The 230,686-nt window shown below is 57.0% G+C and carries 211 protein-coding genes, 1 tRNA gene, 2 other RNA genes and 2 riboswitches (2 of these 216 cut by a window edge); of the genes, 104 read left to right on the top strand and 110 right to left on the bottom strand.

Annotation, left to right across the window (positions count from 1 at the left end):
* Positions 1 to 466 carry the final stretch of a DcaP family trimeric outer membrane transporter gene (locus M8010_RS05400; RefSeq protein WP_250089515.1) on the top strand. 677 nt of this gene lie to the left of the window's left edge, so only the last 466 of its 1,143 coding nucleotides appear in the window; its start codon lies beyond the left edge, outside the window; it ends in the stop codon at positions 464 to 466.
* A 450-nt stretch (positions 467 to 916) separates the two neighbouring features.
* Here the strand turns inward: M8010_RS05400 and M8010_RS05395 are convergent, their stop codons facing one another.
* The 4 genes from M8010_RS05395 to aceE all read right to left on the bottom strand — a co-directional run bounded on the left by M8010_RS05395 (position 917) and on the right by aceE (position 7,209).
* Complete coding sequence (locus M8010_RS05395) at positions 917 to 2,164, bottom strand: type II toxin-antitoxin system HipA family toxin (protein WP_250089512.1); 1,248 nt, start codon at positions 2,162 to 2,164, stop codon at positions 917 to 919.
* On the bottom strand, positions 2,154 to 2,570 hold the full coding sequence (locus tag M8010_RS05390) for a helix-turn-helix transcriptional regulator (protein WP_250089505.1): 417 nt from the start codon (positions 2,568 to 2,570) through the stop codon (positions 2,154 to 2,156). The genes M8010_RS05395 and M8010_RS05390 overlap by 11 nt, the downstream gene beginning before the upstream one ends.
* 309 nt (positions 2,571 to 2,879) lie before the next feature.
* On the bottom strand, positions 2,880 to 4,535 hold the full coding sequence (gene aceF / locus M8010_RS05385) for a dihydrolipoyllysine-residue acetyltransferase (protein WP_250089504.1): 1,656 nt from the start codon (positions 4,533 to 4,535) through the stop codon (positions 2,880 to 2,882).
* Positions 4,536 to 4,545: 10 nt separating this feature from the next.
* Entirely contained in the window at positions 4,546 to 7,209 is a 2,664-nt protein-coding gene (gene aceE, locus M8010_RS05380; RefSeq protein WP_250089503.1) for a pyruvate dehydrogenase (acetyl-transferring), homodimeric type, read from the bottom strand.
* 495 nt (positions 7,210 to 7,704) lie between these two features.
* Between aceE and M8010_RS05375 the strand changes: the two genes are divergently transcribed.
* The 3 genes from M8010_RS05375 to M8010_RS05365 all read left to right on the top strand — a co-directional run bounded on the left by M8010_RS05375 (position 7,705) and on the right by M8010_RS05365 (position 11,236).
* The gene (locus M8010_RS05375) at positions 7,705 to 9,069 is read left to right on the top strand and encodes a KamA family radical SAM protein (RefSeq protein ID WP_250089487.1); all 1,365 of its coding nucleotides are present in this window, start codon (positions 7,705 to 7,707) and stop codon (positions 9,067 to 9,069) included.
* Positions 9,070 to 9,264: 195 nt separating this feature from the next.
* Entirely contained in the window at positions 9,265 to 10,395 is a 1,131-nt protein-coding gene (locus M8010_RS05370) for a helix-turn-helix transcriptional regulator (RefSeq protein WP_250089485.1), read from the top strand.
* Complete coding sequence (locus tag M8010_RS05365; RefSeq protein ID WP_250089484.1) at positions 10,388 to 11,236, top strand: alpha/beta fold hydrolase; 849 nt, start codon at positions 10,388 to 10,390, stop codon at positions 11,234 to 11,236. Before M8010_RS05370 ends, M8010_RS05365 begins: the two co-directional genes overlap by 8 nt.
* Before the next feature lie 45 nt (positions 11,237 to 11,281).
* Here the strand turns inward: M8010_RS05365 and M8010_RS05360 are convergent, their stop codons facing one another.
* Positions 11,282 to 12,151, bottom strand: coding sequence for a tetratricopeptide repeat protein (locus tag M8010_RS05360; RefSeq protein WP_250089482.1), 870 nt, complete (start codon positions 12,149 to 12,151; stop codon positions 11,282 to 11,284).
* 195 nt (positions 12,152 to 12,346) lie between these two features.
* On the opposite strand from M8010_RS05360, the gene lon reads away from it, so the two are divergent.
* Positions 12,347 to 14,797, top strand: a complete 2,451-nt coding sequence (gene lon / locus M8010_RS05355) for an endopeptidase La (RefSeq protein WP_250089480.1) — start codon at positions 12,347 to 12,349, stop codon at positions 14,795 to 14,797.
* A gap of 158 nt (positions 14,798 to 14,955) precedes the next feature.
* Here lon and M8010_RS05350 read toward each other — a convergent pair whose 3' ends face one another.
* Positions 14,956 to 15,450 (bottom strand): MarR family winged helix-turn-helix transcriptional regulator, encoded by a 495-nt coding sequence (locus M8010_RS05350; protein ID WP_250089478.1) that lies wholly within the window; start codon positions 15,448 to 15,450, stop codon positions 14,956 to 14,958.
* Positions 15,451 to 15,657: 207 nt separating this feature from the next.
* Between M8010_RS05350 and M8010_RS05345 the strand changes: the two genes are divergently transcribed.
* The 9 genes from M8010_RS05345 to M8010_RS05305 all read left to right on the top strand — a co-directional run bounded on the left by M8010_RS05345 (position 15,658) and on the right by M8010_RS05305 (position 25,092).
* Positions 15,658 to 16,608, top strand: coding sequence for a tetratricopeptide repeat protein (locus M8010_RS05345; protein ID WP_250089476.1), 951 nt, complete (start codon positions 15,658 to 15,660; stop codon positions 16,606 to 16,608).
* A 79-nt stretch (positions 16,609 to 16,687) separates the two neighbouring features.
* The gene (locus tag M8010_RS05340; protein ID WP_250089468.1) at positions 16,688 to 17,800 is read left to right on the top strand and encodes a branched-chain amino acid ABC transporter substrate-binding protein; all 1,113 of its coding nucleotides are present in this window, start codon (positions 16,688 to 16,690) and stop codon (positions 17,798 to 17,800) included.
* A gap of 162 nt (positions 17,801 to 17,962) precedes the next feature.
* Positions 17,963 to 18,886: a high-affinity branched-chain amino acid ABC transporter permease LivH gene (livH, locus tag M8010_RS05335; protein ID WP_250089467.1), complete on the top strand. Its 924-nt coding sequence runs from the start codon at positions 17,963 to 17,965 to the stop codon at positions 18,884 to 18,886.
* Positions 18,886 to 20,157: a high-affinity branched-chain amino acid ABC transporter permease LivM gene (locus tag M8010_RS05330; protein WP_250089465.1), complete on the top strand. Its 1,272-nt coding sequence runs from the start codon at positions 18,886 to 18,888 to the stop codon at positions 20,155 to 20,157. Before livH ends, M8010_RS05330 begins: the two co-directional genes overlap by 1 nt.
* Positions 20,158 to 20,163: 6 nt before the next feature.
* The gene (gene livG / locus M8010_RS05325) at positions 20,164 to 20,919 is read left to right on the top strand and encodes a high-affinity branched-chain amino acid ABC transporter ATP-binding protein LivG (protein WP_250089464.1); all 756 of its coding nucleotides are present in this window, start codon (positions 20,164 to 20,166) and stop codon (positions 20,917 to 20,919) included.
* A 9-nt stretch (positions 20,920 to 20,928) separates the two neighbouring features.
* Positions 20,929 to 21,630 (top strand): ABC transporter ATP-binding protein, encoded by a 702-nt coding sequence (locus tag M8010_RS05320; protein ID WP_250089463.1) that lies wholly within the window; start codon positions 20,929 to 20,931, stop codon positions 21,628 to 21,630.
* A 202-nt stretch (positions 21,631 to 21,832) separates the two neighbouring features.
* Complete coding sequence (locus M8010_RS05315) at positions 21,833 to 22,297, top strand: DUF3015 domain-containing protein (RefSeq protein ID WP_250089461.1); 465 nt, start codon at positions 21,833 to 21,835, stop codon at positions 22,295 to 22,297.
* A 93-nt stretch (positions 22,298 to 22,390) separates the two neighbouring features.
* A complete protein-coding gene (locus M8010_RS05310; protein ID WP_250089460.1) occupies positions 22,391 to 24,256 on the top strand; it encodes an Lnb N-terminal periplasmic domain-containing protein in 1,866 nt (621 codons plus the stop codon).
* The gene (locus M8010_RS05305) at positions 24,226 to 25,092 is read left to right on the top strand and encodes an alpha/beta hydrolase (protein ID WP_250089458.1); all 867 of its coding nucleotides are present in this window, start codon (positions 24,226 to 24,228) and stop codon (positions 25,090 to 25,092) included. Before M8010_RS05310 ends, M8010_RS05305 begins: the two co-directional genes overlap by 31 nt.
* A gap of 198 nt (positions 25,093 to 25,290) precedes the next feature.
* On the opposite strand, the gene pnp is transcribed toward M8010_RS05305, so the two are convergent.
* From pnp to ftsH, 13 genes are all read right to left on the bottom strand, one after another.
* Positions 25,291 to 27,414, bottom strand: coding sequence for a polyribonucleotide nucleotidyltransferase (gene pnp / locus M8010_RS05300; protein WP_250089456.1), 2,124 nt, complete (start codon positions 27,412 to 27,414; stop codon positions 25,291 to 25,293).
* Positions 27,415 to 27,723: 309 nt separating this feature from the next.
* Complete coding sequence (gene rpsO, locus M8010_RS05295; RefSeq protein WP_250089454.1) at positions 27,724 to 27,993, bottom strand: 30S ribosomal protein S15; 270 nt, start codon at positions 27,991 to 27,993, stop codon at positions 27,724 to 27,726.
* Between the two features lie 93 nt (positions 27,994 to 28,086).
* Complete coding sequence (truB, locus tag M8010_RS05290) at positions 28,087 to 29,007, bottom strand: tRNA pseudouridine(55) synthase TruB (protein ID WP_284047940.1); 921 nt, start codon at positions 29,005 to 29,007, stop codon at positions 28,087 to 28,089.
* On the bottom strand, positions 29,004 to 29,414 hold the full coding sequence (gene rbfA / locus M8010_RS05285) for a 30S ribosome-binding factor RbfA (RefSeq protein WP_250089453.1): 411 nt from the start codon (positions 29,412 to 29,414) through the stop codon (positions 29,004 to 29,006). The genes truB and rbfA overlap by 4 nt, the downstream gene beginning before the upstream one ends.
* Positions 29,414 to 31,975 carry a translation initiation factor IF-2 gene (gene infB / locus M8010_RS05280; protein WP_250089446.1) on the bottom strand — a complete coding sequence of 854 codons (2,562 nt, stop codon included), beginning with the start codon at positions 31,973 to 31,975 and terminating at the stop codon, positions 29,414 to 29,416. The genes rbfA and infB overlap by 1 nt, the downstream gene beginning before the upstream one ends.
* Before the next feature lie 17 nt (positions 31,976 to 31,992).
* Positions 31,993 to 33,486 (bottom strand): transcription termination factor NusA, encoded by a 1,494-nt coding sequence (gene nusA / locus M8010_RS05275; protein WP_250089444.1) that lies wholly within the window; start codon positions 33,484 to 33,486, stop codon positions 31,993 to 31,995.
* Positions 33,487 to 33,527: 41 nt separating this feature from the next.
* Positions 33,528 to 33,989 carry a ribosome maturation factor RimP gene (gene rimP, locus M8010_RS05270; protein WP_137435813.1) on the bottom strand — a complete coding sequence of 154 codons (462 nt, stop codon included), beginning with the start codon at positions 33,987 to 33,989 and terminating at the stop codon, positions 33,528 to 33,530.
* Between the two features lie 331 nt (positions 33,990 to 34,320).
* Positions 34,321 to 34,405 (bottom strand) — tRNA-Leu (locus M8010_RS05265).
* An 8-nt stretch (positions 34,406 to 34,413) separates the two neighbouring features.
* A complete protein-coding gene (gene secG / locus M8010_RS05260; RefSeq protein WP_250089441.1) occupies positions 34,414 to 34,791 on the bottom strand; it encodes a preprotein translocase subunit SecG in 378 nt (125 codons plus the stop codon).
* 60 nt (positions 34,792 to 34,851) lie between these two features.
* The gene (gene tpiA, locus M8010_RS05255; protein WP_250089439.1) at positions 34,852 to 35,610 is read right to left on the bottom strand and encodes a triose-phosphate isomerase; all 759 of its coding nucleotides are present in this window, start codon (positions 35,608 to 35,610) and stop codon (positions 34,852 to 34,854) included.
* A gap of 75 nt (positions 35,611 to 35,685) precedes the next feature.
* Positions 35,686 to 37,029 (bottom strand): phosphoglucosamine mutase, encoded by a 1,344-nt coding sequence (gene glmM / locus M8010_RS05250; protein WP_250089437.1) that lies wholly within the window; start codon positions 37,027 to 37,029, stop codon positions 35,686 to 35,688.
* Positions 37,026 to 37,859: a dihydropteroate synthase gene (folP, locus tag M8010_RS05245; protein ID WP_250089429.1), complete on the bottom strand. Its 834-nt coding sequence runs from the start codon at positions 37,857 to 37,859 to the stop codon at positions 37,026 to 37,028. Before folP ends, glmM begins: the two co-directional genes overlap by 4 nt.
* Before the next feature lie 93 nt (positions 37,860 to 37,952).
* Entirely contained in the window at positions 37,953 to 39,896 is a 1,944-nt protein-coding gene (gene ftsH, locus M8010_RS05240) for an ATP-dependent zinc metalloprotease FtsH (protein WP_250089428.1), read from the bottom strand.
* Positions 39,897 to 40,267: 371 nt separating this feature from the next.
* On the opposite strand from ftsH, the gene yhbY reads away from it, so the two are divergent.
* A complete protein-coding gene (yhbY, locus tag M8010_RS05235; protein ID WP_250089427.1) occupies positions 40,268 to 40,579 on the top strand; it encodes a ribosome assembly RNA-binding protein YhbY in 312 nt (103 codons plus the stop codon).
* 3 nt (positions 40,580 to 40,582) lie between these two features.
* Here the strand turns inward: yhbY and greA are convergent, their stop codons facing one another.
* From greA to grpE, 7 genes are all read right to left on the bottom strand, one after another.
* On the bottom strand, positions 40,583 to 41,062 hold the full coding sequence (gene greA, locus M8010_RS05230) for a transcription elongation factor GreA (RefSeq protein WP_250089426.1): 480 nt from the start codon (positions 41,060 to 41,062) through the stop codon (positions 40,583 to 40,585).
* Positions 41,063 to 41,066: 4 nt separating this feature from the next.
* Positions 41,067 to 44,282, bottom strand: a complete 3,216-nt coding sequence (gene carB / locus M8010_RS05225) for a carbamoyl-phosphate synthase large subunit (protein ID WP_250089425.1) — start codon at positions 44,280 to 44,282, stop codon at positions 41,067 to 41,069.
* The gene (gene carA, locus M8010_RS05220) at positions 44,282 to 45,406 is read right to left on the bottom strand and encodes a glutamine-hydrolyzing carbamoyl-phosphate synthase small subunit (RefSeq protein WP_250089424.1); all 1,125 of its coding nucleotides are present in this window, start codon (positions 45,404 to 45,406) and stop codon (positions 44,282 to 44,284) included. The genes carB and carA overlap by 1 nt, the downstream gene beginning before the upstream one ends.
* A 204-nt stretch (positions 45,407 to 45,610) precedes the next feature.
* The gene (gene dapB, locus M8010_RS05215) at positions 45,611 to 46,411 is read right to left on the bottom strand and encodes a 4-hydroxy-tetrahydrodipicolinate reductase (protein WP_250089423.1); all 801 of its coding nucleotides are present in this window, start codon (positions 46,409 to 46,411) and stop codon (positions 45,611 to 45,613) included.
* Between the two features lie 11 nt (positions 46,412 to 46,422).
* Entirely contained in the window at positions 46,423 to 47,547 is a 1,125-nt protein-coding gene (gene dnaJ / locus M8010_RS05210; protein ID WP_250089421.1) for a molecular chaperone DnaJ, read from the bottom strand.
* Positions 47,548 to 47,625: 78 nt separating this feature from the next.
* Positions 47,626 to 49,551 (bottom strand): molecular chaperone DnaK, encoded by a 1,926-nt coding sequence (dnaK, locus tag M8010_RS05205; protein ID WP_250089419.1) that lies wholly within the window; start codon positions 49,549 to 49,551, stop codon positions 47,626 to 47,628.
* Positions 49,552 to 49,662: 111 nt separating this feature from the next.
* Positions 49,663 to 50,268 carry a nucleotide exchange factor GrpE gene (gene grpE, locus M8010_RS05200; protein WP_250089417.1) on the bottom strand — a complete coding sequence of 202 codons (606 nt, stop codon included), beginning with the start codon at positions 50,266 to 50,268 and terminating at the stop codon, positions 49,663 to 49,665.
* Between the two features lie 244 nt (positions 50,269 to 50,512).
* On the opposite strand from grpE, the gene recN reads away from it, so the two are divergent.
* On the top strand, positions 50,513 to 52,192 hold the full coding sequence (recN, locus tag M8010_RS05195) for a DNA repair protein RecN (protein WP_250089416.1): 1,680 nt from the start codon (positions 50,513 to 50,515) through the stop codon (positions 52,190 to 52,192).
* A gap of 87 nt (positions 52,193 to 52,279) precedes the next feature.
* On the opposite strand, the gene fur is transcribed toward recN, so the two are convergent.
* Entirely contained in the window at positions 52,280 to 52,690 is a 411-nt protein-coding gene (gene fur, locus M8010_RS05190; RefSeq protein ID WP_250089414.1) for a ferric iron uptake transcriptional regulator, read from the bottom strand.
* Positions 52,691 to 52,812: 122 nt separating this feature from the next.
* Between fur and M8010_RS05185 the strand changes: the two genes are divergently transcribed.
* Positions 52,813 to 53,139: an outer membrane protein assembly factor BamE gene (locus M8010_RS05185; RefSeq protein ID WP_250089413.1), complete on the top strand. Its 327-nt coding sequence runs from the start codon at positions 52,813 to 52,815 to the stop codon at positions 53,137 to 53,139.
* Positions 53,140 to 53,146: 7 nt separating this feature from the next.
* Here M8010_RS05185 and M8010_RS05180 read toward each other — a convergent pair whose 3' ends face one another.
* The 3 genes from M8010_RS05180 to M8010_RS05170 form a co-directional block, all read right to left on the bottom strand.
* The gene (locus M8010_RS05180) at positions 53,147 to 53,428 is read right to left on the bottom strand and encodes an RnfH family protein (RefSeq protein WP_250089409.1); all 282 of its coding nucleotides are present in this window, start codon (positions 53,426 to 53,428) and stop codon (positions 53,147 to 53,149) included.
* On the bottom strand, positions 53,425 to 53,871 hold the full coding sequence (locus M8010_RS05175) for a type II toxin-antitoxin system RatA family toxin (RefSeq protein WP_250089407.1): 447 nt from the start codon (positions 53,869 to 53,871) through the stop codon (positions 53,425 to 53,427). Before M8010_RS05175 ends, M8010_RS05180 begins: the two co-directional genes overlap by 4 nt.
* A gap of 77 nt (positions 53,872 to 53,948) precedes the next feature.
* The gene (locus tag M8010_RS05170; protein ID WP_250089405.1) at positions 53,949 to 55,565 is read right to left on the bottom strand and encodes a sodium-dependent transporter; all 1,617 of its coding nucleotides are present in this window, start codon (positions 55,563 to 55,565) and stop codon (positions 53,949 to 53,951) included.
* 179 nt (positions 55,566 to 55,744) lie between these two features.
* On the opposite strand from M8010_RS05170, the gene smpB reads away from it, so the two are divergent.
* The 3 genes from smpB to ssrA all read left to right on the top strand — a co-directional run bounded on the left by smpB (position 55,745) and on the right by ssrA (position 58,237).
* Positions 55,745 to 56,224 (top strand): SsrA-binding protein SmpB, encoded by a 480-nt coding sequence (smpB, locus tag M8010_RS05165; RefSeq protein ID WP_250089399.1) that lies wholly within the window; start codon positions 55,745 to 55,747, stop codon positions 56,222 to 56,224.
* A 140-nt stretch (positions 56,225 to 56,364) separates the two neighbouring features.
* A complete protein-coding gene (locus tag M8010_RS05160; protein ID WP_250089397.1) occupies positions 56,365 to 57,792 on the top strand; it encodes a WS/DGAT/MGAT family O-acyltransferase in 1,428 nt (475 codons plus the stop codon).
* Between the two features lie 81 nt (positions 57,793 to 57,873).
* Positions 57,874 to 58,237: a transfer-messenger RNA gene (ssrA, locus tag M8010_RS05155) on the top strand.
* Between the two features lie 61 nt (positions 58,238 to 58,298).
* Here the strand turns inward: ssrA and M8010_RS05150 are convergent.
* A complete protein-coding gene (locus tag M8010_RS05150; RefSeq protein ID WP_250089394.1) occupies positions 58,299 to 58,979 on the bottom strand; it encodes an SOS response-associated peptidase in 681 nt (226 codons plus the stop codon).
* Positions 58,980 to 59,028: 49 nt separating this feature from the next.
* Positions 59,029 to 60,300, bottom strand: a complete 1,272-nt coding sequence (locus tag M8010_RS05145) for an NAD(P)/FAD-dependent oxidoreductase (protein ID WP_250089392.1) — start codon at positions 60,298 to 60,300, stop codon at positions 59,029 to 59,031.
* A gap of 280 nt (positions 60,301 to 60,580) precedes the next feature.
* Between M8010_RS05145 and M8010_RS05140 the strand changes: the two genes are divergently transcribed.
* Positions 60,581 to 61,489: an MBL fold metallo-hydrolase gene (locus tag M8010_RS05140; protein ID WP_250089390.1), complete on the top strand. Its 909-nt coding sequence runs from the start codon at positions 60,581 to 60,583 to the stop codon at positions 61,487 to 61,489.
* 170 nt (positions 61,490 to 61,659) lie between these two features.
* On the top strand, positions 61,660 to 62,103 hold the full coding sequence (locus tag M8010_RS05135) for a DsrE family protein (protein ID WP_250089388.1): 444 nt from the start codon (positions 61,660 to 61,662) through the stop codon (positions 62,101 to 62,103).
* Positions 62,104 to 62,142: 39 nt separating this feature from the next.
* On the opposite strand, the gene M8010_RS05130 is transcribed toward M8010_RS05135, so the two are convergent.
* The 4 genes from M8010_RS05130 to M8010_RS05115 form a co-directional block, all read right to left on the bottom strand.
* Positions 62,143 to 62,745 (bottom strand): cytochrome b/b6 domain-containing protein, encoded by a 603-nt coding sequence (locus M8010_RS05130; protein WP_250089387.1) that lies wholly within the window; start codon positions 62,743 to 62,745, stop codon positions 62,143 to 62,145.
* On the bottom strand, positions 62,742 to 64,361 hold the full coding sequence (locus tag M8010_RS05125; RefSeq protein ID WP_250089384.1) for a tetrathionate reductase family octaheme c-type cytochrome: 1,620 nt from the start codon (positions 64,359 to 64,361) through the stop codon (positions 62,742 to 62,744). Before M8010_RS05125 ends, M8010_RS05130 begins: the two co-directional genes overlap by 4 nt.
* A gap of 97 nt (positions 64,362 to 64,458) precedes the next feature.
* Positions 64,459 to 65,004: a rhodanese-like domain-containing protein gene (locus tag M8010_RS05120; RefSeq protein WP_250089383.1), complete on the bottom strand. Its 546-nt coding sequence runs from the start codon at positions 65,002 to 65,004 to the stop codon at positions 64,459 to 64,461.
* A 166-nt stretch (positions 65,005 to 65,170) separates the two neighbouring features.
* A complete protein-coding gene (locus tag M8010_RS05115) occupies positions 65,171 to 65,797 on the bottom strand; it encodes a peroxiredoxin (protein WP_250089381.1) in 627 nt (208 codons plus the stop codon).
* 202 nt (positions 65,798 to 65,999) lie between these two features.
* Between M8010_RS05115 and M8010_RS05110 the strand changes: the two genes are divergently transcribed.
* On the top strand, positions 66,000 to 66,599 hold the full coding sequence (locus M8010_RS05110; RefSeq protein ID WP_250089380.1) for an exopolysaccharide biosynthesis protein: 600 nt from the start codon (positions 66,000 to 66,002) through the stop codon (positions 66,597 to 66,599).
* A gap of 182 nt (positions 66,600 to 66,781) precedes the next feature.
* On the opposite strand, the gene M8010_RS05105 is transcribed toward M8010_RS05110, so the two are convergent.
* From M8010_RS05105 to mqo, 4 genes are all read right to left on the bottom strand, one after another.
* Complete coding sequence (locus M8010_RS05105) at positions 66,782 to 68,452, bottom strand: acetolactate synthase large subunit (RefSeq protein ID WP_250089378.1); 1,671 nt, start codon at positions 68,450 to 68,452, stop codon at positions 66,782 to 66,784.
* 32 nt (positions 68,453 to 68,484) lie between these two features.
* A complete protein-coding gene (locus M8010_RS05100) occupies positions 68,485 to 70,509 on the bottom strand; it encodes a hypothetical protein (RefSeq protein WP_250089377.1) in 2,025 nt (674 codons plus the stop codon).
* 53 nt (positions 70,510 to 70,562) lie between these two features.
* Positions 70,563 to 71,795, bottom strand: coding sequence for an ATP-grasp domain-containing protein (locus tag M8010_RS05095; RefSeq protein ID WP_250089375.1), 1,233 nt, complete (start codon positions 71,793 to 71,795; stop codon positions 70,563 to 70,565).
* A 153-nt stretch (positions 71,796 to 71,948) separates the two neighbouring features.
* A complete protein-coding gene (gene mqo / locus M8010_RS05090) occupies positions 71,949 to 73,430 on the bottom strand; it encodes a malate dehydrogenase (quinone) (RefSeq protein ID WP_250089374.1) in 1,482 nt (493 codons plus the stop codon).
* Positions 73,431 to 73,713: 283 nt separating this feature from the next.
* Between mqo and M8010_RS05085 the strand changes: the two genes are divergently transcribed.
* Entirely contained in the window at positions 73,714 to 74,685 is a 972-nt protein-coding gene (locus tag M8010_RS05085) for a calcium/sodium antiporter (RefSeq protein WP_250089373.1), read from the top strand.
* 9 nt (positions 74,686 to 74,694) lie between these two features.
* Here M8010_RS05085 and msrB read toward each other — a convergent pair whose 3' ends face one another.
* The 3 genes from msrB to chrA all read right to left on the bottom strand — a co-directional run bounded on the left by msrB (position 74,695) and on the right by chrA (position 77,071).
* The gene (gene msrB, locus M8010_RS05080; protein WP_250089371.1) at positions 74,695 to 75,123 is read right to left on the bottom strand and encodes a peptide-methionine (R)-S-oxide reductase MsrB; all 429 of its coding nucleotides are present in this window, start codon (positions 75,121 to 75,123) and stop codon (positions 74,695 to 74,697) included.
* Between the two features lie 10 nt (positions 75,124 to 75,133).
* Positions 75,134 to 75,781 (bottom strand): peptide-methionine (S)-S-oxide reductase MsrA, encoded by a 648-nt coding sequence (gene msrA, locus M8010_RS05075; protein ID WP_250089370.1) that lies wholly within the window; start codon positions 75,779 to 75,781, stop codon positions 75,134 to 75,136.
* Positions 75,782 to 75,877: 96 nt separating this feature from the next.
* Positions 75,878 to 77,071 (bottom strand): chromate efflux transporter, encoded by a 1,194-nt coding sequence (gene chrA, locus M8010_RS05070; RefSeq protein ID WP_250089369.1) that lies wholly within the window; start codon positions 77,069 to 77,071, stop codon positions 75,878 to 75,880.
* Positions 77,072 to 77,218: 147 nt separating this feature from the next.
* Between chrA and M8010_RS05065 the strand changes: the two genes are divergently transcribed.
* Complete coding sequence (locus M8010_RS05065) at positions 77,219 to 78,193, top strand: metallophosphoesterase (RefSeq protein ID WP_250089368.1); 975 nt, start codon at positions 77,219 to 77,221, stop codon at positions 78,191 to 78,193.
* Positions 78,194 to 78,203: 10 nt separating this feature from the next.
* On the opposite strand, the gene M8010_RS05060 is transcribed toward M8010_RS05065, so the two are convergent.
* From M8010_RS05060 to exaC, 12 genes are all read right to left on the bottom strand, one after another.
* Positions 78,204 to 78,686: a CDP-archaeol synthase gene (locus tag M8010_RS05060; protein ID WP_250089366.1), complete on the bottom strand. Its 483-nt coding sequence runs from the start codon at positions 78,684 to 78,686 to the stop codon at positions 78,204 to 78,206.
* A gap of 44 nt (positions 78,687 to 78,730) precedes the next feature.
* Positions 78,731 to 80,107 (bottom strand): class II fumarate hydratase, encoded by a 1,377-nt coding sequence (locus M8010_RS05055; protein ID WP_250089365.1) that lies wholly within the window; start codon positions 80,105 to 80,107, stop codon positions 78,731 to 78,733.
* 27 nt (positions 80,108 to 80,134) lie between these two features.
* Positions 80,135 to 80,419, bottom strand: a complete 285-nt coding sequence (locus tag M8010_RS05050) for a hypothetical protein (RefSeq protein WP_250089364.1) — start codon at positions 80,417 to 80,419, stop codon at positions 80,135 to 80,137.
* 47 nt (positions 80,420 to 80,466) lie between these two features.
* Positions 80,467 to 82,212 carry a hybrid sensor histidine kinase/response regulator gene (locus M8010_RS05045; protein ID WP_250089362.1) on the bottom strand — a complete coding sequence of 582 codons (1,746 nt, stop codon included), beginning with the start codon at positions 82,210 to 82,212 and terminating at the stop codon, positions 80,467 to 80,469.
* Positions 82,196 to 83,359, bottom strand: a complete 1,164-nt coding sequence (gene ercA / locus M8010_RS05040) for an alcohol dehydrogenase-like regulatory protein ErcA (protein ID WP_250089361.1) — start codon at positions 83,357 to 83,359, stop codon at positions 82,196 to 82,198. The genes M8010_RS05045 and ercA overlap by 17 nt, the downstream gene beginning before the upstream one ends.
* Before the next feature lie 58 nt (positions 83,360 to 83,417).
* On the bottom strand, positions 83,418 to 85,187 hold the full coding sequence (locus tag M8010_RS05035) for an alpha/beta hydrolase family protein (protein WP_250089358.1): 1,770 nt from the start codon (positions 85,185 to 85,187) through the stop codon (positions 83,418 to 83,420).
* 94 nt (positions 85,188 to 85,281) lie between these two features.
* Entirely contained in the window at positions 85,282 to 86,436 is a 1,155-nt protein-coding gene (gene pqqE / locus M8010_RS05030; protein WP_250089357.1) for a pyrroloquinoline quinone biosynthesis protein PqqE, read from the bottom strand.
* Positions 86,433 to 86,708, bottom strand: a complete 276-nt coding sequence (pqqD, locus tag M8010_RS05025; RefSeq protein ID WP_284047939.1) for a pyrroloquinoline quinone biosynthesis peptide chaperone PqqD — start codon at positions 86,706 to 86,708, stop codon at positions 86,433 to 86,435. The genes pqqE and pqqD overlap by 4 nt, the downstream gene beginning before the upstream one ends.
* On the bottom strand, positions 86,708 to 87,463 hold the full coding sequence (pqqC, locus tag M8010_RS05020) for a pyrroloquinoline-quinone synthase PqqC (protein ID WP_250089355.1): 756 nt from the start codon (positions 87,461 to 87,463) through the stop codon (positions 86,708 to 86,710). The genes pqqD and pqqC overlap by 1 nt, the downstream gene beginning before the upstream one ends.
* A complete protein-coding gene (gene pqqB, locus M8010_RS05015) occupies positions 87,460 to 88,389 on the bottom strand; it encodes a pyrroloquinoline quinone biosynthesis protein PqqB (protein WP_250089354.1) in 930 nt (309 codons plus the stop codon). Before pqqB ends, pqqC begins: the two co-directional genes overlap by 4 nt.
* A 53-nt stretch (positions 88,390 to 88,442) precedes the next feature.
* Positions 88,443 to 88,514: a pyrroloquinoline quinone precursor peptide PqqA gene (pqqA, locus tag M8010_RS05010; RefSeq protein ID WP_007153157.1), complete on the bottom strand. Its 72-nt coding sequence runs from the start codon at positions 88,512 to 88,514 to the stop codon at positions 88,443 to 88,445.
* A gap of 334 nt (positions 88,515 to 88,848) precedes the next feature.
* Entirely contained in the window at positions 88,849 to 90,369 is a 1,521-nt protein-coding gene (exaC, locus tag M8010_RS05005; protein WP_250089353.1) for an acetaldehyde dehydrogenase ExaC, read from the bottom strand.
* Positions 90,370 to 90,746: 377 nt separating this feature from the next.
* Positions 90,747 to 90,861, top strand: a riboswitch (guanidine-I (ykkC/yxkD leader).
* Between the two features lie 58 nt (positions 90,862 to 90,919).
* Here exaC and M8010_RS05000 point away from each other — a divergent pair.
* The 5 genes from M8010_RS05000 to M8010_RS04980 all read left to right on the top strand — a co-directional run bounded on the left by M8010_RS05000 (position 90,920) and on the right by M8010_RS04980 (position 97,901).
* Positions 90,920 to 91,654 (top strand): urea amidolyase associated protein UAAP1, encoded by a 735-nt coding sequence (locus tag M8010_RS05000; protein ID WP_250089352.1) that lies wholly within the window; start codon positions 90,920 to 90,922, stop codon positions 91,652 to 91,654.
* A 12-nt stretch (positions 91,655 to 91,666) separates the two neighbouring features.
* Entirely contained in the window at positions 91,667 to 92,305 is a 639-nt protein-coding gene (locus M8010_RS04995) for an urea amidolyase associated protein UAAP2 (RefSeq protein ID WP_250089351.1), read from the top strand.
* Positions 92,296 to 95,931, top strand: a complete 3,636-nt coding sequence (uca, locus tag M8010_RS04990) for an urea carboxylase (RefSeq protein WP_250089350.1) — start codon at positions 92,296 to 92,298, stop codon at positions 95,929 to 95,931. The genes M8010_RS04995 and uca overlap by 10 nt, the downstream gene beginning before the upstream one ends.
* A 70-nt stretch (positions 95,932 to 96,001) precedes the next feature.
* On the top strand, positions 96,002 to 97,069 hold the full coding sequence (locus tag M8010_RS04985; RefSeq protein WP_250089349.1) for a putative urea ABC transporter substrate-binding protein: 1,068 nt from the start codon (positions 96,002 to 96,004) through the stop codon (positions 97,067 to 97,069).
* A gap of 220 nt (positions 97,070 to 97,289) precedes the next feature.
* Positions 97,290 to 97,901 carry a TetR family transcriptional regulator gene (locus M8010_RS04980; protein WP_250089348.1) on the top strand — a complete coding sequence of 204 codons (612 nt, stop codon included), beginning with the start codon at positions 97,290 to 97,292 and terminating at the stop codon, positions 97,899 to 97,901.
* A gap of 257 nt (positions 97,902 to 98,158) precedes the next feature.
* Here the strand turns inward: M8010_RS04980 and glnT are convergent, their stop codons facing one another.
* Positions 98,159 to 99,517 (bottom strand): type III glutamate--ammonia ligase, encoded by a 1,359-nt coding sequence (gene glnT / locus M8010_RS04975; protein WP_250089347.1) that lies wholly within the window; start codon positions 99,515 to 99,517, stop codon positions 98,159 to 98,161.
* A gap of 128 nt (positions 99,518 to 99,645) precedes the next feature.
* Here glnT and M8010_RS04970 point away from each other — a divergent pair, with 128 nt between their 5' ends.
* The 3 genes from M8010_RS04970 to M8010_RS04960 all read left to right on the top strand — a co-directional run bounded on the left by M8010_RS04970 (position 99,646) and on the right by M8010_RS04960 (position 102,642).
* Complete coding sequence (locus M8010_RS04970; protein WP_250089346.1) at positions 99,646 to 100,677, top strand: alpha/beta fold hydrolase; 1,032 nt, start codon at positions 99,646 to 99,648, stop codon at positions 100,675 to 100,677.
* A gap of 184 nt (positions 100,678 to 100,861) precedes the next feature.
* Positions 100,862 to 100,975, top strand: a riboswitch (guanidine-I (ykkC/yxkD leader).
* A 66-nt stretch (positions 100,976 to 101,041) separates the two neighbouring features.
* Positions 101,042 to 101,857 (top strand): ABC transporter permease, encoded by an 816-nt coding sequence (locus M8010_RS04965; RefSeq protein ID WP_250089345.1) that lies wholly within the window; start codon positions 101,042 to 101,044, stop codon positions 101,855 to 101,857.
* Positions 101,857 to 102,642, top strand: a complete 786-nt coding sequence (locus tag M8010_RS04960; RefSeq protein ID WP_250089344.1) for an ABC transporter ATP-binding protein — start codon at positions 101,857 to 101,859, stop codon at positions 102,640 to 102,642. The genes M8010_RS04965 and M8010_RS04960 overlap by 1 nt, the downstream gene beginning before the upstream one ends.
* Positions 102,643 to 102,725: 83 nt before the next feature.
* On the opposite strand, the gene M8010_RS04955 is transcribed toward M8010_RS04960, so the two are convergent.
* The 3 genes from M8010_RS04955 to pedF all read right to left on the bottom strand — a co-directional run bounded on the left by M8010_RS04955 (position 102,726) and on the right by pedF (position 106,101).
* A complete protein-coding gene (locus M8010_RS04955) occupies positions 102,726 to 104,501 on the bottom strand; it encodes a PQQ-dependent methanol/ethanol family dehydrogenase (protein WP_250089343.1) in 1,776 nt (591 codons plus the stop codon).
* Positions 104,502 to 104,690: 189 nt separating this feature from the next.
* Positions 104,691 to 105,623 (bottom strand): transporter substrate-binding domain-containing protein, encoded by a 933-nt coding sequence (locus M8010_RS04950; RefSeq protein WP_250089342.1) that lies wholly within the window; start codon positions 105,621 to 105,623, stop codon positions 104,691 to 104,693.
* Positions 105,624 to 105,672: 49 nt separating this feature from the next.
* On the bottom strand, positions 105,673 to 106,101 hold the full coding sequence (gene pedF / locus M8010_RS04945) for a cytochrome c-550 PedF (protein WP_250089341.1): 429 nt from the start codon (positions 106,099 to 106,101) through the stop codon (positions 105,673 to 105,675).
* A gap of 367 nt (positions 106,102 to 106,468) precedes the next feature.
* Between pedF and M8010_RS04940 the strand changes: the two genes are divergently transcribed.
* Both M8010_RS04940 and M8010_RS04935 read left to right on the top strand, forming a co-directional pair.
* Positions 106,469 to 108,322 carry a methanol/ethanol family PQQ-dependent dehydrogenase gene (locus M8010_RS04940; RefSeq protein WP_250089340.1) on the top strand — a complete coding sequence of 618 codons (1,854 nt, stop codon included), beginning with the start codon at positions 106,469 to 106,471 and terminating at the stop codon, positions 108,320 to 108,322.
* Positions 108,323 to 108,389: 67 nt separating this feature from the next.
* Positions 108,390 to 109,043: a pentapeptide repeat-containing protein gene (locus tag M8010_RS04935; RefSeq protein ID WP_250089339.1), complete on the top strand. Its 654-nt coding sequence runs from the start codon at positions 108,390 to 108,392 to the stop codon at positions 109,041 to 109,043.
* A 12-nt stretch (positions 109,044 to 109,055) separates the two neighbouring features.
* Here the strand turns inward: M8010_RS04935 and M8010_RS04930 are convergent, their stop codons facing one another.
* On the bottom strand, positions 109,056 to 109,712 hold the full coding sequence (locus tag M8010_RS04930) for a response regulator (RefSeq protein WP_250089338.1): 657 nt from the start codon (positions 109,710 to 109,712) through the stop codon (positions 109,056 to 109,058).
* A 25-nt stretch (positions 109,713 to 109,737) separates the two neighbouring features.
* Complete coding sequence (locus M8010_RS04925; protein WP_250089337.1) at positions 109,738 to 110,949, bottom strand: sensor histidine kinase; 1,212 nt, start codon at positions 110,947 to 110,949, stop codon at positions 109,738 to 109,740.
* Positions 110,950 to 111,124: 175 nt separating this feature from the next.
* Between M8010_RS04925 and M8010_RS04920 the strand changes: the two genes are divergently transcribed.
* Genes M8010_RS04920 through M8010_RS04905 form a run of 4 tightly spaced genes read left to right on the top strand, consistent with a single transcriptional unit; the run spans position 111,125 to position 114,828 of the window.
* Positions 111,125 to 112,294, top strand: coding sequence for a lanthanide ABC transporter ABC transporter substrate-binding protein PedA1 (locus tag M8010_RS04920; RefSeq protein WP_250089335.1), 1,170 nt, complete (start codon positions 111,125 to 111,127; stop codon positions 112,292 to 112,294).
* 31 nt (positions 112,295 to 112,325) lie between these two features.
* Positions 112,326 to 113,300, top strand: coding sequence for a YVTN family beta-propeller repeat protein (locus M8010_RS04915; RefSeq protein ID WP_250089333.1), 975 nt, complete (start codon positions 112,326 to 112,328; stop codon positions 113,298 to 113,300).
* The gene (locus M8010_RS04910; protein WP_250089332.1) at positions 113,297 to 114,019 is read left to right on the top strand and encodes a lanthanide ABC transporter ATP-binding protein PedB/LutE; all 723 of its coding nucleotides are present in this window, start codon (positions 113,297 to 113,299) and stop codon (positions 114,017 to 114,019) included. The genes M8010_RS04915 and M8010_RS04910 overlap by 4 nt, the downstream gene beginning before the upstream one ends.
* Before the next feature lie 2 nt (positions 114,020 to 114,021).
* Positions 114,022 to 114,828, top strand: a complete 807-nt coding sequence (locus tag M8010_RS04905; RefSeq protein ID WP_250089331.1) for a lanthanide ABC transporter permease protein PedC — start codon at positions 114,022 to 114,024, stop codon at positions 114,826 to 114,828.
* Between the two features lie 194 nt (positions 114,829 to 115,022).
* Here the strand turns inward: M8010_RS04905 and M8010_RS04900 are convergent, their stop codons facing one another.
* The 3 genes from M8010_RS04900 to M8010_RS04890 are packed head-to-tail and all read right to left on the bottom strand — an operon-like array spanning position 115,023 to position 117,488.
* On the bottom strand, positions 115,023 to 115,697 hold the full coding sequence (locus M8010_RS04900; RefSeq protein WP_250089327.1) for an ATP-binding cassette domain-containing protein: 675 nt from the start codon (positions 115,695 to 115,697) through the stop codon (positions 115,023 to 115,025).
* Positions 115,690 to 116,466, bottom strand: a complete 777-nt coding sequence (locus M8010_RS04895) for an ABC transporter permease (RefSeq protein ID WP_250089325.1) — start codon at positions 116,464 to 116,466, stop codon at positions 115,690 to 115,692. The genes M8010_RS04900 and M8010_RS04895 overlap by 8 nt, the downstream gene beginning before the upstream one ends.
* On the bottom strand, positions 116,463 to 117,488 hold the full coding sequence (locus tag M8010_RS04890) for an ABC transporter substrate-binding protein (protein ID WP_502846190.1): 1,026 nt from the start codon (positions 117,486 to 117,488) through the stop codon (positions 116,463 to 116,465). The genes M8010_RS04895 and M8010_RS04890 overlap by 4 nt, the downstream gene beginning before the upstream one ends.
* A 265-nt stretch (positions 117,489 to 117,753) precedes the next feature.
* Between M8010_RS04890 and M8010_RS04885 the strand changes: the two genes are divergently transcribed.
* Positions 117,754 to 118,431: a response regulator transcription factor gene (locus M8010_RS04885; RefSeq protein ID WP_250090123.1), complete on the top strand. Its 678-nt coding sequence runs from the start codon at positions 117,754 to 117,756 to the stop codon at positions 118,429 to 118,431.
* A gap of 4 nt (positions 118,432 to 118,435) precedes the next feature.
* Here the strand turns inward: M8010_RS04885 and M8010_RS04880 are convergent, their stop codons facing one another.
* The 4 genes from M8010_RS04880 to M8010_RS04865 form a co-directional block, all read right to left on the bottom strand.
* Positions 118,436 to 120,697, bottom strand: coding sequence for a hybrid sensor histidine kinase/response regulator (locus M8010_RS04880; RefSeq protein WP_250089324.1), 2,262 nt, complete (start codon positions 120,695 to 120,697; stop codon positions 118,436 to 118,438).
* A complete protein-coding gene (gene nosP, locus M8010_RS04875; RefSeq protein WP_250089323.1) occupies positions 120,675 to 121,844 on the bottom strand; it encodes a nitric oxide-sensing protein NosP in 1,170 nt (389 codons plus the stop codon). The genes M8010_RS04880 and nosP overlap by 23 nt, the downstream gene beginning before the upstream one ends.
* Positions 121,845 to 122,042: 198 nt before the next feature.
* Positions 122,043 to 123,146 (bottom strand): porin, encoded by a 1,104-nt coding sequence (locus M8010_RS04870; RefSeq protein ID WP_250089322.1) that lies wholly within the window; start codon positions 123,144 to 123,146, stop codon positions 122,043 to 122,045.
* Between the two features lie 148 nt (positions 123,147 to 123,294).
* Complete coding sequence (locus tag M8010_RS04865) at positions 123,295 to 124,689, bottom strand: WS/DGAT domain-containing protein (protein ID WP_250089321.1); 1,395 nt, start codon at positions 124,687 to 124,689, stop codon at positions 123,295 to 123,297.
* A gap of 236 nt (positions 124,690 to 124,925) precedes the next feature.
* Here M8010_RS04865 and M8010_RS04860 point away from each other — a divergent pair, with 236 nt between their 5' ends.
* Positions 124,926 to 125,849: an alpha/beta hydrolase gene (locus M8010_RS04860; protein WP_250089320.1), complete on the top strand. Its 924-nt coding sequence runs from the start codon at positions 124,926 to 124,928 to the stop codon at positions 125,847 to 125,849.
* Positions 125,850 to 125,922: 73 nt separating this feature from the next.
* Positions 125,923 to 126,672 carry a DUF8198 family protein gene (locus M8010_RS04855; protein ID WP_250089319.1) on the top strand — a complete coding sequence of 250 codons (750 nt, stop codon included), beginning with the start codon at positions 125,923 to 125,925 and terminating at the stop codon, positions 126,670 to 126,672.
* A gap of 15 nt (positions 126,673 to 126,687) precedes the next feature.
* Here the strand turns inward: M8010_RS04855 and M8010_RS04850 are convergent, their stop codons facing one another.
* Positions 126,688 to 126,966, bottom strand: a complete 279-nt coding sequence (locus M8010_RS04850; RefSeq protein WP_027829771.1) for a polyhydroxyalkanoic acid system family protein — start codon at positions 126,964 to 126,966, stop codon at positions 126,688 to 126,690.
* Positions 126,967 to 127,080: 114 nt separating this feature from the next.
* On the opposite strand from M8010_RS04850, the gene ubiE reads away from it, so the two are divergent.
* The 9 genes from ubiE (at position 127,081) to M8010_RS04805 (ending at position 133,232) form a co-directional block, all read left to right on the top strand.
* Positions 127,081 to 127,869 (top strand): bifunctional demethylmenaquinone methyltransferase/2-methoxy-6-polyprenyl-1,4-benzoquinol methylase UbiE, encoded by a 789-nt coding sequence (gene ubiE, locus M8010_RS04845; RefSeq protein ID WP_250089318.1) that lies wholly within the window; start codon positions 127,081 to 127,083, stop codon positions 127,867 to 127,869.
* Entirely contained in the window at positions 127,869 to 128,507 is a 639-nt protein-coding gene (locus tag M8010_RS04840; protein WP_250089317.1) for a ubiquinone biosynthesis accessory factor UbiJ, read from the top strand. The genes ubiE and M8010_RS04840 overlap by 1 nt, the downstream gene beginning before the upstream one ends.
* Positions 128,504 to 130,153 (top strand): ubiquinone biosynthesis regulatory protein kinase UbiB, encoded by a 1,650-nt coding sequence (gene ubiB, locus M8010_RS04835; protein WP_250089315.1) that lies wholly within the window; start codon positions 128,504 to 128,506, stop codon positions 130,151 to 130,153. The genes M8010_RS04840 and ubiB overlap by 4 nt, the downstream gene beginning before the upstream one ends.
* A 14-nt stretch (positions 130,154 to 130,167) precedes the next feature.
* Positions 130,168 to 130,605: a phosphoribosyl-AMP cyclohydrolase gene (gene hisI / locus M8010_RS04830; protein WP_250089313.1), complete on the top strand. Its 438-nt coding sequence runs from the start codon at positions 130,168 to 130,170 to the stop codon at positions 130,603 to 130,605.
* Entirely contained in the window at positions 130,598 to 130,927 is a 330-nt protein-coding gene (locus M8010_RS04825) for a phosphoribosyl-ATP diphosphatase (protein WP_250089310.1), read from the top strand. The genes hisI and M8010_RS04825 overlap by 8 nt, the downstream gene beginning before the upstream one ends.
* A 101-nt stretch (positions 130,928 to 131,028) precedes the next feature.
* Positions 131,029 to 131,268, top strand: a complete 240-nt coding sequence (gene tatA, locus M8010_RS04820; RefSeq protein WP_250089309.1) for a twin-arginine translocase TatA/TatE family subunit — start codon at positions 131,029 to 131,031, stop codon at positions 131,266 to 131,268.
* 10 nt (positions 131,269 to 131,278) lie between these two features.
* The gene (gene tatB / locus M8010_RS04815; RefSeq protein ID WP_250089307.1) at positions 131,279 to 131,734 is read left to right on the top strand and encodes a Sec-independent protein translocase protein TatB; all 456 of its coding nucleotides are present in this window, start codon (positions 131,279 to 131,281) and stop codon (positions 131,732 to 131,734) included.
* The gene (gene tatC, locus M8010_RS04810) at positions 131,731 to 132,516 is read left to right on the top strand and encodes a twin-arginine translocase subunit TatC (protein WP_250089306.1); all 786 of its coding nucleotides are present in this window, start codon (positions 131,731 to 131,733) and stop codon (positions 132,514 to 132,516) included. The genes tatB and tatC overlap by 4 nt, the downstream gene beginning before the upstream one ends.
* On the top strand, positions 132,513 to 133,232 hold the full coding sequence (locus M8010_RS04805) for a 16S rRNA (uracil(1498)-N(3))-methyltransferase (RefSeq protein WP_250089305.1): 720 nt from the start codon (positions 132,513 to 132,515) through the stop codon (positions 133,230 to 133,232). Before tatC ends, M8010_RS04805 begins: the two co-directional genes overlap by 4 nt.
* Here M8010_RS04805 and M8010_RS04800 read toward each other — a convergent pair.
* From M8010_RS04800 to M8010_RS04785, 4 genes are read right to left on the bottom strand one after another with little or no spacing between them, the layout of a single operon-like run.
* The gene (locus tag M8010_RS04800) at positions 133,229 to 134,449 is read right to left on the bottom strand and encodes a UbiH/UbiF/VisC/COQ6 family ubiquinone biosynthesis hydroxylase (protein ID WP_250089303.1); all 1,221 of its coding nucleotides are present in this window, start codon (positions 134,447 to 134,449) and stop codon (positions 133,229 to 133,231) included. The two genes, M8010_RS04805 and M8010_RS04800, sit on opposite strands and share 4 nt — an antisense overlap.
* A complete protein-coding gene (ubiH, locus tag M8010_RS04795) occupies positions 134,442 to 135,722 on the bottom strand; it encodes a 2-octaprenyl-6-methoxyphenyl hydroxylase (protein WP_250089302.1) in 1,281 nt (426 codons plus the stop codon). Before ubiH ends, M8010_RS04800 begins: the two co-directional genes overlap by 8 nt.
* Positions 135,723 to 135,724: 2 nt before the next feature.
* The gene (pepP, locus tag M8010_RS04790) at positions 135,725 to 137,047 is read right to left on the bottom strand and encodes a Xaa-Pro aminopeptidase (protein WP_250089301.1); all 1,323 of its coding nucleotides are present in this window, start codon (positions 137,045 to 137,047) and stop codon (positions 135,725 to 135,727) included.
* Positions 137,048 to 137,074: 27 nt separating this feature from the next.
* Positions 137,075 to 137,671 (bottom strand): UPF0149 family protein, encoded by a 597-nt coding sequence (locus M8010_RS04785; protein WP_250089300.1) that lies wholly within the window; start codon positions 137,669 to 137,671, stop codon positions 137,075 to 137,077.
* Between the two features lie 141 nt (positions 137,672 to 137,812).
* Between M8010_RS04785 and M8010_RS04780 the strand changes: the two genes are divergently transcribed.
* Entirely contained in the window at positions 137,813 to 138,445 is a 633-nt protein-coding gene (locus M8010_RS04780; RefSeq protein WP_250089299.1) for a ZrgA family zinc uptake protein, read from the top strand.
* Here M8010_RS04780 and M8010_RS04775 read toward each other — a convergent pair whose 3' ends face one another.
* Complete coding sequence (locus M8010_RS04775; RefSeq protein WP_250090121.1) at positions 138,446 to 138,937, bottom strand: DUF3299 domain-containing protein; 492 nt, start codon at positions 138,935 to 138,937, stop codon at positions 138,446 to 138,448.
* A 130-nt stretch (positions 138,938 to 139,067) separates the two neighbouring features.
* Between M8010_RS04775 and M8010_RS04770 the strand changes: the two genes are divergently transcribed.
* From M8010_RS04770 to M8010_RS04745, 6 genes are all read left to right on the top strand, one after another.
* A complete protein-coding gene (locus M8010_RS04770) occupies positions 139,068 to 139,781 on the top strand; it encodes an ATP-binding cassette domain-containing protein (protein WP_250090120.1) in 714 nt (237 codons plus the stop codon).
* Complete coding sequence (locus tag M8010_RS04765) at positions 139,778 to 141,052, top strand: ABC transporter permease (RefSeq protein WP_250089298.1); 1,275 nt, start codon at positions 139,778 to 139,780, stop codon at positions 141,050 to 141,052. The genes M8010_RS04770 and M8010_RS04765 overlap by 4 nt, the downstream gene beginning before the upstream one ends.
* Before the next feature lie 102 nt (positions 141,053 to 141,154).
* Positions 141,155 to 141,361 (top strand): TIGR02449 family protein, encoded by a 207-nt coding sequence (locus M8010_RS04760; protein ID WP_250089293.1) that lies wholly within the window; start codon positions 141,155 to 141,157, stop codon positions 141,359 to 141,361.
* Positions 141,361 to 141,657, top strand: a complete 297-nt coding sequence (locus M8010_RS04755; protein WP_250089291.1) for a cell division protein ZapA — start codon at positions 141,361 to 141,363, stop codon at positions 141,655 to 141,657. Before M8010_RS04760 ends, M8010_RS04755 begins: the two co-directional genes overlap by 1 nt.
* Before the next feature lie 64 nt (positions 141,658 to 141,721).
* A non-coding RNA gene (gene ssrS, locus M8010_RS04750) (6S RNA) lies at positions 141,722 to 141,901 on the top strand.
* A gap of 3 nt (positions 141,902 to 141,904) precedes the next feature.
* The gene (locus M8010_RS04745; protein WP_250089289.1) at positions 141,905 to 142,543 is read left to right on the top strand and encodes a 5-formyltetrahydrofolate cyclo-ligase; all 639 of its coding nucleotides are present in this window, start codon (positions 141,905 to 141,907) and stop codon (positions 142,541 to 142,543) included.
* 433 nt (positions 142,544 to 142,976) lie between these two features.
* Here the strand turns inward: M8010_RS04745 and ilvA are convergent, their stop codons facing one another.
* The gene (gene ilvA, locus M8010_RS04740) at positions 142,977 to 144,512 is read right to left on the bottom strand and encodes a threonine ammonia-lyase, biosynthetic (protein WP_250089288.1); all 1,536 of its coding nucleotides are present in this window, start codon (positions 144,510 to 144,512) and stop codon (positions 142,977 to 142,979) included.
* A gap of 143 nt (positions 144,513 to 144,655) precedes the next feature.
* Between ilvA and rpiA the strand changes: the two genes are divergently transcribed.
* The 3 genes from rpiA (at position 144,656) to ppa (ending at position 147,332) form a co-directional block, all read left to right on the top strand.
* Positions 144,656 to 145,336, top strand: a complete 681-nt coding sequence (rpiA, locus tag M8010_RS04735) for a ribose-5-phosphate isomerase RpiA (protein WP_250089286.1) — start codon at positions 144,656 to 144,658, stop codon at positions 145,334 to 145,336.
* Between the two features lie 234 nt (positions 145,337 to 145,570).
* Complete coding sequence (locus M8010_RS04730; protein WP_250089285.1) at positions 145,571 to 146,710, top strand: acyl-CoA dehydrogenase family protein; 1,140 nt, start codon at positions 145,571 to 145,573, stop codon at positions 146,708 to 146,710.
* 94 nt (positions 146,711 to 146,804) lie between these two features.
* Complete coding sequence (gene ppa / locus M8010_RS04725; protein WP_250089281.1) at positions 146,805 to 147,332, top strand: inorganic diphosphatase; 528 nt, start codon at positions 146,805 to 146,807, stop codon at positions 147,330 to 147,332.
* A gap of 80 nt (positions 147,333 to 147,412) precedes the next feature.
* On the opposite strand, the gene M8010_RS04720 is transcribed toward ppa, so the two are convergent.
* Positions 147,413 to 148,465: a DUF2333 family protein gene (locus M8010_RS04720; RefSeq protein WP_250089280.1), complete on the bottom strand. Its 1,053-nt coding sequence runs from the start codon at positions 148,463 to 148,465 to the stop codon at positions 147,413 to 147,415.
* Positions 148,466 to 148,575: 110 nt separating this feature from the next.
* A complete protein-coding gene (locus M8010_RS04715; protein ID WP_250089276.1) occupies positions 148,576 to 150,564 on the bottom strand; it encodes a bifunctional diguanylate cyclase/phosphodiesterase in 1,989 nt (662 codons plus the stop codon).
* A gap of 196 nt (positions 150,565 to 150,760) precedes the next feature.
* Between M8010_RS04715 and M8010_RS04710 the strand changes: the two genes are divergently transcribed.
* The 10 genes from M8010_RS04710 (at position 150,761) to purD (ending at position 161,643) form a co-directional block, all read left to right on the top strand.
* On the top strand, positions 150,761 to 152,374 hold the full coding sequence (locus tag M8010_RS04710; protein ID WP_250089275.1) for a diguanylate cyclase: 1,614 nt from the start codon (positions 150,761 to 150,763) through the stop codon (positions 152,372 to 152,374).
* A gap of 256 nt (positions 152,375 to 152,630) precedes the next feature.
* Positions 152,631 to 153,071 carry a type II 3-dehydroquinate dehydratase gene (gene aroQ, locus M8010_RS04705; protein ID WP_250089273.1) on the top strand — a complete coding sequence of 147 codons (441 nt, stop codon included), beginning with the start codon at positions 152,631 to 152,633 and terminating at the stop codon, positions 153,069 to 153,071.
* 28 nt (positions 153,072 to 153,099) lie between these two features.
* Positions 153,100 to 153,558, top strand: coding sequence for an acetyl-CoA carboxylase biotin carboxyl carrier protein (accB, locus tag M8010_RS04700; RefSeq protein ID WP_250089271.1), 459 nt, complete (start codon positions 153,100 to 153,102; stop codon positions 153,556 to 153,558).
* Positions 153,559 to 153,574: 16 nt separating this feature from the next.
* A complete protein-coding gene (gene accC / locus M8010_RS04695) occupies positions 153,575 to 154,921 on the top strand; it encodes an acetyl-CoA carboxylase biotin carboxylase subunit (protein WP_250089270.1) in 1,347 nt (448 codons plus the stop codon).
* A 38-nt stretch (positions 154,922 to 154,959) separates the two neighbouring features.
* Complete coding sequence (gene prmA / locus M8010_RS04690) at positions 154,960 to 155,856, top strand: 50S ribosomal protein L11 methyltransferase (protein WP_250089269.1); 897 nt, start codon at positions 154,960 to 154,962, stop codon at positions 155,854 to 155,856.
* A 62-nt stretch (positions 155,857 to 155,918) separates the two neighbouring features.
* Positions 155,919 to 157,139 carry a DUF3426 domain-containing protein gene (locus M8010_RS04685; protein ID WP_250089266.1) on the top strand — a complete coding sequence of 407 codons (1,221 nt, stop codon included), beginning with the start codon at positions 155,919 to 155,921 and terminating at the stop codon, positions 157,137 to 157,139.
* 216 nt (positions 157,140 to 157,355) lie between these two features.
* On the top strand, positions 157,356 to 158,354 hold the full coding sequence (gene dusB, locus M8010_RS04680) for a tRNA dihydrouridine synthase DusB (protein WP_250089264.1): 999 nt from the start codon (positions 157,356 to 157,358) through the stop codon (positions 158,352 to 158,354).
* Complete coding sequence (gene fis, locus M8010_RS04675) at positions 158,351 to 158,668, top strand: DNA-binding transcriptional regulator Fis (RefSeq protein WP_250089262.1); 318 nt, start codon at positions 158,351 to 158,353, stop codon at positions 158,666 to 158,668. Before dusB ends, fis begins: the two co-directional genes overlap by 4 nt.
* Positions 158,669 to 158,753: 85 nt before the next feature.
* Positions 158,754 to 160,334 (top strand): bifunctional phosphoribosylaminoimidazolecarboxamide formyltransferase/IMP cyclohydrolase, encoded by a 1,581-nt coding sequence (purH, locus tag M8010_RS04670; protein ID WP_250089260.1) that lies wholly within the window; start codon positions 158,754 to 158,756, stop codon positions 160,332 to 160,334.
* A gap of 13 nt (positions 160,335 to 160,347) precedes the next feature.
* Complete coding sequence (purD, locus tag M8010_RS04665) at positions 160,348 to 161,643, top strand: phosphoribosylamine--glycine ligase (RefSeq protein ID WP_250089259.1); 1,296 nt, start codon at positions 160,348 to 160,350, stop codon at positions 161,641 to 161,643.
* On the opposite strand, the gene M8010_RS04660 is transcribed toward purD, so the two are convergent.
* The 3 genes from M8010_RS04660 to M8010_RS04650 form a co-directional block, all read right to left on the bottom strand.
* Positions 161,633 to 162,064 (bottom strand): acyl-CoA thioesterase, encoded by a 432-nt coding sequence (locus tag M8010_RS04660; protein WP_349666083.1) that lies wholly within the window; start codon positions 162,062 to 162,064, stop codon positions 161,633 to 161,635. The genes purD and M8010_RS04660 overlap by 11 nt on opposite strands.
* Positions 162,065 to 162,145: 81 nt before the next feature.
* Complete coding sequence (locus M8010_RS04655) at positions 162,146 to 162,826, bottom strand: Fe2+-dependent dioxygenase (protein ID WP_250089258.1); 681 nt, start codon at positions 162,824 to 162,826, stop codon at positions 162,146 to 162,148.
* 31 nt (positions 162,827 to 162,857) lie between these two features.
* Positions 162,858 to 165,203 carry a TonB-dependent receptor gene (locus tag M8010_RS04650; RefSeq protein WP_250089256.1) on the bottom strand — a complete coding sequence of 782 codons (2,346 nt, stop codon included), beginning with the start codon at positions 165,201 to 165,203 and terminating at the stop codon, positions 162,858 to 162,860.
* 306 nt (positions 165,204 to 165,509) lie between these two features.
* On the opposite strand from M8010_RS04650, the gene M8010_RS04645 reads away from it, so the two are divergent.
* The 3 genes from M8010_RS04645 to M8010_RS04635 are packed head-to-tail and all read left to right on the top strand — an operon-like array spanning position 165,510 to position 168,698.
* Positions 165,510 to 166,445: an alpha/beta fold hydrolase gene (locus M8010_RS04645; RefSeq protein ID WP_250089255.1), complete on the top strand. Its 936-nt coding sequence runs from the start codon at positions 165,510 to 165,512 to the stop codon at positions 166,443 to 166,445.
* Positions 166,446 to 166,485: 40 nt separating this feature from the next.
* Positions 166,486 to 168,057, top strand: coding sequence for a cation:proton antiporter domain-containing protein (locus tag M8010_RS04640; RefSeq protein ID WP_250089253.1), 1,572 nt, complete (start codon positions 166,486 to 166,488; stop codon positions 168,055 to 168,057).
* On the top strand, positions 168,057 to 168,698 hold the full coding sequence (locus M8010_RS04635; RefSeq protein WP_250089252.1) for a methyltransferase domain-containing protein: 642 nt from the start codon (positions 168,057 to 168,059) through the stop codon (positions 168,696 to 168,698). The genes M8010_RS04640 and M8010_RS04635 overlap by 1 nt, the downstream gene beginning before the upstream one ends.
* Positions 168,699 to 168,707: 9 nt before the next feature.
* Here M8010_RS04635 and M8010_RS04630 read toward each other — a convergent pair whose 3' ends face one another.
* Genes M8010_RS04630 through M8010_RS04620 form a run of 3 tightly spaced genes read right to left on the bottom strand, consistent with a single transcriptional unit; the run spans position 168,708 to position 172,688 of the window.
* Positions 168,708 to 169,451 carry a putative 4-mercaptohistidine N1-methyltransferase gene (locus M8010_RS04630; RefSeq protein ID WP_250089251.1) on the bottom strand — a complete coding sequence of 248 codons (744 nt, stop codon included), beginning with the start codon at positions 169,449 to 169,451 and terminating at the stop codon, positions 168,708 to 168,710.
* Positions 169,452 to 169,475: 24 nt separating this feature from the next.
* Complete coding sequence (gene senA / locus M8010_RS04625; protein ID WP_250089250.1) at positions 169,476 to 170,819, bottom strand: selenoneine synthase SenA; 1,344 nt, start codon at positions 170,817 to 170,819, stop codon at positions 169,476 to 169,478.
* 57 nt (positions 170,820 to 170,876) lie between these two features.
* Positions 170,877 to 172,688, bottom strand: a complete 1,812-nt coding sequence (locus tag M8010_RS04620) for an SLC13 family permease (RefSeq protein ID WP_250089246.1) — start codon at positions 172,686 to 172,688, stop codon at positions 170,877 to 170,879.
* 123 nt (positions 172,689 to 172,811) lie between these two features.
* On the opposite strand from M8010_RS04620, the gene M8010_RS04615 reads away from it, so the two are divergent.
* From M8010_RS04615 to M8010_RS04605, 3 genes are all read left to right on the top strand, one after another.
* The gene (locus tag M8010_RS04615; RefSeq protein ID WP_250089245.1) at positions 172,812 to 173,303 is read left to right on the top strand and encodes an acyl-CoA thioesterase; all 492 of its coding nucleotides are present in this window, start codon (positions 172,812 to 172,814) and stop codon (positions 173,301 to 173,303) included.
* A gap of 243 nt (positions 173,304 to 173,546) precedes the next feature.
* Complete coding sequence (locus tag M8010_RS04610) at positions 173,547 to 174,920, top strand: sigma-54 dependent transcriptional regulator (RefSeq protein WP_250089244.1); 1,374 nt, start codon at positions 173,547 to 173,549, stop codon at positions 174,918 to 174,920.
* Positions 174,921 to 174,931: 11 nt separating this feature from the next.
* The gene (locus tag M8010_RS04605) at positions 174,932 to 176,008 is read left to right on the top strand and encodes a transporter (RefSeq protein ID WP_250089243.1); all 1,077 of its coding nucleotides are present in this window, start codon (positions 174,932 to 174,934) and stop codon (positions 176,006 to 176,008) included.
* 18 nt (positions 176,009 to 176,026) lie between these two features.
* Here M8010_RS04605 and M8010_RS04600 read toward each other — a convergent pair whose 3' ends face one another.
* The 9 genes from M8010_RS04600 to M8010_RS04560 form a co-directional block, all read right to left on the bottom strand.
* Positions 176,027 to 176,524, bottom strand: coding sequence for a hypothetical protein (locus M8010_RS04600; protein WP_250089241.1), 498 nt, complete (start codon positions 176,522 to 176,524; stop codon positions 176,027 to 176,029).
* A complete protein-coding gene (locus M8010_RS04595) occupies positions 176,524 to 177,216 on the bottom strand; it encodes a C39 family peptidase (protein WP_250089239.1) in 693 nt (230 codons plus the stop codon). Before M8010_RS04595 ends, M8010_RS04600 begins: the two co-directional genes overlap by 1 nt.
* Before the next feature lie 12 nt (positions 177,217 to 177,228).
* Positions 177,229 to 177,579: a hypothetical protein gene (locus M8010_RS04590; protein ID WP_250089237.1), complete on the bottom strand. Its 351-nt coding sequence runs from the start codon at positions 177,577 to 177,579 to the stop codon at positions 177,229 to 177,231.
* A 59-nt stretch (positions 177,580 to 177,638) separates the two neighbouring features.
* The gene (locus M8010_RS04585; protein WP_250089242.1) at positions 177,639 to 178,532 is read right to left on the bottom strand and encodes a dentin sialophosphoprotein; all 894 of its coding nucleotides are present in this window, start codon (positions 178,530 to 178,532) and stop codon (positions 177,639 to 177,641) included.
* A gap of 358 nt (positions 178,533 to 178,890) precedes the next feature.
* Complete coding sequence (locus M8010_RS04580; protein WP_250089241.1) at positions 178,891 to 179,388, bottom strand: hypothetical protein; 498 nt, start codon at positions 179,386 to 179,388, stop codon at positions 178,891 to 178,893.
* A complete protein-coding gene (locus M8010_RS04575) occupies positions 179,388 to 180,080 on the bottom strand; it encodes a C39 family peptidase (RefSeq protein WP_250089239.1) in 693 nt (230 codons plus the stop codon). Before M8010_RS04575 ends, M8010_RS04580 begins: the two co-directional genes overlap by 1 nt.
* 12 nt (positions 180,081 to 180,092) lie before the next feature.
* A complete protein-coding gene (locus tag M8010_RS04570; RefSeq protein ID WP_250089237.1) occupies positions 180,093 to 180,443 on the bottom strand; it encodes a hypothetical protein in 351 nt (116 codons plus the stop codon).
* A gap of 54 nt (positions 180,444 to 180,497) precedes the next feature.
* A complete protein-coding gene (locus M8010_RS04565) occupies positions 180,498 to 181,409 on the bottom strand; it encodes a dentin sialophosphoprotein (protein WP_250089236.1) in 912 nt (303 codons plus the stop codon).
* Between the two features lie 374 nt (positions 181,410 to 181,783).
* Positions 181,784 to 183,373 (bottom strand): isocitrate lyase, encoded by a 1,590-nt coding sequence (locus tag M8010_RS04560; protein WP_250089235.1) that lies wholly within the window; start codon positions 183,371 to 183,373, stop codon positions 181,784 to 181,786.
* A 369-nt stretch (positions 183,374 to 183,742) separates the two neighbouring features.
* On the opposite strand from M8010_RS04560, the gene M8010_RS04555 reads away from it, so the two are divergent.
* The 6 genes from M8010_RS04555 to M8010_RS04530 are packed head-to-tail and all read left to right on the top strand — an operon-like array spanning position 183,743 to position 187,901.
* Positions 183,743 to 185,197: a DUF1538 domain-containing protein gene (locus tag M8010_RS04555; RefSeq protein ID WP_250089233.1), complete on the top strand. Its 1,455-nt coding sequence runs from the start codon at positions 183,743 to 183,745 to the stop codon at positions 185,195 to 185,197.
* Positions 185,194 to 185,544, top strand: a complete 351-nt coding sequence (locus tag M8010_RS04550; RefSeq protein ID WP_250089232.1) for a P-II family nitrogen regulator — start codon at positions 185,194 to 185,196, stop codon at positions 185,542 to 185,544. Before M8010_RS04555 ends, M8010_RS04550 begins: the two co-directional genes overlap by 4 nt.
* 13 nt (positions 185,545 to 185,557) lie before the next feature.
* Positions 185,558 to 185,947, top strand: a complete 390-nt coding sequence (locus M8010_RS04545) for a CBS domain-containing protein (protein WP_250089231.1) — start codon at positions 185,558 to 185,560, stop codon at positions 185,945 to 185,947.
* A 36-nt stretch (positions 185,948 to 185,983) separates the two neighbouring features.
* Positions 185,984 to 186,337: a P-II family nitrogen regulator gene (locus M8010_RS04540; protein ID WP_250089229.1), complete on the top strand. Its 354-nt coding sequence runs from the start codon at positions 185,984 to 185,986 to the stop codon at positions 186,335 to 186,337.
* Between the two features lie 21 nt (positions 186,338 to 186,358).
* On the top strand, positions 186,359 to 187,114 hold the full coding sequence (locus tag M8010_RS04535) for a DUF1538 domain-containing protein (protein ID WP_250089228.1): 756 nt from the start codon (positions 186,359 to 186,361) through the stop codon (positions 187,112 to 187,114).
* Complete coding sequence (locus M8010_RS04530; RefSeq protein WP_250089227.1) at positions 187,107 to 187,901, top strand: DUF1538 domain-containing protein; 795 nt, start codon at positions 187,107 to 187,109, stop codon at positions 187,899 to 187,901. Before M8010_RS04535 ends, M8010_RS04530 begins: the two co-directional genes overlap by 8 nt.
* Before the next feature lie 10 nt (positions 187,902 to 187,911).
* On the opposite strand, the gene M8010_RS04525 is transcribed toward M8010_RS04530, so the two are convergent.
* Entirely contained in the window at positions 187,912 to 189,858 is a 1,947-nt protein-coding gene (locus tag M8010_RS04525; RefSeq protein ID WP_250089225.1) for a CASTOR/POLLUX-related putative ion channel, read from the bottom strand.
* Between the two features lie 104 nt (positions 189,859 to 189,962).
* Here M8010_RS04525 and M8010_RS04520 point away from each other — a divergent pair, with 104 nt between their 5' ends.
* On the top strand, positions 189,963 to 191,180 hold the full coding sequence (locus M8010_RS04520; RefSeq protein WP_250089222.1) for a hypothetical protein: 1,218 nt from the start codon (positions 189,963 to 189,965) through the stop codon (positions 191,178 to 191,180).
* Here the strand turns inward: M8010_RS04520 and dauA are convergent.
* A complete protein-coding gene (gene dauA, locus M8010_RS04515) occupies positions 191,173 to 192,906 on the bottom strand; it encodes a C4-dicarboxylic acid transporter DauA (protein WP_250089221.1) in 1,734 nt (577 codons plus the stop codon). The two genes, M8010_RS04520 and dauA, sit on opposite strands and share 8 nt — an antisense overlap.
* A 74-nt stretch (positions 192,907 to 192,980) precedes the next feature.
* Here dauA and M8010_RS04510 point away from each other — a divergent pair, with 74 nt between their 5' ends.
* Positions 192,981 to 193,976, top strand: a complete 996-nt coding sequence (locus M8010_RS04510) for a ChaN family lipoprotein (RefSeq protein ID WP_250089219.1) — start codon at positions 192,981 to 192,983, stop codon at positions 193,974 to 193,976.
* Between the two features lie 20 nt (positions 193,977 to 193,996).
* Here the strand turns inward: M8010_RS04510 and M8010_RS04505 are convergent, their stop codons facing one another.
* The 3 genes from M8010_RS04505 to cra form a co-directional block, all read right to left on the bottom strand.
* The gene (locus tag M8010_RS04505) at positions 193,997 to 194,809 is read right to left on the bottom strand and encodes a DMT family transporter (protein ID WP_250090117.1); all 813 of its coding nucleotides are present in this window, start codon (positions 194,807 to 194,809) and stop codon (positions 193,997 to 193,999) included.
* Between the two features lie 104 nt (positions 194,810 to 194,913).
* A complete protein-coding gene (locus tag M8010_RS04500; protein ID WP_250089218.1) occupies positions 194,914 to 195,450 on the bottom strand; it encodes a macro domain-containing protein in 537 nt (178 codons plus the stop codon).
* Between the two features lie 22 nt (positions 195,451 to 195,472).
* Entirely contained in the window at positions 195,473 to 196,456 is a 984-nt protein-coding gene (gene cra, locus M8010_RS04495) for a catabolite repressor/activator (protein WP_250089217.1), read from the bottom strand.
* Positions 196,457 to 196,622: 166 nt separating this feature from the next.
* Here cra and ptsP point away from each other — a divergent pair, with 166 nt between their 5' ends.
* From ptsP to M8010_RS04480, 3 genes are read left to right on the top strand one after another with little or no spacing between them, the layout of a single operon-like run.
* Complete coding sequence (gene ptsP / locus M8010_RS04490; protein ID WP_250089216.1) at positions 196,623 to 199,451, top strand: phosphoenolpyruvate--protein phosphotransferase; 2,829 nt, start codon at positions 196,623 to 196,625, stop codon at positions 199,449 to 199,451.
* The gene (gene pfkB / locus M8010_RS04485) at positions 199,451 to 200,416 is read left to right on the top strand and encodes a 1-phosphofructokinase (RefSeq protein ID WP_250089215.1); all 966 of its coding nucleotides are present in this window, start codon (positions 199,451 to 199,453) and stop codon (positions 200,414 to 200,416) included. Before ptsP ends, pfkB begins: the two co-directional genes overlap by 1 nt.
* Positions 200,413 to 202,161 carry a PTS fructose-like transporter subunit IIB gene (locus M8010_RS04480; protein WP_250089214.1) on the top strand — a complete coding sequence of 583 codons (1,749 nt, stop codon included), beginning with the start codon at positions 200,413 to 200,415 and terminating at the stop codon, positions 202,159 to 202,161. The genes pfkB and M8010_RS04480 overlap by 4 nt, the downstream gene beginning before the upstream one ends.
* On the opposite strand, the gene M8010_RS04475 is transcribed toward M8010_RS04480, so the two are convergent.
* The gene (locus M8010_RS04475) at positions 202,133 to 203,206 is read right to left on the bottom strand and encodes a beta-N-acetylglucosaminidase domain-containing protein (RefSeq protein ID WP_250089212.1); all 1,074 of its coding nucleotides are present in this window, start codon (positions 203,204 to 203,206) and stop codon (positions 202,133 to 202,135) included. The two genes, M8010_RS04480 and M8010_RS04475, sit on opposite strands and share 29 nt — an antisense overlap.
* A 161-nt stretch (positions 203,207 to 203,367) precedes the next feature.
* On the opposite strand from M8010_RS04475, the gene M8010_RS04470 reads away from it, so the two are divergent.
* The 7 genes from M8010_RS04470 to M8010_RS04440 all read left to right on the top strand — a co-directional run bounded on the left by M8010_RS04470 (position 203,368) and on the right by M8010_RS04440 (position 210,863).
* Complete coding sequence (locus M8010_RS04470) at positions 203,368 to 203,832, top strand: ATPase (RefSeq protein ID WP_250089211.1); 465 nt, start codon at positions 203,368 to 203,370, stop codon at positions 203,830 to 203,832.
* Positions 203,833 to 203,896: 64 nt separating this feature from the next.
* A complete protein-coding gene (locus M8010_RS04465; RefSeq protein WP_250089209.1) occupies positions 203,897 to 204,958 on the top strand; it encodes a PA0069 family radical SAM protein in 1,062 nt (353 codons plus the stop codon).
* Between the two features lie 181 nt (positions 204,959 to 205,139).
* Positions 205,140 to 206,216, top strand: coding sequence for a TRAP transporter substrate-binding protein (locus tag M8010_RS04460; protein WP_250089207.1), 1,077 nt, complete (start codon positions 205,140 to 205,142; stop codon positions 206,214 to 206,216).
* A gap of 101 nt (positions 206,217 to 206,317) precedes the next feature.
* Entirely contained in the window at positions 206,318 to 206,863 is a 546-nt protein-coding gene (locus M8010_RS04455) for a TRAP transporter small permease subunit (RefSeq protein WP_250089205.1), read from the top strand.
* Positions 206,860 to 208,155 (top strand): TRAP transporter large permease, encoded by a 1,296-nt coding sequence (locus tag M8010_RS04450; protein WP_250089204.1) that lies wholly within the window; start codon positions 206,860 to 206,862, stop codon positions 208,153 to 208,155. Before M8010_RS04455 ends, M8010_RS04450 begins: the two co-directional genes overlap by 4 nt.
* 246 nt (positions 208,156 to 208,401) lie before the next feature.
* Positions 208,402 to 209,724: an SAM-dependent methyltransferase gene (locus tag M8010_RS04445; RefSeq protein ID WP_250089203.1), complete on the top strand. Its 1,323-nt coding sequence runs from the start codon at positions 208,402 to 208,404 to the stop codon at positions 209,722 to 209,724.
* Positions 209,724 to 210,863, top strand: coding sequence for an NAD(P)/FAD-dependent oxidoreductase (locus M8010_RS04440; RefSeq protein ID WP_250089201.1), 1,140 nt, complete (start codon positions 209,724 to 209,726; stop codon positions 210,861 to 210,863). The genes M8010_RS04445 and M8010_RS04440 overlap by 1 nt, the downstream gene beginning before the upstream one ends.
* A gap of 49 nt (positions 210,864 to 210,912) precedes the next feature.
* On the opposite strand, the gene M8010_RS04435 is transcribed toward M8010_RS04440, so the two are convergent.
* Both M8010_RS04435 and M8010_RS04430 read right to left on the bottom strand, forming a co-directional pair.
* Positions 210,913 to 212,616, bottom strand: coding sequence for a choice-of-anchor I family protein (locus M8010_RS04435; protein WP_250089200.1), 1,704 nt, complete (start codon positions 212,614 to 212,616; stop codon positions 210,913 to 210,915).
* Between the two features lie 170 nt (positions 212,617 to 212,786).
* Positions 212,787 to 213,260 carry a Dps family protein gene (locus tag M8010_RS04430; protein WP_250089198.1) on the bottom strand — a complete coding sequence of 158 codons (474 nt, stop codon included), beginning with the start codon at positions 213,258 to 213,260 and terminating at the stop codon, positions 212,787 to 212,789.
* A 223-nt stretch (positions 213,261 to 213,483) separates the two neighbouring features.
* Here M8010_RS04430 and M8010_RS04425 point away from each other — a divergent pair, with 223 nt between their 5' ends.
* On the top strand, positions 213,484 to 213,756 hold the full coding sequence (locus M8010_RS04425; RefSeq protein WP_250089196.1) for a DUF2061 domain-containing protein: 273 nt from the start codon (positions 213,484 to 213,486) through the stop codon (positions 213,754 to 213,756).
* Between the two features lie 13 nt (positions 213,757 to 213,769).
* Here M8010_RS04425 and M8010_RS04420 read toward each other — a convergent pair whose 3' ends face one another.
* Entirely contained in the window at positions 213,770 to 215,212 is a 1,443-nt protein-coding gene (locus tag M8010_RS04420) for a dihydrolipoyl dehydrogenase (RefSeq protein WP_250089194.1), read from the bottom strand.
* Between the two features lie 147 nt (positions 215,213 to 215,359).
* Between M8010_RS04420 and M8010_RS04415 the strand changes: the two genes are divergently transcribed.
* Positions 215,360 to 216,016: a LysE family translocator gene (locus M8010_RS04415; protein ID WP_250089192.1), complete on the top strand. Its 657-nt coding sequence runs from the start codon at positions 215,360 to 215,362 to the stop codon at positions 216,014 to 216,016.
* A 163-nt stretch (positions 216,017 to 216,179) separates the two neighbouring features.
* On the opposite strand, the gene M8010_RS04410 is transcribed toward M8010_RS04415, so the two are convergent.
* Positions 216,180 to 217,238, bottom strand: coding sequence for a 3-deoxy-7-phosphoheptulonate synthase (locus M8010_RS04410; RefSeq protein ID WP_250089191.1), 1,059 nt, complete (start codon positions 217,236 to 217,238; stop codon positions 216,180 to 216,182).
* Positions 217,239 to 217,577: 339 nt separating this feature from the next.
* Here M8010_RS04410 and M8010_RS04405 point away from each other — a divergent pair, with 339 nt between their 5' ends.
* Entirely contained in the window at positions 217,578 to 218,360 is a 783-nt protein-coding gene (locus M8010_RS04405) for a secretin N-terminal domain-containing protein (RefSeq protein ID WP_250089189.1), read from the top strand.
* A 6-nt stretch (positions 218,361 to 218,366) separates the two neighbouring features.
* Here the strand turns inward: M8010_RS04405 and M8010_RS04400 are convergent, their stop codons facing one another.
* Positions 218,367 to 218,876 carry a DnaJ domain-containing protein gene (locus tag M8010_RS04400; protein ID WP_250089187.1) on the bottom strand — a complete coding sequence of 170 codons (510 nt, stop codon included), beginning with the start codon at positions 218,874 to 218,876 and terminating at the stop codon, positions 218,367 to 218,369.
* Between the two features lie 274 nt (positions 218,877 to 219,150).
* Here M8010_RS04400 and M8010_RS04395 point away from each other — a divergent pair, with 274 nt between their 5' ends.
* The 6 genes from M8010_RS04395 to M8010_RS04370 all read left to right on the top strand — a co-directional run bounded on the left by M8010_RS04395 (position 219,151) and on the right by M8010_RS04370 (position 226,790).
* Positions 219,151 to 220,254, top strand: a complete 1,104-nt coding sequence (locus M8010_RS04395; RefSeq protein ID WP_250089185.1) for an efflux RND transporter periplasmic adaptor subunit — start codon at positions 219,151 to 219,153, stop codon at positions 220,252 to 220,254.
* A complete protein-coding gene (locus M8010_RS04390; RefSeq protein ID WP_250089184.1) occupies positions 220,254 to 223,337 on the top strand; it encodes an efflux RND transporter permease subunit in 3,084 nt (1,027 codons plus the stop codon). The genes M8010_RS04395 and M8010_RS04390 overlap by 1 nt, the downstream gene beginning before the upstream one ends.
* Entirely contained in the window at positions 223,334 to 223,657 is a 324-nt protein-coding gene (locus tag M8010_RS04385) for a DUF3301 domain-containing protein (protein ID WP_250089181.1), read from the top strand. The genes M8010_RS04390 and M8010_RS04385 overlap by 4 nt, the downstream gene beginning before the upstream one ends.
* A 116-nt stretch (positions 223,658 to 223,773) precedes the next feature.
* Complete coding sequence (locus M8010_RS04380) at positions 223,774 to 224,517, top strand: substrate-binding periplasmic protein (RefSeq protein WP_250089180.1); 744 nt, start codon at positions 223,774 to 223,776, stop codon at positions 224,515 to 224,517.
* Positions 224,518 to 224,619: 102 nt separating this feature from the next.
* A complete protein-coding gene (locus M8010_RS04375) occupies positions 224,620 to 225,915 on the top strand; it encodes a pyridoxal phosphate-dependent aminotransferase (protein ID WP_250089179.1) in 1,296 nt (431 codons plus the stop codon).
* A 50-nt stretch (positions 225,916 to 225,965) separates the two neighbouring features.
* On the top strand, positions 225,966 to 226,790 hold the full coding sequence (locus tag M8010_RS04370; RefSeq protein ID WP_250089178.1) for an inositol monophosphatase family protein: 825 nt from the start codon (positions 225,966 to 225,968) through the stop codon (positions 226,788 to 226,790).
* Here the strand turns inward: M8010_RS04370 and slmA are convergent.
* The 7 genes in view from slmA to pdxA are tightly spaced (at most 49 nt apart) and all read right to left on the bottom strand, a layout consistent with a single transcriptional unit that may run on beyond the window.
* Positions 226,781 to 227,377 (bottom strand): nucleoid occlusion factor SlmA, encoded by a 597-nt coding sequence (slmA, locus tag M8010_RS04365; RefSeq protein WP_250089177.1) that lies wholly within the window; start codon positions 227,375 to 227,377, stop codon positions 226,781 to 226,783. The two genes, M8010_RS04370 and slmA, sit on opposite strands and share 10 nt — an antisense overlap.
* A gap of 32 nt (positions 227,378 to 227,409) precedes the next feature.
* Positions 227,410 to 228,189: a thiazole synthase gene (locus tag M8010_RS04360; RefSeq protein WP_250089168.1), complete on the bottom strand. Its 780-nt coding sequence runs from the start codon at positions 228,187 to 228,189 to the stop codon at positions 227,410 to 227,412.
* 49 nt (positions 228,190 to 228,238) lie between these two features.
* On the bottom strand, positions 228,239 to 228,439 hold the full coding sequence (gene thiS, locus M8010_RS04355; protein WP_250089166.1) for a sulfur carrier protein ThiS: 201 nt from the start codon (positions 228,437 to 228,439) through the stop codon (positions 228,239 to 228,241).
* Between the two features lie 24 nt (positions 228,440 to 228,463).
* Positions 228,464 to 228,835 (bottom strand): DUF423 domain-containing protein, encoded by a 372-nt coding sequence (locus tag M8010_RS04350; protein WP_250089164.1) that lies wholly within the window; start codon positions 228,833 to 228,835, stop codon positions 228,464 to 228,466.
* Between the two features lie 10 nt (positions 228,836 to 228,845).
* A complete protein-coding gene (locus M8010_RS04345; protein WP_250089162.1) occupies positions 228,846 to 229,646 on the bottom strand; it encodes a symmetrical bis(5'-nucleosyl)-tetraphosphatase in 801 nt (266 codons plus the stop codon).
* Positions 229,639 to 230,469, bottom strand: a complete 831-nt coding sequence (gene rsmA / locus M8010_RS04340) for a 16S rRNA (adenine(1518)-N(6)/adenine(1519)-N(6))-dimethyltransferase RsmA (protein WP_250089160.1) — start codon at positions 230,467 to 230,469, stop codon at positions 229,639 to 229,641. The genes M8010_RS04345 and rsmA overlap by 8 nt, the downstream gene beginning before the upstream one ends.
* On the bottom strand, positions 230,466 to 230,686 hold the 3' end of the coding sequence (gene pdxA, locus M8010_RS04335; protein WP_250089158.1) for a 4-hydroxythreonine-4-phosphate dehydrogenase PdxA. It continues 781 nt past the right edge of the window; only the last 221 of its 1,002 coding nucleotides appear in the window; its start codon lies beyond the right edge, outside the window; it ends in the stop codon at positions 230,466 to 230,468. The genes rsmA and pdxA overlap by 4 nt, the downstream gene beginning before the upstream one ends.

Genomic DNA, 230,686 nt, shown 5'->3' with positions numbered 1-230,686 from the left:
CGATGATTCAGCCATTGGTTATGGCGCGTTCCTGGCCGGTAAACTTGCCGTTACCGATATGATCTCCATCCAAGGCGCGATCAACTATGCGGATGGCGCCAATGCGTATGTATATCGCGCGGGCACCAACTTTGCCGGAGCAGATGCTTACGTAGACGCCAATGGCGATCTGGAGACCATAGAAGCAGTAGGCGGTGCACTGGGTGCTAGCTTTGGCCTGGGTGGTGGACGCTCGGTCAACGTAGGCTACGGCACGTCAATGTCAGATTTGGATGACGCCGTTCAAAGTGGAGCAGTGCCAGCAGGCACGACAGAATCCAACACCACGATGTATGTCAACTACATGTGGAGTCCGGCTGATAGCGTTAGCATGGGTGTACAGTTCGAAAATCTGGAAACCGAAGCCCAAGGCGGAGCCGACGGCGATGCAAATCGCATCATGTATTTGGCTCAGTACAACTTCTAATCCTTCCGTTAGAAGTTAGTTAACTCAGCAGAAACCCCGGCTTCGGCCGGGGTTTTTGTTTGCCTGGATTAAAACCACTCCCCCGCCCCCATCGCACTCCCACCAACATCCACCTAGGCTCTTTAAAGCAGCGGCAGCGCCTTCGTCATCCGGTTATCCATGGGTCGCGAGAGGGCTATTTAAAATCATGGAGAGGAAATAGATGGGCTGCATCGGCGCGAATACCGCTGAGAATCCGGCTACCCATAAGTGTGCAAAAGATACTGAAGGAGAACTGCGATCTCACAGAAGCTAAAACAAGCGAGGCTGGTCAGGTTAGTCAGAACCGTGAAGCGCCAGGGATGGCGCGACCGAGCCCTACAGGGACGTATCCACGGGCGTGTTCTGAATAACCTGACCGGCCTCGCGGAAATCCACGCAACTAACAGGCCAGGGGGAAAATGACCAGCTTCACTCCAAATCGTAGAAAATCGATTCGCTAAGAATAGTCGCCTGGGACAGAAAATTGAGGTCGCCCTCCGGCGTTCCGGCTTGGGAAAACATCTCCCACCAGTGTTTCCGGACCACCTCAACCATTCGCTCGATCATCTCGCTTGCCTGATCTTTTTCGAGCCCGAAGCGACCACAGTTACTGATGGCATTCTTGAGGTTTGCCTTCCGCCCCCACTCACCAACAACCATAGCCTGATCCGCCGAAATTCCAGCTCTTGGCTGCGGGCACACATCATAGGCCGGTGTCAGGTCCAGAAACCGGCCGTCCCAGAAACAGGCATGGTTGCGGGCATGATCATCCACATTCCCGATCAGGATATTGAACGCCATCCGGCGAAACAGTTCAGCGCCGTCTTCCTGGAAGTCCCGGGCATACTGGCGCAGCACATCCGCCAGCTCAAGGTAGCTCGAATAACCGGCCCGAACCGCGTATTCATCCAGATTCAGAAGTGTCATGGCGCTGATCATATGCCGCCGATGTGCGCCTTCCGGGGTAACTGTGCGATCGAACCGACGCACCAGGATCACCCGCTTGTTCAACACCTCCACAATCCGTGTTTCAGCAACGTTAACCCCAGCCTTCAGAGCCAGTTGCATACCGCCACCTTCTACACCCACCATATCGGCGTAGTCCCTGCTGGAACTGAATTTGGCAATCCAGTACTCATCGTTTTCATGGAGAAGCGCTTTCGGGCGAGCCCCGCCGACACTTGTGCCATGATTCAGAGCAGCATCAAGATGCGGATCCAGGGCTTTGCCCTGGTCGATTCTATCGGCTGCTTCCAGCAGTTCCTCCAGCGGCGCTGCGTGGCTTTTCTTCGGGATGTAGTGCTTCGAATCGTTTGTCGCATCCAGCGCGCCGATGCGATCCGGCCCCGCCCGGAGCAGGAAATCGATCTCGCCAAGTTCGCTTTGTTTACGACCCGGCGTATTTGCGAACTCCCGCAACATGACATTACGCCCCCACGCATCCGGAGAGGCATCTCGAATAGCACTGTTCAGCTCGGCATCAAGCACAGCCTCATCTTCAGTCAGCTTCCCCAAAGGGCGGCCCGGAGGCGCCAGGGGAATGGCATTATTGCGTTCAAGGTAGCTTCGTGCGTAACGGAAGACATGCTCGTAGCCGTTGAAAGCAACAACGCCACACACAACCGGCTCTATCTCCCCGGGAAGATAGAACCAGAGAAACGCCTCTTCAGAAATCATTGTCGATTACCTTTTTCCCGGTGACTCTCCCAGTTACCCCGTGCGCTGCAGCGTTTCGGGTTACCGATGCAGAAGTACGGGGCCTGGAACGTGATGAAAGGTTCACCAACGCATCAACAAGAGAACCCACAGTTCCCGAAGATTCTTGAGCACTGAGCGGGAGCGTCGAAAGAAGAGGCAGATTCAGAACCCAAAGCGCACTGACCACCAGGCCAAAGTCCGCCGCCGGGTCGCCATTTTCCAGGGCACTGATATGCCGCCGATCCACGCCACCCAGACGCTTACCGAGCTCAGACTGACTCCATTTCCGCTCCTTGCGGGCGGTGGCAATGAGCTCACCGGTAGCTTTCAGGGCATCCTGAACCTGACGAATATTGTAGGTTTGCGCTTCTACCGATTTAGGCATTGTTCACCAAAACGTACATATAGGGACTAGATGTTTATTTTAGCGCACAACATTGAATACAACCAAAATTGTACGTAAAAATGCACAAAATAATTAGATATGTACGTTTTGAAGACCAGAAAAATCAGAAAGGCGATATTACCAAGGCAAAAACAAGCGAGGCAGGTCAGGTTAATCAGAACCGTGGAGCGCCAGGGATGGCGCGACCGAGCCCTACAGGGACGTATCCACGGGCGTGTTCTGAATAACCTGACCGGCCTCGCGAAAGCCCCGTAACCCGCAGACTACAAGGCAATCAACCACCAAAAGTCAAAGAAGAAGAGAGCGAATATCCCCAAGCAACTGACTTAGCACAGAGGTAAACCGGGCTGCATCCGCCCCGTTCACCGCCCGGTGATCGTAGGACAGCGACAGCGGCAGCATCAGCCGTGGCTGGAAATCCTTGCCATCCCAGACCGGCTTCATTGCCGCCTTGGACACCCCAAGAATTGCCACCTCCGGCGTATTCACAATCGGCGTAAACGCCGTGCCGCCAATGCCACCCAGGCTGGTGATGGTAAAGCAGGCACCCTGCATTTCAGCGGGCTTCAGCTGCTTGTCCCGGGCCTTCTGGGCCAGCTCCGCACTCTCTGCCGCGAGCTCCCACAGCCCCTTCTTGTCCACATCCCTGATCACCGGCACCATCAGCCCATTGGGCGTATCCACCGCAATCCCGATGTGAATGAACTGCTTGCGCACCACTTCCTTACGTTCCATGTCCAGGGACACATTGAACTGTGGCAGCTCCGCCAGTGCCGTGGCACAGGCCTTCAGCAGGAACGGCAGCGGCGTCATCTTCACGCCCTTCTTCTCGCCGGCTGCCTTCTGGGCCTTGCGGAAATCCTCCATGTCGGTGATATCCGCATCCTCGAACTGCGTGACATGGGGCACGTTCAGCCAGCTGCGCTGCATGTTGTTCGCGGTTGCGAACATCATCCGCGACATGGCTTCACGCTTGACCTCACCAAACTGGCTGAAGTCCGGAAGTTTGACGCCGGGAATACCAGAGCCGGTCGCAACGCCACCGCCCTGCTGAGCCTGCTTGAGCTGGCTCTTCACATAGGCGTGGACGTCGTCTTTGATAATCCGGCTCTTGGGACCCGAGCCTTTGATACGGGCCAGATCAGCACCCAACTCACGGGCCAGCTTGCGCACTGCGGGGCCGGCATGCACCTTCGTACCCGGCGCGGGTGGCTCGTAGGTAGAGCCCTGTGGCTCGGGCGCTTCCTGCTTCGGCTTATCCTCGGATTTGGGCTTATCCTCCGATTTCGGCTCGGGCTTTTCTCCCTCTTCAGAGGCCTCGTCCTGTTCGCCACCGTCTTCCTGAACGGTCATTTCCAGCAGCTTGTCGCCTTCAGAAAGCTTGTCACCTTCGGACACCAGGATCTTGCCAACTTTGCCTGCATAGGGCGAAGGAATCTCCATGGTGGCCTTGTCGGATTCCACAGTCACCAGCGGATCATCCGCTTCGATGGTGTCGCCCTCGGCGACATTGATCTCGATGATCGGGACGTTGTCGAAGCCATCCAGCGCCGGCACCGTGACGGTTTCCTTGCGGGAGCCGCCGGAAGACTTCTTCGCAGCTGGCTTGGTTTCCGCCGGCTTCTCCTCCTGTTTTTCTTCGGCCTTTTCATCGGCTTTCTGCTCAGGCTCGTCGTCACCGGAATCATCGGAACCACCAGCATCACCGCTGGCTTCCATCATCCCCACAACGTCGCCTTCCTTGACCTTATCACCCACCTTGACGGTAATTTTGGTGATCTTGCCTGCACCGGGCGAAGGCAACTCAACGGACGCCTTATCGGACTCGACCGTCAGTATCGGATCTTCTTCTTCAACCGAATCCCCCTTGCTGACGAGTACTTCAATAACCTCAACCTCGTCCGCACCGCCGAGATCCGGAACCTTGATTTCCTGCTCACTCATAGCGGTCTCCTTAGCTCAGCACCGGGTTCGTTTTATTGCGATCGATTCCGTACTTGCGCATGGCGTCGAGAACCACATCGTTCTTCACCTCACCATCCTGAGCCAGGGCTGACAGCGCCGACACCGTTACGTTGTACCGGTCCACTTCAAAGAAGCTGCGCAGCTTCTCCCGGGTGTCACTGCGGCCGAAGCCATCGGTACCGAGAGTCAGGTAGGTTTTGGGGATGAACGCCCGGAGCTGCTCGGAGTGCAGCTTGATGTAATCGGTAGAAGACACCACTGGCCCGGTCTGATTCTCCAGGCACTGGGTGACATAGGCTTTCTTGGCCTTGTCATCCGGGTGCAGACGGTTCCAGCGCTCGACATGCTGCCCTTCACGGGCCAGCTCGTTGAAGCTGGTCACACTCCACACATCGGAAGCAACGCCCCAGTCGTCTTTCAGCATCTGGGCCGCGGCACGTACTTCGTTGAGGATGGCGCCAGCGCCAAGCAGCTGTACCCGGGGTGTTTTCTTGCGCCCCTTGGTTTCGACCGACTCGAACAGGTACATACCTTTGATGATGCCGTCTTCGCAATCTTTGGGCATTGCCGGCTGCTCGTAGTTCTCGTTCTCAATCGTCAGGTAGTAGAAGACGTTCTTGTTGTCTTCATACATCTCTTTCATGCCGTGACGAAGCACCACCGCCATTTCGTAGCCGTAAGCCGGATCGTAAGCCTTACAGTTCGGAATAGTGTTGGCCAGAACGTGGCTGTGACCATCCTGATGCTGCAGGCCTTCGCCGTTAAGGGTGGTGCGGCCGGCCGTGCCACCGATCAGGAAGCCACGGGCCTGAATGTCACCGGAAGCCCAAGCCAGGTCACCCACACGCTGGAAGCCGAACATGGAATAGAAGATGTAGAACGGGATCAGCGGGAAGTTGTTGGTACTGTAGGAGGTAGCTGCCGCCATCCAGGCCGCCATGGAACCATCCTCGTTGATGCCTTCCTCGAGGATCTGGCCCTTCTTGTCTTCCCGGTAGTACATGATCTGGTCCCGGTCTTCCGGGACGTACTTCTGGCCTTCAGCGGTGTAAATACCCAGCTGACGGAACATACCTTCCATACCGAAGGTACGGGCCTCATCCGGCACGATCGGAACCACTCGCTTACCGATGCGCTTGTCTTTTGTCAGTGCTGTCAGTATCCGCACAAAGGCCATTGTGGTGGAAATTTTCCGGTCACCGGAACCTTCCAGCACCGCCTTGAAGATATCCAGATCGGGAATCTGCAACGGCTGACAGTCTTTGCGGCGCTTGGGATAGAAACCGCCCAGTTCCTGGCGGCGCTTCTTCATGTAAACAACTTCCGGGCTGTCCGGTGCCGGCCGGTAATACGGAACGTCGTTGAGCTCCTCATCCTTCAGCGGCACCGCGAACCGGTCACGGAAGGCCTTCAGCTGTTCAATATCCAGCTTCTTCAGTGAATGCGCGGTGTTCTGTGCCTCGCCGGCTTCGCCAAATCCGTAGCCCTTGATGGTGTGGGCCAGGATAACGGTGGGTCGACCTCCGTTATCGTTAATCGCGCGGTGGTAGGCCGCATAAATCTTGTAGGGATCATGCCCGCCACGGTTGAGTTTGTTGATCTCATCATCCGACAGACCTTCAACCAGTTTCGCCGTTTCCGGATACCTGCCGAAAAAGTGCTTGCGGGTGTAGGCCGGGCCGTTGCTCTTGAAATTCTGCAATTCGCCGTCGCACACCTCATCCATGGTGCGCTGCATCATGCCATCCTTGTCGTTCTCGAACAGTGGGTCCCAGTGGCGGCCCCAGATCACTTTCGTCACGTTCCAGCCGGCACCACGGAAGACGCCTTCCAGCTCCTGAATGATCTTGCCGTTACCACGAACCGGGCCGTCCAGACGTTGCAGGTTGCAGTTAACCACGAAAATGAGGTTGCTGAGATTTTCCCGGCCAGCCATCGAAATAGAGCCGAGGGTTTCCGGTTCATCACATTCGCCGTCACCGACAAAGCACCAGACTTTGCGGTCGCCCATCTCGATGAGCTCACGGCTATCCAGATACTTCATCACATGGGCCTGGTAGATGGCCTGGATTGGGCCAAGGCCCATGGACACTGTCGGGAATTGCCAGTAATCGGGCATCAGCCAGGGATGCGGGTACGAAGACAGGCCTGTGCCGTCCACTTCCTCACGATACTTGTCCAGGTCTTTTTCGTCGAAACGACCTTCCAGGAAGGAGCGAGCATAAATGCCCGGCGAAGAGTGCCCCTGGAAGTACACCAGATCAGATTCGCGTTTGCCGTCGCCGCCATGGAAAAAATAGTTGAAGCCAACGTCATACAGGGTGGCCGCAGAGGAGAAGGATGAAACGTGGCCGCCCAGATCACCAGGCCTCTGATTGGCTCGCATGACCATGGCCATGGCGTTCCAGCGGATCAGAGAGCGGATACGGCGCTCCATGAACAGATCACCGGGCATCGGCTTCTGCTGGGAAACAGGAATACTGTTCCGGAACGGCGTGGTGATGGAATAGGGTAGCTGGGTACCATCCCGGCTGGCTCGCTCGGAGAGCCTCTCAAGTATATATTTGGCCCGGTCTACGCCTTCGTTCTCGATCAGAGACTCCAGCGCATCCAGCCATTCACTGGTCTCTATGGGATCATCATCCTGGTACATCAAACCCTCCCCTTGGCATTAAAAGTGCGGCGCGTGCCACGATCAGCAGCTGAGCGCCCTGCAGTGTCGATAAGCTGCGATGGAATGCAGAACGTTTTGTTGTGGGTATTCGCCTGTTCATTACCTTGAACAAGCATAGAACACGATTGCCAGTTTTACTGCCTGAAGCGCATTGCTTTGACGGCTTTTGGCCTGAACCAACCCGGAATCACGTAGTATTTTTACTACATTTTGGTGCCATACTTCAATTTTCAGGACGAATTGCTACTAAACACCCAGACTATTTCGGTTAGTTACGCAATAATGGCGCCTTTTTCATCTCCAAACAAGCGTATTCAGACCAATGTCGTAGGATTCCTACCTGTTTCAGGCATTTTTAGTTAGACCTGAAAATGCTTTTGTATTTATGTATACTCGCCTGCCCGTTTTTTAACCAGCGGAGTGGTGGCGAATCCCACCCTCCTGAATTTGGCGAATCATCAAAGAGGGCGATCTATGAACTCCATCGTCACGTTCCCGAACCGGATTCCGACTGCCGAGTTCGAAGAGCGGCGCTTCAAGGTCTATACGGACCGCCAGCTCGACAAGATCGACGTAATACAGAGCCTCCCCGAGGAGACCCTGTTCGAAATGAAAGTGGTCGCCAGCGTGCTACCCTTCCGCGTTAACGAATATGTGATCAACGAGCTCATCAACTGGGACAAAGTACCCAACGACCCCATCTACCAGTTGGTCTTTCCGCAAAAAGGCATGCTGAAGGAAGCGCATTACGAGCGCATGGCAGCGATGCACCGGGACGGCGCCGACAAGAAGGAAATCCAGGCCGTTGCCAAAGAAATTCGCGACGAGCTTAATCCGCACCCCGCCGGCCAGATGGAAATGAACATGCCGGAGCTGAATGGCGAGGTTCTGGACGGCGTGCAGCACAAGTACCGGGAAACCGTTCTGTTCTTCCCCGCCCAGGGCCAGACCTGCCACTCCTACTGCACCTTCTGCTTCCGCTGGGCGCAGTTCGTGGGTGACAAAGACCTGAAGATGGCCAGCACCGAAGCCGAAAAGCTGCATGGCTACCTTCAGGAACATACCGAAGTCAGCGATCTTCTCTTGACTGGTGGCGACCCCATGGTGATGAAAACCAAACACCTGGTTCAATACCTGGAACCGCTGCTGCAGCCTGAATTCGATCATATCCAGACCATCCGTATCGGCACCAAGGCCCTCACCTTCTGGCCGTATCGCTTTGTGACCGATAAGGATGCGGATGAGCTGATCGACCTGTTCGCCCGCCTGGTAGATGCCGGCAAGCACGTGGCCATCATGGCCCACTATAACCATTGGCAGGAAATCACCACCGAGATTGCGGAAGAGGCTATTCGCCGCTTGCGTGCCACCGGCGCGGAAATTCGTGCCCAGGGCCCATTGATCAAGCATGTAAACGATAATGCCGACGACTGGGCCAGACTGTGGGACAAGGAAGTGCAGCTTGGCATCATCCCTTACTATATGTTTGTGGAGCGGGACACCGGCGCCAAGAACTACTTCGAAGTCCCCCTGGTAGAGGCATTCCACATCTACCGCGAGGCCATGAAGCAGGTGTCCGGCCTGGCCCGCACCGCCCGCGGCCCATCCATGAGTGCCGGCCCTGGCAAGGTAGAGGTGCAGGGCATCACCGAGATCCACGGTGAGAAGGTGTTCGTACTGAGGTTTATCCAGGCCCGGAACCCGGACTGGGTACAGCGGCCGTTCTTTGCCAAGTACAGTGAAACCGCCACCTGGCTGCATGAGCTGGAGCCGGCGCTCGGAGAAGAGAAATTCTTCTTTGAGGATGAGTATGAGGAAATGAAGAAGGGTAACGGTTAACAGCCGACCTCGTGCAGGCGGCCCCTTCTCGGGGCCGCTACTCCTGCCACTCGATACTGCTTCCACTTGTATATCTCCCCGTTTGTCGCAAACCCAAGTGGCTTTCAGAGCCTTTTTTTTGCCTAAGCTTTACACCTGTGCTTTACTTCGGGAACGCAAATAATATGTACAAAAAATCAACAGGAGTCGACTGTTTTGAAGGATGTAGTCTCAGCAGCCCCCTCACTGCTGAATGATCTGTACGAACGCACAACCGATCCCACGCAATGGCCGGTCTTTCTGGGCAAACTCGCAACCCTGTTCCGCGCGGATACTGCCTCCCTTCGATTGACTGACCTGCATGACCCCGTGGTCTACCACTCCTACACCATCGGCTTTCAGCAACACTCCAACCAGCGCTACGAATCAGAAGCCGTTGGACTGGATCCTTTTCGTGAGCGCATAGCAACTGGCCCACTGGGCGAGGTGCTCGAAAGTACTTCCATTATCAGCGATCAGGATTTCGAACGTTCGGAGCATTATCAAACCGTGTTTCGCCCCAACGGTAATTTTTACGCCATGGGTACCCAGTTTGAACGCGAAGGGGGCCGCGGCATGCACATCGGAATTCACCGGCCCAAACATCGTGGTTGCTTTACCAGAGAAGAAGTCAGCACTCTGGAATTCTTCAGCCCTCACCTGCAGCGGGTGATCAGACTGTCCCGACTATTGAACAGCCTTAACGAATCTCTGAGGCAGGCGAACCGGGCTCTTGACCACCTGCCCTTCGGTGTCTGGCACATGGATGCAGCGCTCGGTGTCGACTGGATGAATGCAGCGGCAGAAGATGCGCTCGCCACCAACACCTATGGCCTCGGCCTAAGGCGCGGACGCCTGAGGTCGGAATCGACGAATTCGCCTGATGTTCTTAAAGCCATGGTCCGTAAGCTGACCGAAAACCAGTCACTGACCGAAACCCTGAAACTGGGCCAGACGGGAGCATGCCTGGTGATGACACAGTCCCTTCAGACCCGAACCGGATTTCACATCGGCAGGGCGCATGTTCCCGGCATACTCTGCTTCCTTCTGGATGCCGGCCGACCAGCGCATCTGAACCAGAGTCAGCTCACCACAATGTACAACCTGACACCCGCGGAATATCGGCTTGCCAGTTTTCTGGTGACCGGCCTTGATGTCTCTGAAGCAAGCGCACTTCTGCAGATCTCTCCACACACCGGCAGGACACAGCTGAAGTCCATCATGCAAAAAACAGGAGTCAACAGGCAGGCAGCGTTGCAGCGCATGCTTCTGCTCAGTGCCGACATGCTGAGACAGCCGGATGAATGATTCACAAACCCGGCACTTGCAGCTGTCAGATGGCCGCACCTTAAGCTATTCAGACACGGGAGATGGCGTTAATGGCACCTGGGTTCACTGTCACGGAATCCCGGGCTCTCGATATGAGCTGGCACACCTCGCTGAGGACCTGAGTGCCCGAGGCGTGCGAATAATTATTCCTGATCGCCCCGGCTATGGCGATTCGACTCCCCACCCTCACTACAGTTTTGAACAGCACTCGGCTGACCTTCGCCAACTGGCCGACCATCTCGGGTTGCAGCGCTTTTCGGTATCCGGTTTTTCCGGAGGTGGGGTATTTGCCATGGCAACCGCTCATGATCTTGGCGAACGAATAAAACAGCTCACGATCGCCGCAACACCGGCCGTGCCACTGATGGATAATCCGTTTGCCTATGCGTCGGAGCTGACAGCAAACGCGTGGCAAGCTGCGCTCGAAGATACGGATAAACTTGCCAGGGAATTACAGGTGCTTACGGAGTCGGCTGAGGTTTTATCGGACGCACTAATCAGTTCAGCCGGGCAGCTTGATCGCGAACACCTTTCTTCTGAACAGTTACGGCGAGCCTTTCACAAAAGCACTGAAACAGCATTGCAGCAGGGCCCGACAGGATCGGCCAAAGCACTTGCCCGGGACTCCCGCCTGATTGCACAACGATGGCCTTTCCGGCCGGAGAACCTCAAGGTGCCCGTGCGTGTCATTCACGGTCAAAGCGATGAGCTTGTGCACAAGGAACATCAAAGCGTGTTATCCGCTTACCTACCTATCGCCAAGAGGCTCCTTTTTGATGGAGAGGGGCACTACAGCGTGATCCGCTTCATTTGGAAATAACGTGTTGTCGGGTTTCGCCTTTGGCTCTACCCGACCTACGAGGGATCAATGCATGAGCGTATAGAGCTTACGCCGATACGTGCGTACATCCGGATTGTTGTTGCCCAGCTTATCGAACAGCTCAATCAGTGTCGTTTTCGCCACTTCGTCCTTGTACTTGCTATCCACCCGCATCAGGCGGATCAGCAGTTCCATGGCTTCGGCGTTGTTTTCCTGCAGAATGTGGTGCAAGGCCAGCAGATGCAAGGCGTTGGGGTCTTGCGGGTCTTTGTCCAGTGCATCTTCCAGCTCATGAACAGGAGGGAGCTCCGCGGACGCCTTCAGGAACTTCAGCCGGGCTGCCAGTTGCTTGGCCTGGTGCTGCATTTTTTCTTCCGGCGGCAGGCTTTCCAGTACCTGTTCGGCGGTTTCCAAATCGCCCAGTTCCGCTTTCAGCTGGGCCAGGTCAATCAGTACCTTCAGATCTTCCGGATCGTTCCGGTTCATCTCGGTGAGAACCGCAAGGGCCGCTTCTACATCACCCTCTTCCCATAAGCGATGGGCCTTGTCGTAGGGAGCCTCCTCTTCTTCCGGTATCTCGATGTGCTTGTCGAGAATCTTGCGGATCTCGCTTTCCTGCAGTGCGCCGTTGAACCCGTCAACGGCCTGGCCATCTTTAACCAGGATGACAGTTGGCAGGCTTCGCACACCCAGGCTACCGGTGAGTTGCTCCTGCTCATCAGCGTTCACCTTAGCCAGCATGAAACCGCCTCTGTACTCATCTGCCAGCTTCTCCAGCAGTGGCATAAGCTGCTTGCAGGGGGCGCACCATTCGGCCCATACGTCGATCAGGATTGGCGTTCTGGACGAGGCTTCCATGACATCCTGCTGGAAGTTGTCCATGGTGGCTTCGAAAATGTACGGCGAATTGCTCATGGGTGGCACCTGAAATTGGTTTTCTGGAAATGGTTTCCTGAAATGTCCTAAACGGATTGTTGTTGGAAGTGGGGGCTGAGGGAAGAAATTCAAGTCTACCTCTTGCCTTGAAATAATCGCTGGCGCCGCTACATAGGCATTAGGCCCGGGAGCACTGCTCCCCGGATCAACATTCCCGGAGGATGCTTGCACGGTATGAACGACGATAACCGCAACGACTCTTTTATAGCCCCTGAAGAAGACCTGGCCGAGTACATCGGTGAGGACGAAAACAGCAAAAGCCTGGTACTGCCGAAACAGCAGATGCCCCGGCGCATGTACGTTTTGCCCGTTTCCAACCGGCCATTCTTCCCGGCTCAGGTGCAGCCGATTGTGGTTAATCAGAACCCCTGGCAGGAAACCCTGAAGCGGGTGGGCGAAACCGACCACAAGGTGCTGGGCATTTGCTTCGTGGAAGATTCCGACCCTGAGCAGGGCATCCCGGGTAGCGAAGAATTGGAGACGGTCGGGTGCGCCGTGCGGGTTCACCATGCCCAGGGGGAAAGCGGCAAGGTTCAGTTTATCGCCCAGGGCCTGCAGCGTTTCCGGATTACCCAATGGCTACGCCGCCGGCCGCCTTACCTGGTGGAAGTGGAATACCCGGAAGAGCCGGAGGAAGCGGCTGACGAGCTGAAAGCCTATACACTGGCCATCATCAGCTCCATCAAGGAACTGCTGCGCACCAACCCACTTTATGGTGAGGAGGTCAAGCAGTACCTGTCACGCTTCGGGCCGGACGACAGCTCGCCCCTGGCGGATTTCGGCGCCTCTATGACCAGCGCGCCGGGCCACGAACTTCAGGAAGTGCTCAATACCGTGCCGCTGCTACGGCGCATGGAGAAAGTACTGCTGCTGATGGCGAAGGAACAGGAAGTGGCGCGCCTGCAAAGTGAAATCAGCGAGGAGGTGAACGAGAAGGTCCAGAAACATCAGCGCGAGTTTTTCCTCAGGGAACAGCTCAAGGTGATTCAGCGCGAGCTGGGCATGGCGAAGGACGACAAGACTGCCGACGCCGAGCGTTTCCGCGAGCGCATGGAAAAACTGAATCCGCCAGAGCAGGTTCAGGAGCGCTTTGACGACGAACTCCAGAAACTCCAGGTACTGGAGCAGGGCTCACCGGAATATGGCGTGACCCGCAACTACCTCGACTGGCTGACCCAGGTGCCCTGGGGCCTGACCTCGGAAGACCATTTCGATCTGGCGGAAGCCCGCCGCATTCTGGACCGTGACCATGACGGCCTGGACGATGTTAAAGACCGCATTGTCGAGTTCCTGGCCGAGGGCACCTTCAAGGGTGAAGTCAGCGGTTCCATCCTCTTGCTGGTGGGCCCGCCCGGCGTCGGCAAAACCTCCATTGGCCATTCCGTAGCCGACGCTCTCGGGCGCAAGTTTTACCGCTTTAGCGTCGGCGGCATGCGCGACGAGGCTGAAATCAAGGGCCACCGCCGCACCTACATCGGCGCCATGCCCGGTAAATTCGTGCAAGCACTGAAAGACTCGAAAGTGTCGAACCCGGTGATCATGCTGGACGAAATCGACAAGATCGGCGCCTCCTTCCAGGGCGATCCGGCCTCCGCGCTACTGGAAACCCTGGACCCGGAGCAGAACCGGGAGTTTCTCGACCACTACCTGGACGTGCGCATGGACCTGTCCAAGGTATTGTTCATCTGTACCGCAAACCAGCTGGACACCATCCCGCGGCCATTGCTGGACCGCATGGACGTCATCCGGCTGTCTGGTTATATTGCCGAAGAAAAGCTGGCCATCGCCAAGCATTACCTGATGCCAAGGCTACTCAAACGTGCCGGCCTGCTTAAAAAGCAGATGAACATCACCGACGCGGCGATAAAACAGATCATCGAAGGCTATGCCCGGGAAGCCGGCGTGCGTGGCCTGGAGAAACTGCTGCACAAAGTCATCCGCAAAGGCATCGTTCGCCTGCTTGAAAACCCGGATCAGCCGGTGAAGGTGGGCGTGAGTGACCTGCAAACCTATCTGGGACAGCCGGCATTCCGCAAAGAAAAATCCCTGAAAGGCACCGGTGTAGTGACTGGCCTGGCCTGGACCGCCATGGGCGGCGCCACCCTGAGCATCGAAGCCTCGCGCATCCACAGCACCCAACGCGGTTTCAAGCTCACCGGGCAACTGGGTGACGTCATGAAAGAGTCCGCCGAAATCGCCTACAGCTTCGTTTCCTCGAATCTGAAACGATTCAAAGGCGACCCGACCTTCTTCGACAAATCCTTCGTGCACCTGCACGTCCCCGAAGGCGCCACGCCCAAAGACGGCCCCAGCGCCGGCGTCACCATGGCCACCGCACTACTGTCCATCGCCCGCCGGGAGTCACCCCAGCAAAACCTCGCCATGACCGGCGAACTGACCCTCACCGGCCAGGTACTCCCGGTCGGCGGCATCCGCGAAAAAGTCATCGCGGCAAGGCGCCAGAAAATCAGCAACCTGATTCTGCCGGAGGCGAACAAGGGCGATTATGAAGAGTTGCCGGAATACCTGAAGGAAGGGCTGACGGTGAATTTTGCCAAGCATTACAGCGATGTGTTTCAGGTATGCTTCGGGGACAAGCCTAAGAAGGGGGCTTCGGTGCATTGATGCCGTGAAGTTAAAGCGGCCCGCAAACAGGCGAAATCGGTTTGGGGGTGGGGTTATCTTTTCTGCCAGAAAAAGGTGTCTGAGCGAAGCGAGTTCTTTTTCCAAAGAAAAGATAACCCCACCCCCGAACCAGGCACCTCTGAGGCCAGCACCCAACCTCAGGCCTTGGCCTTCCACCCATCCTCACGAAGCACCGGCCCCACATCCAGAACCGGCGACGCATCAATGTCATCGGCATCCATCATATTGGCAACCCGCTGAAGCGACGCCAGAATCATCGTCTGCTCCCACTCCGCCAGGCTCTGGAACTTCTTGATGAAATCCTCCTGCAAAGGCTGTGGCGCGCGGGCCAGAATATCGACGCCCTCCTCCGTGAGATGGGCGTGAACCTTACGCTTGTCCCGGGTGCTGCGAACACGATAAACCAGCTTGCGAAGCTCCAGCCTGTCCAGAATCGTGGTCACCGTGGCCTGACTGAGGCTGACTTTGTCAGCAATGGTGCCAATCGTCACCTCACCCAGGTCGCGAATACTACGCATTATCAGCAACTGTGGGCCCGTCAGTCCCGCATGCTTGCTCAGACGTTTGGAATGCAGATCCGTGGCCCTTATTACCCGGCGCAACGCCACCAAAACCTCTTCGTAACTCTCCAATGCACCACTCCGTTTCGTGACTTTCAGTTTCTTTATACCTCTAATTATTAGAGGTCTTCGGCCGGGATATTGCAAGCCGTAGTCGCCGCAATCCCTGACACCTATTACACTGGCCTGCAGGCACCTGCGCGAATTTCAGCATTTTTTCCGCAGCCACTATGCTAAGGTCTCCACCTTGTTGAATTTCCGCAAAACGGACATGGCCAGATGAATACCCGAGTTCAAAACAACGTCCCGCACTGCCCATCCGGGAAGCGCCTTACACTACTCATTGCCTCATGCTTTTTGGCACTGGTTTTCAGCACCGGAACCCACGCCCAGGATCCCGGCGAAGATCTCACCGCGGAAGACGTACAACAGCGCATCGATACCCTGGAAAAGCCCATGTACACGCCATTCGTAGAGCTGTACCTGCTTGAGGAAAGCAAGGCGTTACGCAAGGAAATGATGAACACCCGGGCTGAATTGATTGAAAAGGTCGTGGACAAGGAGCTCTCGGTAGCCGACAAAACCATGTCCTACGCCACCGATACGGTCACTTATTTCTTTTACCTGATAGCCGGCGCCACTTCCATCCTGGTTGTCATAGGCTGGAACTCCATTCGCGACATGCGCAATCAGCTGACGACCCTGGCCGAAAAGCGGGTAAACGAACTGGTAATAGAATACGAGAAACGGCTGGAGTTCATTGAAGATCAACTCAGGCAGAAATCCGATATCATCCAGCAAAACCAGGCAGAGATTGAGCGAACCAACGAAGTGCACTCGCTATGGCTGAAAGCCAGCCAGGAAACCTCCCAGCAGAATAAGATTGCCGCCTACGATACTATCTTGGATCTTCGCCCGGATGACGTGGAAGCCCTCAGCTATAAAGCCGACGCAGTGCTGGAAATGCAGGAACCCCTATGGGCCATCAGCCTGTGCCAGCGAGCGCTGAAACTGGCACCGGACAACGGCCATGCCCACTACCAGCTGGCCTGCGCCTATGCTGAAATTGGCAGATGGGAAGATGCAGTGGCTACACTGCAAAAAGCGATTGATATTTCCGAGGCGTACAAGGACGACGCTTCAGTTGACCCCAGCTTTGAACAGCTGCGGGATCACGACAGTTTCCGGAAACTTATTTTCCCGGAAGACGAGGAGCAGTCCGACACCTGATTGCTTGACAAGGCAGCATGTGTGGTGTTTGTTTACATCCTTGAGTACATAAGAATAACCCTGAAACAGGACAGACCCAATGAGTACACCAGTCAAGAAACTCGTAACTGCAATTGGTACTTCTATCGCCGTCATGGGCGCTGGCCACGCTGCCGCTGAAATCAAGATCGGTATCGCAGGGCCGATGACCGGTCCCGTTGCCCAGTATGGTGACATGCAATTCTCCGGTGCCCGTATGGCGATCGAACAGATCAACGCAGCCGGCGGCGTTATGGGAGAGCAGCTTGTAGCCGTTGAACAGGACGATGTTTGTGATCCCAAGCAGGCCGTAACCGTTGCCAACAACATGGTTAACGAAGGCGTGCGCTTCGTGGTCGGGCACCTGTGCTCCAGCTCCACCCAGCCGGCTTCCGACATCTATGAAGATGAAGGCATCCTGATGGTTACGCCAGCTTCCACCAGCCCGGAAATCACCGAACGCGGCTACGAGCTGATATTCCGCACCATCGGCCTGGACAGCATGCAGGGCCCGGTTGCCGCCAACTACCTGATCAGCCAGGAGCCGGAACGCGTTGCCGTTATTCACGACAAGCAGCAGTACGGTGAAGGCATCGCCACCGCAGTTCGTGACACCCTCGAAGAAGGCGGTGTTGAAGTGGCCATGTTCGAAGGCATCACTGCCGGCGCCAAGGACTTTTCATCGCTGGTGACCAAGCTTCGCCAGGCCGATGTGGACTACGTCTACTATGGCGGCTACCACCCTGAACTGGGCCTGATCCTGCGTCAGGCACGCCAGGCTGAGCTGGACACCATCTTCATGGGCCCGGAAGGCGTTGGTAACAAGGACATCAACACCATTGCCGGTGAAGCCGCTGAGGGTCTGCTGGTAACCCTGCCACCGAGCTTCGACGAGAAAGAGGAAAACCAGGAACTGGTCCAGGCCTTTGAAGATAAGGGCGAGGATCCGTCTGGTCCCTTCGTGCTAACTTCTTACACCGCCGTTCAGCTGATTGCCGATGGCATTGAAGCCGCCAACTCTACCGATCCGTTTGATGTTGCCGAAGCCCTGCGCGAAGGCAATTTCCAGACACCAATTGGTACCGTTGAATACGACAGCAAGGGCGATATGGAATCGTTCGAGTTTGTTGTCTATGAATGGCATTCAGATGGCAGCAAAACTCCGGTAAACTGAGCCAAAATCGTTAACAAACGGTAATTATGAGAACACCTTCTCACCGCGATCCGGGAGAAGGTGTTTTTCTAGGCTCCTGTTGACCCTGTTTCCAGCACGCCCGGCACCCCGGGACAGTGGCTGGTCACAGAGGAGGGAGCAGGCTATCGGAGTCCCACACAGATGCAAGACCTCCTGTATTTTATTCAGCAGCTCATCAACGGGCTGACGATCGGGAGCACCTATGCCCTGATCGCCATCGGCTATACGATGGTTTATGGCATCATCGGCATGATCAACTTTGCCCATGGTGAGATCTACATGATCGGCGCCTACACTGCGCTGATCGCTATCACCGGGCTCGCGGCTCTGGGTATAGCATGGTTGCCACTGGTGCTGATCGTGGCGCTGATTTGCGCAATGATTGTATCAAGCTCCATGGGCTGGGCCGTGGAACGGGTAGCCTACCGGCCCGTGCGCGGAAAGCACCGGCTGATTCCGTTGATCTCGGCGATCGGCATGTCGATTTTCCTGCAGAACTACGTCCACCTCGCCCAAGGGTCGCGGAACATCGGTTTTCCTGCGCTGATTGAGGGCGGCTTCCGCTTCGGAGCCGAGGACTCGTTCCAGACCTCCATCACCTACATGCAGATCACCATATTCGCAACCACCCTGGTGTGCATGACGATTCTTTCCCTGTTTATTTCCCGCTCCCGCATCGGCCGGGCCTGCCGGGCCGTTTCCCAGGATCTGGGCATGGCCAATCTGCTGGGCATCGATACCAACCGCATCATTTCGGCCACATTTGTGATCGGTGCCGCGCTGGCTGCGGTTGCCGGCCTGCTTCTGGGTATGTACTACGGCTCCATTGACCCTTTGTTCGGGTTTATCGCGGGTCTCAAAGCATTCACTGCGGCGGTACTCGGGGGCATCGGAAGTATTCCGGGTGCCATGCTCGGCGGGCTCATTCTGGGCGTTGCCGAAAGTATGACCTCCGGTTATCTCAGCGGTGAGTACAAAGACGTTGTGTCCTTCGGACTGCTTATCCTGATCCTGCTGTTCAAACCCACCGGCCTGCTCGGCAAACCGGAGGTTGAGAAGATCTGATGGCTGCTCATAACCTGAAACATGCGCTGTTTTGCGCCATTGTCACCCTGATCATTTCGTACCCCATACTGGGTTTCAATCTTGCCAGCGAGGGTATAGACGTGACCCTCGAGGGGGCCAAAACCTCCACTGTCCTCGGCGTGCTGCTGGCGGCATTGATTGTCTTCCTGTTCCAGCTATACCGGGACAACATAATGGGGTCATTGCGCCAGCTTCCTGCTGTAAACCCGCTTGCCAACCGCAAGCCCATGGAACAGAGCAAACGGCTGAAACTGGAATCCACGCTGCTCACCCTGATGATTATAGGGGCTCTTATCTGGCCCTTTATCGCCTCCCGCGGCGCGGTGGATCTGGCAACCCTGGTGCTTATCTACATCATGTTGGCCCTGGGCCTGAACGTGGTGGTGGGTCTGGCAGGCCTGCTCGACCTCGGCTATGTAGCCTTCTATGCAGTCGGTGCCTATTCCTTTGCCCTGCTGTCGCAGTATTTCGGAATCTCGTTCTGGTTCGCCCTGCCCATAGGCGCCCTGCTTGCTGCTCTTTTCGGGCTGGTACTGGGCTTTCCGGTGCTGCGATTGCGGGGGGACTACCTCGCCATCGTTACCCTCGGGTTTGGTGAGATCATCCGCATCCTGCTGAACAACATGACCAGCCTGACCGGTGGTCCCAATGGTATCGGCGGCATTCCGGACCCCACCCTGTTCGGCATGGAGTTCGGCCGCCGGGTCAAGGAGGAAGGCAACACGTCTTTCCACGAGACCTTTGGTATCGCCTACAGCGGCGAGCACAAAGTCATCTTCCTGTACCTGATTGCCCTGGTACTGGCCGTCATTACGGCGATTGCCATTCGCCGGTTGATGCGTATGCCGGTAGGCCGGGCCTGGGAAGCGCTGCGTGAGGATGAAATCGCAGCCAAATCCCTTGGGCTGAGCCGCACCGCGGTAAAGCTGTCCGCCTTCACCATTGGCGCCTTCTTTGCGGGATTTGCCGGCACTGTCTTTGCCTCCAAGCAGGGTTTTATCAGCCCCGAGTCATTCGTATTCCTGGAGTCGGCCATTATCCTGGCTATTGTGGTGCTCGGTGGCATGGGCTCCCAGATGGGGGTGATCCTTGCAGCGATCGCGGTCACCATCCTGCCGGAACTGGCAAGGGAGTTCTCCGAGTACCGAATGGCCATATTCGGTGCCGCCATGGTGTTGATGATGGTCTGGCGCCCCCAGGGCCTGATGCCCATGCGACGCATCCACATCGAACTGAAACGGCAGGAGTGACGGATAATGCTTGAAGTACAGAATCTGTCGATGCGCTTCGGCGGGCTCCTGGCTGTGGATCAGGTGTCGCTGGACGTACAGGAACATGAAATCGTGGCAATTATCGGCCCCAACGGGGCCGGCAAAACGACCGTTTTTAACTGCATGAGCGGCTTCTACAAGCCGACCGGTGGCAAAATCCTGTTCGAGGGTAAAGAAATTCAGGGCAAGCCTGACTACAAGATTTCCCGCCTTGGCCTGGTACGGACCTTTCAGCACGTGAGGCTGTTCAGCCGCATGACGGTAGTGGAAAACCTTTTGGTCGCTCAGCACCGACATCTCAACACCAACCTGCTCTCTGGTATTCTTAAAACACCGAACTACCGCGAAAAGGAACAGAAGTCCCTGGACCGGGCGGCCTACTGGCTGGACCGGGTCGGGCTGATGGATATGGCCAACCGTGACGCGGGCAACCTCGCCTACGGCCAGCAGAGAAGGCTGGAAATAGCCCGTTGCATGGTCACCGAGCCTAAGCTGCTGATGCTGGACGAGCCTGCTGCCGGCCTGAACCCCGCCGAAACGAAAGACCTCAATCAACTGATTATCAGCCTCAAGGAAGACTACAACGTTTCCGTGGTGCTGATTGAACATGATATGAGCCTGGTGATGGATATCTCCGACCGCATCAATGTGATCAACCAGGGGCGCCCCCTGGCCAGCGGTACACCGGATGAGATTCGCCGGAACGATGACGTTATCAAAGCCTATCTGGGTGAGGCCTGAGGAAGAACCATGCTTGTACTAGAAGATGTCCATACCCACTACGGCAAGATTGAGGCGCTCCATGGCGTCTCCGTTGAAGTCAAGAAAGGTGAGATTGTGTCCCTGATCGGCGCCAATGGCGCCGGCAAAACCACGCTGCTGATGACCGTTTGTGGCAATCCCCAGGCCACGTCTGGCCGGGTAATTCTGCAGGGGCGGGATATTACCCGTGACATGACGTCCAACATCATGCGCTCGGGCATTGCCATCGTGCCCGAGGGCAGGCGCGTGTTTTCCGGCCTGACTGTCGAGGAAAACCTCCATATGGGCGGTTTCTTCAACACCAAATCGGAAATCCGCAAGAGCCAGGAACACGTCTACGAACTGTTTCCACGGCTGAAAGAACGCGAACACCAGCGTGCCGGTACCATGTCCGGCGGCGAGCAGCAGATGCTCGCCATCGGGCGGGCGCTGATGAGCAGGCCAAACATGATCATCCTGGATGAACCGTCGCTGGGACTGGCACCGCTGGTCATCAAGCAGATCTTCGAGATCATCGGCAAGCTGCGCGAGGAAGGGATTACCGTATTCCTGGTGGAGCAGAACGCGCACCAGGCTCTGAACCTGGCAGATCGGGGCTACGTGCTGGAAACCGGACGCATCCGTTTGCACGATACCGGGAAGAACCTGCTGGCCAACCCGGATGTTCAGAATGCCTATCTTGGCGGCTGAACACACTTTGACTTTGTAGGCCAAATCAATCACTCAGCGCGTTTGTAATTTGCCTTCCTGGTATATGAACTATACTCAGAGTCAACGGTCGACCTGTCTCCACGGGAAATCAGTCAGGGCCGTTAGCGCGCCGGCTTCCGGGGACCCCCTCAGCGGATATGGCGCGTTTGCGACGACAGCTAAATTAAACAAGGAGTGGATAATGAAAAAACTGATCGCAGGTGCACTGCTCATGGGTGCTTCTACCCTCGCATTCGCCCAGCCCGGCTGTGGCGTTGGTGCCATGATCTGGAAAGGACAGTCAGGTATCGCGCCCCACGTTCTGGCAGCAACCACCAACGGTACCTTCGGTAACCAGACCTTTGGTATGACCACCGGCACCCTGGGTTGTCAGACCAACCAGTCTGTTCAGTCCATGGCCATGTACATGGAAAGCAACATCGACAAGGTAGCCCGCGACATGTCCCGGGGCTCTGGTGAGAACCTGGAAACTCTCGCAGTGCTGCTGGGTGTAGATGAAGCGGATCGCGACTCTTTCCGCAAAGCTCTCCAGGACAACTTTGCAACCATCTTCCCGTCATCTGACACCACTTCTGGTGAGGCGGTTGATGCGATCGTAGCGCTGCTGGAAAAGGATGAGGCGCTGAGCAAGTATGTAGCAGCCTGATTTTCCAGCCTTGAACAGGAAACAATGCGCCAGGGACGGCGCAACCGCTACCCGGACATCCACCCTTTTTCACCCGGAACTGACTGACCATCCATGCGCATTTCGCTTCGGTTCGCGCTGGCCCTGCTCTGGCTGGCAACAAGTTATCATGCATACGCCGACCCACTCCCGAATGCCGGAGACCTTCACCAACACCCCGCCTGGCACACGCTTATACACTATCAACCCGACCGTTTCGGTGATGGTTATACCAGTCAGGCAGATGATGACGACTTCTTCCTCAGTGACACTGGCAAAACTTCACCAAAGGCGGAACTTGACGCCACACTGAGAGCCATTACCCAGCCCGGAGATGGGGACGACCACGCCCGCTGCCACTTTCCGGCCAGGGATCGCTGGCTGAGACAGCAACTGGACCTGCCGCAGCAACCGGCAGACTGCCCCGCTTTCGAAGATTGGGCGGATGAGCTGAATACCGAAACCGTGACACTGGTGTTTGCCGCATCGTACCTGAACAGCCCGTCATCGATGTTTGGCCACACCTTCCTGCGTCTCGACCCACCCCGGGAAGACGAGGAAACCAACCTGATCCTCGCCAACACGATTTCCTACGCCGCCGACGCTGCTGCCCACGACAGCGAGATTCTGTTTGCCTATAAAGGGATCTTTGGCGGCTACCCGGGAATTACGTCCATCCAGCCCTACTACGAAAAGATCCGCCTGTATTCGGATATTGAGCATCGGGACCTGTGGGAATATCAGCTCAATCTGACCCAGCCGGAAGTAGACATGATGCTGGCCCACACCTGGGAGATCCGCGACCGCAATTTCGACTATTATTTCTTCGATGAAAACTGCGCTTACCGGCTGCTGGCACTGATAGACGTAGCCCGCCCCGGCACTGACCTGCTGGATGAAGTCAGCACCCATGCCATTCCCTCGGATACCGTGCGCTGGGTGGTGGACCGGGGGCTTGTTGAAGAGGTGTATTATCGCCCCTCCGCGGCAACCAGTGTCAGCCATCGCATTGACTCCCTTCCCGACGACCACCAAACGCTGGCCGCTGCTATCGCCAACGGTTACGTGGATGCGGATGCGCCAGAAGTAAGAACACTGAGCGATAAAGAGCGCGCCCGTGTGCTGGACACCACCTACGATTATGTTCGTTATCAGAGCGAGGCCGACGGCTGGCCACGGGAACATGCAGCCCCCCTGTCCCATAATCTCCTGCGGGAACGCAGCCAGATCCGCGGAGTAGCGGCGCAAAGCGGTCCTCCTGAACCCGCCATTCGTGATGACCAGGGCCACGACACCTTTCGTGCCAGCCTCAGCGGTGGGCAACTGGGGGATCGTAACTTTACTGAATTGACACTACGCCCGGCCTACCACGACATACTGGACCCACCGGCCGGCTATCGTGGCGGCGCCCAGCTCCAGTTCCTGCGGCTGGATACCCGGCTATACACCGACAACGACGAGCTGCAGATTGAACAGCTAACTGGTGTGGAAATCCGTTCCCTATCACCCCGCAACCAGTTTTTTTCGCCATTGTCCTGGCAGGTAAGCTTCGGTGGCCGCCGAACCGATACCGAAACCAACCGCGTATTCACGCCCTACCTGGATGGCGGTGCCGGTGGCAGCTGGCAGCTGGCCAGCGGCACCCAGGTCTTCGCCATGGCCACCGCCGACCTTGAAATTGACGACGACCTGCGCCGGGGATACGACGCCGCACCCGGCGCCGACCTGGGAATATTCCACCAGAACAACCAGTTCAGCCTGCTGGGTGGCATAAAAACCAAAGCCTGGATCGTCAGCAGCCAGCATCGCCAGGACCAGGCCTACCTTGAAGGCAACTGGCATTTCGGCCGGGACTTCGGCCTGTTCGCAAAATTCGCCCGTGAAGACCACTACGACAGGTACCGCAGCACATGGCAACTCGGACTCCACGCGTACTTCTGAGAACACTGGCCGGCATCACCGCCGCCCTCTCCCTGCTGCTGCAGACCGGGTGCAGCAGCGTGTTTTTCTATCCCGACCAAGTCACCTACGTCACCCCGGACCGCCTGAACCTGGACTACGAAGACGTCTACATTGATACCCCCGACGGCGAAACCCTCCATGGCTGGTGGCTACCAGCGCAGTCCGAAGCCAAGGGCACGGTCTACTTTCTTCACGGCAACGCCCAGAACATCAGCAGCCACATTATGAACGTCGCCTGGCTGCCCGAGAGGCGCTACAACGTATTTCTGATCGACTACCGTGGGTACGGGCGCTCCACCGGCGCACCCGACATAGAAGGCACCCTGCACGACGCAGAGACGGGCCTCAGATGGCTGACCAACCAGCCAGACGCCGAAAACCAGCCGCTATTTTTGCTGGGCCAGAGCCTCGGTGGCGCACTGGGAACTGCGCTCGCCAGTGAATGGGTAACCCGGAACGAACATCCCCCCCTGGACGGCGTCATCCTTGACGGCACCTTCAACGGATTCCGCGCCATTGCCCGGGAAAAACTGGGCGAATTCTGGCTCACCTGGCCGTTCCAGATTCCCCTGAGCTGGACCATCACCGACGAGTACGAAACCGACGAGCGTATCGGCGACATCAGCCCGGTGCCGGTGATGGTGATTCACAGTGAGCGCGACGGGATTATTCCGTTCCATCATGGTGAGCAGTTGTTTGAAGCGGCGGAAGAGCCCAAGCGATTTTTAAGGACGGATACGGGGCATGGGGCTACGTTTGTGATTCCGGGGTATCAGGCAGCGTTGCTCGGGTTTATGGATGCGAATGGTGAGTAAAAGTCTGGGCGTCTATCGCGAACAGGCTTGCAAAACCGTGGAGCGCCAGGGATGGCGCGACCGAGCCCTACAGGGACGTATTTACGTGGCGTGTTTTGAAAGCCTGTTTGCGATGGACGCTGCACTCAACTAGTAGGCCTGGAGATAAAAAAACCCGCCAGACTCGAGAGAGTGGCGGGTTCTTTTATCGGATTCAACTTACAGCGCGGAGAGGTCCGTGGGCTGCTCGCCTTCCTTCACTTCTTTCATGGACAGCTTCACGCGGCCACGGTTGTCTACGTCCAGCACCTTCACCAGAACTTCCTGGCCTTCGCTGAGTTCGTCAGTGACGTTCTCAATGCGACGCTCGGAGATCTGAGAGATGTGTACCAGGCCATCTTTGCCAGGCAGGATGTTGACGAAGGCACCGAAGTCCACGATGCGCTCAACACGACCGCTGTAGATCGCACCAACCTCGATTTCCGCAGTGATTTCCATCACCTTCTTCATCGCAGCCTTGGCGGCATCCAGATTGTCGGCATAAATCTTCACGTTGCCGTCGTCATCCAGATCAATGGAAGCACCGGTCTCGTCACAGATTGAGCGAATCATCGAGCCGCCCTTGCCGATCACGTCGCGGATCTTCTCCGGATTGATCTTGATGGAGGTGATGCTCGGCGCACGGCTTGAAAGCTCTTTGCGCGGCGCGGAAATCACTTTCGCCATTTCACCCAGGATGTGCATACGTGCAGCATTGGCCTGGTCGAGAGCAATTTCCATGATCTCGTCGGTGATGCCCTGGATCTTGATGTCCATCTGCAGCGCCGTGATACCGTCAGAGGTACCGGCCACCTTGAAGTCCATGTCGCCGAGGTGATCTTCGTCACCCAGGATGTCGGTCAGAACCGCGAACTTCTCGCCTTCCTTGACCAGACCCATGGCGATACCGGCAACCGGTGCCTTGATGGGCACACCGGCATCCATCAGCGCCAGGCTGGAACCACAGACAGACGCCATGGAGCTGGAGCCGTTGGATTCAGTGATCTCGGAAACCGCACGGATGGTGTACGGGAATTCTTCCATGGAAGGCATAACCGCAGCCACACCACGTTTCGCCAGACGACCGTGGCCAATTTCACGACGGCCCGGGGTACCGACACGGCCAGCTTCGCCGACGCAGTACGGTGGGAAGTTGTAGTGGAACAGGAACGGATCCTTTTTCTCGCCTTCCAGAGCATCGATGATCTGCATGTCGCGCGCTGTACCCAGGGTAGTGGTCACAATAGCCTGGGTCTCACCGCGGGTGAACAGGGCTGAACCATGAACACTGGGCAGAACACCAACTTCAACCTCGATGGGGCGAACGGTCTTGTTATCACGGCCGTCAATGCGCGGCTTGCCGTCAAGAACCTGATTACGAACGATGGTTTTCTCAACTATACCGAAGTACTTCTTGACGTCATCTTTGGAAGGCTGGCCTTCCTCTTCGCCGGCCAGTTTTTCGACCAGCGCGCTCTTGATCTCGCTCAGACGTGCATAACGCTCCATCTTGTCGCGGATACCGTAGGCTTCTTCGATGCCCGCGGCGGCTTCGGCATTGACAGCATTCAGCAGCTCGGTATTCTCCGGCTCTGGCTGCCAATCCCAGCGCGGCTTGCCGACTTCATCTGCAAGTTCCTTGATGGCGGTAACCGCTGTCTGCATTTCCTGGTGGCCAAACAGAACAGCACCCAGCATCTGGTCTTCGGACAGGCCCTTGGCTTCGGATTCAACCATCAGAACCGCGTCCTGGGTACCGGCAACCACCATGTCGAGCAGTGAGGTTTCCAGCTCTTCGAAGGTGGGGTTCAGGAAGTAGCCACGCTCGTTGGTGTACGCAACCCTGGATGCGCCAATCGGGCCGTCAAACGGTACGCCTGAGATAGCCAGGGCTGCAGAAGCCGCCAGCATACCGGCAATATCCGGATCCTGATTCTTGTCGGAAGACATTACTGTCAGGATAACCTGGGTTTCGTTCATGAACCCTTTGGGAAACAGCGGACGAATCGGACGGTCGATCAGGCGCGAGGTCAGGGTTTCTTTCTCGGACGGACGGCCTTCACGCTTGAAGAAGCCACCCGGAATTTTGCCCACGGCGTAAGTCTTCTCGAAGTAATTAACGGTCAGCGGGAAGAACGGCTGGCCCGGCTTGGCTTCCTTCGCGGCAACCACAGTACCGAGTACCGAGATGTCGTCCATGGTAACCAGAACGGAGCCGGTAGCCTGGCGTGCAATACGGCCGGTTTCGATGGTGACGGTCTTGCCGCCGAGTTCAAAGGTTTTCTTTACGGGATTAAGATCCACGGTAACTCCTGAATTCATCGTTTCAAATTGACTCAGATAACCCACCCATGCGGGCTACCCGTTAAAACTGCACCAACATCTGAACTGATGAACTGAAGAGCAACCCGTCTGAAAGCTAACAGGCTGTTGCAAAATCCCGGGCCAGAATGAGAATGCGCTACCTTCGCGCCGGGCTTTTCAACAACCTGCTATCAATTTCAACTTTCCAATACGACAGGGAGTTTCTTCAGGGTTCATTGACAGACACGATGCAGGGGAGAAGCACAACCGGCGAGGCCAATGCCCCGCCGGCCGTTAAGTACAACCAGACTAGCGACGCAAATTCAGACGCTGGATCATTTCCAGGTAGCGGTCTGCATTCTTGCGCTTCAGGTAATCCAGCAGCTTGCGGCGCTGGTTGACCATCCGGATAAGACCACGGCGGGAATGGTGATCCTGCTTGTTGGTCTTGAAGTGATCCTGCAGCTTGTTGATGTTGTAGCTCAACAGTGCAACCTGAACTTCAGGAGAACCTGTATCACCATCACCCTGCTGAAAATCCTTAACGATCTGTGCTTTCTCGGCGGCAGAAAGTGCCATAACTCACCTCTATTGTTGCGATGCTATCGAATTCAGCCGAACCACGCATCTCTACAGCCCGGCTAATCAGCCACAACCATTGCAAAACGGTTGTTAGCCACTCTTAACCAGACGACGAGGCACCAGTTTGGTGGCCTCCCCTTCCGGAAACCCTTCAGCCAGCCCGACAAAGCGCCCGTTGCCATAAAGGCGAACGTACCCTTCGACTGGCTGACCAGATATTCTAACTGTTTGTCCGTTCAATATCGATACCAGCGCACTGCCATCCAGCTCCTGCTCGGGGAACATGGACAACGCCGCATCGGGAGCGACAAGGAGGCCGTCGAGACTCTCACCCTGTTCACGCATCGATTCTAGGGTAGTGACCTCACAGGCATCTGCCAGAGAAAAGCCAGAGGCCATTGTCCGGCGCAGAGCCGTCACATGAGCACCACAACCCAGCGCTTCACCAATATCCTCCACCAGCGAACGGATATAAGTGCCCTTGGTGCAACTGACCGCAATATCGATCTCGGTCTCGCGCACCTCCAGCAGCTTCAGCTCGTATATAGTAACCGGGCGCGAAGGACGCTCCACTTCGATACCTTCCCTTGCGTATTCATACAGGGGACGACCCTTATGCTTGAGCGCAGAGTACATGGACGGCACCTGCTGGATATCACCACGGAACTGGTCGAGAACCGGTTCCAGGGCTTCTGCATCCAACCCCGGTGGCACCGGCTTTTCAGCCACCACCGCGCCTTCGCTGTCGCCGGTTTCCGTGCGGATACCCAGGCGTGCCGTAGCGATGTAGGCCTTGTCGCTGTCCAGCATCATCTGGGAAAACTTCGTCGCCTCGCCAAAACACAGCGGCAGCACCCCGGTGGCCAGCGGGTCGAGGGCGCCGGTATGGCCCGCCTTGGCCGCACCAAACAGACGCTTTACCTGCTGCAGGATGCCATTGGACGTAATATCCATCGGCTTATCGATAACCAGAATACCGTTAACGTCACGACCTTTGCGACGACGACTCAAGCGTCTCGCTCCGGATCATCATCGCGATCAACGGCAGGCTTGTCGCCAACAGCTTCTCGAATCAGGTTATCCATGTGGCGACTGTGGCCGAGCAACGAATCGAAGTGAAAGCGCAACTGGGGCGTCACCCGCAACTTCATGGCACGGCCGACCTGACCACGCAGGAAACCGGACGCCTTGTTCAATACCGCCAGGGAATCCCGCACTTCGGGCGATTCCTCGGTCAGCTCTTCGGTGGTGAGCAGGGACACGTAAATATCCGCGTAGCCCAGGTCACGGCTTACCTTGACGGCATTGACCGTGACCATACCCACCCGCGGGTCTTTGACTTCCCGCTGGATGAGCTGGGCCAGCTCTCGCTGCATCTGATCGCCAATGCGATCAATCCGGCTGAACTCTCTTGGCATCAGGCCCCCGTAGACTCAAGCTTGCGCTCGACCCGGATGCGATCAAACACCTCGATCTGGTCACCGACTTTGACGTCGTAACCCTTAACACCGATACCACATTCCATGCCGTTGCGGACTTCGGGTACGTCGTCCTTGAAGCGGCGCAGGGATTCCAGCTCGCCCTCAAAGATAACCACGTTATCCCGCAGGACACGGATCGGCTTGTTACGGTATACGTTACCCTCAATCACCATGCAGCCGGCCACCTGGCCAAACTTCGGTGAACGGAACACGTCACGCACATCGGCGATACCCACGATATCCTCGCGGTATTCAGGTGCCAGCATACCGGTCAGGGCCGCTTTCACGTCATCAATCAGGTTATAGATAATGCTGTAATAGCGCAGATCCAGGCCTTCCTGTTCTACCAGACGCTTGGACGCGGTATCAGCGCGCACGTTAAAGCCGAAGATAACCGCGTTGGTGGCCATGGCCAGACTCACGTCTGTTTCGGCAATACCACCGACGCCAGAAGACACAATCTTCACCTGCACTTCGTCGTTACCAAGATCCTGCAGGGACTTGGTAATGGCTTCCAGGGAACCACGAACGTCGGTCTTTAGAACCACATTGAGGGTCTTGACCTCGTCCTTGCCCATGTTCTCGAACAGATTTTCGAGTTTGGCTGCCTGCTGCTTGTGCAGACGCTGCTCCCGCTCGCGAGTCTGGCGGAATTCCGCCAGCTCCTTGGCCTTCTTCTCGTCGGCCACGGCAAAGAACTCGTCGCCGGCATTCGGGGTGCCGTTCAGGCCCAGGATTTCCACCGGAATGGAAGGCCCGGCTTCCTTGACCTGTTTTCCGGCCTCGTCGGTCATGGCGCGAACCTTACCGAAGAAGGAACCGGCAACAACCATTTCGCCCTGACGCAGCGTGCCATTCTGGACCAGCACAGTGGCTACGGAGCCACGGCCACGCTCCAGGCTGGATTCAACGACCACACCCTTCGCCGGCGCATCCGGAGATGCCTCGAGCTCAAGGATCTCTGCCTGAAGCACCAATGCCTCGAGCAGATCTTCAATACCTTCACCCGTATGAGCGGATACCTCGATAAACTGGACGTCACCGCCCCAGTCTTCCGGAATCACTTCCATACCAGCCAGCTCGGTCTTGATGCGGTCAGGATCAGCTTCTTCCTTGTCCATCTTGTTAATGGCAACCACGATGGGCACACCGGCGGAGCGCGCGTGCTGGACGGCCTCCTTGGTCTGTGGCATCACGCCATCATCGGCTGCAACCACCAGGACCACGATATCGGTACACTGGGCGCCCCGCGCACGCATCGCCGTGAAGGCAGCGTGACCAGGTGTATCAAGGAAAGACACCATGCCCTGGTCAGTTTCCACGTGGTAAGCACCGATATGCTGGGTAATACCACCGGACTCACCCGAGGCCACTTTGGTGCGGCGAATGTAATCCAGCAGTGACGTCTTACCATGGTCAACGTGACCCATCACACTGACGACCGGTGCCCGCTTGGTCTTTTCCTTGCCTTCGAAGGAGAACTCGCTCAGTACCTCTTCCTCGAACGCATCCTCGCTGACCGTATTCGCCTTGTGACCAAGCTCTTCAGTCACCAGAACAGCGGTTTCCTGATCCAGGGCCTGGTTGATCGTCGCCATTACTCCCATGCCCATCAGTTTCTTGATGACGTCGGCTGACTTGACGGCCATTCGCTGGGCGAGGTCGCCCACTGTGATCGTCTCGGGAATATCGACTTCTCTTACCATTGGCTTGGTCGGCCTCTCAAAAGCGTGACGCTTCTCTTTGGGTTTCTTTTTCGCGCGAAGTGGCTTGCGCAGCGTGGTGTCTTCTTCCTCTTCATTGATAACCAGAGGTTCTTCTACCGGACGGCTGCGGGGCCCGCGATGACCAGCGGACTTCTTCTTGGGCTTGCCCTCCTCGGGCTCTTCACCGCGCTCACGGGCTTTCTCTTTCTTTTTCTTCGGCTTGCGATCCTTGCCTTCGCCCTCTTCAGGCGGAGGGATCGGCATGTCTTCCGGCGCAGGGACCGGTGACGGCTCCGGCTTGGCAGCCACTTCCGGCTGTTCTTTTTCCGCCGGCTTTTCTTCAGCAGGCGTTTCTTCTGCCGGTGCCTCAGATACAGGCGTTTCCGGCTTTGGAGCCTCAGCGGGTTGTGCCTGCTCGGCCGTGACTGTTGGCGTCTCTTCCGGCGCTTCTACGACCTGCTCTGCAGCAGCCTCTTCCTGCTTCGCCGCTTCCGGCTCCAGCTCGGCGCGCTTGATATAGGTACGGCGCTTGCGAACCTCAACATTGACCGTTTTGGTACGGCCCGCTTTCAGCGTGGTTGTTGTCTTGCGCTTGAGAGTGATTTTCTTCGGTTCCGCTTCACTCTCACCGTGATTCTTTTTCAGATAGGTCAGCAACTGTTGCTTCTCATCACTGGTAACAGAGTCCTCTTCGGAGCGGGCTTTCAGGCCAGCCTCCACGATCTGTCGCAGCAAACGATCCACGGGAGCGCCTACATCTGCGGCCAGTTGTTTTACCGTTACATCAGCCATACTGGTCCTCCTCCCGATTAAGCCTGGTCTTCAAACCAGGGGGCGCGTGCAGCCATAATCAACTGGCCGGCACGCTCTTCTTCCATACCTTCAATGTCGATCAGATCATCAACCGACTGCTCTGCAAGATCTTCCATGGTACGAATACCCATGCCGGCCAGCTTGAACGCCAGCCCCCGGTCCATGCCTTCCATTGCCAGAAGATCTTCTGCGGGCTCCGCGCCCTCAAGCGCCTCTTCACTGGCCAGGGCCTGGTTCAGCAGGGCATCCTTGGCACGGCGGCGCAATTCGGTGACGGTCTCTTCGTCAAAACCGTCAATAGCGAGCATCTCCTCCATGGGGATGTACGCCACTTCCTCAATGGAGGTAAATCCTTCCTCGATGAGAACTCCGGCAAACTCTTCGTCCACATCAAGGTTGCCAGTAAAGTGCTCCAGCAAAGTGTTATATTCCTGCTCCTGACGCTGACCGGCTTCTTCCTCTGTCATCACGTTAAGAGTCCAGCCCGTCAAATCCGTCGCCAGGCGAACATTCTGCCCGTTGCGGCCGATTGCCTGGGCAAGATTATCTTCAGCAACAGCCACCTCCATGGTGTGACGGTCTTCATCCATCACGATGGAAGCAACTTCCGCCGGCGCCATGGCGTTGATCACCAACTGGGCAGGGTTATCGTCCCAGAGCACGATGTCAACGCGCTCGCCACCCAGCTCATTGGACACCGCCTGTACCCGTGAACCGCGCATGCCAACACAGGCACCCACCGGATCAATTCGGCGATCGTTGGTTTTCACAGCGATCTTGGCGCGGGAACCGGGATCCCGGGCAGCACCACGAATTTCGATCAGCTCTTCGGCAATTTCCGGGACCTCGATACGGAACAGTTCGATCAGCATCTGGGGGTCGGTACGGCTCAGGATCAGCTGAGGGCCGCGATGATCAGTACGGATTTCCTGCAGCAGGGACCGAACCCGGTCGCCCATACGGAATGTCTCCCGCGGAATCAGATGCTCACGGGGCAACAAAGCTTCAGCGTTGGCACCCAGATCCACGATGACGTTGTCCCGTGTCACTTTCTTTACGGTACCAGAGACCAGTTCGCCCACACGGTCACGATAGCTGTCGACAATCTTGGTACGCTCGGCTTCCCGAACTTTCTGGAAAATAATCTGTTTGGCCGCCTGGGCACCGATACGCCCGAAAGCGACGGACTCCACTTTTTCTTCGTGGATGTCACCGGGCCGGAGGTTCTCGTCGATTTCCTCGGCCTCCTGCATGGTCAGCTCGGTGCCAAGCGCAGGTACGGCGTCGTTATCAACGACCAGCCAGCGGCGGAAAGTGTCGTATTCGCCGGTGCGACGATCAATGGAAACGCGGATATCAGCTTCCTCGTCGTCGTAACGTTTTTTGGCAGCGGTGGCGAGTGCCAGCTCGATTGCTTCAAAGATCACATCCTTCTCGACACCTTTTTCGTTCGAGACGGATTCAACCACCAGCAAGATCTCTTTACTCATTGGATTGCCCTGCCCTTAAAATAAACTTTGCGTCCACTGGCTTACTCAAATACCGGAACGATGTTGGCTTTCTCGATGCTGTCGAACGGCAACAGGTACTCATGGTCATCAACAACCACGACAACGTCCTCGCCCTCAACACCCTTGATCAGGCCCTGAAACTTGCGACGCCCTTCAAATGCCATCCGTAATTTGATCTGGACCTGATGGCCGGCGAATGCCTCATACTGCTCCAGTCGGAACAACGGCCGGTCCATGCCCGGAGACGAGACTTCGAGGGTATATTCTGTCTGAATGGGGTCTTCCACATCCATTACACCGCTCGCCTGGCGGCTGACTTTTTCACAGTCTTCAATGCCGATGCCGTTTTCGACATCGTCAATAAATATTCTCAACAGGGAATGGTGCCCTTGAGATCGGAATTCAATGCCCCAGAATTCGTAGCCCAAACCTTCCACTATCGGCCTGAGTATTTCTTCCAGCTGCTTCAACTTGGCTGACAAGGTTATTCAGTCTCCATTACTCGTTTTTTCGACCCCAAAAACAAAAAAAGGGCTGATCATCAGCCCTTTTTACGCACCAGGGCCTGATGCGCCAGGCCCCTTAATCAAAAAGCCCCGATAAAGTGGGGCTCTTTGTTGCAAGAACTCGCAGAGGATAACACCAAACATAAAACCTCCCCTGCTGACAGACACCTGGCCTGCCTGGAACCGGCAGGACAAACTGCGCCCGGAGCCCGCTCCAATATCCGCCGGAGTATAGAGACGCCGGCCTTACTGGTCAAGGACTGACCAAAAAAACGGCCTGGTAATTCCAAGCCGCTTTTCTTCTATATGGTGCCCAGGGCCGGACTCGAACCGGCACGGCTTTCGCCACTACCCCCTCAAGATAGCGTGTCTACCAGTTCCACCACCTGGGCAAACAACCTTACTCGAGGTCGGGGAGCGCATTATCGTCCCCGCCCTCGGTTTCGCTCTCTTTCGCCGCTTCTGCTTCTGCAGCTGCTGACTCGCCAGCCGGAGATTCCTGCACCTGTGGAATTCCAGCCTCACCAGCAACTTCGGCGCGCTGTTTAGCAAACACAGCGAGCGAAAAACTTGTTACAAAGAATACGATGGCCAACAAGGTCGTTGCGCGAACCAGGAAACTGCTGCTGCCCTCGCTGCCGAATACTGTCTGGGAAGCTCCGCCACCAAATGCGGCGCCAGCGTTTGCACCCTTACCCTGCTGAATCAGTACCAGCCCCACCAGTGTCACCGCGATGACCACGTGGAGAACCACTACCAGCGTTTCGACCCAATCCATAATGACTCTCTAATGACTTGTTAATGGCTCTTGCCAATGGCTTTCGCGAACCTTTAACTTTCAGGATTTGCCAGGCATAGCCCGGCAGATACTTACAAATTCTTTTGCATCCAGCGATGCGCCGCCGATCAGCCCGCCATCAATGTCCGGCTGAGCGAAAAGTGCCGCAGCATTATCTGCTTTTACACTGCCGCCGTAAAGCAGGGATATCTGTTCCGACGGTGCTCCCAAGGACTTCAGCACGGCGCGGATAGCAGCATGCATGGCCTGGGCATCTTCGGCGGTGGCGGTCTTTCCGGTCCCTATGGCCCATACTGGCTCATAAGCGATCACAACCTGTTGCCACTGCCCGCCATCAACTTCCGAAACAGCCTTACGAACCTGGGCCGATACGACGTCCTCGGCTTTGCCCGCTTCACGCTCTTCAAGGGTCTCACCAACGCATATGACTGCGTCCAGCCCTGAAGCCAATGCCCTGGCAACCTTTACAGACACCTGCTCATCAGTTTCGCCGAACAGCTGCCTGCGCTCTGAATGCCCCACAAGGGAATAATCACATCCGGAGTCTTTGGCCATCCCCGCGGAAATTTCCCCGGTGTAGGCACCTGAATCCCAACAGGCAATATTCTGGACGCCAACGGCAATCTCACCGCCCGTCTCACTGATAACATCGCCGACAAACAGGGCGGGAGGAATAATAACAGCCTCCACACCATTATCAAGCGGTGCCAAGCCTGACCGGACTTGTCCGACCAGACGGTTAACAAGGTCTTTCGACCCGTTCATCTTCCAGTTTCCGGCGACGATCTTACGGCGCATAAACAATCCCTGAATCGAGGGAGGACGAACTATACAGCAGTCTTTTACAGCAGACAACTGCACCCGGGCACAAAGTCAGGCCCGGGAATTCCCTACAACAACAGCAAGTTCCTCGGCAATCTTTACAATTTCCGCCTCGTCCTGCCCTTCGGTCATTACCCGGATCAACGGCTCGGTGCCAGAGGCCCGCAGCAACACTCGCCCCCCACCACCAAGCCTGGCTTCCGCCGCCGCCACAGCGCTGACAATATCCTCTCGCCCGAGGGGATCAAACCGCTTATCCACACGCACATTGATCATTTTCTGCGGCAACTTGCTCATGCGCTGACGAAGGTCCGCCAGGGGGGTTCCCGCACGACTGATAGCCAACAATACCTGCAGCGCCGACACTATGCCGTCACCGGTGCTGGTGCAGTCACGAATCACCATATGGCCCGAACCTTCGCCACCAAGCAGCCAACCCTTTTCGATCAGCCGTTCCATAACATAGCGATCACCCACCTTGGCACGCTCAAAATCAATACCCTGCTCTTTCAGGGCCAGCTCAACCCCCAGATTCGTCATCAGCGTACCGACGACGCCACCCTTGAGGGTGCCGGCAGCGTGTCGCTGGGTGGCAATGACAAAAAGCAGTTCATCCCCATCCACTTCGGTTCCATCACGATCCACCATCAACACCCGGTCACCATCTCCGTCAAAGGCAATCCCGAGATCGGCCTTCTCTTCAAGAACCGTTTTTTTCAGGGTATCCAGGTGGGTGGACCCGACATTCAGGTTGATATTCAGGCCACTCGGGTCGCCGCCGACGACTGAAACCTTTGCTCCCAGTTCCCGGAAAACCTTGGGGGCGACGTGATAGGTTGCACCATGGGCGCAGTCCAGCACGATATGAAGACCCTCCAGACCGAACTCGTTTGGTACCGTGCTCTTACAGAATTCCACGTAACGACCGGGGGCGTCATCGACCCGGAATGCCTTTCCCAGTTCTTCGGGACCACAGACTTCAATAGGTTTGTCCAACCAGCGCTCTATCTCAGCTTCAAGGGCATCATCCAGCTTGGTTCCGGCCGGAGAGAAAAACTTGATACCGTTGTCTTCATGGGGGTTATGAGACGCACTGATCACAATTCCGGCGGAAGCGCGGAAAGTGCGAGTCAGGTAGGCAATGGCGGGTGTCGGCATCGGGCCCAACAGCTTCACATCAACTCCGGCCGCGGACAAACCGGACTCCAGAGCAGATTCGAACATGTAACCCGACAGCCGCGTGTCCTTGCCAATAAGCACACTGTTTCGCTGGCCTTCGCGCTTGAACGCCTGCCCTGCTGCCCAACCCAGGTGCAGCATGAAATCAGGGGTGATCGGGTATTCGCCAACCCGCCCCCGGATACCATCCGTGCCGAAATATTTTCTGTCACTCATTGTCCAGCTTCCTCCATTGCCATTACTACTTTAACGGCATCGACTGTTTCCCTGACATCATGAACGCGAATAATCGACGCGCCCTTCATGGCCGATATTGTCGCGGCAGCGAGACTCGCGGGCAAGCGCTCACTGACATCACGGCCGGTGATATGCCCCAGCATGCTTTTGCGGGACAGCCCCACCAACACCGGATGCCCCAACAGCTGCAGCTGCTCCAGCGAGGCCAACAATTGCAGATTATGCCGGGGAGACTTCCCGAAGCCAAAACCCGGATCCAGAATGATATTCTCAGGCCGGACCCCCGCCTTTTCGATAACCCGCATTCGCTCGGTAAGAAACGAGCTGACCTCCCGTCGCACATTGCGGTAACGAGGATCGTTCTGCATGGTATCCGGCTCGCCCTGAATGTGCATCACACAGACCGGAATATCGGCGCCCGCAACTACCTCCGGCGCCCCTGTTCGCTGCAGCGCCCGGACGTCGTTGATCATACCCGCGCCCAGCTTAGCTACTTCGGCCATTACCTGCGGTGAACTGGTATCGACCGACACAATGACATCGAGCTCACGGGCAATTGCTTCCACCACCGGGCAAACCCGCTCCAGCTCCTGCTCCACCGGTACCGGGGTTGCGCCCGGCCGTGTGGACTCCCCACCGACATCGATAAAGACCGCACCGTCTGACGCCATCTCACGAGCTCGGGCCAGGGCAGCACTCACCTGGTTATAGCGGCCGCCGTCGGAGAACGAGTCGGGCGTTACGTTAAGTATTCCCATGACATGGCAGCCGGACATATCCAGCGCTCGGCCCGCGAAGTTCATCTGCATAAGCGACCTTCAGTGCAACCTGCAAAAACAAACGCCGCCCCGGACGGGGCGGCGTAAATGAATTGATGATCTCTGGCGCGGCATTATACCGTGTCAGTGCTCACCGGCGGGGCGACCAACACCTGGCTGACGGCCGTCATCCGAACCTTTCGGAGCCGGCGCCGGCTCTGGTTCTTCAGACGGCACCCCACCTGAAGGCCCACTATCACCCCAACCTTTGGGCGGGCGGGGCTCGCGACCCTCCATGATGTCATCAATCTGGTGACGATCAATGGTTTCGTATTTCATTAAAGCTTCGGCCATCAAATCGAGTTTTTCACGATTATCAACGAGTAGCTGCTTCGCTTTCTCGTAGCAGCTGTCGATGATATTGCGAACTTCCTCATCGATTCGCTGCGCCGTTTCCGGAGAGTAGACTGTCTGTGCCTGGCCGGCAGAGCGGCCCAGGAACGGCTCTTCACTATCGGTATCGTATTGCAGCGGGCCGAGCTTCTCAGACAGGCCCCAACGAGTGACCATGTTACGAGCCAGACTGGTTGCCCGCTCGATGTCATTGGAAGCACCGGTAGTGACACCATCGAAACCCAGAGTCAGCTCCTCGGCGATACGGCCACCGAACAGGCTACAGATAGAGCTGATCAGGAAACGTTTGCTGTGGCTGTACTTGTCTTCCTCCGGGAGGAACATGGTGACACCCAGTGCCCTGCCGCGGGGAATAATACTCACCTTGTAGACCGGGTCATGCTCGGGCATCAGGCGCCCGACAATGGCGTGGCCAGACTCGTGATAGGCAGTATTACGCTTTTCTTTCTCGCTCATGACCATGGACTTGCGCTCAGCGCCCATCATGATCTTGTCTTTGGCGAGCTCAAACTCTTCCATCGATACCAGGCGCTGGTTACGGCGGGCTGCAAACAGGGCTGCCTCATTAACCAGGTTGGCCAGATCCGCACCTGAAAATCCGGGTGTGCCACGTGCAATCAACTGCGGCTCCACGCCATCGGCCAGAGGCACTTTCTTCATGTGCACCTTGAGGATCTGCTCACGGCCAATGATGTCCGGCAGACTGACCACCACCTGACGGTCGAAGCGGCCCGGGCGAAGCAGCGCCGGATCCAGCACATCCGGACGGTTGGTGGCGGCGATGACGATTACGCCTTCGTTGCCCTCAAAACCGTCCATTTCGACCAACAACTGGTTCAGGGTCTGCTCACGCTCGTCGTGGCCACCGCCCATACCGGCACCACGATGACGGCCAACCGCATCGATCTCGTCGATAAAGATAATGCAGGGGCTCTGCTTCTTGGCCTGTTCGAACATGTCGCGGACACGGGACGCACCCACGCCAACAAACATTTCCACAAAGTCGGAACCAGAGATAGAGAAGAACGGCACCTTGGCCTCGCCAGCGATTGCCTTCGCAAGCAGGGTCTTACCGGTACCGGGCTGGCCGACCATGAGCACACCCTTGGGAATGCTACCGCCAAGGCGCTGGAACTTGCTTGGATCTCTCAGGAAGTCCACAAGCTCCTTCACGTCTTCCTTGGCTTCGTCCACCCCGGCGACGTCACCGAAGGTGGTCTTGATCTGATCCTCACTCATCAGGCGCGCTTTGCTTTTACCAAAGGACATCGGCCCTTTGCCGCCGCCACCGCCTTGCATCTGCCGCATGAAAAACACGAACAGCGCGATGATAATAAGAATCGGGAAGGCAGCTACCAGTAACTGCGTCCAGAGGCTTTGGCGCTCCGGCTCCTTACCAATAACTTCCACTTGGTTAGCGAGCAGGTCGTCCATCAGCTTGTCATCAGACAGCTGCGGCCGGATTGTCTGGAACTGGGATCCGTCACCACGGGTACCCTGAACCTCCAGGCCGTCAATGGTGACCTGACGGACCTGTCCGTCCTGTACCATTTCCACGAACTGAGAATAATTGACCTGCTGTCCGCTGGTGGTAGGAGTAAAATTCTGAAATACCATCAGCAGCACGGCGGCTATAATTAGCCATAAAACCAGATTTTTTGCCATATCGTTCAAGGATCGTCACCTGTGAATTGAAGGATTGCCCCGTCAGGAGAAAGCCTTTTCTGACACCTTACACCAATTGTACGCCCGTCCACCAGAATCGGCCCATCCGTATGGAGCACTGGCGCCGGGAATATCAATATCCGCTATACACCCATAGTGGGTGCCATATCTGAAATTACAACATCTACCCAATGACCACCCGGAAAGATTTGACCCGGACACAACCGAAACGTTCCTTCAGCCGGAAGGCATACCATCCTGATACGTGGTAACTGCCATTTCACCCCACGGGCGATCTGTTACAATCGCCTCATTATAGGGAAGCGGTGATCGATTAGCCGCTGACGTTTTGTTAATTGCATCCATAAAGAGATTACATAATGAGTCTTTCGCCAGAACAGCGCCGGGAGTACCGGGGTATCGCCCACAACCTGAAGCCAGTCATTATCGTTGGCGACAAGGGCCTGACCGAGGGGCTTCAGGAAGAGCTGGAACGCGCCCTGAACGACCACGAGCTGATCAAGATCAAAGTCGCAAGTCAGGACCGCGAAGCTCGCCAGCAAGCGGTTACCGCTTTGTGCGAAGCTTCAGGCGCAGAACTGGTGCAGACCATCGGTAAGATTGCGGTGATCATGCGTCGGGCGCAGAAGCCGAACCCGAAGCTCTCGAACCTGCTGCGCCAGAAACACTGAGCCTCAGATATGCTCTACCTGCTCGATTTCGTACTCAACTGTCCCTGAGGGCACCCGAATTGCCACCACATCTCCCTCGCTCTTTCCCACCAATGCACGGGCGATTGGCGAGGAAATCGACAGCTTCCCGGCTTTGATATCGGCTTCATCCTCACCGACGATCTGATAGGTCACCTGTTCATCCGTATCCACGTTCAGCAGCCGCACCGTGGTACCGAAGATCACCTTGCCGGTGTACTCTATGGTATTGACGTCGATAACCTGGGCAACCGACAGCTTGCCCTCGATTTCCTGGATGCGGCCTTCGATAAAGCTCTGCTGCTCACGGGCAGCATGATATTCCGCATTTTCTTTCAGATCACCGTGTTCACGGGCGTCGGAAATAGCGGCGATCACCCGGGGGCGATCTTCTGACTTCAGCTTCTTAAGCTCCTCGCGGAGGCGGATTTCACCCGCTTTTGTCATTGGTACTCTGTCAGCCATAGTCTTACTTTCCTGCGTGTAGATCCTGAAGACGACGCACAGTGCGTTCAGGACCAAACATAATTGCCCTGCAGAACGCTTCACCGCCCGCCAGGGTTGTTGTATAGGTCACTTTGGACTGCAAGGCAGACTGGCGAATCTGTGCCGAGTCTGAAATAGCTTTGCGCCCTTCAGTGGTGTTGATAATCAGCTGGACCTGACCATTCTTGATGGCATCCACAATATGCGGACGACCTTCACGGACCTTGTTCACCCGATCAACGGTAATGCCTGCCTCCTTTAGAGCTTTGGCCGTACCGGTGGTAGCAATTACCTTGAAGCCGGCGTCAACCAGGTCCTGCGCCACCTTGGCGGCCCCGTGCTTGTCGACGTCACGGACCGACATAAACGCCGTGCCTTTAATTGGCAGACGCTCACCGGATGCCAGAGCGGCCTTGGCAAAAGCTTCATCGAAACTGTCGCCAATACCCATCACCTCACCGGTGGATTTCATTTCCGGCCCCAGGATGGGATCCACAGCCGGGAACTTGTTGAACGGGAACACCGACTCCTTGACAGAAAAGTGTGTCGGCACGATTTCCTGCGTGAAACCCTGCTCTGCCAATGTCTTTCCAGCCATGACCCGCGCTGCCACCTTGGCCAGGGAAACCCCGATGGCCTTGGAGACAAACGGTACCGTGCGGGAGGCCCGCGGATTTACCTCAATCACGTAAATCTGGCCGTCCTGCCACGCCAGCTGGACGTTCATCAGGCCGATCACATCCAGCTCGATCGCCATCTTGCGCACCGCTTCACGCATTTCATCCTGCACTTCTTTTGACAGGGTGTAGGGCGGCAGGGAGCAGGCGGAGTCACCGGAGTGTACCCCGGCCTGTTCAATATGCTGCATGATACCGCCGATGACCACATCCTTGCCGTCACTGATGGCGTCGATATCCACTTCAATGGCGGCATTCAGGAAGTGGTCCAGCAAGACCGGGCTATCGTTGGAGACCAGCACCGCATTGCGCATGTAGCGAACCAACTCTTCCTCATCGTAGACAATTTCCATGGCACGGCCGCCCAGCACGTAAGACGGACGAACCACCAGCGGATACCCGATCTCCCTGGCCGCCACAATGCCTTCTTCATGGCTGCGCACGGTGGCATTTTCCGGCTGGACCAGGCCAAGACGCCCAATCATCTGCTGGAACCGTTCCCGGTCCTCGGCACGGTCGATGGCATCCGGGCTGGTGCCGATAATGGGTACGCCTGCGGCTTCCAGACCACGGGCCAGTTTCAGCGGGGTCTGGCCGCCGTACTGGACAATGACGCCCTTTGGCTTTTCAACGTTGATGATTTCCAGCACGTCTTCCAGGGTGACCGGCTCGAAATAGAGGCGGTCGGAGGTGTCGTAGTCGGTGGAAACCGTCTCCGGGTTGCAGTTGATCATGATGGTTTCATAGCCGTCATCGCGCATGGCGAGCGCGGCGTGAACACAGCAGTAGTCGAACTCGATACCCTGGCCAATACGGTTGGGACCGCCACCGATGACCACAATTTTTTCACGATCAGACGGGACCGCCTCGCACTCTTCTTCATAGGAGGAATACATGTAAGCGGTGGAGGAGGCAAACTCGGCCGCACAGGTGTCGACCCGCTTGTAGACCGGGCGAATGTCCAGATCGTGCCGCAGCTTGCGCAGGCTGACTTCTGAAATGCCGAGCAGTTTCGACAGACGGGCGTCAGAGAAGCCCTTACGTTTGAGACGGAACAGGGTGCCGCGGTCAATATCCGCCTTGCCGGCAGACTTGAGGGTATTTTCCTCGCGGATCAGATCTTCGATCTGAACCAGGTACCAGGGGTCGACGTGGGTGTTGCGATAGACATCATCGACAGTCATGCCTGCGCGGAAGGCATCACCTATGTACCACAGCCGCTCGGCGCCGGGAACGTTCAATTCCTGGGTAAGCATTTCCTGGCCATTGGTGGTATCCAGATCCACTTTCTCTTCAAAGCCATCGGAACCCACTTCCAGGCCTCGCATGGCTTTCTGCAGCGACTCCTGGAAGGTACGGCCGATGGCCATCACTTCACCCACGGATTTCATCTGGGTGGTCAGGCGCGCATCCGCCTGGGGGAATTTTTCGAAGGTGAAGCGCGGAATCTTGGTGACCACATAATCGATACTGGGCTCGAACGAGGCCGGAGTGACGCCACCGGTAATCTCGTTCCGCAACTCGTCAAGGGTGTAGCCCACCGCAAGCTTGGCCGCCACCTTGGCAATGGGGAAGCCGGTGGCTTTGGACGCCAGAGCCGAAGAACGGGAGACCCGGGGGTTCATCTCGATAACCACCATGCGGCCGTTATCGGGATTGACACCAAACTGCACGTTGGAGCCACCGGTTTCCACACCAATCTCACGCAACACCGCCAGCGAGGCGTTACGCATGATCTGGTATTCCTTGTCGGTGAGGGTTTGCGCCGGCGCTACGGTAATGGAGTCCCCGGTGTGCACACCCATGGCGTCAAAGTTCTCGATAGTGCAGACGATGATGCAGTTATCATTCTTGTCGCGGACCACTTCGGTTTCGTATTCTTTCCAGCCAATCAGGGATTCGTCGATCAGCAGTTCATTGGTCGGAGAAAGGTCCAGACCACGGGTACAGATTTCTTCAAACTCGTCGCGGTTGTAGGCAATGCCGCCACCGGAGCCGCCCATGGTGAACGACGGGCGGATAATGCAGGGAAAGCCGATTTCGTCAGCAACCTTCCAGGCTTCCGCCATGGAATGGGCAAAGTTGGCCTTGGGACATTCCAGGCCAATCTTCTTCATGGCCTTGTCGAAGCGGTCGCGGTCCTCGGCCTTATCGATAGTGTCGGCGTTGGCGCCGATCATTTCCACGCCGTGCTTTTCCAACACGCCCTGCTTTTCCAGCTCCAGCGCGCAGTTCAGTGCCGTCTGGCCGCCCATGGTGGGCAGCAGGGCATCCGGCTTCTCTTTCTCGATGATCTTTTCGACGGTTTTCCAGGTGATCGGCTCGATGTAGGTGGCATCGGCCATTACCGGATCGGTCATGATGGTCGCCGGGTTGGAGTTAACCAGGATTACCCGGTAACCCTCTTCGCGCAGGGCTTTGCAGGCCTGTGCTCCGGAGTAGTCAAACTCGCACGCCTGGCCAATCACGATGGGGCCGGCGCCCAAAATCAGTATGCTTTTAATGTCGGTACGCTTTGGCATCAACGTGCCTCCATCAGGCGAATAAATTCATCAAACAACGGCGCCACGTCGTGAGGGCCCGGGCTGGCTTCCGGGTGGCCCTGAAAACTGAAGGCCGGCTTGTCGATGCGGCGAATGCCCTGCAGGGAGTCATCAAACAGGGATTTATGGGTAGCCTCCAGGTTATCAGGCAAGCTGGCCTCATCCACCGCAAAGCCATGGTTCTGGCTGGTGATCATCACCGTGCCATTTTTCAGGTTCTGGACCGGATGGTTGGCACCGTGGTGTCCATGGCCCATCTTGATAGACTTTGCCCCACTGGCCAGGGCCAGCAACTGGTGGCCAAGGCAGATGCCGAATACCGGAATCTCGGTTTCGAGCACGTCGCGGATGGCGTTGATGGCGTAGTCACACGGCTCGGGGTCGCCCGGCCCGTTGGACAGGAAAATGCCGTCCGGATTCATCGCCAGCACTTCGGAGGCGGGCGTCTGGGCCGGCACCACGGTGATGTCGCAGCCCCGGCCTGCCAGCATGCGCAGGATGTTGAGCTTTACGCCGTAGTCCCAGGCAACCACCTTGAATTTCGACTCGGTGCGCTCACCGTAACCGCTCTCAATATTCCACTCGCTCTGGCTCCAGGTCCAGGTTTTCCCGGTGGTAACTTCTTTCGCCAGGTCCATGCCCTTGAGGCCAGGGAAAGCGTTGGCCAGTTCCAGGGCGCGGTCGGCGGTGGCGTCCGCGCCGGCAACCACGGCACCGTTCTGGGAGCCCTTGTCCCGCAGGATGCGCGTAAGACGGCGGGTGTCGATGTCGGCAATGCCGACAATATTGTTGGCCAGCAGGTAGTCCTGCAGTGAGCCGGTGCTTCGCCAGTTACTCACCATCAGGGGCAGGTCGCGGATTATCAGGCCGGCAGCCTGGACACGATCTGACTCGATATCTTCTTCGTTCACACCGGTGTTGCCGATGTGGGGGTAGGTCAGGGTGACTATCTGGCGGGAATAGGATGGGTCAGTCAGGATTTCCTGGTAACCGGTCATGGCGGTGTTAAACACCACTTCGCCGCTGGTTTCCCCTTCAGCGCCAATGGCGGTGCCGTAAAACAGGCTTCCGTCTGCGAGTGCAAGGATGGCTGGTGTACTCAAGGCTTGTATCCTCATCGAGTGGCGTACAGGTTCGTCACGAACAGGAACGCAAGCGCAAATTCAGGTCGCAAAAAAGCGAGAGGGAGTTGAACTCCGTCCCGCTTTTTCTATTAGAGCGTTGTCAAAGCTACGCTTGGTGCAGTTAAACCGCCTTATTGTACGAAACATGGCAGTTTGTGTCCACGGCAAACCGAACCAAACTCCCTACTTCAGCCCCAGAACATCCTGCATATCATAAAGCCCCGCCGGCTTAGCCTGGAGCCACAACGCCGCTCGCATCGCGCCCTTGGCAAACGTCATCCGGCTGCTCGCTTTATGGGTAATCTCAATGCGTTCACCCTCGGTAGCAAACATGACGGTATGATCGCCCACTACGTCACCGGCACGAATGGTCTCGAAACCGATTTCCTTGCGGGTGCGCTCGCCGGTAAAACCTTCGCGGCCATAGACCGCGCATTCCTTCAGGTCGCGGCCGAGGGCGTCGGCAACGACTTCACCCATGCGCAGTGCAGTGCCGGAAGGGGCGTCTTTCTTGTGGCGGTGGTGGGCTTCGATGATTTCCACGTCGTAGTCGTCACCCAGAGCTGCGGCGGCGGTGCGCAGCAGGTTGAGGGCGACGTTGACGCCGACGCTCATGTTGGGAGCGAACACTACCGGGGTCTGTTCCGCGGCAAGGGCCAGTTGCTCTTTCTCAGCGTCGGTCAGGCCGGTAGTGCCGATAACAAGCATCTTGCCGTTGGCCTTGCAGAATTCGGCATTCTCCAGGGTCAGGTCCGGGAAGGTGAAGTCGACGAGCAGGTCAAAATCGTCCTTCACATCGGACAAGCTACCGGCCATTTTAATGCCGGTTTTGCCGATTCCGGTCATTTCACCGGCGTCGGCGCCAATCAGACTGCTGCCCGGCTCGACAACGGCAGCGCCAAGCTCCATGCCTTCAGTGCCGTCGACGGCTTCGATCAGTACCTTTCCCATGCGCCCGGCGGCGCCGATGATTGCTACCCTCATTTTGCCTGCCCTCAGAATTTCATTTCGTCGAAGAAGCTTTTCACACCTTCAAACCAGGAGCTCTTCCGCGGCCCGTGCTGGTTCGCGCCCCCGCTATCCAGTGTTGCCTGAAACTCTTCCAGCAACTCTTTCTGGCGCTTGGTGAGGTTCACCGGCGTTTCCACCATCACACGGCACAACAGGTCGCCAGATGGCCCACCACGAACAGGGCTCACGCCTTTGTTACGCAAGCGGAACAGCTTGCCGGTCTGGGTTTCCGGTGGAATCTTCAGCTTCACACGGCCATCGAGTGTGGGCACTTCCAGTTCGCCACCCAGGGCGGCGTCCACGATGCTGATGGGAACTTCGCAATAAAGGTTGCGGCCATCGCGGGTGAAGATGGAATGTTCACGAACGGCAATCTGTACATACAGATCTCCGGGGGGGCCGCCATCAACGCCCATCTCGCCTTCCCCGGAGAGACGAATACGGTCACCGGTGTCCACACCCGGTGGCACTTTAACCGAGAGCGTCTTTTCTTCCTGTATGCGGCCTGCCCCGTGGCACGCCTTACACGGGTTCTTGATGACTTTGCCGGATCCACGACAAGTCGGGCATGCCTGCTGGACAGTGAAAAAGCCCTGCTGCATGCGGACTTGCCCCATGCCGTTACAGGTACCACAGGCTTCGGGACGGGAGCCTTTTTCGGCACCGCTGCCATCACAGGTTTCACACTCGGTGTGGCCGGGAATACGAATCTGAACGGTCTTGCCTTTTACGGCTTCTTCAAGGTCCAACTCGAGGGTGTAGCGCAAGTCTGCGCCACGAGTAGTGCGACCGCGACCGCCGCCACCGAAGATATCACCGAACACATCTCCGAAGATGTCCGAGAAGCTGGCACCGCCGCCGCCAAAGCCGCCACCAGCCTGACCATCAACGCCGGCGTGGCCAAACTGGTCGTAGGCCGCACGCTTGGAGGAGTCCGAGAGTATCTCGTAAGCTTCACTCGCTTCCTTGAACTTGTGATCGGCGTCTTCGTCATCCGGATTCCGATCAGGATGATACTTCATCGCAAGCTTGCGGTAGGCTCGCTTGATCTCTTTTTCATCCGCTTCCCGGGACAACCCGAGAATCTCGTAATAATCGCGCTTGGCCATGCTCTAAAACCCTGTTTTTAAAACGAGGAAAACGCGGGAGAGCTCCCGCGTTTTCCAACTACCTGATGATCTTCAGTTTTATCGCTTGTCGTCGTCTTTGACTTCTTCAAACTCGGCATCAACGGCGTCATCGCTGGTACCGGACTTGGCGCTTTCTTCGCCCCCCGGCTGTTGCGCCTGTTCTGCCTGATCCGCATACATCTTCTGGGCCATTTCCGAAGATGCTTCCGTCAGCTTCTGGGTCTTGGCCTCGATGTCGTCCTTGTCAGAACCGGCCAGCGCTTCCTCCAGCTCTTTGATGGCAGCTTCAATGGACTCTTTCTCGCTGTCGCTTACCTTGTCACCGGCATCGGCCAGAGTCTTGCGGACGGTGTGAACCATCGCGTCACCCTGGTTACGGGCCTGAACCAGCTCTTCAAACTTACGGTCCTCATCGGCATTGGCTTCGGCATCGCGAACCATCTTTTCGATCTCATCGTCGTTCAGGCCTGAAGACGCCTTGATCACGATCGACTGTTCTTTGCCGGTCGCTTTGTCCTTCGCCGCTACGTTCAGGATGCCGTTGGCATCAATGTCAAAGGTAACCTCGATCTGCGGTGTACCGCGAGGCGCCGGCGGAATGTCGGCCAGATCGAAACGACCCAGCGACTTGTTCTGTGCCGCCTGCTTCCGCTCACCCTGAACCACGTGAATGGTCACGGCAGACTGATTGTCATCCGCAGTCGAGAACGTCTGTGACTTCTTGGTCGGGATCGTGGTGTTCTTATCAATCAGCGGCGTAGCCACACCACCCATGGTTTCGATACCCAGGGTCAGCGGGGTTACGTCGAGCAACAGAACGTCTTTCACGTCACCGGAGAGCACGGCGGCCTGGATGGCAGCACCCATGGCAACGGCTTCGTCCGGGTTCACATCTTTGCGCGCTTCCTTACCGAAGAAGTTCTTCACTTTCTCCTGAACCAGCGGCATGCGTGTCTGACCACCGACCAGGATCACTTCGTCGATTTCACCGATCTTGGCACCGGAATCTTCCAGCGCGGTACGGCATGGCGCAAGGCTGCGCTCAATCAGGTCTTCTACCAGTGACTCCAGCTTGGCACGGGTCACTTTCACATTCATGTGCTTGGGACCGCTGGCATCTGCCGTCACGTACGGCAGGTTCACATCGGTCTGCTGGCTGCTGGACAGCTCGATCTTGGCCTTCTCGGCCGCTTCTTTCAGCCGCTGCATGGCCAGTGAGTCACCGCGCAGATCGATGCCACTGTCTTTCTTGAACTGATCGGCAAGATATTCGATCAACTTCATGTCGAAGTCTTCACCACCGAGGAAGGTATCACCGTTGGTCGCCAGCACTTCGAACTGGTGCTCACCGTCCACATCGGCAATCTCGATGATGGAGATGTCAAAAGTACCACCGCCCAGGTCATAAACAGCTACGGTGCGGTCACCGCTCTTCTTGTCCAGACCATAAGCCAGGGCTGCAGCAGTCGGCTCGTTAATGATGCGCTTCACGTCCAGACCAGCGATTTTACCGGCGTCCTTGGTAGCCTGACGCTGGCTGTCGTTGAAGTAGGCCGGTACGGTGATAACCGCCTCGGTCACTTTCTCACCCAGGTAATCTTCGGCCGTCTTTTTCATCTTCTTGATGATTTCCGCAGATACCTGCGGAGGCGCCATCTTTTCACCCTTCACTTCAACCCACGCATCGCCGTTATCTGCCTTGGCGATCTTGTAGGGCACCATCTTGATGTCTTTCTGGACCACGTCGTCTTCAAAACGACGACCGATCAGACGCTTAATGGCGTACAGGGTGTTGTTCGGGTTGGTAACTGCCTGACGCTTGGCAGACTGACCCACCAGCGTTTCACCGTCTTCGGTGTACGCGACAATGGACGGAGTGGTGCGATCACCCTCGGCGTTCTCGATTACCTTGACTTTGTCACCATCCATGATGGCCACACAGGAGTTTGTCGTTCCCAGGTCGATACCAATGATTTTACTCATGCAAATGCTCCAATTCGGTTGTTCAATTCAGTTCTGACTAGATCCAAGGCCAATCCGGGAAACCCGGTGCGCTGCCTGTTTACTGGCTATATTGGCGCTTTAATCTGCTTTTCAAGCCTGTTCATCGATTTTTGGTGAGCTCTCTGCCTTGGCCACCATTACCATTGCCGGACGAACCAGCCGCTCGTTCAGCGTGTAGCCCTTCTGGACCACGGCAACTACGCTATTGGGTTCGGCGTCGGGCGCCGGCACCATGGACATTGCTTCGTGCTGCTGGGGGTCAAACGGCTCACCAACAGGATTCAGCTGCTCGACGTTGAACTTCTTGAGGCTGTTCATGAACAGATTCAGCGTCATCTCGACACCCTCACGAATAGAAGCCACCAGCTCGCCGGCATTCTCGTGCCCTTCGGTGCTTTCCACAGCTTTCTCAAGGCTGTCAGCTACTGGCAAAAGCTCTTTCACGAACTTCTCCAGCGCAAATTTGTGGGCCTTCTCGACGTCAATTTCAGCGCGTCGGCGAACGTTCTGCATTTCTGCCTGGGAGCGAAGCATCTGCTCCTGAAACTCCTGCGCCTGCGCTTTCAATGCCTCGATCTCACTTTCGGGAGAATTTTCAGAGGGATCCTCAGCGCCGCCTTTATCATGCGCAGCCGCTTCAGCAGACTCCTTCAGCTCTTCCTCTACCTGTTCGTTACGCTTCTCATCAGCGCTCATGGCAACTCCTGCTTGGTCGTCGACGGCCATAACACCGGCCGGTTAACTATTGCTCCCGGCCTTAACCGGCCAGGAAGAACGTGTTTGCGAACGGATATGGGGCCCCTCGCTGATGTTTCAACCGTTGAGGTGATCATTCATTCACAAAATCGCGCGCAATATTTGCAAACAGCAAAAACCCTGTATATATTCACAGTCACTGTATGTAATCACAGTATTCAGGAATCGAGCGGAGGAATTCTGCATGCTCACACAGCTAACCGTCTCCAATTACGCTATTGCCGAAAGGGTTGAACTTCAGTTCGGAAAAGGAATGACAGCGCTGACCGGGGAAACCGGTGCTGGCAAATCCATTGTTCTGGATGCCCTTGGCCTAGCCATGGGCGGCCGAGCTGATGCCGGCGCTGTGAGGCATGGTGCCAAGCGTGCGGATATCACAGCCACCTTCGACGTGTCCGCCATTCCAGAAGCCACGCTTTGGTTGGAAGAACATGAGCTCGACGACGACAACGAATGCATCCTCCGCCGCGTTATCAGCAAAGATGGTCGCTCCCGCGCCTTCATTAACGGTCAGCCCTGCCCCCTCGCCCACCTGAGGGATCTCGGCAGCGCTCTGATGGACATCCACAGTCAGCATCAACACCAGTCACTGTTGCGCAAGGAAACTCACCGTAAATTGCTGGACGAGTTTGCCGGTGTGGCTTCGCTGGGAGAACAAACCAGAGAAGCCTGGAAAGTCTGGCACAAAACCCGTCAGCGGCTGACAGAGCGCCAGCAAAATGCGGACGAGGCCGAAGCCCGGCTGCAATTGCTGCGCTACCAGGTAGAAGAGCTGGACCGCCTGGCGCTGGAAGCAGGCGAACAGGCGCTACTTGAGAAAGAGCAGGAGCAGCTTAGCCACGCAGATGCGGTGCTGCATGGCAGCCACCAGGCTTCCCTGCTTTGCACCGAAGATGACAACAGCGCCGCAGACCTGGTACGCCAGGCGCTGCAGCAACTGGAACAACTGCCCGTGGAAGTTCCGGCGCTGGCAGAAACCATTCAGATGCTGAGCGAGGCCCAGATTCAGATCACCGAGGCTGGCGATAACCTGCGGCATTTTGTTGAAGATTACGACGCAGACCCAACCAGGCTGGCCGAGGTGGAAGACCGCCTGAGCGCCATTTATCAAATGGCACGAAAGCATCGCATCACTCCGGAAACGCTGCCTGAATTCCACCAGAGCCTCAGCTCCGAACTGGCCTCGCTGGATGATGGCGAAGGCAGTGTTGAAAAGCTGGAGGCGGAACTGGAAGAGCAACTGGCTCAGTTTAACAAGCTGGCGACACAGCTTTCCGAGGCGCGACAGCAGGCAGCCGCCAACCTGGACCAGCGTATTGCCGAAGAACTGGCGCAACTCAGCATGCCCGCCGTCCAGTTTGTGACCCACCTGACCCGTAACAAAGGCGACGAGCCCGCCCCCCATGGCCTGGAGGACATTGAATTCCTGGTCAGTGCCAACCCGGGGCAGCCTGCCCGGCCGCTGGCCAAAGTAGCCTCTGGCGGTGAATTGTCCCGTATCAGCCTGGCAATTCAGGTAGTGGTTGCGCAAACCTCCACCACGCCGACCCTGGTATTTGACGAGGTAGACGTAGGCATTGGCGGCGGAACCGCTGAAGTGGTGGGTCGCTTGCTACGGAGTCTTGGTGATAGCGGGCAGGTTCTGTGCGTAACGCATCTGGCCCAGGTAGCCGCCCAGTGCCATCAGCACCTGTTCGTCAGCAAGTTCACAGAAGCAGACGCAACCTACTCGAAAATCGAGCCGCTAGACGACGATGGCAGAGTAAGCGAAGTTGCCCGGATGCTGGGCGGCGTTGATATGACCGAACACACCATTGCCCATGCCCATGAGATGTTTACCAAGGGCCAGGCAACACATCACTGAAAGTTGGCAGAAAAAAGCGTATTCCCCTCTCGATCCTGAGAGTTGTTGGGGCGGGCTCAAACACCCGCCCCTTTTTTATCCCGGTTTTCAGGACTTGATGGGCTTCACGTAAAGAATCAGGCTGTGATCGACGATCTCGTAGCCACGTTCTTTGGCGATCTTCTGCTGCCGTTCTTCTATGACCTCGTCAACGAACTCGATAACCTCTCCGGTCTGCGTGCAGACCATGTGGTCATGGTGGTCGTCACCGGCCATCTCGAACACCGCGTGCCCACCCTCAAAGTTGTGGCGCAGAACCAGTCCTGCAGCCTCAAACTGGGTCAGCACCCGGTACACAGTCGCCAGGCCCACGTCATCACCCTGCTCCAGAAGCTTTTTATAGACATCCTCAGCGCTGAGATGATGCTCCTCGGAACTCTCCAGAATATTGAAGATTTTCACTCGCGGCAGAGTGACTTTGAGACCGACTTTACGCAATTCGGTGTTTTCGGATGACATGTTACGATTCACTCTTTGGTGTGCTTCACGGCTTCCGGTATGATGGAGCCGCATGTTAACGGTCAGACCGTGTCACACCTGCCCCTGGCAGGCGATTTCAAGATAGAGGATTTCCCCCGGCGATGCAAAAGATCACAGCTCTCATTCTCACTCTTATCATGACTGGCTGTGCCTTCCCAGGTGTGTACAAAATCAATGTACAACAGGGGAACGTACTCACTGATGAAGAGCTGACTTCACTGGCGGAGGGAATGTCCCGCAGCCAGGTTCATTCCCTGTTGGGCACGCCGCTGATGACCAACCCGGCCGACCCCTCCAGAGAATATTACGTTTACACCTTCCAGCAAAGCGGTGGTGACATCGAGGAACAGCGGGTTATTGTCTACTACGAGAACAACCAGTATTCCTATTACGAAGCACAACTGCTGGAAGAAACCCCGGCGTACTGAGCCAGCATCAGGCCTTCTTCTTTGCCCGGTTAAGCCGGGCCTGCTTGGGATCAATTTTCAGCGGCCGGTAGATTTCAACCCGGTCGCCATCCCGCAGCTCATGGGCAGAAGGGTCCTTGATGACCTTACCAAAGATTCCCATATCGTCCTTTTCCGGATCAATTTCCGGAAACACAGCGGTAATACCGGAACGTCGCACTGCCTCCAGCGCTGACGTACCCACTTCCACCTGCAAACAGATTATTTCCTGCCGGTCTGGTCGGGCGAACGCCACCTCCACGTCAATCACGCCCCACCTCCGCGGTAAAGCTGGTCAGCACGCCGACAGAAAGCATCCACCATTGTGGTTGCAGCCTGATTGAATACTGGCCCGAACGTCATTCGCGATAGTGATCCGGAAAACTCGAATTCCAGGGTCAGAATGACCTTACAGGCATTATCATCAAGGGATTTGAAGTGCCATCGCCCACTGAGATTGCGAAACGGCCCATCCACCAGGTTCATTTCAATGGTATGTGGCAGCAATAGCTGATTGCGAGTGGTCAGACGGTGACGGATTCCGCCCTTCGCGATATCCATCGAAGCCACTATCTGGTCACCCGTCTCTTCATGAATTTCAGTATCGGCGCACCAGGGCAGGAACTCCGGATAACGGGCTACATCGTTAACCAGGTGAAACATGCGGTCTGCCGGATGCATAACCAGCGCTGTTTTATCAATCTGATGGGGCATTAGGGGCGAACATCCTGCTTGATACATGCTTGAATAAATGACACTGCGGGAGCCTGGACCGGCGAAGTCAGCTCTTGTCAGACGCTATGATAAAGGATCTCGTCCTCCTTGGGACCACCTTCACCTCCATTTGCGCCATTCTGCCCATTAACCGCCTCGGTTGGCGGAGGCTCCCCATCCTCTTCCCCGCCATCGTCACCATCGTTGCTCCGGGTTTCTTGATAATCTTCGCCAGAATCTTCTGGGTGCATCGATTCCGTAGCGATTGCTTCCGTCGGGTCGCACCACAGGGCAGCGCTTCCGGTATCGCACATTGCCGCCAAAGATACCGTTGTGTACTGAACGCCGATATACGCAACAACCAGAGGAAGCACCAGCCGCATCACCCAGAACCATATTCCCCGGAAAAGTGCCGGAGCCCTTCCCAGTATGGTAAAGGTCAGGTTACGGGTCAGGAACCAGCCAGCGAACACTGCAATCAGGATACTTACCATCGGAATCAACAGACCACCGGTGGCGAGCTCAAACCACCGAAATACTGTGCCGCCGCCAAAGCGCTGTTCTGACCAGACGTTGAAGGACAGCAAAGACCCAAGCCCCAGGAGCCAGACCAGCACGCCCATCAGAAACACCGACCAGCTCCGCGGAGCACCTGTCCATTCGCGAAACCACCCGACAACCGGCTCCAGCAGGGATAGGGAGGTTGTCCACACGATCATCACGATCACCAGAAAGACGCTCGCAATCAGAAACTGACTGCCAGGCATCTCGGATAACGCCAATGGCAGGGACAGGAAAAGCAGGCCAAAGCCACGCTCGCCTTCCATTGAGTGCCCGCCGGGAACCAGCGAGTAGATTGCAAGGCCGGCAACAATAGCGATCAGGGTGTCCATCAGCACCACTGCCAGCACTGAGCGTTTGAGGCGAGTGCCGGCTGGTGTGTAGGCGCCAAACAGTGTCCAAACGCCCATCCCCAACCCCAGTGTAAAAAATGCATGGAACAGGGCTGCCTGCAAGCTTTCCCGGGTTACGTCGCTGGGATGGAAGCTGAGCATGAAATCTGATGCACTGCGAAACTCGCCCGTCCAGACAGCCAGCCCAGACAGCACCAGTACCATCATTAACATCAACGGAGCCACCACCCGCACAGCGCGCTCAATACCATCAACCACACCCTGCATGGAGACCCATATCACCAGTACCAGGAAGAACCCGTGCCAGGCCATGAATACGCGATAGTCCTCGGGGTCTGTAACCAGCGCGGACAGGGTAACCGAGGCTTCTGCCTCTCCTGCGCCAATAAACCGACCCATGGCGCCATAAAAAACGTAGGCCAGTGCAATGGCGCCAAAAACGGCTGTGAAGGAAAGAACGAGAAGCGCGGCAAGAATGCCCATCCTTCCCGGCCACACCCACCAGCGGGAGCAACGAGCCCTGCGTACATATCCATCCATAGCCAGAACCAGGCCATGGCGGGAATGCCGCCCCATTGTGGACTCCGTTATCATCAGCGGGAGGGTTATCAATACCAGGCAAACCAGATAGAGCAGGATGAACAGGCCACCACCGTGCTTGCCAGCGAGGTACGGAAACTGCCATACATTAGCCAGCCCAAAGGTTGCCCCGGTTGCAGCCCAGAAAAAGGTGGTTGGCCGGGTCCACGACCCGATAGCTGTTTCGTATGGAGTAGGCATTCCATTCCCTGACGACATCTGAAAAGACATTGTAGCGGAGTAATTGCGGCCCATACGACCATCGGTACAGCCAATCACGCCGATTTCGTGACCGATCTGGCACTACTGAGCTACAATGCGCGCTTTTCCGGCATGATTACGCCCGGTAAATTCCTTGTCCGACTCCGGATCATCGATTCATGAGCAAGAAGAAACCCGGCGCACCAAGCGCCACCATTGCCCTGAACAAAAAGGCAAAACACGAATACCACATCGAGGAACGCTTCGAGGCCGGCCTGGCTCTGCTGGGCTGGGAAGTGAAGTCCCTTCGTGCTGGTAAGGCGCAACTGACGGATGCCTACGTGTTGTTGAAGGATGGCGAAGCCTGGCTGCTCGGCTCCCACTTCACACCACTGATCACCGCCTCAACCCACGTGATTGCAGACCCGACCCGTACTCGCAAGCTGCTATTGCATGCCAAGGAAATCGGCAAGATCGTGGGCAAGGTGAACCAGGCCGGCTATACCTGTATTCCGCTGGCGCTGTACTGGAAGAAGAACAAGGTAAAGTGCGAAATCGCCCTGGTGAAAGGCAAAAAACTCTTCGACAAGCGTGCCACTGAGAAGGAAAGGGACTGGAACCGCCAGAAACAGCGCATACTCCGCGAAAACAACGTCTGATTCCGACACCCCACCAATCACAAATAATCTGACGCCGGTCATGGCCGGCGTCAGCTGATCTGTCGCATACTCACTCTCTTTGTTCAGATTTCCAACAGGCCTATACTCGGGAATTCCGGTGCATGGCAAAGGGAGAGCTTATGTCACCCAAACAAACACCAATGTCTGCCGTTGACCACGCCTGGCTCCGAATGGACACACCCCAGAACCACATGATGATTTGCGGCGTGTGGATGCTGGAACGCCCTGTTTCCATGAACCGCCTCAGGCACACGATTGAGAAACGTTTCCTGTGCTTCGACCGCTTCCGGCAAAAGGTTGTGGAAATCGGCGACCGGGCCTACTGGCAGGACGACCCCCTTTTCGACCTGGACAACCACCTCCACCAGATCGCCCTGCCGGGCAAAGCCGACAAGGCCGAGCTCCAGAAACTGGTCAGCGACATGAACAGCACCGCACTGGATTTCCGCCAACCCCTCTGGCAGATGCATTACATAGACAACTATGAGGGCGGCGCCGCGCTGCTGATTCGCATCCACCATTGTATTGCTGATGGCATCTCACTGGTCCGGGTCATGTTGTCACTGACGGATAAAACGCCTGAGCCCAGACTAAGCAAGGTTGCGTCGCAGCATCGCTCAAAACCTAGCCAGAGATCCGCGATCCAACAATTGCTTCATCGCGTAGTGGACAACGTCCAGACCGCCACAAATCAGGGCAAGCTGTTCATTCAGTCCGTTCGGGAAGAGCCCAACTATCCCCTCAAGCTGGCATCGACAGCCAGTGCCGTGGCAATGGACCTTATCAAGCTAGGCCTCGCCCCCGTTGAACCCAGAACCGGGCTGAAAGAGCCACTTTCCGGTCGCAAACAAGTGGCCTGGGCAGACCCTCTAGACCTGGCAGACGTAAAGGCCTGCGCCAAGGCCCTGGGCGGCACCGTAAACGATGTGCTGCTCTGCACGGTCACCGGGGCTTTACAACGGCACTTTGCCGCGCACAAGGAACCTGTCCCTGAATGCGGAATCCGCGTTGCCGTTCCATTCAACCTGCGGCCTCTTGATCAACCCATAGAAACCCTTGGCAACAAGTTCGGCCTGTTGTTGGTTACCCTGCCGGTGGAAGTTATGGACCCGCTGATGTGCTTCCGACAGGTACAGGAGAACATGAACCGGCTTAAACGGTCCTACCAGGCCCAAGTCACCTACAGCCTTCTGGATTTGTTCGGCCGTGGCCCCGACTTCGTGGAACGACGCGCATTGAACCTGCTCAGCAACAAGGCGTCTGCCGTACTGACCAACGTTCCGGGACCAAAAGAGGCCCTATACCTGGCTGGCAGCAAGCTGACCCAACCGATGTGCTGGGTGCCCCAGAGCGGTAATATCGGCATCGGCATGAGCATCCTCAGTTACGCCGGCACCGTTCAGTTCGGCATTACCGTCGACAAAGCCATCCACGCCGACCCGAATGCGGTGATGGATTATTTCCGGCAAAGCTTCCAGGCCCTGAATCACGCGGCGCTGGCAGGCCGACAAGGCGGTTCCGGACACAAGACAGGGGAAGTGGCGTAGGTAGAATTACAGGCCGAAAGCACAAAACAACAACAAACAAACCTTGAAGTCCGGCGAACCGGACACATATACTGAGCATAAGGGGACGACATGGCTTCGACGCCGGTGGCGAACCCTTGGGTGCATGTCGAGATGGCAGCGAATCTCGTTAATCCAAAGCTGCAACGCAATAGTCGCAAACGACGAAAACTACGCACTAGCAGCGTAAGCTGCTAGTCGTCCTGACTGGGTCGCCCGTAGCCCAGAGCTACATCTCAGGACGTCATCGCTTACGGGATGCTCCTTTATCCAGAGCTCACTGGTTAAAGGCTAAGATTTAAAGAGCTCGGTTCTTGCACCCTGACTCTCGGGTCGCTTGAACTTAAATCAATAGAGAGACGCTAAACATGTAGACCTCAAGGCTGAGTACTGGCGGACGCGGGTTCAATTCCCGCCGTCTCCACCAACCAACCGAAAGAGCCCCTGATTTCAGGGGCTCTTTTTATGGCTCACTGTTCCAGCCGAAGTCACAACTTATCCGCCGCAACCTCCTCCCCCTGCCCTGTTTTTTCGAGAGTGGCCGGTGATTTAATGGGTTCCACCAACAACGGCTCTCGGATGCTGGTTTTCAGCAGGTGCTGCAGCGGATCAGTATTGGTCAGGTGTGGGTCCAGCCACATGTCGAAATCGTCCGGCCTTAGCATCAGGGGGATGCTTTTCGGATGAATATGACTGAACCGGGGATGTGGTGGTAGGGTAATGATGGTGAATGATGGAACAACATCGCCCTGGAAGTCCCAGAGCTCATAGAGGCCGGCAAACGCTATGGCCCTGTTAACGGGATGAATGTTGTAGCACTGCTTATGCCCTTTCTCTCCGGTCCATTCATGAAAGCCGCTGGCCGGGATGATGGCGCGCTGAGCGTGGAAGCGTTTTTTCCAGAGCGGGCTGCTTCCCAGGCTTCCGGAGCGGGCATTGAACGTACTGTATTTTGGTGAGGGGCGGTAACCGCTGGCGTCTGGTTTAGACTCGATAAGCAATGACCAGATAGCGTCCTGGAGGGTTCTTCCCTGGATCGTTTCGTAAACGATCTGCGCTCTCGCGCCCGGAGCGATGTTAAAGCGGGGCTCTATTCGCAGAGGAACACCAAGTTCCTCCAGGAGCCCCTGTACAAGAGGATCGTCACTCACGTTAAAACGGCCGCACATGAAATCGCCCCCTTATCTGTGGCGCGGGCCATTGTGCAGCAAGACCACTTCAGTCAGTGGTTGAGCGAACCGCAGGCTTGGCCAGCCACTCGTGTCCTTTCAGCATTCCATGCCAGTATAGCGCGGGCAACTGCTTTGCTTTCAGCCACCAGGCCGCTCTGGTGGCCTTGGTACCGTCGTTGATCCACTTGGGGAAGCTGGGCTGCAAAACGCCGCCGTAACCGAACTCCGCCAACACAATTTTGCCGTTCTCTACCGTCAGGGGGCAAGAGCCATAACCCAGATAAGCCGCGCGCAGCGGTTCACCACGCAGGCTGGCAACAAGGTTTTCAGCAACAACCGGCGCCTGTTTGCGAACCGCTGCAGCTGTTTTGGCATTGCCGGTTCCGCTGACATCCCCAAGGCCGAAAATGTTGGGGTGGGTTTTGTGGCGCAGGGTGTCGTCCTCCAGGTCGAGCCAGCCGCCCTCATTGGCCAGCACTGATTCACGGATAAACCCGGGAGCCCGCTGGGGCGGAACCGCGTGAAGCATATCGAATTCCACTTCCCGTTCCTGGCTGTTGCCGTCCCCATCGGCACTGCGGAAGACAGCGGTTCTGGCGGGGCCGTTAACGGCGACCAGAGTACTCTGGAAGTTCAGGTCGATACCGTATTTCTCAATATAGGTTTCCAGAGCAGGCACATAATCCGCAACGCCAAACAGCACCGCCCCGGCATTGTGAAACTGGATGTCCAGGTTGTTCAGTACACCATGCCGGAGCCAGTAATCCGCAGACAGGTACATGGCCTTCTGGGGTGCGCCGGCGCACTTGATCGGCATCGGTGGCTGACTGAACAGCGCACGACCCTGCTTGAGATTCTGCACCATATCCCAGGTGTAACTGGCCATGCCCTCACGATAGTTCGATGTGACTCCGTTCGAGCCGAGCGCCGCTTCAAGACCATCAATACCACCCCAGTTCAGTTCCAGCCCCGGGGCCAGCACCAGCGCGTTGTACTCAATGGATGAGCCATCATCCAGAACGACCTGGTTGGTATCCTGATTTACGGCTGTTACAGCCTTCTGGTACCACGAGACAAATTTCGGCATCACTTCCGACATGGCTTTGGAGGTAACTTCCGGCCGGAAAACGCCACCGCCGACCATGGTCCAGCCAGGTTGGTAGTGGTGCCTGGTAGCGGGTTCAATGATGGCTATATCAAGATTCCGGTCCCGTTTGTGAAGGCTGGCCGCGACGGAAATACCGGCGGCCCCACCGCCGACGATCAGGACCGTATGGGTTTTGAGTTCGCCTTTGGGTGTTGTTGTATTACTGATCATGCATCGAACCTCTTGTCTTTGTATGGTGCTTGTAACGCTTGAGATAAATCAAAGCCTACCAAACCAAAGGTTCTATCGTTAGATTATTTATGCATATCATCAGCCCGAGCGCTACCCTAGATTCGTATAAATAGTTTTCCGCAATTATCGCCACAAAACCGATAGCTTTATGGCATTATTCGTATTCGTCTGCTCAATTAGAAAATTAAAACTAATAGCTATATCCTAATAACAATAACATCACACCCAAGTGCTTTCAGACGATAAGGAGGGCGCACTGATGAACATTTCCCAGAATTCCCCAGCAACCAGACCGGGAACCCCGGATGTGGCGGGCTTTTTCGATCCGCGTACTTTCAGTGTTCAGTACGTAGTCAGCGACCCTGCGACGAGACAGTGCATCATCATCGACCCGGTTCTGGACTACGATGAAAAATCCGGTGCTACAGCAACACACCATGCGGACGAGCTGCTGGCGTATGTTCGCGAACAGGGTTTTTCAGTGCAGTGGGTCCTGGATACGCACCCCCACGCCGACCACTTTTCGGCCGCACAGTATCTGAAGGAAAAGACCGGTGCTCCAACAGCAATTGGTGGCTATGTAACCGGAGTCCAGGAACTCTGGAAAGGCATTTATAACTGGCCGGACTTTCCTGCCGACGGCTCCCAGTGGGATCACCTGTTCCGCGCAGGCGATGAGTTCCGGGTGGGCGAACTGAAGGGCCGGATCATGTTTTCTCCCGGTCATACCCTGGCCTCGATCACCTACGTAATCGGCGACGCGGCGTTCGTACACGACACTATTTTCCAGCCGGATTTCGGAACGGCCCGTGCCGATTTCCCGGGTGGGGATGCCCATCAGCTGTGGGAGTCCATCCAGGGTATTCTGGCGCTGCCGGAAGATACCCGCCTATTCACCGGCCACGATTACATGCCCGGTGGCCGCGATCCCCAATGGGAGAGCACTGTGCGAGAGCAGAAGCAGGCCAACAAGCACCTGGCCAACACCACGGGAGAACAGTACGTGCACCTGCGCAATGAACGTGACAGCGAATTGCCGATGCCGAAGCTGATCCTGCATGCGCTCCAGGTGAATACCCGTGGTGGACGGTTGCCGGAGCCCGAGGCCAACGGCAAGCGTTATCTTAAGATTCCTCTTGATGCTCTGGAGGGTGCTGCCTGGGAGTAGCACCCAGGCATTAACCGAATACAACCCTTTTTGCCGGGCCCCAGAGCCCGGCTTTTTTCTGGCCAGACCGGGATAATGGACGCGAAAGTGACTTTGTCACTGAAGATGACTCGGCGGCGGCTTAATCTGGACGTGAAATCTATCGATCAACTGAAGAAGGAGCCTTACCCATGATCAAATCGTTCAAAGCGATGGCGGTCGCCGCTATGATCGCACTTGCGCCATTCAGCGCTCATGCTGATAACCACAAGGGCACCATTGAAGAAGTTCTGGTAATCCTATCCAGTGATTCACTGCAGACCCAGGGTATGGCGATGGTGCTGTCCAATACCATGGCCGGGCAAGGAGCCAAGGTGAATGTGCTTCTGTGTGACAAGGCCGGTGATCTGGCGCTGAAATCCTATGAAGCACCGGCACTCAAGCCGAAAGACGTTACTCCCGGCCAGATGCTGCGCGGTCTGCTCAAGCAGGGTGGTGAAGCAAAAGTCTGCGCGCTTTACCTGCCCAACAGTGACTACAGCAAAGATGATCTGATTGATGGCGTTGGTGTTGCCATGCCGCCGGAGATGGCTGGCCAGATGCTGAATTCGGAGATGCGTACGTTCACATTCTGATCTTGTCTTGCGGAATGCCCAGGCGATCTGCATCGAGGATTAGCGGGTATCTTCGAGGTCTTCGTAGCCGGTGACCATGGGTTTGATCAGGCTGGTCAGCTTCGGGCCCATGGTTGCCATGTACACATGTGCAATAATAAAGATCAGCATGGCAAAGGCGGCTGCGGTGTGAACCAGCGCCACCGTCTCCAGTTCCAGCACGCCTGCAAGCGTTGCGGGCCAGTCGTTATAGAACAGGTAAAGCAGGCCGGTAAGCCAGATAACCGGTGTAATCATCAGCTTGAAAAACAGGTATGCCAGCCGTTGCAGCGGATTGTGCTTGGCCCGGGTGGTTTTCCGGTATGGGTGTTCTGCACCGGTAAATGTGCCAATGAGGTAATAGTGCGTCACCGCAAACAGCCCGCTCTTCGTCGGAATGTACTGGCGCCACTCGCCAGTGGTGATATGCCAGAAAATGGCGAATAACCACAGAACGATCAATGCCCAGGCAGCCAGGGTATGCAGCCGGGCAGCCTCTCCGAAACCGAGAACGGAATAACTGCCGTGAATCTCGAAGCCGGTAAACAGCAAGGCGAAGATCAGCAGTGCCTGGAACCAGTGCCAGAACCGCTCGAATCGTTTATAGATCATGACCCGGCTCATGACGGTTTCCTCCCTTTCAGCACAATCCGCATCACCCCATGAAGCACCACGCCCGCCAGAGTGAGTGCTACCAGCAGCCAGCCGATGCGATCCAGCCAGATATTGCCGTTATGCCCCGGCATATAGATTCCGGGAAGGCCCGCCAGACGGCTGTTGCTGGCATGGCAGGAGGCACAATCCAGCGCCATTTCTGCAGGAGGTACCATGTGAGTGATGGGCCAGTGCATGGTGGTTTCGATAAAGTCGTAGCTGCCGCTGAAGGGCATACCTGACATCTCACTACCCGCCTGCAGCGCTTTCGGCCAACTGAAGTTACTCCACAGGGAGGTATCGTCGGCGCCGAATACGTGGGTGGCCAGCAGAGTTTCACGCTCGGTGTCATAGGGCTGCTTGCCCTCCATCACCTTGAACGGCCAGATACGGGAGCCGGGATCATCCGGGCTGCCCTCAACGCGGTTTATTTCAACCGGAGGATGGTTCACGTCAAGTTTTTCGTCCACCAGAGTGTATTTCACCGTGCCGTCAAACCAGGCGTAGGTGGGCACCACATTTTCGCCGTGCCGGAAATCCCCTTTTTCGCTCAGATAGCTGGGATGGCCATGCTCGTCGTACTCGGTAATTGGCTGACCTTCCCCATCCAGGCGGCCGGCCGTGGACCAGTCCCACCAGACTTTTGTCGGCACTCCGCCTCGAGCGAATTCGGGTACATGACAGGTCTGGCAGGCCAGGGTATCGACATGGTCGTTGAGCTTCTGTTGCGGATGCGGCGAGTCGCCGTGGCAGGACTGGCAGCTGGCGCGGCTGAAATCGGTGTGCCCGGGCACATCGATACCCAGGGTGTCGGCAGCGTTAACCTGGTAGCGGCTGCCGGCTACCTTGTGGCCCCAGCTGGTGTGGCAGTCGGCACAGGCAAAATCCAATCCTTCAGGTGACATGTGAACGTCCAGCGTCCGCGGTGGGTCCACCAGAGAGGAGTCCAGGTCTCCGTGTTTAACGCCATCACCGCCGCCGCCATAGAAATGACAGCTGCCGCAGTTGGCGCGGCCACTGGCACCGACGTTCTGCGCGATGGTTTGCAGATCCGGTGGCTGAACCACCTTGCCGCTACCCTTGGGCCATTCCCGGGGCTTGTCTGTAGGATGACCGGCAAGGGTGGGAAACTTCCAGTAATCCCCGGTGGTGTCATGACACACGAGACAATCGACAGCGTTGTCTGCGGTTGGCGGTGACTGTCTCATGTCTTCCCAGCCATAGCCCACATGGCATGAGGTGCAACGTGGCTCGTTGGTGATGGCCATCCCGCAGTAGCTGTTAATGACCTCGCTTTTACCAAGTGTCTGGCCGGTTTCGGGGTGTTCGTAGGTCCAGGTCCAGTGCGTGGTTTCACGAAGCTGCGCGCCGGCTTCGGTATGGCAGCCCAGGCAGGCTTCCGTGACCGCCTGGGCATTTTCGAAGGGGCCTTTCAGCGTTTCAAACTTACTGTGGTCAGCCGTGGCGGGCGGGCGCCCGGCCCCATAAACAGAAAGGCCGGAGCAAATTAATGCCCCGGCCAGTGCAACATGCACAGCGAGCCTGCCAAAACGAACAGACAGATATTTCCATGCCGTTCTTTTCATGTTTTCTCCTCCATGATCCCGTCCCCGGGATCACCAGAAGTATCGACAAACTCCCTGCTGCTGCGACTTCAGAGTTGTTAACCAGTCCCGACCGCCATTATGGGCGATAGATTTTTTCCGGGTTGAGTGTCATAGACCATGGCAGGCCATCATTTTGCCAGCCACTAACAATCCTCATGCCTTTTTTCTGGCCCTCTTTGGCGCCACCACCCTGAAAGCCATTATCAATGTATTTGACGTTAGTGAAGCCCCGCTCCAGCAAATAGTCGGCACTGGGTTTGCCACGGGTTGCTCCGGAGCGACACATGGTGATGATCAGAGCATCCTTGTCCAGGCCTTTTTCCTCCAGGGCCTTTTCCACATTGGCCACGAAATCCGGATTGGTGTTCATGGCAAACCGGCCCTTGTCGGCGAGAAACTCAGAGCGATCGACCAGTTTGAAAGGGATATTCTTGTCGATCACATCGGTATAGCCGATAAACATGATCTCCACCGGGTCCCGGACATCGACAAACAGGATCTCATCACCCTGTTCCTGAACCATGTCGTAGGTCTGTTGGGGAGTGAGAGAGAGGGCGTCTTCGGCGTGGGTGTGGAAGCTGAAGGCTAGGGCTATCAATAAGCCAAATATTAAACGTTTCATCGTCGTTTCCTCTTGCAGTCAGATCATCCCGGCTGTTCTTTCAACATACTCTGCGGATCCGGGCGCCTCAAGCGCTGTTATAAGCTTATAATCTTTGGCTTGACCTTAATCAAATGGATAAAGGGCGCCTGCCAATCGGCAAGCACCCTTTTTTCCGCCAACGCGATCAGAGCTTGGTAGTGCGCAGGTAAGGACGGATTTCATTCCAGCCATTCGGGAACAGGCCCTTGGCTTCTTCGTTGGATATGGAAGGCGGAATGATCACATCGTCACCCTTGCGCCAGTCAGCGGGCAGTGCGCAGTTGTTTGCGTCGCCGGTCTGGAGCGCATCAATCACCCGCAGAATCTCATCAAAGTTCCGGCCCACAGCCATCGGATAGGTCATGGTCAGGCGAATCTTCTTGTTCGGGTCGATGATGAAAACGCTGCGTACAGCTGCGGTTTCACTTTCACCGGCGTGGATCATTTCGTAAAGCTCGGCCACTTTGTGGTCTGCGTCGGCGACGATCGGGAACTGCAGGTCACAGTTCTGGGTATCGTTGACGTCTGCAATCCACTTAACGTGCTCTTCAACCGTGTCGGTGGACAGGCCCAGGGGCTTCACGTTGCGTGCTTCGAATTCTTTCGCCAGCTGGGCAGTGCGGCCCATTTCAGTGGTGCAGACTGGAGTAAAATCAGCGGGATGGCTGAAGAAAAATACCCAGGAATCCCCTGCCCAGTCGTGAAAATTGATCTGGCCGGCGGTGCTGTCGATGGTGAAGTTCGGGGCGGTGTTGCCAAGAAGTAAACTCATGATGAATCTCCTGTCGGGTTTTGCTTTGGGAGGCTGAGTGCCTCGTGATGTCCAGATCACAATAACCCATTTGCACAAATATAGACCATACAGTTATATCTATAGATCAAATAGATTTATCGCATGAGCCTTGATTCGATCAGCAGGCACAGAAACCGATATACTCGATGCAATCATTCGCACTGCCTTTTCTGGTAAGAACATGGAAAGAAACCACAACGACGCGACCAGCATGCAACAACTGCTGGACCAGATCCGCGAATCGGCGACAGGTTCCGGACAGGTATCGGTAAACGCTATTCTCAATGGGGTGGGCGAGCGCTCTTTCGGGCCATTGGTATTGCTGGCCGGGTTGATAACCGTGGCGCCACTCATCGGGGATATTCCGGGCGTTCCGACTATTCTGGGGCTGGTGGTATTGCTGACGCTGGGCCAGTTGCTGTTCCGCAGGCACTCGATCTGGTTACCGTCGTGGATTTCGCGGCGCTCGGTCCCACGGCAAAAACTTCTGAAAGGGTTGGAGTGGCTGCAAAAACCAGCGCGGTTCCTCGACCGGTGGACCGGACCACGGCTGGTGTTCCTGGTGGACGGGCCCGGGCTTTATATCATGGCGATTATCTGCATGGCGGTTGCCATGGCGATGCCACTGATGGAAGTAGTACCATTCAGCGCCAACGGTGGCGGTGCCGCACTGATGGCTTTCGGACTTGCTATTGTGGCCCGGGACGGGCTGCTGGCCATCCTGGCGGTATCTTTCACACTGGGAACGGGCTGGCTTGTACTCACCAGTCTGATTGGTTAATACATCAGTTATTAACTGCGGCCTTGGAATCATCAAAAGCGGCCACTTCCTGTGGTGTTTCCGGCTTGCTTCACCCGGCAACTGCAGACAGTAGCAGCGCCAGCAGTGCCATGTTGAACCACGAGTTTGTCATCCATCTACCCTAAACTGATGCCAATTCAGAGCAAACGATACTACACCGGTTACAAGTTGCAGGTCAGTTTTACCAATTCTTCATCAAAAACGCGTTGGTTTTCACTGTAGTCCACGGGCACGTCGATCAAGTGCACGCCGCCAGCCGTCATGGCGTGTTTCAGCGTGGGCTGAAGATCCTCGGCGCGACTCACATGGTGGCCAGTAGCACCGTAGGCATCGGCGTACTTCACGAAGTCCGGGTTATTGTAATCAAGTCCAAAATTCGCGAAGCCTTCCTGGGACTGTTTCCACTTGATCATGCCATAGGCATTGTCGTTGATGATCAGGACCACCAGGTTGAGCTTCAACCGAACGGCGGTTTCCAGTTCCTGGCTGTTCATCATAAAACCACCGTCGCCGCACACAGCCATCACTTTCAGATGGGGGTACAGCATGGCAGCCATCATGGCACTGGGAAGGCCGGCACCCATGGAAGCGAGGGCGTTATCCAGTAGTACGGTGTTGTTGTCGTAGGCGGGGTAATTGCGGGCAAACCAGAGTTTGTACATGCCGTTATCCAACGCAATAATGCCATCTTCCGGCATCACTTCGCGTACGTCATGAACAATGCGCTGGGGGATAACGGGGAAACGGCTGTCATCAACTTTCTCTGCCAGATGACTGTCCACTGAGGCTTTGACTTCCATAAACCGCCTGAAGTCATGGGACGAGCACTGGCCACAACGCTCGGCCAGGTAATCCACGCTGTTGGCGATGTCCCCGACCACTTCATGCTGCGGGAAGTACACCGGGTCTACATCTGCGGCGCTGAAGTTCACGTGGATAACCTGCTTGCCGCCAGGCTTCATAAAGAAAGGAGGCTTCTCAACCACGTCGTGCCCCACGTTGATTACCAGGTCGGCGTGGTCAATGGCACAATGCACGAAGTCGCCGGCGGACAGTGCTGCGTTACCCAGGTAGCGGGGGTGGCGCTCGTCCACTACCCCTTTGCCCATCTGGGTGGTGAAGAACGGAATACCAGTCGCGTTCACCAGATGGATCAGCGCCTGGGAAACCCGTTTCCGGTTAGCACCAGCACCAATCATGATCAGCGGGTGCTTTGCCTTGCTGATCATGTCACAGGCCATATCCAGGCTTTTGGTGCTGGCAGTGGGCCGACGTGCATCACTGGGCTGAAAAATATGGGTGTCGATATCGGCCACTTCCGAGGCGATGTCCTCCGGTAATTCCAGATGGACTGCTCCGGGGCGCTCCTCCGAGGCCAGTCGAAAGGCCTCCCGTAACTTGGCGGGAATGGTATTGGCATTGCTGATCTGGCGCGTATATTTGGTCAGTGGCCGCATCAGGTCCACCACATCCAGAATCTGGAACAGGCCCTGCTTGGATGACTTGATGGGTTTTTGCCCGGAGATCATCAGCATCGGCATACCGCCGAGCTGGGCATAGGCAGCAGCCGTTACCAGGTTGGTGGCACCGGGACCAAGTGTGGACAGACAAACACCTACCCGGCCGGTCAGCCGACCATAGGTGGCGGCCATAAAGCCCGCCGCCTGTTCGTGACGGTTGAGGATCAGCTCAATACTGGACTCTCGCAGGGCCTCCAGCAGATCCAGATTTTCTTCACCCGGTACGGCGAAGATATAGCGAACACCCTCATTTTCCAGGGCACGAACAAACAGCTCAGCGCCATTCCGGTGCTTGTTGGCCTGTGCGGTCATCCTCTCTCCTGTTTTGGATTGATTGGCTGAACCTACCCTTCCCTCGGGGGCTCTGCCTGCAGCACTTCAGCGGGGAGCCGGTCACGGCCCCAGCTACGATGTACGCGGCCGATAACCCGCTCCAGTTCATCCACGCCAACCTCTGCAGGTTCGCCCCGCTCAAGTGGGTCGAAATGAAAAATGTATAACCGGGAGGCGAACTGCTCGAAGGTGAGGGACGCCTCGCCGAACCGCTCACCTTTACCTGCCGTGCTGACGACAACATCGTCACCCCAGTTCTGACCACTGTCGTTGTTGGGGTTATAGAAATACACCCGCATGGTATCTTCCGGGTCCAAAGTCACCCGGAGTATAGTGATGGCATGCCAGCCAATGAACCTGGCGGCACTATCGGTAACAGCGACGCCCGCAGGTTGTGGGTGGATCAATGGCTGGTTGCCATTGTAGTAAGGGTGATAACTGGCGTAGAAGTGCCGCAGGAAGGTTTCAAGATCTTCCAACTGCCCGGTCGCCACATCCACATTGATGCGGAAACCCCGCCCAGCAGACCAACCGTGGAATTCAGGATTAACCCACTCATGAGGGTCACCCGGCCGGTTGATGCACATGCGGCCCATTTCCGCATAGATTCTGTCCAGATGCGGCACCACAACCAGTGACACAGGGTCCAGATCCAATGTCACTTCTGAGGCAACCCCACCCCGGCTGGCAGCCGACGACACTGGCTGGCCCTCGAAGTGCATTATGATCTCGTTGTCCCGTGCGGCCCAGGCCACCATCTGCAGCAGATAGTCCGGGTCATTGTAAGCCCACATGGAAAGCGCGCGGGCGGACTGACAGGTGGGATTATTGCCCTGCCCCACGCCAAGAGGCTGACCCAGCATGTTCAGCACGCCCTGTATCAACCACGCCTTGGGCTGCGGCTGGTAACCGTAAGCCAACTGGATACGCTCACGCGCTTCAGCACAGATAGACAGCCGGGCTTGCCGCCAGAGGGCGGGTGCCACCGGCGGCTGGTAGAGAATCCCCCTTTCCAGCAACAGCGCCAATCCATAGAGGCCCTGCGCCGTTTCCGGGAAAACGCCTTCCCTGATCAGCTCATGCACCAGGTCCTTGTAGCACAGCAGACAGTCACGGCCAGTACTCGAGAGCCCCAGTGCTTCGGTGAGCATGGAATCCTGTTTCTCCAGGATGTAGCTCACAAATGCTGCATGGTAGGGCGAAACCAGACCAGTGTCGTGCATCGAGCGGGCAAACCCGGTTGCCTCACTCTGCAGGGCACCCGAATCCATGGATTGCAGGCGCTCTTCATAGACCGGGATTCCCGGGTCTTCCCGACAGGCCTGGGTAGGCCCATAAAGACTTGAAATCAGGCGCTCGGCTCCCTGGCCGGCACCACCCAGGTCAACATTGGGATCAACCCGGCAGAGCGCGATCTGAGTGATCATCTGCCGCACGCTGTTCACCTGTATTGGACGCTGTTGCAGGATCCGCCAGATTTCTTCAATCAATCGGTCAATGACATGTTCATAGCCGATTTGTTTGGCGACATGCTGCACGACGCCACGGCTGATCAGCGCCAGCTTGCCCTGCTCCCGTTCGGCTTCACCAGATTCACCAAACAGCATATTCAGGTTAATCGCCAGTACCTGGGTCAAATAATGATGCGCCTGCTCCGCCGATACTGACTCGTGCAAATAATCGCCACGGGCCACCGCCAGCAATCTCAGTTCGCTGAGCGCTTCGATAATGACTGTATCGGCATAAGGACTTTGCAGGGAGTGAGTTGTCAGTGACGGCAAAAGAATGGACGGATCCGCCCAGTCAGTTCCCCAGAACACACCGGCTTTCTCGATCCATTCGGCGCGTTCCTGAATCGCAACGGAACCTCCAGGCTGAAGCAGCACCCGGCGAACGGTATCGAACAACCGGGGCAGTTTGCCAGGCTTTGCAAAAGCACGGCTCTCGTCGAGAGCCGTTATGGCATCATCCAGTCGCTGCACCAGCTTATCGAAATTGACGACAGGTGCTGGACTTCCAGCGTCGGAGTTGCTCAAACTGTTTTCCTCAGAGTCTGAACCAGACCCGTTGTTGTTAATTCCTTGCGGAATTATACATAGAAATCCAGTTCTTCCTGGTGTTTCAGTAAATCTCTCATCACGTAGGGGTCTTCACCGAAGAAGTAAAGCAGGCCCCAATGCGTGCCAAAGGCGGTGCGCTTGGTGACCGTCTCTTCCATCGGCGCGGTCAATTCGTGAGACTCGAAGTACTCGTGGTTCTCGGTTTCCTCGGGCATCTCGAGTTTGCTGACCACCCGGCGGCGCGGGTAGACACCGAAACAGCCGGCGTAGCCCTTCGCATCCACCACCTCTTTCGGGAAGAAGGCTTTAACCTCCTCTTCGGTGGTTTTCGGATCGAACGTCATGATCAACGCCTGATAGGCATTGAAGCCATAGGCACGCTCAAGCAGCTCGAACACCTTGAAGCCCGGCGGACGGTAAGCCACCTCACCGAAGTACATGGTACTGTCGCTGGTGACAAAGTACTCAGGATGGATAAACCCGAATTCAATATCAAAGGTCTTGATCAGTTTCTCGATCTCACGGGTAATCTGTTCGCGGTAATACTCCAGATCCGGCGTGGCTGGAACAAATACCGAATAGCCCAGGGTGACGTATTCCGAGATGTTCAGGAAAGCGATCTTGCCGTTATGAACCCAGGCTTCGACCGCGAATTCCCAGCCGTCGAGGTGGGACTCCATCAACACCGGAAATTCTTCCTCGGGGATGGTGTCTACTTCGTCCGGTGTACGGATAACCCGATGGCCAAGGCAACCCGCCTTGTCGAAGGCTTTCAGATGGATCGGGTCGTTGGGGTCGCCGTCCAGCTTCAAGAGCGTCTGGTTTACGCGTTTGAGGAAACGGACGACGTCTTCCTTATCGTGAGCTTCTTCGAAAATACCGACACGAATACCACCCAACTGGGCGCGGCGTTTCATCAACGCCTTGTCACGTAACAACAGGGACTGACCGAACAGCTTGGGCTGGTCCATCAGCACAGAATTGATGGCACCTGCCCACTCAACGGTCTCCTCGAACAGCGGGATTGCCACGTCCACGCCCATATCCTTAAGGGTCTGCGCGATTTCGACAGAACGGTCATTAAGGCGCTCGAAGTTCCAGGGAACGTAAGGAATATCATGTTCCTGGCAATAGGTCTCAGCCCAGTCGGGGGCGACGACGACATAACGGCGGTCAAACTTGTCCGCGGCTTCGATCGCGTTCAAGCTCCAGCCCAGGAGTGCAACATAACCTTTACTCGAATCGAACTTCTGCTCGCTCATAGGCGTTCTCCTTTGGGATGTTTGTTTATAACGTAACGATTTGATTACAAATCGCAACAGGATCGGACGCTTGAGGCGCAATAAGCGCCAACAGCACCGGCAATCAGGCCAGTACTGTCAGCGCTTCTGAAGCCCTTAGATCGATTAGTAATATCACCCTAATTTGAGGGTTGAGAGCGTTCGTTCCCGCACTTTGTTGAGTAATTGCTCATCATCCACCAACGATTGGCCGTAGGAAGGCACCATGACTTTCATGCGCTCCTGCCATTCAGGCGTCCGAATACGCTCAGGGAAGCAGCGCTGGATCACATCGATCATGGCATGGGCTGCCGTCGATGCGCCTGGAGATGCTCCCAACAGGGCTGCGAGCGTACCGTCTTTCGCCGCGACAATCTCGGTGCCGAATTCCAGCTTACCGCCACCGTCCGGGGATTTTTTGATGATCTGTACACGCTGACCGGCATTTTGCAGGCGCCAGTCTTCCTCTCGGGCATCCGGAAAGTAGTTCCGCAGGGAGGCAACACGATCGCTATGTGACTGAAAAACCTCTCCGATAAGGTAACGTGTCAGGTCCATGTTGGTGCGGCTGACGGACAGCATGGGGCGAAGGTTGGTGGGGCTTACCGAACCAAACAGGTCGAACATGGAGCCTTTCTTGAGGAAACGTGTCGTAAAACCGGCAAAAGGGCCGAACAGCAAGGCCGGCTCGCCATTGATGATCCTGGTGTCCAGATGCGGCACAGACATCGGAGGCGCGCCAATTGGCGCCTTGCCGTACACCTTGGAGTGATGCTGCTCGACAATCTCCGGTTTCTGGCAAACCAGCCACTGGCCACTGACGGGAAAACCGCCATAGCCCTTCGACTCGTCAATGTTGGACTTCTGCAGCATCGGCAGTGCACCACCACCGGCACCCAGGAAAACAAATCCGGCTTCCAGCTTGGTCTGCTCACCGGTTTTCTGATTTTTGACCCGTACCTTCCAGCGGCCGTTGTCGCGCTTGGCCAGAAAATGCACCGGGCTGCTGAGCATCAACTCGAAGTTAGTCGTGGTTTCAAGAAACTTCACCATGCTACGAGTCAGGGAACCGAAATCCACGTCTGAACCGTGTTTGATCCTGGTGGCGGCCACTTTTTGCATCGGATCCCGGTTGTTCACCACCAGTGGCATCCAGTCTTCAAGGTCCCGTGGAGATTCGGTGTACTCCATTTCGCGGAACAGGTGGTGGGCGCTGAGTTTTTCGTGACGACGCTTGAGGAATTTCACTCCGTCTTCACCCCAGACAAAGCTCTGGTGCGGTGTGCGGTTGATGAAGGTTTTCGGTTCCGGCAATATGCCCTGCTCGACCAGATGCGACCAGAACTGCAGTGAGACTTCGAACGAGGCATTGATCTGCAACGCCCGGTCGATGGTCACATCGCCGTTTTCGGTTTCCGGAGTGTAATTGAGCTCACAGTAACCGGCATGCCCGGTACCTGCGTTGTTCCATCCATCAGTGCTTTCATGGGCCACGTGATCGAGACGCTCCACCATGACGATGTCCAGGGAAGGATCAAGCTGCCTGAGCATCATGCCGAGGGTAGCGCTCATGACGCCCCCACCGACCAGCACTACATCTGCCTGTCTAACGGCCATTGGTAATCACCCTAGCTGGTTTATAGCCTGCAGCCCGTCCACGATCAGCAGAGGGGCCTTTGAAGTTGTGGCGCGATTATCCCGTTTTTCGAGCGGATAATAAAATGCGATTACTAATCGCGGGCCAACGGTTTGATTTTATTTACGAACGGTGGTTCTGGATGGGCCAACCGTTTAAAATGCGCCCGCCTGGCATCCGTTCATCATTCTCACGTCTGCGGGCAGCGATAGCACCGCCACTTTAGTCTCGTGCCGGGCGGACGACTTCATCAGGGTACCCCTTATGTTATTAGCCATTGCAGCAATCATTGTCGGCCTGATTCTCCTGGTCTGGAGCGCCGACCGATTCATAGAAGGCGCGGCCGCCACGGCGAAGCACCTGGGCATGCCATCACTGCTGATCGGCATGGTGATCATCGGGTTCGGCACGTCTGCACCGGAACTCGCAGTGTCTGCCATGGCCGCACTGGATGGCAATCCCGGGCTGGCTCTGGGCAATGCGTATGGCTCGAACATCACCAATATTGCGGTGATCGTCGGGCTTACTGCGGTGATCGCCCCGATTGCAGTGCATTCCCAAGTGATACGAAAGGAGCTCCCGTTACTGCTGATACTGACGGCGATTGCCGGTTATCAGTTGCTTGATGGCGAACTCACGCGGCTGGATGGCTGGGTCCTTCTGGCAGTATTTGCAGTGGTTATGGGCTGGTCCATTTACCAGGGAATTCAGGGCAAAGGCGACTCCCTGATGGGAGAGTCCGATTCGGAGCTGATTGCCCATCCGATGCCCCTCAAGATTGCCTTGATGTGGCTGGTGATTGGCCTGGTGCTGCTGCTTGTCAGCTCCCGCATGCTGGTCTGGGGGGCGGTATTCATCGCTCAGAGCCTCGGTGTCAGTGACCTGATTATCGGGTTGACAATTGTCGCCATTGGCACCTCGCTGCCGGAACTGGCATCAGCGCTGGCAGCGGTGAAAAAGAACGAGCATGACCTGATTCTGGGCAACATCGTGGGGTCCGGGATTTTCAATACCCTGGCCGTTGTGGGTCTGGCAGCAACCATCGAGCCTCTGGCCGTGGATATGGAAGTACTCTATCGCGACTGGACGCTGATGACGGCCCTGACCATCGGGCTCCTGATCATGAGCTTCGGCTTTAGCGGCAAGTCCCGGACGATCGGGCGGCCCGAAGGTCTGATACTGCTGCTGGTGTATGTTGGCTACGCCAGCTATCTGGTATCGACAGTTGTCAGATGATTCGAACGGTCAACCGTCATTTTCCCGGAACACCATCGCCACCGAGTTCAGGCAATAGCGTTGTCCGGTAGGTGGTGGGCCGTCCGGAAACACGTGCCCCAGGTGACTGTCACAGCGGGGACAACGGATTTCCGTCCGGGTCATGCCCATGCTGCTGTCATCAAGGTAACGAATGTGGTCAGTGTCAAAGGGCTGGAAAAAGCTGGGCCAGCCCGTGCCAGAATCAAACTTGGAGTCGGAACTGAACAGCGGCAGCTCACACAGGCGGCAGAAATAGACACCGGGATTCTTGTTGTCCAGCAACGTGCCGCAAAAAGGCCGCTCCGTGCCATGATCCAGCAGCACACGACGCTCTTCTTCAGACAGGCCCGCGGCTTTCCCATCAATCTGTTCCGGTGTCAGCGGTGTCAGGTCGTAACCAGTAGCAGAAACGCTCATAGCAGCCTCCTCAGGCAATATCATTACCGGTGTAACCGGGTTTCAGCCGGTCACCGAATGTGTCCACAAGCTTTTCCATTTTTGGTGCGGCAACAGCCATTATGTAGGGCTGATAAGGGTTGCGGGCCGCAAAGTTCTGATGATATTCCTCGGCAGGATAAAATGCCTCCAGCGGCTCCAGGCTGGTGACCACCGGTGCATCGTAGATGCCGGCGGCATTCAACAAGCGGATGTAATCCTCAGCCACCCTTTTCTGGTCTTCACTCTCGTAGAAGATGGCAGAACGGTACTGGGTTCCACGGTCGTTACCCTGTCGATTGAGTTGGGTGGGATCGTGAGCGACAGACAGGAATACTTTCAAGATCTCCCCGAAACTGACGGTTTGCGGGTCGTACCGAACATCGACCACTTCGGCGTGTCCGGTCTGGCCGCTGCATACCGCTTCATAGTTCGCAGTATCCGCACTGCCACCGGCATAACCAGACTCGACCCCGGAAACACCATTCACCGCCATAAATACCGCCTCCACACACCAGAAGCAGCCTCCGCCAAGCACAATCCGTTGCTCGCGGGAATCACCGGCAGATAGGTCGTGCTCAGGGCCCGGAAAGCGGCTCTTCGGTACGTTCAGGCCTGGAATATTACAGGATGTCGACATAACAGCTTCTGCCTCTGAGTCATGATCACTGGTTTACAAACGATTGGCCCAAGTGTGGCCTGACTGACCCGTTTTGGCCACCCCCGGCAGCACTGTTCAGAAAAACAATAAGCCTGCCAATGCACTCGAAGGCGCAAGAAGCCAAACCGGCACCCGCCATACGGTCAGGCTGGCCCATGCCAGCAGGACGAAAGCGATAGAACCAGAACTATCTACGGCCGATGTCCAGACCGGATCATAAAGTGCAGCCAACAATAATCCGACAACACCGGCATTGACTCCGGCAAGTGCTGCCCGGGCAACCTCATGGTTACGAATATAGGACCACAGGGGAAGACCGGCGAACACCAACAGTGTTCCTGGCAGGAAGACCGCAATGACTGCCACTGCGGCGCCAGACCAACCGCCTTCTATACCGCCGAGAAAGGCGGAGAAGGAAAACAGCGGGCCCGGCATCGCCTGGGCGACACCATAACCAGCCAGAAAGGTATCAGCCGGCATATCGCCAGAAGCCACAAAGCCTTCCTGTAACCAGGGCAGAACCACATGCCCGCCTCCGAACACCAGGGCACCGGCTCGATACAGCTCGGCCCAGATCCAACCAAGAGACCCCGAAGCCAGAGGTAAAAACGCAATCAATAGCAGCGCAACAAACAACGCAAAGAAGGCCATTGGACGACGGGTCTGCACGGGTATGGTTAACGCCTCCTCCGAGCGTTTTTGCGGCAGTTTCAGTGCCACACCGGCAGCGCCGGCGGCAAGCAGAGCCAGAATCTGCATCCAGGTCGCACCAACCGTCAACAACAGTATTGCCACGGACACAGCAATGGATAATCGCGGACTGTCCGGGCATAAACTCCGGCCCATCTGCCACACCGCCTGGGCCACGACGGCCACCACAAACAGTTTCAGACCGGTGACCCAGCCGCCCTCGCCGGCATCCGGCCAGAGACCAAGGCCCATGGCAAACAGCGTCATCAGCAGCGCTGATGGTAGCGTGAACCCAAGCCAGGCCGCTGCAGCTCCTCCATACCCTCGCTGCAGGAATCCCAGGGTTAAACCCACCTGACTGGATGCAGGTCCGGGCAATAACTGGCACAGTGCAACTACCTCGCCATAAGCGGAGTCGGACAACCACCGACGGCGCTTTACAAATTCTTCGTGGAAGAAACCAAGGTGGGCGGCGGGCCCACCGAACGAGGTCAGACCCAGCCGCAGAAACAACAGAAAAATATGCCAGGCAGGCAAAGCCCCGGCATAGGCATCCTTGGAGAAGGCATCCTTGGACATGGAACTCTCTGTCTTTGACAACGTGTGTTTAAAGAAGGATGAACATTATGACTTCCCTGTTGCATCACTCCCAGACCCAACCATAATGAAAGAGCGTGTTGACCGGATCGTGACAGGAAACGTTCACAACAACCAACAGGATCAGCAATGACTGCCCGGGCCCATACACCAGAACATCAGGACGAACTGCTGGAATATCGCTTGAGCCTCCGGCTTGGCCCGGTCCATGCGCGACAGCGACTGGGCATTGAGCGGGAGGCAGAGGCAAAGGTTTTCGGGCCAGACCGGCATTCCTTCCATCTTGAAAATATCACCTCCGCACCGCGCTTTATCAGCACCTGCCTGAAACTGGCAGGGCTGTTCCGGCGCGGACAGGCCAACAGCCGCCGCCTGGATACGGTCTACAATCACTTCCACATCGCCGGCCTTCCGGCCGCCTTCGAGGGCTACAGAATCCTGCAACTCACCGACCTGCACGTGGATATGGATGAAGCCAATCTGCAAGCAGTGATCAACCGGATCGAGCCACTGGAGTACGACCTTTGCGTGCTGACCGGTGATTACCGCCGTCAGACCTGGGGGCCGATTGAAAATGCCATGGAAGGTATGGCAAAGCTCAGGGACGCCATTCGGGGTAAGGCGTATGCGGTGTTGGGCAATCATGACAGCGTGCGCATGGTACCCGGTCTTGAAGATATGGGGTATCACCTGTTGATGAACGAGCACACAACACTTCAGCGGGGTGATGACAAACTGTATCTGGCCGGCGTGGACGATGCCCATTTCTACAAGGTCCACAACCTGCACAAGGCCGGGGACGACATTCCGGCAGGCGGCACCAGCATATTACTCAGCCATACCCCGGAGATATGGCGGGAAGCAGCCCATGCCGGCTACGACGTTTTCCTGTGCGGCCACACCCATGGAGGGCAGATCTGCCTGCCCGGCAGAATACCGGTCACCCTGGACTCGGACTGCCCGAGAGAACTCGGCCGCGGGTACTGGCGTCGCAATGGCATGCAGGGCTACACCTCACCCGGAACCGGCACTTCGGTAGTCAATGTACGCCTGAACTGCCCGCCTGAGGTAACGCTACATACCCTGACCGCCGGGCCGGGTTAGCAAAACAGCCTCAATGAGGCTGGTGACGAATACCCAACCGGTAAAGCAGTGGCGAAAGCAATATATTGGAGATAGTAAAAAACACCACAACACCCGCTACGGCAAGCCAGCTTAGTTCCAGCCAGTACCACGCCAGAATCATTGGCAGCAGAGCTTCGGGAATCTGGTCCAGCCCGATAGCCCGCGCACTGGAGGCCAGCCCGGCACGTCGCTTGATGAAACTGCTGGCGATGTCGCCAATCAGCCCCAGCAACCCGAATAACAGACCGAACAGCAGCCCTATTCCGGTTATCAACGCAAACAGGCCACATGACAGCGTACCGGAGACAACTCCTCGCCAGGTTTTGCTGTGCCCGAGCAGTGGCCGCCCGTCGCGCCAGTGCCGACCGCCATCAACCGCTGCAGACCAGCGCTGGCCGAAAATCCGGGCGGCAACTACTGGTGCGCCGTTTGCCAGCACCAGCATCACGAAGAGCTCGAGAGAAATCAGCAAACTATCCAGCCTCCGTCACGTGTCGCCCGATGAACGTCTGTTTTTCAGGACACGCCGCCTTTGGTCAGCTTCAGCGGGTCCATCAGCTCCTCCAGTCTGTTCCGGTCAAGACCACTGCGCTCTTCTGCTACATCAATAACCGGCCTGCCGCTCTGGTAGGCCTCCTTGGCGATATCCGAAGCCAGGCTGTAACCGATCTCGGGGTTCAGCGCGGTGACCAGCACCGGGTTCTTGCCAACAGCAGAGTTCAGGTGATCAGCATTCACTGTGAAATCACGAATTGCCTTGTCACCGAGTATGGTGGATGCGTTGGTCAGCAATTCGATCATGTCCAGCAGATTGGCGCCAACCAGGGGCAACATCACATTGAGCTGGAAATTTCCGGACTGCCCGGCAATGGCTACACTGCTGTCCAGGCCCATGACCTGGGCTCCCACCATGGCCACCGATTCCGGAATCACCGGATTCACCTTCCCCGGCATGATACTGCTGCCCGGCTGCAATGCAGGCAGGCTGATTTCTGCCAGACCGTGGATGGGACCACTGTTCATCCAACGCAAATCATTGGCAATTTTGGTGAGCACAATCGCAAGGCCCCGGAGCTGAGACGACATTGCCACCGGCGCATCAATGGCGCTCTGGCCCACGAATTTGTGTTCCAGCGAGTGGAAATGGTAACCGGTGTTGGCTTTGAGGAATTTGACGAACTGCTCCGGAAACTCATGCAGTGCGTTTACGCCGGTACCCACTGCCGTTCCACCCTGGGGAACCAGCAACAAATCGTCGGCCGCCGAGGCCAGGCGCTTCTCGGTTGCCAGCAACTGTTCCCGCCAGGTCCGCAATTCCTGGCCGAGAGTAACGGGCATGGCATCCATCAGATGGGTACGGCCGGTTTTGACCTGATCCGAGAACAACGCCTCCCGTTCGTAGATAACACCGCACAGGTGCGTCAGTGCGGGAATCAGACGTTCATGAACACCAGCCAGAGCACAGATATGGATCGCCGTCGGTATCACGTCGTTAGAGCTCTGGCTCATGTTGACATGATCATTGGGGTGAATCTCGATACCTTCCTGTGCCGCCAGGGCGGCGATCACCTCATTCACATTCATGTTAGTGCTGGTGCCAGAGCCGGTCTGGTAACGATCGACGGGGAACTGATCGGCACATTCGCCATTCAGGATGCGATTGCCGGCCGCCACTATGGCATCGCGGACATCGTTATCCAGCAACCCCAGACTGGCATTGGCATCGGCCGCCGCCTGCTTTACTCGAACGACCGCAGCGATGAAGGCGGGTGGCATGGGCAGGCCGCTGACCGGGAAATTCTCCACGGCTCTCTGGGTTTGGGCTCCCCATAGGGCGTCCTCGGGAACATGCACTTCACCCAGACTGTCCTTTTCCGTCCTGAAATTGGTCATGACATTCTCCTCGTCAGCCAGACTTGGTCATTCGTTGAGTGGGGACTTCAACCTGACATGGTCGCAAATGCCGGTAACCTGATCAAAATTCAGAATCAGGGTGTGGACCGTATTGGTGTAGGTATCGTGCAGATGGAATTTGAAGCGGTGCTGTTTTTCCCCCTGCAGATAACCATCATATTCACGCACAAGCTCTCGCACGTCGCCTCCCTCACCCTTGGTCCAGGTGGCATTGAATGGCCCCAGCATGGCACCACCGGAAAGACAAACGGTCACTTCGTGGTTGGTAAGAGCATTTTCGGAAACGGACATAACTCTCTCCTGACAAAACAGTCATTGACAGAATAAAGTGTAGACCGTCATTTCAGGTCAGGGTTCAGGGATACCACAAGGCTGGTTAACAGTGCTCTCAGGCGGTTGGGTTTCACCGGCTTGTTGAGGATGGGCAGGTACAGCGCGCTGATCAGCCTGCGCGTTTCATTGCCACGATCCGCGGTAATAACCGCGGCCGGAATGTCGCGATTGAAGTGCCGGCGCACTGAAAGGATCGCTTCACACCCGGTCAAATTGTCGTCCAGATGGAAGTCAGCAAGGATTACATCGGGGGCCTGACAACGCTCGATAGCTATGGCAGCGCTTCCTGCCGTCACCACCCGGCAACCCCAGCGCTCCAGTAATGCCCGCATGCTCTCCTGTACAGGCTCTTCATTGTCGATGACCAGAACGCTGAGTCCTTCAAAGGAGGTGAGTGCCGGTTTTTCCCTGTTTGGGTTGCCAACAGGCGCCTGCGTCACGACACTCAGCGGAATGAGCACGCTGAAACAGGAGCCCCTGCCGTAAATGGAATCCACGCGGACTTCACAACCCAGTATCCTGGCCATCCGCTCGACAATAGCCAACCCCAGACCAACGCCCTGCCGACTGCTCCCTTTGGGCAATATCTGGTGGAACTCGCGGAAGATATCCTCCAGTTTTTCCTTTTCAATGCCCACACCGGTGTCCCAAACTCCGATTTCCAGATTCGGGCCACGTTTTCTGGCAGCGAACAGCACTCCACCCTCGGTGGTATAACGGAAGGCATTGCTCAACAGGTTTCTGAGTATGCGCGTCAGCATTCGCGGATCCGTATGGACCCTGCCGACACCCGCCCGTAGCCGAAAATTCAGGCCCGCATTCTCGGCCAGCAGTTCAAATTCCTGCGCCAGGCCCCGCATCAGCTCACCGATGTCAGTGTGAAGATAATCCGGCTGCATGGCTTTCTGATCCAGCTTGGAGATGTCCAACAGATCCGCAAGCAGGTCTTCGGCGCTTTCCAGCGAGCGCTGAACGCGGTGCACCAGTTGGCTCTCGTCCGCCGGCAGATGGCTGTCGAGCAAAGCAGAGACCAGAAGGCGCGCCGCATTCAGGGGCTGAAGCAGGTCGTGGCTGGCAGCCGCCAGGTACTTGTCCTTGCTTTCATTGGCTTGCCGTGCAGCCTCCACCGCCACTACCAGCTCTTGTTCAACTTTCTCCCGTTGCTCAATCTGGTAGCGTAACACCACGTTGGCGTTCTGCAGCTCGTCAGTGCGCTCCTCCACCCGGCGTTCCAGGTCCGCATTGAGCTGGCGCAGCTTTTCCCGGGCCTGGTAGCGTTCGGTAATGTCTGCAACAAAGGCTTCCACCACTTCTGGGCCCAGGTCGGGCCGCCTCAGCAGCGTAATCGCCACATGCACCGGCGTGTTATCCGCCCGCCGTAACCGGGTTTCCCGGGCACTGAGGCTACCCTCGTCCAGCAGCTCCTGGCGGATGGCATCGAACTCGCCAGAACTGCAGAATAGTTGCTCGCGCAGGCGTATGACACAAGTGATCAGATCCTCGGCACTGGCATAGCCGCATATACGGGCCATCGCAGGGTTGGCTGCTACAAAGCCGCCCCGGAGGTTGGCCTGAAAAATTCCGTGAAGCGCGTTTTCAAACAGCCATTTGTAGCGATTGCGTTCCTTTTCCAGCTCGTCAATGCGGTCTTGCAGCGCCGGGTAATAGTTCTTGCGTACCGACTGGCTGCCAAGACCGAGCAGGTCGCCGATACCGTAACCGGCGTCGCTGGATTCAGAGTGCTTCTTCATAGACCACTTCAACATCACGGCGGGACGATTTGCGGGGGTTGGTCAGGATACAGGGGTCCTGCAGCGCAAAGCCGGACAGATAGGGAATATCAGACGTGGTGACACCCAGTTTGGCAAGCTTGGCCTCCAGCCCCACCGCACGCTTGAGAGTAATAATCCGCTCCATCAGGCGCTGCTTGATCACCGGCTTCGACATGCCACGGGTGTCGATATCCATGGCTTCGGCCACACGTTTGAAGCGGTCCTCGGCAGAGGTGTAATTATAGGCCACGACGTGCTCCAGCAGCAGCGCATTGCACAGCCCGTGAGGCAAGTCCAGGAAGCCACCCAGACTGTGGGACATGGCATGCACGGCCCCCAGTATGGCGTTGGAAAACGCCAGTCCGGCCTGCATCGAGGCCAGCATGATCTGCTCCCGTAGATGCACGTTGGCGACATTCTGCACCAGCGGCTCCAGGTTGCGATTGATCAGCCGGATGGCTTCGAGCGCATTGGTATCGGTGAGCGGCCCACTGCCGGTAGAGACGAAGGCCTCGATAGCGTGCACCAGGGCATCCACGCCTGTACAGGCAGTCAGGTAGGCGTCCATGGTTTCGGTCACTTCCGGGTCAATCAGTGACACATCAGGCACCACAGCCTTGCTGATGATGGAAAATTTGAAGCGGCGGTTGGGGTCGGAAATGATCGCAAACTGGGACACATCTGCGGATGTGCCGGCCGTGGTGGGAATCAGGATCATCGGAGGCGAGGGCGAGGTGATGGTGTCTACACCTTCAAACTCGAGGATGCTCCGGCCATGGGCGCTGACAATACCAATCCCCTTGGCGCAATCCATCGGGCTGCCACCACCAATAGCGACAATTACGTCACATTCACTGGAGCGGTAGAGCTCTGCTCCGGCCATGACCTCATCCACTTTCGGGTTGGGTGATACCCCGGTGAATACGGTTACACGAAGGCCCGCCGCCACCAGAATATCCACAATTTCCGCCACCCAGCCGGCCTTTTCAACACCCGGGTCCGACACCAGGAACACATGCCGGGCGCCAAAGTTACTGGCAAAATTGGCCACTGCCTTACGGGAACCGGCGCCAAAGACGATTTCGGGGGAAACAAACTTGCGCAGAGCGGATATGTCGTAGCTCATGAGCGTTCTCTTCAGCGATGCAATTGTTGTTATATCGAGTTCAAGTTTACCTGAACTGCTATTCGCCATCATCGCACTTTTGGCTACACCGCTGGTAGAACAACAGAAGGTTCTCCAGCAACGCAATCTGGTTGTGGCGCTGCCGGAACCCGTGCCCTTCCTCCTCGAACCACCAGAGTTCCACCTCCTCTCCGTTCTGCTCCAACATCTTTACCATTGCCCTGGTCTGCGCCGGCACTACCACACGATCCTGCCCACCCTGAAAAAAGATCATTGGCCGGCGAATTTGATGGGCCTGGAGCACCGGCGTGCGCTCGCGCCATCGACCGGGAAACTCGTCTGGCGACCCAAGGAGCCAGTCCAGATAACCTGACTCGAAGCGGTGTGTGACCTCTCGTAAACGGGCAGGATCACTGACTCCGAAAAGGCTGGCACCCGCCCGGAAACGCTGGCTGCCAGTCATGGCCATCAGAGCCGTGTATCCACCTGAGCTTCGGCCCTGAATGAACAGTCGACCGGCATCGGCCCGACCACATGCCACCAGAAAATCTGCCGCCCGCTCCATATCCTTAACGTCTGCCTGCCCCCAGTTGCCGGCCAGTGCCAGGCGGTAATCCCGGCCGAACCCCGCACTACCGCGATAATTGACTTCCGCCACTGCAAACCCGTGATGGCACCAGAACTGGACCTGGGGGTTGAATACCGGCCACGCGGTCGATGTGGGACCACCATGGGCAATCAGGATTAATGGTGGAGGAGCTTTTGCAGATACGGGATCGGCCGGCGGATACCAGAATCCACTGACCTCCTCACGCACGCTATCCGAAGAGGGAATCCGGAATGTTGCAGGCACAACGACTGAGACATGAGGGAACGGTATTTCGCCCCCTGCAAGCGTGACGATCCGACCGGTTGCAGGATTTATTGCCAATACCGAGTCAAGCCGGTTAGCCGACCGGGCGATACAATAAATATTACCGCTGAGCACCGCCAGGTGTCGAAAGTCTGTGTAGCCCGTGGCGGTCCTCACTGGTGGCGACTCAGCAGACCGCTTCAGCCATAGCTCCCCACTCCCGGAAACATAGCGCACCCAGGCCCAACCACCCTCCCCCAGTGGCCAATAATGACATTCTCCCAATTGCCAGGGCGCACTCGCGTGATCCGAAGCCGTCGCGTCGAGGCACATCCATTTGGCCTGCCCTGCTGTGAGGGATACATGCCAGGGCTGCCACCAGCCTTCGTGATCCGACAGCACGTACAGCTCTTCGCCCTCAAACACTGGCTGCTGGACGCTGCCATCAGCGGGTGTCTGGCAGGGGCTTGCACGGAGCAGCATTCCATCCTGGTCAATCTCCGCGACCCAGAGAACAGACTTTACCCAAGGCATGTCCGGCAGTGACCAGCTCACCCAGGCAATGCGCGTACCACTGGCGGACAGCGCCGGGGCGCTGTAAAAGTCCTCGCTATCGTGCAGGTACACAAGGTTGTTGTAACCCTGCACGGCCACCAGCTGCTGCCGTCCCGCACTTTCTCTTACAGCCAGAACACGATGATGGCAATCGTCCAACACCAGCCCGCCGAAGCAGGCATCCGGGGAACAGGTTAAGGCTTCGGTGTAGCCTGTGACCGGGTCAATGCGATGAATCTGCTGTCCGGATGCCTCCACTGCAAACAGGGCCTCTGGCCCGGTACATAACGCACCACCGCCGTATCCATTAACCTGGCTGCGAATACCAAAGTCTAAGGGAGTTACGGGCCGGGGCCCCTCTTCGGTTGCCTTTCTGAGCAGGTTGTTGCCTGTGGCAGGATCAAACTCCAGCCAAAACACACCCGCCTTCGAGGCTGTCAGCGCTCCCCGCTGAATAAACGCAGCGGAGGCCTGCTCTGCGGAAAGCGGCGAGGATATAGATTTATCTGGCGTATCAGCCCCTGAAGAACAACCGGGAGTTGTCGGCGTTGCGATAGGTCAGCTCCTCCAACCCGGCGGTGGCGTGGTCCGCCGCTTTGCGAGCGGCGAGGATGCGGTCGTGGTGGGGCGACTTGCTGCAGACCGGGTCGGCGTTGTCAGCATTGCCGGTCAGCAGATAGGCCTGGCAGCGACAGCCACCGAAATCCTTGTCTTTTTCATCGCAGGAGCGGCAGGGCTCCGGCATCCAGCTATCGCCCCGGTAATGATTGAAACCCGGGCTGTCATACCAGATGGAGTGTAGCGACGATTCCCGCACATTGGGAAATTCGATAGGTAACAATCGGGCACTGTGGCAAGGCAATGCCGTGCCATCCGGGGCCACGGTCAGGAACAGGCTGCCCCAGCCGTTCATGCAGGCCTTGAGCCGCTCCTCATAATAATCCGGGGTAACAAAGATCAGCTTCATGGCCGAACCGCTGGCCGTCAGGCGTTCGCGGTAAGCATTCACTTCCGCCTCCGCCTTTTCCAGTTGTGCTTTGGAGGGCATCAATCCTTCGCGGTTTTCAAACGCCCAACCGTAATACTGGCAGGTGGCCAGCTCGACGTAATCCGCACCCAAACGCTCGCACAGGCTGATGATGTCTTCCATCTGGTGGATATTATGGCGGTGGATCACGAAGTTGAGCACCATCGGATAGCCCGCTTCTTTCACTGCGCGGGCCATGGCCAGTTTGTGGTCAAAAGCCTTGCGGGAGCCGGCAACAGCATTGTTCAATTCAGGGTCCGAGGCCTGGAAACTGACCTGAATATGATCCAGCCCGGCATCCCGGAAAGCGTTGACCTTGGCTTCCGTAAGCCCCAGCCCCGAAGTGATCAGATTGGTGTAGTAACCCAGTTGCCGTGCCTCTGCTATCAGTTCAGCCAGGTCCTGGCGCACCAGTGGTTCGCCGCCGGAAAAACCCAGTTGCGCTGCGCCCATTTCACGCCCCTGGCGCAACACCCTCACCCATTCTTCAGTGGTCAACTCCTGCTGGGTCTGGGCGAAATCCAGGGGGTTGGAACAATAGGGGCACTGCAATGGACAGCGGTAGGTCAACTCCGCCAGCAACCATAGCGGCGGCCCGATCCCGGGGCGATCACCGGCGGGCATGGCGTGGTGGCCGTTCATGTGAACACTATCCAGTGTTGTTGTTCGGCATCTTTCAGGAAGTCGCTGACATCTTCCAACAGGGACCCCGCATCCGGAAACTGCTGCTCCAGGAGCGCCACGATATCCGCCACATTGCGTTGGCCATCCACTTCCTTGAGTACTGCACCGGCGCTGCCATTCAGCCGCACCATGCCCTCCGGATACAGCAACACATGAGCGTTCTGGGCTGGCTCCCACTGAAACCGGAAACCCGGGCGCAGCCGCGGTATCTGTTCCATGGAAATGCCCATCACAGCCCCCGGTGCCACACGGGCTGGTCGGTGACGGTATGATACGGTGGCGTCTGGTGCTGATAAGCCATAGTCAGGGCATCCAACATCGACCATAAGATATCCAGTTTGAATTGAAGAATTTCCAGGGCACGTACCTGCTGTGGTGCAGTTGTAAAATGATCCAGGGTAATGTCCAGCCCATGCTCTACATCCCGACGCGCTTCCGACAACCGCTTGCGGAAATACACGTAACCGTCGGTTTTTATCCAGGGATAGTGTTGGGGCCAGCTGTCCAGCCGGGACTGGTGGATTTCCGGAGCAAACAGCTCGGTCAGGGATGAACAGGCCGCTTCCTGCCAGGTCGCCCTCCGGGCAAAGTTCAGATAGGCATCCACCGCAAAACGCACACCGGGCAGCACGTGACGCTGGTCAATCACTTCTTCACGGGTGAGTCCCACCGCTTCCGCCAGGCTGAGCCAGGCTTCGATACCGCCCTCATCCTCACCATGACCATCGTGATCCAGCACCCGCTGCAACCATAACCGGCGCACGGAAGCATCCGGGCAGTTGGCCATGATGGCGGCATCCTTGCGGGGAATATTGATCTGGTAATAGTACCGATTGGCCACCCAGCCACGGATCTGTTCCGGCGAGCAATCGCCGCCATACATGGCTTTATGGTACGGGTGGTGTATATGGTAATACTGGCCTTTGGCCCGCAGCGCCTGCTCAAAATCCTTACGATTCAGCACCGGGGTCGCGAGGGCATTCATGAGGGCACCGCCATATCCAGATGCATTCCGTCAAAAGACACCTCAATGCCGTGCATCGCCAGCACAGCCCGTTCAGGCGAGTCTTCATCGAGAATGGGATTGGTGTTGTTGATATGGATAAGAATCTTCCGCTTTGCCGGCATAATACCGAGCACTTCGATCATGCCGCCGGGACCACTCTGGGCCAGATGCCCCATTTCCTGCCCCGTGCGCGTACCCACTTCGCAGCGCAACATTTCATCGTCGTGCCAGACGGTACCATCCACCAGCAGCGTATCGGCCTTGCGCATCCATTGCAGGATCTGCTCGTCGGGCTGCCCCAGTCCCGGCGCGTACATCACGGTTTCTCCGCTGCGTGTGTCCTCAATGAACAGGCCAATGTTGTCGCCCGGATGCGGGTGATTCCGGCGGGGCGAATACGGCGGCGCATTGCTCAGCAGCGGAATGGCTGTCAGCTTCAGAGACGGTGCACAGGGTATGGTAAAGGACTGCTCATCGGTACAGGGCACTTCGCACCAACGGGGGCCACCGTTCCAGTGTTCCAGCATGCGGAACAGCGGGAAACCGGTACTGAGGTCTTCATGAACCTGCGCCGTACACCAGACATCCAGCGGCAGGCCTTCGCGCAGCATTAACAGGCCCGTGGTGTGGTCCACCTGGCTGTCAATCAGCAACACGGCACCAATGCCGGTATCCCGCACGGCACGTGCAGGCTGCATGGCGCCGAAGGACGCCAGCTGAGCGCGGATATCCGGGGAGGCGTTGCAAAGAATCCAGCTTACACCGTCCTCGCTGATGGCAATGGATGACTGGGTGCGCGCTGTAGCGTTCAGGGTGCCCTTACGGAAACCTTCGCAGTTGGCGCAGTTGCAGTTCCACTGGGGAAAACCGCCGCCGGCAGCGGAACCAAGGATACGGATTTGCATGGCAGGAACTCCAGAACAAAAATGGCCAGCACACAGCGGCTGGCCATCGGTTCTCAGCGGTTGGCGAAGTACATGGTGACTTCGAAGCCGATCCGCAGGTCTTCATAGGCTGGTTTGGTCCACATGATGCTTACCTCTTATCGTGATTGTTGTGGCATTACAGGGTCCGGTAACCGGCTTTCCGGTAACTCACTGTCAATCCTACCCAGTCTCCGGATGGGCAAATATGGTACTTTGGGACTGATTTTCGATGGATCCAAGGCACGAAACTCATCCTTTCGGACCATCTCCGTGAACGCGGCGGTAGCAACAAAAAAGGCCCCGGGAAGGGCCTGAAAATGGCAGGAAAACCCACGTACCCCGGCCAGTCACCGGGGAAGAAAGTGCACATCCATGTGCTGACTCGCCACCGGGCCAGTGTGGACAGACCCGGGCACAACAGTTATTGCATTACCAGGCTCAGAAGAAGCCCAGCGGGTTGATGTCGTAGCTGACCAGCAGGTTCTTGGTCTGCTGATAATGGTCCAGCGCCATCTTGTGGTTTTCGCGACCAACGCCGGACTTCTTGTAACCACCAAAGGCGGCGTGAGCCGGGTATTGATGATAGCAGTTGGTCCATACGCGGCCCGCCTGAATGGCACGGCCCATGCGATAGGCACGGTTGATGTCGCGGGTCCACAAGCCAGCACCCAGGCCAAACTCGGTGTCGTTGGCAATCGCCAGGGCTTCTTCCTCGTCCTTGAAAGTGGTTACACCCACCACCGGACCGAAGATTTCTTCCTGGAATACCCGCATGTCGTTCCTGCCTTTCAGCAGCGTGGGCTGGACATAGAAGCCATTTTTGTACTGGCCTTCCATTTCCTCGACGCCACCACCGGTCAGCACTTCCGCGCCTTCCTGTTTGCCGATTTCAAGGTAGGACATGATCTTGTCGAACTGCTCCTTGGACGCCTGCGCACCTACCTGTACGTCGGTGTCCAGCGGGTTGCCACGCTTGATCGACTTGGTGCGTTCGATGACTTTGGCCATGAACTCGTCGTACATATCCTCTTGCACCAGGGCACGGGACGGACAGGTACAGACTTCGCCCTGGTTGAAGAACGCCAGAACCAGACCTTCCACACATTTGTCGACGAATTCCGGCTCGGCCTGCATCACATCGGAGAAATAGATGTTGGGGGACTTGCCACCCAATTCCACAGTGGACGGGATGATGTTTTCAGCCGCGCACTTGAGAATGTGGGCACCGACAGGAGTTGAGCCAGTAAACGCGATCTTGGCGATGCGTTTGCTGGAAGCCAGGGCCTGGCCCGCCTCGATACCGTAACCGTTGACGATGTTGATCACGCCCGGTGGTAACAGGTCACCGATCAGGTCCATCAGGATCAGGATGCTGGCCGGCGTCTGCTCGGCCGGTTTCATCACCGTACAGTTACCCGCCGCCAGGCACGGAGCCAGCTTCCAGACCGCCATCAGCAGCGGGAAGTTCCAGGGAATGATCTGGCCCACAACGCCCAGCGGCTCATGGTAGTGATAAGCCACGGTGTTGTTGTCGATGGCGCTGGAAGTGTCTTCCTGGGCGCGGATACAACCGGCAAAGTAACGGAAGTGATCTACCGCCAGGGGCAGGTCGGCGTTAACGGTTTCGCGAACGGCTTTACCGTTGTCCCAGGTTTCCGCCACAGCCAGCATTTCGATGTTCTGCTCGATGCGGTCAGCAATTTTAAGCAGGATATTGGAACGCTCGGTGGTCGAGGTCTTGCCCCAGGCTGGCGCAGCCTTGTGGGCAGCGTCCAGGGCAAGATCAACATCTTCGGCCTGGGAGCGGGGGATTTCACAGATCACATCGCCGGTCACGGGGGTGATGTTTTCAAAGTACTGGCCTTTGACAGGGGCCACCCACTCGCCGCCAATGTAGTTTTCATAACGTGATTTGAAGGAGACGACTGAGCCTTCCTCACCGGGATTCTTGTAGATCATGGTCTCGACCTCTTGTTGTGTTTGTCGAAGGGCAACGCGGCCTTTCGCGTTTACCCAATCAATGTAGACCCCGGCACGGGATAGTTGAATGATTCGATAGAGGTGAAAAACTCCTCCCTTGGTAGTAGATGGCCTAAGGACCGCGGCAGTAGCGGGCTGCGTGTCCAGGGCCGGTGTTAAATAAAATTTGCACCGCCAGAGCCCCACCTACGCACCAATGCGGTGCGCACGCCCCGTCAGAAAGCAGCATTCCTCGAACGACAGAAATAAAACCAAGGGAGAACAGCCGGTTAGCTAGTTGGCATGGACTCTGCAACTTACAGATTACGCAGCGAGAAGTCGGTTACTGAAACCAACATCAACGCGCAACAATCTGACAAATAGCCAACTAGGGTTCCGGCCTGACAACCACCATGAGGGTGAAACAGGTGACTGGTCCGAGAGTTGACGACCTTTTCCAAGGTTACACGGCGGGACAAAAGCCCGGGAGGATCGTTCAGTGACTGACGTCTCTCGTTTTTTTTGATACCCGAACCAGAAGGAAAAGGCGATGCTCGACTCCAGCACTACCGCAGCCCCCCTTTACGACGATCTGATTCCCGGCGGATCCCACTGGTCTTTCATCATGCGTCGCGGCCACGTGCTGCGCCTGATTGACGAAACCGGTGGTGCCAACGTCGGCATGTTGATGTACAACCCCGAAAATACCCTCGAGCGGTACAACATGCCGGACACCCTGAAAAACCAGCACACCTTCAAACTCACCAAAGGTCATGTTCTGCTCTCCGATATGGGCCGCGTATTCGCGTCCATTATTCGCGACGACCTGGGCTGGCATGACACCGTCAGCGGCACCTGCAATGCCGAGTTGGTGGAACAGCGCTGGGGCAAAAAGACCTACCAGCAGGCCCACAATCACTATCATCGCAATGGCCTGACCAGCTTTCTGAACGAAATCGCCAAGTACGGGCTGGGCAAAAAGGACCTCACCGCAAACCTGAACTGGTTCAGCAAGGTAAAAACCGACGACGACGGCAATATGACTCTTGTCAGCGATGCCTCCCATGCCGGTGCCACCGTGGACCTGCGATTCGAGATGGACACCATCGTGGTGCTGCATACCTGCCCGCACCCACTGGACACCGCCAGCGAATACCCGAGCCACCCTGTGCGTTATCAGCTCTTCAAGGCAGCTCCGGTCACCGATGCCGACCCTTGCAAGACCTCGTCACCGGAGGCCACCCGCGCCTTCGCCAATAACGCCCTGTACCACCTGTTCCAGTAACGGAGGCCGGAAATGATTAAACAAAGTGCACTGACACCCGACAACGCCGCCTTTCGTGAAACCGTGCCGGCGGGCGAGTATTTCCTCAAAGTGGTGAAGGCCGGCGAGACCGTCCGCATTCTCGACCTGGAGGGCAACCAGGCCGCCGACACCCTGTTCTATAACGCCCACAACCCCACCGAGCGTTACAGCGCCGTGGACACCATCCGCGAGCAGGGCAATGTGTATCTGACCGCCGGCTCTAAGCTGATGTCTTCGGAAAACAACGTGATGCTGGAGATTACCGCCGACACCTGCGGCCGCCACGACACCCTGGGCGGCGCCTGCGCGGCAGAGAGCAACACCACCCGTTATGCCCTGGAGAAAAAGTGCATGCACGCCTGCCGCGACAGCTGGCTGGTGGCCGTTACCGAGCACGAAGAGCTGGGAATGACCAAGCGGGACATCACCCACAACATCAACTTCTTCATGAACGTACCGGTGACCGCCGACGGGGGCCTGACCTTTGAAGACGGCATTTCCGACGCTGGCAAGTACGTGGAACTGAAAGCGGCAATGGACGTGCTGGTAATGATTTCCAACTGCCCGCAGCTGAACAACCCCTGCAACGGCTGGAACCCGACACCGATCGAGGTGCTGGTATGGAGCTGAACGGCGCCCTCAATAACCCCGACAAAGTTCTGATTGCCAACCGCGGCGCCATCGCCTGCCGGGTGATCCGTACCCTGCGGGCCATGGGCATTACCTCGGTGGTGGTCTATAACGAAGCGGACGCAGATTCCCTGCATGTGCGCCAAGCGGACGAGGCGTATTCGCTGGGCGAAGGTTCGGCGGCCGCGACCTATCTGGAACAGGACAAGTTGTTCGAGGTGATCCGCAAGAGTGGTGCCGGTGCGATCCATCCCGGCTATGGTTTTCTCAGTGAGAATGCCGACTTTGCCCGTCGTTGCGACGCTGAGGGTGTTGTATTCCTTGGCCCAACGCCGGAACAGATGGAGCAATTCGGTCTCAAGCACACCGCCCGGGCCCTGGCCGAGGAAGCTGGCGTGCCGCTGTTACCCGGTACTGGCCTGCTGACCGACCTGGACGAAGCCCTGAAAGCCGCCGACACCATCGGCTACCCGGTGATGCTGAAAAGCACCGCCGGTGGCGGCGGCATTGGCATGTCCCGCTGTTACAGCGCCGGGGATCTGAGCAAAAGCTTCGAATCGGTCCAGCGCCTGAGCCAGAACAACTTCAGCAACAGCGGCGTGTTCCTGGAAAAATTCGTGGAGCATGCCCGCCACATCGAAGTGCAGCTGTTTGGCGACGGTGCCGGTCAGGTTCTGGCCCTGGGTGAGCGTGACTGCTCCGCCCAGCGCCGCAACCAGAAGGTGATCGAGGAAGCACCGGCGCCGGGGCTGACCGACGATGTCCGCACCCGCATGCACGCCACTGCTCGCCAGCTTGGGGAAAGCATTGACTACCGCAGTGCCGGTACCGTGGAGTTCATCTACGACCCGGACACTACTGAATTCTACTTCCTGGAAGTGAACACCCGCTTACAGGTAGAGCACGGCGTGACCGAGCAGGTATACAGCGTCGACCTGGTGCGCTGGATGGTGGAACTGGGCGCCGGCACCCTGGCGGATCTGGCAGAGCTGGAAGGCAAGCTCAGGCCTTCCGGCCACGCCATTCAGGCCCGGATCTATGCCGAAGATCCCAACAAGGATTTCCAACCCGGCGCCGGGTTGCTAACCAACGTGGCCTGGCCGGATGACGACGACCTGCGCATAGACACCTGGATTCAGCCGGGGACTGAAGTCTCGCCCCTTTTCGATCCCATGCTGGCCAAGGTGATTGTGCACGAGCCGGATCGGGAAACGGCTCGCCAGCGCTTGATCAGTGCCCTGGACGACAGCCAGCTCTACGGCATCGAAACGAATCTGAAATACGTCCGCCAGGTTCTGGATGACCCGCGCTTTGTAGAAAGTCGGCTGTTCACCCGCACCCTGAACGAATTTGATTACCGACCCGCGACCGTAGACGTCCTCAGCGGTGGCACCCTGACCACGATTCAGGACTACCCGGGCCGCATCGGTTACTGGGAAATCGGTGTGCCCCCCTCCGGTCCGTTCGACAGTTATTCCTTCCGCCTGGGGAATCGCTTGCTGGGCAATCCGGAGGGTGCGCCCGGGCTGGAAATTACCCTCAAAGGACCGGTGCTCAGTTTCAACCGGGCCACCCAGATTGTCCTGACTGGCGCCAGCCTGGACGCCACCCTGAATGACGAGCCAGTGGCCTTCTGGCAGGTGATTGACGTACCCGCCGGCGCGATTCTGAAGCTGGGTGCCACCACCGAAGGCGGCGCCCGTGCCCATGTACTGTTCCGGGGCGGCCTTGATTGCCCGCAATACCTGACGTCCTGCTCCACATTCACGCTTGGGCAGTTTGGTGGCCACTGTGGACGGGCCCTGCGGGCCGGCGATGTGCTGGCCTTGAATGACGCCAGGCCCGTCACTGCCACCAGACTGCCCAACGAGCTGAAACCATCGATCCGCAAGTCCTGGAAACTGCATGTGACCTACGGCCCCCATGGAGCGCCCGACTACTTCACCGGCCAGGACATCGACACCTTCTTTGCCAGTGAATGGGAAATCCACTACAACTCCAGCCGCACCGGCGTTCGCCTGATTGGCCCGAAACCGGAATGGGCCCGCAGCGATGGCGGCGAGGCCGGCATGCACCCCTCCAACATCCACGACAATGCCTACGCGGTAGGCACTGTAGATTTCACCGGCGATATGCCGGTGATTCTCGGCCCCGACGGCCCGAGCCTGGGTGGCTTCGTGTGCCCGGTGACGGTGATCAGCGCCGACCTCTGGAAACTGGGTCAGCTCAAGGCCGGCGACAAGGTGCAATTCGTAGCGGTCTGTCAGAACCAGGCCGTTGCGCTGCGGGAAGCCCTGGACGAATCCGTGGCCACGCTGACCGCCGCCACCGCCCATATCACCCCCATCAAACCGGAAACCCCGATTCTCGATGCGTTGAGCACCGACGACCATGAAACCGGTGTGGTTTATCGGGCCGCCGGCGACAACTACGTGCTGGTGGAATACGGCCCCATGGAACTGGATATCCGCCTGCGCTTCCGGGCCCATGCGCTGATGCTGTGGTTACGGGAGCAGAACCACCACGCCATCCTGGAACTGACACCGGGCATCCGCTCCCTGCAGGTGCACTACGACAGCCAGAAGCTGAACCAGCGCACGCTGCTGAATCTGCTAATCAGCGCCGAAAAGGAACTGGAAAAACAGCCGGAATGGGACGTCCCCGCGCGCATCGTGCACCTGCCCCTGTCCTGGGACGACGAGGCCTGCCAGACCGCCATTGCCAAGTACATGCAGTCGGTGCGTAAAGATGCGCCCTGGTGTCCGAGCAACCTGGAGTTTATCCGCCGTATTAACGGGCTGGGCAGCATCGATGAAGTGAAAAAGACTGTGTTCGAAGCGAGCTACCTGGTGATGGGCCTGGGGGATGTCTACCTGGGCGCACCAGTTGCCACGCCGCTGGACCCGCGCCATCGCCTGGTCACCACCAAATACAACCCGGCCCGCACCTGGACGGCGGAAAACTCCGTGGGCATCGGCGGCGCCTACCTGTGCATCTACGGCATGGAAGGCCCCGGTGGCTACCAGTTTGTCGGCCGCACCCTGCAGATGTGGAACCGTTACCGCACCACCGACTATTTCGAGCCCGGCAAACCCTGGCTGCTGAGGTTCTTCGACCAGGTGCGTTTCTACGAGGTCAGCGCCGAAGAGTTACAACAGATCCGCCGGGACTTCCCCAACGGCGACTACCCGATCCGTATCGAGGAAACCCGCTTCAACCTCAAGGACTACGAGCAGTTTCTGGCGGATAACGATGACGAGATCCAGACCTTCACCGGCAAGCGCAAACAGGCCTTCGACGAAGAACTGCAGCGCTGGATCGAATCCGGCCAGATCAATTTCAGCTCCGAAGCGCCCATGGAAGACACCGGTGAGGATGACATCACCAACCTGCCCGCCGGCCAGCACGCTGTGGAAAGCCATGTGGCCGGCAATCTGTGGGAATGCCTGGTCAGCCCCGGCGACACCATCGAGGCGCAGCGACCGGTGGCGGTGATTGAGTCCATGAAGATGGAGATCGAATTGTTGAGCCCGGTCTCCGGTCGCGTGGTAGACGTGCGCCGCGAAGCGGGTCAGGCGGTATCACCCGGCACGCCGGTGGTGATCGTCGAAGAGAATAACGAGTAGTGCCAACAACCATCACAACCTGAAAAAAGACCAAACCTGTAAACACGGGCAAGGCCCGAGGAGAGACACCATGAAAACATCTGACTTGAGCAAACGCCTGGCGGCCGGGCTGTTAACGGCCTCCATTTCCATGGGCGCCCTCGCCGAGGAAAAGGATTCCTTCAGCATCGCCTGGACCATCTACGCGGGCTGGGTTCCCTGGCAGTACGCCGAAGACTACGGAATCATGAAGAAGTGGGCCGACAAGTACGATATCGAAGTCGATATCGTGCAGGTGAACGACTACATCGAATCCATCAACCAGTACACCGCCGGTCAGTTCGATGGCGTGGTAGCTACCAGCATGGATGGCTTGTCGATTCCCGCCGCGTCCGGCCTGGACACCACGGCGCTGATTGTCGGCGACTACTCCAACGCCAACGACGGCCTGGTGTCCAAGGACGCGACATCCATTGAGGAACTGGAAGGCGAGACCGTGCATCTGGTGGAGCTGTCGGTGTCCCATTATCTGCTGGCCCGGGCGTTGGAAAGTGTCGGCTTGTCCGAGCAGGATCTGGATGTAATGAATATCTCCGACGCGGATCTGATCGCCGCCTTCCAGACCGACGATGTGCGCCATGTGGCCACCTGGAACCCGCTGCTGACCGAAGTCGCCAATTATCCGGGCGCAACGCCGCTGTTCGATTCCAGCCAGATTCCGGGCCACATCAAGGATCTGACGCTGGTAAACACCGAAACGCTGGAAGACAACCCGAAACTGGGCAAGGCTCTTGTTGGTGCCTGGTATGAAACCATGAGCATTCTCGCGTCCGACTCTGAAGAGGGCGACGAGGCTCGCGCATTTCTCGGTGAAATCTCCGGTACTGACCAGGCCGGTTATGAAGCGCAGCTGGCTGGCATGAAGATGTTCTGGAAGCCGGAAAATTCGGTGGAGTTTATCCGCAGCGACGAGGCCCGGGAGGCCATGGACAGCGTTCGTCAGTTCTCCTTCGACAAGGGCCTGCTGGGCCAGGGTGCCATGAGTCCGGATTTTGTGGGCATTGAGTTCCCGGATGGTTCCATCATGGGCGACTCAAGCAATGTGAAGCTGCGGTTTAACGACAGCTTTATGCAGATGGCGGCTGACGACGAGATCTGATGATCTCTTTGCTTGCCTGATTAGTTACCGAAGGGCACGATACTCGTGCCCTTTTTTGTTGGCTTTGGAGTAGGTTGGTGTGGGGAGGCCTTTCCAAAACACGCTCCTTCGGCACATCCATGTGACGCTTGGACTCCGCCATCCATGGCTCCGTACAGTTTTGGAAAGGCCTCCCCACACCAACCCCGAGCCGCACAGTTAACTGGAGACTAAAAGATTCATGCGTCGTACCAAGGAAGATGCTGAGAAAACCCGCCAGATGGTTCTCGAAGCCGCGTTAACATTGTTCAGTCGGGATGGCTATTCCCTCACTACCCTGAGCCGTATTGCCAAAGAAGCGGGTTGCAGCCGTGGGCCGATTTACTGGCATTTCCAGAACAAGGACGATTTATACGAAGCGGTGCTCGCCTATTCCCAGGAACCCCTCGAAGTGCTGGTTGCCGAGTGCGACGCTATGCGTGAGACGCCGGTTGAGGCGATGGACCGGTTTATTGAGCAGTGGCTGGGGCTGCTGGCCAATAACAGGCAATACCGGCAGTCGTTCGAGATTCTGTTGAACAAGACCGAGCTAACGGATGCCATGAGCCGCACGCTCAAACGGGAGCGGGCGCTAACGAAGTCTATTATCGGGTTGTTCCGGGATCTGGTGGGGCAGGCGGTAGAGCATGGTTCAATCACCACGGAAGAAGCCCCCAAAGACCTGGGTCTGTTGAGCTATACCTATCTCATGGGCATTACTCAGACGTGGTTGTTTGCGCCCAAACTGTTTTCGCTGAAGCGGGAAGCGCCCTTTTTCCAGAGACAGTTCTGGGCATTGCTCGGAAAGAAATAGCGAAGAACAATGCCCGTCACAGTTGTAGGCAACTCCGCATTAGCGCTGGCGGGTGGGAGCCCTTTCAGGGGATGTCGAAAACATGGGTGAGGCCGAGCGTTTATGAAGCGAAGCTTCATGCGACAGACGAACGGCAGCAATCTGTGATTGCTGACTGGACCTGCTTGCAGGTTTTCGTCAAGCGTACACGGACGTATTAACAGCGTGCCCCTGAGGACAGCCCCACCCGACAGCGCGGTTAGAGCCAAACTCCGACGTTAGAACATCTTCAGATACCGCTCCACTTCCCATTCAGACACGTGGTTCTGGTAGCTCTCCCACTCTCCTTTCTTGTAATCGATAAAGCTGTTGAACATGGCCTCACCGAACACCTCTTTGGCCAGCGGGTCAGCCTCGAAAGCTTCCACCGCCTCGCCCAGGTTACGAGGCAGGTACTCGATGCCCCGTTCGGCGATCTCTGCGTCGCTGTAGTTGTACATGTTCTCGTGATGCGGCTCGCCGGCATCCAGACCCTCGCGAATGCCTTCCAGGCCGGCAGCCAGGATCAGTGCACTGCCCAGATAGGGATTGCATGCAATATCCGCCGCGCGGCATTCAATGCGACCGCCCATGCTGGGAATGCGGATCATGTTGGTGCGGTTGTTGGAGCCATAGCACATGAACACCGGCGCCCAGGTGGAACCGGACATGCTGCCCTGGCGCACCAGACGCTTGTAGCTGTTCACCGTGGGAGCGATCACCGCACTGATGGCAGCGCCGTGTTTCAGCACGCCAGCGGTGAAGTGATAGGCAATCTTGCTGATGCCGCAGTTATGCAGGTCATCGCCGTTGGGCTCAAACAGGTTCTTGCCGGTTTTAATGTCTGCCAGGGACATATTGTAGTGCGCGCCACTGCCGGTGCGGTCAGCAAAGGGTTTGGGCATGAAGCTGGCGAAGGCACCGTGCTTGCGGGCGATCTCATTGGCCATCATGCGGAAGAACACCAGGCGGTCTGCCATGGTAAGGCCATCGGCGTATTTGAAGTCGGTTTCAAACTGGCCGTTGGCATCTTCGTGGTCAAAGGAATAAACATCCCAGCCCAGCTCGTTCATGGCGTCTACCAGCTCGTCCACAATCGGCAAATTGTCCATCAGCGTGCGGGGGTCGTAGCAGGGTTTACCCAGAGTATCGCGGTCACTCAGCGGGGCGAAGCCACCGTCTTCGGTTTCCCTGAACAGGAAAAACTCGGTTTCGATCCCCAGGTTGAAGCGATAACCCATGTCTGCAGCGGCATCCAGCTGGCGACGGAAAATATTGCGCGAGCAGGCTTCGAACGGCGCCCCATTGAGATACAGGTTACCGGGAAACCAGGCCAGCTGCCGGTTCCATGGGCAGATAGCCAGGCCATCCGCATCCGGCATGGCAGCCACTTCGTCGTCGGAGATGTCCTGCGGCACACCGTCCAGGGCGGCGCCGGTGTAGAGCTCGGAGCCTTCCATCATCTGGCCGAGGTGAGCGACAGGGACAAATTTACCTTTGCTGATGCCGTGGATATCCACATAGCTGGCGATGGCGTACTTGACGCCGGCATCTGCAAGCTTTTGTTTCAGGGCCTGGGTGTTGGTCAGGTCAGTCATCTTGAGTCCTCTTTTCTGGCACGTTTCTTTCTAGAGCTCTGGTATTCAACATACATGCCAGTGTGTATATATAGTTGCCGGAAAGGCAGGTACATAACCTGACAGCAAACCGGCGGGAGATGCTGAAAATGACGGTACAGCAGTGGCTTGAAGATGATTTTGAGGCCGGGGACCTTACCCTTTCCAGCGGTAAAACCCTGGACTCAGCACGCCTGCACTACCACCAGGTCGGAGAACTTAACGCACCAAAAGACAACCTGATTCTGCTGCCCACGTACTATGGTGGTGCAGCAGCCGGCAACCACCCGTGGGTTGGCAGCGACAGCCCTCTCGACCCTGATAGGTACTGCATCGTTATTCCCTCCATGCTCGGCGCCGGGGAATCCTCATCGCCTTCAAATACCCCCGGGCAACAGGCCGGCCCGGATTTCCCCGCAGTCAGCCTCTACGACAATGTCATGCTGCAGAAGCGGCTGGTGGATGAGGTTTTCGGAGGTGCCAGCATCGCCCTGGTGATGGGCTGGTCCATGGGCGGTATGCAGGCATTACAGTGGGGCTGCCTGTTTCCGGATCACGTTCGGGCGGTGTTGGCCAGCTGTTGCACCGCGCGCTGCTATCCCCACAACCGGGTATTTCTGGAGGGCGTGAAAGCCGCATTGACCTGTGACGCCGATTATCAGGCCGGCCACTACCAGAAACCACCACAGCGGGGGCTCAGGGCCTTTGGTCGCGTGTACGCCGGCTGGGCCTATTCCCAGGCGTTTTTTCGCCATGAGCGTTGGCGGGAGCTGGGATTCGACTGCATCGAGGCACTGCTAACGTTCTGGGAAGAGGACCACCTGGGCCAGGACGCCAACAACCTGCTTGCCGTTCTGGATACCTGGCAGCAGGGCGATATAAGCAACAACCCGGTATTCCGGGGCGACTACGGCAAGGCCCTGGCGCAACTAACCATGCCCACACGACTCATGCCCAGCACAACAGACCTCTACTTCACCGTGGAAGATGCCTCTGAAGACGCACGGCAAATGCCCGGGGCCGGCCTTGTCGCCCTTTCCTCGGAATGGGGCCATATTGCCGGTGGCGCCGGCCGGGAGCTGCAGAGTCACCGCCGGATTCTCGAGGCCGCCCAATCGCTGCTGGCTTATGGCGGGTCATGACGGTGCACCCGAAAAGTCCCGGCACCACAACAGTGCACCCATTCGGGCCTGGCATTGGCGGTTTGCAGCGATTTCACCGGTTTCATCAATCTGGCACGCCATCTGCACTGTTCTGGGCAGACGGTTTTAACAACCCCGATCCGTTCACAACAACACCGCAAACCATGCGGAGAACACAAAGAATACAATGGGTGACTAGGGTTCCGGTTCGGAAGAATCTGCAACAGCAGACCGAATGGCTGGTCCGAGAGTTACCGACCTCTGGGAGGTTACACGGCGGGACAAAAGCCCGGGAGACTGAATCGCAAGGGACGCTGTTGCCCGCGATGGCCTTGCCGTGTTGTGTGACCAGAGGAGAGAACCTATGCGACTGATCAACCGCCATCCCGGGCGTGTTTCGGCTATCCTGCTTGGCCTGCTGCCCTTCCTGTTGATCATGCTGATCTACAGCCTTGCCTCCCAGGAGCGACTGGCTGCGAACCCCAACGACAAACTGCTACCCGGCCTGGAACAGATGACAGCGGCAGTGGACCGCATGGCCTTTCAGGAAGACCGGCGCAGCGGCGACTATCTGATGTGGCAGGACACCACCGCCAGCCTGCAACGCCTGGCGATTGGCGTTGGTATCGCCGCCTTCCTGGGCCTGATAGTGGGCATCCTCAATGGCGCCCTGCCGCTGATAAGGGCCAACCTGGCACCGCTGGTATCAGCGCTTTCCATGGTGCCACCCCTGGCCATACTGCCGATCCTGTTTATCGTATTCGGCCTGGGTGAACTCTCGAAAGTCATGCTGATTGTCATCGGGACGGCGCCCATCATGATGCGGGACGTAGCCCAGCGTGTCCGTGAGCTACCAGGCGAGCAACTGATCAAGATTCAGACCCTGGGTGCCAACTCCTGGCAGGTAATTACCCGCATGGTGCTGCCCCAGGTTCTGCCCCGTCTGATCGATGCGGTACGCCTGAGCCTGGGTCCGGCCTGGCTATTCCTGATTGCAGCGGAAGCCATTGCCTCCACCGAGGGCCTTGGCTATCGCATTTTCCTGGTGCGGCGCTATCTCGCCATGGATGTGATCCTGCCATATGTCATCTGGATCACCATTCTCGCCATTGTTATCGACCAGTGTCTGCGTTTTGCCAACCGCAGGCTGTTCCCGTGGTACAACGCAGGAGGCCACTGATGAGCTTCATTACCGTAAATAATCTCTGGAAAGAGTATGGCGACCTGGTGGTGCTGGAGAACCTGAACCTGAGCGTGAAACAGGGTGAATTTTGCACCCTGGTTGGCGCGTCAGGCTGCGGCAAGTCCACCTTCCTGAAAATGCTGCTGGGTCAGGAAACGCCGAGCCGTGGTGAGCTGCTGCTCGAAGGCGAGCCGTTTCCGGGAGAACCTGATAGAAACCGTGGGATTGTGTTCCAGCGCTATTCGGTGTTCCCGCACCTGACCGTGCGCCAGAATGTCCTGATGAGCCTGGAGCTGGAGCAGAGGCCCTGGCTTGGCAAACTGTTTGGCACTGCCCGGCGAAAAGCTTTGGAGAAAGTGGATGCGATGCTGACGTCGGTTGGCCTGGAGGCGTCCGCCACCAAGTGGCCACACGAACTCTCCGGTGGCATGCAGCAGCGCCTCGCTATAGCCCAGTCCCTGATCATGCGCCCGCGCGTGTTACTGCTGGACGAGCCCTTTGGCGCTCTGGACCCGGGGATTCGCAAAGACATGCACGATTTGCTGCTGAAGCTGTGGCAGGAAACCGGCACCACTATTTTCATGGTGACCCACGATCTGAAGGAAGGCTTCTATCTGGGTACACGGCTACTGGTCTTTGACAAGGTTCGCCGCGATCCCCACGACCCCGAAGCATTCGGCGCAACCATCACCTACGACCTGCCGATTGGCCAGGCCGACAGCAAACTGTTAGAGGACATCAACGACTCGGTTGCTCAGACAGCCCGCCATCAGGCAGCCTGAGTGGGCCCTGCGGTGTTGCAATAAAAAGGGGCTACCCGAAGGCAGCCCCTGAACACCGATATAACATCAGGCGTAACGCTGGATCAGTTGCTCGCAACCCGATCACTCGGCAGCTTGAAAGTCCAGACCGTGCCACCCTGGTTGAAGTCCTTGACCACCGCGGCCACTTCGCCACCCCAGAGAGGCACCGCACCGCCCCAGCCAGTGGAGATGGACACGTACTGCTCGCCGTCCATTTCCCAGGTTACGGGGGTGCCGACGACGCCGGTACCGGTATTGAACTTGTAGAGTTCCTCGCCGGTCTTGGCGTCGAACGCTTTCAGGTAGCCTTCAGGCGTGCCGGTAAAGACCAGATTGCCCGCGGTTGCCAATACACCACCCCAAAGTGGAGCCGGGTTATTGTAGCGCCAGACTTCCTCACCGGTTTTCGGATCAACCGCGCGCAGAACACCGATAAAGTCATCGTTTGCAGGTTTGATGGTAAAGCCCGCACCCAGATAGGCGGCGCCCTTCTTGTAGGAAACCGGCTCGTTCCAGATATCCATGGACCATTCGTTGGAAGGAACATAGAACAGGCCGGTGTCCTGGCTGTAAGCCATGGGCATCCAGTTTTTACCGCCAAGAAACGCCGGGAAGGCGACAACGGTTTCACCCTTCTCGCCATCCATATCAGCCGGGTTGCCCGGACGACCGTTCTCGGTGTTGTAGATGGGGCTTCCATCCTCGTTCAGGCCTTCGGCCCAGGTGATCTTGTCCACGAACGGGAAGCCGCGAATAAAGTCGCCATTCTCGCGGTTCAGAACGTAGAAGAAACCGTTACGATCCGCTGTAGCAGCCGCCTTGACGGTTTTGCCGTTTTCCTCATAATCGAAGGAAATCAGCTCGTTCACACCGTCGTAATCCCAGCCATCGTTAGGCGTGGTCTGGAAATGCCATTTGATGCTGCCATCTTCCGGGTCAATCGCTACGCGTGAGGATGAGAACAGGTTGTCCCCCGGGCGCAGGTGCGAGTTCCAGGGGGCGGGGTTACCAGTGCCGAAGAATAGCGAGTCGGTATCCGGGTCGTAAGTACCTCCCAGCCAAGGGGCCGCACCGCCTGTCTTCCACATGTCGCCGGGCCAGGTCTTGCCTGCTTCGCCACCGGAAATACCGTTTTCAATTTCCTTGCCATCCTTGTAGACATAACCCATGTGGCCTTCCACCGTCGGACGAACCCACAGCAGATCACCGGTGTTCGGGTCGCGGGCTTCAACCTTGCCGACAATGCCAAACTCACCTCCGGAAACGCCAGTGATCAGCTTGCCCTTGACAATCAGCGGGGCCGCCGTCATTGAATAACCGGCCTGGTAATCGGCGACTTTCTTGATCCACACCACCTTGCCAGTGTCTTTATTCAGGGCGACCAGTTTGGCGTCGAGAGTACCGAAAATGAACAGGTCGTCGTAAAGAGCCCCTCCACGGTTAACCACGTCGCAACACGGCATAATGCCATCCGGAAGACGGGCATCGTACTGCCAGATTTCCTCCCCTGTACGCGCATCAATCGCATAAGCGCGTGAATAGGACGCCGTCACGTACATAACGCCATCCTTGATCATTGGCTGGGATTCCTGCCCCCGCTGTTTCTCACCACCAAACGAGAACGCCCACGCCGGCTGCAGATACTTTACGTTGTCCGTATTAAGGGCCGTCATCGGGCTGAAACGCTGGCCCTGAACGCCCATACCGTAGCTTACGATGTCATCAACCGTATTATGGTCATTCAGGATGTCTTCATCGGTGACCGCGTGGGCCCCCAGGGATACAGCCAGCGCCAGGGCACTGGCGGCAAACTGTTTACCGAACGAATTCGATCTCATGGTTGCGCTCTCCAATTCTCTTGTTGTCAGTGTATGCAGCGAACCGGGAATTATTCCCGCCTCTAACCCACATTCTTGGCTTCACCCGCAATCGCAACAATTAACCGCCAGAACAGGTTTTCTCATCACTTGGTAGTAAGACCCTCATGAAAAAGCCCGCGCATGGCGGGCTGAAGAGGAAACGACGAGCTATTCTCCGGTCGCCCCGGAGCCCAGAATTTCGTCGTAATATCCAGGACGGTTGTAGGAAAGTCCGTGGCCGGCATAAAGCTCCGCCATTTCCCCGGATCTGACCATGCCATCAACTATCGCTGCGATGGCATATCCGAGAGCTCTGTGGGTATGACGAACCGCCAGGCCCACATCCCAGACCTGTTTCGTCATTCCCGGGAAGCCATTCCCCGCCTTGGTGAAGCCATTGCCTGCATGTGCAGCCAATTGGTGTTCAATCTCCGCACGCATACCCATAACGCCAGCGACCTCATCCTGTTCCATCGCCACGAATGCTTCGCCAACGTTCCTGTAATGCTTGACCTGGTTTCGCAAGCGCCCACCAAACGCCGACGTGAGGTAGGTAGCAGGAAGGGTGTCGACCTCCACACCAATGGGGTGGTACTGAAAAACAGCAACGGTTTCCAAACCGTCCAGCCGGTTCGTGTCGAAGGCAATCTGCCACCGTTCCTGCTGGTATGGGCCGAAGAAAACCACCTGCTCGTTGATCATTTCGCCCGTGGAATCGCGCATGTATTTGAAGGTGCTGTCATAAGGCACCCGCATCATGATGTCAGCGATGCGGGTCTTCGCCAGGTAGTGCCCTTTCCATATGTGGTTGCGCAGATCGTCACCCAGGTTTTCATCGGGGATGATCCAGTAGGGCCGGAATTCAACCCCAAGGCCCTCGGCAATGCGGCGGCCGAGGTCTGCATCCACTCCCCTGGCCTCGCCCTCCACCTCATAGGAGTAAGGTGGGAAATCCTTGTACATACCGACGTTCAGATAGCCGGAATCCTGCACGATATCCAGAGTACGGTCAGGAATCAGGCTGCGGGATTGCTGCGCCTGCACCTGGCTGATGCTCAAGAGCACCAAAACCAGCATCAAGGCATGAAAAGCTGACTTCATAAAATCATCTCCCGGAAATTCCAGCCGTTAAAATGCACTATGCTTCCTCTTATTCGGGCTGGGGGACTGACTCGATGTAAGTCTTGATCGCCCAGATGGCGGTTTGGTCAAGGTTATCCTTGAACGACGGCATGCCCCGCCCTGTACCGTTCATGACACGACCGATGAAATATTCATCGTCCCACTCCGACAGCTCTCGCAGGTCGGGGGTCAGTCCACCAGACATGGCTTCAATGCCATGGCAGACAGCGCAGTTGCCGGCGTAACCGCTCTTGCCAACCTTGACGGCCTCATCATGCTTGTCGCCGTGCTCGCTCCCCTTCCGGAACGGATTTTCCATCAGTGCTTCCTTGCCAAGATCGGGCAGATCCCCGGTATCCACTTCCTGGGGCGTGACGTCTCCATGAGACATGGCAAGACCGGCTGCGGTAAGTAAACCCGCAGCGACAATAGCCTTTAAGGACAAAGAAACTGACATGTTGTGTTACCTCTATATTGAATCCCCGTGCGCTGGCTGTTTGTTGTGAATGCATTGCCAGCTACCTGATTCAAGTTTAGGAACACGCCATGGCGATCAGAATGCCACTTTGGCGCCTTCGCTCTAGTTCCTTGGTAGTAGGCGTGCAGAACTGGCGCCAAAGCATGAGGCTCCAAATCCAACATAAAAAAATGGCTTCATTTCAATCAAACACCGAGCATGCGGGAATTTTTCCCGCTTTTTATCGAATTTTTCCCGACATTTTTATGGTTTTTTCCGTCGCTTTCATGTTCGTAGCGGACTAAAACTTGGCATGTCGACGCGATACAAACGCGTGAATGACAACAAAAACCAAGGGGAAATCTTCATGAAACACACATATCACAAATCGGCTATCGCAAGAGCCATTGGCTTGACGCTGGCACTAGGCAGTGCCAGCGGCTTCGCCCTTCAGGCCCAGGCAAGAGACGTGACCTGGAATGACATCGCAAATGACGCCGAGACTACCGGTGATGTTCTCGGTTATGGCATCGGACCCAAGGCGCAACGCTACAGCCCGATGACAACAGTCAATCGCGAAAACGTAGAGCGGCTCGTTCCGGCCTGGTCCTTTTCTTTCGGCGATGAGAAGCAGAGGGGGCAGGAGTCCCAGGCGCTGGTTCATGACGGCGTCATTTACGTGACCGGTTCTTATTCCCGAATTTGGGCACTCGATGCCAAATCCGGTGAACGTCTCTGGGAATACAACCATCGCCTGCCAGAGGGCATCCGCCCCTGCTGTGACGTGGTCAACCGTGGTGCTGCTATCTTCGGCGACAAGGTTTTCTTTGGCACCCTGGATGCCGGCATCGTTGCGCTGGACAAGGACACCGGGGAAGTGGTCTGGCGGGAGAAATTCGGCGATCACCAAGCCGGTTACACGATGACGGGTGCCCCAACCCTGGTCAAAGATCAGAACACCGGCAAGGTTCTTCTGATTCATGGTTCCTCCGGCGACGAGTTTGGCGTGGTAGGCAAGCTGTTTGCCCGCGATCCGGATACCGGGGAAGAAGTCTGGATGCGCCCGTTCGTTGAAGGCCACTATGGCCGCCTGAACGGTGAAAAGAGCACCCCCACCGGCGACCCCCGTGCGCCCAGCTGGCCGGATGATCCCAACACCGAGACCGGCAAGGTGGAAGCCTGGAGCCATGGCGGTGGCGCCCCCTGGCAAAGCGCCAGCTTTGACGCGGAAACCAACACGATTATTATCGGCGCTGGCAATCCGGCCCCCTGGAACACCTGGAAGCGGACAGCACCCGGCGGCGACCCAGCAGACTACGATAACCTCTACACCTCCGGCCAGGTAGGCGTTGACCCGACCACTGGTGAGGTAAAGTGGTTCTATCAGCATACACCGAACGACGCCTGGGATTTCTCGGGCAACAATGAACTGGTGCTGTTTGAGTACGAGGAAAATGGAGAGACTGTGAAGGCAACGGCTCACGCCGACCGTAACGGCTTCTTCTATTTGGTCAATCGCGAAGATGGCCAATTCATAAACGCCTTTCCCTTCGTGGACAACATCACCTGGGCAGAACGAATTGGCGAGGACGGTCGCCCGGTCGAGCCCGAGGGTCAGCGGCCACCTCCCATCGCCGAGGGTGAAACTCGCGGCGAGTCCATTGAGGTCTCTCCGCCCTTCCTTGGCGGTAAGAACTGGAACCCGATGGCTTACAGCCAGGATACCGGTCTGTTTTACGTGCCGGCCAACCACTGGAAAGAGGACTACTGGACAGAGGAAGTCACCTACAAGAAAGGCGCCGCTTATCTTGGCCAGGGCTTCCGCATCAAACGCATGTATGACGACCATGTTGGTATTTTGCGGGCCATGAATCCGTTGACCGGTGAGGTTGAATGGGAACACAAGGAAAAAATGCCGCTGTGGGCCGGCGTTCTTACTACCAAAGGGGGCCTGGTCTTCACCGGCACTGGTGATGGCTACCTCAAAGCCTTCAATTCCGAAACCGGTGAAGAGCTTTGGAAATTCCAGACTGGCTCTGGAATCATTTCATCGCCGATCACCTGGGAAATGGACGGCGAACAGTACATTGGTGTTGCCTCAGGTTACGGCGGCGCTGTTCCGCTCTGGGGTGGTGATATGGCCGAACTGACCAAGCCCATCTCACAGGGCGGTTCATTCTGGGTCTTCAAGATGCCTTCCTGGGCACAGGCTTCCCGCTAACTGTCCTCCGACTTGGGCCTGGCGCTTCGCCGGGCCCCTCTTTCGCCTCTCGTTCTGGAGTCAAATCATGGGACATCTTGTTACCGCCTCGCTCTTAGCGTTCTTCACACCGGTTCTGGCTGGCGATTACATGGCCAACCTGGATCAGCCCCCCGTAGTCAATGGCTGCAAACTGGAGCGGGAAACCAGCTGCGCCGGTGCCGACCTCCGGGGAGCCGACTTGTCGAATATGAATCTGCGCTCCGCCAACTTCCGCGGCGCCAACCTGTCCGGAGCCAACCTTAGCCATACCAGCCTTAGAGATGCCAACCTAGACGGAGCAAACCTCGACGACGTCACCGGCTTCCGCCTTCAGGTCTACCGGGCAAGCATGAGGGGCGCCACCCTGAGAAACGCCCGGCTGCAGGGAATGCAGGGAGAATATCTGTTTGCCCAGGGTGCTGACTTCACGGGGGCTGATCTGACTGGTGCCAACTTCGATTTTTCGCGGTTTTCCGGGGCAACACTGAAAAACGTCAACATGCCCTACAGCAGTTTTGAGATTTCCTGGTTGCCGAAGGCGAACCTGGAGGGAGCCAACATGACGGGGGCGAATCTTCAGGAAGCCAAAATGGGGCTGGCCAATCTGGCAAACGCGGATCTGACCGGCACGCGCATCCATTACGCGACCTTCGAAGGAACCTATATGGAAGGCTGCACTGCGTGTCCCTTTGACTGGTGATCCGAGGCGGGCTCAGACCCGCCTTGCTTCCTCAAGCTGGCCATAGCGAACAAGGCCCGCATCCACTGCCAGGTGGATCAACTCGACAGAGGATGAGACCTCCAGCTTGCTTTTCAGTATCGCCAGATGGTTCGAGACGGTCTTGTTACTAACACAAAGGCGTTCAGCAATAGCCGGAACGCTTTCACCGCGAGCATACATGAGCAATACTTCCATTTCCCGCTGGGTCATGTCTTTTAATCGGTGATCCGCTGCCCGCTCCTGATTCATCGCCAACCGTGTTGCGATGGGGTGTTCAATATAAGGTTGGCCCGATGCCACACGCTTTACCGCTTCCATCAGCTCTTCCGGGGCGCAACTTTTGGAAACAAAACCCAATCCACCCACATCCAGCGCCTGCCTCACCATCGGCAATTCATCGTGCATGGTAAAGAACAGAATACCGGCGCCCCGCCAGCGCTGGCGAATCCGCCGCGCCACTTCAAGCCCTGAGATATCCGGCAATCCCATATCCAGCAACATCAGATCCGGGCGGTGCTCGCCCCAGGCGTTGATAGCGGCCTGTCCGGTTTCAACCTCGACTATCTCCAGGCCGGGCATCATGCTCCGCAGCAGACTGGAGATTCCCCGCCTTACCACTCTGTGGTCGTCAACAATGATCAACTTCATCGGCGTTTCTCCGGGGTTTGAATTGTCAGCTCAAGGGAATGGTTAAAGAAACCCTGGTGCCCTGGCCTGACCGGCTGAAGAATTCGGTTTTACCGCCCAGGCTTCGGGCCCTTTCGCACATGGATCGGAGCCCGAGGCCTGCCTTGACCGATAAGTTATTGGTACCAATGCCATCGTCACGAATCTCAACCCGCAGTACCCGCGACTTCGCCGTCACACCCAATATGGCCCTGGTTGCGGCGGCATGTCTTGAAACATTATTCAGAGCCTCCTGAACAAACCGGTACAGGTGAGTCTGTTTATCACCGGTGAGTTCCGGCAGGCGCTCATCAACCATAAGCTCACAGGTCAGACCGCTGAGCTGCTGCCACTGTTCCACCAGATGATGGATGGCCGAGCCCAGCCCGAGCTGCTCCATGACCAGCGGATGCAGGTCCTGCAACAGGTGACGAAAATGCTGCTGCACGGTCTCACAGTGTTCGGCCAGTTCTTTAGCCTGATCTTTCTGACGTTCATTCAGTTCCGGATCATAGAGCCAGCCGCGGGCCTGAGCACGAATGCCGGTAATATACTGGCCAAGATCATCGTGAAGCACCCGTGCAATGTGGGCTCGCTCACGATCCTGAAGCTCAATAAGCTCGCTCAGCAGTCTGGCAACCGTTTTCTGCTCAATGTCCAACGCATCCGCCATGGCGTTGAATCGGCCCGCCAGCTGGTCAAGCTCGGTGATCGGCTGCGGTGGCAGGCGTGGTGAGGGCTCCCCTTCTCCTATGTTGTCCATGGCCTTTCCGATTCGCCGCAGTGGCGCTGTCAGTCGGCGAATTGCGAAGAACAGCATCGAAAAACACAGCATCATACCGATACCGAAAGCCAGTGAAACGAGAACAAAGTTTTCCCAGATTTCTTCTATCTCGTCGTACGGGTCAACCTGCCAGCTACCCGTTATCGGGAGCCCGCTTGCCTGATCAGCCCAGAGGGCCCTGACAAACCAGAGCGGGACATTGCCGCCATCGGCGGCCAACCTCTCATCAGATAATGGTCGCAAATGCCTTATACCCGCAGCCCGCTCCGGACCTAGCTCTTCCGGCGTTCCAATCATGCTCGCCAGGGTTGATATCCCATCCAGTTCGCGAGCCACATCCAGCCGCGCCTGCTGCAGATAGAAATAAGCCCCCACGCCGTATATCAGGGCAAAGACTGCCAGCATTAACAACGCCACCCGGCTGTATGCCTTCATGGTTGGTACCCCGTCTGCCTGCAGAAAATAGCCGTCACTTCATGCTAACGGTGCGAAAACTCCGTGGAATAGTTCTTTAGTACCGGCAGTTTCCTACTTTCTGAATATTTCAGCGGCTTTCCAGGTTCTCTAAGCTGAGTTCAAGAACAACAAATACCAGTGAGAGGACGGCTTTATGGAGATCAAAGGCAAGCTGCTGATTGCGTCAGTGTTCTGTGGCTGGCTGCTGGTGCCGGCTTCCGCAGCGGCTCTTGGCGTAACCATCGGCTATATCCAGTGGGTGCCCGATCAGGGCCCGGTGCTCTCCAACGTAACACCAGATCCGGAAGATGCCGGACTGCGTGGAGCTGAGCTGGGTATTGCCGATAACAACGCCACCGGCAAGTTTCTCGATCAGACTTATACCCTCGAGTCCGTCATGGCCAATGATGCAGACGATGCCATGGCTACCCTTGATGACATGTTGGAAAACGGCATTGAGCTGCTGGTAACCCGCGTTCCTGCGGATACCTTGCGAGCGATGGCGAAGCGGGCGGGAGACAAGGCGCTACTGTTCAATGCCGGTGCCTCTGACGATGACCTGCGCATCCGCGAATGCCAGCCCAACACTCTGCATACAATCCCCTCCTACGCCATGCTGACCGACGCCCTTGCCCAGTGGCTGAATATGCGCCGCTGGAAGGAGGTCTTCCTGATTACCGGCCCCACCGAAGAGGACAAAGCCTGGGCGGATGCTTTCCGTCGCGCCAGCAAGCGTTTCGGCCTGGAGATTGTCGCTGACAAACCCTGGACCTTCGATTCCGATCTGCGCCGCACAGCTTCCAGGGAACTGCCGGTTTTCACCCAGGCCAGCGATTACGATGCCGTGGTAGTGGCGGACGTACGGGGCGACTTCGGGGAATACGTGCCGTTCAACACTTGGCTGCCACGACCGGTTGTAGGCACCCAGGGCATGGGGCCGGAAGCCTGGCACCGGGTGGTGGAAGCCTGGGGTGCGGCGCAGTTGCAGAACCGCTTCCGCGAGCTCTCCGGGCGTGAAATGAACAGCGAAGACTATGCCGCCTGGGCCGCCATTCGCTCCATCGGCACGACCGTAACCGGGCTCAGTGAAGCAGGCCGTTCAAGCATTCGTGAGTACCTGTTTTCCGATAATTTCCAGCTCGCCGCCTTCAAGGGCCGCAAACTGACCTACCGACCCTGGAACGGACAGCTTCGCCAGCCGATCCCGCTGGTTCATCCGCGGGGCCTGGTCGCTACACCGCCTCTGGAAGGCTTTCTGCATCCGGAGACCGAACTGGACACCCTGGGCTACGACAAGCCGGAAAGTGATTGCCAGATACATTGACCCCACTGAAGAACAAAAAGGAACTCTAACCATGAAGAATTTTTTCAAAATTGCATCTTTGGCAGCAGCCATCAGCCTATCCGGTCCAGCGTTGGCGAGCCTGGCCTACGTGTCCAACGAGAAGGACAACACCCTTTCGGTCATCGATACGGAAACCAATGAGGTGGTGGATACCATTGATGTGGGCGCGCGGCCCAGGGGTATTCTGTTGTCCAAGGACTACACCAAGCTCTATATCTGTGCCAGTGATGACGACACCGTCCAGGTACTGGACCTGGCGACCCGCAAGATCATCGACACCTTGCCCTCCGGAGAGGACCCTGAGCAGTTTGCTCTTCACCCCAATAACCGCCACCTGTATATCGCTAACGAAGACGATGCCATCGTGACCGTGGTGGACGTGGAAACCAAGGATGTGCTGGCACAGATTGACGTGGGCGTGGAACCCGAGGGCATGGCGGTCAGCCCGGACGGCAAATGGGCGGTGAACACCAGCGAAACCTCCAGCATGCTGCACTGGATCAACACCGAGACCTTCGAGATCGAGAAGAACACCGTCGTGGGTCAGCGCCCGCGGCACGTAGAGTTCACCAAAGACAGCAAGATTGCCTGGGCCTCAGCAGAGATCGGCGGCACCGTACACATCTTCAACGTGGACACCATTGAAGAAATCAGACAGATCGACTTCAAGATCAAAGGCGTGCCCCAGGATCGCGTCCAGCCGGTCGGTATCGAGCTTACCTCTGACGGCAAGTACGCTTTCGTGGCCCTGGGCCCCTCCAATCATGTTGCGGTGGTGGATGCCCAGACCTACGAAGTACTCGATTACCTGTTGGTCGGTGCGCGGGTGTGGCAACTGGATCTTGATAAGGATGAGAAGTTCCTCTACACCACCAATGGTGTTTCCAGTGACGTTTCGGTGATTGATGTGGAGGCGCTGAAGGTCATCAAGTCCATCAAGGTGGGCCGCTTCCCCTGGGGTGTGGTCATTGATCCCACTTCATGACTATTGAGGCCCGTAACCTGAGCTTTCGCTACGGCGACAAGCCGGTGCTCAAGGAGGTCAGCTTCGCGCTGACCTCCGGCGGTTTTCATGCTCTGTTGGGGCCGAACGGCGCTGGTAAGTCCACACTGTTCGGTCTGTTAACCCGACTGCTCGCGCTGCAGCAGGGCGATATCCTGATGGCCGGGCAATCCCTGAAAAAGCAGCCGGCAGAGGCCATGCGCAAGATTGGCGTGGTGTTCCAGCAGAACGCTCTGGACCTGGACCTGACGGTGCGCCAGAACCTGCTCTATCACGCCGCACTTCATGGCCTCTCACGGAAGCAGGCCCGCACCCGGGGCGACCGGGAGCTGGAACGCTTCGCGCTGTTGGAGAGAGCTAACGAACCGGTGCGAAAGCTCAATGGTGGTCATCGCCGGCGGGTGGAGATAGCCCGCGCCCTGCTCCATGAACCTTCCCTGTTGCTGCTGGACGAGCCCACGGTCGGGCTGGATGTGGCCAGCCGCCGGGGGTTGAGCGATCACGTGCGCATGCTCTGTGACGCCGATGGCCTGACCGTGCTCTGGGCAACGCACCTGATCGAAGAGGTTCGCCCGGAAGACCGGGTGCTGATCCTGCATGAGGGCAAGCTGCTGGCCGACGGCGCGGGCCATGATATCTGCGAAGCCGAGGGCACCCGCGACCTGGCGGAAACCTTCCACACGCTCACGGGAGCCGGATAATCATGAAAGCCGCGCACTATTGGCATTGCTTTGTCGGCATCCAGACCCGGGAATGGCTGCGTTTCTGGCAACAACGCACCCGCTTTGCCAGCGCCCTGGTGCGACCGCTGCTGTGGTTGGTGGTGTTCGCCGCCGGTTTCCGGGCAGTGCTGGGCATTTCCATCATTCCGCCCTACCAGACCTACATCACCTACGAGACCTACATCGCCCCGGGGCTCTGCGGCATGATCATTCTGTTCAACAGCATGCAGGGTGCGCTGTCCATGGTTTATGACCGGGAGCTGGGCAGTATGCGGGTGCTGCTGATGAGTCCCCTGCCACGGCCTTTCCTGCTGGTGACGAAATTGCTGGCCATGGGGGTGGTGTCCGTTGGGCAGGTGTATGTCTTTCTGCTGCTGGCCTTACTGGTGGATGTGGAACCGCCATTATGGGGATACCTGGCGGTACTTCCCGCCCTTATCCTGACCAGCCTGATGCTTGGTGCACTGGGCCTGCTGATCGCAACCTGGATCAAACAGCTGGAGAACTTTGCCGGGGTAATGAATTTCGTCATTTTCCCGATGTTCTTTATGTCTTCGGCCTTGTATCCGCTCTGGCGGATGAATGAAGCCAGCCCCTGGTTGTATTGGATCTGCCAGTTCAATCCATTCACCCACGCGGTGGAGGCCATCCGCTTCTCACTGTACCTGGAGTGGAACCCAATGGCCTTTGGCATAACCGCTACCGTGACTGTCATTTTATCCCTACTCGCGACCGCCGGATTCAGACCTCAGCGGACCAAGATACTTGGGACCTCTACGCCTGCTTGATCCGGTGATAGTGGGCTGTGGGGGAGAGGCTTCCAAAACACGCCTCAAGACGTCCTGTTCGGCTTGAGCTCCGCCATCCATGGCTCCGCACAGTTTTGGAAGCCTCTCCCCCACAACCCACCCGAACCTCGTGCTAGCCTCTCTTAGGTAGGTCGGCGTAGGTACGGATTAGCGAAGCGTAATCCGACAGACCCTCAGGAACCCGCAAGATCCAGCCGACGAAGCCTTCCCAACAGACCATCAATTAGCCCCGGCTCACTACCAATCCTGTCATCCCACTGCAATCGCGCCGGCTTACCATCGAGATACCACAAACGATTCGCCAGAATCTCCGCGTCACCCCCATCGTGAGTCACACAAATCATTGCCATACCCGGATTGACATCCATAATCCCGGCAATCAATATTTTCAGCTCACCCGCCATCACCGGATCCAGTGATGCAAACGGCTCATCCAGTAACAACAGGTCAGGCCTCACCGCAAGGCAGCGGGCCAGAGCTGCCCGCCTGGCCATGCCCAGCGAAAGCTGGTCCGGCAGATAGTGGCCGTATCCCTTCAGACCCACATTGGCAAGATGATCCTCCGCTTCCTGCGACGTCGCACCAACCAACTGGAGATTGGCATTAAGAGTCCGCCAGGGCAGCAACCGGTGCTCCTGAAACAGATAACCAACTCGGAGTTTCTCGCGGCCGATAATCGCTTCCGCAGGAATGGTTTTATCCAGCCCGGCAATGACATTCAGCAACGTGGTTTTACCGATGCCGGAAGGCCCCAGCAGGCAGATTCGGTCACCCCGCTCAATGGTTGCGAAGATTTCCCCCAGCACCGGCTGACCGAAGCTGCGGCCGGCGATTTGCAGTTCAAGCATGGGCGGCCTCCGGGTGGCGCCAGCGGCTGGAGCGGCGTTCAAGCGGTTGTAGAATGGCCAGTTCAATGAGCTGGACCACCGCGATAAACGCCAGGCTGTAGGCGAGGATGGCGGCTACGTCAAAGACCTGAAAGGACAGATGCAGTTGGAATCCAACTCCGCTGGAGCGCCCCAGAAGTTCCACCACCAGGACGATTTTCCAGATCAGGGCCAGTCCGCCCCGGGTGGCCGCCATGAGGTAAGGAAACAGTTGCGGCACCCAGACGTCGCGGAATCGCTGCCAGCGGGTGAATTCGTAGACGGTGGCCATCTCCTCGAGACGGTGATCCAGGCTTTTTGCACCTTCACGAACGGTTACCGCCACATTGGGAACCTTGTTGATGACCACGGCCATCACCGCCGCCACTTCCACCAGGCCGAACCACACGTACATCAGGATGATGGTCACCAGTGCCGGCAGGTTAAGCAGCAGAACCAGCATGGGATCAAACAGGGCGTTGGTGGTTTTTGAGCGGCCCATGACGATGCCGATCGCGGTACCCAGAAGCATCGCCAGGGTAAAGGCCACGATGACCCGCCCCAGGGTAGCACTCAGGTGATGCCAGAGTTCGCCGGATGCGGATTCCCGCATTAGCGTATCGAGAACGTGCAGCGGCGTCGGTAACAGCGGCGACTCAAGCAGCCAGGCAATCAGTCCCCAGAGCAGCACGAAGGATGGTAATACAACCCAATAGCTCCAGGCCGGAGGACGACCCGAGAGTTTGCTCATGGCTGCCTCCGGTAGAACAGCTCCGCCGGCATTAGCTGGTCGGAATCGGCACCGGTGAGCGCCAGCAAGCGGTGCAGATCGGCAATCCGCTGATCGGTTTGTGGCGCAGGTGTGCCGGCTACGAAACCATCCCTCAGTGCGTGAAACACCCCGTCTTCCGGGTTGCCCATCAAAGGTCGCAATCGCTGCCAATGGGCTTCACTGTCTGCCAGTTCCGTTTTCGCCTGATGCAGGGAGTCGGCAAACCTCTCGATTAAGGGACCATGGTTTTCTGCCCAGGCGGTCGGGAACACATACCCCAGAACCGGCAGGTTACGGTCCAGATCCATAGCCGTCAGCAAGTCGGCCATTCCAAAGGCTGAACGCCAGCCACCCTCACCCCGCAGCCGGGCGGCAAAATGCCAGTAGGTAATGATCACATCCACCTGGCCCCGCTTCAGGGCCTGGCTCAGCAGTGGCGGCGCCGCAAATTGGACCTCGGCGGATTCGCTCAGGTTCAGCCCTTGTTCCCCGGCCACTTTCTGCAGCAATACCCAGCCTTTGCTATCCGGCCCACCGGCAACGCCAATGCGCTTGCCAGCAAGATCGGCCACGGTGCGAATATCAGAGCTCTCGGGCACTACAATATCGCCAATCTGGGACGAGAAAGGCACATACAAATAGGGCGCCCCTACCTGGAACCGGGACTGGGCCCACAGCAGGTCCGCCACGGCGCCGTTCACCGAGCCACTGGTTACGGCCAGACGGGAAGCAGGGAGATTGGCGACCAGCTTCAGATCCAGCCGATAGCCGTGCTTCTGATCCAGCCGCCGATGCAGTATGTGGTCCAGCTCCCAGTGCGCGGTGCCGAACTGAAGAACACTGATGGATATTTCGGGCAGAGTTTCCGAGTCGTGGTCACTGGCATGGGTGAGCCCTGCCATGATAAAGGCAAGTAACAGGGCCGCTATTGCCTGCCAGGGCAGCTGGCCATTGGCAGAAAAGCGGTCAAGAGCATACGTTGTTATTGGTTGTAGGTTCATTCCTCCACAATACGAAGCCCGCCGGCGCGCAAGAATAGTACTTTGGTGCCTGTTTTTTGGTGCGATGGTCGCATTCAACCCGGGGCGCAGATGGCGTGTAATGAAACCATCACAATAATAATCAGAGGATCGGCCCCGATTCCGAAGATCCTCTGCACAGGAGGCCACTATGCTTAATGAGCTCGATGCCGCACCCTCTTCCGAAAAGCGCTATCATGTGTCGGAAACAGTCCCACAGAATGACAACAAACAGGTGGAACCATCCATGGAGCCGGCCTACAAGATTCTCATCGCCGACGACCATCCGCTTTTCCGTGAAGCCATCAGCAGTGTGATTTCTTCGGGTTTCAGCGGCAGCGAAATCATTGAAACCGCGGACCTCGACAGCGCGCTGGAGATTACCCGCGAAAACGATGATCTGGACCTTATCCTACTGGACCTGAACATGCCCGGCATGCACGGCCTGAACGGGCTGATTTCCCTGCGTAACGAAGCACCCACCATTCCGGTAGTTATCGTGTCGGCGGAGGAAGACAAGCAGGTTGTGCTCCAGGCCATTACATATGGCGCCTGCGGGTTCATTACCAAGTCTTCACCCCGGGCGCAGATGACTGAGGCCATCCAGCAAATTCTCAACGGCAACGTCTACCTGCCTTCGGACATCATCCGTACCGGCAAGGAGAGCACCAGCCGGCGCAGTCGCAATGAAGACAACCCGATTTCACCAGAACTGCTGAACTCCCTAACCCGTCGCCAGTTGCTGGTGCTGGAGCGCATGTCCAAAGGCGAATCCAACAAGCAGATTGCGTATAACCTGAACATTGCCGAGACCACGGTGAAGGCTCACGTGTCGGCGATATTGCGCAAGCTTGGGGTTCACAACCGGGTTCAGGCGATTCTGTCGGCCAGCGATGTGGATTTCAGTCAGTATCTGAAGCGGTAGGACATCACCCCCTCAACAGGTGATTCAACGCACTCCGCAACTTCAGCGGCTTCACTGGTTTGTTCATCAAGACATACCCCAACTCACGGATGTGCTGTTTAAGCTCGTTGGTGTAATTGGCGGTGATCATCACTACCGGGGCGGGACAATGCCGGCGCCCATTGATGTTGGCCACCACATCCACCCCGTTCTCATCATTATCCAGATGGTAGTCCGCCAGGATCAGGTCCACGGGGCTGGTTGCCGGGTCCAGCTTGCACTCCAGATCCTCCAGCGAAACTGCCGACACCACCTGGCAGTCCCAGCCTTCCAGCAGTGTTTGCATGCCCTGGCAAATGGCGTGGTCGTTATCAATCACCCAGATCCTGGATCCACCAAGGCCACTGTCGTTTGAAATGATCCTGTTTTCATCCTGTGCTCGCCTCTTGGGCTGCAGCCGTCCAACCGGAACTCTCACGCTGAATACCGAACCCTTGCCCTCAACCGACGATACCGTTACCTCATGACCAAGCATGCGCGAAATCTTGTCCACAATCGCCAGGCCCAGCCCCAGCCCCTTGTCAGGTTGCGATCCGACCGGGCGGATGCGTTTGAACTCCTGGAATATCTCGGTCAGTTTGTCCTGGGGAATCCCCGGGCCAGTATCCCAGACCTGCAGAAGCACGTGATCGGACTGTCTTCGGCATCCCAGCAGAATGCGCCCTGCACCGGTGTAGCGAATGGCATTGGTGAGGAAATTGCGGAGAATGCGGGCCAGCAACTGGGAGTCCGATTCCACCACGGCCGATGAGGGCACAAAGTCGAGAATCAGTCCTTCTGCCAGTGCCATCTGACGAAACTCCCGGGCAATGTTATTCAGCAGGTCCCGCAGATCAAAAGCCATGATGTCCGGCTTGATAACGCCCGCATCCAGCTTGGAGATGTCAACAAGGGTTCCCAGCAGGTTTTCCACATCATCCAGGGAGGTGCTGACGGACCGCACCAGCCCTTCTGCTTTGGGACCGAAAGAATGCTCAAGCAGGGCACTGGTGAACAGGCGAGCCGCGTTCAGCGGTTGCAACAGGTCATGACTGACCGCTGCAAGGAACTTGGTCTTGGACAGGTTGGCGCGCTCGGCATCCATTTTGGCGTCCCGCAACCGCGACTCCACGGCGGCCCGCTCACTGATTTCCTGGCGCAACTGATTGTTGAGCCCGGTCAACGCTGCCGTGCGTTCTTTGACCCGCCGCTCAAGGTCGTCGTATGCCTGCTCCAGTGCCAGTGCGGTTTTGCGGCGATCGGTAATATCCCGGATCAGTACAAAGAAGCCCGCTATCTGCCCTTCCGTGTCCACATTGGGCACGTAGGCACGGAGCATGTAACGGGTCTCTCCGGTGTCGTTGGTTTCCTCGAACTCAAAATTGACGCTGTCGCCTTTCAGCACTTTCTGAACGTGGGGCAGAAGGCGCTGAAAAAGCTCCGGCTGGTGAACATCCCACAGATGCTTGCCCAACGGAGATTCACCATTGCGACCGTACCAGGCCTCGTAAACCTTGTTGCAGAATTGCACGGTCATGTCGGCGCCGACGTAGGCGATCAACGCTGGCACATGGTCGGTGACCACCCGTATCCAGCGCTCGCTTTCTTCCAGGGCCCTGATGCGGCGTGCCATTTCGCTGTTCTTGACGTCGGTGATGTCCGAATACAGCACCACCAGACCCCCTTCACGGGTCGGCCTTTCCGTCATCTGGACCCAGCGGCCATTGGACAACAGGAACACCACTCCCTCGGATGAGGCATTGGCATGCTCCTCGACAATCAGCCCAGAGCTGACTGCGAGCTTCTTCACATCGGCGATGGAAGTACCAGCCGGGGGTACATCAACGCCGGAGTGATTCCAGTAACTGCGGAACCGGGTGTTGCACTGGATTAGTCGGTGCAGATGATCGAAAAGTACAAAGCCGTCGGCGATGCTTTCGATAGCATCCACCAGGCGCTGGCGGGTGGTTTCAGCTTCTTCACGGGCGCGGTTCAGGGCCTTGTTGCTGCCCTTGAGCTCATCCATGGTCTGATTGAGCGCCTCGGTGCGCTCCCGCACCTGCTCGGCCAGTACCACTGAATGCTCGAATACCGCATAGGGCTCCGGCTTATAGGCCGAGCCGGATTCCACCCGCAAGATCAGGGCGTCCCGGATTTTCCGGAGGCGTTCGTTCTCTGCCTCCAGTTGGGCTATGCGCTGCTCCCTGCTGTTTTCAGGGTCGGCGTCAGTTGTGACCGAATCCGACATCAGGCTGACCAATCACCACCCCCGTAAACGTCTGGTTAATATGCATTCCATCGAATTGTTCACCATAGGTATTAAAGCCGATGACTTTGTGGTGGCGGAGAAAATCGGACACCTCATCCACTACACCGGTGAGTTCTGCCTCCAGGCGTCGCAGAAAACAGTCACAGCCAATGGTGACCAGGGGCGGCCCCACAACCCGCTCCGAGGCTTCAATCTGAGTGCGGACACTAGCGAGCAGGGATCCCGGTTCCATGGCCGTCATCACGATGCCGGTTTCAACGGCACAGTAGAAAGTCAGACTTTTGTCCGCATTCACCCGCTGCACCGAGCGCACAAAATAGTGGCCACCAATCCGCACCCCCATCGGGCGCAGGGCAAAGACCTTGCGGTCCAGCTCTGCCACCGTCACACCGACAGCCCGGGCATAGGCTTCCGCCGCCGGTTCTGCGTTCAGCTCGTAAACAGTGCGACTCTTGGCATCGGCATCAGTAACCACCAGCTTCTCACTCCGCGCCTTCATGTGATGGGTGGAAAACACCCGGAAATCCAGCGGTGTGTTCACCAGCATTACCGTGGCTGCTCCGGTGTGAAACTGGCCATCAAAGAAAACATGGGTGTTGGCCAGGCGTTCGTCGTCGCCTGCCGAGCCCCCGAACTGGGGAATGGTGCCGAGGGCTGCATTCAGGGTTGCCAGTACCAGTTCTTCCCGGCTCGACAGACCATCCAGCAGGGTTATGGCAAAGGTATTACCCTTGATGGGCGCCAAGTGGGCATCGCGGCAGGTGGCCAGCAGGCCGTCGATCACACCCTGGGCGTCCTGCAGCGTAAAGCTGTTCAGTTCACTGATGAGTGCGTAATCAATGGAAAAATATCGGCGATCAAACCCGATGGCCGTAATACACCCCCGACCATAACCTTCCGGTGTAATTTCACCGGCAGATGTGCAGCCGCTGATCCGAATCCCTGAAAACACCCGCTCCAGTGCAATACCCAACCGTGCAAGATCGTACTCAGCAGAGCAGAAGAACAGCACACAGCCAAGATTGTCGTGGCTGAGTTGGCTGGCAAGGTTGGTGGCGGCCACCATGGGGTCACGTGCGTCGGAACTGGCTACCCTGACCGCAGGCAGCGTAGTGGCTGGCTTCATGGATGCAAGCTCCGCAAACCGATGGCTTTTTATCGATTCTACGGCTTTTGCAAACGGAGCCAATGCGACTTCAGTGTATTTAATGGGCGCGCCAAAATTATCGTAAGCGATTGATTTATCTGGCCCCATAATTAATACCTTTCAGCGCTGCCGGTTTACGGGGAGGCAAACCGGCACTTTAGTCTTAACAAGGCACGCTCAGAAGGTAACGACGGCACCCAGCGCGAGGGTGTCGAACTCCGCCGCATCGGCGCCAGTGGACTTGGTGGTCTGTTCAAACATGTTGTATTCGGCAACCAGCTTGAAATTGGTGTTCACATCATGAAACACCGCAAAGGAGGTGTTCTCGGTCTCGAAATCGCCCTGGTCAGAATCCGTTTCCCCATAGGAAACCACGAAACGGTTGGCGCCCAGAGTGTAGGATCCCTGCACCAGGTAGCCGTCGGCATCTTCTTCCGAAGCAATCGCCGCATCCGTTAGCAAAACTGGCACATCGCCTTCGGAAGTGAAGCCAGAGGCTGTCAAGGACAGGCCGGCCAGTGATGCCTTGAGGCCATAGCCGATGCCCTGGCTATCCACCTCTGTGGTTGCGTTTTCGGAACTCTGGTGACGACCGTTTACCCAACCGGTCAACGCGATGCCATTAAGATCAGCACTGTAGGTGGCTTCAGCCTCGAAACGGGGCGCTGATTGCTCCGACTGGGCACCTGGAGTGGTGTTGGCCGGTTCGAAAATACCGGCCGCCACCTTCAGGCCACCCATGTCAGGGGTCCGGTAGGTGATCTGGGCCGATGGATTCGGATAAGGATAGCCGGTGCGGATATTACCGAAGGAAACGCCCGTTGCTGCGCCCGGGGAGCCAAAGCCCATAAGGATTTCGTCCAGGAATATGTTTGAGCGTGCATACAGGCCGAAGTCTTTACCAATCAGGACCTGACCGAAGGATCCGTCCACCGTTGCGTATAGCTGACGTACGTCGATGGCGGTATCGGTGGGCGATTGCAGGCTATCGTTGATCGTGGACCAGAAGGAAGACCGGCCACCCAGAGTCAGGTCACCCATCTCCTTGCTGAAATTGAATCCGATGGTATTGGGCAGGAAACCCATCTTGACGTCTGAATTGCGCACGTCGTTCAATTTGTCGTCACGGTTAACGTAGAACGCGTTGAAATAGCCATCCACGGAAAAGCTGGTGCCATCTTCGCTGTAGACTTCGATCGCTGCACTGGCACTGGCACTTGCGCCCATGGCAGCCGCCATCGCAATGGCCAGCCCTGACTTTCTGAAATTGTTGTTGTTCATAATTCCCCCGATTTTTATTGGATTCAGGCGCACTCTCTCGCCTGAATTCAATGGTCGGTTAAGTCGGGGAAGTGGAAAATGCGCCAAGGGAGCAGGTTTTCTGATCTTTTAGGAGGCGCTGAAAACAGAACTTAGGGATTACGACCTGTCAGCAGGGGAAGAGCTCGAGTTCTTGCAGGCAATCGTCCAGAAAGCTCTCGGGGTGGGCCATAACGGCTTCGTCAGCGACAACACCAAACTGGACCTGCCCGGCGTAACTGACAATGCTGACGCCCAGCCCGATATCACCGGCCTGGGGCACCCAGAACATCTGCTCAAGGATGCGACACCCGGCGAGATATCGTTGGTCCCGGGTGCCCGGTACATTGGAAACGACGGCGCTGGCCTTGCGATAAAACAGGTCTGCGACCGGTTGGCGCAGGGACTCGGGTATCAACGAGGCGCTACCCGTCAGTGCCCAGGACAACCCCGGCTGCCAGCTTTTCTTGAGCTTGCGGGTTTCATGCTTGATGCGGAACAGCCGCTCCAGCGAACTTTCTCCATCCACCGGCAACGGCACGAAAACGGTTCCGAAGTAATTGCCCAGGCTGCCGGGTTCCGGCTTGACGTCCTCTGGCAGCCGGCTGCGAATATCCACCGGCACCGCAGCGTGAAGCACCGCTTCGTCCATATCGGTGTGGTCGGCGACAAGTCGTTTGCGGACGGCCGAGGCTACGCAACTGAGCAGCACATCGTTGATGGTGACACCAGTGGTTGTGGCAATCTGGCGGAAACGTTCCAGCGGCACTGGTCTCGACCAACGGCACTGGCGGCGGCCAAGCAGCGATCGCTTCAGGGACGAGTCCGAGTCTTCCGGCTCGACCAGGAACTGGCTTAGCTCATTGACCAGTTTCAGACTTTTCCAGGTTGCCCGTTCGAGAGCGTTGCGAGCGGCTGTACCGCCGTTGCCGGAAATATCCCCTCCCCACGCAGCATCAGCCCGTGGCGTCTCACTGGCGGTCAGTTCTCGCAACCAGGCATTGGCAGCGCGCGCCCAACGCCCCATATCTGCCTGCTCTGGCGCTCCGTAGAGTACCGGCGCCTGTTGTGGTGAGGGCGGACACAAGCGCTCGAATATACCTAACAAAGAGAGCCCGTCGGCGTAACAATGATGCATTCGCAACAGCAGGGCGGCACCACCCTCGGCATCCGGAACCAGCCAGAACTTCCAGAGCGGGCGATAATCGGGCAGCGGCTGGTTCAGCCGGGCAGACACCCAGTCCTGTAAAGCCCGATGGTCGAACTCTCCGCGAACCACCTGAACATGATGATGAAGCGAGAAAACCGGATCCTCCTCCCACCACCAGCCCGGTGCCCGACGCACAGGCATAAAGCGGAAACGCTCCCAGGCCAGCCAGTAGATACGCAGAAATTCCAGCAACCGGGATTCCGTCAGCCCCTCCACCCGCAGCATGACGGTGATGGTCATGGGGTTTTGCGGGTGCTCAAGAGCCAGCCATGCTGAATCCACAGGCAACAGCAGATGCGATTCCTTTTGACTCAAACCTGTCTGTCCCCGGATAAATGCAGCAAGAAATGGAAAGATGACCCAGCATTGTGCCAGACAAGCACTGATGGCTCCATCTCGGACCCCTCGTCACACACTTACAAAAAGTTACACGAACGTAACCTTTCGCATCTATACTGGGAATAAGGAAGAATGAAATGGTTATGAGGAGGATCACCTGCACCGATAAAGACCAATAACAGGCAAACACCGGGTGCTGGAGGAGAGCAGTTATGAAAGCGAGCCATGTACGCAAACTGATAAAACCGATTGAAAGTGCCTACTCCGAAATGTTTTCGGGGCGGGTTTACCGGGTTGGTTCCGGTGCCGTTTCAATCCGCAACCACAGCGGCAAGGCGGAACAGACTGTTATTGGCGTTCACGGCTTTCTGGAAAACCACTGTTACTTCACCCAGGCATACGAAGCACCCACAACCGAGCTGATCCTTCTTACATGCAGCAATTACCACATCCCGGTTAATGGTGTTACGCCCGAGTCTCCGGATTGGGAAGTGCCCATCAAGCATCTGGATGGCACTATCGAATACGACGCCTGCATTCTCAACCAGGCGCTGGCAAACCTGCCAGGCACTGACAATATTCGTATTCACGGCCATTCCCGTGGTGGAGCGGTCATTCTCGAAGCCATCCAGCAATGGCCGGAACTGTATGAAAATGTAGAAATAGTTCTGGAGGCACCGGTACTACCCAATGGCCGGCTTTCCGCCCTGGTGACAGCAATACTGGAACCGGTCAGCCACGGCATGTGGCCCTGGCTGATCCGCCTGATCAACAGCGCGCCATCCTCTGCCTACGGCCAGACCTTTTTTGGCAAGATGAACCCACGCAAGAAGCAGTTGCTGGGAAAGCTTTTTTCCGCCACCAAGGACCACCTGACCATCGTCCGTAACATAGAGGACCTGATGGCATGGATGGAGCAAAACGACGTCAGTATCTACGACAAGGTCCGCTATGGCACCTTCCTGATCCCCGCGGTGGACCGCATTCTCGATCGCCAGGCCATGCTGGCCAGCGCACGCCAGAGCCCGACCACCATGCGCATCGTTGAAACCGAAGCGCCTAGCCACTTCATTACCCTCGACAGCAAGGAGTGGGTACCCGGGTTCGAAACCCTGCCCGCGACGGCCCAGGGCTGAGGTTGCTGCACTAAGGCTTCGGCTCCGCTAAACTGGCGCGCTTCAATGACAGGTTTAGTGGAGCCCCACCCCCATGTACCGTGAGCGTCTTGTCGCCACCAGCGTCCATTCCGACAGCGCCCGCCGCCTGCAGCTACTGTTGCTGGACTATCATGATTTCCGTCATTACAAATCCGGCCATCCCCTGGTGGAACACACTTTGCTGATTGCTGACTGGCAGGCGGAACGGCTAAAAGCCACCCATGCGGACCTTTATCAGCACTCCGGGTACCACACCGGCCTGGAATTCCTGCTCACCGACCTGTACGCACCCGCCGGAATGACCCGACGCGACGACAACATCGACCGGGTATTCCCGAAAATGGTGAAATGGCTGCCGGACAACCTGCTGGACACCTTCGCAGGGCTGGTGGAACTCAATCTGCTCACCCAACAACTGGACCTGGAACTGGCTGAGCTCTGCCAACAACAGGAAGTCTCCCCGGCCTCACTGAGCAGGGAAGCGTATTGCCGGGTATTTCGCAGCAGCCAACGGTTGGAACAACGCGAGCGACAGATTGACCTGGTGGCAGAAGTGGGGCAGCAACTGGACCGCTACGTGCGCAACCGCACCCTCGGCTGGCTACTGACCATGAGTCGGGCGCCGGCCGAGATGGCAGACCTTACCGACCTGCACAGTTTCCTGCACCGCGGCTATTCCGCCTTTCGCAAAATGGATAATGTAGAACTGCTGATTGATCGCCTGGTAACGCGCGAGAAACGGGTGATGGACAACATTCTGAAAAGCCACCCGGAGCCATTTGACCTGCCGCGCGACCTGTAAGCGAGACGCGCTGGCTCAGGCTTTCAGAATCTGGTCCAGCTGAGAGTGAATTTCCTGCTCGATCCGGGATTTGAACGGCCGCAGCATCAGCCCCAACTCAAGATGGATGTGCAGGTCGCTTTCGGTCAGGTTCAGGTGCCCCTTTACGCCACTGCGCTTGAAGCTCAGATGATCACCTTCCCACTGATAGTTCACATCGAACTGTTTCGACAAATCCTGCGCCAGGGTTTCGGCTGCCTGGCGAGCGTGGTCTTTATCAAGGGAATGGGCGCGATGGACATCAATAACGGACATGGATCGGGTTTCTCCGGGAAATAAAGGACGTTTTACAGTGTAAGGCGGCATTAAACTTGTAGCCACCCCTGCAGGCGTTAGAATACGGGGTTCAGACTCTGACAGGAACCAACCATGAGTGAGCAACAACCGTCTGCCAAACAGCCGCAGCCAGAGACGCCGAACGACGTCACCCACTTCGGCTTCCGCAACGTGCCAAAAAGTCAGAAAGCGGGCCAGGTGGCGGAAGTGTTCCACTCGGTGGCGGGCAAGTACGATCTCATGAACGACCTTATGTCCATGGGAATCCACCGCCTCTGGAAGCGGTTTACCATCGAGCTTTCCGGAGTGCGCAAGGGTCATCAGGTGCTCGACATTGCCGGCGGCACCGGCGACCTGACCATGAAGTTCTCCGACCTTGTAGGCCCCACCGGTAAGGTAGTGCTCGCCGACATCAATGCCTCCATGCTGCAGGTCGGCCGGGGACGCCTGATGGACCGGGGCTATGCTGGTAATGTCGAATACGTGCAGGCCGATGCCGAACACCTGCCATTCCCGGACAACAGCTTCAACGCCGTCAGCATTGCCTTCGGCTTGCGCAATGTCACCGACAAAGATCAGGCCCTGCGGGACATGGCCCGGGTGACGAAGCCCGGTGGCAAGGTCATGATTCTGGAGTTTTCCAAGCCCCGGAATCCGCTGCTCAGCAAAGCCTATGACGTCTACTCGTTCAACGCTCTGCCGCTGATGGGCCAGTTGATTGCCGGCGACTCCAACAGCTATCAATATCTGGCAGAGTCGATCCGCATGCACCCGGACCAGGATACCCTCAAAGCAATGATGGAAGAGGCGGGCCTGGTGAACTGCAAGTACTACAACATGACCGGCGGCGTGGTCGCTCTGCACGTGGGAATCAAACCCTGATGTTTCCCGGCCCTACCCTGCTGTCCGCCGTTACCGCCATTGTCGAGAGCGCTCTCAACCGCGCTCTGGAGCTGGACCCGGGTGGAAAGCAGGCACTGATGGCTTCGTTGACCGGGCCGGTACAGTTTTCCATGGATGCAGTAGGCCTTACGCTGGTACTGCAGCAGGCTGGCGACAGGATTCGGGTTGCCAGCCAGCCCTCCGAAGCACCCGCACTGGTGCTGTCCGGCCGGCCAATGGCCTTTGCCGCACTGGCTACCGGCGACGACCGGGTGTTCAGCGAGGGACGCATTCGGGTGACCGGTGATACTGCCCTGGCCCATCAGTTCCAGCGCGCCATCGATCAGCTCAACCCGGACTGGGAAGCCGCCATGGCGGCTTATGTTGGCGACGTGCCAGCGCATTTTATCGGCCAGCGCATTCGTGGAGCCGTGCGCTGGAGCCGACATGCTTTTGCATCACTGAATGCCAATATCGAGGAATACATCCACGAAGAAAGCCGCAGCCTGCCGGGGCGTCGTGAACTGGAAGCCACTTTCACGGATATCGACCGGCTGAACCTGCAGACCGAACGCCTGGAAGCCAGGATCGAACGGCTGGAAAACCCCGACCAACAAAACCAACGGGAGACGCCGTGACACGCCTGCAACGCCTGTTCCGCATTGCCTGGGTCTTTTGCCGTTACCGGCTGGATACCTTTCTGCCACTGGCGGAACTGCCCCTGCCGCTGAAGCTGTTCTTCCTGCTGGCACCCTGGCATCTGTTTCCGAAACCAAAGCTGGAGCGGGGTGATCGGCTGCGCCTGGCCTTCGAGGAACTGGGGCCGGTATTTGTCAAATTCGGTCAGATTCTCTCCACCCGCCGGGATCTGCTGCCGGACGACATGGCGCTCTCGCTCAAGAACCTGCAGGACCGGGTACCTCCTTTCCCGGGAGAAGTGGCCCAGGGCATTATCGAGAAATCTCTCGGCGCGCCAGTAGCAGAGTTGTTTGCGGAGTTCTCCCGTGAACCCATGGCATCGGCTTCAGTGGCTCAGGTTCATGCCGCCACCCTGCGGGATGGGAGGGAAGTTGTAGTCAAGGTAATACGCCCCGGCATCGAGCGGGTCATCCGCCAGGACCTGGCGCTGCTTTACATGATGGCGGGCCTGCTGGAACGCTACTGGTCCGAGGGTCGGCGATTGCACCCGATGGAAGTAGTCGCGGATTACGACTCCACCATTCATGACGAACTGGACCAGCAGCGTGAAGCGGCGAACGCCAGCCAGTTGCGCCGCAATTTCGAGAATTCATCACTGATCTACATCCCCTCCATCGACTGGGACTACACCCGCAAGTCGGTGCTGGTGATGGAGCGCATACACGGTATCCCCATCGCGGATATTCCGGCGCTGAAAGAAGCCGGCGTGAACCTGAAAGTCCTGGCAGAAAAAGGCGTCGAGATCTTCTTCACCCAGGTGTTCCGCGACAGCTTCTTCCATGCCGACATGCACCCCGGCAATATTTTTGTTGATGCCAGTAACCCGGCAGATCCGAAGTACATCGCCATTGATTTTGGCATCGTCGGCACCCTGGCCCCGGACGACCAGAGTTACCTGGCCCGTAACCTGCTGGCGTTTTTCCGCCGTGATTACCGCCAGGTGGCGGAGCTGCATATCCAGTCTGGCTGGGTGCCGCCGGATACCCGGGTCAATGAATTCGAAGCCGCCATCCGGACCGTCTGTGAGCCGATTTTCGAAAAACCCCTCAAGGACATTTCCTTTGGTCATTTTCTGTTGCGTCTATTCCAGACTGCGCGGCGTTTTAACATGGAAGTGCAACCGCAACTGGTGTTGCTACAGAAAACCCTGCTGAATGTGGAGGGTCTTGGCCGCCAACTCTATCCGGACCTGGATCTGTGGAGCACGGCCCAGCCGTTCCTGGAAGCGTGGATGCGCAGGCGTATCGGCCCTGCCGGCCTGATCAAATCCCTGCAATCCCACCTTCCGGCATGGCTGGAGCAGTCGCCGGAGATGCCGCAACTGGTCCATGACGCGCTGGTACAACTGCGCAATTCCGGCTCCAACGATCAGTCCAGCCGCGCTACACTGGAGCTCATCCGGGAAAACCGCGCCCGTGCTGACCGGCGCTGGCGCAGGGGGCTGGCGGCAGCCGCACTGACAGGGGTTGCCTGGCTGAGCATCGACCATGACCTGGCCACCATCGCGCAGACTCTGCCGGCCCACGGCTGGGCATTACTGGCCGCAGCGGCCTGGCTGATCGCGGGCAACGGACGAAAAAACTGACGGAAGTCATACGAATGCAAGATACAGAAACTAAAGTTGGAACGACCGGCTGGTTAGAAGCCATCCGCTGGAATGCAGACGGGTTGGTACCTGCTATCGCCCAGGATGCCACTACCGGAGATATCCTGATGATGGCCTGGATGAACGCCGAATCTCTCAGGCTGACTGCTGAGGAAGGCCAGGCGGTATACTGGTCCAGGTCACGGGGAAAGCTGTGGCGCAAAGGAGAGACCTCAGGCCACCAGCAGGTAATTGAAGAAATCCGCCTCGACTGCGATGAGGATGTAATTCTTCTCAAGGTCGAACAGAAAGGTGGTATCGCCTGCCACACCGGTCGTCGCAGCTGCTTTTATCGCAAACTGGAGAACGGCGAGTGGAAAGGTGTGGACCCGGTGCTCCGCGACCCGGATGCAATATACGGCAATAAGCAGGGAGACAGCAGCAATGAGTGACGTTCTGGAACAACTCGCCCAGGTGCTGGAAGCACGCAAGGAAGCCGACCCGGAAACCTCTTACGTTGCCAGCCTGCATCACAAGGGGCTCAACAAAATCCTGGAAAAGGTCGGCGAAGAGTGTACCGAGACTTTGCTTGCCGCCAAGGATGCAGAGCACTCCGGTGAAACCCGGGATGTGGTCTATGAAACCGCCGACCTCTGGTTTCACAGCATGGTCATGTTATCACGCCTGGGCCTGGGGCCGAAGGACGTACTTGACGAGCTGGCCAGCCGCTTTGACTTGTCAGGCCTTGAAGAGAAAGCCTCTCGGAGCAAGTAACGGGAATACCTACTGAGTGTACCTCTGAAGAGGGTTTCCGGATGTCCCCCAATGTGGCGTACAATCAACGATAACAGAAACATTGAAACGAGGGTCCCGGCATGGGCATCAGTATCTGGCAACTCCTAATCGTTCTCGGCATCGTTATTCTTTTGTTCGGAACCAAAAAACTCCGCAACATCGGTAGCGACCTCGGCGGTGCCATTCGTGGTTTCAAGAAGTCCATGAGCGATGAAGACAAAAAAGACACAGACCCGGACGCCATCGAAGGTGAAAATCCCGACGCCAAGCCCTACGAGGCCAGCGCCGAAGAAAAGCCACGGGACAAGTCCCACAGCTGAGACGGGCTGAATGTTTGATATCGGCTTTGTCGAGCTGCTGATCTGCGGCATCATTGCGTTACTGGTTCTCGGCCCTGAGCGTCTGCCCACGGCAGCCCGTGCAGCGGGTCGCTGGATTGGTGGCGCCCGGCGTATGGTCAGCCAGTTTTCGTCGGAACTTGACCGCCAGCTCAAGGCGGAAGAACTGCGCGAAGAGTTACGCAAGGCTGGCGACGTCGGCCTGGACGACGTCCAGAAGTCGGTTCGTGGTGCGCTGGATGAGGCCAGGAAATACGAACACATGGTCCTTTCCGACGACAAAAAAACCGGACACCGGCCTGCGCCTGCCACCCAGCGGGCCGTTGAACAGCCAGAGCCGGAACTTGAGCCAGAGGAAGATCCGACATCGGCCAACGGCTCCGGTCATTCTTCCATGGATGGCGACACTCCAAAACAACAGGGCAGCACGCCGGAAAACCGTTCATGACCACCCAGCCTGACGGCAAAAACACCGACGACACGCAACCGGAAATGCCGCTGATCGAGCATTTGCTGGAGCTGCGCAACCGGCTGCTGAAAATGGTACTGGCGGTGATTATCTGTTTTGCCGCCATTTATCCGTTCGCCAATGAGCTCTACCTGCTGATATCGCAGCCCCTGCGGGATCTGCTGCCAGTCGGGCAGACCATGATCGCCACGGACATTACTTCGCCTTTCTTCGCGCCCCTGAAACTCGCGCTGGTGCTGGCGGTTTTTGTCGCCATACCGGTGATTCTCTACCAACTCTGGAGCTTCATTGCGCCTGGATTGTATGCTCATGAGAAGAAACTGGCGTTTCCGCTGCTATTCACCTCGGTGATCCTGTTCTATCTGGGCGCGGCATTTGCCTACTTCGTGGTGTTTCCCCTGGTATTCGGTTTCTTCACCGCCATTGGCCCGGAAGGCATTGTCGAGTTACCGGATATCGCGAGCTACCTGAACTTTGTGCTGAAAATGTTCTTCGCCTTCGGCATTGCGTTCGAGATACCTATTGCTACCATCCTGCTGATTCTCACCGGCGCCACCACCCCGGAAGACCTGGCGGCGAAACGACCATACATTGTGGTGGGCTGCTTCGTCATCGGCATGCTGCTGACCCCGCCGGATATCATCTCCCAGACGCTATTGGCTGTACCCATGTGGCTGTTATTCGAGCTGGGCATCCTGTTCGGCCGCCTGGCGCGGCGCGAGGTAAAAGATCCGGACGCGACGGAAGCCTCTGGCGAATGAACCTGGCGTTGCTGTTTGAGGATGACTTTGTCTCTGCGGACCGGGCCGTACTGACTGGGCGCCGGCTGGCGCACCTGAACTCTGTACTGAAGGTTTCCGAAGGCGACCTGGTACCCGTGGGTTTGGTGAACGGTGATATCGGCACAGGCCTCGTGGTTGGGCTCAGCGATACCGAGGTCGTGCTGCAGGTGGAATTGTCAGAGCCGCCGCCCTCACCGCTACCCCTTACCCTGGTTCTGGCCATGCCACGGCCGAAAATGTTCCGCCGGGTGCTGCAGACGTGTGCCAGCCTCGGCGTCAAGGACATCTGGCTGATCAACGCCTACAAAGTTGAGAAAAGTTTCTGGCAAACACCCTGGCTGTCAGAGGAAAACCTGCGGGAGAACAAGGTACTCGGTCTGGAGCAGGCACGGGATACCCTCATGCCCAGGGTGCATATCCGCAAGCTGTTCAAGCCGTTTGTGGAGGATGAATTGCCGGCGTTGCTGCACAACACCCGCGCGCTGGTTGCCCACCCCGGCACGGACACACCCTGCCCGACTCATATCAACGAGCCTGCCACCCTGTGCATCGGCCCGGAAGGCGGCTTCACTGCCTACGAAGTGGACAAACTGGTTGAGGCTGGCTGTGAGGCGGTGCACCTGGGCAGGCGTATTCTGAGAGTGGAAACGGCGGTGCCGGTACTGGTAAGCCGCCTTTTCGATGCCTGCAATTAATCCAGCCCCATCGCTTCGGCGGCTATGCGGTTCTTGATGGGGCCGAGTTGGTTCAGCCAGCGCATACCTGTATTACGAAGCCAGCGCACCGTCAGCTCATCCCTGCCAAACAGTTGCTTGAAGCCCTCCATAGCCGCCATCATGGCGAGGTTTTCACCCTTGCGGCGGCGCTGATAACGAGCCAGCACCCGATCATTGTCAGGGTTGATTCCCGCTTGCCTGGCCCGTAACAGCTCGCCCAACAAAGCACGGACATCGCCATAGCCCAGGTTCGCTCCCTGTCCGGCCAGGGGATGAATGGTATGAGCTGCGTCGCCCACCAGAGCGAACCCGCTGGCAATATAGTCTTTGGCATGGCGCTGACGAAGTGGAAATGCATGGCGGCGAGAAACCACCTCTACCGCCCCCAACTCACGCTCAATGGCATTTTCAAGCTCTGTTCTGAAGGCGCCGTCATCCAGTGCCATGAGACGGCGGGCTTCTTCGGTATCCTGGGACCAGACTATTGAACAAAAATGCTCGTCGCCGGTTTCCGTCGACAAAGGCAGGAAGGCCAGCGGGCCGGTGGGCGAAAACCGTTGCCAGGCGGTAAAGCGGTGGCTCTGAGTGGTTCGTACCGTGCACACGATCGCCTGCTGATCATAGTCCCATTCGCGCGTCGGCAGCCCCACCCACTGGCGCAGGCGGGAATGGGCACCATCGGCCGCCACCACCAGTTGCGCAGACAATGTGCGACCGTCTTCGAGATGAATACCGCGTTTATTCTGTTGCTGCCACCAACCGGTGACTTTGACGCCATCGATCAGCCCGACATCACTGTCGGAGAGCGCGGAAAACAACGCGCGCACAATCCGGCGATTCTCGATAATGGTGCCCAGCGCAGGGGCGCGAAGCTCCGCCGCTTCGAACTGGATGCGGCCGGTGCCATCACCGTCCCACACCGTCATCGTCTGGTAGGGACAGTGACGACCGGCGGTGATGTCCGCCCACACGCCCAGTTGGTCTAGCAGGCGTTGGCTGGCAGCCGAGATAGCACTGACACGAGGATCAAAATCCTCGACACCCGAAGCCTTACCCGGTGCCTGCAGCAGAGCATTGCAGTCACTGGCCTCCACCAGCCCGACACTCCAACCCTGTCGTGACAATCCCAGAGCCAGTGCAGAACCCACCATGCCCCCACCCACTACAAGGATGTCAAAATACGTTTGCTCACTCATGAAGGCCAGGCTCCGTTGAGGGGGTTCCAGGAGCGCGAATTTCGGCACGACGACCGCCCAGGCCCATTGCCTGTCGTGCAAACCAGCGCTTGGCACCGGGCAACAGATCCAGCCCCATCAGGCCGGCATCGCGGGCAGTGGTCGCCAGAGGCAGGTGAGTACCAAAAAGTTGTATCAGGGAATCGGAAAACCGCACGGTTTGTTGCCAGTCCTGGCGATGGCGGGCCTGGTACTGTTTCAGCACCTGCAGACTACCGAGCGGTTGTTTCTGTTCGGTCGCCACGCGGAACTGTTCCACCAGGGCCATGAGGCCCCGAAGGGCCAGGTTGAAGCCCTGGCCGGCTACCGGGTGCAGAGTGTGAGCCGCGTTCCCCACCAGCACAGCACCGGGGCGCACAGACTCATCGACCGTTTTCAGGGTCAGCGGATAGTGGCTGCATTCCCCGATGTGGGTAAACCGCCCCAGTCGCCAACCAAAACGCTGTTGCAGACGCTGGCACTTGTCGTCGTCGCTGAGAGCCAGGAGCTCGCCAAGGGCCTCGCTGTTCAGCGTCCAGACCAAAGCCACCGTATTACCCGCCCGGCTGGGTGAGCCATGGGGTAACAGGGCCATCGGACCGGCATCGGTGAAGCGCTCGTAAGCAGTGAAGTTGTGGCTTTGGGCCGTGGAGACATTGGCAATCAGCGCGTGTTGATCATAAGCTTGTTCATCAACCCGGAACCCGAGCTTTTCCCGCAGTCCGGAGCGGCCACCATCCGCGACTACCAGGCATTGTGCGGTAAGCGTTCGTTCGCCCTGTTCTGCGCCAAGAGTCACCTGCACCCCTTCCTGCAGGGGCTGCATGCCCGTCACTTCCGCTGGCGCTTCCCAGGCCACTCTGGTCTGCAGCAGCTCCCGCATCAGGGATAATCCCATCCAGCGGTTGTCTGCCACATACCCAAGGGCTTCCTGCCTGTGATCGGCTGCGTTCAGGCGGGTGGCACCAAAGTGACCACGGTCCGACACATGAATACGGCGAATGGGCGTGGCATGCTCCGATAACCGTTGCCACAACCCCAGCTCCTCAAAAATCAGTCTCGACCCCCAGGCAAGTGCTGTAGACCGGGCGTCATAACTGGGCTGATAGCTCTCTGGCAATGACTCAGGAGACAGCGGAAACGCTTCCACTACGGTCACCTGCAGTTGTGGCAGGGTTCGCGCCAACGCCAGGGCCAGCGTGGCTCCCGCAAGCCCACCACCGGCGATAATAATATCAGTATCGAGCTGTTTCACGGTCAGTCGGCCATCAGCGCTTCAATCTCGGGGATGGTTTTGGGAACGGCATCGGTCAGTACCCGGCAGCCCTCTTTGGTCACCACTACATCGTCTTCGATACGGATGCCGATACCGCGCCACTTCTCATCCACGTCCATGTTGTCCGGCGCCACGTACAAGCCCGGTTCAACGGTTAACGCCATCCCCGGTTCAAGCTGACGCCAGGCATCGCCTATCTTGTAGTCGCCGACATCGTGCACATCCATACCCAGCCAGTGACCGGTGCGGTGCATGAAGAAGGGCTTGAACGCCTGCTCCTCAATCGCCTGCTCAACGGAGATGTTTCTCAACAAGCCAAGATCAATCAACCCCTGCGTAAGCACCCTGAGTGCGGCCTGGTGGGGGTGGTCCCAGTGATTACCCGGATGGACTTCGTCAATGGCCGCGTACTGTGCCGCCAGCACAACTTCGTACAAGGCACGCTGCTCATCACTGAATTTGCCGCTTACCGGGAAGGTACGAGTAATATCAGAGGCATAACACTCCAGCTCACAACCGGCATCGATCAGAACCAGGTCACCTTCCTTCAGCGGCGCACTGTTCTCGATGTAGTGAAGGACACAGGCGTTCTGCCCCCCTCCAACAATGGATGGATAAGCCGTGGACCGCGCGCCGTTTTCCATGAAGGTGTGGATCAACTCGGCTTCGAGGTTGTACTCGAAGCCGCCCTTGCGGGCGCGTTTCATGGCCCGTTTGTGGGCCTCGCAACTGATTTCACCGGCCCTGGCCATGACCTTGATTTCGGCCGCACTCTTGTACAAACGCAGGTCGTGCAGGAGGTGTTCCAGTGCGACGAACTCACCCGGAGGATGGGCTCCCGAGCGGACCTTACTGCGAATAACCTTGACCCAGTCCATGACTTTCACGTCGAAGTTGTGGTCTTTGCCCAGCGGATAGTAAACACGGCTGCGGCCTTCAATCATGCCCGGCAGGATGTCATCGATATCGGAGATCGGAAACGCGTCGTCCAGGCCAAATGTTTCGATGGCGCCTTCAGGGCCGGCCAGGAAACCATCCCACAGCTCTTTTTCGGGGTTCCGTTCCTTACAGAACAACACCGACTCGCCATGCTCCCGGCCGGGGATCAGCACCAGAACTGCCTCAGGCTCATCGAAACCGGTCAGATAATAAAAATCGCTGTCCTGCCGAAACGGATGCAATACATCCCGATTACGCACCCGCTCGGGAGCTGCGGGCAGTATGGCAATGCTGTCCGGCGCCATTCTCTCCATCAGCCGGCGACGGCGATCATTGAATTCTTTGACAGGTATCAGTGAGGCCATGTTTTCTCCCACAAAGGTTAGCGCAAATCAGTGCAGTGTCGGTGATTCTGGTGACGGCTTTTCAGGCGGATTGAATTCGGTAAATACCGCAAGCGCACCCAGCCGCACGTATTCGACGATCTCCATCAATTGCTGTTCACTCTCGTCATCCGGTTCGTCGTCATCAGCAACCTGGCTGATGGCCACCATATCTTCGATCAGTTCGCGAATTTCGTCCGGCGCCTCTCCCAGGGATTCGCCAGCCGAAAGCGCCATTCCCTCGAGGAACCCACGCACCCAGGAGGTCAGTGCTTCCAGGCGTTGCTCGATGGCGTAGTCGTCATCCGGCAACAATGGCTGAAAGCTCATATCGGTCGCTTTCATCAACTCCAGTGTCTGGTCGTAAGCCGATGCCATGAACTCCCGGAGTTCGTCTGACTCATCCGTAGCGGACGGAGGCAGACCCATGTGCTCACAGACCATTGCCAGCCATTCCCCCTCATCTATACGCGAGCCAGCGGCAAGTCGGCCACAAAGCGCACCGTGTAGTTCCGAAGGATGGCTGAAAGCCTTGTGAGCAGTGAACACATTTGCCCAGCGCTCGAATGCAACAGCGCGGGCATTGGAGGTGTCAGTTTCGGACATGAAACGGGACAATCCTGTATCAATGAATGAAGGTCCTATCCTAGCATTCAGGCCGTATTAAGACACTTGTCCTCTTGATTCCCGGTGTGGATAGAGTAAATTATGTTATAACATATCAACCTTCAATCGGAATGTACTCCAATGCCTATTAGAACGCTCATCACCACGACAAGCTGGCGACCAATGTTTCTGACACTGGGCTTCCTGGCTGCAGCGTCCACATTACCCGTGGCCGTCCAAGCAGCCGACAACCCTGGTGCCCACGAACATGGTCGCGCCAAACTGCAGATAGCCGTGGAGAACACCAGCATCGACCTGATATTCATCTCGCCCGCCTACAATCTCGCCGGGTTCGAACACGAAGCCCGTACCGATGAGGAAACAACCCGCCTGGCGGACATTGATCAATGGCTCAGAAGTACTCCATTGGTCAACACCAATGGCGCCGACTGCCGTGTCACCGCCGCCGCCGTCGAACTGGGTGGAGAAAGTCAGCACGAAGATCACGGCGATGGTCATCACGACGACCACCACGATCATCATGATGAAGACCACCATGACCATGCCGAACACCATGATGAGGCCACCCACCGGGAATACGACGTGTCTCAGCAGTTGGAGTGTGACGGTATCGGCGGAGCGGTGAGGCTGACTTCAGCACTGATGGAAGAGTTCGACAACCTGGAAGAGCTTGTCGTCGAATGGGTGAGCCCATCCGGTCAGGGCAGCGCCCGGCTCACGTCCTCCAACCGGGCATTCACCATCGATAATTGATCAGTAGGCGCCCTCTTCTTCATAGGGCGTCACGCTTTCAGCGACAATGGAATAGGAGGACGAAGCAACATCGTTCTCGGTTCTCTCAATCTTCAGCTCGCCTTCAATCCACACCGGATCGTAGAGCGCTTCCAGCTTGAAGCCTTCCTCGTACTTCACATGGATAATCTGGTTTGGAGGCGGAGGTGGCACATGGATACAGGCGCCGTAGTAGGGAACCAGAAAAAACTCGAGAATGCGCATGTCGTCGGTGGTTTTGAGGGGCACCACGAAACCGGGTATACGTCCAGAGCGACCATCCATTTCGTCGACAGTCCGGCCAGTCATGATCTCGTCCGGCAGGGCGGCGGGGCCGTCTCCTTCGTGACTGACTTCTGGCAGATTCTCGAGCAGGTTGAGATCCTCTGCGGGCATCAGTTCGAGCCAGTCGATCTCCGCAGCGGCTTCCTGTGCGGTGGCCGTGGTGACCATACTCAGTGCTGTAGTGATCATCAGGGCGGCAAGTACAGACAACGGAACCGTATGTCGCTTACGCTGTCCAGTAGCCTTCAGATTTTGAACCATAAAACGCATTACTCCCGAAAGAATGCAGGAATGATACACCGGATGACCAATGCCTGACATGAACAGCCAGACAGATTTGCCTGCGTATAGTTCCACGATCACCCGGGAGGCTCTGCGTGTCAGCCAGGTAACCTTTCGCTGGGACCAGAGCCAGGGACCGATCGCTTTTCCCGAGATCACGCTGAACAACGGCGAGCACCTGTTTCTCAGGGGACCCAGTGGCAGCGGAAAGAGCACGCTTCTGAGCCTGCTTGGAGGACTGATTCTGCCCGACACTGGTAAGCTGACCCTGCTGGGAGAGGATCTGGCCAGCCTGACCAGTGGCCAACGGGACCGGTTCAGGGCGGACCACATGGGCGTGATCTTCCAGCAGTTCAATCTGGTGCCTTACCTCACAACCCTGGACAACGTGATGCTGCCGTGCCGGCTGTCCCGCAAGCGTCGCGCCCGGGCCCTGCCCACACCGGAGAAGGAAGCCGAGTCCCTGCTGACGGCCCTCGGCATCCCCCCGAGCCACTGGCACCGCAGGGTGACAGGGCTGAGTGTCGGCCAGCAACAACGGGTGGCCGCAGCGCGAGCGCTGACAGGTGGCCCGGAGCTGATCCTGGCGGACGAACCCACCTCTGCCCTGGATAGTGACAATCGTGACCGCTTCATCGAACTTCTGCTCGGACTGGCGGCAGAAAAGCACTCGTCCGTGGTTTTTGTCAGCCATGACCAGAGCCTGGCGGCGCGGTTTGATCATCAATTGGCCCTGGAGGTAACCCAATGAACCTCAGGCTGGCATGCTCTCTGGCAATGGCAAGCCTCTGGTACCGGCGCAAAGTGCTGGCCCTGGTAACGCTTACCCTGACCCTGAGCATCACCCTGTTGCTCGGCGTGCAGTATCTGCGCACCGAGGTAAAGCAGACCTTCACCAACACCATCTCCGGTACTGACCTCATTGTGGGCGCCCGCAGTGGTCAGCTGAACCTGCTGCTGTACACCATTTTTCATATTGGCGACGCCACCAATAATATTCGCTGGAGCACCTTCCAGAAACTGCAGGGCGACCAACGTATCGACTGGTTGGTACCCATCTCCCTGGGTGACAGTTATCGCGGGCACCGGGTGGTAGGCACCAACGAGGAGTTCCCAAAGCACTTCCGTTACGGTCGTGACCAGACACCCGAGTTGAACGAAGGTGAATGGTTTAACGATGTGTTCGAAGTAGTGCTGGGGGCTCGGGTCGCCCGCAAGCATGACCATCAGTTGGGAGACGACATTATCCTCTCCCATGGCGGAGGCAAAACCAGCTTTTCCAATCATAAGGACACCCCGTTCACTGTCTCCGGGGTGCTCGCTCCTACCGGGACGCCGGTAGACCAGGCCGTTTACGTAAGCCTTGAGGGCCTGGAAGCTATCCACATCGGCTGGGAATCGGGTGTCGCCATCCCCGGCCGCACTGTGACCCCGGAACAGGCTCTGGAGCGGGATCTGACGCCGGGAAGCATCACTGCCGCGCTGATTGGCATTGAACGCAAGGTACTGACCTTCCAGGTTCAACGCGAGATCAATGAGTTCCGGGAAGAACCGCTTTCCGCCATTCTGCCGGGCGTGGCACTCAGTGAGCTGTGGCGCATCATGGGGCAATTCGAGACCGCGTTGCTGGCCATCACCGGTTTTGTGGTAATCACCAGCCTGATCGGGCTTATTGCGGTATTGCTGACGCTACAGGTGCAGCGCCGACAGGAAGTTGCGATCCTCCGGGCCACTGGTGCCTCGCCCCTGCTGATAGCGGCGCTTCACGTCATTGAATGCGTACTACTGGCAGTGGCGGCCTGCGTGCTCGCCCTGATGGCGGGCGCCGCAGGCATTGTCGGGCTCAGCCCCTGGCTGCTGGAAACCTGGGGCATTCAGATTGGCCTGCGACCGTTGAACGGGATGGAATGGCTGATGATTGCCAGCGTCCCGGTCGCTGCATTTCTTGTGGGGCTGATTCCGGCCCTTCAGGCCTGGCGTGGCAGCCGCAAACAGGGGCTGGGGCATGTGATGGCGGAGTGACGGACGTCACGCATTACCGGCCATGACATCCCTGTAAATTGACCAACTTGCAGTCCACACTTATAGTTAGTTCACTTCTTTCATACAGGCGTTGGACGACTCATGGAACAGTCCGAACTACAGGCATTGGCGGACAAGCTCGACCGGCTGATAGAGCATAGTCGTAAACTGGAGCGCGACAACGCAATGCTGCGCGAACTGCAGGAAGACTGGAACCGTGAGCGGGCGCAGCTTATGCACAAGAATGATCTTGCCAAAAACAAGATCGAAGCCATGATAGGCCGCCTCCGGGCCCTGGAGCATCATTAATGCCACAGCAGCCGACAACCGTTGAAGTCAAAATCCTCGAGAAGGAATACCTGGTCGCCTGCCCTGAAGACGAACAGAATGCCCTGCTTCAGGCCGCCAGGCACCTGGACAAGAAAATGCGGGAAATCCGTTCCAGCGGCAAAGTCTTTGGTACCGAACGCATTGCGGTCATGGCCGCCCTGAACATCACTCACGAGATGCTGGAACAGCACACCATGTCGGACGCCGCCAGTTCTATTCTTAACGATATGGACGAGAAGCTGGACGCGGCACTGGGGGAATCCAGCGGCAACTAAGCGTTACACACGTATCCAATTCAGGTATTGCAATCAGCCCCGGCAATGCCCGTATAATAAGAACAACTTCCTGGGCTGTTCGCTGGTCGGATTCGTCCTCGAGCCGATGCGCATTACCCAGGTGGCTACTCTAGGGCATTGTGAGCACGTCCCCTAACGGGGAAAGCCTAATATGTCACAGCGGCCACCGACCTTGAACTTTGGGTTCAAGGGCCACATCCGATAACGGCAGCCCGGGAAGCTTATTTTGACCAACGTTATCTCCCCCCAGCCTTTTGAAGATCACCCCGGTTCACAACCACGCAGCAGACTCCGCAAGACCCTGAGGCGAAAACGCCAGGCTCTGTCCGTGGAAGAACAACAGATAGCTGCCGACCAGCTTGCCCTGAACCTGCTTCGGCACCCCGACCTTTACCGGGCACGCCACGTGGCCATCTATCTGCCCAGAGATGGAGAAATTGATCCCCTGGTGTACGCCAATATTGCTCGCCAGCGCGGGATGCATTTTTACCTGCCCGTGCTTCATCCGGTTCACCGGGGCCGACTGGTATTCAGCCACTTTAAAGACGATACGGAGCTCAAAGCCAACCGTTTTGGTATCCCCGAACCACCGTTCCATAAAGGATTAAGGCGCCCGCCATGGGCGCTGGACGCAGTGCTGTTTCCATTGGTAGGTTTCGACGAATTCGGTGGCAGGCTTGGAATGGGCGGCGGCTTCTATGACCGCACCTTTGCGTTTACCCGCGTTCGGCCCAGACTGGCGCCCAAGCTGATCGGCCTGGCCCATGAGTGCCAGAAGGTATCGGAATTACCATTGGAGTCATGGGATATTCCCTTGCACAGTATCGTTACTGACAGGAAACGTTACCGGGTAAAAGTGAAATAAGCGATTTGAGGCTCAGTCTCGAACGACGGACACGATAACGGCCTCACTTCCGGAAGCAGTGGGCTTATCGTCAGATGCCTGAAGCGAAGTAAAGCCTGTGATTACCAAGCCTACAGCAAAAATCAGCACAACCGTCCGGATGATGTCAGGCTTGCGGCCCATGGTGGGAGTCTCCGGTATCCGAAAGAGTAAATTCGATCCAAATCAGGTAGCTATTCTTATTTTCAAGAATTAGACGAAAGACTAACACCTATCTGCCATTTTACAATTTTTCACAGATTAAATCTTCGTAAGCTTTTTGAGAACTTGCCGAACCGGGGAGGAAGGTCCCTTCCGAAACTGTGCGGAGCCATGGATGGCGGAGCTCAAGCGTCACAGGGACGTGCTTGAGCGTGTTTCGGAAGGGACTTTCCTCCCCGGTTCCAGCACCAGACTATGAGGGCTTGTTGTTTCCAGCTCCAAGGAACAACTGATAAGCCTCATTATCAGTCATGTTTTCGTAGCGGAAACCCACCTTATCGAGCATCTTCTCGAAGTCCTGCACTTCGTCATCTTCGACCTGGGCGCCAAGCAGAACGCGGCTGTAGGCCGCACCATGGTTGCGGTAATGAAACATGGATATGTTCCAGCGCGTGCCGAGGGACATCAAGAACTTAAGCAATGCGCCCGGACGCTCAGGAAACTCGAACTGAAACACCTTTTCGTTGGTAATCGTCGGCGCATGGCCGCCCACCATATGGCGGATATGCTGCTTGGCCAGATCGCTGTCGGTCAGATCGATCACACTGTAGCCGGATTCGCGCAGTTCCTGCACCAGGTCTTCACGCCCGTGACCGCCCGCCTGGATCTGGATGCCCACGAAGATAGTGGCATTGGTCGCGTCCGCGTAACGGTAGTTGAACTCGGTGATGCTGCGTTTGTGCAGGGCGTTTATGAACGTTTTGAACGAGCCTGGCTTCTCCGGGATGGTCACCGCAAGGATGGCTTCGCGCTTCTCACCAACTTCCGTGCGCTCGGAAATGTAACGCAGGCGATCAAAGTTCATGTTGGCGCCACTGAGAGTGGCAATCAGGTTTTCGTTCTCGATCTGCTCACGCTCGATGTACTTTTTGATACCTGCCACACCCAGTGCACCCGCTGGTTCAGCGATGGAGCGTGTGTCTTCGAAGACGTCCTTGATGGCGGCACAGATCTCGTCGGTGGAGACGGTGATTACCTCATCCACGTGATCCTTGCAGATCTCCCACGGGTACTTGCCGATCTGCTTGACCGCCACGCCGTCCGCGAAGATGCCCACTTCATCCAGGACCACGCGCTTACCGGCCTTCAGGGCGGCCTGCAGACAATTGGAGTCTTCCGGCTCAACGCCGATGATCTTGATTTCCGGGCGCAGGTACTTGATGTAGGCAGCCATACCGGCGATCAATCCACCACCACCGACGCAGATAAAAATGGCATGAATAGGCTTGCCAAACTGCCACATGATTTCCATGGCCACCGTGCCCTGCCCGGCGATTACGTCGGGATCATCATAGGGCGGGATGTAGGTGTAACCATGTTTGCGGATCAATTCCTGGGCATGAGCTGCTGCCTCGTCGAAAGCATCGCCCCTGAGAACCACTTTGGCACCGTGATCCCGAACCGAGCGTACCTTGATCTCAGGTGTGGTCTGGGGCATTACGATCACTGCCTTAATGCCGAGGTTCTTGGCCGCAAGCGCTACACCCTGGGCATGATTGCCAGCAGAGGCGCAAATCACGCCTTTGACTTTCTGTTCTTCCGACAGTTGCGCAATCCGGTTATAGGCGCCACGAATCTTGAAAGAAAACACCGGCTGAAGGTCTTCGCGCTTGAGCAGAATGTTGTTGCCAAAGCGCTTTGAGAGGCTGCGGGCCTCGGTCAGCGGAGTCTCGATGGCCACGTCGTAAACACGGGCGTCGAGGATTTTCTTGATGTAGCGTTGCGGCATGGTTCCGTCCGGAGGTTGATGTCTTGTTGGAAAAACGCACAGTGTAGAAACTTTGCCGGGGTTCCGTCTATAAGCAAGGCGTTCGGAAGCGCTATAATAGCGGCCACTGTGACCATTTTCCGCAAAAAACCGGAGTTCCTTTAATGAATCAGGACGAACTGAAGAAAGCCGTCGCTCAGGCTGCATTGGACTATATCAGGCCCCATCTGGACCAGGACAGTATTATCGGCGTGGGCACAGGCAGCACCGCCAACTGTTTTATCGACCTGCTGGCCAGCGTGCGCAATGACTTTGACGGTGCCGTTGCCAGTTCGGACGCTACAGCCGAGCGGCTGAAAAGCCACGGCATTCCGGTATACGACCTGAACAGTGCCGCACCGCTCGAGTTTTACGTGGATGGCGCCGATGAAACCAATGAGCACCTGGAGCTCATCAAGGGCGGCGGTGGTGCCCTTACCCGCGAGAAAATTGTGGCAGCGGTCTCCAAGACATTTGTCTGCATTGCCGACGAATCCAAGAAGGTTGGTATCCTCGGTGAGTTCCCGCTTCCGGTAGAGGTAGTCCCCATGGCTCGCAGCTATGTCGGCCGTGAAATCGTAAAGCTGGGCGGAGATCCGGTCTACCGTGAAGGCTTCACCACTGATAATGGCAATATCATTATTGACATCCATAACCTGGATATTTCCCGCCCTATTCAGGTGGAAGAAAAATTGAACAACATTGTTGGCATTGTTACCAACGGGCTGTTTGCCCGGCGGCCCGCGGATTTGTTGTTGCTTGGCACCAAAGATGGCGTTAAGACTATTTCCCGAAAGGACGGCTGACTTTCCGGGAGGATCTTGAGCCCGGGGAAGCCGCGAAGAGGTGGGCTCATCAGGGGCACGCTGTGAATACGTCCCTGTACGCTCGACAAAAACATCCATGTTTTTGACGCCCCCTGATGAGCCCACCTCTTCGCGGCCCGGTCTCTTTGCGCGCCTTCTACAACCAAGCGCTTGCTTGGTTTTTTAATATAGGTGAAACTGCTTCTATGATTTCTGATCGCAGGGAGCCTCACCGTGTCCGATTATTTCAACGATACCCATGAGCAGGTCCGCCAGAGCGCCCGCAAGTTTATTGCCACTCACGTTCTGCCCTACATAGACGACTGGGAGGAAGCCGGCGAGTTTCCCCGCGAGCTTTATAAAAAGGCCGGGGATGCGGGGCTTCTTGGGGTTGGTTTTCCGGAGAGCCTCGGTGGTATTGGAGAAGGTGACATCTTTATGAAAGTCGCCGTTTCTGAAGAACTGATGCGCTCCACTTCCGGCGGACTGGTAGCCGGGCTTGGATCGTTGGATATCGGCCTCCCCCCGGTGGCGAAGTGGGCACAACCGGAAGTCAAAGAAGCCATCGTGCCACCGGTATTGCGTGGCGAGAAAATTGCCGCACTGGCGGTCACCGAGCCGGGGGGCGGCTCTGATGTAGCCAATATCAAGACACGGGCAGTCAGGGATGGCGAGCACTACGTCGTCAACGGCAGCAAGACGTTTATCACCAGCGGCATACGCGCCGACCACTACACCGTTGCCGTGCGCACTGGTGGCGAGGGCCACGGTGGTGTCAGCCTGCTGCTGATCGACCGCGACATGCCTGGTTTTTCCACCGGCAAGAAGCTCAAAAAAATGGGCTGGTGGGCCAGCGATACGGCGGAACTGTTCTTTGAAGACTGCCGGGTACCCGCCAACCGCCTGATCGGCGCTGAAAACGCCGGCTTTATTGCCATCATGAGCAACTTCCTGTTCGAGCGCCTTAGCCTGTCGATCATGGCCTACATGACCGCCGAGATCGCGCTGGAGGCTTCCATGGCCTGGGCCGGGCAGCGGGAGGCGTTTGGTCGCCCGGTCAAAGGCTTCCAGGTAACGCGCCATAAGCTGGTGGACATGGCTACCCAGGTGGATGTAGCACGGGAGTACACGTATCGCTGTGCAGCGCTGATGCAGGCGGGAAAGAACCCGATCAAACAGGTGGCCATGGCGAAAAACTTTGCGGTGGAGGTTTGCGAAAAAGTCACCCGCGAAGCCGTCCAGATACATGGCGGCATGGGATACATGCGGGAGTCAGTGGTGGAGCGGCTTTACCGGGATGCGAAGATATTGTCGATTGGTGGTGGTACGGATGAGATCATGAAGGAGTTGATTGCCAAGCAGATGAGGCTGTAACGAGACCAACGTTTAGTTTCGATCCACATCATTGTCCCGTATAATTGCGCCCACTTTTTAAACGCAGTTAAACGCACTTCAGAAAGGATCGCTCATGAACTTCGACAATATCCCGGTTGGCAAGAATCCGCCAGAAGACATCTACGTCGCCATCGAAATTCCGGCCAACAGCTCACCGGTCAAGTACGAGCTGGACAAGGACATGGGCGCACTGCTGGTTGACCGCTTCATGGCCACACCCATGTTCTACCCGGCCAACTACGGCTTCATTCCCCACACCCTGGCCGACGACGGCGACCCCATCGACGTACTGGTTGTGACTCCTTACGCCGTTCAGGCCGGTTCCGTTATTCGTTGCCGTCCGGTTGGTGTACTGAACATGGAAGACGAAGCCGGTGGTGACGCCAAACTGATTGCGGTTCCCCACGACAAGCTGACCACGTCTTACCACAATGTGCAGGAAATTGATGACCTGCCGGAATTGCTGCGGGACCAGATCCATCACTTCTTCGAGAACTACAAGACTCTCGAGCCAGGCAAGTGGGTCAAGGTCCAGGGCTGGGGCAATGCCGCAGAAGCCAAAAAGGCTATCGAAGACGCGGTGAATGCCTACAAGGGCTAACAGCAGCGCACTCATTTGACCACAAAAAACCGGGCTCAAAAGATGGCCCGGTTTTTTGTGGACTCAAGGTTTCGCCGGGGTCAACCCCGACTCAGCAAATCGCGCATATCACTGATCGCTGCACTGGCACGGGACAGGTACGCCGCCATGGTCAGCGAGTGATTGGCAAGCACGCCATAACCGCTGCCATTCAGAATTACAGGGCTCCACATTTCGCCCTGAGTACCTTCCAGTTCAATGATAATCTGCTTGGCACTCGCCAGGGCGTTTTTGTCGTTCAGCACCTTGCGGAAATCCACTTCAATGGCGCGGAAGATATGCAGCAAGGCCCAGGCGCTGCCGCGGGCTTCGTAAAACACATCGTCTATCTTCGTCCAGGAAGTTTTGACCTCTTCACCTGTCACGTCCTCCAAGAGGGGGTCATCCGGATTGATATTGGATACCGAATCAGACACAGACGCCTTACCGACACTTTCCCCCAGTGTACGGGATAGGCTGCCCAGACGGGTTTCCAGGTCCCCCAACCAGTTGGCCAGGTTATCAGCCCTGGCGAAGAACTGCGCATCTGGCTGATCCGGGCGCGACAGACGGTCGAGGTAACTGTATAAGGCCCGGATACCACGACGGTACTCCGCCTCTGTGGAGGGAAGCGCCCAGCTGCCGCTGTCGAAGTGCAACTGCGGCTCTGCAATAACCAGGTCCCGATCTTCAGCGGACTGGCTCTGGGAGCGACTGATGTCCCTGCGCATGGCGCGGGAGAAGTCGCGAAGCTGAACCAGTACACCAAATTCCCAGTTGGGCATGTTATCCAGCCAGAGCCCCGGCGGGAAAATATCATTGGCAATATATCCGCCGGGCTTGTCGAGCAATGTTTCCGCAACACGGATCATGGTTACTGTGGTAGCGAACCCGGTGACTGGCTCCCGCTGCATTTCATCAGCGACAGTGCGAGTGTGGTCACGCACCGAAAAAACATCCGGCTCGCTGCTCCAGATCATTCCCAGCACCAGCGCAACCAGAAAATAAACGATAACGACAGCCAGAATGAATTTGCCGACAAACCCGCCACCACCGGAGAGATCCCGAACATCGTCTTTGCGATCACTGAAGTACTGTCTGATTTTTCCTGGCATTGGTTGTTTTTTCCCCTGTCTATCGTTTGTTCTCGATACGGCCCGTCCGAGCGCTTCAATACCATGACGCATAGGCGGGTTTTATGCAATTTGCAGCCTTGTAGCAGGCGTCAATACTCTGCCTCAAACGGACGCCCCAAATGGTATCCCATTGCTCCGTCAATACCGATACCGGTAAGCTCCGAGTATTCGCTCTCGGTTTCCACACCAGTAACGTAAACCTTCACGCCCCTACTGCGGGCTATGGTAGCTACGGATTCCAGATAGAAGCGATTATCCTCGTGACTGTCGATACCGTGTATAAAGCTACTATCGATACGCAACGCCTGGAATCTCAGATTTCTCAGGTAACTGAACGGCACACCGCCAACCCCGAAGCGATCGACGATCACCGGCACCTGTAATCGGTTCAGAGCTCGCACCAGAAGCCCTACCTGGGTACGGTGGTGATGGATTGTCTGTTCAGAGATTCCAATCTGCAATCGCTGGCGTTCCGGCCCTGCCATCTCAAGTTGCGCCAGAAGATCCTTTCGGAATTCCTCGCTGGCCACAGACACCATACCCAGTGCCATTGCCAACCTATCTCCTGACTGTTCCCGCAGTAGCCTGAGTGAGCGCATCAGAACCCAGCGGTCAATGTCTGGAGTAAGGCCGAAACGTTCTGCCATGGGCACGAAAATGTTCGCCTTGACCCAGCCATCGGGCGTCTTAATCCGGGAGAACACCTGATGAAACAGCAGTTCACCCTCTCCCCTGCCAACCATCGGCTGCAGCCAGAGCGACAACCAGTCGTCCCGGATAGCCTGCTTGATGATCGCACGCCAGGTTTCACTATTGTAGTGCTCCAACCTATCGGTATCGGCGGCATGACATACGGAAGCATTTTCCGTCTGCGCCCGGCGCAGGGCCTCATCGGCGGCTGACATCAGGTCACGGACATATCTATTCTCAGTAGCCTGGGCGATACCGGCATGAACCGAAACGTCCATGGGCGCCGAGAATTCCGAATATATACCATCGAGCTCCTCTATGAGTTGACGGCACCATATGATGCCGTCAGCCCGGGAAACTCCAGGTAGAAAGACGGCAATTCCGGCACCGTTCAGCCTTCCCGCGAAAGAATCACTGTGGCGACGGGTGAAGACGTCAATGGCGCCAGCAATGCCCAGCAGCAGGCGATCCGCCTCTTCACGGCCATAGTTCTGGTTGTACTGTGCGAAGTCCGCCAGCTGAATCAACAACAACACACCCGGAGCTGCCCGCTCCTCGGACTCAACTTCCACCTTTAGCCTTTGCTCAAAGGCTGTGCGGCTGGCCAAACCGGTCACGCTGTCTTCGTTGTTGACCTTCCGCAGGTGCTGGATCAGCTTGGCCTGGCCTTCAAACAACTGGCCAAGATCATCCGCCATCTGGTTCATGGCGTGGGTAACCTGATTCAGCTCGCGGGTAGAGGTGATATTCACCCTGCGCCGGAAATCGCGACGACCAAGGGCCTGAGCCTGTTTCTCCACTGCCCCCAGCGGTTTCAGGAGGCGGGTAACCGTCCAGAACAGCCCAATCAACCCTAATCCGGCGACCAGGACGGAACCTGCGACAGTGCGAACCGTCACTTTCCAGAGATCCTCATAGGCACGACCGGGGTGACTGATCACCCGAACCTTACCCAGACGGCTCCAGCCCCGCACCACCTCTGCCTCCGCTTCTGGCAAAGGCAGGTCCGCCAGGGAAACAAACCAGCGAGGCACGTTTATTCCACGAAGTGAGGTTTCCCTGCCGGCAATTTTCTCCCCCTGGTTGTCGAGGTAAAGCACGGACAGGTAACGACCGCTGTCAAACACCGCGTCAATCAGGGACGAGGAGGCCACCGGATCGCGACCGTCGATAGCGTTGGACAGGGAAAGGCCGATTGCAGTAGCACCATCCTGTGAGTGCCCGCGAAGCTGGTCCGTCATGTAATCGCGAAAACGATCAAAGCTCACACTCACCGCAGCAACCAGCACCAGCAGCAACAATCCCCCGGTGAATAGCAAAAGCAGGCTGCGCAGGGTGATCACACCCCGCTGGCGGGCAAACTGCAATGTTTCCTGCATCCGTGCCATAACGGGCAACCCCTGGCTGGATAACGGTTACCTGAGAGCTGATGTGACCTGAACCGCAGAGTTGACAAACATTTACATGGAGTCACCTACGCGGACAACATTAAACACTATAGACTCTGCAAAACGATTAATGTTGATAATATCTGCCTGTATGGAGACGGGCGGCCAGGAACGAAAAAAAACAGGCCGGAGCACAATGAACGACGAAAGCCAGAAAGAAAAACTCAGGCAGCACTTTGCTCGCCGCGTCACAACCCAGGCGCGGGTGGTCCTGGATACATGGCAGAAGATCCACGAAGACGCCAGCCAGTCTGCCGCATTCAGGGACGACTTTGCCAGGGCGACCGACAAACTGGTTCGCTATGCCAGACGATTCGAAATGGAGAGCCATGCCGAATCAGGGCAAAAAGTGTTCGAGCTTATTGGCGGATGGGCCGAAGGCGAGGCTCTGCCAGACGGCCTTGACCGCAAACTGCAGGACGCCATTGAACAGCTTTCCCGATGTACCCTCCGGCGCACTGACCAGACAGCCAACGAGGCTCCCCAGCAGTATCGCCGAACCCCGGTTTACATAGCGCTGTCCAGCGAGGAAATGTCCGGCCGGCTTATTCGTCAGCTGGAGTTTTTCGGGTTCCGCGCCTCAGCGTTCCACACGGCAGAAAAGCTGATCGAAGCCTGTGCCCTTCATAAGCCCGAAACCATCCTGATGGACGTGAACTACAGCGGTGAACCATTAAGTGGTATTGCCACCATCGAACGCCTGCAGGAACGTCACGATACCCCCATCCCCATTATTTTCATGAGCGATGAAGACGGCAGCATCGAGACGCGCCTGCGCGCCTCCCGCTGCGGTGGCGAGGAGTTTTTCTACCCGGCGGTAGACCCGGGCCAGTTGATCGAGAAGATAGAGACGTACACTCACGGCAACACGGTAGAACCCTATAAAGTGCTGGTGCTGGATGACTCCCGCGCACAGGCCAAGTTCATGGAAACGGTGCTCAAGAAGGCCGGGATGACTGCCCATATCATCACCGACCCCATGCAGATCATCCATGCGCTGGAGGACTTTTCGCCGGAGATTATTATCCTCGACATGTACATGCCCGGTTGCACCGGCATGGAAATCGCCCGGGTGATTCGCCAACAGGATCGCTTCCACAGCGTACCCATTATCTACCTCTCTGCAGAGGAGGATGTCAGCAAACAGCTTCACGCCATGAGCCTTGGCGGCGATGACTTCCTGACCAAGCCCATTGACCCCAAACACCTGATCGCCACTATCCACAATCGTGGCCGGCGCGCCCGCTCGCTACTCGCACTGATGATCCGCGACAGCCTGACCGGCCTGTTCAATCATACCCACACGCTGCATCTGCTTGACCAGGAAATCGTGAAGAGCCGGCAGAAAGACCAGCCACTGTGCTTTGCGATGATCGACATCGATTACTTCAAGAAAGTGAACGACACCTTCGGGCATCCCATTGGCGACCGTGTACTGCGAAGTCTGTCCATGTTTCTGAAGCAGCGTCTGCGCAAGACCGATCACATCGGCCGGTACGGTGGTGAGGAATTTGCCATCATCCTGCCGGACACCCGCGAGAGCGACGCCCGCAACGTCCTCAACGAAATTCGCGAACGCTTCTCGGAACTGGTTCAGCCTGCTGGTGACCGGGAGTTCAATGTCACTTTCAGTTGCGGCGTTGCCGCCTGGAAAGGCGACACCTCCCCGGCTTTATGCGAACGGGCAGACAGGGCGCTTTATCGGTCCAAGGAGCAGGGGCGAAATTGCGTTACGGCTGCTGGCGACTGAGTCAGACTCCAACCCTCGGCCCCGCCCCGCTTCCGGGGCCGTTTTATGAAACCAACGTCTTATAGAACTCCCTCTCTCCGTTCACGACAATGACTGTGCAAAATGGCAGAGGTCGCGTCAGTGGCGGCGAGATATTTTTTGACACAAACCAGAATGTCAAAAAGTGTTGATCTAAAGGCTTCAAGAACGCACCATTGACTGAAAATGTCGCTAAAGTCGGCGATCCTGTTAATATTTCAGCAAGGCGGATGCAATCATGGCGACCATACTCGTCCTCCATGGACCCAATCTGAACATGCTCGGAACCCGCGAGCCGGAGGTCTATGGTCATGAGACTTTGGCGGACATTGATGAACGATTACACCAGAAAGCCGCCGAAAGTGGTCATCACCTGCTACATTTACAGTCAAACGCAGAATATGAACTGATTGAGCGGACTCATGAAGCCAGATCGGAAGGGGTGGATTTCATCATTATCAACCCGGCGGCATTCACCCACACAAGTGTTGCACTGCGGGATGCCATGCTGGCATCAGGCATTCCGTTTATTGAAGTACATCTTTCCAACGTGCATGCGCGGGAAGCCTTCCGCCATCACTCCTACTTTTCTGATATCGCCGATGGCGTTATCTGCGGGCTGGGCAGCCTGGGGTACGACCTCGCACTCGAAGCCGCCCTGCAACGAATTCATCGATAGAACTGATTAAAACGGGATCGGACTGACTATGGACATTCGCAAGATCAAGAAACTTATCGAGCTGCTGGAGGAATCCGACGTCGAGGAGCTGGAAATTCACGAAGGTGATGATTCAGTTCGTATTTCCCGACGTCGCGAACAATTGGCCGCACCGCAGTATATGGCTCAGTACCCTGCTCAGGCACCGCAGCCTGCACCATCCTCACAGCCGTCCGCGGCGGCCGATGAACCCGCCAAACCGGCGGAGCCGTCTGGTCACGCTGTGAAGTCGCCTATGGTAGGTACGTTCTACCGTTCACCGTCGCCCACGGCCAAGTCGTTCGTGGAAGTGGGACAATCAGTGAAGGCTGGTGATGTGGTGTGCATCGTGGAAGCCATGAAAATGATGAACCAGATCGAGACGGACAAGAGCGGCACCGTTACCGAGATTCTGGTAGAAAACGGGCAGCCGGTCGAGTTCGACCAGCCACTGATCATCATTTCCTGAACCCGGTGATACCCTCATGGCTATGTTAGAAAAAGTTCTGATCGCAAACCGCGGCGAGATCGCCCTGCGCATCCTGCGAGCCTGCAAGGAGCTGGGAATCAAGACCGTGGCCGTCCATTCGCAGATAGACCGCGAGCTGATGCATGTGCGCCTGGCGGACGAGTCCGTCTGTATAGGCCCCAATAACGCCACTGAAAGCTACCTGAACATCCCGGCAATTATCAGCGCTGCGGAAGTCACAGACTCTGTCGGCATCCATCCCGGTTATGGTTTCCTAGCGGAAAACGCGGATTTTGCCGAGCAGGTGGAAAAAAGCGGTTTCCGGTTCATCGGTCCCAGGGCTGAAACCATTCGCCTTATGGGCAACAAGGTTTCTGCCATCAACTCGATGATCGAAGCCGGCGTTCCCACCGTTCCTGGTTCCGATGGCCCGATTACCGACGACGATGCGCGCACTCTGGAAGTCGCCAAACGAATCGGCTACCCGGTAATCATCAAGGCGGCATCCGGCGGCGGAGGCCGCGGCATGCAGGTAGTCCACTCCGAGGCGGCGCTGCTGAAAAGCGTGCAGATTACCCAGAGTGAAGCCAAGAACACCTTTGGCGATGCCACGGTTTATCTGGAAAAGTACCTTGAACGCCCCCGCCATGTGGAGGTTCAGGTACTGGCGGACACCCACGGCAATGTAATCCACCTGGGCGACCGGGACTGCTCCATGCAGCGCCGGCACCAGAAGGTGCTGGAAGAAGCCCCCGCACCAAACATTGACCCGGAAGCCCGTGAAATCGCCCTGAAGGCCTGTGTCGACGCCTGCAAGAAAATCGGCTATGTCGGAGCGGGCACGTTCGAGTTCCTCTATCAGGATGGTGCCTTCTACTTCATAGAGATGAACACCCGGGTACAGGTGGAACATCCGGTGTCCGAGATGGTCACTGGTGTGGACATCGTGCGCGAGCAGCTCCGTATTGCCAGCGGTCTGCCCCTGCAATATACCCAGGACGATATCAAGATTTCGGGCCATGCCCTGGAATGCCGCATCAACGCCGAAGACCCGAAAACCTTTGTGCCCAGCCCCGGCACGGTCAAGCATTTTCATGCGCCCGGCGGCAACGGCATACGAGTTGACTCGCACCTCTACAGCGGCTACACGGTGCCGCCGTTCTACGATTCCATGGTGGCCAAACTGATCACCTGGGGCGATGATCGCGAAATAGCCCGTCGCCGCATGAAGAACGCCCTGGACGAACTTCTGGTCGAGGGCATCAAGACCAATCAGGCCCTGCACCGGAAACTGGTACGCGATGGCGGTTTCAAACAGGTAGACTTCACCATTCATTATCTGGAAAAACTGATACGGGACTGACCTGTACAGCTGATCCGTCTACCGAACAGGACACCAACATGCCCTGGATACAATTACAGATCCCGGCTGATCCCGACAATGCGGATCAGCTTGAGGACCTGCTTATGGAGATGGGTGCTGAAGCCGTCTCCATGGAAGATGCCGCCGACCAGCCACTGTATGAGCCCGACCCCGGTACGACACCGCTCTGGCACCAGACCAGCGTGACCGGTCTGTTCAGCTCGGAACGGGACATTGAGGAACTTTGCGCTGCGGTTCAGGATGCCTGGCACCAGCAGACACAGCAGTCCCTGCCAGATATCGACGTTACCCTGGTGGAAGACAAGGACTGGGAACGCGAGTGGATGGAAGACTTCAAGCCACTCCGTTTTGGCGAGCGGCTGTGGATCGTGCCCAGCTGGCACGACGCTCCCGATCCGCACGCGGCCAACCTGCTGCTGGATCCGGGGCTGGCTTTTGGCACCGGCACCCACCCCACCACAGCCCTGTGCCTGGAATGGCTCGATGGCCAGGATGTGGAGTCACACCAGGTGATCGACTACGGCTGCGGCTCGGGCATTCTCGGCCTCGCGGCCCTGTTGCTGGGGGCGGATCATGTGATCGGCGTTGATACCGACCCCCAGGCACTGGAAGCGAGCCGGGAAAACGCGCGCCGCAACAAGGTTGAAGAAGACCTGCTCGATCTGTTTCTACCCGGCGATGAGCCCGACACAAAGGCTGACATCATGCTGGCCAATATCCTTGCCCAGCCCTTGATCGGACTTGCCCCCAGGCTGGCAGCAAAGGTGAAACCAGGCGGCGATATCGTGTTATCCGGAATACTATCCAACCAGGCTCGCGAAGTCATGGAGGCCTATGAGCCCTGGTTCATCATGGACGAACCGGAACAGCGCGAAGAGTGGATACGACTCACAGGACGACGCAACGACAGGTGACGGACACGGCTGAACCTACTAAACTCCGTGACTCCTAGCGATGTCGCTTACAGGAATGAAGCATGACCCAGAGCAGCTTGCAGACACGATGCCCGAAATGCGAAACCCGCTTTCGGGTGACCGATGCCCAGCTTAGTGTAGCCGGAGGAAAGGTACGTTGTGGCAATTGCATGGCTGTATTCAATGCAGTGGAGCATCAGATATCAGGCACCGCCGACGGCGGCAAAACCCCGCGGGACGGGTCCGCGCGCGAGAACCAGGACAAATCCTCTGAGCACAGGTTTTCATCGGATGATGACCTGATTTTTGCCGACAACCCAGAGGAAGATGCGGCTGAAGGCCCTTACGCAGGCACCAAACTGACGTTTTCCGACGACGAACTGAGCGACAGCTTCCGTACGGTAGACGAGCGCGGTAGCAGCAGCTTTGAAACCGAAGATGACGAAAACAAGGAAAACATAGACGAAAGCTGGGCTGAGGCAATGCTGTCGGACGACGACACGCCAACACGCAAGCCGGAGCCTGTCGAAGAAGAGCCTCCCAAGCCACTCCAGCTGGATGAACCCGAGGCTGATGTGCCACAACCTGAAGACACCTCCGATGAAGAGGCACCGTCACAGACGAGCAACGGGCAGCCAGCACAGCGGGAGGACCTGAGCCTTGAGTCCGCAGACGAACCGGAAGGGTTCTATGTTGACCAGCCCCGGTCGTCGTCAGTTGACGACGAACCCATGACGGCGAGCTCCCCTTACACCGATCTCCGCAGGGAGCCCGTTGCTGTTGCCGGCAGCGGTGGCACCCGCCTCAGAACAACTCTCTGGACCCTGGTCGTACTGGCACTCATCGGCGTACTGGTGGCACAGGTTACCTGGTTTCAGTTTGACCGCCTGTCTTCGATACCAGAGCTACGCCCTTTCTATGAGAAAGGCTGTGAAATCGCCGGCTGCGAGTTGAAGCCACTGGTGAATGTGGACGCCATCCAGAGCCGCAAGCTTGTGGTAAGAACCAACCCCGAAAACCGTAGCCAGTTAGTGGTCGACGCCGTCATCATCAACCGGGCGGCGTTCGAGCAACCGTTTCCCGCCATTGCCCTGACCTTTTCCAACCTGAATGGCGATGTGGTTGCCCAAAGCATCTTCACACCGAATGAGTATCTCGCTGGTGAAGGTCAGGAAATGGAAGCCATGCCAACGGACACTCCGGTCAGGATTGTCATTAATATTCGTGACCCGGGCAGAGATGCCGTGAACTATAACATTGCCTTCCGCGCCAACCAGGAGTAGGCAAGTCCTTACTTGCAAAATTGTGGCGACCCCCATCGAATTGCCTGAAAGTCAACCAGACAGAACGAAAAATAATCAACTTTTTCATGACCTCGCCCCTTCAATAGCATCTCTCCCGGCGGTATCATTACCGCCCTTCGGATCAGGATCGGTTACTTATTGAGCAACCGTTCAGACCCGACGTTCGCTTAACCCGCTGTGACACGGACTCAGATCATGCTGCCAACGGCAAAAATCGGGCCGTACACTTTGCCCAATCCGCTGATCGTTGCGCCCATGGCTGGTGTAACCGATCGTCCTTTTCGCCTGCTTTGTCGGCGTATGGGCGCGGGACTGGCCGTGTCTGAAATGGTCATTGCGGACAGCAGACACTGGAACACACGCAAGTCACAGACACGAATGAATCACCAGGGTGAGCCCGAGCCCAGGTCTGTTCAGATAGCCGGCGGTGATCCAGACATGCTGGCCAATGCCGCCAGGCTCAACGCTGAATTCGGCGCCCAGATCATTGATATCAACATGGGCTGCCCGGCCAAGAAGGTATGCAACAAGGCCGCCGGCTCGGCGCTGATGAAGGATGAAGCGCTGGTCCGGGAGATTTTGAAAGCTGTTGTGGCTGCGGTGGATATCCCGGTAACCCTCAAAATGCGCACGGGATGGGACCGGGAACACCGGAACGCCCCGCTGATTGCACGTATGGCCGAGGATGCTGGAATACAGGCACTGGCTGTACACGGTCGCACCCGTGCCGATGCCTATAAGGGCGAGGCGGAGTACGACACCATCGCCGAGGTGAAATCCCGGGTTGGCATTCCGGTCTTTGCCAACGGTGATATTACATCGCCGGAACAGGCAAAACATGTTCTGAGCCACACCGGCGCGGATGGATTACTGATTGGTCGCGGTGCTCAGGGCCGCCCCTGGATTTTCCGGGAAATCCTGCATTTTCTGGAAACCGGCAAGCATCTTTCGGAACCGCCGGTGGACGAAGTGGAACAGGTGCTCAGTGAGCACCTTGATGCGTTGCATGCCTTTTATGGCGAGACCATGGGTGTGCGCATCGCAAGAAAACATGTGGGCTGGTACCTCCAGTCCCATGACGAAGACAAACGATTCCGCAAACGCTTCAACGCCATTGACTGCGCGCTGGAGCAGAAAGACAGTATTCAACAGTACTTTGCAGGCTTACGAAATGGAGAGGTATTCGCAGCATGACCGCTGAAACTTTGGCTAATGACAACCTGACCGCACCCGCCAACGATGACATTCATCAGTTGCAGACGGTGAACAGCAGCGGCAACACCGTTACCCTGCGTGACAGCGTGGAAGTTGCCCTGAAAAACTATTTTGCCCAGCTTGATGGCGCCCCGGTGACCGAGGTCTATCAACTGGTTTTGTCCGAAGTGGAGGCCCCGCTGCTGGAGCAGGTAATGAAGTACACCCGCAACAACCAGACCAAGGCGTCGACCATGCTGGGTCTCAATCGCGGCACCCTGCGCAAGAAACTAAAACAGTACGGTCTGCTATAATCCAGCTACCCGATTGAAACGAGGGCCTCCCGGACAACATTCGCGAGGCCTTCATTCGTTCATACCCAGCAGAAATAAGTGACCCATGGCAAATCAGGCTAATACCCCCGTTCGTCGCGCGCTGATAAGCGTGTCTGATAAAACCGGTATCGTTGAGTTCGGCCGCGCGCTGACTGATCGCGGCATCGAATTGCTCTCTACCGGTGGCACTTTCCGGTTATTGAAGGAAAACCAGGTTCCGGTCACCGAAGTCAGTGATCACACCGGCTTCCCCGAGATGATGGATGGTCGCGTAAAGACTCTGCACCCGAAAATTCACGGCGGCATCCTGGGGCGTCGCGGTACCGACGACGCAGTGATGGCAGAGCACAGCATTGATCCCATCGATATGGTGGTTGTTAACCTTTACCCCTTCGAGGAAACCGTCGCCAAACCGGACTGCGATCTGGAAACGGCGATCGAAAACATTGATATTGGCGGCCCCACCATGGTTCGTGCCGCTGCAAAAAATCATAACGACGTTGCCATTGTCGTTAACACGGCGGATTACAGACGGGTGCTCCAAGAGCTGGACGACACTGATGGCCAGCTGACCCACAAAACCCGCTTCGACCTTGCCGTGAAGGCGTTTGAGCACACAGCTGGCTACGATGGTGCCATCGCCAACTACCTGGGAGGTCGCACTGCAGACAACGACAACGCGGACTTCCCCCGCACCTTCAACAACCAGTTTGTGAAGGTTCAGGACATGCGCTACGGCGAGAACCCACATCAGCGTGCTGCCTTCTATACCGAACGGTATCCGCGGGAAGCCTGTATCGCCACCGCCAAACAGATACAGGGCAAGGAACTGTCCTTCAACAATGTCGCTGACACCGACGCTGCACTGGAGTGTGTAAAGCCTTTCGCCGACCCGGCCTGCGTTATTGTCAAACACGCCAATCCCTGCGGTGTGGCCATTGGTGCGGATATCCGGCAGGCCTATGACCTGGCCTTTGCCACCGACCCCACATCGGCCTTCGGGGGCATCATTGCCTTCAACCGGGAGCTGGACGCGGAAACCGCAAAAGCCATCATCGACCGTCAGTTTGTGGAAGTCATCATCGCCCCGACCATTGCTGCCGAAGCCGTCGAACTGGTGGCCGCCAAGAAGAACGTCCGTCTGCTTGCCTGCGGCGAATTTGACGGCGAGCGTGCTAAATCTCTGGACTACAAGCGCGTTACCGGTGGTCTGCTGGTACAGGATCGCGACCTGGGCATGGTCGCCATGGAAGATGTCAAGGTGGTGACCGACCGCCAGCCGTCCGAGCAGGAGCTCAACGACCTGCTGTTCGCCTGGGAAGTGGCCAAGTACGTCAAATCCAACGCCATTGTCTATGCCAGGGCAGGACGTACGATTGGCGTTGGTGCCGGCCAGATGAGCCGGGTCTACAGCGCCAGAATCGCCGGCATCAAGGCCGCTGACGAGGGCCTGGAAGTGAAGGGCTCGGTCATGGCTTCGGATGCTTTCTTCCCGTTCCGGGATGGCATTGATGCCGCCGCTGCAGCAGGCATTACCGCCGTGATCCAGCCCGGCGGCTCCATGCGCGACCAGGAAGTGATCGACGCCGCCAATGAGCATGGTATTGCCATGGTATTCACCGGGATGCGGCATTTCAGACATTGATTGGGAGAAAACTATGAACATTCTGGTTATAGGCTCTGGCGGCCGCGAACACGCCCTCGCCTGGAAAGCCGCCCAATCCTCTGTCGCAGATCGGGTATTTGTCGCACCCGGCAACGCCGGCACTGCCCGGGAACCGGGCCTGGAAAACATCAACATTGACGTGATGGACCTCAAAGGCCTGGCCGACTTCGCCGCTGCCAACAACGTGGGCCTGACCATTGTCGGACCGGAGGCGCCGCTGGTAGCCGGTATTGTAGACCTGTTTGAAAAACGCGACCTGCGGGTGTTCGGGCCCAGCGCCGGAGCTGCGCAACTGGAAGGCTCCAAAGCGTTCACCAAGGATTTTCTGGACCGTCACAACATCCCTACCGCCGCCTACGCCAATTTCACCGATGTCGACCAGGCACTGGCCTATGTGCGCACTCAGGGTGCGCCCATCGTGGTGAAGGCTGATGGTCTTGCTGCTGGCAAGGGCGTCATCGTTGCCATGACACTGGCAGAGGCAGAAGATGCCATTCGCGACATGCTGGCGGGCAATGCCTTTGGTGATGCGGGCAACCGCGTTGTCATCGAGGAGTTTCTGGAAGGCGAGGAAGCCAGCTTCATCGTAATGGTGGATGGAGAGCACGTTCTACCCATGGCCACCTCACAGGATCACAAGCGTGTCGGCGATGGCGACACCGGCCCCAATACCGGTGGCATGGGGGCCTACTCCCCGGCCCCAGTGGTGACAGCCGACATCCACGACCGCATCATGGAAGAGGTTATATACCCTACCGTTCGGGGCATGGCTGCGGAAGGCTATCCCTATAAGGGCTTTCTCTACGCCGGCCTGATGATAGACGCAGCGGGATCGCCCAAGGTTATTGAATTCAACTGTCGCTTCGGGGACCCGGAAACCCAGCCCATCATGCTGCGAATGAAATCGGACCTGGTCGAACTCTGCCAGGCAGCAATCGACGGCAAACTGGACAAGTGCAGCTCAGACTGGGACGATCGTCCAGCCGTGGGCATAGTCCTCGCTGCGGGCGGCTACCCCGGCAGCTACAACAAAGGGGATGTCATTTCAGGGCTGCCTGAGGCAGAAACCAGTGGTGAGAAAGTGTTCCATGCCGGAACCCGCCTCAACGGTGAACAAGTAACCACCAACGGCGGACGCGTACTTTGTGCCACTGCCCTCGGGCAATGCGTCACCGAAGCCCAGCAGCGCGCCTACAAACTCGCCGCACAAATCCATTGGGACGGCAGTTTCTGTCGCAAGGATATTGCTTACCGGGCCATTGCCCGGGAAAACTCGGCTAGTGTCTGAAATCGGAAACCAGGATGCGCTCGAGCGCCGCACGAATCGTTTGCGGAATCGCGACAGCGCAATCCTGTTCCCGGTCAACAAACACGTGGACAACCTGCCCAACTGCAACCGGCTCGGTATCACCGGTTTTGAAAAGGCCTAGTTCGTAGGTCACCGAGCTGTTGCCAATCTTTATCACCCTGAGCCCGGCATCCAGCGCGTCTGGATACGCCACCGGTTTTTTGAACTGACAACTGGAACTGACCACGTACCCAACCACCGGCGCATTATTGATATCCAGCCCGCCAGCCTCAATCAGGTATCGGTTGATGGTGGTGTCAAAATAGGAATAGTAGGTCACGTTGTTCACATGCCCATAGACATCATTGTCCATCCACCGGGTAGTGATAGAGTACAGAATGCCAAAGTCATCTCGTTCCACAGAGCTCTCCGTTTACCAGCTTTATTGCATTATGGACCAATCAAACAGCACAACCTGTCGAACGGTTTTACCGGTTGCGCGTCAACACTCTGACCAAAGTCTTACCAGATTGTTGTAAGTACCAGTCAACTGCACAAGCTCTGCCTGGTCCTCCCCCTGCGTTGCACGCAGCCGACGCAGGGCATTATCCATTTCATAAAGCAGGCGACGTTTCTCCGCGTCCCGCACAAGACTCTGCATGAACATGTAACAACCGAGACGCTCACCCCGGGTCACGGGAGTGACCTCATGCAGAGATCCTGATGGGTAGGCAATCAGGCTGCCTGCAGCCAGTTTGACCCTCTGTTCGCCAAAGGTGTCGGTGATTTTCAGCTCCCCGCCGTCATACTCATCCGGTTCTGACAGGAACAGGGTTGCGGACACATCCGTACGCAGGTAACTGCCATCCGGCAAAGGGCGGAGAGTGCCATCTATATGCTTACCGTAGTGACTGTCATCAACGGTGTAGCGATTGAAATTGGGTGGGATAATCTTGAAAGGCAGAAGCGCACTCATTACCTCCGGGGTACGATTGAGCGCTCGCATTATAATGACTCGTAAATCCCGCAAAACATCGGAATTTTCGGGAATCTGAAGATTTTTTTTAACAAGCCTGGCCTGTGGGCCGGCACTGATTCCACGTTCCCAGTCGGCGTAAGAAAGCTGGCGGCGAATCGCCGCCAGCTCGTCCGATGTCAGAACGTTATCGAAACTGACAATCATTTTTAGGATGTTGCTCCTGTATCACGCTCGATTAAAAATCGTAACGCATGGTTGCAATCAGATGACGACCGGGTCCGGGAATACCCTGAGCACCACCTTCGGCGGCCTGGGAGATGTACTCCTTGTCGGCCAAGTTGAAGGCGTTGAGCCGGACCTGAAGATCTTGGTTAAAGCGATAGGTCGTCGACGCGTGAAACACGGAGTAGCTGTCTATCTCGATCTGACGACGTCGACCTCCTGGCTTAGCATTCGCATTGTAAACCTGATCGTCCACGTACTCCATGCCGCCGCCCACACTCCATTGTGCAGACAGATCATAGGTTGTCCAGGCGTTAAATGTATGCTCCGGAGTGCCACCCAAACGAGAGCCTTCTTCCCAAGGGTTGTTGGACTTGATTACTTCTGAATCCAGGAAAGTATAGCTTGTGTAAAGTTCCCAATCCGGCGTAATACTGCCCGATGCACCGATCTCGAAACCCTCGACCCGCTGTTCGCCGTCGAGTACGTCCAGCTGGTCACCCTGACCAATGGCCGGTGTACGGGCATTGGTTTTATCAGTACGGAAGATCGCCGCGCTAACCAACAGGTTATCGGCAACGCTGACCTTGGCACCCAGCTCGTAGGCGATGGTTTTTTCCGGATCGGTGTTGAAAGCGTCCTCGTCAATGATGTCCTCGCGACCGCCGCCCACAGCGGACCCACCGCCGGCGAGCTGCACAAGGCCTCGATCGAAGGTTCCAGTCACATCAAATGCGCTACCGACAGAAGCGTAAAATGACGCGTTCTGGGTTGGCTTGTACACCAGCCCCAGGTTACCGCTGACCTCTCTGTCAGTGCGTGAGACTGGTCCGATGGGGTCGACATAACCATAATCCGTGGCGGTTGACTTAACGTAGTCCCAGCGCACACCGCCGTGCAGATCCCATTGAGGAGACAGAGCAATGGTGTCCAGGGCATAGACGCCAAATTGCTCTGATTCAAGACGATGGCGGGATCCGTCATAAGGCGCCGCAGGACGAACGAGAATTTCCGGATCATATAGCGCTTTCGGTGTCCCTTTTACATCGGGCCGCCGCTTGTTTTCGATGTCCACGTAGCCAAGCTCGGCGCCCAACACCAGGTCGTGTTCTAGCCCACCGGTGTCAAAGGAGACAAGCAGATCGGTTGTGTTGAAATAGGACATGTCTTTCTGATCCCGGGGTTTGAGATCACCGCGCACCTGAACCTGCGACCAGTCACCAGTGCCCCAGGCATCTTCCGGCACAACCAGACGGGGGGAAGAAGTGATCGAGTCGTTCAAGACCCGGCTTACCCGCAACTGGTTACGCAACGCCAAATCTGAATTGAAGCTGTGCTCGACCGCCAGGCCCAGCTGATCAACGTCAATGTCCTGGTAGTCATCTTTGTGACCATAAAAATTACTGTAATCAATGCCGGGAGGAAGTTCGCCGGTGTAATAGCCGTCGGGTGCTCGCTGGCCGCCCGGAGTCCTTTCGCCGCCGTTTTCGGTCAAATCTGCTGTGTCACCGGTGAAGCCTGCCCGGTCAAAGGGTAGGCCCTTGTCTTCGAGGTTATTCTGGCGCGTGTGGAGGTAGTCCACTTCCACCTGGGTATCGCCCTGCAGACCCCAGACATAGGAGCCGAAAAAGCCGTGGCGCTCAGAGTTGACTTCATCCCGGCCTGGAGCGTTTTCACTGTTGGTCATCATGTTGAAACGCACGGCACTGTTGCCATCGATCCGTCGATTAAGGTCTGCGGTGGTGCGCAGCAGCTCATCCGTTCCCACAGACAACTCGACGCGGTTGCGGTCTTCCATCATGGGTTTTTTGGTGACGAAGTTGATCGTGCCGCCCGCAGAACCACGGCCAGAGAAGGACGAGTTCGGGCCCTTGATGACTTCAATCTGCTGAACATAGAAAGGGTCACGGAAATAGTTACCCAGGTCCCGGGAACCGTCGACGTTAATGTCGTCACGGGCGTTAAAACCACGGATTTTCAGTTGGTCACCGCCGGGAGGGTTGCCCTCACCCGCCTGCAGGCTGACGCCTGAAACGTTTCGCAGCGCATCGCGCAGTTCGGTGACATTCTGCTCTTCAAGCAGATCACTGGGCAGCACCGTGATAATCCGCGGTGTTTCCTGAAGATTTCTCTGGTACTTGATGCTGTCAACCGCTTCCCCCCGGAAACCGGTTACGGACAGGGTGTCCAGCTCACGCACTGAGTTCTCATCGTCTGATTGAGCCTGAGCAGAGAAGCTCGCGGCGGCCATAAAACAAGCGCCGACCGTCAACGCAGCGGGCCCACGCAACACGGTTGAATGAGCCGCGTTCTGAGCCTGAATCGCCTCCGGGAGCGCTTTTCGCTTCGAAAGTTTCATAAATCAATATCCTTTATTCTGAATCACAAAAAACATCTTCTCGAGCCAGCTACCTTATCGAAAGGGTGCGGGCAGTATGAGAACCCGTCCTCGAGTGCGGAGTCTAAAACAAACTTAATGTAAATGAAACTGGTTATCATTATTGTTGTAATTTGAATTAGTGGATGTTTAAGTGTGCGCAATCTATCTGAAGATGGGTTAACTCAGTACTCCTTCGACCCGATCCTTGACCGGGTCTTTTTTTGGGGTAGTGTAAGTGCTTCCGCAAACGGTCGTTTGAAACCCTGCCGCAGGAGCCGCCCCCGAATGAGAGCCAGCCCCACTGTCACTCTGATCACGCTACTGATCAGCACGCTGCTTATTTCAGCCTGCTCTCGTCATACCCTTTATGACAATGCCATCAGCTGGGAACGCTCCGGTGCGGGGCTGGAAGAATCCTCGGTTCGTGTTGACGGCATGACCATCGCGTACCTGAGCAATACCGAACCGGTTGACGGCGATACCCTCGTGCTCATTCACGGCTTTGGCGCCAACAAGGACAACTGGACCCGGTTGGCAAAGGAGCTGACCGACGAGTTCAATGTGTTTGCCCTCGATTTACCCGGCCATGGCGACAGCAGCAAGGAGCTGGATCTGGGATACCGGTTTAAAGACCAGGTCAGCCATGTGTCGAAGATTCTGGCCGCACTCAATATCGACCAGGCCCATATGATGGGCAACTCCATGGGTGGTGCAATCACCGCTCTGTACGCAGCCACGTACCCCGATCAGATAAAAACTGCCGTACTGTTTGATCCCGCCGGCATTTTTGAATTCGACAGCGAACTGGTGAACCTGGTCATGGACGGTGACAACCCGCTGATTCCGTCTAAAGAAGGGGATTTCAGGCGTTTGATTGATTTTGCACTGGAGAAAAAGCCCTTCGTCCCCTGGCCGATTTACGATGTGATGGAAGAAAAGGCTATTGCCAATCAGAACGTTAATGAAGTGATCTTTGCCGCTATTCGCGATACCGGTTACGAGCCACACTTCCGCAACACCATCACCGGTATTCAGGCCCCTGTGCTGATCATCTGGGGACTGGAGGACAGGGTGATCAACTATCGCAATGCCGAAGTATTTGTTGAGCGGATTCCGGATGCCCGCAAAGTACTGCTGGAGGGCGTCGGCCATGCACCGATGGTGGAAGTACCGGTAGAATCCGCACAGCTGTTCCGTGAGTTTCTGGCCGAAACACGGTAGCCTTAGGCAAAAATATTCAGCTACCGTGATGTAACCCCCCATGCCCGAAGCAATCTGGATCTCTTTTGCTTTCGGCCTTGGCCTGCTGGTCAAGGCCATTGGCCTACCGCCCCTCGTTGGCTACCTGGCCGCCGGCTTTGTGCTCAGTGGCCTGGCTGCCACTACAGACATTGCCATTGAAGCCACCGATGCACTCCAGCACATCGCCCACCTGGGCGTTCTGTTGCTGCTGTTTACGGTTGGTCTCAAGCTCAAGGTGCGATCGATCATCAGCCCCGAGGTCATCGGCGGCAGTCTGCTGCATTTTGGCATCACCTGCCTGGTATTCACCCCCGGGATCTATTTGCTGATGGATCTGGAATGGCAAACGGCTTTCCTGCTGGCCGTTGCGCTGTCTTTTTCCAGTACGGTTCTGGCAGCGAAAGTGCTGGAAACCAAGCGGGAGTTAAAAGCATTCCACGGTCGCGTCGCCATCGGCATCCTGATCATGCAGGATCTGATTGCGCTTTTGGTAATGAGCCTGGCAGCGGGCCAGGCACCGTCCCAGTGGGCACTGATTGTCTTTGGCCTGCCGCTGCTGCGGCCGGTGCTGTTCAAACTGATGGACGCCAGTGGCCACGATGAACTGCTGATCCTGCTGGGGCTGTTGCTGGCGCTGGTGGTTGGCGGACTGGGCTTTGAATCCGTGGGGCTGAGTTCTGAACTCGGCGCCCTGGTGTTCGGTGCCATGCTGGCCAGCCATCCCCGTGCCAAGGAGCTATCCGAATCACTCTGGAGCGTGAAAGAAGTGTTTCTGGTGGGCTTCTTTTTACAGATCGGCATTGGCGGGTTGCCTGACGGCCAGGCGCTGATCTTCGCGGTAGTGGCCGCCGTGGTTCTGCCATTGAAAGGGTTGCTGTTCTTCTTCCTGTTGCTGCTGTTCCGGCTGCGCGCACGCAGCGGCTTTCTCAGTGCCCTGTCGCTGACCAACTACAGCGAATTCGGGTTGATCGTGGCCAGCGTCGCCCTGCCGGAATGGCTGGTACCCCTGGCCATCACCGTTGCCCTGTCGTTTGTGATCTCGGCACCATTGAACCGCTTTTCCCATGCCCTTTACGAGCGCTGGTCCGGCACTCTGGTAGGCTTTGAAAGCCACAAGCACCACCCGGACGAGCAGCCCGTTTCCCTGGGCAATACCCGGGTTCTGGTGATGGGCATGGGCCGTGCCGGCACCGCCGCTTACGACTGGCTGAAGAAGTCCGAACCGGACCTGATGGGGCTGGATTCCGACCCTGTTAAAGCCGGCGGGCATCAGAAAGCAGGCCGCAACGTCGTCTACGCTGATGCCGAAGACACCACCTTCTGGCAGGGTCTGGACATGCCTTCCGTGGAAGCGGTCATACTTGCCATGAACGAACTCGAGGGTAAACTGATTGCCGCACGAATGCTGCGTAAAAAGGGCTTTAAAGGCTATATCGTGGCGCATACGATGTACGCCGACGAAGCGAAGAAAATCTGCGACGCTGGTGCCGACGACACCTATCTGACCATGAGCGAAACCGGCGTAGCCCTGGCCAGCCACCTGAAGGATTACCAGACTGCCGTGCCTTCAAAAACTGCAGGAACAGCCTGATGCACAATACCAGAGATCCCGATAACGGCATGATGACCCAGATGACCTCGTTACACGAGGAGCGCCTGGATTTCGTGTACCGGAAACTCAGGGCAACCGGTGCGCGCCGGGTGCTGGACCTGGGCTGCGGCTCCGGCTCGCTGCTGTATCGGTTATTGGCTGACGAACAGTTTGAGGACGTAATCGGCCTGGAGGATTCCGGGCTGTCGCTGCAGCAGGCCCGCTCGATCCTGGCGCCGTATCTTGCCGAGGAGCTGCCCCGGATACGACTTATCCGCGGCTCCTACGCCGAAAGCAATCCAGCACTGGCCGGTTTTGAGGCTGCCGCCATGGTGGAAACCATTGAACACGTGCGGCCGGAACAACTGTCGCAGGTGGAGCGCGCGGTGTTCGGGGAGTATCGCCCTGGCTGCCTGTTCATGACCACACCCAACCGGGAATACAATCCGTTGTTTGATCTGGCACCGGGAGAATTCCGCGAGGAAGACCACAAGTTCGAATGGGACCGGATCAAGTTCCAGCGCTGGGCGCGAGGCGTCGCGGATCGCAATGGCTACGACGTCCGTTTCGGCGGCATTGGTGAGTATGTACCGGATGCCGGCCATCCCACCCAGACCGCCTTTTTTACCCGAACGGACTGATCAGGGGCTTCAGCGAACCCGGCGCCAGGCACTGAGCTCGGCAATGGTATGCTGGAACTTCCGGCGGGTTTCGCGAATAACGAAGGGCACGTCCTGTGGCGGCTGAAGTTCTTCAAAGTGGTGGGACAGGACTTCCCGCAGTCCGTCCAGTACCGTGCGCTGCTGGCCGTTACGCTCGAATCCGCCAATCCAGTTGGCCCGGGGTGTGAATTCTTCCATCAGGGTGTAGGGCGAGCTGATCACCAGTGTGCCGCCATCGGCAAGGCGCCGATGGATATCACCCAGAAACAGCCCCGGATCCTGCAGCCTGTCAATCAGGTTGCCAGCGAATATCAGGTCGTAGTCCCGGTGCTCCTCCCCCAGCTGACAGGCATCACCGGTGGTAAAGGATACCCGTTCGGCAGCTCTCGCCAGACCAAGTTCGTCGAGGCTGACGGTGACTCGCGTTCCCAGTTCGCCTTCGTCGCGGCGAAAATAATCGATTTCCCCGTCCTGCTTGAGATTGTGCGCCGCATCCACAAAGCTTTTCGACAGATCCACACCCACAACCTGCTCAAAAACCCTGCCAAGTTCGAATGTGGTACGACCAACCGCACAGCCCAGGTCCAGCGCTTTACGTTTGTCGCGGCCCGCCATCAGTTCCTGGCAGATTCCGGCACAGCGGGCCGGGTAATTGCCCACCCCAAAGTAGCTCTCTCCAAAATGGAATCCCAGATACTGGCCAAGCAGTTCGTCGGTTTCGTAGACATTCATGGCTGATCCTCAGCGATTATCCGGTCACGTTTTCGGGAGCGCGCAGGTGCGGAACCCAGTATAGACATCATTTCTCTGCGCCAGATAGGCCTGGCGGTATGTTCCACGGATAAGATTTGGGGATGTGGCGCAACTGCCGCCGCGGGTGACTTTGTGATCCCCGAACTGCAACGTCGACATAAATGGGTACACATCAATCCGGAAACCGTCATAGGGGAAAAACTGGCTGCTGGTCCACTCCCACACACCTCCGATCATCTGGCGGCAACCGAACGGACTGTCGCCGGCGGGGAAGTCCCATACCGGGTACTGTGCCATCGCACGCCCCCCCATATCCGCATGTGCAGGGCCGACCGGGTCGTTTCCCCAGGGGAAGCGTCTGAAGCCATCTCCTGCCCGGTTGCCCAATGCAGCCACCTCCCATTCGTATTCTGTCGGCAAACGCCGGCCTGCCCAATGGCACCAGGCCTCCGCTTCCCAATAGCTGATGTGGCAAATCGGTGCGTGGGGATTCAGTGGTCGCCACTGATCGAAAAACCGCTCCTGCCATTGGTCATCATGCCAGCGCCAGTACAACGGGTGCTTCGGGGTTCGCAGCACGGGCTCGGGGCTGCCGTGAACCAGCGAGACATCGGTCTCTGTCTGCAGCCATTTGCGTCCGCCAAACGACCAGAGATCCGGTCGTTGATACCCGCCATCTTCCACAAATGCCATAAACTCCAGGTTAGACACCGGCAGCCGGGAAATGGTGAACGACTCCAGCTCCACCTCGAACCCTGGCTTCTCGTTGTCGAACGCGAAGTCGGTCGTTGCGAAATCATCAGATTCACCGGGCATCCCAATCCGCCATCGGCCGGCCGGAATCAGCACATCGCCCTCGATCCGGTCACCGGGCGCCACGCGGTCGTCGGTGTAATCCGGAGCAGGCGGATAACCGACAGTCTGACGACACCAGATCAGGGACTCGATGTGCATGTTTTGGTGGAAAACGGCGTAGCGGTAAAGGTACAGATATCCGTCCGTCAGAGGCTTACTCCGGATGCGCTCGGCCATACGTTCGTAGATGGTATCGAAATAGGCCAGGGTATCTTCCCGCCCGGGAAACAGTTCCCGGCACCAGCGGTCCCGGTGGTCCACATGGAATGAATCCCAGAGGTCGTCCATGGCCGGATTATAACTGGGCGTGCCATCCAGCAGGTTGAACACGAACACCTCGTAGAAAAAAGCGGCATGCCCCATTTCCCACAGCGGTGGGTTGACCCCGGGATGATAGGGCACATCAAGCTGCTCCTCCGGCAATGAGGTGATCAGCGCCCGGGTTCTTTGTCGGGCGGTTTCCAGTTCTGCCAACAGGGTTGCCTTTTCCACGCTATTATTCTCCGGATACGTCTTGAATTTCACCGCTCTCAAATACTAGTGAAAACACTACCCCCATACCAACAGAATCATTGGCACTGCGACAATGGTTACCAGAATTGACAGTGGCAGACCCAGTTTCCAGTAATCACCGAACTGATAACCACCAGGTTCCATCACCAAGGCGTTGGATTGGTGGCCTATGGGCGTCAGGAATGCACAGGATGCGCCCACCGCAACCGCCATCAACACCGCATCGGAAGCCATCCCCAACTCTGCGGAAAGGCTCAGGGCAATAGGCGCCACCAGAATGGCTGCTGCTGCATTATTGACTACATTCGACAACAACATGGTGCCTACCAACACCATGGCCAGGACCGCGGCCGGGGCCAGGCCTCCACCAACCGCCAGCATCTGGCCGGCAATCAGTTCCGCGCCTCCGGTGGTTTCCAGTGCCTGGCCCACCGGAATCATTGCCGCCAGCAAAACAATCACCGACCAGTCTATGGCCTTATAGGCACCGGGAGCGTCAATCAGTTTGCTCAGTACCATGGCAACAGCAGCGGCAACCAGCGCAACTGGCGCTGACAGCCAGCCACTGACAATGGCCAGGATACTGACCAGGAAAATGCCCGCCGCCAGCAAGGTCTTGCGGGGAGATCCAAGGCGCAGCCCCCGCTCCGCCAGAGGAAGGCACCCCAGGCTGGAAAGTGTACTGGTTAACGAATCCTCAAAGCCCTGGACCAACAGAATATCACCGGCATTGAAGTGAATATCCCCCAGGCGGCGCTTCAACCGCTGCCCCTGCCTGGCAACGGCGACAATATTCAACCCATGGCGCTCCCGCAGGTTGAGACGATTGGCGGTCTGCCCAACGAGAGACGAATCAGGCGTAATAACCGCCTCGGTCAGTTGCACTTCACCTTCATTCAGCTCTTTTTTCCGGTTTTTCCGGGATTTCTCATCCTCGTCGGTATCAGCGGCTTCTTCCTGGCTACCCAGCTCCAGCCCGGTTTTATCGAGGAACGTCTGCAGGCTCTCGGTATCCGACTCCACCAGCAACAGATCGTTTTCTTTCAATACCTGGAAGGTTGAGGGCGCCAGATGGCGCTTATCGTCGCGGATCAGCGCCAATACGACGACGTCTTTGTCCTCACTGCTGTCCGACAGCAGGTTATGCAGGGTGGCGCCAGCGTAGGACGAACCTTCAGGTACCTTCAATTCTGTCAGATAGTCGCCAACACTGAAAAGTTTGTCGTCCTCCCCGCTGTCGCTGCCACGCTTCGGTGTCAACCGCCATCCCACCAGGGTGATAAAGGCAATGCCAGCGATGGTTATGGCAGCACCGACCGGCGCAAAATCAAACAACCCGAACGAGCTCGCCCCTTCCCGATAGCTGGCAATGATGATGTTGGGCGGTGTACCGATCAGTGTCATGGTGCCGCCGAGAAGCGAACCAAAAGCCAGTGGCATCAGCAGCAGCGACGGTGAGCGCCCTGCCTCCCGGGACATCCACACGGCCACGGGCATCAACAGTGCCAGAGCGCCCACGTTGTTGATGAACCCCGAACACAGCGCTACCACACCGGTCAGGGTCAGAATCTGCAGTGTCGGCCGGTGGCCCACCTTACCCAGCAACTGCGCGATATTATCCACCACGCCGCCGTTCACCAGGCCCTGGCTGACCACGAGCACGGCCGCCACTGTTATCACAGCGGGGTGTCCGAACCCCGCAAACAGATCTTCGGTGGGAAGTAGCCCGGCGATAGCGATCGCCAGCAGTGCCAGCATGGCAACCACATCAAACCGCAACCTGTTCCAGACGAACAGCGCCAGCGTAGCTGCCAGTACTGCAAATACGATTCCCTGATCTGTACTCAACCCTGCCTCCCCCGTTATTTCACTTGGCAACTAATCTTAATGGCAACATACCTGATCTTGACGCTTTATACAGAGCCCCTGGGCGGTATAGTAGCGATATATCCAGCAAGAGGAGAAAAACCAATGCCACCCAGACCTGCCAGACCGGTTTCCGCATCCGCCATCGACAAACATGTCTACAAGGTGTTCCCGAATGACATGAACTCCCACCAGACGGTGTTTGGTGGAATGATCATGGCCAAGTGTGATCGCCTGGCACTGGTGGTTGCAGAAAGGCACTCCGGCCATGTCTGCGTTACAGCGGCAGTGGATTCCATTCACTTCCGCGCGCCCGCCAAAGGCAATGACACTTTGCTGTTCAGCCTTGCCCTCAACCGCAGTTGGGGGTCATCCATGGAAATCGGCGCACGGGTTGAAGCTGAAAACAGCTACACCGGTGAGTGCCGACATATACTCTCCGCGTTTTTCACCTTTGTTGCATTGGATGAGAACGACAAGCCCATCGATGTGCCTGGGGTGAAACCGGAAACGGAAGACCAGAAGCGGCGATTCCTGAACGCAGAAATCCGCCGAAAGGGCCGCCTTGCAACCCGCAATAAGCTGAACGAGCGCTGAATTGTGTCGGCAAATTTTACAGAGAGCATTCTGCGACAGAGTTCTCATTTTCTAACCTTCTGAAACCAACGCAAGTATTAAAACTGGCACACAATCTGAATAACAATTCAGATGAATTCCCGCCTGTTAACCCAGCCGTTGGCGGTCACAGGGCAGTGACTGGATCAAGCCGTTCCAGCCTTAGCAGAGTTTCTAAAATGCTTAGCAGTCCGTTTTCCAGACACGAACTCAAGGAGAGTCGCCATGGAGGAAAAAAGACCGCTCGTCTGGCTGTCGGCGGAACACTCCGGTATTGCAACGCACGCTATCGGGCTAAAGGAATGGCGATTATTTCCCGTAGCCATTGGTACCGAACTACGGCTACGCGATATTCCCGGTGACGGCTTCTGGGTTGGTGTAGTGGATCTCGGCTCGCTCTCCGAGAACCAGCTGGCCAAGGCAGGTCATTGGTTGGAGGCGCTCCGGGTCAGGCACTGGATTGCCATTCTTGAGCCTGGCCAGATTGACGACCCGGACGTGTACGGGTTTATCAACGGGTACTGCGTGGATTATCACACCTTGCCGATTCAGCCTGAGCGGCTTAACGGGATACTTGGCCATCTGTGGGGGATGTCTGAACTCCAGGCAAAAGCTTCCCGTGCCAAACCGCTGAGCTACCATGATATTGCCCTGGAAGGCGAATCTCCGGCTATCAGACAGACAAGGGGTCTTCTTGGCCGGTTCGCACACACCGAAGAGCCTGTGCTGATCTTCGGTGAAAACGGCACTGGCAAAGAAGCGGCTGCCAAATACATTCACAACAATTCCCCACGCAAAAATAAACCCCTGGTTGTTGTCAATTGTGCTGCCCTGCCCCCTTCCCTGACCCAGAACGAACTGTTCGGGCACGAAAAAGGCTCGTTCACGCATGCCATGACGGCACAGAAGGGCAGAATCGAATCTGCCCACGGTGGCACGCTACTTCTCGTCGGTGTTGATGAGCTCAACCCCGAGCAACAGTCCTCTATTCTGCGTTTTCTTCAGGAAGGCCAGGTCGAACGTATCGGTGGCAGCCACACCATAAAGGTGGACGCCCGGTTAATCGCAACCAGCACCAGCCCTCTGGAACAGTTGGTGGCTTCAGGCCGTTTTCGCAGTGATGTCTTTTACCGGCTTGGCAGCCTGCACGTGCTGCTGCCACCGCTGCGGGAGCGCAGAGAAGATGTCCTTATGCTGGCAAACCGCCTACTGTCGGCAACGCCGACGTCTGCGCCCAAACGTCTGGCAGACAGTACAACGATCTGCCTCGCCGAACATCCCTGGCCGGGTAATCTCAGAGAGCTCCAGAACCGACTGCGGCAGGCTTTACTGCTCGGGGAGGGCCAGGTCATTGAACCGGTCGATATGGGTTTTGGACAGACACCGGCGAACACTCAGAGCCGGACCCAGGAGCTATCGCTGGATGCCTTCCGCTCCCAGGCGGATCGGCAGGCGATCTCTGTAAGCCTGGCGCTGGCGCAGAATAATATTTCCGCTGCAGCACGATTGCTGAACATTTCGAGAGTGTCGTTTTACCGGCTGATGGACAAGCATCAGGTTCCCCACAAAACGTCCGTCTCGCATTCAAAGAGTGATTAAAGGAGATCTCCATGGCTGCAAAAATGTTCTGGCTTGTGCCTGTACTAGCGGTAGCAACGCCAACACTCATCGAAGCCGCACAGGCGGACAGGGAAGCCACGTCATCTGCGGGTGGCACGTCGATAACAGCGCCGGAAGATGGGCATGATCCGGCTACCGACATTGCATCCATTACCTCGGACCGGGGCATTGTTACCCGGCCGGGCCGGTTTACCATAGAACCCTCATTCTCCCATGCCCACAGCAATTCAACAGCGGTCGCAATAGAAGGTTACACAGTGATTCCTGCCCTGCTCATCGGGCTGATCAATATTTCGGAGATCCAGCGTGATATTTTCGTCGGCGCAATGTCGCTGAAATACGGCTTCACAAGCAAGCTCGAAGCGGCAGTTCGCGTACCCTATCTGAGCATTAACGAGGACCTCAGAGAGCGCGAGGTATTTCAGGGCACACCAGTGGATACGCTGCGCGAGTCCTCGGGCGAGGGCCTTGGTGATGTTGAACTTTCGTTTCGTTACCAGTTAACTGATGGCTTGGGTGGCTGGCCTTACGTTATTGGCGGGCTGAGGGTGAAAGCACCAACCGGCGAAGGCCCCTACGACGTTGACCAGAGAATCATCCGGGATAATCAGGGCAACCCGATTGGCATTGAGCTGGAGAACCGGCCGACCGGTTCCGGCTTCTGGGCGTTTGAGCCCGGTCTCTCCTTCATCTACCCAACCGATCCGGCCGTGCTGTTCGGAAACCTGAGTTATGTATGGACTCTCAAAGAGGAGCAAGGCTTCGAAAATGGCGGCACCGTTGATCCAGGTGACATCGTGCGTTTCGGCTTCGGAATGGGGTTTGCGTTCAACGACCGCACGTCCTTTAGCCTGGGCTATGATCACTCGGTCATCCGCAAGACAACGTTCGAGAGAAATAACGATCTTTTTGCATCCAACTTCGATCGCATTCAGATCGGGTCACTGTCGTTCGGCTTGTCCCAGCGTCTGAGCCGGTCCACATCGCTGAGCCTGACGGTGAGTGTGGGCGTAACGGAAAATGCACCCAACAGTGAAATTACGCTCAAGCTTCCGATCAGTCTTTAGGGAGAAAGTGCAGATAACTCAGCGGCCAAGCAACTGCACCAACTGATCACTGAACCGTGCCGGGAACTGATTTCCGGCACCCAGATTGTTCAGCTCGATATTCAGCTGGTGCATATTCTGTATCACCGTGCTGTCGAGGTTGTTCTGAATCACCGTCATCCAGCCGCCAGGCCCCGCCATATTACTGGACACCCGCGCGCCGCCGCTGCGGTTTGCGCTAATAACCTCGAGTACTGTGTCCATTTGATGGTCCACCAGACCGCCGTTGACCGCCTGATTGAGATTGGGAATGGTCAGGCGGTTGACCACCAGGGTGTCACCGTTGATACCAACAATCTGCTCCAGACCAATGCTGATCTCCAGATTATCCATCAGGAAGCCGCCCCGATACTCTGACAGCTCCGGGTCACTCAGGGGCTCAACACCCAGCGTCAGCTCTGCCTGGACAGATGGCGACACCACTGCACATGAAACAACCAGTAACGCTATGGCTGGCATCCGGACCATCATGATCATCACCATTCCCTTGAGGAGGGCCAGTAGGGCAATGTGTGCCCGAGTGAAGGACCGCCCAGGCCTTTCTGTATCGGCGCCCTGGCTACCTGCGGCCAGTGTCCGTCGCCGAGAAATCCGTCCCGACCCTGTTTTAGATGGCTGCGGATAATAAAGGCGGTACCGTTCCAGTACTCGCTGAATTGTCGGTAGGAAAAAACCTTCAGCCCCCGCGCCGGGTCCCCCACCAGGACCTCATCGTCACTGATCCCCTTGATCAGGACGAAATGCCGGAATCCATCAATGTTCAGCAACACAATCATGGGTAAGCGCACTTTTTCCTTCAGCCCGGTCAACGGCATGCGAAAACCGTCGGCCTGATACCCCCTGGCCTCAAGATAGCGCTTCATATCAAGCATTGAGAAACCGTCCTGGCGTACTTTCTGCTCGTCCGCCAGCGAGAGCATCTCGACGAAGACATCGTGCTCTGATACCTCGTCTTCGTAATGAAAGGACAACAACGAAGCAATCGCGGCGGAGCCGCAACTGAAGTCGTATTGTTGGCGCATGACACTGTCAAAGCGCCGGTTCTCGAAACTGTTCACCTGTACCCGCACATCACCGCCAATACCCGGCAACATGACCGAGCCTGCAAAAGCGGTGGACCATAGCAGCCCGGTACTCGCGCAGATTGCAACAAGAACCTTCCTGGTCATGGCCCACCTCCGTCAGTGATTAAGCAGTATATTGATCTGGGTACTGTCCTGAATGACCACCTGGTTACCGGTGTTCTGGATAACCGTGGCAACTCCGCTCATGTTGCCGAACGCGTTGTCGGAAATACTGTTATCACCTGTGACAACATTTCCCGACAGCAGGTTGTCGGACACATTCGCATTCTGCTGGTTATCGTTAATCTGCCACTGCATCGGGATTCCCTGGCGACCACTAGAGTCCGCCAGCTGATCCGCCGACATCGGTGCGGCATCCATCCACTCCTCGGCGGACACAAACCCCGTTGCCACGAACATTAACGCTAACAAGGCAGCCTTCAGTTTCCATCTGATAACGCGACCCATGGCAGTTCTCCCGGAATAACCGGGCCGCACCTGGTACTAGCGGGTGCGGCACGGCTTCCTCAGTTACCTGCGGACAGGTTAGACATCACACTGACATTCGCCTGTGTGACGCTGCCGTTGCCTGCGTTCTGGGCGAATGCTCCGACACCGGTGTAGTTCGCTGAGCCGCCTGAAATTTCATTGCGGTTGCGAGCAACAGTGCTGGAATCATCTCTTCCTTTAGCGTCACCGTACCTCACTTCTGTGCCGCTGACGGAGCCATGAAGCTCAGCATCGTTCATGAACACCTCAAGAGACAGGTCCAGATCAATGCTGTTGTCCGAGCTGTCGGTATTGGCGTTGGTGTGGCTTCGATCCGAGTTGTCCGTATTGTACGAATCCTTGGGATCGGTTCTGGTTTCGGTGTTCGCGTTGGTGTGGCTGCGATCCGAGCTGTCCGTATTGTACGAATTTTTAGGATCGGTTCTGGTTTCGGTGTTCGCGTTGGTGTGGCTGCGATCCGAATTATCGGAATTATCCGAGCTGTCGGAATTGGCGTTGGTATGGCTGCGATCCGAGTTGTCCGTATTGTACGAATTCTTGGGATCGGTTCTGGTTTCGGTGTTCGCGTTGGTGTGGCTGCGATCCGAGCTGTCCGTCGAATTGTCCGTATTGTACGAATTTTTCGGATCGGTTCTGGTTTCAGTATTAGCGTTGGTGTGACTATTATTCGAACTATCGGTATTGGCGTTGGTGTGGCTATTATCCGAAGTGTCGGTATTAGCGTTTGTGTGGTCATTAGTGGAGTTATTGTTTCCGGAATTGGTATTGCCGGAATTGTCGTTGTTGGCTGCTGATTGGTCATTGGCGTTGGTGTTTGGATCACCATCCCCACCCAGATTAGCCCAGGCGGCGCCGGACAGTCCAAGGCCCATTGCAACCGCGATCGCTAGCAAGTTTTTTCTAGTGTTCATGATGTTATTCCCTTTGGCATGATTGGCTTTTTTTGAGGGGGCCTATCCAACCTGTCCATTTTCAGGTAATCCATGGTTCGGACCCGCCAAAAGAAAGTAGCGATTCGCGTGCCAAGTCAAAATTTTATTTTATAACATACTGAAATATAAAGATAATCATTCGATAGCCAAGATATAACAGAGAATAGAAGCAGAATAAACTGTTCCACAAATGAAACAGTGCCGCACTCATCTTCCGAACAAACCGGGCATTTACGTCGTTCATTCAGACACATAGCCAAAAACAGCAGTGTAAAAAAGCAACCACTGAATATTCAGGAGGCCCGAACACAATCACTAGGGAGGAACTGCAGATAACTTAGCGGCCAAGCAACTGCACCAACTGATCACTGAACCGTGCCGGGAACTGATTTCCGGCACCCAGATTGTTCAGCTCGATATTCAGCTGGTGCATATTCTGTATCACCGTGCTGTCGAGGTTGTTCTGAATCACCGTCATCCAGCCGCCAGGCCCCGCCATATTACTGGACACCCGCGCGCCGCCGCTGCGGTTTGCGCTAATAACCTCGAGTACTGTGTCCATTTGATGGTCCACCAGACCGCCGTTGACCGCCTGATTGAGATTGGGAATGGTCAGGCGGTTGACCACCAGGGTGTCACCGTTGATACCAACAATCTGCTCCAGACCAATGCTGATCTCCAGATTATCCATCAGGAAGCCGCCCCGATACTCTGACAGCTCCGGGTCACTCAGGGGCTCAACACCCAGCGTCAGCTCTGCCTGGACAGATGGCGACACCACTGCACATGAAACAACCAGTAACGCTATGGCTGGCATCCGGACCATCATGATCATCACCATTCCCTTGAGGAGGGCCAGTAGGGCAATGTGTGCCCGAGTGAAGGACCGCCCAGGCCTTTCTGTATCGGCGCCCTGGCTACCTGCGGCCAGTGTCCGTCGCCGAGAAATCCGTCCCGACCCTGTTTTAGATGGCTGCGGATAATAAAGGCGGTACCGTTCCAGTACTCGCTGAATTGTCGGTAGGAAAAAACCTTCAGCCCCCGCGCCGGGTCCCCCACCAGGACCTCATCGTCACTGATCCCCTTGATCAGGACGAAATGCCGGAATCCATCAATGTTCAGCAACACAATCATGGGTAAGCGCACTTTTTCCTTCAGCCCGGTCAACGGCATGCGAAAACCGTCGGCCTGATACCCCCTGGCCTCAAGATAGCGCTTCATATCAAGCATTGAGAAACCGTCCTGGCGTACTTTCTGCTCGTCCGCCAGCGAGAGCATCTCGACGAAGACATCGTGCTCTGATACCTCGTCTTCGTAATGAAAGGACAACAACGAAGCAATCGCGGCGGAGCCGCAACTGAAGTCGTATTGTTGGCGCATGACACTGTCAAAGCGCCGGTTCTCGAAACTGTTCACCTGTACCCGCACATCACCGCCAATACCCGGCAACATGACCGAGCCTGCAAAAGCGGTGGACCATAGCAGCCCGGTACTCGCGCAGATTGCAACAAGAACCTTCCTGGTCATGGCCCACCTCCGTCAGTGATTAAGCAGTATATTGATCTGGGTACTGTCCTGAATGACCACCTGGTTACCGGTGTTCTGGATAACCGTGGCAACTCCGCTCATGTTGCCGAACGCGTTGTCGGAAATACTGTTATCACCTGTGACAACATTTCCCGACAGCAGGTTGTCGGACACATTCGCATTCTGCTGGTTATCGTTAATCTGCCACTGCATCGGGATTCCCTGGCGACCACTAGAGTCCGCCAGCTGATCCGCCGACATCGGTGCGGCATCCATCCACTCCTCGGCGGACACAAACCCCGTTGCCACGAACATTAACGCTAACAAGGCAGCCTTCAGTTTCCATCTGATAACGCGACCCATGGCAGTTCTCCCGGAATAACCGGGCCGCACCCATTAAGGCGCGGCCTGGATTCCTTATTGGGTGCCGCCACCACCGCCACTAGCGTTCAGATTAGACATCACACTGACGTTAGCCTGTACGACACTGCCGTTGCCTGCGTTCTGAGCGAATGCTCCGACACCGGTGTAGTTCGCTGAGCCGCCTGAAATTTCATTGCGGTTGCGAGCAACAGTGCTGGAATTATCTCTTCCCTTAGCGTCACCGTACCTCACTTCTGTGCCGGTGACGGAGCCATGAAGCTCGGCATCGTTCATGAACACCTCAAGAGCCAGGTCCAGATCAATGCTGTTGTCCGAGCTGTCGGAATTGGCGTTGGTGTGGCTGCGATCTGAGTTATCCGTATTGTACGAATCCTTGGGATCGGTTCTGGTTTCGGTATTGGCGTTGGTATGGCTGCGATCCGAGTTGTCCGTATTGTACGAATCCTTGGGATCGGTTCTGGTTTCGGTATTGGCGTTGGTATGGCTGCGATCCGAGTTATCGGAGTTATTCGAGTTGTCGGTATTGGCGTTGGTGTGGCTGCGGTCCGAATTATCCGTATTGTACGAATCCTTGGGATCGGTTCTGGTTTCGGTGTTCGCGTTGGTGTGGCTGCGATCCGAGCTGTCCGTCGAATTGTCCGTATTGTACGAATTTTTCGGATCGGTTCTGGTTTCAGTATTAGCGTTGGTGTGGCTGTTATCCGAATTGTCGGTATTAGCGTTGGTGTGGCTATTATTGGAGCTATCGGTATTGGCGTTGGTCTGGGTATTAGTGGAGTTGTCATTGCCGGAATCGGTATTGCCGGAATGGTCGTTATTGGCTGCCGATGCCTGGTCGGCGTTGGTGTTTGGACCACCGTTGCCACCCAGATCAGCCCAGGCGGCGCCGGACAGTCCAAGGCCCATTGCAACCGCGATCGCTAGCAAGTTTTTTCTAGTGTTCATGATGTTATTCCCTTTGGCATGAATGGCTTTTGAAGGGCCTATCCAACCTGTCCATTTTCAGGTAACCCATGGATTGGACCCGCCAGACAAGCACAGCGATTCCCGTGCCAGGATTGAAAAACAAACTCTAATACACTGTTTTTAAATAAATTTAATATTATCGTATAAAACCACGGCTGTTCACGAGGGCGTCAAACTGTTTCAAGAATGAAACAGAACTGGTGAGAAGAAGACCTACAGAGGGACGTTTATTTTTTAATTTCAGGAGCTTGGAAAGAAATGCCGATGTAAAAAAAACAAAACCCCGCACGAGGCGGGGTTTCGGGTTCTGAAGCAAGCCTCTCAGCCCGCTTCAGTGACAACAGAGCCGATCCTTAGAACTGGTTCATGGTGTTGTCTTTACCACCGGCCTTCAGGGCTGCATCACCGGCGAAGAACTCTTTGTGGTCATCGCCGATGTTGGAGCCGGCCATGTCCTGGTGCTTCACGGTAGCAATACCCTGGCGGATTTCCTTGCGCTGGACGCCTGCCACGTAGGCCAGCATGCCTTCGTCACCGAAGTAACCCTTGGCCAGGTTGTCGGTAGACAGGGCCGCGGTGTGGTAAGTCGGCAGGGTGATCAGGTGGTGGAAGATACCCGCGTCACGAGCACCGTCACGCTGGAAGTTGGCTGTCCACTGATCGGCCAGCTTGCCAAGATCAGTTTCGTCGTACTTGGCGTTCATCAGGTCCGCACGCTCGTAAGCGGATACGTCCTTGCCTTCTTCCTTCCAGGCATCGAATACCTGCTGACGGAAGTTCAGGGTCCAGTTGAACGACGGGCTGTTGTTGTAAACCAGCTTGGCATCGGGCACCACTTCGCGGATGCGATTAACCATGGACGCGATCTGGCCAACGTGGGGCTTTTCAGTCTCGATCCACAGCAGGTCAGCGCCGTTCTGCAGGCTGGTGATACAGTCCAGAACCACACGGTCTTCGCCAGTGCCCGGCTTGAACTGGAACAGGCCGGAAGCCAGACGCTTCGGACGAACCAGCTGGCCTTTCTGCTTGATCACAACGTCGCCGTTGTTGATATCTTCGGCTTTTTCGATCACTTCACCGTCGATGAAGCTGTTGTACTGGTCGCCCAGATCGCCCGGCTCTTCAGTCACGGCAATCTTCTGGGTCAGGCCAGCGCCCAGGGAGTCGGTACGGGCAACGATCACACCGTCGTCAACACCCAGCTCCAGGAACGCCAGACGTACAGCGTTGATCTTGGACAGAAAATCGGCGTGGGGAACGGTTACCTTGCCATCCTGGTGACCACACTGCTTCTCGTCAGACACCTGGTTCTCGATCTGGATGCAGCAGGCACCGGCTTCAATCATCTGCTTGGCCAGCAGGTAAGTCGCCTCGGCGTTACCGAAGCCGGCGTCGATGTCAGCAATGATCGGCACAACGTGAGTCTCGTGGTTGTCGATCTGCTTGATCAGCTCGTCAGCCTTGGCGTTGTCGCCAGCCTGCTGGGCTTCTTCCAGGGCACGGAACAGGTGGTTCAGTTCCCATGCATCTGCCTGGCGCAGGAAGGTGTACAGCTCGCCAATCAGGCTGGAGACGGCCGTTTTCTCGTGCATGGACTGGTCAGGCAGCGGGCCGAACTCGGAGCGCAGGGCGGCAACCATCCAGCCGGACAGGTACAGGTAACGACGCTTGGTGTTGCCGAAGTGCTTCTTGATGGAAATCATCTTCTGCTGGCCGATAAAACCGTGCCAGCAACCCAGCGACTGGGTGTACTGAGACGTGTCTTTATCGTAGTTCGCCATGTCTTCGCGCATGATCTTGGCGGTGTACTTGGCGATATCCAGACCAGTCCTGAATTTGTTCTGGGCGCGCATGCGAGCCGCGTGCTCGGGCTTGATGGCGTTCCAGGTGGGGTTTTGCTTCAGAATGGAAGCGATGGCGTCAACGTCGTTTGCGTATGGCATGTTCTCAGTCCTGTCTTCTAAGGTTTGAGGTGCTCTTCAGGAAGCATGATTGCTACTTCAACGAGCCAGCGTCCGTTCAAAAAATAATCAGACCGCTGACATTGCCGGATACTTTAGTGGGTTTGTTTTTATAATTGAAATTTATATTATCTATTTTCAGCATTTTTTGAATGAATATTAGTCGTGTCACCTGTCTGCCTCCACTGCATGCAAGGTATCGACATGAAATGACAGTAAAAACTGAGCAGGATCATACCTTCAATTCGAGCGGATGCTATTCTTTGAGAAATTGACCATGCTCAATCCTGACCAATCCGCTTCGCACAAGAGGTCCTGGTGTTATATCTACAAGCGTTCGGCCACGCCTTAATGCATGCGCTGAAAAATTTGCTGCCTATCGTGGTGGTCGTGCTGTTTTTCCAGCTGGCGATCTTACAGCAGGTGCCAGAAAATGCCCTCAGCATGGCCATCGGCCTGCTGATCGTGGCTGTCGGTGTGGCTCTGTTCCTGCAGGGGCTGGAGCTCAGCATCTTCCCGGTCGGCAAAAGCCTGTCCAACCAGTTCGCACGTCGCGGTTCGCTACCCATACTCCTCAGTTTCGGATTTGCAATCGGATTCTCTGCCGTTGTCGCTGAACCCGCTCTCATAGCTGTGGCCCAACAGGCTCAGGAGATCAGTGGAGGCCGCATTGATGCACTGACACTGCGACTGCTGGTGGCGGTCTCCGTCGGTTTCGTGGTGGCACTGGGGGTGTTCCGCACCATCATGGGTTACCCGCTGCACTGGTTCATGATCATTGGCTACGCCACCGTGGTGATCGTGACCTGGTTCGCGCCGGAAGAGATCGTCGGGCTTGCCTACGACTCGGGGGGCGTGACCACCAACATTGTCACCGTTCCGCTGATTGCGGCCCTGGGCATCGGCCTGGCAGCGTCCATTCGTGGGCGCAATCCGCTGATGGATGGCTTCGGGCTGGTTGCTCTCGCGGTGATGGTACCAATGGTCACAGTGCAGATATACGGAGTTGTCGTCTACAGCGGCACGGCGCCGGACGCAAGTCTGGACATGGCCGTGTCAGATCAGTCCGGCGCGGCATTCGGACCCCTGAAAATGCTGCTGGAACTGGCGGAGATGTTCCGCGATGTACTGCCGATCATTCTCACCATACTGTTCTTCCAATACATGGTTCTGCGCAGGGGCCTTACTAACCCGCCCAAAATAGTGTTCGGCTTTCTGCTCGTCATTTTCGGGCTCTACGCATTTGTTGTGGGTCTCAAACTGGGGCTGTTTCCGATTGGAACCAGCATGGCGGAGCAGCTGATCGGGCGTGAAAACTTTGCGTTCATCTACCTGTTCGCTTTCATGATCGGCTTTGCCACCACCATGGCGGAACCGGCGTTGATTGCCATAGGAAAGCAGGCGGAGGAAGCGGCATCGGGAAGGCTGGATGGCAATGCGATTCGCCTGCTGGTTGCGCTCGGTGTTGCCATTGGCATCAGTATCGGCGTCCATCGCATCATTGTGGGTGGTTCCATGCATTACTACATTATCGGCGGCTACACCGTCGTTATCCTGCTGACGGCACTGGCACCAAGATACATCGTTGCCCTTGCCTATGACCTGGGTGGTGTGACCACCTCTGAAGTAACAGTCCCACTGGTAACCGCTCTTGGCATCGGCCTTGCCACCAATATTGAAGGCCGCAGTGTACTCATCGATGGATTCGGGCTGATTGCCTTCGCGTCCATATTTCCTATTGTTACCGTCATGACCTACGCCATTGCCGTGCAATGGCTTGCGGATCGCAGAGAGGTGAAATCATGAAATTCTCAGCACTTGTCGCCATCGTTCCTGAAGACCAGGAACAGGAATGCATTGATGAAGCCAGGGAGCTCGGCGCAGGGGGCATTACCGTGATGTCCGGGCGCGGCATCAGCAACACGTCCAAAAAAACCTTTTTCGGCCTCACTTACGATGGCAGCCAGAGCGTGCTGCTCATGGTGCTGGAAAAGGGCCTGTCGCTGGAAATTCTCAAGGCGATTCAGCGCACCCTGAGGCCCAAGGAAAACGATTCCCGGGGCGTGGTATTTACGGTGCCCCTTGAACATCTGGGCGGCATTGATATGTCCCAGGTCCACAAATTCGAGCAGCACCTGAAAGACAGCCTTTAAGGAGATAACGGCAATGAAATTGGTCAAAGATGTGATGATCACCGATGTGATCTGCGTTTCACCCTTCGCCACGCTGCGCGAAGCGCTGAGCCTGATGAAAAAAAACCACGTCAAATCCCTGGTGGTGGAAAAGCAGAACCCCCACGACGCCTATGGCCTGATTACCTACACCAATGTGCTCAAGACCGTAGTCGCGGAAGAAGGCGATATAGACCTGCTCAATGTCTACGACGCCTGCGCCAAACCGGCCATAGCCGTTGGCAAAAGCCTGGGAGTGCGGCAGGTCGCCGGGCTTATGACCGACCACAAGGTCAAACGCATTCTGGTGCTTGATGACAATGAACTGCTGGGCTTCGTGACCATGGATGACATCATGGCCGTCCTGCTCGAACAGGTCGAGTAAGACACGCCCCAGCAAGGGGAGGGAAAGGAGAAGGTTATGGACTTCAAACTGCTGATGGCCTTTGTCGATGAAGACAAGACCGACAAAGTACTGGATGCCTCCCGCAGCGCCGGGGCGACCGGCGCCACCATCATCACCAATGCCCGGGGCCAGGGCCTGAAGAAAACCATCGGCATTTTCGGTCTGGAAATTCTCAGCCCCCGGGATGTATTGCTGATTCTGGTCGAAGCGCGACGCATTGACACGGTGATGGCTGCTGTTCGCAAGGCGGGCAAGCTGGATGAAAGCCTGAGCACGGGCATAGCGATAGTACTGGATGTCGAGCAGGCGATAGGCCTCTCGGACCACATTGACCTGCTGGCGCAGAAAGTCCCTCACGACGGAAGCTGAAGGGCCGAGCGGCGATGATTTATGGCCCATAGAATCCGAAACTTTGTCTTGAGCCTCCGAAGCAGCGTCAAAGACCTGCTGCCGGTCATTCTAGTGGTTGCTTTTTTCCAGCTGGCTGTCATTCGCCAGCCACTACCCGATCACCTGGACCTGGAGGACCTGCTCACCGGGCTCGTTTTTGTCATTGCAGGCCTTACGCTGTTTATCAAAGGTCTCGAGATGGGCCTGTTTCCCATGGGTGAGGGCCTCGCCAAGGCGTTTGTCAGCCGTGGTTCTGCTCCGCTTTTGCTGACGTTCGGTTTCTGTCTGGGTGTTGGTTCCACCTTTGCCGAACCCGCCTTGCTCGCGGTGTCAGGAAAAGCCGCCAATGCTGTCGCAGAGGCCGGCCTCATAGCCACCGAGTCTATTGACATCAAACGCTTCCAGCTGTCCCTGCGACTGGTGGTGGCTGTTGCCGTCGGGATTGCCGTTGTGGTCGGCATCCTGCGCATTATCAAGGGATGGCCGCTACACCTGCTGGTAATCGGCCTCTACTCGATAGCCTTGCTGCTGTTGGTTATTGCCCCTCCGGAGATCGTGGGTATTGCCTTCGATTCCGGCGGCGTTACGACCTCCACGATAACTGTCCCTTTGCTGACCGCCGTCGGCGTTGGCCTGGCCAGCACTATCCAGGGCAGAAGCCCCTTGTTGGATGGCTTCGGACTGATTGCCTTCTCGTCTGTTATGCCCATTGTATTTGTACTGTTATTCGGCATTGCGAGCTTCGGCTATGGATAAGCAAACCTCTATTCTCGCGCATTTCGGGGGAACCGCGCTGGACATCCTGCCCATTGCATTGATTGTATTCGGCTTTCAATTCCTGGCTTTGCGTAAAAGGCTCAGCCGGGCGCCGCAGATATTGACGGGTTTCGTGTTTGTCTGGGTTGGGCTCAGTCTTTTTCTGGTGGGTCTGGATCGGGCATTGTTTCCCCTGGGAACCCTGATGGCAGAACAGCTGATTACCGAGGATTTTCTGCCGGAGCTGGCCGGATCAGATACCCGCGGCTGGAGCGACTATTACTGGATCTACCTGTTTGCCTTCAGTATCGGCGCCGCAACCACGATCGCCGAACCGGCCCTGATTGCGGTGTCCATCAAGGCCCATGAGGTGTCTGCCGGGCGTATCGACCCGTTCAGGCTGCGGATGGCGGTCGCCTTTGGCATGGCTCTGGGCATCACCCTGGGCACATTCCGAATTATTACGGGTCTGCCCCTGTCGGGATTCATTCTCGGCGCCTACGCAATCGTGATTGTGCAGGCTCTGACAACACCCCGCTATATCGTTCCCCTGGCTTTCGATACGGGAGGTGTGACTACATCCACCATTACCGTCCCGATTATCGCTGCTCTGGGAATCGGCCTGGCCACGGCAATTCCCGGGCGTGATCCCCTGCTTGACGGTTTCGGGATGATTGCGCTGGCGTGCCTTTTCCCGCTCATTACCGTGATGGGCTATGCACAGCTTGGACAGTGGTTCGGAAAACGCCTGGAACACGCAGAATCAGACCCGGAGAACCGTGGATAAACGCCAGCTGTCACGACGTACAAAGCACTACCAGTCTGTCGCCGGGCTGCAGGTCGAGATATTCATCGCGGGAAAGGTTCAATGTCACGTGATGGCCATGATTGTCCGGATTATGGCGCCACAGACCCAGAGCGACGTCTCCTCCCCCGGCCACGATTTTTTCCAACACCTGAAAATCAGCACTGGCCGGAAGCGGGTAGTCGTGAGGATCGCGGAACTGTATCTCTGCACCGCCAACGGTGAAAAGTTCATCCATCACCACCCTTAACTCCCGGCGCAGCGCTACCTGTGCCAACACATGGCTGACAATCATTGAACTGATCATCATTTCACTTTGGTGCCCGGTTAACAGGTGGCGGTTATCCGGATCACTCAGTTCCATAATCAGCTGCGGGCGCTGCCCACCCTCGCTGAGCAGGTCCTCGAGTTGCAGATAGCCCACCATGGCACGGGCATCGGCTTCCTCGCCCGAGGCCAGGCGGTCACTGCTGACCAGCAGGATGGAGTCATAATTCAGCGGGCCGACCCGCCGGAGCTCACCCTCCACCATGTAATCCGCCTCCACATGGCGGCAAATCACTTTCCGCTGTTCTCCCAGGTAGCGGTCAATTTCCTGCTGTCGCTCCCCCGCCGGAACCACGGAAACCACATCCACCTCAAACCGCATTTGCTGATAACTGGCAAATTCTCCAATCAGGCTTGGCACCCGGCGATTCCAGCCCAGTACCAGCACCCTGTGGACGCGATCAGCCAATGTCGGGGGACGGGCAACAGGCGACTGGCGGTCAATAACCGGCATGGGTTTCGCCTTAAGCTCGGGCTCGGTCTCGGCATAGTCCCGGGCCAGCATGACCACCCGGTCACTGTAATCAATCACTGTATCCGATGCGGCCGGCATCTTTACCGCCCAGCCACTACCTTCAGGCTTCAGGATGCCGAGCACGATCACCTGCGGCCGTTGCGATGCTACTTCGGCAAGCGTCAGCCCGGTCATGGTTTCACCACCACGAACGTAGATCTCGTTGCCCGCGCCGGCGGTGAGCAGCTCGTTGTAAATTTCCGACAATCCGGGATGAAGAATGTTCTGCACCATCAACCGACTGATGGTGGCATCGCCGGCGACCACTTCGAGGGCACCCGGATAGGCTCGCTCGATCACCGGGTGCTTGCGTATGTCCTGAATCTCCGCAACCACGAACGGCAGCGCTGTGCCCAGATGGCGGGCCTGGGCGGCAATGGACAACAGTGCTTTTACGGTTTCCACATCTGATGTCACCAGGCTTCCAGCCTCGTGTGCCGCACTGGGCACGATGACCACCGCTGCATCAAGGCAGGCCACCCGCTGCAGGGCATCGGGCTGAATGGCAGCACCGGAGCGAAGAATGATCTGGCGTGCGCGGCGACCGATACCGGGCTCATTGCGCAACTCATGGACCTGCTCTGCCGACGCGGTCTCGGACAGGACGACCAGCCGCAGCCGCTTGGTCTCGTGTTTCTCGAGGAAGCGGCGCATACGCCCGGAAGACCCCAGCAACTCTCCCAGCAATGGCAGCGTCTGGCTGGTCCAGCCAAGCACCACAACATGATTTCTAAGGGTAACGGGAGTCAGCCCCCGCTCCAGGTCGGACATCTTGGCGATCAGCCAGCGGGTCAGGATCGCCACCAGGGTACCCATGAACACCACGTAACCGCTGATGGTCAGGATGGTGGACACCAGCCGTTGCCAGTTGCCCGCATCGTCCCCCAGGTAGCCCGGGTCTGTCAGCCGCAGGAAGGCCCACCAGATAGCATCTCCCACATCCTCGAATGGCCCGCCGAACGGGATCACCAGAAGGCCGCCAATCAGGGAAATCATCCCGATGAAGACGCCCACCACCAGCAACTGAAAACCGGCGCCTTTGACGAGTTGGCGTTCTACAATGAATTTCACACGATCAACGAAACGAAACGGCAGCATGACGATCCTTTGTTACAACCCGGAAATGTCAGTAGCATAGCCTAAACAACACGGCAGGTAAGGACAAAATGGTTCAGCACCGGGCACTTATGCGGGGACAACGCATGCGCAGCACTCTGAAGACCGTGCTCGGCATCGTTATCCTGTTACCAGCGACCTCGGCAGCTGTCACCGACCTCAACCACCTGCCACAGCCCTGGCGCCAACAGGCCGTTGTATCCGGCGCAGAGGAAGTGGCCAACGTTGAACGCTATCTACACGAGCTGACTTTCGAGCATAGCGAACCGACGCCTTCCGCAAATGGAAACGGCATACGAGGAACGGGCGGCAGCGTTGGAAGCCGGCGCCTGTATCTGGATTTTCGATTCCGCCAGGACTTTGGCTTCAACGAGGATCGGCAGGGATTCCTGCTGGACATTCAGCGCAGTGAAGACTTTGATGGCAGTTTTGATCGCCAACTCGTGGGGTTTCGCCATCAACTGACCGATGCCACCGAAGTGTGGCTGCAGGGCGATGTATTTGCCGATAAATCCCGTTCCGATGTGTACCTCAGTGGACGGCACACCTTTGACGACGAATCCTGGCTCCACGGCAGCTGGATACTGCCCGACCTCTACTTCAACGCCAAAACCCGCAGCGACGATGCCTTTGTGGACCCGGCCCAGAGCTTCTTCGTCCAGTGGCACCGGCCTGGCGAACAGCCGCAGAATGTCACCACCGCCTCTATTACCTATTCACCACCGTCTACATTCGATAGTCGGGAGGAAAGCCTGGTGGTAGAAAATGAAACCGTCAGGGGTGCGCTCACCCATCAACGCCGCAGCGGCTACTGGAATCTTCGAATGACACTGAGCGCAGAACACACCCGCCGGGATTACGACCTGGATGAGCTTGCTGGCAGCATAGCCACCAGCCGCGACCATGTCGGGATTGAAGCGGAAGCCATCTATGAAAATCACCGCCTGCGCCCCGGCGTCGGACTGCATTATTTCTACCTCAGCGAACAGGGGTACACGGGGCGCAACCTGGATGAAATCGCCGACGTGCGCCGCAGTGAACCCACCCTGTCGGGGCATTTCAGCCTGCCACTGGCCCCGGCCGTTACCCTGCGGCCAGAGATTTACCTGAGCGTTCCGGACATAGAGCAGTCCTATTCAAAAAGTGACGACGAAGACCACCACGGTTTTACCGGTAAATTTTCATTACCTTTTGAAATTCTGCTGTCCCGTAAGGAAAACGCCATTCTGACCCTGGCTCCTACCTTTTACCTTCACAAAGCCGCCTTTGGTGGTGGAAATCTGCAGTTGCACTGGCCTATGTAGTGGCGGGCCGGCTTTCAGCTCTCACTGCTTCATCCAGGGTCGGATAGAACCGAACCACGCCTTCCTCCGGTTTTACGCCCGCTCTCGCCAGCGTGCGTAGCGGCTGGAATTGCAGGTCTGCAATGACAACCTGGGTGCCATCGGCCCTACAGGTACTGATCAGCTTGTTCAGTGCAGACAGCCCACCGGCATCCAGAATCGTCACCCCATCCATGTACAGAATGAAGCCGCGGGCGCTTTCTGACAGTTGCGCCAGCTCCCCGAAAACCCGGTCGGCCGCGGCGAAAAACAGCGGGCCATTGACTTTGAACACCTGCCAACCCTCGGGCAGATTGGCCCCGGCCATTCGCTTGCTGTCGGTAATGTCTGTCACCCGGGTCATCTGGGCCATTTCCCGCATAAACAGCACCGCCGCCAGCAAAATCCCGGTGGTGATGGCTATCACCATATCCAGCAATACCGTCAGCGAAAAACAGGTCAAAAACACCAGTATGTCGCTGCGCGGGGCGGTTTTCAGCAGGTGAAGTGACTTCGGGGCTTCACTCATGTTCCACGCCACCATGATCAGCAATGCCGCCATGGCCGACATCGGCAGATAAGCGAGCAGGGGTGCCAGCGAGACCAGGGCCAGCAGAACCACCAGGGCATGAACCATGGCTGAAACCGGCGATTCCGCCCCCGCCCGGTAGTTGGCAGCGGAACGGGCAATGGCGGCAGTTGCTGTAATGCCACCGAAGAACGGCGTAATGACGTTACCGATGCCCTGCCCCAGCAGTTCACTGTTGGCGCTGTGGCGCTTGCCGGTCATGCCATCCAGCACCACGGCGCAAAGCAGTGACTCGATGGCACCGAGCATGGCGATGGCAAAAGCCGCGGGCAACAGATCCCGAACCATGGTCCAGCTTATGCCCAGCGGCTCGCCACTGGCGTCCGGACGGTTCCAGGGCCAGGCAAATTCCGGCAGGAAAGGGGGAATGCCGGCACCAATCGAACCGTCCGCCAGCAGGTAACTGAACCGGGAGCCGATGGTTTCTATCACAGCTCCATTGGCATTGAGCGCCACCGCCAGGAAGCTGCCAACGATAACCGCCGGCAGGTGCGGTGGCACCGGTGTTCTCAGCCGGGGCCACAGCAACATGACCGCCAGTGTGGCTATGGCCACCATGGTCGTCATGGCATCCAGCCCCGGCAAAGCCTGACCCACAGCTGCCAGCTTGTCCCAGTAATGCTCCGGCACCTGTTCGATACTCAGCCCGAAGAAGTCCTTCACCTGCAGGGTGGCAATCACCACAGCTATGCCACCGGTAAAACCAAGCGTGACCGCCTCAGGAATGTATTCGATGAACCGGCCCAGGCGCATGAACGCCATTACCAGCAGCAACACCCCGGACATTAACGAGGCCAGCAGCAGCCCGCCAAGGCCATAGGTCTGGGCAATGGGATAGAGAATCACGACAAAAGCAGCGGTAGGGCCGGAAATACTGAAACGGCTGCCACCGGTCAGCGCTATCACAAAGCCCGCTATGAAGGCAGTATAAAGCCCATACTGGGGCGGGACGCCACTGGCGATGGCCAGCGCCATGGCCAGTGGAATGGCAATGATCCCGACCGTAACTCCTGCCATGACATCACGGCCAAGGCGCCGGGCCGTATAACGCTCATCGATACACGCCTCGCGGAATGCGTGGGCAAGGCGGAGGGAGAACAGATAGGCGCGGTGGGGCATTTCACATCCCGAACAATGAACCAGTAAAACAAAAGACTGACAGCCAACCGGGTTTCGTGATCGTATAGATAACTATGACGAACTATCCTAACACCCTCACGATGCTCGCCTGCCTGTTATTCACAGGCTGCGCTTCACTGCCCGAAAGCAATTCAAACCCGGTACCGCCGCAATCCCAGTACGATTCTATCATCGCTGACAGCAACGGAAGGTTGCTCTCCATCAACCAACTGGCAGATGAGCTGGCGCCTGCGGATGTGGTGGTTATCGGCGAGTACCACGGTCACCATGGCGCACACTTATTGCAATCACTTGTGCAGTCTGCGCTTTATCAGCAACGATCTCAGCAGATATTGAGCATGGAACAATTTACCCTCACCGATCAGCCCGAACTGGATGACTATCTCGCCGGACAATCAGGAGAGGAGGAGCTGATTGCAGACGCGAACGCATGGCCCAATTACAAGGCCTCCTACCGGCCCCTGATTGAATTCTCGAAACACCGCAATATTCCTGTGATTGCCGCCAACGCACCGGCAGATGTCGTGCGATGCATCGGCCGCGCGGGAGAGGCCTATCTCGACACGCTCAGTACCGGGCAACGCCAGCAGTTACCCGATGCTCCCTTCACGGACACCGACGCCTATCGCAAGAAGTTCTTCGACACGCTTGGCGGAGGCCATGGCCAGACCGATAACAGCAAACGCCTGGAGAACAGTTATAAGGCCCAGCTTCTGCGGGACAATACCATGGCTGACCAGGTCATCCGGGCGCTGGCGGAGAATCCTGATCATCAGGTTATTCACCTGACCGGCACTTTCCATTCGGAAGATCGCCTCGGCATGGTGGCGGTGCTGGAAAAGAAACGCCCGGATCTTGATGTTGTCGTTGTCAGCCCGGTGTTCTGGCGCTCCGGTGACAATCTGAACAGCCTGCTGGAGACTCATCGGGGAAAAGGCGATTTCCTGTACTTCCTGCAGCCACTGCCGGAGGAGTACCTGGACAGCGAGCGCCATCGCGATGCCATAATGGAACAGTTCCGCAACGCCGCCGAGATTTCCTGTGATTGAGCACCCGGCAGGCCTGGCGTTCAGGCTGCCTTCTTCTGCCCTGCCCGGATCACAATAGCGATGCCGCCAAGGATGGCGATACCGGCAACGACCAGGCGCAGAGTCAGCGGCTCACTCAGTAACAATACACCACCGATTGCAGCGATGACCGGTACACTGAGCTGAACGGTCGCCGCCGAGGTCGCCTGCAGCAGTGGCAGCGCCATGTACCAGATGGCGTAGCCCATGCCGGAGGCAATCGCACCGGAGGCAACCGCATAGCCCATCCCCGCCACATCAATGGTGGCACTGGCCATCATCACGAAACTCAGCACCAACGCCATGGGCACGGCGCGAATAAAGTTCCCGGTGGTGACGGCCGTGGGCTCACCCGCTCCTTTCGCCCGCAGTGAATACACACCCCAGGCGACACCGGCACTGATCATCAACAGGGAGCTGAACAGCGGGGGCGCGGTAAGGCCGGGCAGCAACAGCCCCACCAAACCGGAAAAAGCGACGACAAAACCGCCCCACTGCCAAAGATGCGGGCGGTCGCCACGAATAATTCCGATACTGATCATGGTGGCCTGGACTGCACCGAACAGCAGCAGGGCCCCCATGGCCGCGGAGAGACCACCATAGGCGTAGGAGAAGGTAGCGGCATAGGCAAACAGAGCCAGTGCGGAGCCCCAGGAGCCCTGTTTCATTGGTGCCCGATTGCCACGGAGGCTGAGCAACAGCCACAGCATTAACGCACCGGACACCAGGCGGACACTGGTAAACGTAGCAGCGTCGATATCGGTATCACGCAACGCCGCGCGGCAAAGCAGTGAGTTGCCAGCGAAGGCTGTCATGGCAACGGTGGTCAGCAGCAAGGTACGCAATCGAGACAAGACGGCACTCCCGGACAGATGGATTCGAACCTATCCAGTGTAGGCGCTGCCCGAAAAACTGCTTATTACTCAATGGTCGATAACAGGCGGCTACAAAAGACCTGTTCATCGGAAGCACTGAATAGCACGAAGCGTACCCGCTTTATGTTTTCCAGCCGCGTGATAACCTGCTTTACCGTGACCAGGGCCACCTCGGCCGCGGCTTCCACCGGATAGCCAAAAGCGCCAGCCGATATCGCGGGAAAGGCAATGGACTCGATGCCTTTGCTGTCAGCCAGTTCCAGCGCATTGCGATAGCATTCCGCAAGCCAGTGGTCAGACGGCTCATCAACGCCGTACACCGGGCCAAGGCAATGAATGACGAATTGGTTCGGCAGGTTATGGGCGCCAGAGATAACAGCCTCCCCGGGCCGAATCGGCGCCATGGGGCCGCACTCCTTCGCCAGCCCGGGGCCCGCTGCTGAATGGAGCGCTCCGGCAACACCACCACCGGGCATCAGCTGTGCGTTTGCGGCGTTGACCACTGCCTCGACATCACCCTGTTGAGTAATGTCACCGCGCATGCATTCAATGGTTTTTCCATTGAGTTCGACCTGTGCCATGGGACTCTCCCCGGCCATCCGCTCAGCGGCGCCGTTTCAGCGATCGGTTGATAACGATCGTTTCCGGGTCATTCTGCCCTGCGATTGCGGCCAGCGCCCGGTCCAGCGTTGCTTCAGCAATGGCCTGATGTTTCTGTGGTAATGAGTGAACCCTGACCGGCAGGAAATCGAGCAACCGGTCATCTCCGAAGGTAGCCATTCGAAGCGACTCCGGCAAGCCTCCCGATTGCTCCAGCAGAACGTCAAGAACGCCCTGAAGAAGGGTGTAGGAGGCGGTAATCAGCGCATCCGGCAGGCCCTGCTCATCCAGCACCTGCCGCATCAGGCCGGCGCCGGACGCCCGGTCGTAATGATCGCCGCTGTAGACCGCCCAGTTTCCGTCGCGGCTTTGCACCACGTCTTCAAAGCCCTGGCGGCGCTCGCGGGTCATCGCCAGTGCCGGCACGGCGTCAAGCCACACCACTGACGTAATACCCGGCTCCAGTACGGAACGGGTCAGTACAGCCGCCCCCTTGCGATTATCACTGACCACACAATTAATCACACCCGGCGACTGGGCCCGGTCCACCGCAATCACCGGCAAGTCATCCTGCTGCAATGCCTTATAGAAGGGGTCATCCGGAGCCAGGGCGCTGGCGACAATCAGGGCATCGCATCGCCTGGCTTTCAGGGAACGTGCCAGTTCTTTCTCGGTATCCGGATCGTCCCCGGAGCCGGCGATCAACAACTGGTAACCCCGGGCGCGGGCGCCCTGCTCCAGCAGCTTGGCAAGGCGGGCGTAACTGGCGTTTTCCAGGTCCGGCAGGATAAATCCGAGGGTGCGGCTTGCCCCACCACGGAGGGCCGCGGCCTGGGCATCAATCTGGAAATGATGATTCTGCGCGACTTCCAGAACCTTGTCGATGGTCTGTTGCTTGATTCTGCGGGCCGGGCCCTGGCCATTAATGACATAGCTGGCCGTGGTTCGGGAAACGCCTGCCAGGCGGGCGAGTTCTGCAAGTGTCATGGGGGCGAATTCCTCCTGGCCACAGATTGCTTGATTTCTGATCAGATCTGTTTCATGATTCATTCTAAGCTTGCTGACACGATTCAGCAACTCCGAATTCCCTGGCAACGACAACCCACGGATGTCGATGCCAGCCTCACACAAAAACAAAGCGAGGCCTTACCGAATGCTGACGCTTACAACCAACGATATCCGCCTGGGCTGCACCGCCACTGACTGGCAGGACGCCCTGGAACAGGCAAGCCGGGACCTGCAGGAAGCAGGCAGGACCAGGCCCGATTACCACGCCGGCATGCTTGCAAGGGAGCAGCAATCCTCCACCGTACTCGGAAACGGAATTGCCATTCCGCATGGCACACCGGAGAGCCGCGTAGCGGTTATCAATACCGGCATTCGGGTGTTGCAGTTTCCCGCTGGGATTACCTGGCACGACAACGCGACCGTGTATGTTCTGGTGGCCATTGCCGCCCAGTCTGACGAACACCTGGATATACTGTGCCACCTGACCCGCGTGCTGGAAAAGCCGGGCCTTTCCAGGAAACTCGCCGAAGCTGACGACACCGGCTCGCTTGTCACCCTGCTATCCAGGGAACCCGCGGTTCCGAAATGTGATGCCCAGACGCTCTGCCTTGGCGTGAACACAAAGGCCACTAGCGAGTTGGCCATGAGTGCCGCCGCCCGACTACAGGGTCTTGGCTGTGTGGACTCCGCGTTCATGAAGGAAATCGTCAGCCAGCCACCCGTCGGTCTTGGCCAGGGCTTCTGGCTGGTTCACCACAGCATCGGCAGCCACCGTCCGGCACTTGCACTGGCCACACCCAAAGAGCCTACCGATGAGCTGGCGGGCGTTTTCTGCCTCTCCGGACAGGGCGACGACTGCCGGGAACTGCTGGAGCGCATCGATAACTTCCTGGCCCAGAACATTCCGCTGGAAAGCCAGTCCGCGGATGCCGTGCTCTCGCGGCTTTCGGGCGAGCAGGCCAATGCAGTCAGTGATCGGGTGCGGCTTCTGAACACCCACGGCCTTCACGCTCGTCCCGCCAAACAACTGGTCCAGGAAGCCCGGCTGCACAAAGCCGATATCCGCATCCGCCTGGAAGAAGGCGACGGCAATTCCGTTTCCGCCATCAGCCTCACGCGCATTATCGGTCTCGGCGCACGCCGTGGTCAGACCCTGATAGTCTCTGCTACCGGGGATGAGGCAGAGCAGGCCGTGAGAGCGGTTTGTCAGGCCGTGACTGAAGGGCTCGGGGAAACAGTGTCTCCCTTGCGCAATCAGGAGAGCCAGCCAGAGCCATCGGAACCCGCCCCGGAACCGCTGGCTGATGACGAGGCCCTGCGAGCCGTCGCAGCCTCTCCGGGCCTGGCGCTCGCGCCTGCCTTCGTGATGCGCCAGCCCACCCTGGATTATCCCGCAAGCGCCAGTGATGCTGATGAACAGATCAGTCGTCTGGGCAGGGCTATCGACGACGCTGATGGGCAACTACGAACATTGATTCGCAAGGCCGAAGGCGGTGAGGTGGCGCCAATTCTGTCGGTGCATGTGGAGATGCTGCAGGACGACGACCTCTACCAGGCTGCCTTGGAAGCCATCAACGAAGGCGCCTCCGCCGAAGCCGGCTGGTGGCGGGCGATTGATACCGCTGCCCGCGCCCAGGAAGCGCTGGCAGACCGGCTCCTTGCCGAACGGGCAGCCGATCTTCGGGATGTGGGTCGTCGTGTGCTGGCCAATCTCTGCGGTGTGGCCATGCCCACGCCCCCGGATGAGCCCTATGTGTTAGTGGCAGATGACCTTGGCCCTTCCGATGTTGCCAGGCTCGATACCAAGCGCGTTCGCGGTCTGGTGACTGCCCGAGGCGGCGCCACCTCCCACAGTGCCATTCTGGCTCGCGCACTGGGTCTGCCTGCTGTGGTCGGTGCTGGCAATCGCGTACTGACCATCACCGATGGCACGGAGCTGGTGGTTGACGGCGAGCGTGGCTGCCTGGTGCCAAACCCCGGCCCCGAACGCCGTGAAAGGGTTAACCGCCGCCTGAACCAGCTTGCCCGTCTGCAGGCGCAGGCCCACGAATGCCGCAACGAACCGGCCACCACCACCGATGGCCATACTATCGAAGTATGCGCCAACCTGGGCAACACCGCTCACACCCCGGATGCCGTGGATCGAGGTGCCGATGGTATTGGTCTGCTGCGCACCGAGTTCATTTTCATGGAACATCCGGAAGCACCTGATCTGGACACCCAGGTAACGGAATATCGCCACGCCTTCGACGCCCTCAAGGGCCTGCCGCTGGTCGCGCGCACCCTCGATGTCGGGGGTGACAAACCCCTGGACTATTGGCCTCTGCCCCACGAGGACAATCCCTTTCTGGGACTGCGGGGCATTCGCCTGTCGCTGACCCGGCCAGAGATCCTGGAAACCCAGATCCGGGCCCTGCTGATCGCGGCGGACAACCGACCGTTGCGAATCATGTTTCCCATGGTCAAGGACCTGGAAGAGTTCCGCGCCGCCAAGGCCATCGTTGAGCGTGTCCGCGCTGAAGTTCCCTGTCAGGGCCTGCAGGTAGGCGTGATGATTGAAGTGCCCTCCTGCGCTCTACTGGCCCACACCCTGGCGCCGGAAGTGGATTTCTTCTCCGTGGGCACCAATGACCTGACCCAGTACACCCTCGCGATCGACCGTGGCCATGGCCAGTTGTCTGCGCAATCCGATGGCCTGCACCCCTCGGTGCTGCAATTGATCCGCATGACGGTGGAAGCTGCCCACGCCCATCATCGCTGGGTGGGTGTGTGCGGTGAGCTGGCTTCGGACCCACAGGCAATTCCGGTATTGCTGGGCCTGGACGTGGACGAGTTGTCAGTGACCAGCAGGAGGGTACCACTGGTGAAAGCCTGTATTCGCGGGTTAAACCGGGAGCATGCCCGCAGCCAGGCAACGCTTGCACTTGGCAAGGCCACCGCCGGCGAGGTGCGTGACGCCCTGGAGGCCCTGTAATGGCCCGCGTACTCACCATTACTCTTAATCCGGCTCTGGACCTGAACGTTGAAACCGGCTCGGTCAGTCTGGGTTCTGTGAACCGCTCCCGGACAACGCGCCTGGATGCCGCCGGCAAAGGCATCAATCTCGGCTGTGTGCTATCGCGCCTTGGCCATACCGTGACGGTGTCGGGGCTGCTGGGCGAAATCAACGCAGCGCCCTTCGAACGTCTTTTTGCATCGGAAATTCTTGAAGATCGTTTCGTGCGTGTACCCGGCCAGAATCGCATTAATGTGAAGATCGCTGAAGACGGCGGCCGTGTAACGGACCTGAACGGCCCCGGCTTCAATGCGCCCTCCGATGCACTGGGCCGCCTTAAACGCCATCTTGGCGAGTCGCTGAGAGAATACGACGCCGTTGCCATTGCCGGCAGCCTGCCTGGTGGGTTCCCCCCCTTCGCCCTGGCTGATCTGATCACCATGATCCGGGCAGCCAACCTTCCGGTCTGGCTGGACACCAGTGGCGTGGCCCTGAACGATGGGCTTCAGGCTGTGCCTGACGGTATCAAACCCAATGTGGATGAGCTGGCCGAGTGGGCTGGTCAACCGCTCGTTAGCCTGGAAGCCGTCGCCAGAGCCGCACGCTCATTACAGGATACCGGCATTGCCAATGTTGTGGTTTCCATGGGCGAGAAAGGCGTGCTCTGGCTATCCCCCTATGGCAACTGGCAGGCCTTGCCGCCACCCGTACCTGTCACCAGCACAGTCTGTGCCGGCGATACACTGCTGGCCGGGATGATCCACGGACTACTTGAAAAACACCATCCTGAAGAGATTCTGTCCACTGCCACTGCGCTCTCTGCGGAATGCGTACGCCATATTGGCGTTGGCGACCCGCAGGCTCCGGACTTCACCCAACTGATCCAGAAAACCCGCGTCACCCCCTGGCCCGGGCACAACAACAACGGGGAGATGCCATTATGAAACTCATCATCGTTACCGCCTGCCCCCAGGGCGTAGCCACCAGCTTCCTCGCGGCTCGGGCCCTGGAACGGGCCGCGCAGCAGAAAGGTTGGGAGACCTTCACGGATATTCGCAATCCGCAGCAGCAACCTGCACCTCTCTCTGACGACGTCATCGCTTCCGCTGATCTGGTGATTGCGGCAACCGGAACACCGACGGACCTGAGTGCCTATGAAGGCAAACGCCTTCATCAGATTCCGGTCACGGCCGCTCTGCCAGATCCGGCAAGAGTGCTGGAGCAGGCTGACAACCTGGCCGAGCCCTATGTTGCCTCCGAAGTATCAGAGGCGGAGCCCGCTGAAACAGATTCCGCCGGTAAACGTATTGTTGCGGTTACAGCCTGCCCGACCGGTGTTGCCCACACCTTTATGGCGGCAGAGGCCCTTTCCGGCGCGGCTACCTCAGCGGGCCACAAGATACGCGTGGAAACCCAGGGTTCCGTAGGCGCCCAGGATCCCTTGACTGCCGAGGAGATCGAAGCTGCTGACGTGGTAATACTGGCCTGCGATATTGAAGTGGATCCCAGCCGGTTTGCGGGTAAACGGCTGTGGCGCACGTCCACTGGCAACGCCCTGAAAAAGCCCGGGCCAACAATCGACGAGGCATTGACGAACGCCACCGTTGAGGGAGGGCAGAAGAGATCGACTGCCTCGGGAGGTGGTGAAAAGCGCGGCCCCTACAAGCACCTGCTTACCGGCGTTTCGTTCATGCTTCCCATGGTGGTGGCAGGTGGGCTGCTGATTGCCCTGTCGTTCGTTTTCGGCATTGATGCCTTTGAAGAGGAAGGCACTCTGGCAGCGGCATTGATGCAGATTGGTGGCGGAACCGCGTTCCAGCTGATGATCCCGTTGCTGGCCGGCTATATTGCCTGGTCCATTGCAGACCGGCCTGGCCTGGCGCCGGGCATGATTGGCGGCTATCTGGCCGGGACTCTGGGCGCGGGCTTCCTCGGTGGCATCATCGCCGGCTTCCTGGCTGGTTATGTGGCCCGCTTTATCAGCCAGAAACTGCCGATGCCGGAAAGCATCGAATCCCTCAAACCGATCCTGATCATCCCACTGCTGGCCAGCCTGGTGACAGGCCTGGGCATGATCTACGTAATCGGGGAGCCTGCTGCGGCGTTGATGAACGCGCTGACCAGTTTCCTGGAGGGCATGGGCACCACCAACGCCATCCTGCTTGGGGGCATCCTGGGGGCAATGATGTGCTTCGACCTGGGCGGGCCGGTGAACAAGGCCGCCTACACCTTTGGTGTCGGCCTGCTGTCGGAAGGCAGCGGTGGTTCGGCCCCCATGGCTGCCATTATGGCTGCCGGCATGGTTCCGGCCATCGGCATGGGCGTGGCCAGTTTTGTCGCCCGCGCCAAGTTTGCCGAAGCCGAGCGGCAGGCCGGACGGGCGTCGTTTGTACTGGGGCTGTGTTTCATATCCGAGGGCGCGATTCCGTTTATGGCCAAGGATCCACTGCGGGTAATTCCGGTGTGTATGGTGGGTGGCGCCATCACCGGGGCCCTGTCCATGCTGTTTGCAGTCAAGCTGATGGCACCCCACGGCGGCCTGTTTGTCCTCGCCATACCCAATGCCGTTAGCACAGTGCTGCCCTACATAGCCGCCATTGCCATTGGCTCACTGGTGATCGGGTTTGGCTATGCCATGATCAAGACCGGCAAAGCCGAGGTTACTGAGTCTGCACCATCTCGTCAGTGACCTGGTATTCCCCGGCCAGCCACTTCAGGATTTCCGTGGCTGCCGGGTGATCAAACCGGCGATAGCATTCGGTTAGCTGCTGGCGGCGCTCATCACTGATCCGGCGCAGCCCTGTGTCCTGCAATACCAGAAGATCCGCAGCCACCTGCCGGGCGAGATCTTCCCCCAACAACTCTACCGCGGCCTGGCGGAACGCCTGGCCATACTGGTAATCCGACCCCAACTGATAGCAGCGGGCCAGTGTAATGGCGGGAATGGTTGTAAGCGTTGGCTGCAAGGCCGGATTGATGGCATGGCCAGCAAGATATTGACTATTAGCCGCAGGCCGGCCAGTGAACGCCCGCAGGTGGAGGTGGCGGGACATTCGGTCACCATCATTCACCGGGTAGTTGTCCCACAGTACCGGCTTACGCCCAAGCTGCCCGGCAACACGACGCAAGTGGCCCGGTGAGATTTCCCGCGAACACACTTCCTCGCCGGTCCAGAACACCTGCACCGACGGGTCCAGGGATTTGCCCAGCTCCTCGAGGTAATGCGCAGGGCGCTGACCAAACACCCGGTCCAGTACCGGGTCATCGGAATAATAACTGGGGCACACTGTCAGTTGATCGGCACCGCTTCGCTCAGCGACCCAGTGAATGATATCCGCCTGGCGGACTGCCAGGTCCGGCGTGTCGCTTTTCATGTCATCAAACAGGATCGCCAGCCCCTTGATTCCCATGCGGTCAAAAGCCGCCAGTTTTTCCGTCAGCGCTTTTTTTGCCGCGTCATTGAAGTTGTTGAAAACCTCGAACGGGCTCAGGCCAACACTGAATGCCACACCCTGTTCGTTACAGAACCGGGCAAAGTCAGACAGCTCGTTTGCCTGCAAGTCTGGATGCGGCTCGCTCCAGCGGCGCCGGAGAAAGGGGTCTGCCTTGGGGGCATACCAATAGTGTTGATAACCGTGGGGCGCCAGAGCCTGAACCAACTGCCGGCGCTCCTTCCAGCTCCATAAAGGGCCATAGAAACCTTCAATGATTCCCAGGGAAGGGGTTTCTGACATAGGTTTTCTCACTTCCGGCTTCACAAACAGAAAAAGTAGGGCCAAGGTTAGCGCATTGCTTGACCGTGGTCATCGGACACCAGCGTCAATGTCCGCTAAACTTGCATAATCAGTATTTCAAACAAATCACCAGAATGACGAGCAACGAAGGAGCACAGCGAATGGAGATAAGAACCTTTGACGACCTAATCATCTGGGCTCGCGAGCTCCATGCTCACCTCTCCCGATGCCTGTCGGAGGGCGCCGCGAAAAATCATGAGGAGCGCGCCCGGGCTCTGCTTGGATACCTCTCGGATCATGAGTCTGAACTGGCACGCATCACTGACGAGTTCGAGAAACAGGCCGATCAGAAGGCATTGAAGACCCGGTTGTATGACTACCTGAACAACGAGCACAAGCCCATCAAAACCCATCGTACTTGCGACGGTCACTACGACAATCTCGATTTCAACGACATCGCGCAGGAAGTGTTTCACTTCCATGACCAGCTAATGGACTTGTACGAAAGCCTGGCCGGCAAGGCAGAAATTCCGGAGGCGAAGGAGCTGGTGGAATCGCTGCTCGCCATGGAACAGCACGAGGCCATGAGACTTGCCAGCCAGATAGGCCGGATGAACGACGTATAGAGAGCACTGGTAATAATGCCACTTCCAGAGTACTGTATATAAAAACAGTATCCGGATGCCCGTCATGAAAACCAGAGGCACACATCTCAATCCCCACAACCGTTTCCGGCCCATCGTCACTGACCGGCAATGTGACGACGGCTGGTATCAGGACCCCGACGACGAAATCTGCCCCGACTCTGTCGCCACCGAGGTGGTGAACGAGCAGGTGCGGTCCATCATCAGCCGCAATCGCTCGCCCGATGTACCCTTTGATCAGTCCATAAACCCCTATCGCGGCTGCGAGCACGCATGCATTTATTGCTTCGCCCGGCCCACACATGCGTACTGGGATATGTCTCCGGGGCTGGACTTCGAAACCCGGCTGATTGCCAAGCCCAATGCAGCAGAGCAGCTTCGCCGGGAACTGGACAAACCCGGATACCGGGTATCACCCATCGCTCTCGGCGTGAATACCGACGCCTACCAGCCCGTGGAGAAACAGCGGGAAATTACCCGGGATATCCTCAAGGTACTGATTGAGTACCGCCATCCGGTATCTATCATTACCAAAGGTGCCCTGATCCTGAGAGATCTGGACCTGTTATCGGAACTGGCGGATCAGGGGCTCTGCTCCGTACGCGTCAGTCTCACGACCCTGGACAATTCCCTGAAGCGGAAAATGGAACCCAGAACCGCTGCCCCGGCCACACGGCTGAAAATCATCCGCGAGTTAACCGCTGCGGGAGTGCCGACAGGCATCATTCTCGGCCCGGTGATTCCGTTCATCAACGACCATGAGATCGAAGCCATACTGGAAGCCGCCGCCAGCGCCGGCTCAGAGCGGGCAAGCTGGATCATGCTGCGACTTCCACTGGAACTGGATGAACTGTTTCAGGACTGGCTGCAACGGCATTTTCCAGATCGGGCGGAACGGGTAATGAACCGCATCCGTGACCTCAGGGGTGGCAAAAGCTACGACTCGCAGTGGGGCAGAAGAATGACAGGAACGGGGCCCTATGCAGACCTGGTGAGACAGCGCTTCAACCGGAAAACCGCCAACCTTGGCCTTGGACGCCATGAACCCGAACCACTGCGCACTGATCTGTTCCGACGACCCGGCGGCCAGCAGATATCTCTTTTGTGAATCTTATCCGCACCATCACAGTGCAAGTGCCGGAAATACTTAAGACCTAGGTCTTAGAGACAGCGGTTTTTCATTCCGTTGACTGTCGATTATTGCTAACTTGGCCTAGAATTCAGAGTTACTCATCCCGATCACGGGAGAGGCTCTCGATACAACAATGACAAAAGAGGCTAGAAGAGCAATGAAGATCCGTTCTGTTCTATCCGCGGCTGTGCTGGCTGTAGCAACTACCGTTGCTTCCACACAGGCGCTCGCTCAAGAGACTTTCACCCTGCGCCTGGCAGAAACCTGGGGCCCCAACTTCCCGATATTTGGTGACACCACCAAAAACTTTGCCGAGCGTGTCGAGAAAATGTCCGACGGCCGGCTCAAGGTTCGCATTGATTCCGCCAACAAGCACAAAGCCCCTCTGGGTGTGTTTGATATGGTCAAGGCCGGCCAGTACGACATGGGGCACTCCGCCTCCTACTACTGGAAAGGCAAGGTTCCCAACACGCTGTTTTTCACCAGCATGCCCTTTGGCATGAACGCCATGGAACAATATGCGTGGTTCTACCACGGCGGTGGCATGGAGCTGATGCAGGAGGTTTACGAACCTCATAACATGCTGTCTTTCCCGGGTGGTAACACTGGCGTCCAGATGGGCGGCTGGTTTCGCAAGGAAATCAATTCGCTGGAAGATCTGGACGGCCTGAAAATGCGTATTCCAGGCTTTGCTGGTGAGGTGTTCGCAGAAGTTGGCGTCAACCCGACCAACATCGCGCCGGGTGAGCTCTACACGTCGCTGGAGCGCAACACCATCGATGCGGTTGAATGGGTAGGCCCGGCACTGGACCTCCGCCTTGGCTTCCAGCAGATCGCTGATTACTACTACACGGGATGGCATGAGCCTGCCACGGAACTGCAATTCCTGGTCAACAAGAAAGTCTGGGAAGAACTCCCGGCTGACTTGCAGGAAATCATGCGCATAGCAATGCGCACCGCGTCCTACGATATGCTGGTTCATTCCCAGCACGCGAACGCGGAAGCCTGGGCCAACATCAAGGAAGAGTACCCCAACGTGCAGATCAAGCAGTTCCCGCAGGACATCTTCCAGGCCATGTATGAGGCCAACGAGAAGCTTCTCGAAGAAGCCGCCAATGAAAATGAGCAGGCGGCCCGAATCGTGAAGTCCCAGACGGAATACCTTGAGCAAAGCCGCGCCTATACGGATATTTCAGAGCGGGCCTACCTCAACACGATGTCAGAAGTCGAGTAAACTGTCGGCAGTGACAGAGCCGGGATCGCTCTTGAGGTGGTCCCGGCTTTCTCGTTTCTGGCAAATGTAAGATCGCTGGTTTAGCTGGCAGAGGACAATCAATGCGTTGGATTATCAAGCTGGATGAGGGCCTGGCCCGCCTCTCCATATTCTGCGGCTGGGTGGCCTGTGCCGCGATGATACTGATGGCGGGCAACGTGTTTTTCGACGTGGTCGCCCGTTACGTTTTTAACGACGTCTCAATCGGCATGCAGGAAATGGAGTGGCACCTTTACTCGGTGGTCTTCCTGCTGGGCATCCCCTTTGCCTTGCGTACCGATGGACATGTCCGGGTTGATGTTTTGTACGCTCGCTGGAGCGACAAGACCAAGGCCTGGATCAACATGATCGGTGCTGTACTCTTTATCATTCCTTTTTCTTATCTGATCTGGAACTATGGCTACAATTTCGCCGTTGAGTCCTACAGCATGGGAGAGGGCAGCGGCGACCCGGGCGGTTTGCCTCACCGCTGGGTGATCAAAAGCGTGATACCGATTTCTGCCGTCTTCACCGGCATCGCCGGGGTCAACATGGTGACCTTCGCAATACGGGTCCTGTCAGGTGAAAAGACTTACGAAGCTAAACACGGCGCGGAGGGCCTGGCATGATTGGCATGATTATGTTCGGAGTTGCCCTGCTGATGCTGATGTTGGGCTTCCCGGTCGCATTTACCTTTGGTGGTGTTGCGCTGTTCTTCGGTGTCTTCGCTGAAGGTATGGATCTTTTCGCGTTCATGCCCTACCGCATCATGAGCGTTATGCAGAACACCACACTGATGGCCGTACCGCTGTTTATCTTCATGGGTGTGGTTCTTCAGCGCACAAAACTGGCGGCGCAGTTGCTCACGTCCATGGGTCGGCTTTTTGGTGGATTGCCGGGCGGGCTTGCAATTTCCACCATTCTGGTTGGTGCGCTTCTTGCGGCCTCTACCGGTGTGGTCGGCGCCAGCGTGGTTGCCATGGGCCTGATTTCGCTGCCTGTTATGCTCGCCCACGACTACGACAAGCGGCTTGCCACCGGCACCATCTGCGGCGCCGGCACCCTGGGGCAGATCGTGCCCCCTTCCATCATCCTGATCATTCTCGGTGATGTGCTCGGGTTACCTGTAGGCGATCTTTTCAAGGCGGCAGTGATACCCGGCATAGTCCTGGTTAGTCTGTACATCGTCTATATTCTGGTGCTGACCCGTTTCAAGCCCGAAACCGCCCCCGCGATGCCTGATGACAGCGGCCTTTCCCGTGGCAAGGAAATTATGGCGGCGCTGCTTGCCATCATTCCGCCACTGGCTTTGATTGTCATAGTACTGGGCTCCATCTTCGCCGGTATTGCCACACCCACCGAATCCTCGGCTCTTGGTGGCGTTGGCGCCGTCGTTCTGGCGATCATTTACCGCCAGTTCTCGTTCCAGATGGTCTGGGACGCCTCCAAGGACACCGTCAAGGTGACCGCCATGGTATTCGCCATTCTGATCGGTGCAACGGCATTCTCGATGGTGTTCAGCTATACCGGTGGCGACTACCTGCTGGAAGAGTGGATGCTGCAGCTTCCAGGCGAGAAATGGGGATTCATCATCCTGGCCATGCTGGTCATCCTGGTGCTGGGCTTCTTCATCGACTTCGTGGAAATCTCCTTCATCATTGTGCCAATTCTGGCTCCTGTCGCGGAAGCAATGGGCATCAACATGCTCTGGTTTGCCATCCTGATCGCCATGAACCTGCAGACCAGCTTCCTGACACCCCCATTCGGGTTCAGTCTGTTCTATCTCAAAGGGGTATCACCGCCTACGATAAAAACCACGGATATCTACAAAGGGGTTTTGCCGTTCATATTGATGCAGGTACTGGTCCTGGCCTTGATCGTCATATTCCCTGAATGGTTCGGCATGAGTTCATCTTACTGACCCAAGTTGCAGTAACGGGGCGCCCCAGCCCCGGTACTGACTTCCATTCCTTCCTCCTCTATCGGCGCCATAGCCACCAATAATTCCCCCCGGATATGACAAACCCGGCTTGTTTTCTATACTGAACGTTAAACAGGCGATTCTCAGTTATGAGTTCGGGACACGCCCTGATGCTGGATCACTGTCGACAGGAAAAGCTTCGACACAGCCGGTGATTCACGATCTGCAAAAGGGAGAGATGGATCCATGAATCAAAGCACCGCCCGGAAGACCTCCGCTGCAACCAATAATAATCGGGACGACAGGCCACACGTTCTGACCTTGCCCCTGGAGGACCAGCAGGCAGATCGAGAGCCCCATAGCTATGAACGCTGGCTTATCGCCAAGCTCTTGCGCATGGCCGGCTCACCGCCGGTTCGGTTCCAGCTATGGAATGATGAATTCATCGAGCCCGAGGAAGGTGAAGCCCGATTTACCCTGAGACTAACCGACCCCAAGGCCCTTTTCACCCTGGTTACCAACCCTAACCTGGCGTTTGGTGACTTATACAGCGCCGGGCGACTGAAGGTAGATGGTGATCTGACAGATCTGATGGAGGCGCTCTATCGCTCTGTGCACAAGGCACGGCAAAAATGGCCGAAGTGGCTTGAGACACTGTGGCGCAACCATAATCCACGCCCGACCGGAGTCACCGAGGCAAAAGAGAACATCCACCACCACTACGACCTCGGCAATGAGTTCTACCGGCTCTGGCTGGATCAGGCAGAAATGCAGTACACCTGCGCTTATTACGAAAAGCAGGACCTGACCCTTGAGCAGGCTCAGCTGGCCAAACTGGAGCACGTGTGCCGCAAATTACGCCTGAAGCCGGGCATGACCGTGGTCGAAGCCGGTTGCGGCTGGGGCGGCCTGGCCCGATACATGGCCCGCAACTACGGCGTGAAAGTGCATTCCTACAATATCTCCAGGGAACAGCTTGCCTACGCCAGGGAAGAAGCACAGCGCCAGCAGCTGGATCACCTTATTGATTACGTCGAAGACGACTATCGCAATATCACCGGACAATACGATGCTTTTGTATCCATCGGCATGCTCGAGCATGTGGGTAAGGAAAACTTTCAGGCGCTTTCAGACCTCATTCGTCGCTCCCTGAAACCCAACGGCCTGGCACTGCTACACAGTATTGGCCGCAATCGCCCCATGTTGATGAACGCCTGGATCGAAAAACGCATTTTCCCGGGAGCCTATCCGCCGAGTATCTCCGAATTCATGAGCATTTGTGAGCATGGCGGATTCTCCGTGCTGGATGTAGAAAATCTGCGCTTACACTACGCCCAGACGCTGTCTCACTGGATGGAGCGGTTCCGGAACAGCAAGGACAAGGTAACGGAGATGTACGACGAGCACTTTGCCAGGGCCTGGGAGATGTACCTGGCCGGCTCCACTGCCGCTTTCCGCGCCGGCTCCCTGCAATTGTTCCAGGTGGTGTTCACCCACGGCGAAAACAATGAGCTGCCTCAGACCCGACAGGATATCTACACTTTCCCTGCCGCTCCGGAGGCCCGTTGATGGAGTATTACGACCTGATCATTGTTGGCGCCGGACCAGCCGGATCAACACTGGCCCACGCACTCAGGGACAGCGGCAAGCGAATTCTGGTGATCGACAAACAGGATTTCCCCCGGGACAAAACCTGTGCCGGCTGGGTGACACCTGCGGTCATGAAAAGTCTTGATATCGACACCTCCGACTATGGATCCAGGCACACCCTGCAACCCATCCGGAAATTCCGTATCGGTATGATGGGGCAACCCGCCGTGGTCAATGATCATGGCGATGTTGTCAGCTATGGTATCCGCCGGTGCGAGTTCGATGCCTACCTGCTGGACAGGGTAACGGCACCGAAACAACTGAAAACGCCCGTCAAATCCATCGTATGCAGAGACGGTAACTGGGTAGTCAACGATACCTGGGAAGCACCATTGATAGTGGGGGCCGGAGGCCATTTCTGCCCCGTTGCGAAGTTGCTTGGCGATGGCCCCGGCAGCCATGAAACCGTGGTCGCCGCCAAGGAAGTGGAATTCGAAATGACACCAGAGCAGGCAAAAACTTGCAAAGCCCGAGGTGACACGCCCGAACTCTGGTTCTGCCGCGACCTGAAAGGTTATGCCTGGGTATTCCGCAAGGGAAACTACCTGAATATCGGCCTTGGGCGGGAAGACAACCACAAGCTCACAGAACACCTGAATGCCTTTGTAGAAGAAATGAAATCGGAAGGGCGTATACCGTCGGACTTGCCCGGCCGGTTCAAAGGCCATGCCTACCTGCTTTATGACCACGCGGAGAGACCACTGGCAGATGACGGACTATTGCTGATTGGCGATGCCGCTGGCCTGGCCTACACCCAAAGCGGTGAAGGCATTCGGCCCGCCATTGAGTCGGCACTGATAGCAGCGGACATCATCCGTGACCGGGAGGACTATTCTGGCCAGTCGCTGCAACCATACGGCGAAGCCATTGCACACCGTTTCGGGAACCGGGCGGTTTCTCCAGATCAGGGCTGGCAGGTGCCGGACTGGGTCAAAATGCCCCTGGCCAGTACCCTGATGCGATCCCACTGGTTTACCCGCAAGGTGGTCACCGAGAAGTGGTTTCTGCACCAACAGGTGCCGCCACTTGAAGTCGAGCCCCCAGTCCCGGCCAGGTAGAAACCGGAACGTACAAACTCCGCTCCGGTTTACCCTGTAAACTGTCAGCCTATTCTGCGGACAACTCGATTACATCGATACCAAAGAGCGTTGTGGTTCCGCTGACCTCGTTGCCAACAGCCAGCATGGGCTTGCCATTGGGGCTATCCGCGGCAGCAATGAAGGCAAAGCCTTCCGGCCCCAGATCACCCGCCATTCCATTCTCAACATCGGCCTGGGAAGCTGAAAAATCGCGATTGTTGAGATACTGAACAAACTCCGGGTTCTGCGGGTTGGTCACGTTGTAGACCATGATGCCCCCTACACGCTCAAGGCCGATAAAAGCAAAGGTCTGGCCATTGATGGTGCCGACAGTAACGGCCTCCGGCTCCGGCCCCTTATCGTCCGAACGGTTATCGAAAGAGTTCTCGTCGTTCTGGCCATTGAAGTTGTCGGGGATCAGGCTGGCGGTGATGCGTTCGAATTCACTGCCGCTGTCGAAGACACGCTGGCCGGTTTCAGACCAGATCGAGAACGAGCGTGCACCGTAAGCATAAAGCTCACTGTAAACACAGTTGTCCTCCACATAACTCTTGTCATATTCGCCGTCTATGAGGGCGACATTGGCAGAGTCGCTGGGGGCGCACGAGTCACCGAATCCGAGAGTGGAAGTAACATTCAGACGGCCGAGGTTGGCATCTTCCTGCAGTTCCGCAGCATTGGGGAATGCCATGGCATCCAGTGTCAGATCGGCAACACGAAACTCTTCGCTAAAGCCATCATAATCCCGGGAGTCCCCCTCGTTGGCAGTGATGTAATAGGTTTTGCCGTTAAAGCCATAGCTGGCAATGGCATCAGGCTGATAAACGCCCTTGACCGGCCAGTTGCGAATATTGATTCGGTCGTCATCATTACTGGCGTCCAGTTCGTTACCGATCAGGCTGTGATCCTTGAAACCAAGCGGAACAATGGCGGTGATTTCACCGGCTTCAATATCCAGTTCCGCAACCGCGTTGTTCTCCTGCAGGGCTACCCAGGCTTTTTTATCGTCAATGGATACCGCGATATACTCAGGCTCCATGTCCTGGGCCAGAGTAGCGCCCGGTCCAAACACCCGAAGCCCCTGCTCCATCAGTTCAGCCTGCTGGCCGTTAAATCCGGCGAACCCGGCCGTGGTAACGGTAGCTGATGCTACGCCATTGGAGAGATCAACTATGCTGACAGAACCTTCCGGATCAATGCTGTAATCATCGCTGGGCTCACCTTCGTTGGCCACCAGGAGTTTTTGCCCGTCCCGGGTGAACGTCAGCATGTCCGGCAACGCACCCACTTCGACCTCGCCAACCTTGTTCAGGTCCGTGCTGTTATAAAATACAACCTTGCCATTGTCCTGTTTGGTTTCCGCTTCGATGGCTACAGCCACAAGATCCTCGTAAACCGCCACACTATTGGCAGTCGCACCTTCAGCAGTGGCATCAATGGTTCCCAGTTTGACTGGCTGCTCCGGATCCTGGATGTCCAGAACATCCACAGTGGAGTCGTTGGCATTAATCACAAATAAACGCTGATTGGCAGAATCGTGCGCAACAATTTCTGCAGCGCTCTCATCGAAATTCCCGCTTGCGTAGGTGCCAAGCACGTTCAGTTCAATCAGTGACTGGCTGGTGCCAGCAACGCCGTCGTTACCGTCGCTGCCGTCATCGCCATCACAGGCGGTCAGGCCAAGCGCCGAGGTAATAATTGCTGCTGAAAGGAGTGATTTCTGAAATCTCATGTCTGCCTCTTCTTCTGTCGTTACAGGTGTGATTGTCAACGACATACTTTATGGAGACGAGATGACAAAACTGCGTCGTTTTAAAGTCAGAACTGTTTAATGGTCACGAAAAAGACAAAAAAATGGCGACCTCGCGGTCGCCACTTCAGGTCAACTACTGCCGTCCCTGCTTATTGGCCCAGGTAACTGCGATACATCCAGACAGTTTTTTCCTGCTGGGAAATATAGTCACTCATCAGTGCCACAGTGCCCTCATCGTCTGCATCGCCAGCGAGGTGCAGCAACTCGCGCTGCTTGCCAATGAGCTTGGCGAAGCTGTCAACGATATTCTCCACCGCGTCTTTGCCATCAGCGACATCTTTACGCTCAGGCACTTCCGACTTCTCAATGTAGGTGCTGTAGGCATGCGCCGGACGATGGCCCAGAGTCAGAACCCGCTCTGCAATTTCATCGATTTTGAGCAACAGGTCGTCATACAGTTCCTCAAACTTGGCGTGCAGCTCAAAGAAATTGTCACCCTTGATGTTCCAGTGATAGCCGCGCACGTTCATGTAAAAGATCTGATAGTTGGACAGCAGATCGTTCAGTGAATTCGCCAGTGCCTGTGTCTTCTCAGTATCGAGGCCGATAAAGTTTTTGCTCATAACGTGTCTCCTTGACAGTTATTGAATTTAGCTGGCTTCTATCGTAACCAGTTTCGTTCGATAGATAAATTTTACTTACCCAATGTTGCCTATAGCTAAAACCGATTCACTAAAAACCGCTTCGATAGGCAGTTACTATTAATTTTTTCCACAGAATTAATTTAACAATGATTATCACTTGCTGTTGAATGAACACATAGTCACTTAGCAGGCAGAGCCGATCATGAGCACCCTGAAGATGTTTGTTCACAATCACGGATCCAAAGGTGACAACTCACTGTTGAAAACGATCACCTTCGCAATCACCCACTTCACCGTTGCGTTTACAGTCGCCTATCTGTTGACCGGCGACATACTGATCGGAAGCCTTATTGCCATGGTTGAGCCCGCCATCAACACAGTGGCCTATTTCTTCCATGAAAAGATATGGGCTCGCAAGCAGCAGAATGCAAGAGAGGCGGCCAGCACATCAGGCTCCGTCGCCAGGAGCTTTTAAAACATACGTTCAGTTAACCACCCGGCCCACAATCAAGGCATTGCTCAACCGGCTGCGGCCCGATGTCAAGGTTACGATTAAGATCCCTCAGGGCTGTGCGAAGCCCTTCCTCGATGACCGGGTGATAGAACGGCATCTCCAGCATTTCACTGACGGTCATGCGGTTTTGAACGGCCCAGGCGAGCAGATGGCCGATATGTTCTGCGGCGGGGCCAAACATTTCTGCTCCCAGAAACAATCCACTCCCCCGCTCGCCGTAAACATGCAACAGCCCCTTATTGGCACCGATAACCCGGCTACGTCCCTGGCCCTCAAACGACACTTCGCCGACGGCATAACACCCCCTGCAACGCTCATCGACTTCCTTGAGGGTCATGCCGACCGTGGCCATTTGCGGGTCAGTAAACACGATACCCAACGGAACCCGCCGCAGGCCTGCCCGCACGTCCGGATACCGGGCAGCGTTGTCGCCGGCAATGCGCCCCTCATCGGCGGCCTCGTGCAGTAATGGCGCATCACTGTTGGCGTCGCCGGCGATGAATATGTGGCTGTCGCCGCATTGAAGCGTGTAGTGATCAAACAGGGGCGAGCCCTGGTCATCCTGGGGAACATCGGCATTCTGAATGTCCAGTCCGTCCACATTCGGACGTCGGCCCGTGGCCGCCAACAGGTAATCAAACGTTTCCGTCACATCACCACGATCCGGGTCCGTAAACCGGATACTGACACCCTCGCCTGTCCTCTCCACGGATCGCACCCGGGAATCTGCATCCAGAGGAAATTCCTCGTTAAAGGACTTCAGTGCACACTCCCGAATTGCATCTTCCTGAAGCGGACCGACGCCACCACTGACGCCGAACATGCGAACCCGTACTCCCAACCGGCTAAGCGCCTGCCCCAACTCCAATCCAATGATACCGGGCCCGAATACCGCCACTGACTCTGGCAGGTCCTGCCACTCGAACACATCGTCATTGACGATCAGGCGATCCTTGGCTTCCTTGAGAAAACCGGGAATATTCGGCCGCGAGCCCGTGGCTATAACCACTCGCCCGGCCTCTACCTCGACGCTGTCGCCTACCATGATCCGGTGCGGTGACAGGAACCGGGCATGGCCGCGAAGACGATGCTCGTCCGGAAAGCCCTCAACGGCTTCCACTACGAAACTCACGAAACGATCCCTCTCGTTACGCATCCGTTCCATCACCGCCTTGCCATCGATGCGGACATCACCGGGGTGAACACCAAACATCGGCGCTTTCTGCACGTGGTGAGCACTGTCCGCCGCCGCAATCAACAACTTGCTTGGCATGCAGCCGACCCTGGCACAGGTCGTACCGTAGGGACCGCCCTCAATCATAACCACGCTTTGAGTATGTTTGCTTGCGGCGCGATAGGCACCCATACCAGCGGTGCCCGCACCTATAATTGCAACATCTACCTTGCGCTTGTCCACGTTAACAACTCCTGGCCTGCCTGAAGGTTTTACGCACTTGCCTGAGTATAGAGGTGAATCCAGAGAATGGTTCAGTTTCCTGTCAAAGGCTATAGTGTCACCCCACGCATAAGGCTTTAAACCCACTGATTTTGGAGACAAACAGGCATGCACAACTACTGGCCGGAGTTTTTCACCGTTGCCATCGTTCACTTCCTTGCCGTTGCCAGCCCCGGCCCGGACTTCGCCGTGATGCTCCGCCAGGCCCTGTGCCAGAGCCGTCGTAATGCCCTGCTGACCGCCTTTGGCATTGGTACGGGCATACTTATACATGTCGGCTACTCTCTGCTGGGCATCGGCCTCGTCATCCAGCAATCCCTGGTACTGTTTAACATCCTCAAGGTAGTGGGAGCCCTGTACCTCACCTGGATCGCCATCCAATGCCTGCGGTCGAAAGCCGGCGGAGTTCATGTGGAGACAGCCAACGGAGAGCAACAATCCGGGCTGGAGGCCTATCGCCTGGGCTTTCTCACCAACACCCTGAACCCGAAAGCCACCCTGTTTTTCGTTTCTCTGTTCTCAGTCATCATCAGCCCGGGCACATCAGTAGCCATTCAAACGGCCTACGGCATCTACATGGCCGTAGCAACAGGCTTGTGGTTCATGGCAGTGGCAGTATTCTTCACGCTGCCACAGATCCGCAAGGGATTTAACCGGTTTGGTTACTGGCTTGATCGATTGATGGGCGGGGTCCTGCTATTGCTTGCAGGCCAGTTGCTGTTTTCAACGGTTTCCGGAGAAGCAAACATACAGAGCAAGGAATAACCTGGACGACTTCGGGCAAACCGACCAGGCCCGGGGCACCGGTCTGCAGGCTGCTTCCAGAACCGTGGAGCGCCAGGGATGGCGCGACCGAGCCCTACAAGGACGTATTCACGGGCGTGTTCTGGAAGCAGCCTACAGACCGGTGCATGCACCATGGTTTGACTCAAAGGCCACGCAACAACTCTTCGGTTTGCTCCCAACTAATACAGGGATCAGTCAACGAACACCCATAGATTAAGTCTTCGCTGTCATTCTGACGGCCTTCTTCGAGAAAACTTTCCAGCATCAAACCAACGATCCGTTGATTACCTGAACGTTTTTGATTCATCACTTCTTTGGCTATATCCAGTTGCCGTCCCGCCTGTTTCCGGGCATTGTCATGGCTGCAATCCACCATAACGGCAGATGAAACACCAGAGCTGGACAAGGCTGCGATGGCTTCGCCGACACTTTCCGCATCATAGTTGGTGAGGCCGCGCCCGCCTCGCAACACAAGGTGGGTATCGGGATTTCCGTGCGTTGTGATCATGGCGGGGGCGCCATTGCTGCCGACGCCGAAGCGGTGATGGGGATGAGCTGCGGATTTCATCGCATTAATGGCCACGCCGATACCGCCATCGGTGCCGTTCTTGAAGCCGGTGGGCATGGGCAGGCCGCTGACCATTTCCCGATGGACCTGGGACTCGGTAGTGCGGGCGCCGATGGCGGTCCAGCTCACCAGGTCGCCGAGGTAATCCATGGCAAAGGGGCTAAGGGCTTCGGTTGCCAGCGGCAGATCCATGTCGGTGAGGTTCAGCAGTAGGCGGCGGGAACGCAGCAAACCTTCGTTCAGATCACCGGTACCGTTGCGTTCGGGATCGTAGAGCAGGCCTTTCCATCCGACGGTGGTCCGGGGTTTCTCGAGGTAGACACGCATGACAATCAGGAAACGGTCACTGACTTCGTCCGCCAGCTTCCTGAGCTTCTCACCATACTCCAGTGCGGCGACTTCATCGTGTATGGAGCAGGGACCGATCACCACCAGTGTTCTGGAATCCTCACCGTGCAGCACCCGACGAATGGCTTCTCGGTGCCGGTGTATCTGCGCCTGCGCGGGAGCAGATACCGGCAGGCTGGCCCGAAGTTCCGCCGGCGTTGGCAACAGAGTCTCCCCGCTTACGAGCGCTTCCCGCGATTGCCTGCTTGCTTCGGTCGGTGTCTCGGTATTCAGCGACATGTTCATGGTCAGTATTCCCGTTTCCCTGTATCAGAATCTAAAAAGCCCCGGCTGGGCTACCAGTCGGGGCTTTTTGAGTCCGGTGGCAGCCTGGTTTTTTTTGCCGGGCTGCCTTCCTCGTTATTCGGTCGATGAAGATCCTATGGGCGGCCCTGGCTCTGGCTAAAATAAAAGCCATAACCAAACCACCAGAAAAACACAGCAGCGACCGCAGCTGCCGGTTTTTCACCGAAAGCTTGCAGAACATTCAATTGACAGGTCGTGTGTGTCGTCTTCATGCTTTCCAATATATATCCCCGGTTTCCGGCTTTGCAACCCGTAAATCCGATTTTTGCGGAGTTTTCGATGAACACTCACAATCTTTGGTCCACCGCACTGCTCGCAGTAATGCTTCTGCTGTTTTCCGGAAACATCGCCGCGGAGGCTGAAGCCCGCACCTATCAGATGGGCCAACGCTCTGCCGGGGATGTCGCCCGGCAGATTCGCGAGCTCTATCCGGACGGCCAGGTGTCCATAACCGCCCGCGGGCAGCAGATGATTGTGCGCGGGGAGCCCCCAGTACTGGATGAAATTGGCTTGTTGGTGGAAACCATGGATGTGGCACCGGCACAGATGCGCGTTACGGTTCGCTCCCGCAATAGTGTCGACACTAAAAGCGGAGGCATGGGCGTTTCCGGCAACAACAATCAGGTGAATATTCAGGCTCAACGCAAAGTCACCACCACCCGTCGCAATCAGGAGCGCACGCTGGTGGTTCAGGATGGTCAGTCAGCTCACATTACCGCCGGACAGGTTCGTACGGTTCCAGTCGCCATTCGGGGCGGTCGTAATCCGGCCGCTTTTCTCGGCCAGGTGGAAACCCGCAGCGGATTTCTGGTTAGCCCCCGGGTTATTTCCGATCAGGCGATAGAACTGAATATCGTCTCTTTCGAGGAAGATCCTGAGAGCGATATCCCGGGCTACGAAACGGAAGCGCTGATGACGATCCGTCGGGTAGAACCCGGTGAGTGGGTAGAACTGGGCAGCACACGCCAGCGGAGCGTAGGAGACCAGTCCGGGATCACCTACCAGACCAGTGGCAACCACCAGCAGAACCAGACCTTCGAAGTGAGAGTAGAGGTGTTCTGAAGCTGATCAGGCCTGGTGTTCGAGCAAGACAACTTTAGCCTCATTGATTTTCGCCGCCAGATAATCGTTACCGCCCCTGTCGGGGTGCAGCTTCTGAATCAGCCGCCGATGCGCCTGAATGACCTCCTCGCGGGAGCAACCCGGAGCCACACCCAGTATCTCGCAGGCTTCCTTGCGCGACATGTTTCCAGAGCTCGCTGGCGCCTGGTTGGCACCATTACTGCCGCCGTCTTCACCTTCGCTGTCTTCGCCCTGCCCCTGACCGAAAGCGCGGCTGACCATGGGGGCAAACCTCAGTAGCGCAGGTAACTTCCTCAATAACGGCAACACGGAGGCAACCGCAGCGGTCAGAATATGAATGCGGCCGGTCAGTACCAGAAACAGTAGCAGTGCTCCACCAACGACCAGTATTATCTTCCAGGTCGCCGCCTTTTTCTTTTCAGGGGTTAACGCCCCCCACTGTTTCAGTACAATGAAGGCGGCAGCGGCCAGACCAATACCAAGAATCCAGTGCATCCGATAATCCTTATTGGCACTTGGGCCGTAAGTTCGTCACAGTTTATTTCCCAATACTGCTGATCCAGTGCAGTAATTGTACGCACATCTACTGACAAATCGGTGACAACGCCCCTTACCATTGTATAGGATGCTATTCTTCACGGTTTGAACATGTTATCTCATTGAACATCATCTTCCTGCGTGCCGCACTCCCGGTCACCAGGACGGATGGCCAGAGCCTACGAAACTGACACGATCACCTGCAACAGACATACGACCCAGGATCTGAACTATGCGCACTGCCTCCCGCTTCGTGATTGTAATCATTTTTCTCGGTGTCGTACTTGGCGGCATTTTTGGTTACAAATTCTACCAGTTTGGCCAGATGGAAGAGCAGTTTTCCCAGCCCCAGCCGCCTGCGAAGATATCCGCAACCACCGCAAAGACTGAAAAATGGACACCCGAGCTCAAGGCCGTAGGCAGTGTTGAGGCAATTAACGGCATTGAAGTTGCCAACGAAGTACCTGGTGTTGTTGAGACCATCAGCTTCGAGTCCGGGGATACCGTTAACAAGGGCGATGTTCTGATCCGGCTTGACGCGGCGATCGACGAGGCCGCATTGCGCACTCGCCGGGCCGAGGCACAGCTGGCTGAACAGGAGTTCAAAAGGGTCTCTGATCTTTTGCCGAAGCGGGCCGTGTCACAATCCCAGTACGATGAGGCCAAGGCCAACTTTGACGCCGCCCGCGCCCGCGTCAATGAGGCCGAAGCCCAGTTGAGCAAGAAGGTTATCCGTGCACCTTTCGACGGCAAACTGGGCCTGCGTCTGATTGACCAGGGGCAATATATCGGTACTGGCACGGCCATTGTCGAAATCAACATGCTGGACCCGATATACGTGGATTACACCCTGTCAGAGAAGGACCTGCCCAGGGTTGATCGCGATTATGACGTGGTGGCAACGGTCGCCGCCGTTCCCGACCGCACCTTCGAAGGCAAGGTGAGCGCTATCAACACGTCGGTAAACCCTGAAACCCGCACCGTGCGCATACGTGCCACGCTGGACAATGAAGACAACCTGCTGCGCCCCGGCATGTTCGCGACTATATCCACCCGCCAGCCTGAGGACCGTGACGTTATTACCATTCCTCGCACCGCCATCTCCTACAACACTTACGGCGATTATGTGTTTGTTGTAGAGGAAAATGATGACGGTGACCTCATCGTTAACCGGCGCACCGTACAAACAGGCAATACCCGTGACGGCCGCGTGGCCGTAACCGATGGCCTCGAAGAGGGCGAGCAGGTTGTTTCCAAGGGACTGCTGAGATTACGCGCGGAACAGCGGGTCGAGATTCAGGACGACAGTGACAAGCCAGCGGAGGCGTCTGACTGATGCGTTTTACCGATATATTTGTTCAGCGCCCCGTCCTGGCAACGGTTGTCAGCCTGCTCATCCTGTTGCTGGGTGCGCGGGCGGCCATGGAAATGGAGATACGACAGTACCCGGAACTGGAAAGCACCACGGTCACCGTTACCACGGCCTACCCGGGTGCAAGCTCTGACCTGGTCAAAGGGTTTATCACCACTCCCCTGCAGCAGGCGATCGCTGAAGCCAGCGGTATTGATTACCTGACCTCCACCAGTTCCCAGGGCCAGTCCACCATCGAAGCCAAGATGGAACTGAACTACGACGCCAACGCGGCCCTGGCGGAGATCCAGGCCAAGGTTGCCAGCCAACGCAACGTGCTTCCAGCCGATGCGCAGGATCCGGTCATCACCTCTACCACTGGTGACTCCACAGCGCTGATGTACATTGCATTTTACAGTGATGAACTGAAGGTACCCCAGATCACGGACTATCTGACGAGGGTGGTTCAGCCCAAACTTCAGGCGCTGGCCGGCGTCGGAAAAGCCGATCTCCTGGGCCGGAAGTTTGCCTTGCGGGTCTGGCTTGATCCGGAGCGGCTTTCAGCTGTAGACATGACGCCCCAGGAAGTTGTCAACGTACTGTTAAGAAACAACTATCAGGCTGCGGTAGGCAACACGGAAGGCAAATACACCAAGATCAGCATGACCAGTGATACTGACGTCGGCGACCCCGAGCAGTTCAAGGATCTGGTGGTGAAAGAGTCTGATGGTTCGCTGATACGCCTGAATGACATTGCCAGGGTTGAACTGGGTTCCGAAACCTACGATCAGTTGGCGCTGTACAAGGGGCAACCGGCGACTTACGTAGCCATCGAACTGTCTCCCGGAGCCAACCCGCTTACCGTTGCGGAGAAGGTAAAAGACGAGCTGCCGGGCATTGAGAGCCAACTGCCGTCGGGCATGAATGTTCGCCTGGCCTACGATGCTTCTGACTTCATCGACAACTCCATTAACGAAGTGATCAAGACGCTCCTGGAAGCCATGGGTATCGTTCTGGTGGTGGTGTTCCTATGCCTTGGGTCTATCCGCGCCGCTGTGGTGCCATCTGTTGCTGTGCCACTCTCGCTGATCGGTGGTGCATTCGTCATGCTGATGATGGGTTTCTCCCTCAACCTGCTGACGTTGCTTTCCATGGTACTCGCGATCGGCCTGGTAGTGGACGACGCCATCATAATGGTGGAGAACGTTCATCGTCATATTGAACAGGGCGAATCCCGGTTCGACGCCGCGATAAACGGTGCGCGGGAAATGGCCACCCCCATTATTGCCATGACCACCACGCTGGTTGCGGTCTATGCCCCTATCGGATTCATGGGCGGCCTCGTGGGCTCTCTGTTTACCGAATTTGCCTTCACCCTGGCAGGCACGGTGGTCATATCCGGCATCGTGGCTTTGACGCTCTCGCCCATGTTGTCCGGCAAGATCCTCAAGCCCCATGGCAATCCGGGCCGGTTCGAACAACTGGTTGAGCGCAGTTTCAGCGGGCTTGCAAACGGTTACAAGAGCGCACTCAGCTCTTTGATGGACACTAAATCGGTGGTTATTTTCTTCGCCATCGTGGTGCTGGGCTCCATTTACTTCATGGTGAGCATGAGCCAGAACGAGCTGGCACCCACTGAAGACCAGGGCATCCTGTTCTACCAGGGCACCGCCGCACAGACCTCCACCCTGGATTATCTGCAGGAGCATGGTGACGAAGTGCAACAGCGCATGTCCACCGTTCCGGGATATAACGAGGATTTCATGATCCTGGGCATCACCGCCCCCAATGCCGTTTTCGGCGGGTTCAAAATGGAGCCCTGGGGTGACCGCGATATCAGCCAATTCGAGGCCCAGCCGTTGCTGGACAAGGAACTGAAAAATGTCACCGGCCTCGAAACCGCGGTATTCCCGCGCCCCTCTCTCCCGGGTTCCGGCGGTGGCCTGCCATTCCAATTCGTCATCACCACCGGTGAGGACTACGAGCGCCTCAACGATATTGCCAACGAGCTTCAGGGCAAGGCCATGAAGAGCGGCAACTTCATGTTCCTGCAGAAATCCATTGATTTCGACCGTCCCGTTACACAGGTCAAAGTAGATCGGGACCGAGTAGCGGACCTCGGTCTGTCCATGCAGGATGTTGGCCAGGCCATGTCCAGCATGCTCGGTGGCGGTTACATCAATCGCTTCAATATGCAGGGTCGGTCCTATCAGGTCATCCCACAGGTAGACCAGCAATACCGCATGGATGAGCAGGCGCTGAATGACTACTACATTCGCTCGGACAATGGTGAACTGGTGCCGCTATCCAGTGTTATCAGTTTCGAGAAGTCGGTAGAACCCTCCCAACGGACCCAGTTCAACCAGCTGAACTCACTGACCCTGGAGGGCGTGATCACACCGGGCGTGACCGTAGGCGATGCCATGGCCTTTATGGAAAACGCCTCCGAGGAAAGCTTCCCACAAGGCTTCTCTTTCGACTACACCGGTGAATCACGGCAGTTTGCCAACCAGGGAAGCGCACTGATGGTGACCTTCTTCCTGTCGCTGCTGGTGATCTACCTGGTACTGGCGGCCCAGTTTGAGAGCTGGCGTGATCCGTTCATCATCCTGGTGTCTGTTCCCATGTCGGTAGCCGGTGCCATGGCGTTTATTGTGCTCGGTTTTGCCAGCATGAACATCTACACCCAGGTGGGCCTGATCACCCTGATCGGTGTGGTGTCGAAGAACGGCATCCTGATTGTTGAGTTCGCCAATCAGCTTCAGGTAGACAGGGGGCTCAACAAGCGTGAGGCCGTGATCGAGGCCGCGGCCATTCGCCTGCGGCCGATCATCATGACCTCCCTGGCGCTGATCTTCGCCATGGTGCCACTGCTGATCGCTGTCGGCCCGGGTGCGGAAAGCCGGTTCGCCATCGGCCTGACCATAAGCACCGGCCTTGGCATCGGTACGCTGTTTACCATTTTCGTGCTACCGGCGTTCTACATCCTGCTGGGCCGTGACCATCACGGGTCCGCCGGAGAAGAATACGGAAATGGTGATGACGGAATCAGGGCTCCGGCACAGTGACGCTCGGAACTCTCTTCTGGCTATTCCTGGCCGGCTTCGCCACCTGGTACTGGTGGCGGGCCAAGGCCATCAAGGATTTTGTACTGCAGGCGACCAGAAACTACTGCAAGAAAATGGATGTCATGTTGCTGGACGATGCCGTGTACCTCCGCGGCCTCTGGTTCAAACGAGATGAGAACGGTCGAATCCGGGTATGGCGCCGGTTCCTTTTCGACTTCACCTCCACCGGTGAGGAACGCTATATGGGCCGCATCATCATGCTCGGCCAACGCATTGTTCACATGGAGCTGGAACCGCATCGCTTCGGCCCGGATCAATAGCCGGGCCGCCAATATTAACAGCCTCGTCGTTTCCGGCTGCCCGGTGGCAGTGTCCGGCAACAGACAGCTATACTGAACGCCTCGGACCCAATACACCGTCGCGGATTCAAACGCTGATGTTATTTCGTTTACCTGTCTTGCTGTTATCAGTGTTGCTACCAGCGCTCGCCCTTGCGAACACGCCTATTCTGAGGGTTGTCACCTCCGAGTACCCACCCTATGAATACCTGGACGAGGGCGAGGTCAGGGGCAGCCACACTGATATCGTTCGCCACATTCTGACTTCCATGGGCTATTCGCCCGATATCCGGGTACTGCCGTGGGCACGCGCGGAAGCGAGCACCCGGGCTGGCACCTCCGATATGATCTATTCCCTGACCTACTCCCGCGACCGGGACCGCTACTACCACTTCACCGACCCAATCAGCCAGGCTCGCGACGTCTTTTTCAAACTCAAAGGGCGGGATCTTCAGTGGCAGGAACTGGACGACCTGGCTGGTTTGAGGATAGGGCTCTCAGCCGCCTACAGCTATGCCCCTGATTTCATGAAGTGGTTGGCAGCGGGTAACGCCCGGGTGACCCAAATCAGTCAGGAGTCTCCCGAACTGACCGGTCTCAGAATGATTGCCTTTGGACGCATCGACCTCTTTATCTGCGAAGAGTCAGTTTGCAGTTATCTTATCGAGGAAAATCTTGCGGAGTTTCCGGAATTGTCCGATGTTATCGCCATACCCCGAACTGTAGGGACGGAACGGGGCTTCCGCGCCGGATTTTCCCGCCAGCATCCCCGGGGTGGAGCATTGAGGGACGAATTCAATCGGGCACTGAAGGACGTTCGCGCCACCATCAGCCCGGACTAGAGTCCCGGCACACCTGCGGCAATCACCTATCGGACAAAGCACACAGACTCCAAAAGGTTTTCTATACTGCGGGTTATAACATCCAACCGGCAGACCGGAACCATGAATATTCAGAACGACCATCGCTTCGCCATCAATCTCAATGTGCGAGGCATACAGCCCTCCGCGACCCTGCGTATCAACGAACTCAGCAACCAGCTTCGTTCCGAGGGTCGTGATATTGTCAAACTGGGGCTTGGGCAGTCGCCCTTTCCGGTACCCGAGCGTGTCGTTGCAGCCCTGCGGGAGCACGCCCACGAAAAAGACTACCTGCCGGTAAAGGGGCTGAAGGCATTGCGTGAAGCGATAGCTGGCTACATCAACCGCAGCGAGCGAATGCGCTGCAGCTGGGAAGACGTGCTGATCGGCCCCGGTTCCAAGGAACTGCTGTTCATGCTGCAACTGGCCTACTACGGTGACCTGCTGATTCCGCGTCCGAGCTGGGTTTCCTATGCGCCCCAGGCGCGCATTATTGGCCGCTCGGTTCACTGGCTGCCCACCCATGCCGAGAACAACTGGCAATTGACAGCGGAAGAACTGGACATCATCTGCCGCGATGACCCGTCCCGCCCGCGCATACTGATCCTGAACTACCCGTCCAATCCCACCGGTTGCACCTATACCGACGATCAGCTGCTGGCCATTGCCAACGTAGCTCGCAAATACAAACTGATCCTGCTGTCAGACGAAATCTACGGAGAAGTTCATTTTGAAGGCAGGCACAAGTCGATTGCCCGCTATTACCCGGAAGGCACCATCATCAGCACCGGTCTGAGCAAATGGGCTGGGGCAGGAGGCTGGCGCCTTGGCACCTTCATCTTCCCGCCGGAACTGCGGCCACTTCAGGACGCCATGGCGATTATTGCCAGCGAAACCTACACCGCCACCAGTGCGCCGATCCAGCACGCGGCGATTGCAGCGTTTACCGGGGGCGATGACCTTGACGAGTACCTGAAGCAGTCACGGCGGGTATTGAAAGTGGTGGGTGAATACCTCCACAGTCGACTGACCGCAATGGGTGCCGTGGTGCAGAAGCCCGAGGGCGCCTTCTACCTGTTCCCGGATTTTTCGGGCTTCCGCGATGCCCTGGCGGGCCGGGACATCAAGACCAGTCAGGCTCTTTGCCAGTCGCTGCTGGAAGACACCGGTGTCGCTATTCTCCCGGCCAGCGACTTCGGTTTCGTTCCGGATCATCTGGCTGCGCGCCTTGCATTCGTGGATTTTGACGGTGCCGAAGCCCTACGGCTGGCCGGAGGGGATTATGCGAGTGAGGACCTGGACGACGCTTTCGTCGACCAGGCCTGCCCGCGACTGGTAAAAGCCATGGACAAGATGGAGCAGTGGCTAACCAGCCTGTAACCGGTTCGTGTTAGACTGAAGCCTTCATTTCTTGATCGGAGGGCGCCAACTTGTCTGACCTGAAAGCCATTACCACCATTGCAGAATTTGCCGAAAAGCTTGCCCTGAGAGCCGGCGAACTGGTCAGGCGGGAACGTGACGAAAACACCCTGCGCACCGACTATAAGCAACAGACGGAACTGGTCACCCACGCCGATGTGATGGCAGACGAGATGATCACCGGCGCCATCCGCGAACGTTTCCCCGATCACCGCATCCTTTCCGAAGAAACCATGCCGGACCTGAGCCAGGCTGAAGAACTGGACACCCCGCTGTGGATTATCGACCCCATCGACGGCACCGTGAACTACGCCTATGGTCATCCTCAGGTTGCAATTTCCATTGCGTACGCAGAAAAAGGCCGGGTTCAAGTGGGTGTGGTGCACGCACCGTTTGCCGCTGAAACCTTCCGCGCAGTTCGTGGCGAAGGCGGCACCCTTAACGGCAGCCCCATCAAACACAGTGGTGCGACCGTACCACGGGATTCCCTCTTCGCCACCGGCTTCCCCTACACCAAAGACAACCTCAGGCCACTCCTGAACCGGCTCGACGCCATGATTCACCAGTGCCGGGACCTGCGCCGTATCGGCTCGGCGGCCCTGGATATCTGCTGGGTAGCCTGTGGTCGGCTGGACATCTACTACGAAAACGTCAGCCCCTGGGATTTCGCCGCTGCACGGCTGATTGCCCTGGAGGCAGGCGCAACAGCGGGGCATTTCAGTGAAGTTCCGGATGGCTACCCTGCCGACCTGTGGGGCCGGGACATCCTGATTTCCGCTCCGGCGGTATGGGAGCCAGTACGGAAAATTCTGCGCAAGGCGTCTGGCTACGAGTGACTTGCCCAGACTGCCTCGGCGACCAGCGCCCAGGCTTCTTCGAAATCGTTGGTAGGTAATCGCGAAAAAGAAGACCGGATAAACCGCTGCACCCTACCCTCAATAAAAACCAGCACAAAATCCGCGCCCCGGACCGAACTGGTCCGTGGCCGCAGGCCCTGGCGGATTTCCCCTTCCTTCAGTGCCTGACGGACCTGGGTTTCCAACCGCTCGAAAAACTGTGAGGCTCGTTTTCGCAGGGTGTCATTTTCACCCACCAGGGCATCTCCGGTCAGTACTGTGCACAAGCCCGGGTTTCGCTCTGCAAACACCAGCACCAAATGCACCAGCTGCTGCAGGCGAACCCGCACGTCTTCCTGTTCCTGCAGAATGACCTGGCAACGGGAAAACACGGCCCCCTCAGCGAACTCGATCAAGGCCTCGAACATTTTTCGTTTACTGGGAAAATGGCGATACAGCGCCGCCTCTGTAACGCCAACGGACTTGGCCAGGCCCGCGGTAGTAATTCGAGCTCCCGGGTCTTTCTCCAGGAGCTCCACAAGGGCATGAAGAATCGCTTCTCGACGACTGGGTTTTTGTTCTGTCATAGCAGGACTGCAGCGCTCTGGTTGACTTGGGATTACGGATCCTGTGAGTACGGAGGCAGGCGGCCCGCCAGGTAGGCATCGCGGCCGGATTCTATGGCCAGGCGCATGGCTTTGGCCATGCGGATCGGGTCCTGCGCCAGGGCGATGGCTGTGTTCATCAGAACGCCATCACAGCCCAGCTCCATGGCCAGCGTTGCATCGGACGCGGTGCCGACGCCTGCATCAACCAGCACCGGCACATTGGCGTTTTCCGCGATCAGGCGGATGTTATAGCGGTTCTGGATACCCAGGCCGGAACCGATGGGTGCGCCCAAAGGCATAATGGCGATACAGCCCATCTCTTCCAGGCGCTTGGCCAGCAGGGGGTCGTCGGAGCAGTACACCATCACCCTGAAACCGTCGCGGATCAGCTCTTCCGCTGCCACCAGCGTTTCAGTCATATTCGGGTAGAGTGTCTTTTCTTCACCCAGCACCTCCAGTTTGACCAGGTCGTGGCCCTCCAGCAATTCACGGGCCAGCTTGCAGGTGCGTACCGCATCTTTGGCGGTGTAACAACCCGCCGTGTTCGGCAGCATGGTATAACGATCCGGGGATACCACATCCAGCAGGTTGGGCTCGTCCGGGTTCTGGCCAAGGTTGGTGCGGCGAACGGCAAAGGTGACGATCTCGGCGCCGCTGGCCTCGATGGCGTGGCCGGTTTCCATCATGTCGCGGTACTTGCCAGTGCCCACCAGCAGGCGGGACTGGTAGACCCGGCCGGCAATTTCCAGTGGTTTGTCTTCGGGAACTGGTCTTTCGGAACTTTCACTCATGCTGAACACCTGAACCTGTCATTGAAATCGGGAATAAAAACAACCAGCCTCAACCGCCGCCAATGGCGTGAACGACCTCTACCCTGTCGCCCTCACTGAGGGTAAATTCGGTGTGCTGGCTACGTGGGACAATGTCTTCGTTTACTTCCACGGCCAGGCGCTTGCCAGATAGCACCAGCCGGTCAATCAATACTGCGACCGTCGCTTCATCGGGAAGCTCCATGGGGTCACCGTTTACCTGAACCTGCATAGCTTTTCCTGCAAAAGTCTGTCGTTAACGCCTGAATCCCGATATCGCCACGAGTATCCAGCCCACCATAAAGCTGACTCCACCCATCGGTGTTACCGGCCCCACCCAGCGAATATCCGTTAGCACCAGAAGGTACAGACTGCCACTGAACAGCAGAATACCGGCGATAAAGAACCCTGTCGCAATGCCGAGCAGGCGCCTTGATAGCCCTGCAACCGGAAGTATCGAAACCAGAATCAGAGCCAGTGAATGGTATACCTGATAGGTGACGGCAGTCTGGAAAACTTCAAGGCCGCGACCATCAAGCATACCCCGCAAGCCATGGGCTCCGAAAGCACCGGCCATTACTGCCAGCAGTGCAAAGAGGGCACCGCAGATCAGTGGAATTCGAAGCAACGGTACGTTCCTAACAGTCACAATGGATCTTTTCTTCAGTGTCGAGGTTCATCAGGGTCAGTTTTCCGCCCCAGACACAGCCGGTATCCAGACCTATATAGCGTTCGCTGTCGGTCTGCCCCTCGAGTGCCGCCCAGTGACCGAACACCACCTTGACCCTATCCTTGCGTGGGAAACGGAACCAGGGTGCAAAACCATCCGGTGCTGAATCCGCCGATTCTTTGGCCGCAAGCTCCAGGGTACCGTCCTCCGCAATAAAGCGCATACGGGTAAAGTAATTGGTAATCATCCTCCAGCGATCCATGCCTGCCAGGCTATCCTGCCAACGCTCGGGCTGATTACCGTACATATGAGTGAAATACTCTTCGGCATCCGGCCCGCGGATCACGCTTTCCACTTCCCGGCTGTAACCAACGGCCTGTTCGACCGACCAGATATGGGGTAACCCGGCGTGTACCATGACAAAGTTACGGTCAGCATCGTGAACGCACAGGTTTTGTTGTCTCAGCCAGTCAAACAGCTTGCCATGGTCCGGGGCGTCCAGGATATCAGCGAGGGTGTCCTTGCGCTTCAGCGAATGCCCACCAAAGGCAACGGCCAGGAGGTGAAGGTCATGATTGCCCAAAACCACCACGGCAGAGTCGCCAAGGCTCTCAACGTAACGGAGAGCCTCAAGCGAAGACGGTCCCCGGTTGATGATGTCACCAGCCACCCAGAGCCGGTCGCGGGACGGGGAGAAATCCACGAGATCCAGCACATCCCGCAAGCGTTCATAACATCCCTGAATATCGCCAATCGCATAATCAGTCATTGCTTGCCTCACCATTTCCGTCAGTTTCCGGCCGGGTATCCGCCAAAAGATCTGCAATCGCGACGTACTCCGGCAGGCCCAGGTTTTCCGGACGCAGGCCGTCATTGATACCAATACTGTTAAGTTGCTGCACGGTTATCATACCGGCCAGGGCCTTGCGCAGGGTTTTGCGGCGGGCACTGAAGGCGGTACGTACCACCGCTTGCAACAGTTTGTAGTCCTTCGCCGGGTGCGGCAACGTCTCGTGAGGAACCAGGCGAACAATGGCAGAGTCCACTTTCGGCGCCGGGCGGAAGGCCCCCGGGCCCACTTCGAACAAAGGCTGCACCCGGCAAAAGTACTGGGTCATGATACCCAGCCGGCCATAGTTGTTGTCGCCGGGCACCGCCCCCATCCGCTGCACCACTTCTTTTTGCAGCATGAAGTGCATGTCCTGCACCACCCCGGAGTGGCCCAGCAGGTGGAAAATCAGTGGTGTGGAAATATTGTACGGCAGGTTACCGATGATTCTCAGGGGCTTGCTGTCTACCAGCTTACCAAAATCGAATTTCAGGGCATCCGCTTCGTGGATGCGAAACTCCGGGTAATTGAAGAACTTGGTTCTGAGTACCGGAATCAGGTCCCGGTCCAGCTCCACTACCTGGAGACCGGGATTTACCGCAAGCATTTCTTCGGTGAGCGCGCCCAGGCCAGGGCCTATTTCCACAAGGGCTTCGTCCGGCTTGGGGTTGATGGCGCGGATAATGCGTTCAATCACACCGGGGTCGTGAAGAAAATTCTGGCCGAAGCGTTTCCTGGCCTGGTGGCCGTGTTTGTTGCTCACTCGTTGCGATCTCTTGTTGCGGATTGTGCCATCTGTTCGCCTACTCTGACCGCCGTATGAAGGCTGCCCGCATCCGCCTTTCCGCTACCGGCCAGATCAAGGGCGGTGCCATGGTCCACGGAGGTACGGACAATGGGCAGGCCGAGGGTGATATTAACGGCCCGGCCAAAACCCTGGAATTTAAGGACCGGCAGGCCCTGGTCGTGATACATCGCCA

Origin of the sequence: Marinobacter sp. ATCH36, assembly GCF_023555055.1 — a bacterium.
GTDB lineage: Bacteria > Pseudomonadota > Gammaproteobacteria > Pseudomonadales > Oleiphilaceae > Marinobacter.
This window is presented reverse-complemented; position numbering and strand designations above follow the sequence as displayed.

Coding starts and splice junctions, on each gene's coding strand:
- M8010_RS04640 (WP_250089253.1), top strand. CDS start 166,486: ATGCCCGAAGCAATCTGGATCTCTTTTGCTTTCGGCCTTGGCCTGCTG.
- grpE (WP_250089417.1), bottom strand. CDS start 50,268: ATGAGCGCTGATGAGAAGCGTAACGAACAGGTAGAGGAAGAGCTGAAG.
- M8010_RS04390 (WP_250089184.1), top strand. CDS start 220,254: ATGCGTTTTACCGATATATTTGTTCAGCGCCCCGTCCTGGCAACGGTT.
- M8010_RS04410 (WP_250089191.1), bottom strand. CDS start 217,238: ATGAACATGTCGCTGAATACCGAGACACCGACCGAAGCAAGCAGGCAA.
- tatA (WP_250089309.1), top strand. CDS start 131,029: ATGGGCATCAGTATCTGGCAACTCCTAATCGTTCTCGGCATCGTTATT.
- M8010_RS04765 (WP_250089298.1), top strand. CDS start 139,778: ATGAACCTCAGGCTGGCATGCTCTCTGGCAATGGCAAGCCTCTGGTAC.
- M8010_RS04770 (WP_250090120.1), top strand. CDS start 139,068: ATGAACAGCCAGACAGATTTGCCTGCGTATAGTTCCACGATCACCCGG.
- M8010_RS04935 (WP_250089339.1), top strand. CDS start 108,390: ATGGGACATCTTGTTACCGCCTCGCTCTTAGCGTTCTTCACACCGGTT.
- M8010_RS05365 (WP_250089484.1), top strand. CDS start 10,388: ATGAATGATTCACAAACCCGGCACTTGCAGCTGTCAGATGGCCGCACC.
- exaC (WP_250089353.1), bottom strand. CDS start 90,369: ATGATCTACAAGAATCCCGGTGAGGAAGGCTCAGTCGTCTCCTTCAAA.
- M8010_RS05390 (WP_250089505.1), bottom strand. CDS start 2,570: ATGCCTAAATCGGTAGAAGCGCAAACCTACAATATTCGTCAGGTTCAG.
- M8010_RS04685 (WP_250089266.1), top strand. CDS start 155,919: ATGACCCAGAGCAGCTTGCAGACACGATGCCCGAAATGCGAAACCCGC.
- M8010_RS04760 (WP_250089293.1), top strand. CDS start 141,155: ATGGAACAGTCCGAACTACAGGCATTGGCGGACAAGCTCGACCGGCTG.
- M8010_RS05185 (WP_250089413.1), top strand. CDS start 52,813: ATGCAAAAGATCACAGCTCTCATTCTCACTCTTATCATGACTGGCTGT.
- carB (WP_250089425.1), bottom strand. CDS start 44,282: ATGCCAAAGCGTACCGACATTAAAAGCATACTGATTTTGGGCGCCGGC.
- M8010_RS04595 (WP_250089239.1), bottom strand. CDS start 177,216: ATGACCAGGAAGGTTCTTGTTGCAATCTGCGCGAGTACCGGGCTGCTA.
- M8010_RS04440 (WP_250089201.1), top strand. CDS start 209,724: ATGGAGTATTACGACCTGATCATTGTTGGCGCCGGACCAGCCGGATCA.
- fis (WP_250089262.1), top strand. CDS start 158,351: ATGACCGCTGAAACTTTGGCTAATGACAACCTGACCGCACCCGCCAAC.
- M8010_RS05310 (WP_250089460.1), top strand. CDS start 22,391: ATGCGCATTTCGCTTCGGTTCGCGCTGGCCCTGCTCTGGCTGGCAACA.
- M8010_RS05115 (WP_250089381.1), bottom strand. CDS start 65,797: ATGAGTTTACTTCTTGGCAACACCGCCCCGAACTTCACCATCGACAGC.
- M8010_RS04900 (WP_250089327.1), bottom strand. CDS start 115,697: ATGCTTGAACTGCAAATCGCCGGCCGCAGCTTCGGTCAGCCGGTGCTG.
- smpB (WP_250089399.1), top strand. CDS start 55,745: ATGAGCAAGAAGAAACCCGGCGCACCAAGCGCCACCATTGCCCTGAAC.
- purH (WP_250089260.1), top strand. CDS start 158,754: ATGGCAAATCAGGCTAATACCCCCGTTCGTCGCGCGCTGATAAGCGTG.
- tpiA (WP_250089439.1), bottom strand. CDS start 35,610: ATGCGCCGTAAGATCGTCGCCGGAAACTGGAAGATGAACGGGTCGAAA.
- purD (WP_250089259.1), top strand. CDS start 160,348: ATGAACATTCTGGTTATAGGCTCTGGCGGCCGCGAACACGCCCTCGCC.
- M8010_RS05150 (WP_250089394.1), bottom strand. CDS start 58,979: ATGTGCGGCCGTTTTAACGTGAGTGACGATCCTCTTGTACAGGGGCTC.
- pqqC (WP_250089355.1), bottom strand. CDS start 87,463: ATGAATGCCCTCGCGACCCCGGTGCTGAATCGTAAGGATTTTGAGCAG.
- accC (WP_250089270.1), top strand. CDS start 153,575: ATGGCTATGTTAGAAAAAGTTCTGATCGCAAACCGCGGCGAGATCGCC.
- M8010_RS04775 (WP_250090121.1), bottom strand. CDS start 138,937: ATGATCACTACAGCACTGAGTATGGTCACCACGGCCACCGCACAGGAA.
- secG (WP_250089441.1), bottom strand. CDS start 34,791: ATGGATTGGGTCGAAACGCTGGTAGTGGTTCTCCACGTGGTCATCGCG.
- pedF (WP_250089341.1), bottom strand. CDS start 106,101: ATGTCAGTTTCTTTGTCCTTAAAGGCTATTGTCGCTGCGGGTTTACTT.
- M8010_RS04915 (WP_250089333.1), top strand. CDS start 112,326: ATGAAGAATTTTTTCAAAATTGCATCTTTGGCAGCAGCCATCAGCCTA.
- M8010_RS04895 (WP_250089325.1), bottom strand. CDS start 116,466: ATGAGCAAACTCTCGGGTCGTCCTCCGGCCTGGAGCTATTGGGTTGTA.
- pqqB (WP_250089354.1), bottom strand. CDS start 88,389: ATGCAAATCCGTATCCTTGGTTCCGCTGCCGGCGGCGGTTTTCCCCAG.
- M8010_RS04550 (WP_250089232.1), top strand. CDS start 185,194: ATGAAATTCTCAGCACTTGTCGCCATCGTTCCTGAAGACCAGGAACAG.
- M8010_RS04530 (WP_250089227.1), top strand. CDS start 187,107: ATGGATAAGCAAACCTCTATTCTCGCGCATTTCGGGGGAACCGCGCTG.
- M8010_RS04850 (WP_027829771.1), bottom strand. CDS start 126,966: ATGTCCGTTATTGATGTCCATCGCGCCCATTCCCTTGATAAAGACCAC.
- chrA (WP_250089369.1), bottom strand. CDS start 77,071: ATGTCCAAGGATGCCTTCTCCAAGGATGCCTATGCCGGGGCTTTGCCT.
- prmA (WP_250089269.1), top strand. CDS start 154,960: ATGCCCTGGATACAATTACAGATCCCGGCTGATCCCGACAATGCGGAT.
- M8010_RS04535 (WP_250089228.1), top strand. CDS start 186,359: ATGGCCCATAGAATCCGAAACTTTGTCTTGAGCCTCCGAAGCAGCGTC.
- M8010_RS04525 (WP_250089225.1), bottom strand. CDS start 189,858: ATGCTGCCGTTTCGTTTCGTTGATCGTGTGAAATTCATTGTAGAACGC.
- M8010_RS05330 (WP_250089465.1), top strand. CDS start 18,886: ATGGCTGCTCATAACCTGAAACATGCGCTGTTTTGCGCCATTGTCACC.
- M8010_RS04480 (WP_250089214.1), top strand. CDS start 200,413: ATGAAACTCATCATCGTTACCGCCTGCCCCCAGGGCGTAGCCACCAGC.
- M8010_RS04925 (WP_250089337.1), bottom strand. CDS start 110,949: ATGAAGGCATACAGCCGGGTGGCGTTGTTAATGCTGGCAGTCTTTGCC.
- M8010_RS05055 (WP_250089365.1), bottom strand. CDS start 80,107: ATGACCAATTTCAGGACGGAAAAGGACAGTCTGGGTGAAGTGCATGTT.
- M8010_RS04460 (WP_250089207.1), top strand. CDS start 205,140: ATGAAGATCCGTTCTGTTCTATCCGCGGCTGTGCTGGCTGTAGCAACT.
- M8010_RS05050 (WP_250089364.1), bottom strand. CDS start 80,419: ATGTCCGTTTCCGAAAATGCTCTTACCAACCACGAAGTGACCGTTTGT.
- M8010_RS05135 (WP_250089388.1), top strand. CDS start 61,660: ATGATCAAATCGTTCAAAGCGATGGCGGTCGCCGCTATGATCGCACTT.
- tatC (WP_250089306.1), top strand. CDS start 131,731: ATGACCACCCAGCCTGACGGCAAAAACACCGACGACACGCAACCGGAA.
- M8010_RS04465 (WP_250089209.1), top strand. CDS start 203,897: ATGAAAACCAGAGGCACACATCTCAATCCCCACAACCGTTTCCGGCCC.
- M8010_RS04970 (WP_250089346.1), top strand. CDS start 99,646: ATGACGGTACAGCAGTGGCTTGAAGATGATTTTGAGGCCGGGGACCTT.
- M8010_RS05170 (WP_250089405.1), bottom strand. CDS start 55,565: ATGCCTACTCCATACGAAACAGCTATCGGGTCGTGGACCCGGCCAACC.
- uca (WP_250089350.1), top strand. CDS start 92,296: ATGGAGCTGAACGGCGCCCTCAATAACCCCGACAAAGTTCTGATTGCC.
- dapB (WP_250089423.1), bottom strand. CDS start 46,411: ATGAGGGTAGCAATCATCGGCGCCGCCGGGCGCATGGGAAAGGTACTG.
- M8010_RS05000 (WP_250089352.1), top strand. CDS start 90,920: ATGCTCGACTCCAGCACTACCGCAGCCCCCCTTTACGACGATCTGATT.
- M8010_RS05120 (WP_250089383.1), bottom strand. CDS start 65,004: ATGAAACGTTTAATATTTGGCTTATTGATAGCCCTAGCCTTCAGCTTC.
- M8010_RS04475 (WP_250089212.1), bottom strand. CDS start 203,206: ATGTCAGAAACCCCTTCCCTGGGAATCATTGAAGGTTTCTATGGCCCT.
- accB (WP_250089271.1), top strand. CDS start 153,100: ATGGACATTCGCAAGATCAAGAAACTTATCGAGCTGCTGGAGGAATCC.
- M8010_RS04650 (WP_250089256.1), bottom strand. CDS start 165,203: ATGAAACTTTCGAAGCGAAAAGCGCTCCCGGAGGCGATTCAGGCTCAG.
- M8010_RS04960 (WP_250089344.1), top strand. CDS start 101,857: ATGAGCTTCATTACCGTAAATAATCTCTGGAAAGAGTATGGCGACCTG.
- M8010_RS05095 (WP_250089375.1), bottom strand. CDS start 71,795: ATGAGCGAGCAGAAGTTCGATTCGAGTAAAGGTTATGTTGCACTCCTG.
- M8010_RS05375 (WP_250089487.1), top strand. CDS start 7,705: ATGAACTCCATCGTCACGTTCCCGAACCGGATTCCGACTGCCGAGTTC.
- dusB (WP_250089264.1), top strand. CDS start 157,356: ATGCTGCCAACGGCAAAAATCGGGCCGTACACTTTGCCCAATCCGCTG.
- M8010_RS04415 (WP_250089192.1), top strand. CDS start 215,360: ATGCACAACTACTGGCCGGAGTTTTTCACCGTTGCCATCGTTCACTTC.
- M8010_RS05345 (WP_250089476.1), top strand. CDS start 15,658: ATGAATACCCGAGTTCAAAACAACGTCCCGCACTGCCCATCCGGGAAG.
- M8010_RS04890 (WP_502846190.1), bottom strand. CDS start 117,488: ATGAACCTACAACCAATAACAACGTATGCTCTTGACCGCTTTTCTGCC.
- M8010_RS04870 (WP_250089322.1), bottom strand. CDS start 123,146: ATGAACAACAACAATTTCAGAAAGTCAGGGCTGGCCATTGCGATGGCG.
- nusA (WP_250089444.1), bottom strand. CDS start 33,486: ATGAGTAAAGAGATCTTGCTGGTGGTTGAATCCGTCTCGAACGAAAAA.
- pfkB (WP_250089215.1), top strand. CDS start 199,451: ATGGCCCGCGTACTCACCATTACTCTTAATCCGGCTCTGGACCTGAAC.
- ercA (WP_250089361.1), bottom strand. CDS start 83,359: ATGAGCTACGACATATCCGCTCTGCGCAAGTTTGTTTCCCCCGAAATC.
- M8010_RS04395 (WP_250089185.1), top strand. CDS start 219,151: ATGCGCACTGCCTCCCGCTTCGTGATTGTAATCATTTTTCTCGGTGTC.
- folP (WP_250089429.1), bottom strand. CDS start 37,859: ATGCAGATGAACTTCGCGGGCCGAGCGCTGGATATGTCCGGCTGCCAT.
- M8010_RS04755 (WP_250089291.1), top strand. CDS start 141,361: ATGCCACAGCAGCCGACAACCGTTGAAGTCAAAATCCTCGAGAAGGAA.
- M8010_RS04555 (WP_250089233.1), top strand. CDS start 183,743: ATGCATGCGCTGAAAAATTTGCTGCCTATCGTGGTGGTCGTGCTGTTT.
- greA (WP_250089426.1), bottom strand. CDS start 41,062: ATGGCTGACAGAGTACCAATGACAAAAGCGGGTGAAATCCGCCTCCGC.
- M8010_RS04920 (WP_250089335.1), top strand. CDS start 111,125: ATGGAGATCAAAGGCAAGCTGCTGATTGCGTCAGTGTTCTGTGGCTGG.
- M8010_RS04955 (WP_250089343.1), bottom strand. CDS start 104,501: ATGAGATCGAATTCGTTCGGTAAACAGTTTGCCGCCAGTGCCCTGGCG.
- M8010_RS04360 (WP_250089168.1), bottom strand. CDS start 228,189: ATGAGTGAAAGTTCCGAAAGACCAGTTCCCGAAGACAAACCACTGGAA.
- M8010_RS04635 (WP_250089252.1), top strand. CDS start 168,057: ATGCACAATACCAGAGATCCCGATAACGGCATGATGACCCAGATGACC.
- M8010_RS04605 (WP_250089243.1), top strand. CDS start 174,932: ATGGCTGCAAAAATGTTCTGGCTTGTGCCTGTACTAGCGGTAGCAACG.
- M8010_RS04405 (WP_250089189.1), top strand. CDS start 217,578: ATGAACACTCACAATCTTTGGTCCACCGCACTGCTCGCAGTAATGCTT.
- rbfA (WP_250089453.1), bottom strand. CDS start 29,414: ATGCCAAGAGAGTTCAGCCGGATTGATCGCATTGGCGATCAGATGCAG.
- M8010_RS04505 (WP_250090117.1), bottom strand. CDS start 194,809: ATGACAGCCTTCGCTGGCAACTCACTGCTTTGCCGCGCGGCGTTGCGT.
- ppa (WP_250089281.1), top strand. CDS start 146,805: ATGAACTTCGACAATATCCCGGTTGGCAAGAATCCGCCAGAAGACATC.
- pepP (WP_250089301.1), bottom strand. CDS start 137,047: ATGGCCTCACTGATACCTGTCAAAGAATTCAATGATCGCCGTCGCCGG.
- dauA (WP_250089221.1), bottom strand. CDS start 192,906: ATGCCCCACCGCGCCTATCTGTTCTCCCTCCGCCTTGCCCACGCATTC.
- M8010_RS04805 (WP_250089305.1), top strand. CDS start 132,513: ATGAACCTGGCGTTGCTGTTTGAGGATGACTTTGTCTCTGCGGACCGG.
- pqqD (WP_284047939.1), bottom strand. CDS start 86,708: ATGGGCATTTCCATGGAACAGATACCGCGGCTGCGCCCGGGTTTCCGG.
- M8010_RS04565 (WP_250089236.1), bottom strand. CDS start 181,409: ATGAACACTAGAAAAAACTTGCTAGCGATCGCGGTTGCAATGGGCCTT.
- cra (WP_250089217.1), bottom strand. CDS start 196,456: ATGACACTTGCAGAACTCGCCCGCCTGGCAGGCGTTTCCCGAACCACG.
- M8010_RS04860 (WP_250089320.1), top strand. CDS start 124,926: ATGAAAGCGAGCCATGTACGCAAACTGATAAAACCGATTGAAAGTGCC.
- nosP (WP_250089323.1), bottom strand. CDS start 121,844: ATGAAGCCAGCCACTACGCTGCCTGCGGTCAGGGTAGCCAGTTCCGAC.
- fur (WP_250089414.1), bottom strand. CDS start 52,690: ATGTCATCCGAAAACACCGAATTGCGTAAAGTCGGTCTCAAAGTCACT.
- glnT (WP_250089347.1), bottom strand. CDS start 99,517: ATGACTGACCTGACCAACACCCAGGCCCTGAAACAAAAGCTTGCAGAT.
- M8010_RS05175 (WP_250089407.1), bottom strand. CDS start 53,871: ATGCCCCATCAGATTGATAAAACAGCGCTGGTTATGCATCCGGCAGAC.
- lon (WP_250089480.1), top strand. CDS start 12,347: ATGAACGACGATAACCGCAACGACTCTTTTATAGCCCCTGAAGAAGAC.
- M8010_RS04885 (WP_250090123.1), top strand. CDS start 117,754: ATGGAGCCGGCCTACAAGATTCTCATCGCCGACGACCATCCGCTTTTC.
- M8010_RS05105 (WP_250089378.1), bottom strand. CDS start 68,452: ATGACCGCACAGGCCAACAAGCACCGGAATGGCGCTGAGCTGTTTGTT.
- M8010_RS05320 (WP_250089463.1), top strand. CDS start 20,929: ATGCTTGTACTAGAAGATGTCCATACCCACTACGGCAAGATTGAGGCG.
- thiS (WP_250089166.1), bottom strand. CDS start 228,439: ATGCAGGTTCAGGTAAACGGTGACCCCATGGAGCTTCCCGATGAAGCG.
- M8010_RS04610 (WP_250089244.1), top strand. CDS start 173,547: ATGGAGGAAAAAAGACCGCTCGTCTGGCTGTCGGCGGAACACTCCGGT.
- M8010_RS05125 (WP_250089384.1), bottom strand. CDS start 64,361: ATGAAAAGAACGGCATGGAAATATCTGTCTGTTCGTTTTGGCAGGCTC.
- slmA (WP_250089177.1), bottom strand. CDS start 227,377: ATGACAGAACAAAAACCCAGTCGTCGAGAAGCGATTCTTCATGCCCTT.
- recN (WP_250089416.1), top strand. CDS start 50,513: ATGCTCACACAGCTAACCGTCTCCAATTACGCTATTGCCGAAAGGGTT.
- rpiA (WP_250089286.1), top strand. CDS start 144,656: ATGAATCAGGACGAACTGAAGAAAGCCGTCGCTCAGGCTGCATTGGAC.
- M8010_RS05145 (WP_250089392.1), bottom strand. CDS start 60,300: ATGATCAGTAATACAACAACACCCAAAGGCGAACTCAAAACCCATACG.
- M8010_RS05065 (WP_250089368.1), top strand. CDS start 77,219: ATGACTGCCCGGGCCCATACACCAGAACATCAGGACGAACTGCTGGAA.
- M8010_RS04430 (WP_250089198.1), bottom strand. CDS start 213,260: ATGAGCAAAAACTTTATCGGCCTCGATACTGAGAAGACACAGGCACTG.
- M8010_RS05140 (WP_250089390.1), top strand. CDS start 60,581: ATGAACATTTCCCAGAATTCCCCAGCAACCAGACCGGGAACCCCGGAT.
- M8010_RS05395 (WP_250089512.1), bottom strand. CDS start 2,164: ATGATTTCTGAAGAGGCGTTTCTCTGGTTCTATCTTCCCGGGGAGATA.
- ilvA (WP_250089288.1), bottom strand. CDS start 144,512: ATGCCGCAACGCTACATCAAGAAAATCCTCGACGCCCGTGTTTACGAC.
- M8010_RS04965 (WP_250089345.1), top strand. CDS start 101,042: ATGCGACTGATCAACCGCCATCCCGGGCGTGTTTCGGCTATCCTGCTT.
- M8010_RS04880 (WP_250089324.1), bottom strand. CDS start 120,697: ATGTCGGATTCGGTCACAACTGACGCCGACCCTGAAAACAGCAGGGAG.
- M8010_RS04455 (WP_250089205.1), top strand. CDS start 206,318: ATGCGTTGGATTATCAAGCTGGATGAGGGCCTGGCCCGCCTCTCCATA.
- dnaJ (WP_250089421.1), bottom strand. CDS start 47,547: ATGGCCAAGCGCGATTATTACGAGATTCTCGGGTTGTCCCGGGAAGCG.
- M8010_RS04905 (WP_250089331.1), top strand. CDS start 114,022: ATGAAAGCCGCGCACTATTGGCATTGCTTTGTCGGCATCCAGACCCGG.
- M8010_RS05045 (WP_250089362.1), bottom strand. CDS start 82,212: ATGAAGAAGCACTCTGAATCCAGCGACGCCGGTTACGGTATCGGCGAC.
- M8010_RS05085 (WP_250089373.1), top strand. CDS start 73,714: ATGTTATTAGCCATTGCAGCAATCATTGTCGGCCTGATTCTCCTGGTC.
- M8010_RS04785 (WP_250089300.1), bottom strand. CDS start 137,671: ATGTCCGAAACTGACACCTCCAATGCCCGCGCTGTTGCATTCGAGCGC.
- M8010_RS04510 (WP_250089219.1), top strand. CDS start 192,981: ATGACGAACTATCCTAACACCCTCACGATGCTCGCCTGCCTGTTATTC.
- M8010_RS04710 (WP_250089275.1), top strand. CDS start 150,761: ATGAACGACGAAAGCCAGAAAGAAAAACTCAGGCAGCACTTTGCTCGC.
- M8010_RS04450 (WP_250089204.1), top strand. CDS start 206,860: ATGATTGGCATGATTATGTTCGGAGTTGCCCTGCTGATGCTGATGTTG.
- yhbY (WP_250089427.1), top strand. CDS start 40,268: ATGAGTCTTTCGCCAGAACAGCGCCGGGAGTACCGGGGTATCGCCCAC.
- M8010_RS04930 (WP_250089338.1), bottom strand. CDS start 109,712: ATGAAGTTGATCATTGTTGACGACCACAGAGTGGTAAGGCGGGGAATC.
- M8010_RS04575 (WP_250089239.1), bottom strand. CDS start 180,080: ATGACCAGGAAGGTTCTTGTTGCAATCTGCGCGAGTACCGGGCTGCTA.
- M8010_RS05360 (WP_250089482.1), bottom strand. CDS start 12,151: ATGAGCAATTCGCCGTACATTTTCGAAGCCACCATGGACAACTTCCAG.
- M8010_RS04800 (WP_250089303.1), bottom strand. CDS start 134,449: ATGAGTGAGCAAACGTATTTTGACATCCTTGTAGTGGGTGGGGGCATG.
- M8010_RS05110 (WP_250089380.1), top strand. CDS start 66,000: ATGGAAAGAAACCACAACGACGCGACCAGCATGCAACAACTGCTGGAC.
- M8010_RS04985 (WP_250089349.1), top strand. CDS start 96,002: ATGAAAACATCTGACTTGAGCAAACGCCTGGCGGCCGGGCTGTTAACG.
- M8010_RS04655 (WP_250089258.1), bottom strand. CDS start 162,826: ATGATTGTCAGTTTCGATAACGTTCTGACATCGGACGAGCTGGCGGCG.
- M8010_RS04950 (WP_250089342.1), bottom strand. CDS start 105,623: ATGAAGTCAGCTTTTCATGCCTTGATGCTGGTTTTGGTGCTCTTGAGC.
- M8010_RS04720 (WP_250089280.1), bottom strand. CDS start 148,465: ATGCCAGGAAAAATCAGACAGTACTTCAGTGATCGCAAAGACGATGTT.
- M8010_RS04630 (WP_250089251.1), bottom strand. CDS start 169,451: ATGAATGTCTACGAAACCGACGAACTGCTTGGCCAGTATCTGGGATTC.
- M8010_RS04520 (WP_250089222.1), top strand. CDS start 189,963: ATGCGCAGCACTCTGAAGACCGTGCTCGGCATCGTTATCCTGTTACCA.
- ubiE (WP_250089318.1), top strand. CDS start 127,081: ATGAGTGAGCAACAACCGTCTGCCAAACAGCCGCAGCCAGAGACGCCG.
- M8010_RS04580 (WP_250089241.1), bottom strand. CDS start 179,388: ATGATCATGATGGTCCGGATGCCAGCCATAGCGTTACTGGTTGTTTCA.
- aroQ (WP_250089273.1), top strand. CDS start 152,631: ATGGCGACCATACTCGTCCTCCATGGACCCAATCTGAACATGCTCGGA.
- M8010_RS04380 (WP_250089180.1), top strand. CDS start 223,774: ATGTTATTTCGTTTACCTGTCTTGCTGTTATCAGTGTTGCTACCAGCG.
- infB (WP_250089446.1), bottom strand. CDS start 31,975: ATGGCTGATGTAACGGTAAAACAACTGGCCGCAGATGTAGGCGCTCCC.
- M8010_RS05340 (WP_250089468.1), top strand. CDS start 16,688: ATGAGTACACCAGTCAAGAAACTCGTAACTGCAATTGGTACTTCTATC.
- M8010_RS04545 (WP_250089231.1), top strand. CDS start 185,558: ATGAAATTGGTCAAAGATGTGATGATCACCGATGTGATCTGCGTTTCA.
- M8010_RS04345 (WP_250089162.1), bottom strand. CDS start 229,646: ATGACTGATTATGCGATTGGCGATATTCAGGGATGTTATGAACGCTTG.
- M8010_RS04825 (WP_250089310.1), top strand. CDS start 130,598: ATGAGTGACGTTCTGGAACAACTCGCCCAGGTGCTGGAAGCACGCAAG.
- tatB (WP_250089307.1), top strand. CDS start 131,279: ATGTTTGATATCGGCTTTGTCGAGCTGCTGATCTGCGGCATCATTGCG.
- M8010_RS04470 (WP_250089211.1), top strand. CDS start 203,368: ATGGAGATAAGAACCTTTGACGACCTAATCATCTGGGCTCGCGAGCTC.
- M8010_RS05315 (WP_250089461.1), top strand. CDS start 21,833: ATGAAAAAACTGATCGCAGGTGCACTGCTCATGGGTGCTTCTACCCTC.
- M8010_RS04590 (WP_250089237.1), bottom strand. CDS start 177,579: ATGGGTCGCGTTATCAGATGGAAACTGAAGGCTGCCTTGTTAGCGTTA.
- M8010_RS05130 (WP_250089387.1), bottom strand. CDS start 62,745: ATGAGCCGGGTCATGATCTATAAACGATTCGAGCGGTTCTGGCACTGG.
- M8010_RS04840 (WP_250089317.1), top strand. CDS start 127,869: ATGTTTCCCGGCCCTACCCTGCTGTCCGCCGTTACCGCCATTGTCGAG.
- M8010_RS04585 (WP_250089242.1), bottom strand. CDS start 178,532: ATGAACACTAGAAAAAACTTGCTAGCGATCGCGGTTGCAATGGGCCTT.
- hisI (WP_250089313.1), top strand. CDS start 130,168: ATGCAAGATACAGAAACTAAAGTTGGAACGACCGGCTGGTTAGAAGCC.
- msrB (WP_250089371.1), bottom strand. CDS start 75,123: ATGAGCGTTTCTGCTACTGGTTACGACCTGACACCGCTGACACCGGAA.
- M8010_RS04715 (WP_250089276.1), bottom strand. CDS start 150,564: ATGGCACGGATGCAGGAAACATTGCAGTTTGCCCGCCAGCGGGGTGTG.
- M8010_RS04910 (WP_250089332.1), top strand. CDS start 113,297: ATGACTATTGAGGCCCGTAACCTGAGCTTTCGCTACGGCGACAAGCCG.
- M8010_RS04995 (WP_250089351.1), top strand. CDS start 91,667: ATGATTAAACAAAGTGCACTGACACCCGACAACGCCGCCTTTCGTGAA.
- livG (WP_250089464.1), top strand. CDS start 20,164: ATGCTTGAAGTACAGAATCTGTCGATGCGCTTCGGCGGGCTCCTGGCT.
- M8010_RS04425 (WP_250089196.1), top strand. CDS start 213,484: ATGAGCACCCTGAAGATGTTTGTTCACAATCACGGATCCAAAGGTGAC.
- M8010_RS04570 (WP_250089237.1), bottom strand. CDS start 180,443: ATGGGTCGCGTTATCAGATGGAAACTGAAGGCTGCCTTGTTAGCGTTA.
- M8010_RS04600 (WP_250089241.1), bottom strand. CDS start 176,524: ATGATCATGATGGTCCGGATGCCAGCCATAGCGTTACTGGTTGTTTCA.
- M8010_RS05305 (WP_250089458.1), top strand. CDS start 24,226: ATGGCAACTCGGACTCCACGCGTACTTCTGAGAACACTGGCCGGCATC.
- M8010_RS04400 (WP_250089187.1), bottom strand. CDS start 218,876: ATGCACTGGATTCTTGGTATTGGTCTGGCCGCTGCCGCCTTCATTGTA.
- rpsO (WP_250089454.1), bottom strand. CDS start 27,993: ATGGCACTTTCTGCCGCCGAGAAAGCACAGATCGTTAAGGATTTTCAG.
- M8010_RS04980 (WP_250089348.1), top strand. CDS start 97,290: ATGCGTCGTACCAAGGAAGATGCTGAGAAAACCCGCCAGATGGTTCTC.
- msrA (WP_250089370.1), bottom strand. CDS start 75,781: ATGTCGACATCCTGTAATATTCCAGGCCTGAACGTACCGAAGAGCCGC.
- glmM (WP_250089437.1), bottom strand. CDS start 37,029: ATGAGTGACAGAAAATATTTCGGCACGGATGGTATCCGGGGGCGGGTT.
- M8010_RS04615 (WP_250089245.1), top strand. CDS start 172,812: ATGCCACCCAGACCTGCCAGACCGGTTTCCGCATCCGCCATCGACAAA.
- aceF (WP_250089504.1), bottom strand. CDS start 4,535: ATGAGTGAGCAGGAAATCAAGGTTCCGGATCTCGGCGGTGCGGACGAG.
- M8010_RS04500 (WP_250089218.1), bottom strand. CDS start 195,450: ATGGCACAGGTCGAACTCAATGGAAAAACCATTGAATGCATGCGCGGT.
- M8010_RS04645 (WP_250089255.1), top strand. CDS start 165,510: ATGAGAGCCAGCCCCACTGTCACTCTGATCACGCTACTGATCAGCACG.
- M8010_RS04940 (WP_250089340.1), top strand. CDS start 106,469: ATGAAACACACATATCACAAATCGGCTATCGCAAGAGCCATTGGCTTG.
- dnaK (WP_250089419.1), bottom strand. CDS start 49,551: ATGAGTAAAATCATTGGTATCGACCTGGGAACGACAAACTCCTGTGTG.
- M8010_RS04560 (WP_250089235.1), bottom strand. CDS start 183,373: ATGCCATACGCAAACGACGTTGACGCCATCGCTTCCATTCTGAAGCAA.
- pqqE (WP_250089357.1), bottom strand. CDS start 86,436: ATGAACGGCCACCACGCCATGCCCGCCGGTGATCGCCCCGGGATCGGG.
- M8010_RS04375 (WP_250089179.1), top strand. CDS start 224,620: ATGAATATTCAGAACGACCATCGCTTCGCCATCAATCTCAATGTGCGA.
- mqo (WP_250089374.1), bottom strand. CDS start 73,430: ATGGCCGTTAGACAGGCAGATGTAGTGCTGGTCGGTGGGGGCGTCATG.
- M8010_RS04445 (WP_250089203.1), top strand. CDS start 208,402: ATGAATCAAAGCACCGCCCGGAAGACCTCCGCTGCAACCAATAATAAT.
- livH (WP_250089467.1), top strand. CDS start 17,963: ATGCAAGACCTCCTGTATTTTATTCAGCAGCTCATCAACGGGCTGACG.
- M8010_RS04780 (WP_250089299.1), top strand. CDS start 137,813: ATGCCTATTAGAACGCTCATCACCACGACAAGCTGGCGACCAATGTTT.
- ptsP (WP_250089216.1), top strand. CDS start 196,623: ATGCTGACGCTTACAACCAACGATATCCGCCTGGGCTGCACCGCCACT.
- M8010_RS04855 (WP_250089319.1), top strand. CDS start 125,923: ATGTACCGTGAGCGTCTTGTCGCCACCAGCGTCCATTCCGACAGCGCC.
- M8010_RS04435 (WP_250089200.1), bottom strand. CDS start 212,616: ATGAGATTTCAGAAATCACTCCTTTCAGCAGCAATTATTACCTCGGCG.
- M8010_RS04540 (WP_250089229.1), top strand. CDS start 185,984: ATGGACTTCAAACTGCTGATGGCCTTTGTCGATGAAGACAAGACCGAC.
- M8010_RS05160 (WP_250089397.1), top strand. CDS start 56,365: ATGTCACCCAAACAAACACCAATGTCTGCCGTTGACCACGCCTGGCTC.
- aceE (WP_250089503.1), bottom strand. CDS start 7,209: ATGTACCAGGATGATGATCCCATAGAGACCAGTGAATGGCTGGATGCG.